Genomic DNA, 230,686 nt, shown 5'->3' with positions numbered 1-230,686 from the left:
AAAGTTTATTTTAAAATGAAATTTTCCGGTCTTTTTATGAAGAATAGCTAAGGGTAGGACCCTATAAAAAAGTTCCCTCATCCTCTTGCGGAGCATGCTCCTCATCCCAAAAGGAGAAATGACTTTCAATATTCATGTTATTGCTCTTTCATGTTCAATCTCTATTGTTGCATGCTGAAAAGTATTTTACTCAACATGCAACTTTATATCCGAGACTATCCTTAATTTTAATTTACTTTGGTTTCAAACAAAGGATTTAGGATCTGATCTGCTTATAATGTATGGTTATTTGTAGAGTAAATTCTACCTTTAAGTAAGTCAGCTTTTGCCCATTCAAATGATTGCTTATCTAAGTCTAATAGACGAACTGAGTATTGCTGACCTTCTTTAGGCATGTATGTTGTAACTATGCCAGCACCTGCACCCATCGTTGCTAGTGTTACACCTAAACTTAAGGCACCCATTGCAAATTTATTTCCTACAGATGCATTCAAGCCATCAAGTGAAACCAAAAAAATATAATTTGAATTTGCCCATTCTTTTAAAGTCTTGACAGTTGTTTCATCAAGCTGAGGCATATCTAGGTTTGCATTTCTATTTTGAATCTTTGCTAAATTTACAGCATCTGTCTTGGCTATAAACTGGGTAAGTGCAAAAGCTGCTGCACGCTGATCATCAGTCATATTGCTATTTTGATTTAGAAGGGGATATGTACTGATAGGCGCTCTTTTAGAATTGCTATCAACCTGAAATTCATAATTTTTCAGCTGTTCTTCAGGCATTGAACCACAAATAAATGGCGTAGCAGAGGTACTGACAGTTACATTATGTTGGTTTAACTGTTGCGTAAAAGTTTGAATAAACTTTTCACTTGTAAGTTTAGTAGGCTCATTGAGCACTAAATCCTTCCCTAATTCATTGGTTAGAAGACATGAGTTCACAAAAATCGCTACTGGTTTTACTTGGATTGCGGTTTGGGTTTGATTTAATTTTTGGCGCGATTCTTCAGAGATTTTTGTTGTTGCACAACCTGTAAATGCAAGACTGGCGATCAGTGGTAGCACAATATTTTTCATAGATACTCTTGTTCGATTTTGTTTGATTTATATGAGTATTATGCATAAATTATGTTAATAATCTAATTAAATATTTAATAAAAAACCCCGCAATAAGCGGGGTTCTTTTTATCTCAGTATTTAACTAAACATTAAACACGTTCGATAATCGTAGCGATACCTTGACCTAGACCAATACACATGGTCGCAAGACCGATTTGCGTATCTTGCTGTTCCATAACGTTCAGCAAAGTCGTTGTGATACGCGCACCAGAACAACCCAATGGGTGACCTAGAGCGATTGCACCACCGTTCAAGTTCACACGGTCTTGTTGGTCATAAATGCCTAAGCCTTTAAGAACAGACAAACCTTGTGCAGCGAACGCTTCGTTCAATTCAAACGTTTGGATGTCAGCAATTGACAAGCCAGCACGTTTCAATGCTTTTTGAGTTGCTGGAACTGGACCATAACCCATGATCGCAGCATCACAGCCTGCAACTGCCATAGAGCGAATCACAGCACGTGGCTTAAGACCAAGCGCTTGAGCACGTTCAGCAGACATAAGCAACATTGCAGAAGCACCATCAGACAAAGCTGAAGAAGTTGCAGCAGTTACTGTACCGCCTTTCGGGTCGAATACTGGACGTAATGCTTGGAACGCTTCGATATTTGCATCTGGACGGATCACTTCGTCAACGTCGCAAAGGATTTTGAAACCATTGGCATCATGACCTTCAACGCCTACGATTTCATTTTTGAAACGACCTTCTTGCGTTGCAGCCCAAGCGCGGCGGTGAGATTCAACACCAAACGCATCTTGTTCTTCACGGGTAATGCCGTTCATACGACCCAACATTTCAGCGGTTAAGCCCATCATGTTAGATGCTTTCGCATAGTGCTTAGATGCTTCAGGGTTAAGGTCGATGCCGTGCATCATACCTACGTGACCCATGTGCTCTACACCACCAATGATGAATACATCACCTTGACCTGTCATGATTTGAGCAGCCGCAGTGTGGATTGCCTGCATAGACGAACCACAAAGACGGTTTACCGTTTGACCTGCAACAGTCTTAGGAAGATCAGCCAATAACGCAATGTTACGACCAATGTTCATACCTTGTTCTAGAGTTTGGTTTACACAACCCCAGATTACGTCTTCAACTTCATTGGTATCAAACTGGTTACGAGCAACAAGCGCACGAACTAATTCAGCAGATAAGCTGTCAGCACGAACGTTACGGAACATACCATTTTTGGTTTTACCCATTGCTGAACGTACGCCATCAACGATGACAACGTCACGTGGATTTAAAGTAGCCATTCACGTTGCTCCTTAACCGTAGAATTTTTTGTTGTTTGCAGCCATGTCACGCAACATTTGCGGCGCTTCATAAGCCTTACCTAAATACGCATATTTATCGCAAAGCGCTACGTATTCAGCGACACCTGTTTGGTCGATGTAACGGCATGGACCACCACGGAATGGAGGGAAACCTACACCCATGATCATCGCCATGTCTGCTTCAGAAGCAGTCGCAACGATGTTGTCTTCTAAGCAACGAACAGTTTCGTTACAGAAAGCCAGCATCATACGGTCAATGATTTCTTGCGCGTCAAATTCACGTTTTTCCGCAGTTGCAACAGATGCAACAAGCTCGTACGCAGTTGGGTCAACCACTTTAGCTTTTTTACCTTTACGATCCAATTCGTACTTATAGAAACCAACGTCGTTCTTTTGACCCAAACGTTTTGCTTCGTACATGGTTTGAATTGAACCTTTGAAGTCAGGCTTCATACGGTCAGGGAAACCTTCAGCCATCACTTCTGCACCGTGAACGCCAGTGTCGATACCGACAACGTCCATCAAGTAAGCAGGACCCATAGGCCAGCCGAATTTTTCCATTACTTTGTCGATTTGCTGGAAGTCAGCACCATCTTTAAGTAGAAGGTCGAATGCACCGAAGTAAGGGAACAATACACGGTTTACAAGGAAGCCCGGGCAGTCGTTCACTACGATTGGTGTTTTACCCATTTTTTGAGCAAGAACAACAGTCGTTGCAATCGCTTCAGCAGATGTTTTCTCACCACGGATCACTTCTACCAATGGCATCATGTGAACTGGGTTAAAGAAGTGCATACCGACGAAGTTTTCAGGACGTTGTAGGTTTTCAGCCAAACGTGTAATTGAAATGGTAGACGTGTTCGAAGCAATGATCGTGTTGTCACGGACATTCTGCTCAGTTTCAGCAAGTACAATGCCTTTCACTTTCGGGTTTTCAGTTACCGCTTCAATCACGATATCCACTTCTTTAAACTCTTCATAGCTTAAAGTTGGACGGATGCGCGCAAGTGTTTCACCCATTTGAGCAGGCTTCATTTTCTTGCGTTCAACTTGTTTAGTCAGTAAACCGTTTGCTTCTTTCATACCTAAAGCAAGTTGTGGATTACCAATGTCTTTCATGATGATTGGCGTGCCTTTGCTTGCCGCTTGGTAAGCAATACCACCACCCATGATACCCGCGCCGAGAACAGCCGCTTGGTTTACAGGATGAGCACCTTTCTCATATTTTTTCGAGGTTTTTTTCACGATTTGGTCGTTGATGAATAAACCAATCAACGCACCTGCTTGAGGTGTTACCGCCGCTTTAGCAAAACCTTGCGCTTCAATTTTCAACGCTTCATTACGTGGAAGGCTTGCACCTGCTTGTAAAGAGTCAAGAAGCAGTTTTGGCGCAGGATATTGTGCAGGGTTTGCTTTTGCAAGTACCGCACCTTTCGCTGTGTTGAATGCCATCATTTGTTCAAGCATGTCGAGTTTAACAGGCTCTAATTTTTCTTGACGTTTCGCTTTCCAGTCTACACGGCCAGCAATCGCTTGTTTTACAAGGTCAATTGCAGCGTCTTGTAGTTTGTCAGCAGCAACAACCGCATCTACAGCGCCGTCTTTTAGCGCAGCAGCTGGCTTTTTCGGCGCAGCCATTGCCATCCATTCAACCGCATTGTCGATACCAATGACACGGCTTAAACGAACCGTACCACCGAAACCTGGGTAGATCCCGAGTTTGATTTCTGGAAGGCCAACTTGTGCAGCTTCTGACATCACACGGTAGTCACACACTAAGCACATTTCAAAACCGCCGCCCAATGCCATACCATTGATTGCAGCAACTTTAGGAACTTCTAAATCTTCAAACGCATTGAAGATGTCGTGAACAGGCATAGCCCAATCCACAATCGCTTGTTCGCCTTGAGCGAAGTTCGCACCAAATTCAGTGATGTCTGCACCTACGATAAATGTAGATTTCGCTGAAGTTACGATTAAACCTTTGATATCACCGTTAGCTTTAACAGCGTCAATCGCAGCTTTAAAATCTTCAATCGTAGCGCGGTTAAATTTGTTGACCGACTCACCTTGTAAGTCAAAGCGGAATTCTGCAATTCCGTCCGAAAGCATTTGGACGGTAATGGCATTGCCAGCGTGGATCATGCCTGATCTCCTTATTTTGGAGGACTTCTAAGTTGATGTTGTGAAGCGAGTACGCGCTTCCTGCGTACACTTTTTGCCTCGCTAATCTTACGATAACTATATCCAAAAAGAATATAACAAGTTGTATCAAGCCGTGACGCTAGGGTCATCAAAATTTCGTCATGAAAACGGTTTGTTAGCAGTTCTTTTAGATGTTGTTATAGCGAAATGTGTTGAAGTTTATGTTTCAATTCGCATTTTTTGCATCAAAACATTTTATTTATAGGGAAATTCCAAAATTTTTCAACAAAAATGCAAGTATATTTTCGGCAGAATGGTCAATTGGACATTCTGTTTCAAGACGTGACTTCATAACACGTCGTGTTCTACTGGGCTTATTTGAGCCAAATACATGGCTGCGTTAATAATATCTTTGGTTTTATTCTTTGGATTTAAATTTGCATGCATTGGTTAATAAGTAGAAATGAAGTTTTTTAAAATTGAATCAAAAATTAATTCAACAGTAAGGCAATAAATGTATCTATGAAAAATTGCTTGATCCGTGTCGTAAAATTTATCCTGAAAGTAGCATGTGATTCAGAAAAATCTGTATAGAATAAAAGCAATAGATGGGGGATAAAATGCAAGTATTTCGTTCAAAAAAAGATTGGTGGGTGGTGGCGTTTATTATTTGCATGAGCGGCTTACTGATTCAGCTATTATTGACCATGCAAGCTAAGGGCAACATTGCACAATATCCTGTGCATACTACGGTATACGTGTTAACGGTCTTAATTTTATGGTGGCCCTTCAATACCCGCTATCAAATCACGGAAACTCATTTAAACATCCGAAGTATGTTTGTGCGTTGGCATATTCCTTTAACCGATATTCAGCAGATCACGCCTAGTCAGGATCTTTCAGCAGCGCCTGCACTCTCAATCAAACGTCTTAAAATTAATTATCTAAAAACAGGGCAACCTGCATTTGTGATGGTGTCCCCGAAGGATCAGCACGCATTTGTACAGGCGCTTGGGAAAAATAATTAAATTTCAGCGGAATGCATTTATTTGATCACCAAGATTGTGATGAAATAATGTTCACGTTAAGATGCTTGTGAAAACAAAATCAAAATAACGTAGAACATTAAAGATGAATTTAAAAATTAAACTAGGTATGACGCTGGTCACAATGAGTTTGGTGGCATGTGGGGGCGGTGGTGGTGGAGAAAGCTCTGCTGTGCCAGAGGAGCCAAAGCCTGAACCTGCAGTTGTCAATCAAAGCTACTATTCTTTTGATTTCGATTATACGAACTATCGCTCGCTGACCTATGTGAATAATGCGCCGAAACATAGTTCTGTCACAGAACTGGGGTATGGCGACTATTTGCTGACTGAAAATAAGCTATATAACAATATCAAAATGAAGGCGGATACTCGCGCAATTAACGAACTTACGCTTAATTTTGTTGATGCACCAAATACGTCTCGCACTGAATATTTAAAGAAAGTTGATTTGTCAGGTGTCTCGATCTTTGACGGGGTGTATCCGGGTTTTCAAAACTTTTTTAAAGCCATGAATGGAACCCCGATTTATGCCAATGAAAAAATCGCTTCACTCTATGCCTTTGTTGGTGTGGAAGATAAATTTCCTGCAGGTTCATTTTGTTATCACGAAGTAAAGCGTGTCGAAAATAAACCTTATATCCTGTTTAGCTCATCGGGTTATAAAAACATTCCCTATAGCTATATGCCGCAGTTATTGCAAAACTGGAAAACGGCTGCGAAAGCGGATGGCTATAGTACACGTGTAACGACGGGGAAATTGAATAACTATCCATGGACCAAGTTTCAAGTCTTCGATCAATATGGTGAGATCGATCGTATTGTTGTGGTGGGTTATCAAAATATGATCTATCAGGCATCAATCATGGTTGACGCTGGTACATTTGAACAAAGTAGTGAAGCTCAAAGTATTTTAAAACGAGCAAAAAAATATGATCCAAATTCTCAGGATTATCATCACTATATGGCGATTTCGACATACATCAATAATAATTGTCGCTACTATAACGACACGGCTATTGCCGCCATTCAAAACTATAGCCCAATTCAATAAAACACATAGAAAATCTATCAAGAAAAAGCATGTCCAACGGCATGCTTTTTTATGCTTGAGGCTCAGCAAGCAGCGTCAATTTGCCTTGTTGCGCATCTAAACATAGCTCTGTCTGATCGGGATGATTTAAAAAATACACTGCCAAAATCGGCTCTAGTTCCACACGAATTTTCCGTGCTAAATGTCGTGCGCCATAACGGATATCGTGGTTTTGATAGAAATGTGCTTTGGCTGCATCAGTCAGTTGTACACTGCGCTTTTGATGTTGTAAACGCAGGTTGAGCTTTTCCAGTTCAATCTCCACCAAACGTGGTAAAGCATTATCCTGTACAGGTTGATACTGCAAAATGCGATCTATGCGGTTAATAAATTCAGGGTCGAATTTACGCTGCATGACTTTTTCAATAATGCTACTCACCGGAACTCGATTGAGGCAAAGTTGCTGCATTTTTAGAGGTAAAAATTTCAGTTTGTCCAAATATTGCTGTGCTGCTTGCGCACCGACATTACTGGTCATAAAAATCATGCAGTTTCTAAAATTAATGGTTTTGGTTCCAGCAGTCAGTGTAAGCGTACCACTGTCGAGTACATTCATCAGTCCACGAAGCACTTCAGTTGAGGCTTTTTCGAGTTCATCAAATAACACGATACCGGGACGAGTATGACTGCCAGCAATCGCAGTTTCATCAAATAAGCTGTGACCTTCTTTAGAGCCGACATAGCCCGGAGGTGCACCTGTAATCGCTGCAGCATAATGTTCCTGTGCCAAAGTATTCATATCAATACGGCAAAAGGCATCGGGGCGACCATAAATTTTTTCACTGATTAGGCGGACGGTTTCCGTTTTCCCGACACCTGTGGGGCCAAGCATTAAGGTCACAGACAGTGGTCGTTCAGGACTGGAAAAATCAGCTTTCACGACATGCAGCATTTTTTCAATTTCATTGAGCGCATCTTCCTGCCCAATAATGCGTTCACGTAAGTGCTGCATCACATCATTCGGTTCAAAATGAAAACGTGGCTTACCAATCATTCGATTTTTTTCTGCGGCGCTATGCGTAGACGTTGTGGGATTTACGATATGGATCGCAGGATTGGCATTCGTCATTCATCTTGTTCCAAAAGTGAAAGAGCTTTGAGCATAGCAAAAAACCGATTTTACAATAATAGCTTTTAGCAATCAGATCATTGCTGTGAGCGAGATTAAATTCAACGGATTGCTTGAAAATGGTGGCAAAAGCATCACATCATGTTAGACAGCAATTACGATGATGGAATACGGCAGTAGTGAACGAAAACGCACGCGAGCATATCGAAAAAATTCTGGCCCATATGACCACTTTACCGGGTGTATATCGCATGCTGGGTAAAGAGGGTGAACTGCTATATGTCGGCAAGGCCAAAAATCTGAAAAATCGCGTGTCGAGCTATTTTGTCAAAAATATTGAACATCCAAAAACACAGGCGTTGGTTGCACGAATTTATGACATTGAAACTTTGGTGGTACGCTCTGAAACGGAAGCTTTATTACTCGAACAAAACTTAATTAAGCTGCATCGTCCGCCCTATAACATCATGCTGCGTGACGACAAATCATATGTGTATATTTTTATTTCTGCTGACAAGCCCTATCCACGTATTGCCGCAGGTCGTGGTAAGGGCAAGCATCAGGCGGGGAAATTTTTTGGGCCTTATCCAAGTGCCTACAATGCTCGTGATACTTTGGTGGTACTGCAAAAATTATTTAATGTACGCCAATGCGAAAATAGCTATTTTTCGCAGCGTAAGCGTCCCTGTTTGCAATATCAAATCAAACGTTGTTCCGCGCCATGTGTGGGGTTAATCTCGCCTGAAGACTATAAAGAAGATGTCGATAACTCGATTCGCTTCTTACAAGGGGATACCAAAGAGTTAAATCAGGAATTGATTGCCAAAATGGAAGCAGCGGCTGAAGTGCTTGAGTTTGAAAAAGCAGTATTCTTTCGTGACCGTATGGCATTACTGCGTGATGTTCAAACACAACAAGCGATTTATAAAGTCAAAGGCGAGGCAGACATTATTGCCATCGCGTATCAAGCAGGTGTGACCTGCGTGCAAATCATGCATGTGCGTAATGGGAAAATGTTAGGTGGTAAAAGTTATTTCCCCGATATGCAAGGCGATGATTTAGGTCAAATGCTCTCGGACTTTATAGCCAATTTCTATTTTCAGGTTGCAGATGAGATTCCAGCCGAACTGATTATTAATGTGGATATTCCAGATCGTGAAGACATGGAAGAAGCATTACATCAGCACTTTGAAAAGAAAATTCACATCAAATATAAAGTTCGGGAAACACGTGCCGAATGGCAAGAACTGGCGCAGATGAATGTACAGCATGCCATTAAAGGCAAACTCGCCGATCATTTTGAATTGAATGAACGCTTCCATCAGCTCGAACAAGTGTTGGGTCGTCCCATTGACAGTATAGAGTGCTTTGATATTTCCCATACCATGGGTGAAGCGACGATTGCCTCGTGTGTCGTGTTTGATGCAGGCGGTGCGAGGAAGCGTGATTACCGTCAGTTTGCCATTAATGATATTACCGAAGGCGACGATTATGCCGCGATGCGCCAAGCCCTGACACGACGCTATAAAAAACATATGTTGCCCGATTTACTCTTGATTGATGGTGGTAAAGGGCAATTGCATATGGCGATGGACGTGATGCAAGAATTGGGGCTTGATGCCTTTATGGTGGGTGTGTCTAAAGGTGAGGGGCGTAAACCCGGTTTGGAAACCTTACATTTTACCGATGGTGAAAAAATCCAATTAGCCGAAGATCATAAAGCCCTGCATTTGATCCAACAGGTACGTGATGAAGCCCATCGCTTTGCGATTACCAAGCATCGTGCCAAACGTGATAAAAAGCGCGGCTCATCCGTATTGGAAGTCATTCCGGGGCTTGGGCCAAAGCGTCGACGTGATTTGCTCACGCATTTTGGTGGTATTCAAGGGGTGCTGAAAGCATCGGAAAATGATTTGAAATTGGTTCCGGGCCTAGGTGATGTGATGGCGCGAACAATTTATAAGATCTTGCATGAGTAATCTCTAGCATGCATAAAATCTTGATCTATCGCTCAATTTAATCTTTTGAATTGCAAAAATGATCATTGACCTCTGAGTCATTGATCATTCACATCAATTGTATTTTATTCAATGATATAAAAATTAAAAAATTCATCAGGGAATGTTATGTCACTTCAACAGCTATATCAGCAAATTGAACAACAGGAATGGGTGGATATTCCTGAAGGGTGGCTACAAGGTCGAACTATTTATGGTGGCTTAGTGGCAGGAATGATGATGCACAAAGCTTTGGTGACAGTGAATGATGCGGAACGTCGTTTACTCAGTTGTAATGTGACGTTCGTTGGTCCTGTGCAAATGGCACCAGTCAAGTTAAGTGCTGAAATATTACGACAAGGGAAGTCGGTCACGACCATTGAAGTACGGATTTGGCAAGATGATGCAGTACAAAGCATCTTATTGGCGAGCTTTGGTGTGCCACGTGAGTCTGAGATCGTGGTTCGTCAAGAGCGTACAGCACCGATATTCCCTGCACCCGAAACGCTACAGATTGCTGAACATCATCCCTTAGCACCCCAATGTTTTCAGCAAATGGATTTAGTTTGGGTTGAAGGGCAATATCCATGTACCGCCAGTAAAAAACCAGACTTTAGTGGTTGGATGCGTTTCAATCATGAACAGCATGAAAATCGTTGCATGACTGTCGCAGATTTATTGGTCTCGATGGATATGTGGCCTCCCGGTGTGCTGCCAATGTATCGGAACATGGCACCCGCAAGCTCATTGACTTGGACTTTGACCTATGTCCATCCCTTACAATCGAGTTTGCAAGATTGGTTTAAATATAAAGTGTTTACTGATTATGCAGCAGAGGGTTATGCCACTGAATATGCACACTTATGGGATGAAAATGATTGCCTAATTGCGATTGCACGGCAGACGGTCACCGTGTTTGCCTAGTGACACTGATGGGCATTTCGTATAAAGTGAGTCCAACTAACGATGGATAAATCCTCAAATTATTCTGCATTTTCATCGTGCATGAGGGGAAAACTGGGGTGTCTATGACAACAGGTCGAATCCTGAATATTCCTAACATTTTAACATTGGCACGAATTGCTTTAATTCCTGTATTTTTGCTTGTGGCATATTGGCCACCAGCAATGGGTGTTGGCGATCACGCAGCAAGTATGTCTCGACATATTTTGCTGACTGCAATTTTTGTCGTTGCAGCGGTGACCGATTGGTTCGATGGCTATTTGGCGCGTACGTTGAATCAGACTTCTGCTTTTGGGCGTTTTTTGGACCCCGTTGCTGACAAATTAATGGTCGCAGCAGCATTGATTGTATTGGTGCAATGGCAACCAACCATTTCAATGGCTTTTGCTGCAATTGTGATTATTTCTCGTGAAATTACCGTCTCTGCACTACGTGAATGGATGGCTGAGCTGGGCGCTCGCACCAGTGTTGCAGTATCGACAGTCGGCAAATACAAAACAGCCTTTCAAATGATTGCGATTTCAGTATTCTTACTCAATTGGCAACCGCTTGAAATGTTGGCTTATGGCTTACTCTATACCGCAGTGGTATTGACGCTCTGGTCGATGTTTATTTATTTAAAAGCGGCTTGGCCATATTTGAAACAGCCATAAGCGCAAGATATACAGAATTTTCTAAAAGCTCCTGAATAGGGGCTTTTTTATTGAGTGTTATTTTTGAAGTAGAAGTGGTTAGATCTTGAGGAATGGATTGGCAAATTTTGGATAAAAAAATTCCCAGATTTTGGGGGAAATCTGGGAAGGAAAATCGGGGTTACTTATCGCTATAATTGAAGATGTTTCCATCTCCTTGATTTGTATTATAGGAAAGTGATTTAAAAAAAACATGTGGGTTCTTGTAGTGTAATGTTGTGTTTTATTGAGAAATGTATCACGAATTTACATTTAGAATTTTTGATACAAATTGAGCTTTAACTTGGTTTAATTTGATATGGAATTTAAAATTAAAAGTATGTATACGGTGTTATTTAAGTGTCAATTAGAAATATTTAATAGAATGTTCATTTACTTAACTTTAATTAAATTTAATCAAGCAATAAAACAAATAATGTGAAGTTTTTTTAAACTTCTTCAAAAAAGCATTCATTTTGCTTAAAACAAAAAATATTGTTGTTCCAGTCCGCGACCTTTTTCTGTTGCTAAACCCGATCTTATTTATATACCAGAAATCATTTGAGATGGGGGTGATCGGATTGGATATTTTTCGTGGTAGTGCCTTTTTATATGGTAGCGTGGTACGAAGATTCATAAAAAGAAAAGCCCCAATTTAGGAGCTCTTCAAATTAAAGCCTAGGCGGACTTCGTCCTTGTCTTACAGAAAAATAAGGCAGTGCTTTACTTTTCACTCGAAGTATAGCTTCTCGTCTTGCGGCGTGGCGGAGCAGTGCTCCGCTTTATCACGCCTCAGGCTTCAGACCTTCGGCTTTTTCTAAAGATTCATCATTGCTGAAGAATTTTTCGCGTTGTTCTTCAAGAAACTTTTTCGCATCGGGTTCAAACACGTTTAAACGCTTTTCATTGATCAACGTTGTTTGGTGTTTTAACCATTCTTGCCAAGCTTGTTTAGACACAGTGTCAAACAGTTCTTGACCCTTTGCACCCGGGAATGGTGCAAAGTCTAAGCCTTCCATGTCAGCCTGATACTTACGGCAAAAAACTTGTCGAGACATATCAATACTCCGATTTTAAAATTATGCGTAAAGTTTCTCTAAGCGCGCGTGTGCACGTGCGATTGCAGCTTCAACTTGAGCAGGTGCAGTACCCCCAATGTGGTTACGCGCATTCACCGATGCTTCAAGTGTTAATGCTTTTTCAAACACATCGGCTTGAATCAAGTCAGAGAATTGTTGAAGTTGTTCAAGTGTCAGCTCAGACAAATCTTTAGATTCTTGTACGCCAAGTGCAACTGCTTTACCCACGATTTCATGCGCATCACGGAATGCTACGCCATTTTTTACAAGGTAATCTGCAAGGTCAGTTGCAGTTGAGAAGCCACGAAGCGCAGCTTCACGCATAATCTCAATGTTTGGTACAAGTGCTGGAATCATGTCAGCAAAAGCCATCAATGAACCACGAACCGTATCAATGGCATCAAACAACGGCTCTTTGTCTTCTTGGTTGTCTTTGTTATATGCCAATGGTTGACCTTTCATCAGGGTCAATAGACTCATTAAGTCACCATAAACACGGCCAGTCTTACCACGAATCAACTCAGGAACATCTGGGTTTTTCTTTTGCGGCATGATTGAAGAACCCGTGCAGAAACGGTCTGGAATGTTCACAAATTTAAACTGCGCAGATGTCCAAAGAATCATTTCTTCTGACATACGTGATAAATGCATCATGATCAGTGAAGCAGCCGCATTAAATTCAATACCAAAGTCACGGTCAGATACAGCGTCCAATGAGTTTTCAGCAACCGCTTCAAAACCTAAAAGTTCAGCAGTAAAAGCACGGTCGATTGGATAAGTTGTACCCGCAAGTGCAGCAGAACCCAGTGGCATACGGTTAGTACGTTTACGGCAGTCAATCAGACGCTCAGAGTCACGAACTAGCATTTCAAACCATGCCATTAAATGGTGACCAAAAGTCACAGGCTGTGCAGTTTGTAAATGGGTAAAGCCCGGCATAATCGTATTGGTATTTTTAGCCGCCAAGCCCAAAATGCCTTTTTGCAATTTTTGTAATAATTCTAAAATTGCATCGATTTCATCACGCACATATAAACGAATATCGGTCGCCACTTGGTCGTTACGGCTACGGCCTGTATGTAGCTTTTTACCTGTGATGCCGATACGTTGAGTCAAGCGAGACTCGATGTTCATGTGCACATCTTCTAGATCAATGCGCCATTCGAAGTTGCCTGCTTCAATTTCAGCTTTAATGGTATTTAAACCATTGATAATGTCGTCACGTTCTTGTTCAGTCAAAACACCAACTTTCGCAAGCATAGTTGCATGTGCAATTGAGCCTGCAATATCTTGTTTATAAAAGCGTTGGTCAAATTGTACAGATGCTGTAAATTCAGCAACAAAAGCGTCAGTAGCTTCAGAAAAACGACCGCCCCACATACCCGAAGTTTGGGCTTGTGACGGATTTGAGGAATTAGAAGATGTGGTCATGTCGGCTCAATAAGATAAAAAGCAGTAGAACTGAAAGCAGTATAGCAAATTCGCGTTCAGTTGCCGCAGTCAAACGTCATCAATCTTTGCGTTCTTCGACGCAGGTCGAAACTCACGCCTATTTTTTTAGTAAAAGTGGATCATGGCAGCATCTAATTGAACTGTTTGTCGCTGGAAACTTGCTGGGCTTAGTCTTAGCCTTGGCGCAAGCACAGTCATGGCAGGCACTCACATTAAGTAGTGTGTTACAGCATGTGCTCTTTATTAACTGGATTTTATTGGCTTTTGCTGCGTTTACCGATCTATTAAAAGCAAGGTTTCGTAAGCTTGGGATAAAGGCAGCCATGTTTGCAGGATTTGTCTTACTACAAGTTTTGGTTTTGAGTACCACACTTATTTTAAATTTTTTAACTTTCTTTGGAACATATCTAAGTTTGGATGCTTTGCAGCTCGAGGGTTTGTTTGATGGCGTAGTCCTCAATTTAAGTTATGGGGTATTACTCGGTGCTTTTTGTTTTCGTTATTCCTATTTACGCCAACAAAGTGAACGCCAACAAAATAGTGAGTTGAATTCACGTATTCAAGCCATGCAAGCTCGAATACATCCGCACTTTTTATTTAACAGCTTAAATAGCGTGATTAGTTTGATCGCGATTGATCCTGACAAAGCCGAAAATATGTTACTGAATTTGTCACGATTATTTCGTGCTAGCTTTCAGGAGCTTAAATTGGTCAGTTTGAAGGAAGAGATTGAACTGAGTCAGCGCTACTTGGAAATTGAGCAAATGCGCCTCGGAGATCGCTTAAAAGTTGAATGGAAACTGGAAGCTAAAGAGCGTTACTCCCAAGTACAAATTCCACTATTAACTTTACAACCTTTGTTAGAAAATAGTATTTTTCATGGAGTGGAAAAAATTTTGACAAAGAGTACGATAAATATATTGATTGAAATATTACAAAATCAAATTAATATCGTTATTACAAATCCTTATACACAGGATAAAATAAATTTACGTGAGGGGAGTGGTATTGCAATTGAAAACGTGAAACAGCGACTTGAGGCATATTATGGTCAATCTGTCACGTTTCAAACCTATGCAGGCGAGGGAATGTATACGACTGTGGTGCAATATCAATATAAGTAAAAGATCACAGTTAACCTATAAAAATAAATGACGTTAACTGGATAAGGAGGAGAAATGGACATCCTGATCTGTGATGATGAGCCTCTTGCAATAGAGCGGTTATCACGTTTAGTCATGCAGCTAGGACATCACGTGGTTGCGAAAGCGTCACATGCACAGCAAGCGATTGACTTGGCTCAAAGCCTCGAGCCTGATGTCGTATTATTAGATATTCAAATGCCAGAAATGGATGGACTGAGTTGCGCGAAAATTTTGCGTGAACTTGATCCTATGCCAGCAATCATTTTTTGTACTGCTTATGATCATCATGCACTTGATGCATTTAAATCGAATGCAGAGGGATATTTACTTAAACCCGTTATGCAACAGGAATTGCAGCAGGTTTTAGAGCATATTATTAAATTAACCCAAGCTCAAATGAGCACGATAAAACAAAAAGAAAATATGGACGAAATTAAAATCAGCCGCCATCAAATCGCGGCAAAAACCTATCGTGGCGTCGAATTGGTTCCAGTGGAAAATATTTATTATTTTCTGGCAGATCAAAAATATGTGACTGTTCGACACAAAAATGGCAGTGTGCTCATTGATGAGACCTTAAAAGATTTAGAAAATGAATTTGGCGAACGCTTTATCCGCATTCATCGTAATGCTTTGGTTTCAGTGAGCTTTCTAGATGGATTGGAAGTGGTGAGTTCAGGACAGTATCAAGTGCGCTGCCGTGACTTGAATGAGCGCCTTGCAGTGAGCCGTCGTCATTTACCTAATTTACGTGAACGAATACAGAAATTGTAAGTGCTCGATCGTTTAACACAGTGAAATCTGCTTGCATTTTCAATTGAGCAGGTTAAGTTTAGAATAACGACGCTATAGACTGTATTTTAAAATTTATGAAAATCCTCAAGATTGCAACTCGACAAAGCCCGCTTGCCCTGTGGCAGGCTGAACATATACGTGCGCGTTTAGAAGCCTTACATACAGATTTAAAAGTTGAGTTGGTGACCTTTGTAACCCAAGGGGACAAAATTTTGGATACCCCTTTGGCTAAAATTGGTGGCAAAGGGTTATTTGTAAAAGAATTAGAAGCAGCACTCTTAGATGGTCGCGCAGATTTAGCGGTACATTCAATGAAAGATGTACCCATGGCATTGCCTGAAGGATTAAGTCTGGCGGTCATTTGTGAACGTGAAGATCCTTTCGATGCCTTTGTCTCGAATCAATATCAAAGTTTTGATGACTTGCCGCAAGGTGCCAAAGTGGGTACATCAAGCCTACGTCGCAAATGTCAGATTTTAAAACAACGTCCAGACCTTGAAATTATTGACTTACGTGGCAATGTCGGTACGCGTCTTTCAAAGCTTGATGCGGGTAATTATGATGCGATTATTTTAGCCAGTGCAGGCTTAAAACGTTTAAGTTTGGCTGAACGCATTCGCCATAGTATTCAGCCTGTCATTAGTCTGCCTGCGGTTGGACAAGGTGCTTTGGGTCTGGAGTGCCGTGCAGATGACCAAAATGTATTAGATTTAATTCAACCTTTAATGCATGCGGAAACCAATGCCTGTGTTCGTGCAGAACGTGCATTCAATGCTTATTTAGAAGGTGGATGCCAAGTACCGATCGCGGGTTATGCGACCTTGAGCGATGGTCAAATTCATTTGGAAGGTCGTGTGGGTAGTCCAGATGGTCAAACCTTGCTGAAAGCACAGCAAACAGGGACACCTGAACAAGCAGAACAATTGGGTGTTGCATTGGCGAAAGACCTATTGGCTCAAGGTGCAGGTGACATCCTGAAGGCGCTCTATTAATACATGTTGTTTATCAACACTCGCCCACAAGATCGAGCAGCTGCATTGACTGAAACCCTGCAACATGCAGGGGTTTCAGTGGTGAATCTTCCTCTTTTGGAATTAACTGCACGTGTGTGGTCAGAAGACTTAGCAGCTTGTTATGCACAATTGCGTGATGCACAAGTGATCGTGGTGGTGAGTCCATCGGCTGTACACATAGGCATGGCTGGCCTAGCCCAAACGTCATTAAGTATTGATCAATTAAAGTCGAAGCAATGGGTTGCAGTAGGTCGAGCAACCGCAATCACATTGGCTGAATATGGCATCAGTAGCATTACGCCCGAAGTTGAGACTTCGGAAGGGATGTTAAGCTTGCCTTGCTTAGAGCAGCTTCGTGCTGGCTCGACTGTGGCATTTTGGCGTGGGGAAGGTGGACGTCAATTTATGATGCAAACGCTGGTCGAGCATAATATTCAAGTTTTAAATTTTGTTTTATACCGACGCCAACTTCCGCCAAGCGCTATGCAAATCCTTCAATCACATCTCCCTGACCTGCAAATGTCATCTCGGTATTGTATGCTCGTGAGCAGTGAAGCGAGTTGGCTCAATTGGTTGGAGTTGATACGAGATCAGCCTGACCTACTCGATAAAGCCTGTATTTTTGTGCTTGGTTCGCGGCTGGTCGATGTGGTTACACAGACCCAAATGCAATTTGCTTTAAATTATCCGATCATCCAACTTGAAGATTTAAACCCAGCGCACATTTTGCAGCATGTTCAGCAAGTGCAGGAAAACCCATGAAGAAGTTGCTTATTGTCCTTGTTGTTATTGCTGTGGTTTGGCTTGCTAAGCTAAGCTTTGATGTGTTTCAAATGAACGCACAAAACACCGAATTGCTGCAACAGCAAACCCAATTACAACAACAAACAGCGGGTTTAAATGATCAGTTGGTGGCAATGAAGCGGCAATTGGGTACTCAGGCAACGACTTCAATAGGTTCTAGTAATGCGCCTCAACCTGCTACGGATGAGCTGACAATCAGTATTCAGCCAGTGGTAGTTATTGGGCAGCAGCTTGATTTGATTGAGTTTGCGTTACAACAGCAAGAATTTGGTGTTGCTTTGGATAAGCTTAATCAATTGGATCAGCAATTAGCACAATTGAGTTTAGCGCCAGCGTTACGAATGAGTTTGCATCAAGTGATTCAAAAGGATCGTGAAAGCTTAAAACAATATGTGACTGCACGACAAGCTCAGTTAGACAAAGTTAAAAACAGCTTACAGGCTTTAGATAAAATGCTGGAAAAAGAAATTCAGCAGCCTTATGTAAAGCAAACTAAAAATAAAGATCAAACGTTTTGGCAACGTTGGATTCAAATTGAATCCGTTCAAACTCCAAGCCCTGCATTAATGCAACGTGGTTTAGTATTAAAAGAAATTCAATTAAGATTGATTTTGGCTCAGCAGATTTTAAATCAAGGTCAATATCCTCAATTTCAACAAGAGCTGACAGAAATAATTCAAATTATGCAGCAGTTACCTGATCCATCCATAAAACAAATGCAAAAGCGTGTACTGCAATTAAAAGATACACCCGTAATATCTATACCGCATTTAAATACTCGGGCACTCATAGGATAATCGACTGTGAAACAAATCTTATTGGCCTATTTGTTCGTGAGTTTACTCGCGATTGCGATAATAAGCGTTTTGAGCTTTGGGCACGGTGCAGGTTATGTTTATATTTATTGGCGTGACTGGCAAATACAAACCAATATTTGGCTTATTGTTTTTGTCTTGGCACTCTTGAGTTTAACTGTTCAATTTATTTGGTATGGTATCAAGCGTTATCTCAGCAGAGAGCAGCGCAAATCCGAAACAGTTTTTAGTTTTAATAAATTACACCCCTATGAACAATTGGCGGTGATTTGGCTTTTAAATGCAGCCCAAGATCAGAACGGATTTATTCAGCAGGCATTTACTGAGTCTGGACTATTAAAAGGGATAGTTGATGCGCGTTTATATTGGTTAGAACAACAATATGAAACAGCATTAAGTGCTTTAAATCAAACTACGCCTATGGCCTTTGAATTGGCTGAATTGCAACGCATTGAAATTTACCTAGCGCAGCACGATGGTGAAAAAGCCTTAACACATTTAGAATTTCTCAATCAGCATGAGCTTTCACCTTGGTTAAAAAAAGTCAGTAGCGCGTATGAACAGCGATTGACTACGCTGTGGGGAATGTTTGCCTTACAATTTCCATGGTTATATTTGCGTTCGACCAAGTACGGACATCTAGACGAATTTACTAAACAGGCATGGCTTGAACAATTGCTTCTGGCGTTTGATCAAGCAGATGTCGATGACTTGCAACGTTTAAAGCAGCGTTATTTGGATTTACAAGATCAAATTGAAGAACGTAAATACGCTGTAAAAGTCTTATGGTTAAAAGTGTTGTCTCGAATGCCAGAAATGAGCCAAGAACATGCGCTATTGGCTGTGCATTTATTAGAGCAACAATTTAATCAAGAAGTATTCTTTATGTGGTTCCAACAAAAAATGTTGAAACAAAATCCTGATTATGTGGCGGTTGAGCAGCAAATTCAGCACTGGGAGGAAAAATATCCCGCACTGCCGGTATTTAGTTTTGCAAAATGGAATATTTATACGGCGACCGAACGTGAAGCTGAGGCACAAGCTTTATTAAGTTTGTATCCCGATGATGTGCTCATGAGTTATTTAAGAATTAAATCAGCATTAAATCAGCAAGAAGATTTAAACAAACAGTTAAATTTAATCTTTGAAAATAATGCGAATTTTATGGAAATAAAAATATAAAGGATTTTATATGCAGGATTTATCTCATTATCCAGTGATTCATCAACAAAGTGTGGCATGGGGCGATATGGATGCCTTTGGTCATGTAAACAATGTGCAGTATTATCGTTATATGGAAAGTGCACGAATTCGATATTTAGATGCATTAAATATTTTTAACCAAAATGTTGTGACTGTAGTTGCATCGAGTCAATGTAAATATCTTAGCCCTGTGGTTTACCCAGATCAATTAAAAGTGGCGACACGGGTTGAAGAGCTTCGAAATAGTGCTTTTCGAATGAGTTATATTTTGTGGAGTGAAGCACAAAACAATATTGTGGCAACAGGTGATGCGGTTGTTGTATGCGTAGATAATAAAACGATGCAAAAAACAGCAATTCCAGAAAGTATTAAAGAACAAATTAGAAAATTTGAATTGGCAGTGAACAATAATATTTAAATACAATTTTTTAATATTTAATTAAGTAATAAATGTTAATTTATTGTGATTAAGTGCAAATTAAAGATTGAATTAATATTTTATTATAAATATTATGTGCAAGTTTTAAAAAGCACAATAATATGAATTTCCGGAGTTAAATATTATGCCTGATATTAGTAATTTGTCAGTTGAAGAGTTAAAAAAACTTCAAGTTGAAGCTGAAGCACTGATCGCTTCTAAAAAAGACCAAGCAATTGAAGATGCGTATAACCGCATTGTAGAAATCGCAGAAAGTTTAGATCTTACTGTTGAGCAAATTTTAGAAATGGGCTCAACTAAACGTAAAAAAACCACACGTAAAGCTGTTGAACCTCGTTATCGTAGTAAAGCAAATGCTGCGGATACTTGGACTGGTCGCGGTAAACAACCACGTTGGTTGGTTGCTGAGCTAGAAAAAGGTGCCAAACTTGAAGATTTCTTAATTTAATAAGATTTCATCAAACGGTCATATCCTGCATTCAGGATAATTAAACCAGGCAAAGGCCTGGTTTTTTTATATCTTTGAATTGGCTATGTGAAAAAAGTATGCATAATGTGTCTATAAAGAAAAAATTTTAAATTATGGAAAAAATTGATGGATCGGTTGTGGTGGGATGATCAATAAATCTAACAATATTCGATGGCTTATTTTTGCTGTCATCAGTTTTTTTATCTTTGTGATGCTGCAAGTACCAGCAGCATGGCTTATTACTAAATTCTATAAAAACAATCAAATGCTCCATAATGTCAGTGGCAATATTTGGCAGGGTCAAGCAGATTGGACGCAAGGAAACCTAAAAGGCTCGCTCAGTTGGAAAACCCGTCCATGGGACTTAATTTTATTGCGTTTGGGTGCCAATGTAGAAATTCATAGTGGTAATACCAAGATGCAAGGTGTGATGGGTTATGGCTTAGGCAAAGCCATTAGCGTCAAAAACTTAGAAGGACAAATTGCGCCAGAAACCCTGAAGTCCTTTGCCGACTGGCAGTGGCCAGTGAATGCTATTCAATTGAATGATGTGCAATTCAAATATAAACCACAGCAAGGGTTTAGTGCAACGGATGGTGAAATGCAATGGGCTGGTGGTGATATGGCCTTTAGTTTTGCTCAGCGCCAAGACACGATGAACGTACCGTCACTCGTGGCAAAACTTAAACAAGATAATGCAAAATTAGTGATAGATGTCCGAGATCAGCGTGATCAAAAGATGATGAATCTACAGCTTGAGCCTGATTTGATGCTTGATGTACAGCTGACGCAGCGTTTTTTAATGAACGTGGCTTCCTATGAAGGCAAAGCAGGTCTCGATACTTATGTGATTAGTTCACGTCAACCGCTGTTAAGAGGCGTGAATTGATGGCTGATTATCTAGAAAAGTTTCGCGAAATAAATTGGAAGCAGACCGACCGTATTGCACCTATCATTTTGGCCTTACTCATCCTGTATTTATGTTGGAAGTTGGCGGCACTTTTTTGGTTGCTGATTGCCCCACCGCAAGCGATGCAGTTAGATCGGGTGGAATTGGGATCTCAGCAAACCCAAGTGCCGAATATTAGTTCCTTTTCATTGTTTCAAGAAAATCGTGCATCTGCTGCAGACGAACAGCTCAATATGGTTTTGCAAGGTGTGGTCGTTGGGCAGCCAAGCCGTTATTCATCTGCCGTGATTAAGGTGAACGAAACCGCAGATCGATATTTGGTCGGTGAAATGATTGAAGGTTCATCTTATCAATTGGCTGAAGTGTATTGGGATAAAGTGATCCTCAGACAAGGTAATGGCTCAACCCGTGAGTTAGCATTTAAAGGCATCGAAAATGGTTTAAATCAACCGATTGTTCCGCCGGCCAATGCAGCGCTAAGTGGTGAGATGCAAAATAGCAACATGCCGAATAATTCAATGGGAAATAATGCGGCACAAAGCGCAATAGGTCAGGCAGTTCAACGCATGGCTGAAAACCGGGAACAATATATGCAAGAGATGGGGGTAAATCCTTCATCAAGTGGTGGGTTTGAAGTTTCGAATAAAACCCCGGCAGCATTAAGAAATAAGCTTGGGTTGCAACCTGGGGACCGTATTTTGTCTTTAAATGGACAAACTGTTGGGCAAGGGCAATCTGAAGCACAACTATTAGAACAAGCCCGCCGTGAAGGGCAGGTGAAGCTTGAAGTAAAGCGTGGTGATCAAGTGATGACCATTCAACAGGATTTTTAGTGATGGCTCATCACTTTATAGGGTTAGGAAACACAGGCATATATGGCTTTATTTAATAATAACCGTTCAACTTTAGCTGCTTATGCCATGTTGCCCTTGGTTGCGATGGTCAGCACAGCAAGTTATGCACAAACTTGGAAAATTAACTTACGTGATGCGGATTTAACTGCTTTTATTAATGAAGTGGCCGACATTACGGGGAAAAATTTTGCAGTCGATCCTCGGGTTCGCGGAAATGTTACGGTTATTTCCAACAAGCCCTTAAATAAAAGTGAAGTTTACGACTTATTTTTAGGAGTGCTTAATGTCAATGGTGTGGTGGCTATACCTTCAGGAAATACTATTCGTTTAGTGCCAGACAGTAATGTCAAAAGCTCAGGGATTCCCTATGATGGTCGTCATCGTGCGACTGGGGATCAAATCGTTACACGTGTGATTTGGCTCGATAATACCAATGCCAATGACCTGATTCCTGCGCTACGACCTTTGATGCCGCAATTCGCACATTTATCTGCGGTGGCGGGAACCAATGCCTTGATTGTTTCTGATCGTGCCAGCAATATTTATCAACTCGAAACCATTATCCGAAACTTGGATGGTACGGGTCAAAATGATATTGAAGCTGTGACGCTACAATCGAGCCAAGCGGAAGAGATGATTGGTTTGCTTGAGTCAATAAGTTTAACGGGTGCATCTAAAGATCCGAAAGGTTCTCGTATCCGAATTATTGCGGATAATCGGACCAACCGTATTCTCATTAAAGGTGATACGGCAACCCGTAAGCGTATTCGTCAAATGATCGAAACATTAGACGTGCCTGCGGCAGATCGTTTGGGTGGGCTTAAAGTATTTCGTTTGAAATATGCAAGTTCTAAAAACTTGTCGGAAATTTTACAAGGACTGGTGACGGGTCAAGCGGTAAGTAGCAGTAATTCATCGAGTAGTGGATCAAATAACAACTCAATGAATAATCTACTTGATAATAATTCTTCCACTTCACAGTCCTTTAGTTCACAAAACAATACCAGTTCGGGTATTAATCTGAATGGCTCTAACTCTACAAATAACAATCAAAATAGTATTTCCAGTTTTAATGCCAATGGCGTCAGTATCATTGCAGACACCACGCAAAATGCATTGATTGTGAAAGCTGATCCGCAGCTGATGCGTGAAATCGAATCTGCAATTCAGCAATTGGATATTCGCCGTGAACAGGTGTTGATTGAAGCCGCAATTATTGAAGTAGAAGGCACTGATGCAGACCAATTGGGTGTGCAATGGGCAATGGGCGATATCAGTAGCGGCATTGGTCTGATTAACTTTGATAATTATGGTTCCAGCCTTAAAAAAATTGCAGCAGGTTATTTGACTGGTGGTGCGGCAGGTGCGGGAAGTGCTATTGGTGCAGGCACCTCGTTGGTGCTTGGTGATTATCGTGAAGGTAGTGATGGCTCGCGCAAGTTATATGGCGCTATGATTCAAGCCTTAAAGGAAAAAACCAAATCTAACTTATTATCTACACCGTCCATTGTGACGATGGATAATGAAGAAGCTTATATCGTGGTTGGTGAAAACGTGCCCTTTGTTACGGGTTCGGTCACGACTACAGGCGGGACGGCTAATCCTTATACCTCGATTGAACGTAAAGATGTCGGGGTGACTCTCAAAGTTGTTCCACATATTGGTGATGGTGGAACAGTACGTTTAGAGGTCGAGCAAGAGGTTTCAGATGTTAAAGACAATAAAGGTCAGGCATCAGACTTAGTGACGACCAAGCGTGCGATAAAAACCTCAATTTTGGCTGAGCATGGTCAAACGATTGTTTTGGGTGGTTTGATTTCAGACAACACCTTACATGGACGCCAATCTGTTCCGGGTTTGGGCGCGATTCCTGTGCTGGGTAAGTTATTTAGCTCTGAAGGGAAATCCAATACCAAGCGGAATTTATTAATCTTTATCCATCCAACCATTGTTGGAAATTCAGGTGATGTCAGAAAAATGTCACAGCAGCGCTATAGTCAGTTGTATAGCTTGCAGTTGGCACTTGATTCAGATGGTAATTTTGCCAAATTGCCTGAAAGTGTGGATGATGTGTATCAACAGCGCATTCCCATTTCAAAAAATAGTGCACCTGCGCCTGTTTATCAAACCGTGCCAACTGCACCTGTGGACAGTCAGCCCGCAGCGGTGGTCACCACACCTGTGGCGATTGAGCCGCCCGTGAAGCGCGCGGTGATTACAGTGCCGAATGGAAATGTGCAATCAAATCCATAAACGTCTAGTGCGGCATGCTTTTTAGAAATAAAATCAGAGCATGCTATGATGACAAAAAACGAATATAGAGAAGCAATTTCATGACTTGGAAAATTCAAGCAATTTCTGGTGACTTAACGGGACAGGAAATCAGTATTGAGCGAGATATGTTGGTGGGGCGTCATCAACAGGCCGATATTGTATTACAGCAATCTGATATTTCGCGTAAGCACGCGGCTTTGTTATTGAGAGATCAGGCTTTATGGTTACAAGACCTGAACTCTTCAAATGGCACATTTATCAATGATACCCGTTTGGACGGTGAGTCTTTAGTTAAAGAAGGCGATATTATCCAATTTGCCAGTGTGAAATTTAGCGTTCTTGCACCAGCAAAAGCAGTTGAGATTCCAGCTGAAATTGAAGCAAGTGTGGCGCAACTAAAAGAATCGACGGTGATTGAACAGCCTTCAGAGGCCGTTGCCGTATCGGAAACTGCGGCACAAGATACGGTGGTTGCCGATGTACCCGTTGAAAAGACTGTCGCGCAGCAAATGAATGATCAAGGCATGCCTGAACTGAAAGAGCGTGATGGTTCAGTGCAATTGACTCGTGATGGTATGCCAACAAGTGTCGGTGTGCCTAAGCCAGCACCGATTCCAGAAGGCGTGGATATTACTGCAGTAAAAGCAGAACCAACGCCAATTCCAGTGGAAACGCCAGTGTCTCGCGTGGAAGAAGAGAAGCAACAGCAAAAGAATGCAAATATAGGTTTAATCTCGATTATTATCTTGATTATTCTTGCAATCATTGCGTGGGTGTTGTTTAAATAATTTTGCATTACACGAGTGATCAAGGCATGCATGAGCATGCCTTTTTTATGACGATATAATTGAGAAAGCTGAGGGTAATTATGTTTGAGCTTCGTTTAGCAGAACGCCAAATGATTCTATTTGATCTGGATGGGACGTTGGTCGATTCCGCTTCCGATTTATATCGTGCGATGAATATGAGTCTAAATGCTTTGCAATTGCCACTCGTCACAGAAACGCAAGTACGCAACTGGGTAGGCAAAGGAACTTCTATTTTTTGTCATAGCGTTCTTGAGCATCTGACAGGTCAAGTGGATGCAGCACAGCATCATTTACTGCTCGAAACATTCCTTAAAATTTACAATGCAGATCCGTGTGTGCTGACGCAGCCCTTTGATGGCATTATTGAGTTTCTTCAATGGGCAAAAGCCGACGGTAAAATGCTTATTTGTGTGACCAATAAGCCTGAACAGCCTGCGCGTAGCATTGTTGAAGCACTTGGTATGAATCAATACTTTGCAGATGTGATTGGTGGAGATCGTTTCGAGGAGCGTAAACCTCATCCGAAACAGTTGCTCTATTGCGCAGAGTATTATGAACTAGATAAAACCGATATTTTAATGGTTGGCGATTCTGTGAACGATGTTGAAGCCGCCCGCCGTGCGGGTATTGATTGTATTGTGGTCAGCTATGGCTATAATCATGGTGAAAATATTCGAGATTGTCAGCCGCAAATGGTGGTTGATAACTTAAAAGAATTATTGGTTTGAAATAAGTAGGGCGAAGGAACTAAAAATGGGTAAGTGTGTGGTTTTTCGATGGCGTCACTAAGTCAGCATCTAGAAAAAATTAACTGAAAACGACCATTCGAAAATATAGAGAAAGACAATGACTACACAAACTCAATTTGAGCAACTAAAAACAGCAGGCTATAACCTGATTCCTGTCTATCGCCAACGTTTGGCAGATACTGAAACACCACTTTCGGTATTTGCGCGTTTAAAACAACATAAACAAGCGTATTTATTTGAATCGGTTGAGGGTGGAGAAAACTGGGCGCGTTATTCGATTATTGGTTTGGGCGAATCAACCGTCTTTTCATGTAATGAAGGGCAGCTCACGATTCAACATGCAGATGGTCAGATCGAAAAACAAAACTGCGCTGACCCATTTCAGTACATTCGTGACTTTCAAGCGCAATATCGCGTACCGACACAGCAAGACCTTCCTGCCTTACCAAGCTTTACAGGTGGTTTGGTGGGCTACTTTGGTTATGATGCTGTGCGTTATATCGAACCAAAACTGAATAATGTGCCAGAAGCAGACCCTGTGGGTATTCCCGATATTTGGATGATGCTATCTAAAACAGTCATCGTCTTTGATAATTTAAAAGACACCTTGTTTTTAATTGTACATGCTGATGTGAATGATGCTGAGGCATACACCAAGGCGCAGAAACAGTTAGATGGTTTAGAAGAGCTCTTGGCAACACCGATTGCACTCAAAGCACAAAAACATACAGCACCTCATTTTGAGTCCATAACAGGGCACGATAACTTTATAGACTCCATTGCCAAAGTAAAAGAATACATTAAGGCTGGGGATGTGATGCAAGTAGTGCCTGGACATCGTATGGTGTCAGATTTTGATGGTGAGCCTTTACAGGTCTACCGTGCATTACGTCATCTCAATCCATCACCGTATTTGTTCTTAGTACAAGGGCAAACACTGGAAAATAACACGCCATTCCATATTGTCGGTTCTTCACCAGAAATTTTATCGCGATTGGAAAATGGTATTGCAACGGTGCGTCCATTGGCAGGGACGCGACCACGCGGTAAAACCAAAGAAGAAGACTTGGCACTAGAAAAAGATTTGTTGTCTGATGAGAAAGAAATTGCCGAGCATTTAATGTTGATTGATTTGGGGCGTAATGATGTTGGGCGCGTTTCTAAAATCGGTAAAGTTCACGTGACTGATCAAATGGTGATCGAACGTTATTCGCATGTCATGCACATTGTGTCCAATGTGCAAGGTGAAGTGCGTGATGATATTGATGCATTGGATGTTTTTAAGGCAACTTTCCCCGCAGGCACACTATCTGGAGCACCGAAAATCCGTGCAATGGAAATTATTGACGAAGTTGAGCCGGTAAAACGTGGCATTTTTGGCGGTGCTGTTGGTTATTTGGGCTGGCATGGTGAAATGGACATGTCGATTGCCATTCGTACCTGCGTCATTCGAGAAAATAAGGTCTATGTTCAAGCTGGAGCAGGGGTTGTTTATGACTCAAATCCTGAATCAGAATGGAATGAAACCCAAATAAAAGCTCGTGCAGTGATCAAAGCGGTTGAATTATCATCAAATGGATTGATTTTATGAGTTTTTCACGTTTTTTTTAGAAAAAACACTTGCAAGGATTTCAGTTTTTGCTAAACTGCACACCGTTCCGATACGAAACGTACGAAACACTAAGAAACGCCGGCATAGCTCAGTTGGTAGAGCAACTGACTTGTAATCAGTAGGTCCACAGTTCGAATCCGTGTGCCGGCACCATCTTAGATGAGTTCGAGAGTAAGTAAAGAACGGCACTGAAGTAAGTGTAAAATGGTGAGGTTCCCGAGCGGTCAAAGGGGGCGGACTGTAACTCCGCTACGAAAGTTTCGAAGGTTCGAATCCTTCCCTCACCACCAATTTTAAGACTTCAATAAGTGGTTTGTACCAACATCGTGCGGGAGTAGCTCAGTTGGTAGAGCGGTAGCCTTCCAAGCTACATGTCGCGAGTTCGACCCTCGTCTCCCGCTCCATATTTATTGAAGTGCTTATATTTGCTCTTATAGCTCAGTGGTAGAGCACTCCCTTGGTAAGGGAGAGGTCTCGAGTTCAAATCTCGATAAGAGCTCCAGATTATACAGTTTAGCAACTTTTAATGTTGCACAGAATTCCAGAAGCAGGCTTTTTAGTCTGCTTTTCAAGTATTGGGTGTTTATTTTTTAGGCGATATGTCGGAGCTGGGTTTTACTCAGAATTGTGTTCGACGTAAACGAGGAAGAAAAGCATGGCTAAGGCTAAGTTTGAACGTAATAAGCCACACGTTAACGTGGGCACAATCGGTCACGTTGACCATGGTAAAACGACTTTAACAGCTGCGATTGCAACTGTATGTGCAAAAAAATTCGGCGGTGAAGCGAAAGATTACGCTGCAATCGACTCTGCACCAGAAGAAAAAGCACGTGGTATTACAATTAATACTTCACACGTAGAATACGATTCTCCAACTCGTCACTACGCTCACGTAGACTGCCCGGGTCACGCCGATTATGTTAAAAACATGATTACTGGTGCTGCGCAAATGGATGGTGCGATCCTTGTATGTGCTGCGACTGATGGTCCAATGCCACAAACTCGTGAACACATCCTTCTTTCTCGCCAAGTAGGTGTTCCATACATCGTTGTATTCTTAAACAAATGCGACCTTGTAGATGACGAAGAACTTCTTGAATTAGTAGAAATGGAAGTTCGTGAACTTCTTTCTACTTATGACTTCCCAGGCGATGACACTCCAGTTATCCGTGGTTCAGCTCTTCTTGCACTTAATGGCGACGCTAGCCAATATGGCGAAGAAGCAGTTGTTGCTCTTGTTGAAGCTCTTGATTCTTACATTCCAGAGCCAGAACGTGCTATCGATCTTCCATTCCTTATGCCAATCGAAGACGTATTCTCAATCTCAGGTCGTGGTACAGTAGTAACTGGCCGTGTTGAGACTGGTATCGTTAAAGTAGGCGAAGAAGTTGAAATCGTTGGTATTAAAGATACAGTTAAAACAACTGTAACTGGCGTAGAAATGTTCCGTAAACTTCTTGATGAAGGTCGTGCGGGCGAGAACTGTGGTGTTCTTCTACGTGGTACTAAACGTGAAGACGTTCAACGTGGTCAAGTACTTGCTAAACCAGGTGCAATCAAACCGCATACTAAATTCGACGCAGAAGTATATGTACTTTCTAAAGAAGAAGGTGGTCGTCATACTCCATTCCTTAACGGTTACCGTCCACAGTTCTACTTCCGTACAACTGACGTAACTGGTGCGATTGCACTTAAAGAAGGCGTTGAAATGGTTATGCCTGGTGACAACGTAGAAATGTCAGTAGAATTAATCCACCCAATCGCAATGGACGCTGGCTTACGCTTTGCGATCCGTGAAGGTGGTCGTACAGTTGGTGCGGGTGTTGTTTCTAAAGTAACTGCATAATATAATACAGTTATCTTATACAGATCGAGAGTTTCGACTCTCGATTTGCTCTGCAGGTCAGTAGTTCAATTGGTAGAGCGTCGGTCTCCAAAACCGAATGTTGGGGGTTCGAGTCCCTCCTGGCCTGCCAATTTTTTTTTAAAAAGAAGCTTGATGCTGGCTCAACTGGTCATATAATAAGTCGCGAATCCTACGACGAGTACAAAAATGTCGAATGATAAATCGCGTGACGCATTAAGCGACGCGCCAATTCCTCAAAGAAATAATCCTGCTGAAGTTGTTAATTCTGGTTCCCCATTAGACTATGTATTCTGGGTTATCGCGTTGATTTTACTCGGTAGTTCTATGATGGTGAATCAACATTTGCCAGCATACTGGGCACCAGCGAATGATGTCTGGGTCCGTGTTGGGGTAATTTTGGCTTGTATCATCGTGGCTTTAGGTTTATTATACGCCACCCATCAAGGCAAAGGCTTTGTTCGATTGTTGAAAGATGCTCGAATTGAGTTACGTCGAGTGACTTGGCCAACCAAGCAAGAGACCATGACCACATCTTGGCAGGTACTTGCGGTAGTCTTAATGGCATCCATTTTATTATGGTGCTTTGACTATGCTTTGAGCTGGTTAATGAAGTTTATTATCGGGTAAGAGAGCTATGAAACGTTGGTACATTATTCATGCCTATTCAGGCTATGAAAAACAAGTGTTACGCTCACTTAATGATCGAATCCAGCGTAGCGCTGTAGCCGATAGCTTTGGTGAAGTCCTTGTCCCTACTGAAGAAGTAGTGGAAATGAAGGATGGTAAGAAACGTAAATCTGAGCGTAAATTCTTTCCGGGCTATGTGTTAGTCGAAATGGAAATGAATGATGAAACTTGGCACATTGTTAAAGAATGTCCAAAAGTATTAGGTTTCATCGGTGGTACTGCAGAAAAACCTGCACCGATTACGCAAAAAGAAGCAGATGCGATTCTTGCGCGTGTACGTAATACTGGTGAAGCACCTCGTCCTAAGACGATGTTTGAGCCAGGCGAAGAATTACTCGTTATTGACGGTCCATTCACCGACTTTAAAGGCGTGGTGGAAGAAGTTCTTTACGATAAGTCACGTTTAACGTTGACGATTAATGTATTTAATCGACCAACACAAGTTGAATTGGAATTTCGCCAAGTCGAAAAGTCAGTTTAATTTAAATTGGTGGATGAACGCCCGATTTGTAATGAGTCGGGCATTGTTGTTGTAACGGTATCGTTACTTAAATGTATGGGGAGCCTAACGGCGTTAGTACCCAGAGGTAATTGAAATGGCTAAGAAGATTGACGGCTATATCAAGCTGCAAGTTCCAGCTGGTAAAGCAAATCCATCTCCACCGATTGGTCCTGCACTAGGTCAACGTGGTGTAAACATCATGGCATTCTGTAAAGAATTCAATGCTGCTACACAAAAAGTTGAAGCTGGTCTTCCAATTCCAGTAGTGATCACTGTGTACAACGATAAGTCGTTCACATTCATCATGAAAACTCCGCCTGCTGCGATTCTTCTTAAGAAAGCTGCTGGTATTCAAAAGGGTTCAGCTGTACCTAACAAAACTAAAGTTGGTAAGTTGACTCGCGCTCAATTAGAAGAGATTGCGACTACTAAAGAACCAGATTTAACTGGTGCTGATTTAGACGCACGTGTACGTACCATTGCTGGTTCTGCGCGTTCTATGGGCTTGGAAGTGGAGCTATAAGACATGGCTAAATTAACTAAACGTCAAAAAGCCATTGCTGCTGCTGTAGAAGCAAACAAAGTTTATACTTTGGAAGAAGCAGTTCAAGTTCTAAGCAGCCTTCCTGCTGTAAAATTCAAAGAATCTTTGGATGTTGCAGTAAACCTAGGTGTTGATCCTCGTAAATCTGACCAAGTTGTTCGTGGCGCGACTACACTTCCTGCAGGTACTGGTAAAACTGTACGTGTTGCTGTGTTTGCTCAAGGCGCTGCTGCTGAAGCTGCTAAAGCTGAAGGCGCAGACATCGTTGGTTTTGATGATCTTGCTGAAAGCATTCAAGCGGGTAACCTTGACTTTGACGTAGTAATTGCAGCTCCGGATGCAATGCGCGTTGTAGGTAAGTTAGGTACGATTCTTGGTCCACGTGGCTTAATGCCAAACCCTAAAGTGGGTACTGTAACTCCTGACGTAGCTGGCGCTGTTAAAAACGCGAAAGCTGGTCAAGCACGTTACCGTGTAGACAAAGCGGGTATCATCCACGCTGCGATCGGTCAAGTAGGTTTCACTGCTGAAGCTGTTCGTCAAAACGTTGAAGCACTTGTTGCTGACCTTAAGAAAGCAAAACCTGCTACTTCTAAAGGTATCTACATTCAAAAGATCACTTTGAGCTCAACTATGGGTCCTGGTCTTGTTGTTGATGTAGCAAACGTTTCTAAATAAGTTTCGACTTATTACAGAATTTTAAAGCCCTGAGTAATATTTGAAGCACTGCTTCAAATATTACGCAAGAAGAAACCGGTTTCGGACTGCTTGCAAACTTAGGCAAACTTTGAATTGATAAATATTATTTATCAGCGTCAAAGACCTCAGGCGAGGGGAGTTTTATGCTTCCTTCTTAATAATCCAGCCTGCGTAGACGCGGTGGTGTGATTTGTTCCTCCTCCGCGTGTCCGTTCAGTGATGAACAGACGAATTGGGAGTGCATCTATATAGATGCATAAATCACCGTTAGGAGGTTTTACAATGGCTCTTCTTATCGAAGGCAAAAAACAGATCGTAGCTGAAGTAACTGAAGTTGCTTCTACTGCGTATGCTGCTGTTGTTGCTGACTATCAAGGTTTAACTGTTGAGCAATTAACTGCTCTACGTGTTGAAGCTCGTAAACTAGGTGTTGCTACACGTGTTGTACGTAATACTTTGGCTAAACGTGCACTTCAAGATACTCAATTCAATATCTTGAGCGACAACCTTGTTGGCCCAACAATCTTAGCTTTCTCAACTTCTGAAGACGACATGGGCGCTGCTGCTCGTTTGTTCGAAGAATTTGCTAAAACTAATAAAGCATTTGAACTTAAAGCTGCTGCATTTGACGGTAAAGTTTATCAAGGCGAAGAAGTTAGCGTTATCGCGAACCTTCCAAACCAAGAGAAAGCGCTTACTATGCTTGCAAACGTTCTTCAAGCTCCTATTTCGAAATTGGGTCGCCTTATTACAGCGCTCAAAGAGAAAAACGAGTCAGAAGCTGCTTAATAAGCTCAAATCTATACACACATCATTCAATACCCATTTGGAGTTAATCTCATGGCTTTAACAAACGAAGAAATCTTAAACGCAGTTGCTGAAAAAACTGTTCTTGAACTTGTTGAACTTATTTCTGCTTTTGAAGAAAAATTCAACGTTTCTGCTGCTGCTGTAGCTGTTGCTGCTGCTCCTGGTGCTGCTGCTGCTGCTGAAGAACAATCAGAATTCAACGTAGAGTTGACTTCTTTCGGCGCTAACAAAGTTGCTGTAATTAAAGCAGTTCGTGAAGCTACTGGCCTTGGTCTTAAAGAAGCTAAAGATCTTGTTGAAAGCGCTCCTTCAGTTCTTAAAGAAGGCGTTTCTAAAGAAGAAGGCGAAGAACTTAAGAAAAAACTTGAAGAAGCTGGTGCTACAGTTACACTTAAGTAATCTTAAGGGGAGTCGATTTTTTTATAATCGACTCCAAAAAATGGCTGGTGGCCCTTGGGTCATCAGCCTTTTTGCGTTACAATAATCGGCTCGATTTTTGTTTGCATGATATAAAATTCATACAAATTAAAATAATATTTAAAATCAAACGCTTACCAATATTTTTCAGTAAAAAAATATTGTTAAGCGTTTTAATACCACTAAAATTGCAGCATTTGTGAAAGTGGTGGCCATATCGGCCTGTGTAATTCCTTCTAAGCTCGTTCTGCAGGCGGGCTTGGTTTACTTTCCGAGGACTCCAGATGGCATACTCATATACCGAAAAGAAACGGATCCGTAAGAATTTTGGTAAATTGCCCAAGGTGATGGATGTTCCGTACTTGCTCGCGATTCAAGTCGACTCGTACCGAACTTTCCTTCAAGACGGCAAAACTCCAAAAAACCGCGAAGATATCGGTCTCCAAGCCGCATTTCGTTCAGTTTTTCCTATTGAAAGTTATTCTGGCAATGCTGCTTTAGAATTTGTTGAGTATAGTCTTGGTAAACCTGAGTTTGATGTTCGCGAATGTATTCTTCGTGGCTCAACTTATGCGGCGCCAATGCGTGTAAAAATTCGTTTGATCATCAAAGATCGCGAAACTAAAACAATCAAAGATGTGCGTGAGCAAGAAGTCTACATGGGTGAAATGCCACTTATGACAGACAACGGTACTTTTGTCATCAATGGTACTGAGCGTGTTATCGTTTCTCAGTTACACCGTTCGCCTGGTGTATTCTTTGATCACGATAAAGGCAAAACTCACTCTAGCGGTAAAGTTCTTTATTCTGCTCGTATCATTCCTTACCGTGGTTCATGGTTGGACTTCGAATTTGATGCGAAAGATCTTGTTTATGTTCGTATTGACCGTCGTCGTAAATTACTTGCGACCGTTGTACTTCGTGCATTGGGTTATAATAACGAACAAATTCTGGATATGTTCTACGAAAAAGTTCCTGTGTATCTTGACATGGGTAGCTACCAAATTGACCTTGTGCCTGAGCGTTTACGCGGTGAAATGGCTCAATTTGATATCGTGGGCACAGATGGTAAAACGATCGTTGAACAAGGTAAACGTATCAACGCGCGTCATGTGCGTCAAATGGAAGCTGGCGGTCTTGAAAAACTTTCAGTTCCTGATGAATACCTATATGAACGTATTGTTGCTGAAGATGTAACTTTACGTGACGGCGAAGTTGTTGCTGCAAATACAGTAATTAGCCATGAAATTTTGGTGAAATTGGCTGAAGGTGGCGTTAAACAATTTAACGTACTTTATACCAATGACATCGACCGTGGTCCGTTCATTGCTGACTCGCTACGTGCAGATACCACGACTGGTCGTGAAGAAGCGCTTGTAGAAATCTACAAAGTAATGCGTCCAGGCGAACCACCTACAAAAGAAGCTGCTGAAAACTTATTCAACAACTTATTCTTCTCTTCTGAACGTTATGACTTGTCTCCTGTAGGCCGCATGAAGTTCAACCGTCGTTTGGGCCGTCCATACGAAGTGGGTACAGATCAGAAGTCTCGTGAAGTTGAAGGTATTCTTTCGAACGAAGATATCACTGATGTATTAAAAACATTGGTTGAAATCCGTAACGGTAAAGGTGAAGTCGACGATATCGACCACTTGGGTAACCGTCGTGTTCGTTCTGTTGGTGAAATGACAGAAAACCAATTCCGTGTAGGTCTTGTTCGTGTAGAACGTGCTGTTAAAGAACGTTTAAGCCAAGCTGAAACTGATAACTTGTCTCCGCAAGATTTAATCAATGCGAAACCAGTTGCTGCTGCAATCAAAGAATTCTTTGGTTCAAGCCAGTTATCTCAGTTCATGGACCAAAACAACCCGTTGTCTGAAATTACACACAAACGTCGTGTTTCAGCACTCGGTCCCGGTGGTTTGACGCGTGAACGTGCAGGCTTCGAAGTACGTGACGTACATCAAACTCACTACGGTCGTGTTTGTCCAATTGAAACACCTGAAGGTCCAAACATTGGTTTGATCAACTCGCTTTCTGTTTATGCGAAATGTAATAACTTCGGTTTCTTGGAAACTCCATACCGTAAAGTTGTTGATGGTCGTGTAACTGACGATGTTGAATACCTATCTGCGATTGAAGAAGTGGGTACTGTGATTGCACAGGCCGATTCTGGTATCGATAAAGACGGTAACTTAACTGAAGAGTTCGTATCTGTTCGTCATCAAGGTGAATTTGTACGTATTCCACCAGAAAAAGTAACGCATATGGATGTATCTGCTCAGCAGGTTGTATCTGTAGCGGCATCACTTATTCCGTTCCTTGAACACGATGATGCCAACCGTGCATTGATGGGTTCAAACATGCAGCGTCAGGCTGTTCCTACACTTCGTGCTGACAAACCGCTTGTTGGTACAGGTATGGAAGCAAACGTAGCGCATGACTCGGGTGTATGTGTGCTTGCGAAACGTGGTGGTCGTATTGAGTTTGTTGATGCTTCTCGTGTTGTTATTCGTGTAAACGAAGAAGAGATGATCGCAGGTGAAGCAGGTGTAGATATTTACAACCTGATCAAATATACACGTTCGAACCAAAATACATGTATTAACCAAAACGTTGTTGTACGTTTAGGTGACAAAGTTGCACGTGGTGACGTTCTTGCTGATGGTCCATCGACAGATGGTGGTGAATTAGCATTAGGTCAAAACATGCGTGTAGCGTTCATGACTTGGAACGGTTACAACTACGAAGACTCGATTTTATTATCAGAGCGCGTTCTTCAAGAAGATCGCTTGACTTCGATCCATATCCAAGAGCTTTCATGTGTTGCACGTGATACTAAATTGGGTGCAGAAGAAATCACTGCTGATATCCCGAATGTGGGTGAAGCTGCGCTTTCTAAGCTGGATGAATCAGGTATCGTTTACATCGGTGCTGAAGTAACAGCGGGTGATATCCTTGTAGGTAAAGTAACGCCTAAAGGTGAAACGCAGTTAACACCTGAAGAAAAATTGCTTCGCGCAATCTTCGGTGAAAAAGCGGCTGACGTAAAAGACTCTTCATTACGTGTATCTTCATCTGTAAAAGGTACAGTAATTGACGTTCAAGTATTTACGCGTGACGGTCTTGAAAAAGACGAACGTGCTCAAGCAATTGAGAAAGCTCAACTTGATGCTTACCGTAAAGACTTGAAAGAAGAATACAAAATCTTCGAAGAAGCAGCACGTGAACGTATTGTTCGCCTATTGAAAGGTCAAGAATCTAACGGTGGCGGTACAACAAAACGCGGTGACAAATTAACTGAAGAGTTATTGTCTGGTCTAGAGTTGGTTGAACTTCTTGAAATCCAACCTGTAGACGAAGCGATTGCTGAACGTTTAACTCAAATTCAAGTATTCTTGAAAGAGAAGAGCCAAGAAATTGACGAGAAATTTGCAGAGAAAAAACGCAAACTTTCTACTGGTGACGAACTAACAACTGGCGTATTGAAAGTTGTTAAAGTTTATCTTGCAGTAAAACGTCGCATCCAACCGGGTGATAAAATGGCGGGTCGTCACGGTAACAAAGGTGTTGTATCAAACATCTTGCCTGTAGAAGACATGCCACACGATGCAAACGGTGTTCCAGTTGACGTGGTACTTAACCCACTGGGTGTACCGTCACGTATGAACGTGGGTCAGATTCTTGAAACTCACTTGGGTATGGCTGCAAAAGGTCTTGGCGATCAAATCGACAAGATGATGAAAGAACAGCGTACTATTTTTGAGTTACGTGAATTCTTAGACAAGATTTACAACAAAGTCGGTGGCGAACAAGAAGATCTTGATAGCTTAACTGATGAAGAAATCTTGGTGCTTTCAGGTAACCTTCGTAAGGGTGTGCCTTTGGCAACACCAGTATTTGATGGTGCTGAAGAAGGTCAAATCAAAGAATTACTTGAGCTTGCGAACATTTCACGTACTGGTCAAACAGTATTGTACGATGGCCGTACCGGTGAGCGTTTTGACCGTCCAGTAACTGTAGGTTACATGTACATGTTGAAACTGAACCACTTAGTTGACGACAAGATGCATGCGCGTTCTACTGGTTCTTACTCTCTAGTAACTCAACAACCGCTTGGTGGTAAAGCACAATTCGGTGGTCAGCGTTTCGGTGAGATGGAAGTATGGGCACTTGAAGCATACGGTGCAGCATATACTCTTCAAGAAATGCTTACTGTGAAATCGGATGACGTTGAAGGTCGTACCCGTATCTACAAAAACATTGTAGATGGTAACCATTATATGGATCCAGGTATGCCAGAATCGTTCAACGTATTGACCAAAGAGATCCGTTCTTTAGGTATCAACATTGAACTGAAAAATGGTGACTAAGTAACCATTCAATCCCCCCAACCCCCTTTGTAAAGGGGGGGATTTACTCCTCTTTATTCAAGGGGAGTTTCCCGCTTAAATCAGGCGGGATTGAGGGGGATTACTCAGTTAAAAAACAATATTTGTGACCCAGTTGTGAAGTGAAAATCTCCACAACACACGGAGAAAAAAATTGAAAGACTTGCTCGATATCATGCGCAAAAAGACGGATTCAGACGGTCATGCTCCAGTAGAGTTTGATCGCATCCGTATTGGTCTTGCGTCACCAGAAATGATTAAGTCATGGTCTCACGGTGAAGTTAAAAAGCCAGAGACAATTAACTATCGTACGTTCAAGCCTGAACGTGATGGTTTATTCTGTGCCAAAATTTTTGGTCCAGTAAAAGATTACGAATGCTTGTGTGGTAAATACAAGCGTATGAAATACAAAGGCGTCATTTGTGAAAAATGTGGCGTTGAAGTAACAACTGCAAAAGTACGTCGTGAGCGTATGGGTCACATCGACCTTGCTTCTCCAGTTGCACACATTTGGTTCTTAAAATCACTTCCTAGCCGTATCGGTCTACTTTTAGACATGACTTTACGTGATATCGAACGTGTATTGTATTTCGAATCATACGTTGTAACTGACCCTGGTATGACTCCACTTGAGAAATACCAACTTCTAAACGATGAAGAATACTTCACTGCGTTGGAAGAACACGGTGATGAATTCACTGCGAAAATGGGTGCAGAAGCAGTTCAAGACTTGTTGAAAGACATCGATCTTGAAGCTGAAATTTCACGTCTACGTGAAGAGATTCCGAATACAACTTCAGAAACGAAGCTTAAAAAAGCATCTAAACGTCTGAAATTGATGGAAGCATTCAAAGAGTCAAACAACAAACCAGAATGGATGGTGATGAATGTACTTCCAGTACTTCCACCTGATCTTCGTCCGTTGGTTCCTCTTGAAGGTGGTCGTTTCGCGACTTCTGACTTGAACGATCTTTACCGTCGTGTGATTAACCGTAACAACCGTTTGAAACGTCTTCTTGACCTTGCGGCGCCAGACATCATCGTACGTAACGAAAAACGTATGTTGCAAGAATCTGTCGATGCATTGTTGGATAACGGTCGTCGTGGTCGCGCAATTACTGGCTCGAACAAACGTCCATTGAAATCTTTGGCTGACATGATCAAAGGTAAACAAGGTCGTTTCCGTCAAAACTTACTTGGTAAGCGTGTTGACTACTCGGGTCGTTCGGTAATTACTGTAGGTCCTACATTACGTCTACACCAATGTGGTCTTCCGAAAAAAATGGCACTTGAATTATTCAAACCATTCATTTTCGCAAAACTACAAGCGTCTGGCCAAGCAACAACCATTAAAGCTGCGAAGAAAATGGTTGAGCGTGAAACTCCAGAAGTTTGGGACGTACTTGCTCACGTGATTCGTCAACATCCAGTGATGTTGAACCGTGCGCCAACACTTCACCGTTTGGGTCTTCAAGCATTTGAACCGACTCTAATTGAAGGTAAGGCGATCCGTCTTCACCCACTCGTATGTGCTGCGTTCAACGCCGACTTCGATGGTGACCAAATGGCGGTACACGTACCATTAACACTTGAAGCTCAGTTAGAAGCTCGTGCGTTAATGATGTCAACCAACAACATCTTGTCTCCTGCGAATGGTGAGCCAATCATCGTACCTTCTCAGGACGTTGTCTTGGGCTTGTATTACATCACTCGTGATGCGATCAATGCCAAAGGTGAAGGCATGGTGTTTGCGGATACTGACGAAGTAAACCGTGCACTTGCAACAGGTCAAGTTGATTTACACGCTCGCGTTAAAGCACGTGTACACCAAACTGTGATCGACGAAAATGGTAACCGTGAACAACAAACAATTGTTGTAGACACAACACCAGGTCGTTGTTTACTTTGGGAAGTTGTACCTGAAGGTATGGATTTCCAACAAATCAACGTTGAGATGACTAAAAAGAACATCTCTAAATTGATCAACTCTTGCTACCGTAAATTAGGTCTAAAAGATACTGTAATCTTTGCTGACCAATTGATGTACTTGGGCTTCCGTCAAGCGACTCACTCTGGTGTGTCTGTTGGTATGGAAGACATGTTGATTCCGCCACAAAAACAAGCAATTATCGAAAAAGCAGAAGTTGAAGTTCGTGAAATTGAACAACAATTCGAGCAAGGTTTCGTAACTGCCGGCGAACGTTATAACAAAGTTGTCGATATTTGGGCGCGTACAAACGACCAAGTAGCGAAAGCAATGATGGATAACTTGTCATTCACAACTGTTAAAAATAAACAGGGTGAAGATGAGAAACAAAAATCATTCAACTCAATCTACATGATGTCTGACTCTGGTGCCCGTGGTTCGGCAGCTCAGATTCGTCAGCTTGCTGGTATGCGTGGTTTGATGGCGAAACCAGATGGTTCGATCATTGAAACGCCAATTAAAGCAAACTTCCGTGAAGGTTTGACAGTACTTCAGTACTTCATTTCAACACACGGTGCACGTAAAGGTTTGGCCGATACTGCATTGAAAACTGCGAACTCTGGTTACTTGACTCGTCGTCTTGTAGACGTTGCGCAAGACTTAGTAATTACTGAGCCAGATTGCGGTACTTTAGACGGTCTTGTAATGACGCCGTTCATTCAAGGTGGCGATGTCATCGAAAACCTTGGTGCTCGAGTATTGGGTCGTGTACTTGCTGAAGATGCGAAGAAACCAGGTTCGGATGACGTTGTTCTTCCACGTAACACATTGATCGACGAGAAACTTGCTAACTTCCTAGAAGATAGCGGTGTCGATGAAGTGAAAGTACGTTCAGTTGTAAACTGTGCTTCTACTTTCGGTGTATGTGCGAAATGTTATGGTCGTGACCTTGCTCGCGGTCATTTGGTGAACCCCGGTGAATCTGTCGGTGTAATGGCTGCTCAATCAATTGGTGAGCCAGGTACACAGTTAACAATGCGTACATTCCACGTGGGTGGTGCTGCAAGCCGAACTTCTGCTGCGAACAGTGTACAAGTACGTAATAAAGGTACTGTACGTTTCCATAATGTGAAAACTGTACAGCATGCGAAAGGCCATTTGGTATCGACTTCTCGTTCAGGTGAAATCGGTATTGCAGATGACATCGGTCGTGAGCGCGAACGTTACAAAATCCCTTACGGTGCATCAATCTTGCTTAAAGATGGTGAAACTATCGATGCAGGCGGTATTGTAGCGACTTGGGATCCACATACACATCCATTGGTAACAGAAGTTGCTGGTAAAGTACGTTTCAGCCAAATCGCTGATGGCGTAACTGTGACTTCGAAAACTGATGATGCAACAGGTATGACGACAATTGAAATCTTACCAGTGACTTCACGTCCTGCGTCAGGTAAAGATATGCGTCCTGCAGTTGTATTGGATACGACTGATGGCGGCGAACAGTTCTACTTCTTGCCACAAAATACGATTCTGACTGTTCGCGATGGCGAAACAATCGGTGTCGGTGACGTAATCGGTCGTGTACCACAAGAATCTTCACGTACTCGTGATATTACCGGTGGTCTTCCACGCGTAGCTGACTTGTTCGAAGCACGTAAACCGAAAGAGCATGCGATCCTTGCTGAAATTTCAGGTATCGTAAGCTTCGGTAAAGAGACCAAAGGTAAGAACCGTCTTGTGATTACTCCGGATGATGGCTCTGAGATCTACGAAGAGTTAATTCCGAAATGGCGTACCATTAACGTGTTCGAAGGCGAACATGTGAACCGTGGTGAAACCATTTCTGATGGTCCGCAAAATCCACACGACATCTTGCGTTTGAAAGGCGAAGTTGCGCTTACAAACTACATCGTGAACGAAGTTCAAGACGTATACCGTCTCCAAGGTGTAAAAATCAACGACAAGCACATTGAAGTTATCGTACGTCAAATGTTGCGTAAAGTTGAAATCACTGACGGTGGTGATACAAGCTTCATCAAAGGCGAACAAGTGGAATACATCCGCGTTGTTCAAGAAAACCAAGCTGTGGCAGCTCAGAACAAGTTCCCAGCGAAGTTTGAACGTCAATTGATGGGTATCACGAAAGCATCGCTTTCTACTGACTCGTTCATTTCTGCTGCATCGTTCCAGGAAACAACTCGTGTGTTAACTGAAGCTGCTGTAACAGGTAAAGAAGATGAATTACGCGGTCTGAAAGAGAACGTAGTTGTAGGTCGTCTGATCCCAGCGGGTACAGGTTTGGCTTACCACTTAGAGCGTCGTCGTCAAGAATCAGAAGCTGCAGAACTTGAGCTTCACAATGATTTCTCTGATGTTGACCAAGCTTTAAGTCAAGCATTCAGTGATGAGTTTAACGGTCTTTAATTAGCCCTTAAATGATTTAGAAAAAGCCACCTTCGGGTGGCTTTTTTTATGTTGATTATTTGAAAATTAAAGCTTTCCTAATATTGTTTTATTTCCTATAGTTAAAATAGAACATTAAAAATTTATTGATTTATAAATTTAAACGACTGGGGAACTTCATGAAAATCACTCAAAAATTATTAGCGGTTTCTGCTGTATTGACATCGGTTACAGCGATAGCTGCACCCATGCCAAATAGTATTGTTGTACAAGATAAAGCGGTTGTACCAGTACTGAAAACAGAAGTTATTCGACGGGTTGCGGGTCAAGAGCCTGTACGTCATGTCACAGCGACAGTATTAGAGATGACCAATAACGGGCAAGATATTGTGGCGCGCGAAATTGAACTTTCAGATCATCAAAGTGAGTTTTCTGAAAAAAAATTATCTATACCCGTGTTACAACGTGGTGGTGTCATCGTGCCAACTTCTAAAATTGAGACCAAGACAACGGTGAAGCAGGACGGTCAGATTATTCGTCAAAATACCAATATTGATGCCGAAGGGATGGAGTTTAAGAAAGGGCAGGAACCGATTAAACGCACGCTAAAGCTAGATCAGGCAACAGATCCAGAAACCAAAGCTAAATTGTCACATGCAGTTTTAACTGAAAATGGTGAAACGACTAAAGATCTAATGATTTTGGATGAACATCCTGAATAAACCAACTTAATGCCTTGAACCGTATTTTACAAAATGCAGCATTTCTGCCTACAGACGTAACAAGCTCTGTCTATTTGTTTCATAGAATAGATTTAGACTAAATGTAACTGAAGAAGACAAGGATCATCACAATGAAAAAAGTAATGTGCGTACTCGCAGTTGCGACAATGTCGACCATGATGCTTGCCGGTTGTGAAAGTATGTCACCGAATGAACAACGTATTGGTGCTGCTGCACTCGGTGGTGCGATTGGTGGTGGTGTCGGTAATAATGTTGGTGGTGGTGTTGGCGCCGCAGTTGGTGGTGGTGCAGGTGCGGCAGTCGGTAGTAAGACCCAACATGGTTCAAACCGTAACGCAACATATAGTGGTGTTGGTGGTGCGATTGGTTCTGCCGTGGGTAAAAGTATCTTTGGTGGAAATAGTGGTGCTGCCATTGGTGGTGCAATTGGTGGCGGTGCTGGTGCTGCTATTGAGCAAAACCGATAATCACTCTGAATTTTTCAATAAAAAGGCGCTAATTCATTAGCGCCTTTTTATTTGCGCGGGCGTGGCTGTTTTAATCGGATATATAAAGTTTTCTGGATTTCTTCAGCAATGCGAACGCCGGCCTCATCAAAAACGTTTAGCGTATAATTTCTTAAAATTGGAGCATGATTTGCAACTAAAGTTTTTATGTGTTGGATTTCATTCAGATCCAGTTGAATGTTTGCGTATACGGTGCCACGACCGGGTGCAAGAAATTGAATAGTGGCGGCTTTATCCCACACGATATAGCGTGAACCAAGATGATGCATCAACAGCAGCATATAAAATGGATCAACCATCGAATATAAACTTCCACCAAAATGTACACCGACAATATTTTGATTTTTACGCGTTAAGGGCATTTTGACGCGAATGTGGTAGTTTTCTAAATCAATTTTATCAATTGCAATACCCGCACCTTTATATGGGGCATAGTGATTGAGTAAATATTTCGAGACAATTGGAATTGTCATTATTTTCTGGATTATGCTCATCATGGTCAATTTTTTTTTGTGCTGTACTTTGCATACTAAAGCAGTTTAAAAAATGTGGCATTGATCACATTGCCCATGATCAAAAATAAATCGCCAATACGATAATTCATCAAATAAGGACTATAAAATGGATTTCAGCACTCAGTGGGTCAATACCACAGACCAACAGCGACTGTTTGTAAAATTGTGGGGGGATTCGAGCAAACCTGCTTTAGTTTTGGTGCACGGCTATCCAGATAATCAGGAAGTTTGGGAACCTGTTATTCAGCAGCTTATCGCTGATTTTTATATCGTGACTTACGATGTGCGTGGCGCAGGGCAGTCCTCAGTCCCTCGCAAAGTACGTGACTATCGTTTAGCGCAACTGTCACAAGATTTGGACAGTGTGACACAAGCGGTATTGGGGGATCGACCATTTCATCTTGCAGCGCATGACTGGGGGTCAATTCAATCTTGGGAATCTGTGACTGAGCCAAAATTTAGATCAAAAATTTTGTCATATTCCACGATATCGGGACCCTGTTTAGATCATGCGGCATTTTGGCTACGCGATCAATTCAAACAGCGAAAGGCTAAATTTTTTAAACAAATCAGCAAGTCTTGGTATATCGCAGTTTTCCAATTGCCATTTTTAGCGCCGACGGCATGGCATTTCTTTAATCCTGAACGATGGGGCAAAGTGGTCACTGAATTGGAACGAACTCCGAATCTGCCTTTAAATGCCAATATTCAACATGATGGGAAAAATGGTGTGGGTTTGTACCGTGCTAATTTTATTTCAAGCTTAACTCGCCCGCGTAAACGACATGCAATTTGTCCAGTCCAAGCCATTGTATTGAAATACGATAATTTTGTGAGCCCTGAGTTGATTGATGCATTACCGCAATGGGTGGAAGATTTATCCGTGGTTGAGGTTAAAGCGAATCATTGGGCAATTTTGAGTCAGCCTGAAAATATTGCAACCTATATCAGAACATTTGCTCAACGTTTTTAATGCGTTGCTCATAAAATGGGTTGATACAATACTTTAGATTTACAATTGCTTATGTCTAAATGATTTAAGAAGAAGAAGAGCATTGTGGAATTTACGGTTAATGAAAATTTAATCTGCTAAAATGCTGTTTTTCTTTTTCCTATAATCTAATTCATGAATGCTGTCGTCATTGCGATTCTAGTGATGTTTATTTTGTCACTGGCACGTGTTTCCGTTGTCTTTACATTAGTAATTTCAGCAATCGTTGGTGGTTTGGTGGCAGGGTTAAGCCTTCCAGATACTGTTTCTGCTTTTAATGATGGTCTGGGTAAAGGTGCTGAAGTTGCATTGACCTATGCAATTTTGGGAGCTTTTGCCTTGGCTCTTTCTAAGTCTGGACTTCCTGATTTATTAGCGCATAAATTAATTGGCATTTTGGGTAAGGAAGTTAGTCATGTTCAAGCCAACAAAGTTAAATATTTGTTATTTAGTATTTTGTTGATTGCTGCGATTTGTTCGCAAAATGTGATTCCGGTGCACATTGCATTTATTCCAGTTTTGATTCCGCCGTTACTCAAAGTGATGAATCATTTAAATCTAGATCGACGTGCAGCAGCATGTGTATTGACACTCGGCTTGGTGGGTACCTATATCTTTATCCCTTCAGGGTTTGGTGCGATTTTCCTTGAACAAATTTTGATGGGAAATATCAACAAAATTGGCGCTGAATATGGCTTACAAGTTGAACGTTGGATGATGCCTGCGGGCATGGCCATTTCTGTACTTGGTATGGTGATTGGAGCCTTGGTTGCGGTGTTTATTAGTTATCGTAAGCCTCGTCAGTATCAAGATCGAAGTGTTAAAGCAGTGACCACGATTGATTTAGATAAACCGCTTCGTGCCAATCAGCAAAATTTAGAAGATGACGCAGAAGATCTGAAAGTTGAGGCGTCAAAAGCACCTAGTATTTCTAAAATGACCATGATCATGGCTATTTTAGCGGTAGTTTTAACCTTCTTGGTACAACGCTTCTCAGAATCAATGATGCTGGGTGGATTAGTGGGCTTTGCTATTTTATCTGCAGCAGGAATTTTCAAATGGCGTGAAGCAGATGACATCTTTGTTCAAGGGATGCGCATTATGGCTTTGGTTGGCTTTATCATGATTTCTGCCGAAGGTTTTGCATCTGTGCTGACTGCGACAGGGGACATCAATAATTTAGTGAATGGTATCGTAGAGATTATTGGTGGTAATAAAGCACTTGCTGCATTCCTAATGCTCTTTACAGGGCTATTTGTGACCATTGGGATTGGTTCTTCCTTCTCAAGTGTACCTGTACTCGCGGTGATTTATATACCATTGTGCGTGCAGTTCGGTTTCTCACCATTGGCGACTGTAGCGATGATTGGTACAGCCGCTGCATTGGGTGATGCTGGTTCGCCTGCTTCAGACTCGACATTAGGACCTACAGCAGGTTTGGGAGTTGACGGTCAACATGATCATATTTGGGATACTGTTGTACCGACATTTATTCACTTCAATATTCCGCTGTTAATCTTTGGCTGGATTGCTGTGATGGTTCTTTAAGTAAATTAAAAATTTTAAAAAGGCGATTTTATAATCGCCTTTTTTATTATTAATCTGATGGTTTTGGTTGGTTTAAAATAAAATATAATGATTAAATCGGATTAAAATGGTTGGAATTTATTTTAATAATTTAATAATATTTTTTGAAATTATAAAACCAACTTGCTGGCTTGGTTTAAAATAAATAACAATATAAAACAATGTATTATAAATAATGTAAAAATTAGTTTAATAACGGGTGTTGCATAATATTAATACTAATGTTTAATATTAATTATTCATTCTGAAAGGTTGCTTTAAAATGTTAAAACAAGCTGCTCTTATTGCATTATTGGGGATGTCTGCTTCAGCAATGGCTGGTGAATGGCAGGTAAAAGTTGGTGGTTCTGTTATTTCTCCTACAGGTGATACTGAAACTGCTTTAGGTACAGTTAAAGCGGATGATGAGCTAGCATTTACACCATCGGTTGAATATTTCTTTAATGACAATATTTCTGCTGAATTGTTATTAGCAACGCCAATTGGTCATGACGTATTACTGGATGGCGGCAAGGCGGCTAAAATTAAGCACCTTCCACCAACAATTACGGCAAAATATAACTTTAAAAATTCAACACGTTTTACACCGTATATTGGTGTAGGTGGTACGGCATTTGTTGCTTGGGATGAAAGTGGCGCTGCTAAAAATGTAAAAGAAGATTTTGGTTTTGCAGGTCAACTCGGTTTTAATTATCAACCAGCTGATGCGAAAAACTGGGGTGTTTATTTCGATGCTCGTTATGCTCAATTAAGCCCTGAAGTGACTCTAATTGATGAGTTAGGTGGTGGTAAATTTGACCTAGACATCGACCCAATGGTGTACACCATCGGTTATAGCTACAAATTCTAAGGTTAAGAATTGTGCTTAGACCCTGCCATTTGGCAGGGTTTTTTTTGCAAAAAATTACGCAATGCTAACGCGTTTGGATTGAGTTAAAGGTTGAAGCTTGAATACATTAGAATGATGAATCTTAAGGTTATTCTCACTTTTTGCAGTAGGACGTATCAGAATGAAAAAATTGATTCAATGTGCGCTGGTTATCTGTGGTGCTTATGCGACGTTTTCTGTACAGGCTGCCAGTTATGATTGTAATAAAGCTAAAACAGTCACGGAACATGCGATTTGCAATAACAGAGCTATAAACGATGCAGATGTGAAGATGGCGACGACCTACAACATCATTCGTCATTTGGTACCTATGGGAACGCGTGGTGCGATTCAGGATCAGCAAGTGCAATGGTTAAGTTTACGTGACCAATGTAGAGATAATGTGAGTTGTCTACAAGATGTTTATAAAATGCGACAGCAAAAATTAGATCTGTATATGGACCGTGTCTATAAGCAAGGCCCGTTCTAAGCTCAGTGCTGTGCAAAGTATATTTTCATGGCCAAATTTGATTTAAGCCTATTGAAAAAAAACAAAGTCCCTCCATTCATATATGCAATAAACTTTTAAAAGCAATATGAACGGAGAGACGAATGAGCGAACAAAATTCTCAAAAACATAGCTTCCAAGCCGAAGTGGCTCAATTACTACATTTAGTCACACATTCATTATATTCAAATCCTGAAATTTTCTTACGTGAGTTGGTGTCGAACGCTTCTGATGCCTGCGATAAACTACGTTTTGAAGGGATTAATCATCCTGAATATTATGAAAATGACCCTGAGCTACATGTTCGAATTTGTCTCGACAAAACCAATAAAACCATCACCATTTCTGACAATGGTATTGGTATGAATCAGCAAGAAGCTATTGAGCATTTGGGGACGATAGCCAAGTCAGGAACCAAAGACTTTATGTCGAAACTGACAGGCGATCAAAAGTCTGATGCGCAATTAATTGGTCAGTTTGGTGTCGGTTTTTATTCTGGCTTCATTGTTGCTGAAAAAATTACCGTTGAATCACGTCGTGCAGGCACAGAGGCAGAGGAAGGTGTGCGCTGGGTTAGTCAAGGCACAGGTGAGTTTGATGTCGAGCAAATCCATAAGGCTTCACGTGGAACAGAGATTATTTTGCATTTACGTGAAGATGCATTGGACTATTTAGATCGTAACAAAGTAAAGCAGATCATCAATAAATATTCAGACCATATTAGCTTGCCAATTGAAATGCCGAAAGAAGTTTGGCAACAAGAAGAAGTAGCTGAAGGTGAAGAAGCTAAACCCGGTCAATATGTGCTGACGGATGAATGGGAAGCCATTAACTCAGCGAGTGCTTTGTGGACGCGCAATAAGAATGAAATTAGCGATGAGCAATATTGCGAATTTTATAAGAATCTGAGCCATGACTATGAGGCCCCATTGGCATGGGCACATAACCGCGTAGAAGGCAGCACTGAATACACGCAATTACTGTATATCCCATCACGTGCACCGAGCAATATTTTTACTCGTGAAGCAAAGGCGGGCATTAAGCTTTATGTGAAACGTGTATTCATTATGGATGATGCAGATAACCTGATTCCAAATTACTTACGCTTTGTGCAAGGTGTGGTTGATAGTGCTGATTTACCACTGAACGTGAGCCGTGAGCTGCTACAAGAAAGTCGTGATGTTAAAACCATTCGTGAAGGTAATGCACGTCGTATTTTGACGGTATTAGACGGCTTGGCAAAATCCGAAGATGCAGCAGATCAAGAGAAATTTCAAACCTTCTACACTGAATTTGGCTCAGTGTTAAAAGAAGGTTTGGGCGAAGATCTGGCGAATCGCGAACGTATTTTAAAATTATTACGTTTTGCGACTGCTGGAAGTGATGAGGTAAAAACGTCATTTGCTGACTATAAAGCCCAAATGAAAGAAGGGCAAAAAGCCATTTATTATGTGACAGCGGATAGTTTAAATGCTGCAAAAAATTCGCCGCAACTTGAACTCTTTAAAAAGAAAGGCATTGACGTTTTATTGATGACTGAACGTGTCGATGAATGGGCGATGGAATTTGTCTTTGAATTCGATGGTACACCATTGCAAAACGTCTCTAAAGGTGCTGTTGATTTAGGTGATTTACAAGATGCTGAAGAGAAAAAAGCGCTTGAAGAAGCCACTGAGCAATTTAAACCTGTCGTGGAAAAATTGTCGGATGCTTTAAAGGCGAAGACATCTGAAGTACGTGTCACCACGCGCCTTGTAGATTCACCAGCGTGTCTCGTGGTTGCAGAAGGTGAGTTATCGCCACAGTTGGTGCGTATGCTGAAACAAGCAGGGCAAGCAGTACCTGAGTCGAAACCTGTATTGGAAATTAACCCATCACATCCATTGGTGCAAAAGTTAGAAGGTTCAGCGCAATTTGATGATTTAGCCAATGTGATCTTCGATCAAGCACTGATTGCTGAAGGAGGATTACCTGAAGATCCTGCGCAATACATTAAACGTATCAATAGCTTATTGTTGAAATAAGTAAAATTTAAAAAGCCTTCTAAGGGAGGCTTTTTTATAGACTGATTAAAACTGGAAATGTTAAGGCGTGGATTAGAACAGTGCTTCGAGTCGTAGCAGTGCACCAACATAGTGGCTCTTATCTTCGCGGTCATTGTTCAGATAATTGAGATCACCTTGAATATAGAACCATTCGCGTAGGAAGGGTTGGCGCCACGAAACATAAGGCCCCCAACTATTTAAGCGAAGTTTGCTGTCATCATAATAACCACCAGTATAAAGTCCATAGTTAAAGCGATTGCCTTTAAAAAACTGGTGCTGACGATAACTGTAGTTGTCCCATTTCAAATCATCAACTTGTTCATCTGCATAGGTCAGATTGAATTGATTCGAAATAAACGGCTGACCTTCACGTGAATGGGTCAGTTCTAAATTTGTTCTTAAATAGTTTTCGCTATCAATACCATAGCGATAGATTTGTTCAGCAACAAAATTAAAATCATTGTCCAATTGCCATTCTCTTGAGGCTTTTAAACGTACATATAAATCATCGCCCGAACGTAAACCGAGATCGATATCTGTTTCAAAAGGGAGACGATCTGAAATTTCAGACCAGCGTAAGGCGAGGGAGCTGTTATCGTCACGGGTTTGCTTATTGTCATAATGCTTATCTGTACGCCCAGCAGGGTTTTCATTAGAAATTGCAGTGTTATTATCCAGCTCATTATCTAAAGAATCATCACCAAAAACGACACTCAATTTTTTTTCTAAAGTCGGTAATTTTATTTTTCCTCGAATACGCGGCTTAATTTCGTATCCTTCATGTTTATCCCAGCTATTGTCTAAGATGACCCTTAATGTTGCATTTGCTGGTTTATCTGGCTGGCTTTCACCAAACCAATTATTCATTTTGATTGCTGTTCGATCTGTCCAATTTCTGACTTTCTTTTGTTGTTTATCGGTCCAACTATTATTTTCTGTTTGTTCCGTAGTTGGGACAATGGGACGGTCAGATTGCCCTGGTAGAAATGTTGGGCTGGCATCAATCCAGCGTGGAATATAGTCTAAAAGATCATATTGTTTTGGCGTGTATTCGCTCGATATATTTTCAGCTTGATTTGAAGGCTGATCTACCGTGGGCGGAGTCGTCTCAATCGTTTCAGCAGCCGAAGAAATTTGATACATCAAGCTAAGCGATACGGAAAAAAGTAAAGTCTGAACAAAATGTTGTTGTTTTTGCATATCATTTGCCCCAGTGGAATTTCCTTTTCCTGTAGTTTTGTAAAATTTGAACATAAAAACAAGTTAAGCTACAAAATAACTGCAATTAATCTTCAATATACAGTTTTAGTGCTTGATAGAGCTGTTGCACATCGATGGGTTGCGGTAATTGATTGATCACGGTTTGAATTGTTCGCCAATTTAATCCCTGTTGACGGCTAAGGATTAGGTAGGGGTAAGCTTGTTCAGTCCGAGATAAGGCAATGCGTTGATCACCATGGATTAGACGAAGTTTTTGGCGTTCTTTTAATAATAAAATTGGGGTACTGAATTGCGCTTCAGGCTCTTCGAATTGAATAAATTTTTGTGTATGCAGTAGGGTTGCTGGAATAAAGGGGAAATAGTCAGTTTTGTGCCAAATATTCTCAGCCAGTTGATAATGTTGATAAAGCTCATGCGGCTTGAACAAAATTTGAGACATCAATGTGATACTCAGGGTTTTGATTGAGGCCACATCATGTTGGTGTTGCTGGGTAAATAGTTGTGCAAGTCGAATGGCTTCCATTTGGCTTTCTGCACCCAGTAACATCAGATATTTGATGAACTTGCCTTCAACATTGATTTGTTCGGCCACATATACGGGACGTTCATCCCAATGCTCAAGCGTAGTCGCGTGTATGAGCAAATCAATGTGTAGATTGATTTCTGGTTGCTCATGTATCCGTAGTTCAAACAATACTACAGAGTCTGGCTTCAGAAGCGGAATCTGCTGCACGTTCGCCGTGAACTGACCGATTTGGATACTGTCTATATTCGGTACATGGGTTTGAGCATGATGAGATTCAGCCACTACCTGTTCAGAGATTTCTTGCATCGACAGTGATGATGTTAAAGAGCAATTAGTGCTCTCTAGCTTCTCGTCGCTATTTTGCTCAGCCGAAGGAAGATTTAGGCTTTGAATGCAGTCTGAGACTTGATCTGAAACTTGAGTATTTGTGTGTTCCTGCATGTTGATGCTATGAACTTGAACCTGAGTTTGATTATCAGTGTGTAATGTCTCTAATTTCTGACCTAAGCGCTTATTTATACAGGTCTGGTTCTGTTTAGTAATACGTTGTTGATATTCTTGGTCGGTTTCTAAACATTGATATAACTGTTGCTGTTTAAGCAGCCAATCATAACAATCCGCAAATTTCCCCCATTCACTGATCAGCGCTGTGCGACTCGGCGCAGGAATCATCCAAATTTGCCAATGACTCGCTTGGTGTAAAAAAGCCCAGCCCATCTCAGGATGTTGATACAAACCATCCTCTAAAGCATCACTGTTTTGGAAATAGCCTCGGAAGGTTCTTGAAAATGGAGTTTGTTTGGCAAACTGCTGAGCAGCAATGGTTGGTTCTGTCAGCGCCTTATATTCAAGTAATTGCTTTTGAAAAATTGGCTCATCACACAAGGCAAATATTTCATGTATACGTTTTTTAGAACGTGCAGTTTCATACAGACTCATGGTCCGATGTTCAAGTTGATGCGTCAGGACATATATTTCTTTTATTAGCTGTGTTTTTTCTTGTAGATTCATTTGCACATGTTCCTAAAGAACTTTTTGAGCTTTTTCTAAATACTTAGCGAGTACTATATTGGTTGCAAGTTCAACTAATTTATATTCGGCTGAATTGGGGTCTTTATAGCGATGAGCGAGTTCGATCAAGTGATCAATATCGATCACTTGAGCAGAAATTTTTCCTTGTATAAGTGCCTGAAGTTCATGCATAGGTCGACTGTAAAAAACAAATAATGAAGACGAATATGTATTTTGATTATAGGCATTTCATTAAAAAAAACATGGAAATAAATGTCAGCTTCTACTAAAAAAGTGTCATTTATGACAAATATAGCGCATTTTGTTTAAAAATAATACGAGAAAAATCATCAGGAATTCCAATCCTTGTATGGGCTTATTTAAAAATAGTGAGCAACGTAAACGATGGCGAAATAATGGGGAGGCAAAATGTGGGTGTTGTTTTAGTTATTTTTAATAGATTCAAGTGACATTGAAATATCACGCAATAAAAAACCGACTGTATCGACAGTCGGCTTTTAAATGAAAAATCAGCTAAAAATTATGCTTTTTTCTCAGTTGAAGGTGTAGCTTCAGTTGACTCTTCAGCAGCAGGTGCTTTGCTGTCAGCATTGGCAGTTTCAGTTGCAACTGCTTTTTTCACAGGGAAATCGGGTACATAAACAATTTGTGCAGAAACATTAGCAGAAAGTACCATTACAGCAGCAGCCATCGCGTATTTAATTGCGTTCATTTTGTATTCCTATTTGATCATGTTTGACGCGTATAAACCGCGTCAGGGAGAAAATTAATCACTTGAATTTATGTGAAAATAATATCAAAAAATAATCAATTAAAAATGATCGAATCGGCAATCAAAGATAAACGGTATTAATTTTAATTTATATAAAACATGTTGTTAGAGTTAATACTCTAAGTTTTTTGCGCTGAGTGAAGCTCCTTCTTCACTCGCAATTATAGGATTGATGTATTAGTGTTTCACACACTTTTTCTCATAAATTTTTCCAGCAATACCACCAATAATGGCACCACTAATGGTTCCAAAAACTGGCAAGACGCTACCTGCAACAGCGCCAATCAGGGCACCTTTCACTGTCGGTGAAAAGCGTGATTTTCCTGCGCAACAGCTGGCAGTAGACTTCGTATCAGAGGTTGGATTTTCGGCGCTGTTTCCTAGGTTAGATTCGTCGTATGCTGCTTGATTTTCATTGGTCATTGCATAACTCCTGATCAGGATAAAAAGTTCAGTTCCTAGCCTAGACCACTAATCTTAGTTCTTATATTTAAGGCATGTTAAAACAAGGTATTTGTTTGTAAGCAGTTATTAAGGACTTAAAACCTGTGGCAGGCATGTAATGATTTGCTGTTGAAATGTTTAAAAAATAACCAATTAATTTAACTTGATCGTATGATAAATGCTCAAAAACATAACAATGAGGATTATTAAAATGTCGGTAGCTAAAGTTGTTGAAGTAAATGCAAGCAGTTCGAAAAGTTTTGAAGATGCAATCCAATCAGGGATTAATAAAGTGACTGAAACCGTTAAGAATGTCCAAGGTGCATGGATTAACGAACAAAAAGTGGTGATTAAAGATAATAAGATTTCGGAGTATCGTGTCAATTTAAAAATTAGCTTTTTAGTGGACTAAATTGATTTAGAACTGTAATAAAAAATCCCCAAGGTTGGGGATTTTTTATATTTGAATCGAATCTAGCAGATCAAACAATTATTTTTCTGGTGTTTCGCAGCTTTCATCATTACACACTGGAGTCGGTGCAATTTCAGGTAATTCAGCCGCTTTATCTATGACTTGTTTAAACACTTCTTTTGGCTGCGCACCTGCTAAGGCAATACGCTGTTCAAATACGAAGAAAGGCACGCCAGTGACTTTAAGCTGTTCACGGGCAACTTCTTCATCATATTTCACAAAGTCAGCATATTCATCAGAGTCGAGTAGGTCATCAACTTCAACTGGATTTAAACCAATACGTGAAGCCACATCTTCTAGGGTTTCACGTTCACCAATTGCTAGACCTTGAGTCATATAGCTGTAGAAGAATGCTTCTTTGGCTTCATTCCCCAAACCTTTGCTTTGTGCAAGATGAATTAAGCGGTGAGCATTGAAGGTATTGCCTGAATTGGCTTTTTCCCAGTTAAAGTCAATGCCTTCCGCCTTTGCCATGTCTGCAATATTGCGCTGCATTTCTTCTACTTCTGCAAGGCTACGACCATATTTTTGCGCCAAACGCTCAGTATTTGAAATCTCTAAGCGGGCTGGTGCATCTGCATCTAACTGGTAGCTGTGCCAAAACACTTCAAGCTCTACACCTGATTCTTCAGCTGCCGCTTCAAGGCGTTTTTTTGCAATATAACAAAAAGGGCAAACGACGTCTGACCAGATATCTACACGCATGGGAAATCTCTTTTCTAAGTTCTGTTAAATTGTATGGGGGCAAATCCTAAAATTTAAAGTCGATGAATGCAAACCCTTTGCACTGAATTTTTTTTCAATCCATTTCAATGTATGGATATTAGGTTGGGTGTTCCATTTTAATTTTTAGATTCAGTAACTAATCTGAGATGAGTCGTTTTCCCATGCAAATCACGTCAATTTCTTCATAGCCCAATTGCTCATAAAAATTTTGTACATCAATATTGTCTTGACGAATCAGTAACTGAAGCTTAGGGCAACCAAGTGCAATTAACCGTTTTTCTAGTTGCTGAATGAGAGCAGTGGCGACGCCATTACGTTGAAAATGTGGATGTACGGCCAGATAATTGACCCAACCTCGGTGTCCATCATAGCCACCCATCACCGTCGCTATCAATTGATCATCTTTGACAGCCAATAAAAAGAGTTGATCGCGCTGAGCCAATTTACGAAAGATATCAATTTCAGGATTGTTCCAAGGTCGTGTGAGATTACATAGTTCCCAAAGCGCAATCACATCATCTAAATCTAACTCAAGATAAGGTCGAATGAAAAACATAATTTTAATTTTGAATTTATTTTGACCAATTTAGATTAATCGAGTTTGAAAGACTTGATAAGCCATGGCGAAAAATAAAAGGCATAAAAAAACGCTCCGAAGAGCGTCTTTTATCGAACTGTCAATTAAGCAGTTTTAGCTTCTGGTTGAGCAACCAACATGTGGCCGTTCTCTTCGAAGTTAACGTGCCAAGACAATGCTTCACGAAGTAGGTGAGGCGTTTGACCACCTTTTGCACATGCACGATCGAAGTAATCGTTCAATGCATCACGGTAGCTTGGGTGAGCACAGTTGTCGATGACAGCGCGAGCACGTTCACGCGGTGCAAGACCACGTAAGTCAGCAAGACCTTGTTCAGTTACAAGGATGTCAACGTCGTGTTCAGCATGGTCAATGTGAGAAGCGAATGGAACAACAGAAGAAATGTCGCCGCCTTTCGCAATTGATTTGGTCACGAAGATTGCCAAGTGCGCATTACGTGCGAAGTCACCTGAACCACCAATACCGTTCATCATTTTGGTACCACAAACGTGAGTTGAGTTCACGTTACCGTAGATATCAAACTCAAGTGCTGTGTTGATACCAATAATACCTAAACGACGTACAAGTTCAGGGTGGTTTGAAATTTCTTGTGGACGAAGAACCAATTTGTCTTTGTACGCTTCAAGGTTGTTAAATACTTTTTCGCCATATTTAGCAGAAAGTGTAATTGATGAACCTGAAGCAAATTTCATTTTGCCAGCGTCGATCAATTCGAAAGTACAGTCTTGAAGTACTTCAGAGTACATGATCAAGTCTTCAAAGTTAGAATCTTTAAGACCAGTCAAAACTGCGTTTGCAATTGAACCGATACCAGCTTGTAATGGACCAAGATTTTTCGGTAAACGACCTTCTTCCACTTCTTTTTCAAAGAAAGCGATCAAGTGGTTTGCAATACCTTGAGTCTCATCATCTGGTGCAGTTACAGTTGATGGTGAGTCATGTAATTCATTGTTGATTACGATACCCACAATTTTTGAAGGATCGATGTTAATCGCATGTGTACCAATACGCTCGTCCACATGAGTCAATGGAATTGCTTGACGTGTTGGACGATATGTTGGGATGTAGATGTCGTGTAAGCCTTCAAAAGCAGGGCTTAAGTTCGTGTTGATTTCTACAATAACTTTTTCAGCAAAAATCGCGAAGCTTGCAGAGTTACCTACAGAAGTTGTTGGGATGATGCCACCATCTTCAGTGATTGCAACAGCTTCAATGATTGCAACATCAGGCTTTTTAAGCTGAAGGTTACGCATTTGTTCAACTGTTTCAGACAAATGCTGATCGATGAACATGACTTCGCCTTTGTTGATGGCTTTACGTAAAGTGTTGTCTACTTGGAACGGTAAACGACGAGCAAGAACACCTGCTTCAGTCAATTTTTTGTCTAAGTCATTGCCTAGAGACGCACCTGTGATTAACGTAATTTTCAACGGGTTCGCTTGCGCTTGTTCAACTAATGCTAAAGGCACTGCTTTTGCTTCACCTGCGCGGGTAAAGCCACTCATGCCTACAGTCATACCATCTTTGATAAATTCAGCAGCTTGTTTAGCGCTGATAACTTTATCGTGAAGTGACGCTAAACGGATGCGATCTAAAGACATCTTATACTCTCGTGAAATTCCTAATAACTGATACGGATTGTACCGATCAAAAAAGCCATTTTGCATACCTGTTAGGCTAAGGTCTAATTTTTTGAGAAAATGTGGGTATAAGATATTTTTATGATTTTTAATCAATTGATTTGTAATGTAAAAAAATACAACGATTAAAGCTTAAACAAAACTGTTTGTTCCTTTTTTGAACGCTTGTTAAAAGCGTTCTGTCAAACTTTGTTTCAATTTTTCCAAAGGACCATTGTTTAAATTATCGTCATTTTCAAATTTTTGCAGTGGTAAAGAAATAATCGCTTCTAGCCCACCTTCTTTTCGATTGTGAATTGAAAGTTGACCAGAGTGTATGTCAACAATCCTTTTAACGATGGCTAAACCTAAACCACTTCCTTGAATGGTCCGTGCATCATTACCGCGAACAAAGGGCTGCATAAGATCTTCAATTTGATCTTCAGGGATACCTTCACCATGATCGGCGACCCGAATTAAAATATGATCACCTTCGTATTCAGTTGATAATTCTATCGGTTCAGCACCATAGCGTTTTGAGTTATTGATTAAGTTACCAATCAAGCGTTTTAGTGACAAACTGCGGGCTTGGATAATCGGTAAGTCTTGGGGTTCAAAACGGATATCGAGCGGTTTAAATTGAATGACCAGTTCCTGTAACAAAGAATTTAAATCGGTGTCTTGAGGCACTTCATCTGAACCATCACGCATATAAGAAATGAACTGATTGAGAATGGCATCCATATCTTCTACATCGTAAATCAAACCTTCTTTTAAAAAGTCATCATCTGGCATCATTTCTGCGCTGAGTCGAATCCGCGTGAGAGGGGTACGCAAATCGTGTGAAATACCCGCTAACATAATGCGACGATCACGTTCAGTTTGTTCCAATGTATAGACCATATGGTTGAAGGCTTGGTTCACCTCACGGATTTCTTGCGGTCCATGATTGGTTTCTAAATAGGGCGCTGTACCTTGTTTACTATAGCTATTCGCTGCATCTTGTAAACGTTTTAACGGACGGTTGAGCTGACGAACTAGCGTTAAAATAATCACTGCGGCAATTAGAGGTATCCCCAATAACCAGCCTAAAATCAATTCTGCGCTGTAGTTCGCATAGGTTTTGAGGGGTTCACGTACCCAGTTACCATTCATTTCTGGGGTTTGAATCCAAATACGTGGGTCGGGCTTAAATTGGAAATACACGGTGGCATTGTCAATGCGCATTTCCTTAGCCAGTTTTTTCTCGATTTGGTTGGTAAAAAATTCTGCAATCACTTTGTCTTTGACATTAGGGAATTCTTTGGGATTGGTGACGTATTCAATGCCAACACGGTTACGCATCCAGTCATCGACGTCCACTTCAGCATTATTATGGAAAATACGTAAATCGGGATTGTTGATGATTTCAAGTTCTGTTGCGAGATAACGGGCATGCTGCTGAATTTCAGGCAAGTAAAGGGTGCGCCAAAAGAACCATAAGGACATAAACAGGCTGAAGAAAACCACGAACAGAACCAAAATGGTTGTGCGCATTGCTGCAGAGCGGGGTTTTATTTTATCGAGGAAGCGTTCCGAGCGTGTCCGCTTTTTTTCGGAGTAAGCTTCGTAGTCGGTAAATTCCTGTGGGTCGATAGGTTCGAGTTTCAAGCAGAAATCCTTTAAGCCATTTTTTGAAATGCAGTTTTTATTCTTTGCAATGGAATCTTACTGCTGGAACATTCTTTGGGAGGAGCTCGTTATGTTACTTTTTAAAAACGTAACCAAAATTTTTGCCATTCGCTGAACTCGCGCACTTTACTTTAATAAGTTCAATTTCAAGTGGCTCAGACAGCAGCGAATGGCGTTTCCGGACATGAGAGGTGGTGACTTGATTCTCATATCTAATCTTATTTTTTATTCAGCACCATCTGGAACAAAGACATAACCTACGCCCCAAACAGTTTGGATATAGCGTGCGCGGGCAGGGTTTTCTTCCACTAAACGACGTAAGCGAGAAACCTGAACGTCTATTGAACGCTCCATAGCACCCCATTCACGACCACGTGCAAGATTCATAAGTTTGTCACGAGTCAATGGTTCACGTGGGTGTTGTACTAATGCTTTAAGTACCGCAAATTCACCTGTGGTTAAAGTCACCACTTGACCTTCACGAGTCAAGGTACGTGTTGAAAGGTCTAGTGACCATGGACCGAATGACACCACTTCCATTTGTTGACTCGGTGCACCCGGAACTTCACGAACTTGACGACGTAATACGGCACGAATACGTGCCAAAAGCTCATTTGGGTTAAATGGTTTTGGTAGGTAGTCATCCGCACCCGCTTCAAGGCCCGCAATACGGTCAGAGTCACTACCACGCGCAGTCAGCATAATAATGGGTGTATCAATGCTTGATTGACGTAGACGACGGCAAATACTCAAACCATCCTCAACGGGCAACATAAAGTCCAGCACAATGAGGGAAAAGAGTTCCCGCTGCAACAGACGATCCATCTGAGTCGCATCATGTGCGGTTTTGACTACAAAACCTTTATCTTCTAGGAAGCGCTGTAAGAGCGTGCGTAAACGTACGTCATCATCAACAACCAAAATGCGTTCGACTCGGTCGGTTTCGGCTTGTACAGAATCTGTTTTTTCAGCAGGTACAACTAAACTCATGACGTGCTCCTTTATTCTTTATTGTCATCGTAAACAAAAGTCGATTTCAATTTGAGTATACGATTCATTTATATAGATTTACCATGCTCTAAAGCAACAAATATTGCAGTGAAAATCAAGACATAGATACCAAATGTATACATGTTGTACGAATCATCTTTGCCTCATTGTGTGCGCTAATTTGCTGTTTCATAGTCATTTTAGTAAAAAAATGTGTAATTGAAGTGAATTGGCATTAAAAACCAAGAATAAATTTATAAAAACAATTGTGGATTTTATGGTCTTGGTCTTTATAATCATGGCTTTTAGAACTTATCCTTGCAGGGATCTAATACGATGACTGACTTAGTTCAGCAGTTGGCAAAAGAAATTGCCGTACGTCCAAATCAAATTGAAGCTGCCATCAAGCTCATTGATGAGGGTGCCAGTGTTCCATTTATCGCACGTTACCGTAAAGAAGTGACGCAAGGTTTGGACGATACTCAATTACGTCAGCTTGATACACGTTTGGCTTACCTGCGTGATTTATTTGAGCGCCGTGAAAAGGTGATCGAATCTCTAAAAGAACAAGAAAAACTTTCTGATGATTTATTGGCTCGCGTAAACGCAGCGGAAACAAAAAATGCGCTAGAAGAAATTTACGCGCCGTACCGTCCAAAACGTACTAGCAAATCATTTAAAGCTAAAGAAGCAGGTTTAGGCCCAATCGCTGAAAAAATCTTTGCTGAAGCGATTGACCCAACAGAAGCTTTGGCCGGTTTTAGTCATGAAGACTATCCTGATGCAGAAAGTCAGTTAGATGCTGTTCAACACATTTTAATTGATGATTGGGCACAAAATATTTCGCTAACCACTGAACTTAAATCGACATTTGCAAAAACAGCATCGTTAAAAAGTTTAGTGGCAAGTGATGAGAAAAAAGAAGTCGGTAAGAAATTCCGTGATTACTTCGATTTCTCTGAAAGTTTAAATAAAGTACCGTCACATCGTTTATTGGCAATGCTCCGTGGTCGTCAAGAAAATGTCTTGGGCTTAAAAGTAGATGGTCAAGATGATGCACCATTGGCACGTATTGAAACTGAATACAATTTAGAAACAGCACAGCCACAAGCACGTGCAGATTTCTTAAAACAAACTGCAAAATTATTCTGGCTCGGTAAAGTTCGTCCTGCAATTGAACATTCTTTATTGACTGAAAAACGTTTGGCAGCTGAATCTGAAGCAATGGACGTGTTTGCTGAAAATCTCCGTCATTTATTGCTATCTGCTCCAGCAGGCGCACGTTGCACATTAGGCGTTGACCCTGGCATCCGTACAGGCGTGAAATTGGCTGTGGTGAATGCATCAGGTGATGTACTGGCACACAGCACAATTTATCCATTTGCACCAAAAGAAGATAAAGCAGGTTCGATTGCTGAACTTGCACGTCTATGCCGTGAGTTCAATGTTGAACTGATTGCGATTGGTAATGGTACAGCGAGCCGTGAAACAGAAGCGGTTGTAGCTGAAATGATGGCTGAAAATACAGATCTGAATTTGATCCGTGTTTCTGTCTCTGAAGCAGGCGCATCAGTTTATTCAGCATCTGAATTGGCATCTCAAGAATTGCCAGAGCTAGATGTTTCGATTCGTGGTGCAGTGTCGATTGCTCGTCGTCTGCAAGATCCACTTGCAGAGCTTGTAAAAATTGATCCTAAATCCATTGGTGTGGGTCAGTACCAACACGATGTGAACCAAACTGGTTTAGCAAAAACACTTGAAGCGGTGGTTGAAGACTGTGTGAACTCAGTCGGTGTGGATGTAAACACTGCGTCTTCTGCTATTTTGGGTTATATCGCAGGTTTGAATAAATCAATCGCACAGCAAATTGTCGATTTCCGTAAAGAAAATGGTCGTTTTGACAATCGTCAAGGATTGAAAAAAGTACCACGTTTAGGCGAACGTACATTTGAACAAGCTGCAGGTTTCTTACGTATTCAAGATGGTTCTGAGCCACTAGATGCATCTGCTGTTCACCCAGAGTCTTATGCACTGGTTGCGAAAATTGTTGAAGCAAAAGCAACGACGCTAAAAGACATTATTGGTAATACTGAAATTATCCGCCAAGTAGATGCTGAAGCATTTGTAAATGATCAGTTTGGTTTACCAACGATTCAAGATGTTTTATCTGAGCTTGAAAAACCGGGTCGTGATCCACGTCCAGAATTCCGTACAGCAAAATTCCGTGAAGACATCACTGAAGTTGGTCAACTGACTGAAGGTTTACAACTTGAAGGTGTTGTGACCAATGTGACGAACTTTGGCGCATTCGTTGATGTAGGTGTACACCAAGATGGTTTAGTGCATATTTCTGAGCTGGCAAATGAATTTGTTTCTGATCCACACAAAGTAGTGAAACCGGGTCAAATCGTCCAAGTTCGTGTGTTAAATGTCGATGTTGAACGTAACCGCGTTAACTTGTCGATGCGTGCTGAAGGCACTGCTGCGGCGAAACCACAACGTCAACCACGTCGTGAGCATGCACAGGGTCAAAATCAGGAACAACGTGGTGAGCGTAAGCCTCAGGGTAAACGTCCACAACATGCACGCCCGCAAGGCGACCGTCCACAAGGTCATAAAAAGCCTCAAGCAGCGAAACCACAAGAAAATAAAATTGGTGGTTTAGGTGCGTTATTACTTCAAGCAGGGATTAAAGGTTCAAAATAATCTTTAATTGCTCGTAAAAAAACCTCCCATTTGGGAGGTTTTTTTATATAAGATTAAAACAGTCAAAGCTTAAATAAACTTAGAAGATCAAAATGTTACGAAGTTATTATCAGGGTTCAGTACAACAATTTTTACATACAAATGAACAACAAATTATGGGGGCTTTGGCTTTACAGCATGAATTTGCATTGGAAGATTTACAAAAGAACGCCTGGTTAAAACAAATTGAGATTTTAAAACAACAATTGGATTTTTTAGATGAGGGAGAAATCTTTTTTGAATTCGCCATTCCACGAATGGGTAAGCGTGTTGATAATATTCTTTTGATACGCAATTTAATTTTTGTTATTGAATTTAAAGTAGGTGAAAAGAGTTACCCACAACATGCTAAGACTCAGGTCATAGATTATTGTTTGGATTTGTTGAATTTTCATGAAGGTAGTCATCAGCAAAGGGTCATACCTCTTTTAATTTCAACCCAAGCTCCAAGTTGTGAACAGTCATGGTCAGCGGTATCCACTTATCAAGATACTTTATGCTGTAACACCCAAAATTTGCGGGTTGTAATCGAACAAGCGCTTGATCAATTTACTGGTCTAACTCAACTTAATATTAAACAGTGGGTTAAGTCTCGTTATAAACCGACACCCACAATTATTGAAGCAGCTCAAGCGCTATATCAAGGTCATACAGTGGATGAAATTTCTAGAAGTGATGCCGGTGCGAAAAATTTAGCGATTACTTCGAAAAAGATCGAACAAATTATTGAAGATGCAAAATTAACGAATAAAAAAACGATTTGCTTTTTAACGGGTGTACCAGGTGCAGGAAAGACATTGGCCGGTCTTAATATTGCGAATCAGTGTTTAAAAACAAATGAACAAGAACATTCTGTATTTTTATCTGGAAATGGTCCTCTAGTTGATGTTTTACGTGAAGCATTGGTTCGAAATACCGTTGAACTTGCTAAGCAATAAACAGAAAAAAAGACGCGATCTGAGGCAGAACGTGAAGCCAAAGCTTTTATACAAAATATTCATCATTTTCGTGATCATTATTTGAAGTCAAATGAGGTACCGATCGAAAAAGTCGTTATTTTTGATGAAGCTCAAAGAGCCTGGCAAAAGGAACAAGTGTCTAACTTTATGAAGCAAAAAAAGGGCATTGATAATTTTTCAATGTCCGAGCCAGAATTTCTCATCAGTGTAATGGATCGACATACAGATTGGTGTGTGATCGTTTGTTTAATTGGTGGTGGGCAGGAAATTAATATAGGGGAAGCGGGCGTTTCTGAGTGGTTGGCTGCATTAGAACGTTTGTACCCAGATTGGCATCTCTATTTTTCTGATAAAATCGTACAAGAAAAAGTATATTTAACAGATCCAAATCAACAAAAATGGATCAAAGAGAATGGTATAAATGAGGCAGATTTACATCTTAATGTTTCTGTTCGGTCATTCCGCAGTGAGCAAGTCTCACAGCTGATTCAACATGTTTTAGATGGTGAGGCCGAAGTTGCTAAAGATATCTATCAAAACATGTATAAGCATTATCCAATAATGCTATGTCGGAATTTGAATGTTGCTAAACAGTGGTTAAAAAGAAAGGCTAAGGGCTCTGAGCGTTTTGGGCTTATTGCGAGTTCTGGTGCCCGTCGTTTAAAAGCCGAAGGTATTGATGTAAAGAATAAAATAACGCCTGCGGATTGGTTCTTGAATTCCAAAATAGATGTACGTTCTTCTTATTACCTGGAAGATACTGCAACTGAGTTTGATGTGCAAGGTTTGGAAATAGATTACAGTTGCGTGGCATGGGATATTATTTTTACTTTGATCAATACTGGCAATATCAAGCCTTTAAAGGCAGTCGATGGCAAAATATAAGGCAAGCTGAAAAGCAGAAATACCTGTTAAATGCATATCGAGTTTTATTGACCAGAGCTAGACAGGGTATGGTTATTTATTTACCTAAAGCAGATCAGAATGATTGGACTAGACCACAAGCTTTATATGACAGTACTTATCAATATTTAAAACAGTGTGGGTTTGATGAGATTTAATTCAGATTTAAAATAAAAAAAACCTCCCATTTGGGAGGTTTTTTTATTGCTTAAAATTGCTTAGCGAATCATCGGTACGATCCAACTGGTAATAATCAGCAAAATACCCAGATGACCCAATTTACGAGTCACGTAGACTAATTTTGAAGGTGGTTGCTCTAGCTGTTTGGCATATTCTTCAAGGCTAATGCCTTGTTTGGTCTTGGTGCTAAATAAAAATACAGCGAGGTCGATACAGATTAAAATGGTTCCGACATCTGCCACCATTTCCATTAAGTCGTATGTTCCACTCATTAAAGCCGTTGTGACTTGATAAGCAAGGAACAGTGCAAAAGCAATGCAGGCATACTGCACAAAAATCAAAAAAATCCGCATAAATCTAAACTAATTCAAAACCCAACATTATGCGCAGCATTATAGCGCGGCATCCGATTGATTACTGTAATCTTAGAGTGCTTGCATAAACGCGGGGAAATTCTGCTTCTCTAACATTTCTAAAAATTCATCACCCATACGCTGACTTTCTGCCACACATTGATTCCACATTCGAATCCGCTGCGCATTGTCTAAACCTTTGAGGTTAAAGTCCTTGCGGTCTGGCAGGCGACCTAAAGGTAAACTGTCCAAGTAGGCTTGTGAAGGTGAGAGCAACAAAGTCCGCGCTTGATTTTCTGGATTGGCTTGGCGTTTAAATAATTTATCAAACCAACCTGGGGTAATGCTGTCAGTAAAATGTGGATACAGCACGATACCTTTACTTTGGAAAGGTAGGTCAATGTGATAATCAATTAAACCACCATCACGGTAGCTCCCTTGAGGAACATCAGGAATGTCGCGAATCGCCGCCATAATGCCCGGAATAGATGCCGAAGCCATTAACCACGGTGTCACGCTCTGTTCGGTTAAGGCGTGATAATGCGTGGTAAAACCATCATCACCGATGGTGAATTGAGTGCCTGACTGAGGTTGGCTAATCACACGTTGCATAAAATAACGACTGTGCTTACGTGCAATGGCTGTGGTACCGACGATTCCTGCGACAGAAGCCAAAAGAGGCAAGGCTTTATCACTTTGGAAAATGTGCTGTGCTTTGACTGATATTACGGTCAAGTGATAATCAGGATGATTCACCAATTCAGCTTCTTTGCCTTGAATCAAATCAATAAGCATGCCACGGCAAACATCACTGACTTCTTGGCGACTCATTTTTTTATGGAAAGATAAATTGGTATACAGTTCAGACAGACGCTGCGTGCCTTCCATAGCCCCCCAAGCCGTAATACTGGCAAAACGCCAACTGCCAATTGATGAGCCTATTAAGGTACGACGCTGTGCGGTGCGTGGCAAAAAATCTGCAAAAATGGCTTGGTCGAGACCTTGAATACCAATACCTTTTGGTCCACCCGCAGCACCTGGAATAATATCGACCTGTGCAGCCTGTAAGCCTTCTTGTTCAATCAATTGGCGTGCCAAATGACCAGCACGTATATTCAAAGAAGGTGGGCGTTTTTGCAAAATTTGAGTCATCATGAACCATTAAAAATACAGTCGTAGAGTTATTCTAATGCGTTTTAAAATTGACCCAATGGCTGAAACTTACCACTCATGACTGACGAGTCATGGCATAGGTTGAATGTAGTTTTGCATGAGTACTTCGTGACATAAAACGTAGCTTCGAGAGTCCAAAGCTCATCAAAAGTAAACTTGAAGGGGGGGCAATAGTTTCGTTATTGCATAAAAAAAGTCTGAGGAATCAGGCTTTTTTGCATCTAGTAAAGTATTTATTTAAATACACGCCAAACAGCCAACAGACTAGAAAGGGCAATTAAAATAATCGACACATACCACGGTGAAATAATCGCAATCGACAAGAATATCGCCATGATGCTGCCAAAGACCCAACTGCGCTTTTGCTGATGTTCCATTTGTAGGCGCATGCTTTGTAGTTCGTTGAGTTGTTTAGCATGCCAAGCCGACTGATTTTTTAAACCATTCAGGCTATCAATCATCAAGGTTGGTAAATCTTGCGCACCTAAAAGTAAGTCAGGAATTTTCTGACCGAGTTCTTTGAGGTTTTTCTGCGGATTCATTTGGGCTTTGATCCAATCCGTCAAAATTGGTTTCGCCAAACTCCAAATATCCAGCTCTGGATATAGATCTGTACCTAAACCTTCCACATGCACCAAAGTTTTGAGTAGCAACATCAGTTGTGGTGGAATTTCTAAATGGAAACGGCGGGCAATGTCCATGACCTGAATCAGGATGCCAGCAAAGTCCAATTCATGCATTGGTTTAGACACCATCGGTCCAACCGTACGGCGCATTTCACGTGCCAAAGCATCTTGATCTGTGCCTGGTGGAATCCAGCCCGCTTGATGCACAATCTGAATCAGCTGCATAAAGTCGCTGTTCATAACAGCGAGCAACATGCGTGCAACAGTCATCTGGTCGTGCTTTGACAGTTCACCCATAATCGCGCAGTCCAAGGCAATAAAGCGAGGATTGGCTGGATTAATGGTTTCGACAAATACATTACCCGGATGCATGTCGGCATGGAAGAAGTTGTCGCGGAATACTTGGGTAAAGAAAATGGTCAGACCTTTTTCAGCCAAATCTTTGCGATCCATGCCTAAACGATCAAAAGTCGTAATGTCTGAAATTGGTACACCCGTAATGCGCTCTTCCACCATGACATCACGGCTGTCCATGTAGACTTCAGGCACGTACATCATGCTTGAACCGGTGAAATAGTGACGCATACGGCGAGTATTGTCTGCTTCTAAAGTCAAATCGAGTTCATTCAGAATGATCTGACGATAGTCCTGAATAATTTCAGACAAATGCAGAGCGCGGGCTGCTTCTAAACGCTTTTCAAGAAACTCACCGAGCCATTCTAAAATTTCAAAATCTTGCAGAATTTGATTGCGAATGTTTGGACGGGTGACTTTGACCACAACTTCACGACCATCATGTAAAGCTGCGGTATGGACTTGAGCAATGGATGCTGCCGCTAAGGGCTGCTCATCGAAACGTGCAAACAGGGTATTGATATCGGCTTTAAGTGATTCTTGGACGCGCATTTTTGCGACATCATTACTGAACGGTTTTACACGGTCTTGTAGCATGACCAGCTGTTGTAAAACTTCAGGTGGAATCAAGTCACGACGGGTTGACAACAACTGCCCAAGCTTAATCGCCAGCGGCCCCATTTCTTCCATGGCTTCTTTGAGCTTGAGCGGATTTTTTCGCTCGCGGCTCGACCATGCAGCAGGGTGCATACGAATAAAAGACAGAATATGTCGGGCTTTTTCAGGTAATTCTTCCGCAGGAAACAACGTGTCGAGTCTATAGTGCGCAGCAATGCGCCAAAGGTCGAGTAAACGTGAAACGTGCGGAATCATATCTGTAAATACCTAGTCTTAAGTGTTGTCTTGTAATGAGTCAATTTGGCTTTGCAATTGCTGAATTTTCGCTTCTGCACGGTCCAAATTTTGATTCAAAATACGGGTGTCTTGATTGAGATCATCCATTTGCCAACGTGGGGCAAATAAACCTGAATCTTCCTTGAGCGCATCTTCTGCAAAGAATAGATGGCTTTGTAGTGTTTGTTTGAGTTGTTTTGGTGCAAGTTGCAGCTTACCAATTTCATGCGCAAGGCTTGGACCAATCCAAGGGCTCAGGTGTGATGCTAAATCGGGCTCAGCTAGTTGCATGATGCGCTGAATATCCTGCAATAAGTGATAATCACCTTGCAGTGGAATATTGCCGACATCATCCGCAAGCAGTAGTTTGAACAGCTCAACCACAGTTTTGACATGCAGTGTTGCTGTCGCATTGGTGGCTTGATTTTGCTGATCGAAAGGACGCTGTTCAAAAATCGATGCAGATTCACTATGACCTGTTGCGGTAGGTTCAAGGCGAACCTTTTGGTCATCAAAAAATACATCGACTGAGAGTTGCGGTGAATCAATCACCACACGCAGCATTTTACCTTGTAGCTCATTGAGCTGGATGCGGGTAATCGCATCCAAATCAATCACATGATGAATTAATCGTTCAACTGCACCGAGTGCTAGAATCGACCACATAGTTCAGCCCGCGGTATTAAAGTTTGAAACCACGGTGTACTGCAACGATACCACCAGTGAGGTTGTGGTAGTCACAGTTTTGGAAGCCAGCATTTTCCATCATACCTTTGAGGGTGCGTTGGTCTGGGTGCATACGAATTGATTCAGCAAGGTATTTATAGCTTTCAGAATCGTTTGCAATCAACTTACCCATAATTGGCAGCGCAGTAAACGAGTACATGTCATATAGTTTTGAAAATGGTTCAAACACAGGTTTTGAAAATTCGAGAACCAATAAGCGACCACCTGGCTTAAGCACGCGGTACATCGCAGCAAGTGCCGCGTCTTTATCTGTTACGTTACGTAGACCGAATGAAATTGTGAGCAAGTCAAAGCTATTGTCAGCAAATGGCTCTAAAGTTTCCGCATTGGCCAAAACGAAATCGACGTTGGTACAACCCGCATCGATAAGACGGTCACGACCGACGTTGAGCATTGATTCGTTAATGTCTGAAAGCACGACATGACCTGTAGGGCCAACTTCACGGCTAAATACTTTAGCTAAATCGCCTGTACCGCCTGCGATGTCCAAGACATGTTGACCACGGCGAACACCTGACATGTTAATCGCGAAGCGTTTCCAAAGACGGTGAATACCAAATGACATTAAGTCATTCATGATGTCGTATTTGCTTGCTACAGAGTGGAAAACTTCAGCCACTTTTTGCGCTTTATCTTCACTGCTTACAGTTTGATAGCCAAAGTGTGTGGTCGCACCGACGTTGCCAGTATTGGCACCACGTGGAAGATTATATTTCGGTACTGAACCAGTCACAGGCGTATCTGTCAGGCGTTGTTCTAATGATTGTTGCTGACCTTGTGCTGTGCCTTGCGGTAATGGCTCAGTTAAGAATGGACTCACTTTGTCTGTAGTTTGTGCCGACTCAGGTGTAGGGGTAGCCGATTGATTCTCGTTAGACATTAGAGTCACTCCTAACTTATAAATAGGGTTAATGTTGCTGTGCAAGCATGATGACAGATTCTCTGTTGTTATACAGCAGTCAAGTTGCATTTGTTGTGAATAATATACAGAAAAAATAAGGATCTGCTGTAACTGCTTTGCAAATCCCGTATAAAAAATATGAATTAATGCCCTAAATATCGCCAACATCACATCGAGTGTGATGTTGGCTGGAACTGGGCTGTTTTAAGCAGCAGGTTGGAATGGGTTTGGATCACCTGCATGTACTTGATCCACAATTTGACGTTCAATGGCAGTAAATTCACGGACAAATTTTTCAGCCGACTTCAATGGTTTCATTGCCAAAAAGCCGTCTTGCATGAAGTCATACATCACATCAAAATTATATTTGTGTGCGGCGCCTTTACACATTTTAAAAGCCGTGTAGACCATAAATGAGCGCATATATTTATCGAGATTACGACCTAAGTCATCCAGTAGCTGCAACTGTAATTTGCGGTCTTTGCCTTGATCTAATTTAAGGTAGGTCTGGCGCATCATTTCATCGGTTAAGCTTGGATTTGATGGATAGTCCTCAAGCAGTTGCATCGCCACCTGTTCATCCAGTTGCACCGCAAGAATCGCCAATTGCACACCCGATGTTCCTGTTTTAATGGCATTGTCAGGAATCAGCTTTTCGGCTTTGTGCGCATAACGAGTTAAACGTGCAATTTGAGCAGCAAGTGCATCAAAGTCAGGCCCACCATATAAACGATTTATAAAGTATTCTGACATCAGGACATTATTCTTCTCAGCAAATTGTTTGGCATGCGTGCGCTGCATGCGCTGTTTTTGCCACTGCTGTACTTCTTGTAAACGCTGTAAAATTTCTGGCTTTTTGTGGTAGTTCAACTGGTAATACAGTTCAAGTAAATCATCTAATACCGCAAGTTTGGACATTGAGTGTCTCAATTATTTTTTAGATGTTGGAATTTTAGTCGCTGTTTGCTGCTAGAGCTATGACAAAGTGACGAAATTACACAGCAAACTGAGTCAGTTTGTTGCAGAAATAATCGCATTGCTTATTTTAAACGACACAATCAAAACATTGTTGTGGCAGGGACGGCATGGTTATACTCAAAACAGAATGAAAATAAAGGGTCTGCCATGAGTTTAAAAGAAACAGAATTTCAATTGATGGACGAAGAACAACTTTCGGTTGAATTGATTGAAGCACAGTATCAACTGAAAAATACTAGCGGTCAGCCCAATGCAAAAAGTGTGTTGATTTTAGTCAGTGGGATTGAGCTTGCAGGTAAGGGTGAAGCAGTGAAACAACTGCGCGAATGGGTTGATCCGCGCTACTTACGTGTGAAAGCCGATGCTCCTGTCATGTTTGATCAAAAACAGACGTTTTGGCAGTCCTACGCACGTTTCATTCCTGCTGAAGGGCAGATCATGGTGATGTTTGGCAATTGGTATAGTGATTTATTAAGTACAGCGATGCATGTGTCTAAACCACTCGATGAAACTTTGTTTGATGACTATGTTGACAACATGCGGGCCTATGAACAAGACCTTAAAAACAACCATGTCGATGTGATTAAAATTTGGTTTGATCTGTCATGGAAATCCTTACAAAAACGACTGGACGATATGGATCCGAGCGAAGTCCGTTGGCATAAATTGCATAGACTAGATTGGCGCAATAAAAAACAATATGACAATTTGCAGCGACTACGACAGCGCTTTACTGATGATTGGATCGTGATTGACTGTGAAAATGAAGAAGCGCGAAATCAACAATTTGCCCAGCATATTTTACGCACTCTTAAACATCTTCCTGAGCATGTCACAAAAGCCACTGGACGTTGGAAACAAGCCAAAGTGCCAGAAGTTTTATTGGCACCTGTCACTGAGATTGCCGACGAAGCTGAATATAAAAAAGAGCTCAAAAAACTCAGTCGTAAAGTGGCAGAAACATTGCGTTTTGATTCACGTAATGTGGTCATTGTTTTTGAAGGGATGGATGCAGCAGGTAAGGGGGGGGCGATTAAACGGATCGTGAAAAAACTAGACCCACGTGAATATGAAATTCATACCATTGCTGCACCTGAAAAATATGAACTGCGCCGACCTTATTTATGGCGCTTTTGGAATAAAATTTTACCCGAAGAAAAAATTACCATTTTTGACCGCAGTTGGTATGGTCGCGTGTTGGTTGAACGTATCGAAGGCTTTGCGAGCGATGTGGAATGGCAGCGAGCGTATGACGAAATCAACCGTTTTGAAAATGATTTGTATAACAGTCAAACCATTGTTATCAAGTTTTGGCTGGCAATCGATAAAGATGAACAGGCAGCGCGTTTTAAGGCGCGAGAAGAAACTGCACATAAACGCTTTAAAATTACCCCAGACGATTGGCGAAACCGTGATCATTGGGACGACTATTTAAAAGCGTCCGCAGATATGTTGCAACGGACGGATACCGATTATGCACCATGGCATGTGATCGCAACCAATGATAAACACAGTGCGCGATTGCAGGTGTTAAATACCATTTTAAAACAGCTCAAAGCCGATTAAAGCGTAAATCAAAAGCCACGTTAACGTGGCTTTTGATTTTTTCGATTGATCATAAATTAGGTGTTTACAGGTGTGGGTGTCGGTTGATCTGGAAATTTACGTTGAATTCGTTTTGCCAATTGGTAACTTTCTTCGACGTGGGTTTCAGCAACTTTTTTCATGACGAAGTAACCTAAACTTGCTGCCACGACTTGCCCGCCAAGCGGAATAAATTTAGTCACTTGTTTAGTGATGTATTTGGCAGCAATATTGTTAAGTGATTTTTTCATAGCTGTACGTGCAACCACAAAGCCTGAAAATTCCACGCCACGTTTACGTAGTTCATTCCAATGAATTTCTTTGGTTTTTGGGTCGTAGACACTAATTTGATCTGGAGCTAAGCCGAAACGCGCATTAATTTCTGGAATCAGTTGCGATAAAATACCGACATCAATCACCACATCGAGAAAAGGCACGGGAATAATGGCTGCACCTGCTGAAAAATAAGCGCGTTTTTTGACTAATTCTAGGCATTCAGCACGAATAATTTCCAGATTTAAATTTGGATCGATGGAGTCTGGAATGTTGTCTATTTTCATAAGCAGATACCCTTGCGCGTATATTGATTTTTTCTCATAAAGTACCATTAAGATACTTGTTTCAAAGCATTTTTAGCAATCATTTATCTTGTCAAAGTCGCATAGACAGTTGGCAATGTATAGTAAATAATCATTGTTGTTTTGTATTGGTTTTAGCAGGCGGTATAGGTAAGTCATGGCAATACAGGTAATTCAAAGTCAGCGCATCGAAGTACTGGTGGATTGTTTAATTGAACAATTAAAAGCACAGCAGTCGACCAATGCTTTGTCGGTATTGCAAGAAAGGCATATCGTGGTGCCCGATCCAGCCATTGCTGCATGGTTAAAACAGCAGATTGCAGAAAAAATCAGTATCAGTGCGAATATTAAGCATCATCATAAAATTGTGGGTTTGCAGTGGAAGGCCTATGAATGGGCATTACCCAATGAACAAGATCGAGAGCGAATTAAAGGGATTAACATGCCACCGCTGATTATGCAGTGGCGAATTTACAATACGTTATCACCTTTCATTGCTTCCGATCAGTTTGACGCACTGACGGTTCCAGAAGATTTACATGCTTTAATCCAACGCGTGTATGACACGAGTCGCCAACTTCCAGACTTGCAGAAGCGCGCAAGCAAACGCCAAGACATGTTGTATTGGATTGCCGCACAGGTGACACGTTTATTTACCAATTACATGGGTTATCGTGGCAGTTGTATCCATACGCCAGATGAAGGGGTTGAGCATTGGGTTTGCCCGCATTGTGATACCGATTGGTTAAGGGCCTGGAGCCAGAATCAACCCTTAAATATTCTGCAATTGGCAGGCTTAAAGCCACAGCAAGCAGAAGAATATTTACCGACACATGCCAGCCAATTGGAACATTGGCAGCGCTGGCTTTGGCATCATGTTTTTCAAAAAGACTTTAATGATCGGCAGGAAATTGACAACAAATTTTGGTTTGCTCTGTCACGTGCCGAAGATCAGCGACAACAGCAATTCGATTTAGGTTTTGATGAGCCAGAGATGGAAGATGATGAGCGTCATCAAACCCATAATGGCTTGCCTGAACAGATCTTTGTCTTTACCACCTTAGAGTTACCACCAGCACAGCTGAAATTTTTATACCGATTGTCAGCATTTACCGATGTGCATTTATTGTATTTCAACCCTTCGCGTGAATACTGGGCCGATATGGTCGATCCCGTGTGGAAAGATCGTTATAACTTGAAATTACAGCAACGTTATATTGAGCGAAATCCAAAGGTCACTTCAGAACAAATCCAAGCTTATTTAAACACCACCAATGCTGAATTTCGTGAGTCGCAGCATTCATTGCTGACCCGTCTAGGCAAACGCGCGCGCGATAATTTTGCCCTCTTGGTGAATATGTCGGGCGGCGATGGTTGGGAAGACCTATTTCCTGAAGATGAGCCAACAAGTCTTTTAGGTCAAATTCAATATGACATTATGACTTTGGAAGAGCCTGTCGCGCACGAATATGCCTTATCAGCAGAAGATCATTCGATTCAATTTCATGTCTGTCATTCCAGTTTACGTCAGTTAGAAGTATTACGTGATCAATTGGTCCATTGGCTTGCAGCAGGGACGGCAGAAGAGCCGCATCATCCAAGTGATGTGCTCATTTTAGTGCCGAATTTAAAAGAGCTAGAACCTCATATACGCACAGTATTTTCCACCACACGTGGCCTGAAGAAAACGGCACAAGACTTACCTTATATCCCCGTCAAAATTGCTGGGGTCGTCAGTCAAGATGTGGAAAATGCATGGCAAGCCTTTGTCGGACGGATTGAAATTAGCCAAGGACGTTTTACGGCTGAAGATTTTCACGACTGGCTGAATTTAAATGCAGTGCAGGAACTGTATCAACTCGATCATGTGCAAATGGAACGCATGATGGAGTTGTTAATCCATGCAGGTTTCCGTCGTGGTTTAGATGAACAGCATATGATGGCGTATTTGTCGGAAAAAGACCGAGATTATCGCTACACCTTTAAATTTGCTTTAGACCGCTTGGTGCTTGGGGTTGCAATTCCAAAACATGAGGTTTATGCAGGGACATTGAGCTTTGCAGGCGTGTTAAGTAGTGACTTTGAGTTGGTGCAAACCCTGATTCGAATTTATCGTGACATTAGTGCACGCCGCGATTGGTTGCTGCCAGAAGCCAATAGCAAAACCGTACAACAATGGTTCCAACAATTAGATGCAGACTTAAAACCGTTTATTGAAAGTAGTGGACGTGCTTTCGATAATATTCGTAGTGTAATGCGTGCGGTTAGCCAACGTTTATACAATGCGCAGAGTGACAAAGTGCAATCCTTGCCTGAAAATTTTCAGTTGCCACTCGCGCTGGTGTTAAAAGAAATTCAAAAATCCATTGATGCTGCGGCAGAACAGTCTGAACCTACAGGTTCAGTGACTTTTGCGGATATTGGGAAAATTCGTCAAGTGCCGTATGACTTGGTGGTCTTGATGAATATGGACAGTGGGAAATTTCCACGTCGCGATCAACAGCTTCCTTTTGATTTAATGGAACTGTTGAAACCTGTGTTGGGTGATCGCTCTCGTTTAGAAGATGACAAAGGCGCATTTTTGGATGCCTTGCTGTTTGCGCGGAAGTCTTTATGGATGTTCTACAATGGCTTTGATGTGAATGATGGTGAAAGTCGAGAACCATCTTCAGTACTGTATGAATTTAGTCAATTTTTAGCGAAAATGATTCGCCCAGACCTGCTAGATCAGCCGCATGACGCCATGACTGATTTGGATGGCTTACGTGTACCGCAGCAATTAAGCCCACTGTATCAGGTGCATCCTTTACAACCCTTTGACCCCAATGGCTTCAAAGCAGGCAATCCGCTACGCTTTAAAGACCAATGGTTTGCGGTTGCAGAACATATATTGGATCAAACAGGGCAACGCCAATCTTGGATAAACCGCGACTATCCTGTGCCTGAAGAAACGGATGTGCGCGTTTTAGATGGGCAAGAATGGATTAAAGATGTGGTATTTCCTGCGCGTTTATACTTAAAGACCTTAGGTGTGGCAAGTGTCTATACAGGCGATCAATTGCCGCAGCAAGAGCCTTTATTATTAGATAAATTGCAGCAGTATCAGGTGCGTGAATTATTGCAAAAGCACTATGTACAGTCGCAAACTTTGCAGTCGCATGATGTTGAACATGCTGCTGAAATCCATGAACCTGACATCGCCTTATTCCAAGATGTGTTACCTGTGGGGCATACTCGTACAGGGACGTGGAAAATCAGTTTGCAAGAACAAGAACAATTATTAGAACGCTTAAAAGGTCGTTCAATCACACCAATCACACAGCAAAATCTAGCAATTGAAGATCAATTACTGCTGAATATCACCTTGCCTGAAGACATTCAAACCACGCAGTGGTTGAGTTGTATGGCCTCAAGCGCCAAGCCAAAACGGCAGACCCAAACATGGTTGGAATACTTGTTGTGGCTCAGTTATTTGGACTTAGGCAATGAGGGTACAACGCATATTCGAGAAGTCATTTGTAATGATAAAAGTATCATTTGCAAAGGGCTGAGTTCGGATCAAGCCAAGCAGCAATTAACGCAGTGGTTGGGACTTTGGCGGCATGCGCAAAAACGTCCAGTTGTATTGCCTGCGGCCTTGGTGCGGCAAGATAAAGCCAACTGGGTAGCCAATGAGCAGGGGCAAGTGGTGCTGGAAAATATGTCGAAACTACAAGAAAAGTGGCTGAATAATCATAGTTTTGGCGGCATGGAGTTGGAGTCAGATGAAGCCAATTGTCACCATCGGGACTGGAAGTTTATTTTGCAGCAACAAGCACCCGATGCTTTATTTGAGTTGTCTTGTACCCATTATGCCGAGAAACTCTACCGTATTATGGATGAAGATGAGACTGGGGCGAAAAAGTTAGAGGTGGTGAAATGAATATGCCACAACACGCCATGCAGCTATCGACCAATCCAATTGCGGATATGACTTTTAGTGGACTGCACTGGATTGAAGCTTCAGCAGGGACGGGGAAAACCTATACGCTGTCGAGCTTGATGGTGAGGATCTTTTTAGATCGTTATATGCCGAATCAGGTGATTGCCACCACATTTACCCGTAAAGCCACGGCTGAACTGAAAGCACGTGTCCGCCTACGGATTGAAGAAACACGTGATTTTATTTATGGCTTATTGAGCCTAGCTCCACATGAGTTGCAGCAACGACAAGCCAGTATTGATGATCCTTTATATCAGCAAGTACTTAAAGATCACGGACATCATTTGGACTATGCCTACCACCGCTTAAACGTGGTGTTGCAGCAATACGAAGAGTTGTTTGTCGGTACGCTAGACAGTTTTAGCCAAAAGTTACTACGTGAATTTGCTTTTGAAAGTGGTCGGATTGAACAGGTACAAATCAGTGATGATGAAGACCTACACATAGAGCGCTTATTGCATGATTTATTAAGAGATTGGATTCAACAGCAACCTGAACATCTGATTGAATATTTGATGCTTAAAAATCAATTGAAAGGGCCAGAGCACTATTTAGCGGTGGTGAAGGAAAGCTTAAATTTTCCTTCGGTGGATTTGCGTGTACCCGAATTGCCAGAAAATGCCTTATTACATTTTGAGGCAGTATGTCAGCAGCTGTTAGAGATGTTGCCAACTGCACGGGTTGAATTGGCAGCGTGTTTTGATGCAGACAGTGTGTATAAAGGTTATGTCGACGCCAAACGCTTTAACAAAGGTTCATTCTTTGTTTTGTTTAATAGCAGCTTACCTGAACTGCTGCAATTGTTTGAAACATCAGGTAGTCAGGGGCTATTGGCTGATAGCGACGCCTTAACAAAAGGCATAAAAGCCATACGTGCTTTGTTTTTTGATCCTACCAAGAAAATATGGAAAGATCGTGCCTTTAAAGACAAAGTGGTGGAAGAACAGCCCGAGATTCAAGCTGCTTTTTATCAACATGCTTTTGTAATGCAGTTGCGTACATTGTTGAATGCCTTTGATAATTTAAATCAGGCGGAGCAATACCTGAATTTCTACTTGGCACAGGAAGTGAAAAAGCGTTTACCACAAGTGTTGCATCAAGCGGGCGAAACCACTTTTTCACAGCAAATTCGCACCTTATCGGAAGCCTTGAATCAAACTGCTTCGGCAGGTAAAGACAGTTTTGCGGCACACGTATTGGCACGTTATCCCTTAATTTTGGTCGATGAGTTCCAAGATACCAACCAAGATCAGGACGATATGTTGTCCAGTATTTGGCGGGTCAAAGAACGATTGCATCAAAGCTGTATGATTATGGTGGGTGACCCGAAACAAGCGATTTATGGCTTCCGTGGCGGCGACATGTTGACCTACCGTAAGGCGCGCCATGATATTCAAAGCAAAGGCGGTCGTTGCTATACCTTAAATAAAAACCACCGCTCAGTAAAAAACTTGGTTCAAGTGGTCGATGCCTTGTTTCATCGGCAAATGGATTTTGGCGAGCAAGTCGATTACACCCCAATTCAAGCGGGAGAGCGCGAACATCCACCCTTAATGGATGCGGGGCAGGCTAACCCACAGCCGCTACGTTGGTTACAATTGGATGAAGAGCAGATTGAAGCAGAGCAAGTGGCTTGGCAGATTCAACATCTATTAAATCAGGCACAGCAAGATGGTTTGTATTTCCAAGAAAAGAACGTGCAACGTGCGCTAACTGCTGATGATATTGCCGTTTTGGGACAAAACCATTTTGAGTTGGAGCAGGTTCAAAGCTGCTTACTACAACTTGGTGTTCCTTGTTATAAAGCTTCACGTGAAAGCGTCTATAAAAGTGCGGTGGCACAAGATGTTGCAGCATTACTCAATGCCATTTTAAACCCCTATCAAGAAGCCAAAGTCAAACGTGCCCTACTTAGTCGTTTATTGGGCTATGACTTGAAAAAATTGGTTGAACTTGAGCAGCAGCCAGCAGGTCTAAGCGACATCATCGAACAGCTTGAGCAGATTCGACTGATTTGGAATGAGCAAGGATTTCGCAGTGCGTGGAATAGCTGCATGACCATGTTTCAAGTATGGACGCGTCTCGTCGCAGGACAAAGCCGTGATAATGAACGTACCGTGGTCAACTTAAGACATTTGTCTGAATTACTCAGCCAGCAAAGTGAGCATTACACGGGGGCGCATAAGTTATATCAATGGTTCATTCGACAAATTAATCTAGGGATCAATAATGAAAGCACGCAAGAACGTAAACTGACCGGCAGTTTAGGTGTGCAGTTGATGACGATTCACGCCTCTAAAGGTTTAGAGTTTGGCTGTGTATTTTTATTGGGTGCAAATGCGGGCTTGAGTGAAAAGGGCAATCTAAACTTTTCATTGAAAGAAAATCAGAAAAAAAGTTTGGGCTTAGAACGGGTGATTGCGGTTAAGTCCACGGACTTACCTGAAAATGATAGAGAAGAAAATGATGCACGCAATGCTGCCGAACATCATCGCTTATGGTATGTGGCGTTGACCCGTGCCAGTTATCGGGTCTATGCAGTCTTACGCCATCATGCTGATGAAAAAAAACAGCAAGCGGAAGCACGCTCGGGTTTAACATTTTGGCGAAATTCAGGCGAAGGTCAGTTCCAACATGCAGAAAGTTTAGATGCAGGCTTATTGATAGAAGTACCAGCGCGACTGGCTGCACAACATGAAGCAGTCCCTGATTTACATGCTGAAATTATTCCAGCAGCTAACTTTTATCCACGGGAAACCACCAGTTTTACTGCATTGACGCGCAGTGAATTGAAAGGCCATATGCAACGTGATCAATTGGCTGCACCCACGGCTGAAGCAGATGATAGTGCCGCTGATGAAGTAGAACAGGTTGAATTACAACAGGCCTTAGTTACAGCACAAATTTCATGGATTAAACGGAATTTCCCCAAAGGTACCAAGCCGGGGAGCTTCTTACATAAACTGATGGAAAAAGTGAAATTCAGTACGGCAGATGACAAGTTAGATAAATCTGTTGCAACTCGATTCCATAGTGATGTGGAGTTTGATGCACCGCAAATGCTACAAAACCTGATGAAGCTGAAAGGGCTGACTGAACATCCTGAACAAGATGAATTGCAGGTCATTCAAGACATGCATGACTGGTATAGCCAGATTATACATACGCCATTGCATGCTGGATTTAGTCTGAACCAGCTTAAGGATGGTGAGTACCGTTCAGAAATGGATTTTCACATGAGCTTGGCAGATCGGGCACTTGGTATTCGGAAAATTCGTGCCTTATTTGAAAGCCTGAATGAACCCGATTTGTTGATTCAAGACTTGAACGATGTGTTTACAGCACGTTATCTCACAGGCTCAATCGACTTGGTGTATTTTGATGGGCAGCGTTATCACATTGCCGATTATAAAAGTAATTTTTTAGGTGAACAGACGGCACATTATGATCAGGCGCATATACGTGAAAGTATGAGCCATTCCAGTTACTGGTTACAGGCGGCTTTGTATCTAGTGGCTTTACATCGTTATTTGTCAGCAGTGATGAAAAATTACGATATGACACAGCACTTAGGCGGCGCAAGTTATCTGTACCTACGTGGCATGGATGGGCAGTCCAATGCAGGCGTATATCACTGGAAACCGAGTGATGATTTCATTCAATCTCTAGATGAAATCTTAAGCGTAAAGGCTGTGATTAAATCGTGAAAAATATCCAAAATAGAAAAATTAACAAAATTAAATCAATTGTTTGTTTTGTGGATAAGTTTGAGGATAACTGTGTGGAAAATGATCAAAAAGCCTTATCTGTACAGGCTTTGAATCGCTTGCGGAAAACTATGGCGAAAATGAAAAATTTAGGGTGAAAAACTATGCTAGAAAGAACTGAAAATGATGCAGTTTTACCCGACTGGATTAGCTATTTACTTGAGCAATATTTACCGCAAAGTTCAGATCAGCAACAGGCCAATGAACTGATTCAACAGCTCATGCAAGCTGTGCAAAATGGTGACAGTTGCAAAGTCCTAACGCCTACACAAATTCACTGTCTAGCTCCCATTGTTCAGCCTGAAACACAGGCAATACAGCAGCCTTCGCCCTTGGTCTTTGATGGGCAGCGCTTGTATTTATATCGTTATTGGGCACTGGAGCATGCCCTTGCTCAGCAGGTAGCGCGTTTAAGCCATTTGACTTCGCCTATGTCTGGAGCAGAGTACAGCCAAGGTTTATTGACCGATCCGCATCAAATCCAAGCCCTAAACATGGTGTGTCAGCAGAGTTTTAATATTATTACGGGCGGGCCTGGGACAGGTAAGACCTATACCTTAGCACGTATTATTGCAGTCCTGAATGAAGCTAAACCTGAACTTCGTATTGCTATGGCAGCGCCGACAGGTAAGGCGGCACAGCGTATGGAAGAAGCACTGCAAGCCGCTTTTAAAGACCCAGCATTGAAACAATTTTCGGTGATTCATAAAAATTTAAAACCGGTAACTTTGCATCGATTATTGGGACTTGGTACACGGGCAATTCCACGTTTTAATGCGCGCCAGCGTTTACCCTATGATGTGATTGTGGTCGATGAAGCCTCAATGCTGGATTTGAGTTTGGCGCAGATGCTATTTGCCGCCATCCCTGATCATGCCAAACTGATTTTATTGGGAGATGCTGAACAATTGGCTTCAGTCGATGTAGGTGCAGTGCTTGCCAATTTACAGGAAGTCGAGGCACTTAAGGCACATCGTACACATTTACAGACCAGTCGGCGTTTTGTGCAAGGTGCAGCTATTGGGACATTTGCCCAATTTATTCAACAGCAAGAAGAAGAAAAGAATACGGTAGAAGTACTGGCACATTTTGAGCAAGCAGTGATTGCTGCGGGAACACTGGCTCAAGTCGCATTATCGAGTGATATGGCAGACCATATTCAGTTGCAATATCTACCAGATTCAAACGAATCTGCGAGTGACTGGGGGACTTACTATGATCAGTTGATGTATGGCTTCCAACCTTATGTGCATATCCTCAAACAAGCGCCAGAAAATGATGATGAATTTGCCGCATGGCTTACACAAGTCATTAAAAAATTTGATGATTATCGAATTTTATCTGCGATTCGCTACGGTAAGCTGGGCTTGCATGAGTTAAATCAGCAGATCGAATCTCGGGTATTACATCAACTGGGAGCGCTGAAACAAGGGGATTGGTATGTCGGACGTCCTGTGATGATGACTTATAACGATTATCAACTTGGACTATCAAATGGTGATATTGGGATTTGCCTGATTCGTCCTTCACAGCCCAAAAGCCAATTTGAAGTGTATTTTCCAAGTTTAGATAAATGGGTGGCTGCCACACGTCTACCGAAAAGTATCGAAACGGCTTATGCGCTAACAATTCACAAATCACAAGGTTCTGAATTCACACATACAGCGGTTGTATTAGAAAATCATGCAGCCGATATGATGAGCAAAGAACTGATTTATACCGCGATTACGCGTGCCAAAAAAGTGGTAAGCCTACTTGTAGCCAAAGAAGCATTGGCGAAAGCGCTTACCAAACGAACAGCACGCGTCAGTGGTTTATTAGATAAAGTTAATAATCAACTTGCTTTGTAAAGCATAGGCAAAATGTATTAGATTTTGTAAGAAATAGCTTACATTGATTCGAGAAATTAGCGCATAGAGCTTTTGCATGGTTTTTGAGAAGATGGCTTCACAGAAAAAGAACTCAACACGGATAGTTGAGTAAAATCGCAAAAGTATAAGAATAACGTCTAAAGACAGCGAACTTACAGTGAAGTAAGGAAAGAGGAAACTTACAGCCGCTAAGCCTTGTAGTTTTGGGAGAGACTACAGGGCTTTTTTATGTCTGAAGATCACTAAAAAATGTGTTGTGTAACAAAAAAGAGAACAAGTTTAACTTTTGTACGAAAAAGCTTACATATAGATACGAAAAATACGACTTTAATCTAATGCTCGTTGTGGCAAAATCTACCACATAAGGAAGTGCAAGTTAAAACATGGAATGTTTGACATAAGGACGCGAAAAAGCGCCAAATAAAACAATAAATAATAAAATTATAATTAAAAAAGAAGAAACTACAGCGCAAAAAAGCCCGAGCTTAGCTCGGGCTTTTTTTTATTTAATTTTTTTTAAATGAATAAGGTAGTTTAAAGTTGGCAAAATATATCAAAAATAAGGTTGTAAAATTTAAGCTTTCATCGCTAAAAAGGTGCATTCAAATTGATCTTTAAGCTGAATGAATTATGAGTTTAGCAATGGCGAAGTGCATGGAAAAATCATGTAAATTCAACTTAGATATTTGGCCGTCAATAACGCGTTACACGTGGTCATCTCTTTTTGCAATTTGGTCAATTTTCCCTTAATATAATGCACTTGCTGTAGTGATGCACGGCAGTCAGCTGATTTATCAGTTGATTCGTATCAAAAGTTAACTTTATAAGCATCTCGGAGAAATCGAATGGCTTTAACAAACGCAGATCGCGCAGAGATCATCGCTAAATTTGCTCGCGCTGAAAACGACACTGGTTCACCAGAAGTTCAAGTAGCTCTTTTAACAGCTCAAATCAATGACTTACAAGGTCACTTCAAAGAGCACAAACACGACCACCATAGCCGTCGCGGTCTTATCCGTATGGTTAACCAACGTCGTAAGCTTCTTGACTACCTTAAAGGTAAAGACGCTACTCGTTACAGCGCATTGATTGCTGCTTTAGGTTTACGTCGTTAATTCGATTTAAACTTTTATTTTCGGACTATTGCATGTCGAATGCCGTAATACTGAAAACTAAAGTCTATCCAGCCTTGGCTGGATAATGGGGAAGGGGCGATGTTTCGCTCCTTCTTTGTGTCTTAAATTAGTGTTTTACTCTTGTAAGAGTATAAATTGTCTGGTGAGGTCGGCTTCTAAGCTTTGTCATTTATTCCGCAGGCTCATGTACAGCCGAGTGAATGCCAAACCTTAGGGGTCTCCACTAGAATAATTGTTCACAAGAACTAGGAAAAAATAAAACATGTCGATGTTTAATATTATTCGTAAAGAATTCCAATTCGGTCAGCACAATGTAGTGCTTGAAACAGGCCGTGTTGCACGTCAAGCAAACACTGTTGTGATTACAATGGGTGGTGTACAAGTTCTTGTTGCTGTTGTTGCTCAACCTAAAGCAAAAGCAGGTCAAGACTTCTTCCCATTGACTGTTAACTACCAAGAAAAACAATATGCTGCTGGTCGTATCCCTGGTGGTTACGGTAAACGTGAAGGCCGTGCGTCTGAAGCTGAAACTTTAATTTCACGCTTAATTGACCGTCCAATCCGTCCGTTGTTCCCAGAAGGTTACTTCAACGAAATCCAAGTAACAGCAACTGTTATTTCTTCTGACAAAACTATGGATGCTGACATTGCTGCAATGTTGGGTACATCTGCTGCGTTATCGATTGCAGGTACTCCATTCCGCGGTCCAATCGGCGGCGCGCGTGTTGGTTTGATCAACGGCGAATACATTCTTAACCCGAACCACGAACAGTTAAAAGAATCTGATCTTGACCTTGTTGTTGCGGGTACAGAATCTGCAGTATTGATGGTTGAATCTGAAGCGAAAGAACTTTCAGAAGACCAAATGCTTGGCGCTGTATTGTTCGGTCATGACGAAATGCAAATCGCGATCCAAGCGATCAAAGAATTTGCTGCAGCTGCTGGTGCAGTTGAGTCAACTTGGGTTGCTCCAGTTAAAAACGAAGAGCTTCTTGGCAAATTAAAAGCAGCATTCGAAGCTAAAATTTCTGAAGCATACACAATCGCTGTTAAACACGATCGTTATGCAGCACTAGATGCACTTCAAGAAGAAGCTTTGGCTCAATTCGTTCCTGAAAATGACGAAACTGGCATTGCTGATGAAGTAAACGAATTATTCGAAGACCTTAAATACCGTACAGTTCGTGACAACATCTTGTCTGGCAAACCACGTATTGATGGCCGTGATACAAAAACTGTTCGCGCAATTGACGTACAAGTGGGCGTGTTAGGCCGTGCGCACGGTTCTGCATTGTTCACACGTGGTGAAACTCAAGCGTTGGTAACAACAACTTTGGGTAACACTCGTGATGCGTTAATGGTTGATACCCTTGCTGGTACTAAAACTGATAACTTCATGCTTCACTACAACTTCCCTGCATACTCTGTAGGTGAAACTGGTCGTGAATCTGGTCCTAAACGTCGTGAAATCGGTCACGGCCGTCTAGCACGTCGTGGTGTTCAAGCAGTTCTTCCAGCAGCTGATCGCTTCCCGTACGTAATTCGTATCGTATCTGATATCACTGAATCTAATGGTTCATCTTCAATGGCTTCTGTATGTGGTGCTTCATTATCACTTATGGACGCAGGTGTTCCGCTTAAAGCGCCAGTTGCGGGTATCGCAATGGGTCTAGTAAAAGAAGGCGAGCGTTTCGCAGTTCTTTCTGACATCTTGGGTGACGAAGATCACCTTGGCGACATGGACTTTAAAGTAGCAGGTTCTGCAAACGGTATTACTGCACTTCAAATGGACATCAAGATCGAAGGGATCACTGAAGAGATCATGGAGTCTGCATTGAACCAAGCTTATGCTGGCCGTATGCACATCCTGAACGAAATGAACCAAGTGATTTCACGCGCTCGTCCTGAAATTTCTATGCACGCGCCTACATTCCAAGTGATCAACATTAATCCGGACAAAATCCGTGATGTCATTGGTAAAGGCGGCGCAACAATCCGTGCCATCACTGAAGAAACTAAAGCTGCAATCGATATCGAAGATAACGGTACAGTTCGCGTATTTGGTGAAACTAAAGCTGCTGCTTCTGCTGCTGTTGCAAAAATCCAAGCGCTTACTGCTGAAATCGAACCAGGTACAATCTATACTGGTAAAGTAATCCGTATCGTAGAATTTGGTGCGTTCGTTAATATCCTTCCGGGTACTGATGGCTTACTTCATATCTCTCAAATTTCAAACGAACGTATTGCGAACGTTTCAGACGTATTGACTGAAGGTCAAGAAATCAAAGTTCAGGTTGTTGACGTTGATAACCGTGGTCGTATTAAATTGACTATGAAAGACATCGAACAAGCTTAATGCTTTGAATGATGTTTAAAGTCTAAAAAAAGCCCTCAATTGAGGGCTTTTTTTATGGCATGATGCACATGAACAAACAATAAAAATGAGTCATGCAAAGCTATTATTTTTTTCAACATCCGACTGCATCGCATATCTACGCACAAAATCAAGCACAGTTGACGCCAGAGCAACCCGAGCCCGAATTTATTTGGATTGATTGCACCCGTGAAGATGTGGTGAATCGCCCTGAAGTATGGCAAAACGAAATTTTTGAACATTGCCAGATTCGTGTCAATGAATACCATTTACGTGACATTTTAAATTTAGAACACCCTTGTGCCTTTGACACTTTAGATGATTATGATCTATTGATTTTCCGCAAAATGGTCACACCCGATGATCAAATTGTCGCAGGAGAGCAGGCATTGGAAAAGCACGAACGGGTATTTGGTTTAGCCACAACGCCTATTAGTTTTCTGATGACACCTCAAGTGTTGATTACCGTGCGTGAGCAGGGGAATAAAGCCATTGAGAGTTATATTCAACGCATTGAAACCCTAATACAGCGTCCGATTGATGAGCAAAATAAACCACGAAAGCTTGCGACCACCCCGCTCGATTTATCGCTACGGTTACTGAATAACATGGTGGATGGGTATCTGGATTTACGCGTACCTTTGACTCGCCGTGTCGAATTTTGGCAACAAGAACTGTTACAAGGGCACCGACGTTTTACCAAATGGCATCAGTTATTGCAGGAAAATATGGCTTTTCAGCAAGTGGAAAATTTGTGCGAAGAGCAAATTGAATCATTACAAGAACTCCGTGATGAAGTTGTGGAAAATTATGCACATCTGAAAAGCAAAAAACGCAGTGAAAAGCAGGACATTATGTTGGTTCGTGTAGATGATTTGACCAGCCATATTGAGCGCATTCAAAAGCACACCACCCGTTTACGCGGTGCGGTGCAGGCTGCAATCGATTTACATTTTTCAGCGGTTGCCAACCAAACCAATGAAAACATGAGAATTTTAGCCATTATTACTGCTATTTTTGCACCACTGACTTTGCTGACAGGTATTTACGGCATGAACTTTGAATTTATTCCGGGACTCAAATCACCCACAGGGTTTTGGATTATGCTCGGGATTATGTTGGCGACAACTGTCATGCTGATCTACTACTTCTACCGTCGTCATTTGGTTGGGCGTGGCGAGAAAAGCGTGATTGATATGTTGGCGCAGCAACATGGTGATCAGCATTTGAATATTTTTTGGTTTATGGACTATGAGCCGATTAAGCAAACTGTAAAGGGGACAGTAAAAGGTACAGTCAAGACGATGAAAGAAATTGAAAAATTAACCAAACTTAAATGACGGTATCTCGCTTTAGCACAGGATAGGAATTCGTTTTTTTCTAGGAAAACATGCAATTGTGTTTAAACTCTTCGACGAGCCCACACTCAGGATAGTTTAGGCACAGCCGTAAGCTGACCTTTAAGCGATGCAGTTTTACAAAATGCTAAAGTTTTTATGCAGTAAACCAATTTGAATTAAGTATTTACCTCATCAATGAGGAAATACATTTTAAGTCGTCTCTTTCATAAGGTGTACTGCATCAAACAAATTCTCAAAACGAGAAGGTCAAGATAAAGCCTAACTCATTTCATCATTGGAAGAGCCTTTCAATAAGCGATAAATTTCGTCTTTAAGCTTTAATTTTTTGCGCTTAATACTTTCAATATCACCGTTATGCAGGTTGACCGGATCTAATTCAAGCTGAATAATTTCTCGATCTAACTCATCATGTTCTTCAAAGATTCGAGCAAAATGTGGATTTTCATCGCGCAGTTGCACAACGATATCTCGATATTCTGGAAACATGTTTTTGACTTTTTTATTGCAATCGCGTGTTTTCATGGTTGTCGATCGTTCTCTCTACAAGAAAATGAAAAACGCCCTGATAGGCAGAGCGTTTATGAATAAATTAGTGATTATGAATATGTTGTTGTTTCACTTGATGACGTAGTTGCTGAACCTCATCAATCAGATCGAGCATCATTGCAACCGCAGTAAAACTGGCATCGAAGTCGCGTTGTAAGCGATACGCTCGTCTGGCACGTGAAATGTCATCACCAAAAAATTGATGAATGCGATCTTCAGAACGACTGGGCAAAATATCGTATTCAAGTAGTTGTAGCACCCATTCAGGACTTTGCCCACAGGCGCTGGCAAAATGTTGCAGATCAAAACTATTTTTTTCATCTACGATCTCAGTCTGTTTGTAACCGTCACAGACAATTTCACGATAATGTATTGTTGTCATGGTGCTCTCCTTAAGACTGTCTAGGGTTAAATGACTGGAAGGCTTGAGCATAGTCGCGATATGCTTGTTGCTCGACTTCGCTATTTGCTGGAGGTATAACTATATTTAAAATCAGGTAAAGGTGGCCGGGTGTTTTATTTGGTATCCCTTTGTCTTTCAATCGTAGCTGTTGACCCGTATGGGCATTTTTCGGAATTTGTACTTCAAGGGTTTTTCCCTCGGGTGTGGTAATCGCAATTTTTTGTCCCAAGGCTGCTTCCCAAGGACTAATTTTTAACTGTTGATAAATATCTGAACCTTCAACCCGTATTTGATCGGTTTGTTTGTATAGAATTTCAATATACAAATCACCCGCTGCACCACCATTAAAGCCTGCTTGGCCTTGACCCGATAAACGAATTTGTTGACCAGCTTTCATGCCCGCCGGAATTTTTACTTGTAACGTTTTACGCTGAACTTCAGGTTCACCATAGGCATTTAAACTAGGGATCTGCAAAGTAATGTTTTGCGTTGCGCCATGAAATGCAATCTCAACATCGACTTCTAAGCTTGCATGTTGATCTTCACCACGAAAGCTTTTGGCTTGACGGTTAGCACGCTGATACTGATAGTCTGCGCCACCAAAACCTTGACCAAAACGTCCAAATAAATCTTCAAAATCACTGAAGTCAGCTTGTTGCTCAGCAGATCCACCAGTTTGTCGATAAAACTTAGACTGGTCAAAACCACCCTGACCACCTGCGCCAAAGTCACCAAAACCTTGAGGATGATCTAGTTCGAAATCATATTGTTTTTTCTTTTCTGCATCACTCAAGGTGTCATAGGCAACATTAATGGCTTGCATATGTGTTTCAGCATCAGCTTCTTTACTGATGTCTGGGTGATACTTGCGAGCTAATTTGCGATAGGCCTTTTTAATTTGATCTGCCGACGCATCTCGTGAAATACCTAAGGTTTGATAGTGATTATCTGCCATACTTTTTTGTATAAATATTGATCATGTTTTATTCAATATAAGGGGCTTCATCAAACTGCAACAGTAAGAATTTGCAGCTAATTGTTTCAAAAAATGACAATAAAAAAGCCCCGTGAAGGGGCTTTAAAGAAGTTGAGTAAAATTAGTATTTTATCCACGTCACACTACGGCCAATAACGGAAACGCCAACATAACCACGTAATGTTAAATGTTTGCCAGAGGCGCTCAAACGCGCTTTACCTTTGTAAATTTTGCCACCAATAGGGTCGAGGACTTTGCCATTTTGAAATTCGCGCGGATTTTTAGGGTCCTGTTTAAAATCCCAAATAAACGGCAAGCCGATAAAAGGCTTATTTTTCAATTCGCCAGGGCAGTTTGAACAAATGACCATTTTATCTGTGCCCGGAACATTGCGTGTTGCCACAATAATGCCTTCATATGTGCCATCAGATTTTTTGCGAATATCGACATCGGCACGTGAATAACCTGTGCGATCATCAACCGTTTTCCATTTACCAACAAGGGGATCAGTTTCAGCTGCAATTGACAATCCTGACAAAGAAGTAAGTAATAATCCAGCTAAGAATTGTTTATAAATATTTTTCATTTCATCCCCTGAAAATTCAGAATAGTGTTTTTAGAGTAAGTTGCCTAATTTATATATAAGTGTCTATAAAATCAATGTGATGCTTTGTGACTTGGTTGGCTTTTTTGGTGAATTTATTGCGTTGATATGGAGTTTTTACTCTAATTTTTAATTTAAAAAAAGGCCTCTGCGAACAAAGGCCATCTATTTTAGTTTTTGACCCATGTGACATTTCGGCCAATCGATGCACCTTCTAAACGACTATGTATAATTAAGTGTTTACCATTATTCATCAAACGTGCACGAGCGTTGTAATGTTGTCCAGATTTTGGGTCTAGGATGACACCTCCGACAAATTCATTGGTTTTGTCTGGATTAGCAGTCAGACCAGTCATAGTGGTGAGTCCAATCAATGGTTTATTTTTTTGAGCACCACTACAGTTTGAACAAATTTCAGATGTAGCTGCACCAGGGACAGTCCGGATATTTACGATGGTTGCGCTATAGTGATCGTCTTTATCTTTACGGATCACTACATCGGAAAGTGAAAACCCCGTGCGGTCATCAATGGTTTTCCATGTTCCGACCAGTGGATCACCTGCTGCAAAGCAGAAAGAAGTTGTGAGGCTGAATAGGAGTCCAGAGAGAAGTTTTGCTGTCATAAAGATCACTCTTTTGGCAAGAAGTGGATGCCATTCAACACAAATAGGCATAAATTTAGTATGGGATTAATATAGCCTAAAAAAAATTGAATAATCTAGTGATATTTATCAAAATATTATTTATTTTCAATATGAAAGTGCGTATTCAGTCACAAGTTTTATGCGAATGCTGAATGTATTCATACAAGTAAATTGGTCGGGATTATGAATTTTTTTATCTTATGTGTGGAGTTGGAGGCAATGAGGAATTCTTCTGGAGTGAATTGCAACATTGCCTTCTCAGAGGTTTAGATAAATTTATTCGATTCGAATCCACGAAACCGTACGGCCGAGTAAACTTGTGCCTACATATCCACGTAAAGTCAGGACATTACCACGAGCGTTTAATTGACCTTTACCTTGATAAGTATTACCCGAAAGAGGGTCAATGACTTTACCATCGATATATTCGTTGTCTTTAACGCCATTGAGTTTAAAGCCAGACAAAATCGGTAAGCCAACCAGTGGCGCATTTTTAAGTTTTCCTTCGCATTTCCCACAGGTGGTGATGGCTTCTCGATTTGGTATTGCATGTACTTTGATAATTTTTCCAGTGTACGTCCCATCTTTAAGTTTGGTGATAAGGACTTCTGCACGCGCATAGCCCGTTTTATCATCAAGGGTTTTCCACTTGCCCGCTAAGTCGGCAGCTTGCGCATTGATGGCAATGCCAAAACTCAGGCAGAGGAATAGGTGGGTGATTATTTTCTTCATTTTTTATCCTGTTTTTAGATTATTTTTTTATTTAAAAATAAAGCATTAATAATTGTTTGGGCTTTATTGTTCAGCGCGATTTTACAAGAAAAAATACAGAAGACAAGAGCAACTCATCGTCTGCTGTATTTGGGTGTGCATAGCGTTACATATTGAATATGAAAAGTTGATGTATGCAGAAAAAAAGCATCCCGAAGGATGCTTAATGTCTGATTTTGAATGAGGCTAAGCTATTTTTTAGCACATCATTTTGGTCTGGATTAACTTAAATGTTGACCAAACAAGGATAAGGCTTCTTCCGCGCTAAAGGTATATTTGGTATTGCAGAACTGACAATCCATTTCAATCGGGTTTTGGTGTTCTAATGTTTCACGGACTGCAGTCACCCCAATTTGTTCTAAGGCAACAGCACAACGTTCTTTAGAACATGTACAGCCAAATTTTAAAGCTTCTGGCTCAGGCAGGCGAACTTCTTCTTCGTTGTATAAACGATATAGAATTTCGTTGGCAGGGAGCGAGCTTAACTCTTCAGCTTTTAAGGTTTCAGTGAGCATGGTTAAACGTGGCCACAAGTCTTCATCGACGCGGCGTTGTTCTTCTTCACTGTTACGTGGCAATAATTGAATGAGTAAACCGCCTGAACGCTCGGTATTGCTTGCCAGCATGATACGTGTAGGAATTTGAGCAGATAAGTCATAATACTGCATCAAACAACCAGCCAAAGTAGGTTTGTCTAAAGGTACGATCCCTTGATAGCGCTCACCAAACTCAGGCTCAATATTAATAAATAAAACAGGGTTCACCAATGAAGACAGCACAGTGCTGCTATCTTCTGCTGCTTGAAAGCGTGGGTCTTCTTCATAATCAACCAAGCCGCGAATTTCACCTAAATGGTTACATTCAGCCATTGCCCATTTAAAGGTACCCGCTGCCTGAATTTGCAAGCTAATACGACCTTTAATTTTTAAGGTGCTGGCCAACAGAGCAGTGGCACTCAACATTTCACCCAATAAAATTTGAACTGCAGGGGCATAGTCACGCTGCGCAATAATCGTTTTTAGGGTTTCTTCGAGATGTACCACTTCACCACGGACAGGGCTATCTTCGATAAAAAAGCGTTGGCGTAAATCAGACATAAAATTCTCCATAACCCTGCATTAATGGTGACGATATTGTAAAACACAAGTCATTCATTATCATCTCTTGTCACATCAATTCGGTGACGCTGTAAACTGCGTTGTAGATCGACACCTGTAGGTTTTTCACGTGCTTGCGCGTCACTTTCAAATAAATGTTCAAGTTCAGCCAAAGCGTTACGATGTGTTTCATAAATCTTTTGTTCATCGGTATAGATTTGTTGCTGTTGTGCCAAGAGCTTTTCATCGTAGTCGCGGAACAGCTCAATACTTTTATAGGCATCTTCATCGCTAATGCCTAAGTCACAGAGCATGTGATAAGCCATGCCCAGTGAGGATAAATAGGTTTCGCGCCAAATATGTTCAATACCCAAATCACGCAATAAATGCACCTGATGACGATCTCGTGCGCGCACCAAAATTTTCAGACTTGGATAATTTAAACGGATATGCCGCGCAACATTCATCGAGTCTTCAATGTCGTCAATTGCGAGTACAAAGACTTTGGCATGTTCAATGCCTGCAGCACGTAAAATGTCAGGTTGCGTCGCATCGCCATAATAGAGATGCCCGCCATAATTTCGAACAAAATCGACTTTATCTAAATTGCTATCAATTGCCGTGAAAGAGAGGTGCTGCAAATGTGCAACTCGGGCAATGATTTGTCCAAAACGGCCAAAACCTGCAATGATGACAGGATTGTGGTCATCTGGAATATCATCATATTCAGGAATGGTTTTTTGACTAAAACGCGGCAAAATTTGCGATTGCATCAGCCAATACAATAATGGTGTGAGTACCATTGATAGCGTGACGATGAGGGTTATCGGCTCAAGTACCGCTTGCTGCACCACATTTTCACTTTTGGCTACAGTGAGAACTACAAAAGCAAATTCACCGCCTTGGGCCAAACACGTTGCCAATAACAGGCTATTGCGCCATGAGTTTCTGAGATAACGTGCGATCGCCGTTAAAGACAGCATTTTGATCAGCAGTAAGGCAAATGCGCCACCAATAATGAACCAAGGCATTTCCACAAACAGTGAGAGTTCAGTGGTCATGCCGACAGTCATAAAAAATAGACCGAGTAATAAGCCTTTAAATGGTGCAATACTGGCTTCTAGCTCATGACGAAACTCTGAATCTGCCAACAATACACCAGTCAAAAATGCGCCGAGTGTGGTGCTGATGCCGAGTACATCCATTAAACCGACCACAGCCAAAACAATAAATAAACCGACAGCGGTAATCAGTTCATGCGCACCACTTTTTGCGACAAAACGGAAAAAAGGTCGCATCAAATAACGGCTAAATAAAAACAGTCCTGTGAACGTTGCTACGATAGCAGCAAAATAAGCAATGCCATGATGGGATGATTCCGTTCCTGCCAGCAAAGGGATGACCGCAATTAATGGAATGGCCGCCATGTCTTGAAACAGCAAAATTGAAAAAGATTGCTGACCATAGGTTGTGTTGAGTTGTTGCTTTTCACTTAACATTTGCAAGACAAATGCGGTTGAGGACAGCGCTAAGGCAAAACCAATCACGACACTTGCGGCAATGCCTTGTTGTAGCGCAAAGAAACTCACAAGGGCAAGAATCACACCCGTAATACCAACCTGTAGGCTTCCCATGCCAAAAATGGCACTACGCATATCCCAAAGTCGTTGTGGTCTTAACTCAAGACCAATCAAGAACATCAGTAAAATAACACCAAATTCAGCCAGTTCTTGAATTGCCTCAGGGTCACTGGCGATGTTCAATGCACTCGGTCCAAGTAAGATCCCTGTAAACAGATATCCCAATACAGTGGCTATACCAAAACGCTTGAGTAAGGGAACAAGCAGTAAGGATGCACCGAGAAAAATTGTGATCTGTAACAGTTGTGACATTTACCCGTCCTAGAGTCGTGTTTATGGGCGAATTTTTAGGTTCAGTATGACTGATTTTTCAGACTCAATTGTACGCGTTTAACTGAGTTCCTGTGGGTCTATATCGAGGCTCAGCTTCATACTCGATGGCTTTGTATGCAAAAGATTTTGCCACCAGTGGCGAATAAAGTAATGAAGACGCGCGCGGTCTGCAGACAACAGCACCATATGTGATTGGTAGCGTCCAGCTTTACGTTCCATAGGCGCTGGAATCGGCCCCCAAATATCAATGCTATTTTCTGAATCTTGCCTGAGCAACTGAGCATGTTGCTGTAAAAATTCAGTATTTTGCTTTTGATCTTTAGATTCACAGCGAATTAATGCGGCATAACGAAACGGTGGCATTTGCGCCATTTCTCGTTCTTTCATGGTTTCTTTGGCAAATTTACGATAGTTCTCATTGACCAATGTATTGAGCAAGGGATGTTCAGGTCTAAGGGTCTGTAAAAATACGTCACCTTTATGCTCGCCACGTCCAGCACGTCCCGTCACTTGCACAATCAATTGTGCAGTGCGTTCTATGGCACGGAAATCGACACTGAGTAGACCTGAATCTATGTCTAAAATCGCCACCAGTGTGACATAGGGAAAATGGTGCCCCTTCGCCAGCATTTGCGTGCCGAGTAAAATGGCAGGCTCACTTTTTTGAATCTTATCGTAGATTTTTTGCCAACTGCCGACGCGACTGGTGGAATCACGGTCAACGCGAATCACCTCATTGTTTGGGAAAAGTTCATTTAAACTTTCCTCGACTTTGGCAGTACCCATACCAATCGATTTGAGTTCTTGATGCTGACACTGTGGGCATTGATTGGGCATGCGATGAATCGTACCGCAATGATGACAATGCAAATGCTGATAAGGCGTATGGTGTACAGTGAAGTTGGCATCGCAGTGTGGGCATTTGGCTTGCCAAGCACAGCTTTCACAAATTAAAACAGGGGCATAACCACGACGGTTTAGAAAAACCAAGACTTGTTCTTTCTTTTCCAGTCGTTTGCGCATTTCGCCTATGAGCAACTGGCTGATGCCATGCTGCTTTTGGGCAACTTTTAAATCTAAGATATGCATTTTGGGCATGATTGCCGTGCCAGCACGTTGATTCAACTCTAAAACCGTCATTTTCCCTTGTTTGACCAAGGCATAGCTTTCGATGCTCGGTGTCGCTGAACCGAGGACGACTGGACATTGCTGCAAATGAGCACGATATAGCGCCACATCCCGCGCATGATAGCGAAAGCCTTCTTGTTGCTTAAAGGACAGGTCGTGTTCTTCATCTAAGACAATTAAGCCTAAATTTGGCAGTGGCGTGTAAATCGCAGAACGTGTGCCCAAAATAATAGAGGCTTTGCCCGTTTGTGCTGCCTGCCATGCTTGTAGACGTTTTGAGTCGTTTAAACCTGAATGCAGCAGTGCAACATTACAATGAAAGCGTGATTGGAAACGACTGATGGTTTGTGGCGTCAAGCCAATTTCAGGCACCAAGACCAAGACTTGTTTTCCTTGTTTAAGGACGTCTTGCATGATTTGTAAATAGACTTCAGTTTTACCACTGCCTGTGAGGCCATCGAGTAAAAAGGCTTGATATTTGTTGCGGGCTTTGAGTACCGCATCAATCGCTTTCTTTTGCTCGGGATTTGCCGTGAGTGGCATTTGCGCCATGCTCATTGGCATCGGGCTAAAATCTTGTGATGCCAAATCACAGCGGCAAATGCCTTTTTTTTCTAATGCCTTTAATGTCGCTGTTTCTACCCCAGCCAGATTCAGTAAATTTTCACCAGTGCTGGTCGGATGCAATTTTAAAATTTTATAGGCTTCTTGCTGACGTTCAGAACGCTTAATTTTATCTTCGGCATGCGCATCCAATAATGTCCAAGTACGGGCCAGCAAGTTATAAGGTTTGCCTTGGCGTAAAAGCGTAGGAATGGCACTTTGCATCACTTCGCCAAGAGGAAATTGATAATACTGTGCTGACCATGTCAACAAACTTAAAACTTTCGTATCTAAAATGGCCTGATCATCGAGTAATTCAGTAATGGCTTTGAGTTTAAAACTCGAATCGACAGGGGTATCGGGTGAAATTTTTTCAACAATAATTCCAGTTAAATTTTGCCGACCAAAGGAAATTGCGACACGAGCACCCACTTCAGCCTGCTGATATTGTTCAGGACTTAAGCTGTAATCAAAGCAGTCGTACAGATAAACTGGAACGGCTACACGGACACGGTATATAGGTGAAGAAGGGCTCGCTAAAGTTGTCATAAAACGTGGATTAGTTCCTGATTAAATTTCGTCGTGATCGTAAAGGAGTTGTGTTAGAGTGAGCTCATATTTTATATCTAAGAATATGAATGATTTTGATGGTCAGACGCAACTGCGCTGATAGAAATATTGGAAAATTAGAGCATTACAATGCCTGCATATCAGTTTACTGCCATAGACGCTTCAGGGAAGCAGCAGAAGGGTGTACTTGAGGGTGATTCTGCGCGTCAAATTCGCCAACAGCTCAGAGATCAATCTCTTATTCCTGTTGCAGTCGATCCAATTGAGCAAAAAGATAAACACGCAAAGCAAGGTTGGTTTCAAAAAGGACTAACTGCTTACGATCTGGCCTTATTGACTCGTCAGTTGTCCGTGCTGGTTGCGGCAGCGATTCCATTGGAAGAGGCCATTCGTGCTGTGGGTAAGCAAAGCGAAAAGACCCATGTGCAAAACTTACTGATGTCTGTGCGCTCTAAAGTGCTTGAAGGACATTCTTTAGCCAATGCCTTACAACAAGCAGGGCGCTTTCCAGATTTGTATATTGCCACGATTGCAGCGGGTGAACGATCAGGGCATTTGGATTTAATTTTAGATCAACTGGCAGATTACACAGAAAATCGCTTTGCCATGCAGAAGAAAGTACAAGGTGCGATGATTTATCCCATTATTTTGATGCTTATGTCATTTGGTATCGTGATGGGACTTATGACTTATGTCGTGCCTGACATTGTTAAAACATTTGATCAAAGCAAAGATGCACTGCCGTGGATTACCGTCGCATTAATGAAAGCCAGCGATTTTATTCGTATGGCCTGGCCATTTTTATTGGTCGGTAGTGCTGTTGGGGTATTTCTCTTGGTGCGTTTCTTACGCACAGCAGCAGGACACTATGCTTTTGATCGATTAACACTGAAACTTCCATTATTTTCAAAATTATCCAAAGGAATTAATGCTGCACGTTTTGCCAGTACGCTCTCTATTTTAACCAAGTCCGGCGTGCCTTTGGTCGATGCTTTAAAAATTGGTGCAGCCGTCAGTAATAACTGGGTGATTCGAGATTCTGTCAATTTAGCAGCAGAGAAAGTTACCGAAGGTGGAAACCTTTCGACGCAACTTGAACGAAGTGGTTATTTCCCACCGATGATGGTACAAATGATTAAAAGTGGCGAAAGTTCGGGCGAATTGGATCGAATGCTAGAGCGTGCTTCGACCATGCAAGATCGTGAAGTGACCACACTAATTTCGACTTTACTGGCTTTACTCGAACCGCTGATGTTGGTGTTTATGGCGAGTATCGTGTTGGTGATTGTGATTGCAGTGATGCTGCCAATCGTGAATATGAATAATATGATTTAAGACATTCTAACAAGGGTTTGAATAGAGATTTGTAAGATGCAAGTGAAGATTAAAAATATGAAGCAACAAGGTTTTACTTTAATTGAAGTGATGGTGGTGATCGTCATTTTAGGTGTGTTGGCTGCGTTGATTGTTCCGAATGTGATGGGACGTGGTGAAAAAGCCAAAGTGGATACCACCGCTATTACCTTAAAGAGTGTGGCGGGTTCTTTGGATCAATACAAAATGGACAATGGTAAATATCCGTCCATGCAAGATGGTGGACTAAATGCCTTGGTGACGAAGCCCGAATCGGCTAAAAACTGGCTGCCAGGCGGTTATATTAAAGGTGGTTATCCGAAAGACAGTTGGGATAACGACATCCAGTATGTCATTCCGGGTTCAGAAGGCCGTCCATTCGATCTTTATTCATTTGGTGCCGACGGTCAGTCGGGCGGTGAAGAAAATGATGCTGATATTTTCTATAAACACTAATTGAGAATTATTATATATTTGGTGTTGATGGAATAAATCACTTCACTTAATAGGTTATCTCTATATTGGGTGAAGTGATAATAAATCTTAATTATAAAATTAATACTAAATTTTTGAATTTAAACACTATTTAATTATGTTGAATATGTGATAGTTATAATAAGAATTATTCCCAATTTTATTGATTACAATAAACGTAAAATATGAATAAATATAGACTTTCTATTTAATTAAAACCGCGCATAATATCTCTTATGGTACTTAATTTAGCCATGGAGGATAGTATGAAGGCATTATTGTTAACGGATGAAATTAACCAATTTCATTGGTCAATGCTGAAATCTGTTCTTTTGATTTTAAGCATTTTGCCGATCAGTCAGGGCATTGTCTATTTATGGCAAAGCACTGAAGGCAGCAGCCAAATTATGGTGGGCTTTTTTGCAATCAGTTTAATGAGTTCGTTATTAGCTTTAAGCTTTTGGTCCGCACTTAAGGCGACCGTTGCGAATTTAAAACAAGAACATATTTCTGTAGTAGAGCAGTTGGTGATTCGTATTTATCGCTCAATCCCCATGATATCACTGGCTGCAATGTTATCTTATCTCGTCACTCAGTTTTAAAGTGTATCTAACAACGGTGTTCAGAAGTTCCAAATTTTAATAACCAGAGCATGCTCTGGTTTTTTAATGCATAGATTTTTTCCAATTTAGTTGCAATAGGGCGAATGCTGCGTACAAAGCTGATGATATTGTCAGTATTCAGCAATGCCTTGTCGTGATCGCTACATCCGCTATAAAAGTTGTTTCTTTATACTCAAAGACATAAAAAGACAAAGCATAGAGGAAGCGATATGGAACAAATTGAATGGCATGATTTTCTCAAGGTTGAATTACGTGTTGGGAGGGTGATTCAAGCAGATGTTTTTGAGCAAGCCCGAAAACCTGCTTATGTTTTGCATGTCGATTTTGGCGAAGAACTTGGTGTGAAAAAATTCAGTGCACAAATCACGCAGTTATATCAACCTGAACAATTACTTGGAAAATTAGTCGTGGCTGTGGTGAATTTTCCCAAGAAGCAAATTGGACCAATTCAATCCGAATGTTTGGTTACAGGTTTTCACAATGCAAAAGGACATGTCGCACTTTGCATTCCTGATGCAGAAGTGCCATTAGGAACAAAATTACTTTAAATGCTGAAAGGGTCATAGCCTTTCAATATGATGAATCTAAACAAAATAAAAAAACCGAGCAAGCGCTCGGTTTTTTTAGTGGATTTTTGTCTGAATGGATCATGACAAAGGCGTGATTAGCGGCGTGATTTAAACGACACATCCACCTTACGTGGACGATAAATCCAGCCCAGAACCAGTAGTAAGAATGAAAAAATCAGGACTGGCCAATCACTGAGTCGGGTATATAAAGTTTCACCTTGCATGGCAGGCAAATCACCACGAAGTACCGCATCTTTATCCATCGGTGCTTGTTTGACAATATGACCCGTATGATCAATAAAGGCGGTAATCCCCGTATTGGTTGCTCGAATAAACCAGCGCCCATTTTCTTTGGCGCGCATTTGAACCATTTGTAGATGTTGATGTGGGCTCGCTGTACCTGTAAACCATGCATCATTTGAAATGGTCACCAAAAAGTCACTTTGGCTGGCATTACGTCGGGTTAAATTCGGATAAGCCACTTCGTAACAGATTGCTGTACCTAAGTCATGCCCTTTAATTTGCAATGGTTTTTGGTCACTTGCACCACGTGAAAAACCACTCATGGACGGGTCATTTTGTAGGGCAGGTAACACCCAACTTAACATGCCAGATAATGGGATATATTCACCAAAAGGTACCAAACGTTGCTTTTTATAGAGTCCAGAAGCTTCATCACCTGTTGCCATAATGCTGTTGTAATACATCGGGTGATGATTCCGATGTGATTCAGCCAAATCCCAATAAGGAATACCTGTGACCCAAGCACTTCCCGTTTTATTGGCCTGAACATTCATGGCATCTAAAAAGGGTTCAATATCAGTTTGAAACATCGGGATTGAGGATTCTGGCCAGACAATAACATCACGCCCCCATTCTGTACGCGTTAAAGACGCATATTTCATCAGGGTATCGGCTTGCTTTTCGACCAGCCATTTTTCGTCTTGCGGAATATTACCTTGAATCAAGGAAACGGTTAGTGGCTTAGTATCTTTGGGCTGAACAAATTGCAGTTGAGCTGCACCCCAAGCGCCTAGCAGGACAATGGCAGAGGGAACAATCCAAAACACACGCTTTCTTAAGATTTCAACCAGTGCACAGGCCAATAAAATAACCACGAACGAAACACCAAAAATCCCAAATAACGGTGCATAGCCATCAAGGAAGCGTTCGGTAAAGGCATAACCTGCAAACAACCACGGAAAACCAGTGAAAACCCACGTTTTGCTCCATTCAAAGAACACCCAGAGGGGAGCAAAAGTCAGTGGAGTTTCAGGGAAAAAGCGACGGTAAACCCAGCTTTGTAAAGCTGTAAATAACCCCATGACCAAGGCCATGATGGCAATCATCAACACACTTAAAGCGGCATTGGTATCACCATAGACATGGATGGAGGTATACAGCCAAAACGCACCGATGAACCAGAGTCCAATGCCATATGCCCAACCAATCATGAAGGATTGTTTAGGATTACGTTTGCTCAAGCACGCATAGAGCAGTGCAGGCGATAAAATTGCCAACCACCAATAATGATAAGGTGCCAGCGACAAGCTGAAGATGGCACCTGAAAATAAGGAAATTAGCAGGGGATATATGAATGGCAGCTGTTTTTGTTGTTGTGATGAGTTTAGCAGCTTATCAAAGTAGGTTCTCATTTACGGACAGCTCGGATCAGATGAATAGTACGTGCATCTGCCTCCAAAATGGTAAATTCCCAGTTTTCAAGCTCAATCACTTGCCCTTGTAAATCACTGACCAAACCCATTTCCTGAAGCAGTAAGCCACCGACAGTTTCTACCTCATCGTCAGAAAATTCAGCATCTAAAACATTGTTAAAGTGTTCGATTGGTGTAAGTGCTTGAACCAACCATGTATTTGCACTGAGTGGATCATCATCTGGAATGATAAATTGAGCCTCTTCATCGACTTTGTCGTGCTCATCTTCAATTTCACCGACGATTTCTTCCAAAATGTCTTCTAAGGTCACTAAACCAGATGTTGTCCCATATTCATCAATCACAATAGCAATATGAGTTTGGGTATTTTTCAACATACGTAAAACTTGGTCAGAACGAGCACTTTCAGGAACAAATAAAGGTTGGCGCATAAGCGCACGAATATCAACTTTGGTGGTGGGTTCAGTTAAAAATGGCAATAAATCTTTTGCCAATAAGATACCGACGACATTATCTGGTTGATCTGAAGAAAAGACAGGGAAACGAGAATGTGCTGACTCAACCAATACATGCAAAATATCTAGGAGTTGATCATCTTCTTGTAAGCTAATCATTGCAGTACGTGGGGTCATGACCTCACGAATTTTTGTTGCAGGTAAGTCAAGTACGCCTTCTAGCATAGCAACCGTATCGGGTTCTAAAAATCGGCGTGAATCTTGTACCAGTTTCAACAGTTCGTCACGGGTTTCTGGTGCAGTGCCCAGCCATTTACGTAAGCCGCGCATGCCCCACGACGGGCCTGATTCCTCTTGCATGATCTTTCCTAAAGACTCTTAATATCTAAAAATTATGATTTTATCATACCGTAGAACGGACAGTTGTCTATCAATTAATGTCTGAAAAGCTTAACTGTGAGTTCATTTATTATTTTCAGCTAGTTAGACTGCTTTGCGTTCAAATAATTTTAAATAAAAATGAAAAAAAATAAATATCCAAATAATGACAGCGCTCAGTCTTTATATCTTGGTGACTTCGATTTATGCACATCCTTGGTCGACCATGCAAAGCCACAAAATGACTGAGGATATTCGCACGAATGAAGTCACATTCGAACTGCTCAATAAATTCTCTTTTCAAAACAAAGCAATGCAATATTTAGGTACGTGTAATAAAGGCAATCAACATCTGTTGACCCTCTATCAACGTGGTTTACTTCAGGATTCTCATTCGGATCATATATTTGCAAAGTCTTTGAAAGCTAGAGACGAATTAACTTCAATGCAATTTAAGATGGATGGTCAAATTCCTCAGCATGTGACGATGTTAGACCAAGCTTTTTTAGACAAATATTGTCAGCTCAAAAGGAATCAACAGATCTATGCAAATGGTTACGCCATTGCCTATTTATGCAATGGGAAATTCATTCAAGCCATTATTGTCACCGAAGTGATTGAGTAAAGCTTAGAAATTATTCAATAGGGTAAATAAGCAGGGAACAAGTTATAATGCTGCCTTGATAAGATTTTGGTTTGTGAAGATGTCTGAATTTGGTGAAGTTAAAACTCAGTTAAATACACGTGGTTTGCGTTGCCCTGAACCCGTTATGATGTTGCATCAAGCCATTCGTAAATCAAAATCAGGCGATATTGTCGAAGTATTTGCCACGGATAATTCAACCTCGTGGGACATTCCAAAATTCTGCATGCACCTTGGACATGAACTCTTATTACAAGAAGAACGTTTAGATGAAAATGGCAATAAAGAATTTCATTATTTGGTGCAAAAAGGTTAATTTAAGATTTTGTTAAAATTTAATAATTATGCAAATGTTACATTTATAATAAGAAAATAGGCTAGCAGAATATCTAGGCTAGCCTTTAAAATTGACAGAATAATTATACAAAGCTGTTTGAAACGACTTTAAAAATGTTGAATTCTATAGTTCAGATCCTTGAAAAATTAGGTCTCAGTGCACAAAAACGTGCGATGCACATACAATTTTCAAATACAGCCTTGAATGAAGAAATCTTTATTCAGCGCATTGATGGGGAACATGTGCTGAATCAGGGCTTAAACGCAACCCTGATTTGTCTATCAACCAATGCCCTTATTCCACTAAAACAATTTATTGGCGTACAAGTCGCCGTCGATCAAGTCACTGATCAAGGTGAATTGTTTCGTACCACTGGTATTATTACTGCAGCAACCCAAGGGCAGAGTGATGGTTCACTCACCCTGTATAAACTGACCTTAGAAGATGCAACATCACTGTGGCATAAACGCCGCAATAGCCGTGTGTTTATGAATAAATCGGTACGTGATGTCAGCGAAATCATCTTTAAAGAATGGCAAAGTAAAAGTTCTTTATTTGCAGCAAGTTTAAGCTTAGACCTCAGTGGTTTAAGCCAAAACGATGATGTCCGGCCTTTCATCATGCAATCGAATGAAACCGACTATGACTTTCTGACCCGCCTGTGGCGTAGTGAAGGCATCAACTGGCTGATTGATGAAGCACAATTGAAAGTGATGCATTCCAGCAGCTCAATCGAAAAACAAAAACTTCGCTTGATTGATGACAATAGTCAATATCAAGCCCTAAGTCGCCGCAATATCCGTTTCCATCGTTCCAGTGCCATAGAAAAACAAGACAGTATTACCAGTTTGATTGGTGAACGCAGTATCCAACCGACTGCAGTGCATGTGCAACGTTGGCAAGCTGATGGTCTAAGCCAAGAAGAAGGTGCGGGTACTGTTCAAAGCAAACATCAACATAGCCAAAACCAAGACAATGCCAGCCTAAGTTTGGAACAAGCATGGCATGTCAGCCCTGCGTGGATGCAAGACCTAAACGGTGAAGATCAAGCGACAGCCGCATCCAACAGTCAGATTGAAAAACTCAACCAAAATCTCAGCCGTTACTATGATCTACAATCGAAAAAATTCAATGCACAGTCTACGGTACGCGACACCCAAGTCGGCTATTGGTTTGAATTGAATGAACACCCTGAAATAGATCAACACAATGGTGCAGACAAAGAGTTTCTAATCACTGAAAAGAAATTCTATAACCAAAACAACTTACCTAAAGATCTGACCGAACAAGTCAACCAACTGATTGCACAAAGTCAGTGGAAGATCAAACCCATTCAAGAACAAGCAGAACGCCAAGCCAATAACTTAATTCTGCAACGACGTAATATCTCCACGGTTCCTGAATATAACCCGCTGGAACATCGACCAAGTACCCATCCGCAACGTGCCAAAGTGGTGGGGCCAAGCGGCGAAGAGATTCATATCGATGAGTGGGGGCGGATTAAAGTTCGTTTCCTGTTTACCCGTAGTGATGACCACAGTCATGACGGTGGTGCAGGCAGTAATGACAACGACACGGACTCTGCATGGGTCGATGTCCTCACCCCATGGGCCGGTGAAGGTTATGGTGCGCGCTTCTTACCGCGCATTGGTGAAATTGTGGTGATTGATTTCTTCGACGGCAATATCGACCGACCATTTGTGGTTGGGCGCATACACGAAGCACAGCGTAGCCCGACTAAATTCGACAATAAAGGCAAACTGCCTGAGACCAAAAAACTAGCAGGGATTCGAAGTAAAGAAGTTAAAGGTGAAGGCTTTGGACAACTACGATTTGATGACACCACAGGACAAATCTCTACTCAACTACAAAGTAGTCATGGTGCAACCCAACTCAACCTTGGTCACTTAAGTCATCCAAAAGAAACTGCAAAGAGTGATGGACGTGGTGAAGGCTTTGAACTGCGAACAGACCAATGGGGTGCGGTTCGTGCAGGGCAAGGACTATTGGTCAGTACCCATCAACAGACGCAAGCCAAGACAATGCACCTCGATGCACAACCGGCGAAACAACAACTCGAAGGCAGCTTCAATAGCACAAAAGCTTTAAGTGAAGTGGCCAAGAACCAACAAACGGATCCGCTTGAAGTCCTAGACAATTTGAAAAACTTCCTTGGACAAATTGAAAAAGGCAGTAAAGAAAAGGCCAATGTCTTTAAACAAGCCTTGATGATTCTATCTGCACCGAACTCAATCGCTGTGAGTAGTAACGAAGATATTCACCTTTCAGCAGATGGGCAAATTAGCCAGAGTGCGGGGGAGAGCATTAACCTCAGTAGCCAAAAATCTATGATTGCCCATGCGCAAAGTAAGATCAGCCTATTTGCAGCACAAGAAGGCTTAAGAGCTTATGCAGGTAAAGGCAAAGTTGAAATCCAAGCGCAAGGGGATGGTGCGGATTTGATTGCACGAAAAGGGATTCAAATTATTTCGACTGAAGATAAAGTTGAGATTAAAGCGAACAAAAAAATCGTGCTGACAGCTGGTGGTAGTCAGATTGAGATTAGTAGTGCTGGTGTATTTCCGACAACGGCTGGGAAGTTTGAAGTGAAGGCGGGGCAGCATAATTTTAAACAGGGTGCAAAAGTAAATAAGCCGCTTCCATTTTTGCCTGAAAAAGAAAAGCAAAAATATGGCGTATGGTTTGATGTGATGGATCATCAAGGAAAGAAACTTGCTTCTGGTACGGAATATATTATTTACGATGAAACAGACAAAGAAGTTGAACGTGGAAAATTAGATAAATCCGGTCTTGTTAGGTTAGAAACTGAAGAATTAAATAAACAATATAAAATACATGTGGTGATATGATGGGATTAGAAGAACAAGCCTATGCTGACTTAGTTAGGGCAACTATGGGAAATGTTAACCCTACACCACCTGTAGTTCCTGTTCAGCTGGTGGTATATACACATAGTTATACCGCATTTATTGGTGGAGCATCTGATAAATACTCTTTTGCTCCTAACGATCTGCCTATTAATATAGGAGGTAGAGGCTTAGGACCTAATAGATTTGTTGGTGAATATTTTGATGAGTTTGATTTATCACAAAAGAAGAAATTTAAAAATGCGACGATTGAATATTACGGGTATGAGGAAGCATATACTGGCATGAAAGCTGGATGGAAAAAATTAGATGCATTTGACAATATTAAAAAATTCTTAGAAAAAAACCCGAATACTCAGGTAAATATTATTGGACATAGTTTAGGTGGATGGAACGCAGCAGGCCTAGCAGCTGAACTAGGGAAGAAAAAGATATGTAAAGTTAATTTACTTATAACAATTGATCCTGTTGGAACTTTATTATCGTATAGTGCATTAACTCCAGTAAGTGCTCGAATCTATTTTAGAGAACCTTCACCAAATTGTAATTATTGGGTAAGTATAACATGCGAGCCAAAGTCGTATGATAGTAACGATGCTGTTGCAGATTCAGGAGGGCAGTGGAGGGATAAACCCAGAGAGAGAGCAAATGTTTTTTATTCTACAAAATATAGTCATGCTGAATTTAAGGAAATGATGAAAGAAAAAATATTTATGGGCCAGTCTGCTGAAGATATGATGTTCACTCAATTGAAGAAAATAAAATGAAAAAAAAATACATTTTGGGTTTTGTTGTATTTATTTTGGGTTGCCAAAATGCTAATCATCAAAGCTTAGATAGAAAAATTACTGTTAATCCTTCTCTTAAATTAAGCTACAGTATTATCGGTTCAGAAGAAAAACCTGCATTAGCAGTTATAGGAAATTTAATAAGTTCAGTTTCATTAAAAGAAGTTTTGATAAAAGAACAATTTGACTTTGCACGTATTGAGTGTGACAAGTTGAATGAGTTCAAACCTTATGCTTATTTAAAAGTAAAAGATGAAAAAAGAAAGACGAATACTTTTCAATCGGATTTTTTGTTGAAAATATGTCCGGAAGATGATGCTAATAGCGAGCATTGTGTTAAAAATATTGAAGATTTTAGGAATAGAATAAAAACAAATTTAAGTTGTGAAGTCGTTTTTGGTGGAATGACTAAATCAAAAATAATTATTTCAAATCGATTTAAAATCGATAAGAATCAAATATTAAATGCAGAGGAGTATGCATTGGAATAAGCATATTCTTATGGATTAAAAGATAGAATTAGAATATTTATTGTTAGATTATGAATTTTTGGTATTTAAATAATAGACCTCTTTCATAAATCATTTTTTGCTCAGTTCCAAATTATAGATCCCAGCAATTAAATTGAATCTCAAACCCAGTCTTTTTCCTCTATTTCGATAACGCTCTGCAAGGATTTTGAAGGTTTTTAAGCTGCCAAATACATGCTCAATGCCGATTCGTCTTTTATTGATTTCTTGATTATAAGTTTTTAGCTCAGGATCTAGTTTACAACGTTTTTTTGCTTTTAACGGTAATAGGCTATGTGGATAAATCATATAAATTCCTTGATAACCTTTATCTGCAAGAACAAATGACTCTACAGGAATCTGATTTAAGTTACGTTTAAACAGTTCAAAATCATGTACTGCACCGCGACTACTACATAAACTGAGAATTTTCTGTGTTTTATAATGAATGATGGCCTGTACTTTGAAAGTATGTGCCTTTTTCTTGCCACTATAGCTTTTTTTCTGTTTTTTTAGGCCTTTGTATTGGAATCTCTGTGGCATCTACGATCACTACATTCCAATCTATACCTTCACCTTCAGGTAAATTTTTCGGTAAGTTAAATAGATTGGACTTAATTAGACAATCCTCCACATGACGGACAATTCTTGAAGCGGTGGGTTCTGACACGCCATAACTTATTGCGACATGAAACAAAGTTCGATATTCACGCCAATAACTTAAACATAGAAGAATCCGATCCTCTATGCTCAATTTGGGTGGCCTGCCTTTCACTAGAATATGCTTGCGCAATTGCTCAACCATTAAATAAAGGGTTGACCATGAGATGCCTGTGTATCGCTTAAACTGGGTTTCAGAAAGCTTCTTTGAATCAATGTATTTCATCCGCATATTATGCATGATAATTTAAGATTGTTTGGTACAGATAATCAGCAAAATGTAGATCGTTTTTTGATTTATGAAAGAGATCTAATATTTATAATTTAACTATTCAAATTTGACGAATTCTAACTTTGAATAAATTATTTTAACTGAGAATAAACCCGCACTCAGCGGGTTTATTTCAATCTCAAAAGAGATTACATATTAGGATAATTAGGACCACCGCCACCTTCCGGTGTTACCCAAGTGATGTTTTGAGACGGATCTTTAATATCACAGGTCTTACAGTGCACACAGTTCGCTGCGTTAATTTGGAAACGCTTAGAACCGTCGTTTTCTTCCATAATTTCATAAACACCAGCAGGGCAGTAGCGCTGCGCAGGCTCATCCCATTTTGGTAAGTTTACGTTTACAGGAATCGAGGCATCTGTCAGTTTCAAGTGCGCAGGTTGGTTCTCTTCGTGCACTGTATTTGATACGAATACTGAAGACAAACGGTCAAAAGTCAACTTGCCATCTGGTTTTGGATAATTCGGCTTGAAGTTTGCAGCATCAACAGTTTTCAATGCGCTGAAGTCAGGCTGTAAATCATGCAGTGTAAATGGAACTTTAAAGATGTTTTGATCGACAAAGTTGAATGCACCACCCATCCATTGACCAAATTTATGCATCGCAGGGCCAAAGTTGCGAGAGTTATATAACTCTTCTTTCAACCAGCTGTTATTAAATTTGTCTGTATAAGCCGTCAACTCTTTCGCGAAGAAGTCTTCACCTTCAGTCACACGAGCAATCGCTAAATCACCGCCTTTTTCTACACCCGCAGCAATCGCTTCAAATACTGCTTCACCGCACAGCATGCCTGATTTCATGGCTGTATGAGAGCCTTTGATCTTGGCAAAGTTTAGGAAACCAGCGTCATCACCAATTAAGCTACCACCCGGGAATGTGAATTTAGGCAGAGAGTTGAAACCACCTTTCACTACAGCACGTGCGCCATATGAAATACGTTTGCCACCTTCAATATATTGCTTGATCAGTGGATGCGTTTTCCAACGTTGCATTTCCATAAATGGATACATGTGTGGGTTGGTGTATGACAAGTCAACGATCATACCCAAAGTCACTTGGTTGTTTTCAGCGTGGTATAACCACCAGCCGCCTGAAGAACCTGTTTCAGCCAAAGGCCAACCTGCGCCGTGCATCACAAGACCTGGCTTGTGTTTAGCAGGGTCAATTTCCCACAATTCTTTAATACCAATACCGTAATGCTGCGGATCGGCATCTTTATCTAGATTGTATTGTGCGATTAAACGCTTACCAAGGTGACCACGGCAGCCTTCAGCAAATAAAGTATATTTCGCATGAAGTTCATAACCTGGAGTAAAGTTGTGCGTTGGTTCGCCATCTTTACCGATGCCCATATCACCTGTTTGAATGCCTTTCACTGAACCATCTGCATGGTACAGAATTTCAGAAGCAGCAAAGCCTGGGAAGATTGACACTTCAAGCTCTTCAGCTTTTGCACCTAACCAGCGAACGACGTTACCCAGTGAAATCACATAGTTGCCATCGTTATGCATGGTTTTTGGCACCATCCAATGAGGCGCTTCTTGTGATTTCTCATCAGACAACAAGAAGAAAGTTTTATCTTCAGTGACAGGCACATTTAATGGTGCACCTTGTTCTTTCCAGTCTGGGAACAATTCATTCATTGCGCGTGGCTCAAGCACAGCACCTGAAAGAATATGCGCACCCACTTCGGAGCCCTTTTCCACGACACAAACGGACAGATCGTTTAGGTTATTTTCAATTGCAAGTTGACGAATTTTAATCGCAGCAGATAGGCCGGCAGGACCTGCACCAACGATGACTACGTCAAACTCCATCGATTCACGTTCGATGTGTTCCATGTAGGACTCCTCATATTTCGGAAGGTGGCATCCATTTAACTCATTTAAATGGTGCTGCCATGAGTGTTCTTAATGCCCAGACACAATTTTTCTATCGTGTCTTTTATATTGTGGGCTAGTATAGTTTTAAACCGAGTTTTCGCCAATTGGCTGAATCATATTATTTTTCCGTCACTAAGGTATTTTTAAGGCGGATGAAGCAGCGATTGAATGAAAACCCGACGAAAAAAGTCATTAATAGGGATAATAGAAATTTAATGAACATTGCACAATACTTAAAAGTTGGACAGTCCGGTCACAAAAGGTCAATCCCTCCATTAGATCAATGGCATCCAAAGCATTGTGGGGCAATGGATTTGAAGATTTTAGCCAACGGAGAATGGTGGCACGATGGTCAATTGATCAAACGGCAAGCACTGATTGATCTGTTCTCAACGGTGCTTTGGAAAGAAGATGGAAAATTCTTTTTAAAAACCCCAGTAGAGCAAATTGAAATACAGGTGGAAGATGAGCCATTATTTGTCAATCAAGTCGATCGAATTGAACTTGACGGCAAATTTTATCTGCAACTCCAAACCAGTACACAAGATGTCATTATTGTCGATGAAGCGCATCCAATCTTTATGCGTCCTTATATTGCGGCAGATGGTACGGAAGAATTACGTCCTTATGTGCATGTCCGTTTTGGCATTAATGCGGTAATTCAACGTGCTGCGTTTTATCATTTGGTGGAAATGGGCGAGCTGCTTGAAAATGAGCAAGGTGAGTCGATTTTAGTGTTACAAAGTGGTGATTTGCACTTGAAATTAGGCACCTAAGGTTTAAGCTTTCCATCTTGTCATTCTGAATCTACAAAAGTGACCCTATGACCGCCATTCATCCCATTTACCCACTGAATGTACCCATGCCCAAAGCAGGTGCGGATGCGCCGATTGGTGTATTTGATTCAGGGATTGGCGGCTTGTCTGTGGCGCTCGAAATTGCCCAATATTTACCCAATGAGCGAATTGTCTATTTTGCCGATACTGCGCATGTCCCTTATGGTCCACGAGAAGATCAGGATATTCGTGCACTGACTGCCCATGCTATTGAATGGTTGTATCGTCAGGGCTGCAAAATTGCCGTGGTCGCATGTAACACCGCTTCAGCATTTAGTTTGGATTATTTGCGTGAACATTATGGTGAAAACTTTCCTATCATTGGTCTAGTTCCTGCTTTAAAACCTGCAGTATTACAGTCAAAAAGCAAAACCGTTGCCGTTCTAGCAACACCTGCGACCTTTCGAGGCAAATTGATTAAAGATGTCATGCAACGCTTTGCGGAGCCTGCAGGTGTAAATGTTTTGTCCGTAACCAATTTAAAATTGGTGCCATTTGTGGAAGCCGGTGAGCAGATGAGTGCGGCCTGTTTGCAGACATTAACTGAAATATTACAGCCAGTTGTTGATCAAGGCGCAGATTTTTTAGTACTCGGATGTACACATTACCCCTTCCTAAAATCGGCAATTCAGTATATTTTTGGTCAGAAGCTGACATTAATTGACTCTGGATTTGCGGTTGCGCGACAAACAGCCCGAATTTTGATTAAAAATGAGTTATTATTTGAGCATAAACGCGATGATTGCTTGAGTATTGAATGTTATGTCAGTGGTCATAATGCGGAAAGCTTAAAACCTGTGGTTGCGCGATTAATTCAAGATGAAACTATCACTTGGAAAATTGCCAACCTTGAGGCCTTAAGTTAAAAAATTGAAATCAGCCATTTGCACGATTTTAAATAAAAGAATTTATATCTATTGGGGGAGTCATGTTGTGCGTTTCGGAACTTATTAGGACTGAGCACAGCATGCAACGGGAAGAGGATCTCTAATGCTCGATAAGCGTTATCAAGTATTCATTTCCACATCTGGGGCAGAAATGCAGCCAGAACGGATCATATTGGCTCAGACTTTGGTTGGGATGGGCTTTTTTTCGTGGGGCCTTGAGCAACGCACACCCTTAAGTACTGCTTTCGCACGTCGTCAAATTGACGATTGTGATTATGTGGTGATTTTGTTGGGCAGTCATTACGGTGAACAATCGGTTTCGGGTGTGGGCTATATGCACCTTGAATATATTTATGCCGTGACTAAACAAAAGCCCGTGATTGTGTTTATGCATGAAGATCCAGATTCACGTGATCCTGCTTTACACGACAGTAAGCCTGAACTTAAAGAAAAATTTAAAGAATTCCGTAAATTACTTCAAAGCGAAGTCGATCAAGTTTTTAGTTATCGCACTTTACGTGACCTAGAAATGGCTGTTCGTTTGAATATGCCCCAAATGTTGGAGCGTTATCCTGTCACGGGGTGGGTACGACCACAAAACACGCAAGCCTTACATGACGAAATTGATCGCTTAAAAGCAAAATTGGTCCAACTCGAAACTGAATCTGGTAAACGCGAAGTCGATCCTTTCTTGTCATTACCGAAAGTATCTATGCATGAAGTTTTTGCTTTTGAATATCGCATGCATGCCTACCAAGATGGTAATTTCAAAGAACTTAAAGTACATAAAAAGATGACTTGGGCGCAGTTACTGTCGATTTTAGGCTCGACTTTTGTCAATCCAACCCCAGAAGAATTCTTTTCCAAACGTATGAACGAATATCTCAATGAAACAGGTTTGGATGATGCACGCGTGGATATGCCGCGGGCACATGCTGTAGCTCGTGCTCAAGTGAATATACGTGCATTGCACAGCATTAAAAGTCAGATGCGCCAAAATGATTGGATTGTACCGAATGGTCGAGATGACCGTCAGCGGATGTTGTGGCAAGTGACCAGTAAAGGTCAAAAATTGCTTGAAAGTAATTTGTTAGATAATGATCGGGTTTTTCAATTTAAAACTGTATATTAATCTGTTTTAAATAATTGCATAAAAGCTGCTACATTAGCGTCATTCAAATTGATGGAAAAAGCATAATGTTGTCTGCCGAAAAAGCTAAAGTCACCATTATTCTGGCAAACTTGGGCACCCCTGATGCGCCTACGGTGCCCTCTGTACGCCGTTTTTTACAACAGTTTTTGTCCGATCAACGGGTCATCGAAATCCCGAAACCGATTTGGCAGCTGATTTTACGGTTATTTATTTTGCCGTTTCGTCCGAAGCGTGTTGCACATGCTTATGAAATGGTTTGGAACAATGATTCACCCATGCGTGAAATCTTGCTAGAGCAAGTTGCCGCAGTGAAAAGCCATTTAACCCAAGCATATCCTGAGTTTGAGCTGAATGTGATTCCAGCGATGACCTATGGTAATCCGGGTATTTCAGAAGCATTAAGTGCTTTGGCGGCAGACCCACAAGACCATATTTTATTATTTCCTTTATTTCCACAATACTCAGCCACTTCAACCGCACCTTTGTATGATGCCTTGGCAAAATGGATTCCACAGCAACGCAATTTGCCGGGTCTAAGCATTATTCGTGACTATTATCAGCATCCAGTCTTTATTCAGGCCTTGGCACAAAGTGTGCGTGACTATCAGGCGGAGCATGGTGTAGCAGATAAATTACTCATGTCATTTCATGGCATTCCGCAGCCCTATGCCGATAAAGGCGACCCCTATGCAGATCGCTGCCGTATTACAGGTCACTTAGTGGCAGCAGCTTTAGGTTTAACTGAAGATCAATATGAAATCAGTTTCCAGTCGCGCTTTGGTAAGCAAGAGTGGGTTAAGCCTTATACTGACGCCACATTAGAGGCGTGGGCTAAGCAAGGAATAAAATCGGTACAGGTCATGAGTCCTGCATTTTCTGCTGATTGCTTAGAAACCTTAGAAGAACTAGCCTTACAAAATGCTGAAATTTTTCAGTCGGCAGGTGGCGGTCAGTATGGTTATATTCCTGCCTTAAATGCACGTGAAGATCATGTCGCATTGCTCAATTTATTACTTCAAGCTAATCTTGATGCCTTAAAGCAAACATTAGCCCATTAAACGCATTGAGGTTTTTCGCCATATGTTGCAAGTTAAAATCGTACCCGTCACGGCATTTCAGCAAAATTGTTCAATTGTCTGGGACTCTGAATCGAAAGAGGCCATTTTGATTGATGCAGGTGGTGAGCCTGAAAAATTAAAAGCGGAAGTGGAAGCACTCGGTTTAACAGTAAAAGCATTATGGCTGACCCATGGTCATTTGGATCATGCAGGGGCTGTGGGTGCATTGACTCAAGTATGGGATGTACCTGTAGTGGGGCCGCATAAAGAAGACGCGTTTTGGCTCGACATGATTCAAGACGTATCTGCGAAATATGGTTTTCCGATTCCTGAAAATGTTCATGTGACACAGTGGCTGGAAGGTGGCGAAACTTTAAAATTGGGTGAAGAAGAGTTTGAAGTGCGCTTTGCACCGGGGCATACACCGGGACATGTGATGTTCTATAACGCCAAGTATGGTGTGTTATGGACAGGGGATGTGCTGTTTAAAGGCTCGATCGGTCGAACCGACTTCCCGCGTGGTAATCATCAACAGCTCCTTGATTCGATTCAACGTGAATGCTTTAGCTTGCCCGATGAAACGCAATTTATTTCAGGTCATGGCCCAATGAGTACCATCGGCTTTGAAAAGCAGCATAATCCATTTGTTGCAGGTAAAGCAGGTTAATTGATATAGCTTGCCAGATATAGAAAAACGAAAGGTCTACAGATGTAGACCTTTTTTATGACGTTTAGCAGGTTTTAGTATTGATCTTCCTCTCGACCACCGTCCGCTTGCGGTGCATCTTGCGTCGGAAGGCGATATTCGTCATTTGCCCATGCCCCTAAATCAATAACTTTACAGCGCTCTGAACAAAAAGGACGATATTCATTATTTTCCCAAGTGGTCAGTTTGCCGCAGCGTGGGCAATTCGTGGTGGTGGGCATGGTCAACTCCAACAAAAATGGATGATTCAATTAGGCAAAAACAGTCGTAGTTGTTAGACTTGTGCCGTTCTGTTTAGTTTGATCTGTTTATGCCTATTCGTCAATTTCAAGCGCAGCGTATGCATGCTCCCCGTGACTTTCAATCGATCCAGCCGACGCCTGTGTGTGTCGAGATTGGTGCTGGTAAAGGCAAACATGCCTTATTATTTTCAGGGACTCATCCTGAGTTTGATTTGATTGCGGTGGAACGCACCCGTGAAAAATTTTTGGCGATGCAGAAACAGCATGAAATTGAAGGGCAGCCAAATTTAACCGCGGTGCATGCAGATGCTTTGCCGTGGGTGGTACATGCTTTATATCCTGCTCAAGTACAACAGTTTTTTATTTTGTACCCGAACCCAGAGCCGCATAATCCTGCACAGCGTTGGTTAAATATGCCGTTCTTTGAGTTTTTGTTATCGCGTTTGCAGCCGGGTGGACAAATTACTTTGGCGAGTAATATCCCTGAATATATTGAGGAAGCACAGCAGCAGTTGATTGGTGTATGGAAACTGCCGTTTGTCAAAGAAAAAATAGCAGCAACCTCGGCACGTACACATTTTGAAATTAAGTATCTAGAACGTGGTGAACTGTGTCAGCAGTTGATCATTACCAAGCCTGTAGATTACACCACACGTTTTGATGATTTTCAGCCTTTATTGGGGCAAAACCCAGCAGCGCAAAATGCGGAATAAATCAGCATGACACAGCGCGTTGCAATTATTGGTGCAGGCCCTGCGGGTTTAATGGCAGCAGAGGTCTTGAGCCAATATGACTATGAAATTCATGTCTATGAGCAAAAGCCATCAGCGGCACGTAAATTTCTCATGGCGGGTAAAACAGGTCTGAACATTTCCCATGCAGAACCTCTTGAGCAATTTGTACAGCGCTATGACCAAGTTGAATGGTTATCGCCGTGGGTGAAACAATGGGATGCCAAGTGGATTCAGCAGTGGATGCAAGACCTTGGCATTGAAACTTATATCGGTTCATCAGGTCGGGTCTTTCCGATTGAGATGAAAGCCGCACCTTTACTGCGAGCATGGCTTAAGCGTTTAGCTGCGCACGGCATTCAATTTCATTATCGGCATCAAGTGTTAAATTTGCAGCAGAATGAACTACAGATTCAAAGTTTGCTTGAAGGGCAGCAGCCTGCGACTGAAACTTTTGATGCGATTGTGCTGGCATGTGGTGCAGTGTCTTGGTCAAAACTCGGCAGTGATGGCGCATGGCAAAAATGGTTGGATACAGACAGCATCGAGCCATTTCAAGCCAGTAATGCAGGTGTTGAACTGTCATGGTCGAAGTTTATGCAGCCCGTCTTTGGTCAGCCCTTAAAGCGGGTCGATGCATGGGTGGCAGATTCAGTTCGCACTCAAGGCGATATTGTGATTTCGCATTATGGACTGGAAAGTGGTTTGATTTATAAGCAAGGGCGCGCACTGCGTCAACAAGTGCGAGAGGGGACGGCGCTACAGTTTTTTCTTGATCTTTTGCCCGATCAAACGCTTGAGCAATTGAGCCAGAAATTACAACCGTCAAAGAAACAATCCTTAAGCAATGTTTGGCGCAAAGCAGGTCTGGATACGGCAAAATCAGCTTTGGTTCGTGAGTTGGTGGATAAAGCACTTTGGCACGATGCCGCTGCCTTAGCCCAAGAGATTAAACAGTTAAAAATCGTTATTCATGGATTTCGCCCAATTGAAGAAGCCATTAGCTGTGCAGGTGGCGTAAAGCGTGAAGCATTAACCTCGTACTTACAACTAAAGAGCAATCCTGCGGTTTTCCTCTGTGGTGAAATGCTCGATTGGGATGCGCCTACAGGCGGCTATTTGTTGACAGCATGTATGGCAACAGGGCGTGCGGCAGGTGAAGGTGTGCATCAAACCTTAAGGACGAAACACACTTAAAACTGCAAATTGTCACATTGCTTTTCAGTGCTTGTGCTATGTTAATTTTCAATTCAAACCAAGAATGAAAAATAATCATGCATGCACAACAATATACTGGCAGCTGTTTATGTGGGGCAGTGTGCTATGAAATTAATGGTCCCATTGGCGATCTGGTGAAATGTCATTGTTCACGCTGTCGTAAAGCCAATGGCACAGCTTATGCCACCAATGCCCCGATTGCCAAAGCTGATTTTAAAATTGTGGCGGGTGAACAATATTTAAAAAAATATGCCTCAACGGCGACCACACAGCGTTGTTTTTGTAGCGAATGTGGTTCGCCCATTATCAGTATTAAAGCGGAAACACCCGATTTTTATCGACTGCGTATCGGCACTTTGGATACACCTTTAACCCAAAAGCCGAGTTGTCATATTTTTGTGGGTTCTAAGGCAGAGTGGGATGAAATTTGTGATGACTTACCACAGCATGAACGACCTTAAGTCGAATAAATAAAAAAGGGTTCATGATGTGAACCCTTTTTAAATAGCGCTATTTCAATGAGTAACAATCAATGATTTAAAAGGACTGTTTTAGGGTTGCTTGGGCTTTTTCAGCTCAGGATATTGCTCTTGCCAATGCCCCAATTGCTCTTGGGCATGGATAAATTGACCTAAACCTTTGACCGCATCGCTAGAATTTTTTAATTCACCATCTGCAGATTGCTTTTTCTCAGCATAAATTTTGGCTTGATTGTCCCAATAGTTGTACATCAAAGTTTGAATATAGCGCCCTTGCTCAGTTTTCATTTCCAGTTCTTTGAGCATACTCAGCGCAGACTGAATATTGTCACGCTTACGCTGTGTGGCAAATTCGTCAGTCAATTTGCCTTCATCACGCAGTTTCATTAACTCATCTTCCATCTCGTCACTGATTTGGCTAAAGCTTTCGTCATACTGTGTCAACAAAGTTAAATCATGCAAATCGTCTGGAGTTTTTGCAAATTCCTTTACAGGGTCTGCATTTAACTCTTTCATGATTTGATCATCTGCCGTAATTTCCTGATTTTGCTCAGTGCTTTCTGACGATTTTTGGCAGGCAGTTAAACCCAGTGCAGCCCCAAGCATGCAGACTAGACTCAATTTTTTAAAAGGATATGAGATCATTTTGTTGTGATTCCTAATTTAATTTTTTATACACGTAAACGTGAGTGATATACGGAAAATCGATGAGATCTTGAGTTTGCTTTTGCGTGTAGTCAGCCACAATTTTTTCAAATTGCTGTTTCAGCTCGTGTTGCTCTGCTTTGGGTAGGGCGGCAATAAAGCTGGTTGAAAGAAAGCGATTAGAAACAACTTGTTCCACTGTACCATGATGTACTTGTGCGAATGTGGTTTCGGCTAATAATTTAAATTGTTGTTGCTGTTCAAACACTTTTTGCCATTGCCCTGAGTGATATCGCGGTGTGTCACCTTCAAATTGGCTGAGCACATCCGCCAGTGCAGCGACCCAATCAACTCGGATATCACGTTGGTTCCACACCAAAACCAGAGCACCATCAGGTTGTAACAAACGGTGAATTTCATTTAAGGTGTCAGCATTGGCAAACCAATGAAAAGACTGTGTACAAAAGATCGCATCAATACTTTGATCTGGTAATAAGATTTGATCACTACGTGCTGCTAAAGTTTTAATATTTGGGTGTTTTTTTTGAAGTTGTTGTAACATTTCAGCCACAGGTTCAACTGCGATAATATTTTCACTCAAAGCTTTGAGATAATTTAAAAACTTACCCGTGCCTGAGCCTAAATCGAGCACATGGTTATGTACGGGTAATTTTAGGAGTTGTTTTAACCAAGGTGTAATCGCTTCAGGATAATCCGGACGAACCTGTTGATACAGTTCAGCAGCTGAACTAAAACCCTGTTGTGCGGCAGGATGTATGGATTGTGTCATATTCTGCTCTTTTTAATCTGTATGGTCTCTATAAAATAGCATATTCGTAGCAATGAAAATTTTAAACCACAAGGAAGGGAAGGCGTGACGCAAGGACTGGAGCAAACGGTAATGGAAAAGCAGATTATTTTTGAAGATGATCAGATTCGGGTGATTTACCAACCGGGAAGTTCGAATGAGCTGATTTTTTCATTTGGTGATCTGATTACCCGTGCGAAAGGCTTGAGCATCAATGCTGAGAAGTCATTGCAAAAGTATGATTTTAATGTGATTGGTATCATGCCAAAGCAAAAGTCGTGGTTTCCAGCAGCATCCATGCAACAAATGTTTGAGGCGTTGCAGCCGATCTTGGCACAGTTCAAAACACGTATTGCCTACGGTGGTTCGATGGGTGGCTATGCGGCGATTAAATATGCCAATTTATTTGATTTTCAGCGTGTGGTGAGTATGGTGCCACAATATTCGATTGATCCTGAGGATATTGTCGATACACGCTATGGCATGTTCTTTCAGCCGACTTTAAATGCCAATATGCGCATCGAGGCTGAGGATATATCCGCAGAACGTGAATACATCGTGGTATATGACCCGTATTGCCCTGAAGATCGTGCACATTTTGAAAAGCTGCAAATACTCATTCCACACCTTAAAGTTTTGAATCTGCCATTTACGGGACATGATGCGATTGCAGTTTTAGCGAGTTCAGAATTACTCAATGATTTTCTAAGACATCCTTTTGATGCATCGTATTTTTATCAAAAAATGCGTCGAGTGAAGAAAAACAGTAAATTTTACTATCGTAAAGTCATTGAAAATTTATTATCACGCCATCGTTTGGCCTTAGGGCAAATTTTAAAAAATAACCAGTTTCAGCTCGACCCTCAGTTTTTTGATGCCAAGCAAAAGCAGACGCTGCTGCGTGCATTATTTAATAATAAGCAGGTCAGTGAACAAGATTTAAATAAATTAGGCATCACCACGTTCATGCCGCAGGACAATCGCAATTTATTGCTCGACCAATATGCGCATGGTCTGGTATTCAATGTGATTAGTCAAAAAATTGAATGCTATGCGGCAGGTGTGATTGCTTTAAATCATAAGTTCTTGATCCCGCTTCAAGCCAAAGGCACGGGAGTGGTTATAGTTCAAATCCAAGATGAACGTTATATGGTGGTGATGAATGATCGCCAAGTGATGAAACTGGTCTTACCTCAAGATGAGTTATCCAGTGGTATGCATCCCATCTACATGCAGAAATATACCCAATATTACACATTAAACTATAAGCAATTACTGCTCAGTAGTGATGAATTTGGACAAGTCTTTTTTGTTGAAAATGCATCGGAAGATACCCAGTTTGTGATTCAGCCAGAGCAAAATTAAAGTAGATTTGTGCCTAAAATGCGGAAGCTTGCTTATTTTCTATAAGGGCATATGATGGTACGAAAGCAGTATAATAATTATACATGCTGTTCAAACTTCATAAGGAAAATGAGGGGTTTCAGTATGCAATCTAAGCAGATGCTTGCTGTCTTATTCGTGCTTATGCTGGGCAACTCACAAGCCTATGCACAGGGTGTCAGTTCAACCGTCCTCGTGTTTAGTAGTGGAATGATGGTGTTGGCTGGATTGACTGTATATGTCATTCTTAAAATTCGAAGCTCACTCCGAAATCATCTCGATAGACCCGCAAAATAGCGGGTTTTTTAATAGCGGGTTATTCGTATTAAATTATTGAAATTGATCTGTTTAAGCGTTTTAATGAGCTGATTATAAAGTAGAAAAGTGTACTAAAAGGACAGAGGCATGAAAGCAGTATTTCTTGATTATGAATCATTGGAGAAAAACGATTTAGATTTTAGTGCTTTGCATGCACAGTTTGATGAGCTGACTTTACATGCGGCAACACAGCCCGAACAGGTGCTGGAACGTGTGCAGCAGGCGGATGTGATCATCACCAATAAAGTACTGATTCCCGCTGAGGTAATGCAGCAGTGCTCACAGCTGAAACTGATTTTAATATCTGCCACAGGCACCAACAATGTTGACCTTGTGCAAGCACGTGAACAGGGCATTGTGGTGTGTAACTGTCAGGGCTATGGCACATCGGCCGTGGCGCAGCATACTTTGATGCTGATGCTGAATTTAGCGACCTCTTTTCGTCAATACGACCACGCTGTGCAGCAAGGTGAATGGAATAAAGCCAACCAATTTTGCTTACTTGATTTTCCGATTATTGAACTGGCTGGCAAGACCTTGGGCATTGTCGGTTATGGCGAATTGGGCAAAGCTGTTGCACATTTGGCGCAGGCCTTTGGCATGAAAATTATGATTGGCGCATTGCCAAATCGACCGATGGTGGCTGAACGTGTGGCCTTTGCAGAGCTGCTGCCACAAGTAGATTTTTTGAGTTTACATTGTCCTTTAACTGATGAGACGCGTGATTTACTCGACAGCGCAGCATTTTCACAAATGAAACCATCTGCTTTTGTGATTAACTGTGCACGTGGTGGCATTGTCAATGAACAGGCCTTAGCGAATGCTTTAAAGTCAGGTCAAATTGCGGGTGCGGCAACTGATGTATTAACCGTTGAACCGCCGAAAGATGGCAATGTGCTCTTAGACAGTTCAATCCCTAATTTAATCATTAGCCCGCATTGCGCGTGGGGCAGTGTCGATGCACGTCAGCGCATCGTGCAGCAAATGGTGGAAAATCTAGACGCTTTTAAAGCGGGCATGGCAATTCGTCAGGTGAATTAGAATTTAGCTTTAATAAAATGATCTTTAATAAAGCTTCATTTGAATAGGGATGCGTATGCAGGCCGATCTTGCCAACAAAAAGTGTTTAAGATTATTCTTCATCGTTAGGCTTTCTTCGATACCTAAACTCTAGTTGCTGAAATTTAGGTATTCGTTAGGCAGGATATAGCGAATACGTAAAGGTAGTTTCTAGCAATTTTTCCACCATTTGGCATTGAAATGCTTTTCAAGTTGATAAAGTTCAAGTTGGGTCTTGATATTGTTTGGCATCATAATTCTTAAATAGCTTTTTTCGAGTTTAAACGGATCTTTAGTGTCTGGCTCGGCATAATAACCACCATTGGGATAAGTCGAATAAGTTTCATAGGCACGTAAAATGCGATCGTGATGAAAATAAAAACTGGTGAGTAATTGATAAGATTCACCAAAAATATACAAGTTGATTTTACATTGGCCATCAAGTTGGTACAACGTTGCTTCATTGCCTTCAATGGATTTGTATTCTTCGTCTTCTAACATTTCCACAGTTTGCAATAGTTTGCCTTCAGCATCGTGGTTATATGTGGACGCGTTGTACTGTTGTGGAAAAAGTTGTGCCAGTTGTGGATAAGTTTCCAGCAACTGTGGAAAACGTTGTAAGCCGATTAAAGCTGCAATACTCAGGCAAATTCCTAGAATTAAACCAAAAATGATTCTCATGATTTTCTCGTTATTGGGTTTTTATTGTGTGAATTTTATAAAGAAATAAGTTTTTATTTTAGTCGATAGACAACAGCCCAACCGAAGTTGGGCTGTTGTAATTTTAAAAATCTCTTATAAATCAGTCACTGGATAAGTCGTTGAACCTGAACTCGATGGATTGGTGCTTTGTGGGTATTGGTTGCTATTTTGTCCTGAGTTTTGACTTGGTGCTGGATTGTATTGATTCCCTGAAGATGGCTCACTCAAAGATTGCTGCGTAATGGGCGCAGGGTTACTGGATTTGCCTGTAATACGTTCACGGGTATCTTTTAATTTTTCATTTACATTTTGTGTGACTTGCTGCGCGCCTTGATCGACTTGTTGCACGGTATTGTTGGTCATGCTTTTAGTATTGTCCCAAGCCTGATCGACTGAAGGCTTGATTTTAGATACGCCACGTTCAGCTAGTTCACCTAAATTTTTTGCAGCACCGACCACACCTTCTTGGGTTTTATAGGCCCACACATGCAACAAATTTGGGTTATCGCCGTATGGTGCAACCAATGGCTTCGCAGGAGTCTCTGCATTTTGTTGAGCCGTATTTGTATCTGCCCAAAGCGAAGGTGCAGCTAAAGTTAGACTTAAACATAGCGTTGCTTTCAATGAATTCTTCACAGCTTCACCTCTGTATTTTATAGATTTTCTATCTGATGAATGGTTTTAACGCATTATAGGAAAAAACGGAACAGAAAAAAGCCAAGGTAGCAAAATCAATACAGCAACTGACAGCTTTCTACACGTTTGCCACTTGTACGTCATCCATAAAAAAGGCTCACCGTAGTGAGCCTCCTCTCTGGAGGGAGAGTTATAGAAAGCCTTGAGTGTCAGTTATTTATGTGAACCTACAGCAGCATCGTGTGAGCTATGGATTTGTGCTTCAGCGACAGGAGTATTTAACTCTGTTTGACTACTTCCGCTGATGTTGGTTTGTTGACCTTTTTGAAAGTTATCTTTCGTTTGCTGCCATTTTTCACTGGCAAATTGGCGGCTTTGATCTGTTTTTTCACCTAAATAGCTTTTGGTTTGGTCAATTTTGTTGTCAACTTTGTCTTTACGTTGGTCGAATTTAGCTTTGTCTTTTGCTGCTTTTTCATCGAGCTGTGCTTTACGTTCATCTAGCTTGGCTTTGTTTTGTTCAGCTTTGGCATCAATTTTAGCCTTTGATGCTTCGGTCTTTTCATCTTTAGACTGTTTTAGTTCAGCCCATTTGTCTTTGGCATCTTGCTTTTTGTCGGCACTAAAGGCTTTGGTGTCTTGCCATTTTTCTTGGGTAAATGTTTTGGTCTTATCGACGCCTTTTTCAATTTTGTCACCTGCTTTTTGCGCAGTTTGATTTAAGTCTTGTTTTAGGTTTTGAACGGCATTGGGCTGCTGAACCTCAGCTTTGGCTTCGACTGCCGTGTTGGCAAAGAGCGGTGTTGTTGCAAATAGGGCTGCGGTAATCAGTGTCGTTTTAAATAAAGGTTTCATCTTTAAAATAATCCTCATTATTGAACTCGGCTGTTGCACTCAGCGCTTGGGAGATTGGACAGCAGCCATAGTAGGAGGATATTTCTGGGAAATGTGCTTTTGTGTCTGAATATGCACAATGTACAAACAGGCTAGATACGGGGCAGGATGAAATGTAGAGCAAGCGTTAATGTAACGCAGAAATGTAAGTTTATGAAAATATAGTCAGTATTCTGTCGTGGCTAAGTAGTCGGGCAGTTGTTAGATTTACCAATTTCATAAATGAAATGCAGCAATAAATGTAGAGAAGTAGCGAAATTTTTATAGGAATAAAACCATACCTAAAATTTTAGGTATGGTTTGTAAGTTTTATTCACACTGAGCAAGTGCATCTTTGGCAAAATGACCACGTAATGCAAGGAAGTTCTTCTGTACATCTGCTGCATTTAGGTCAAAATTGTGCGCTGAACTTGTACCGTCTTTGGCAAAAGTTGCAGTACCGCCTGAAATTAGCGTAAAGCCTTTAAATGACCATTGTTCGACAGATTTTGCTTCTGCTAGATTGCCAGTAAATTCAATCACGCATTTATCGACAAATTTAGTGAGTTTCGCTTTGTTGTCTGTTGTATCTGGATAGACATCAATATTTTGGACTTCTTGTAATACACCAGTTTCGAGTTGTGGAATTGTTGGTGTAGATGTACATGCAGAAAGGGCGATACCCGCAAGACCAGTCAAAATGAATGCTTTCAATTTCATAAGTTTCTTTCTTGTTGAGTGTTGTTTAGTCGAGTATAGGCAAATGATGAAATATTGGCTATAGATTTAAGTCTTAAGGTGTGGTTTAAAGTGTGTAAGCCGACTCATCGTTTTATTGCAGCACTACCTGGGCCAATAGCGTTAATCATGACTGGTCGTGATGGATGAGTACTTTTCTGATAATAAACTTTTGCATCTGGACCATAAATATTGATTTTATTTACAGCCTCAGCATAAACGATGGTGTTTGGGCCTGCGACAGTAATAACGGGGCAACTTCCTTTAAGTGTAATACGACTATCTGGTGCGGGAATGTTGACGGTTCGTCCTGCACAATCATAACTAGCCACGGTATCAGGTGAAGAAATGATGATTTCTGTGCGGCTGATCTCAGTGCCTGCGTGCACTTGAAGAGTCGTTGCTGTCAGTAAGCACAATATGGAAAATATTTTTTTCATTGGATTAATTCGATGTAATTTTGTTCTATTAAATCTACCTATTTGATCTTTATCAAGATTAGAAAATTTAAAATATGAATAAATTTAAGCAAGAAAAAAGGACTATAAATTACGACTGAGATAGATAAAGCATATTGATTGGTCATGACATCCTCAGCGTATTAATCAATACGCTTAAGGCAGGAAAATGCTTCAAATCGATATGTATACGATGTCAATTCATTTGAGGTGATACATTTAAATCTTCGGCAAAAAGAACAACAACACTAGTCCACCTAATACGCCACCCATAATCAGCCAATCTTTTTTACGCATATCCGCAACACGAATAATTGAAAAATATAAACTGCTAAAAAATAGAAACACAAAGACAAATAGAACAAGGGGATTATTGAATATAAATTTAGTACTGCCAAATAAAACGAAAATGGTTGTACTCGACAGCCAATACACCACACTTAAAACAAATTTAGACAGCGCCAAGTAACGCACAGTGCGGTCTAATCGTGGCAAACCCACCGCAATGATGACAATTCCAATAAATCCGCCCAAAACAGAAATAATCAAAAAGAATAAAGCACCCATATCTGGCTTGTTTGGAATGTATGGATAAACCTTCCAAAGGTAAAAGCTACATGCCATCAGTACGGTATGTACGATAAAAAGATAGAGATCTGGGCGGTAAGGTCGATTGACTGTAATACTTTGCATATATTGTTCTTATCAAAAAATCCCGCTATTTCTAACAGGATTAAGTTCAGATTTCAAACCACACAATAAAAAACCCGCTCTAAAGCGGGTTTTTAACATCAATCAAAACTTAGTGTTGTAACACTGAAATATCAGCCACTTTCGTAAACAAGTCACGAAGCTGAGCAAGCATACGTAAACGGTTCGCTTTCAATTCAGCATCATCCGCCATAACCATTACGCCTTCAAAGAAAGCATCAACAGGTGCGCGAAGTGCAGCTAAAGCTGAAAGTGCAGCCGTGTAATCTTTCGCAGCAAACAACGGCTCAACCACAGGCGTTACTTTTGCAAGTTCAGCGAACAATGCTTTTTCAGCATCTTCAACTAAGTTAGCTTCAACGATTTGACCTTCAGGTGCAGCTTCTTTCGCTAGAATGTTAGCAACACGTTTGTTGGCAGCAGCAAGCGCAGCAGCTTCTGGCAAGTCACGGAAATGATTCACGGCATTTACACGCTTATCAAAATCAAGTGGAGATTTTGGTGACAACGCTTGAACTGCTTGAATCACATCAACCGCAACGCCTTGGTCTTCGTATTTCGCACGGTAACGACCTTCAAGGAATGCAACAGCATCATTTAAAGTCTTAGCATGATCTTTAATCACATCGCCATAAGCGTTCAATGCAAGTTTGATCAAGTCTTCAATCGACACATCAAGCTCATTTTCAGTCACAAGACGTAGGATACCAATAGCAGAACGACGCAGTGCAAACGGGTCTTTCGAACCTGTAGGCGCTTGCCCAATACCAAAAATACCAGTCAATGTATCTAAACGGTCAGCAAGAGCAATCGTTGTACCTGTTTTGGTTTTTGGTAAAACGTCACCAGCAAATTTAGGTAAATATTGTTCACCTAAAGCTTCTGCCACTTCATTATTTTCGCCTTCAATGCGTGCGTAGTAAGTACCCGCAATACCTTGAAGTTCTGGGAATTCACCCACAAGTTCAGACGTTAAGTCACATTTTGCAAGAAGCGCTGCTTTTTCAGCATCGGCAGGATTTGCACCTGTGATTGCAGACAAAGCCACAGCCAATTTCGCAATACGTTCAGACTTGTTCCATAGCGTGCCAAGCTCTGCTTGGAACACCATGTTTGCCAATTTTTCTTTACGAGATGCAAGCGGTTGCTTTTGATCTTGTAAGAAGAAGAATTCAGCATCTGACAAACGTGGACGAACCACTTTCTCATTACCTTCAATAATTTGAGACGGATCTTTCGACTCAATGTTTGAAACGGTAATGAAGTATGGTTGAAGCTTATTATCGGCATTTACTAAGCAGAAGTACTTTTGGTTGTCCTGCATTGTTGTAATCAACGCTTCTTGTGGCACAGCAAGGAAACGCTCTTCGAAGCTTGCACGAAGCGCAACAGGCCATTCAACCAATGCAGTCACTTCGTCACGAAGGTCGCTAGGCACAATCGCAATTGCGTTTACTTCATCAGACAATGCTTTGACTTGTTGGTCGATGATCGCTTGACGCTCTTCAAAGTTTGCAATCACTTTCGCTGCAAGAAGTGCATCTAAGTAAGCATCGGCATTTGCCAATGTAATTGCTTCAGGCGCATGGAAACGGTGACCATAAGTCACGTTGCCTGCTTGGTGATCTTGAATCGTTGCATCAATCACATCGTTGTCTTTCAACAACACAACCCATTTTACTGGACGTACAAATTCAGTACGGCTTGCCGCAGAACGCATACGTTTTGCGATAGGTAAGTTATCTAAAGCGTGTTGTAAAATTTGCGGTAAAAGCACATCAAGGCTTTGACCTTTAACGTCTTTTAAGTAGCAAACTTTTTCAACTTTACCCGCTTGGAATGTTGATACTTGATCAACCGTAATGCCTTGACCGCGCATAAAGCCTTCTAAAGCTTTAGTTGGGTTGCCTTCAGCATCGAACGCTGCTTGTTTAGCAGGGCCATCAAAACGTTTTTGAGTGTCTGCTTGCGCGCCATCTACATTGACGATTTTAAGTGCAAGACGACGTGGCGCTGCATAAGCTTCAATCGCATCAAATGCAAGACCTGCATCCTTTAAGCCTTTTACCGTTTCAGCTTGCAGTGCATCACGTAATTTTTTTAAGCTTTTGGGTGGAAGTTCTTCACAGCCTAATTCGAACAATACTGTATGTTTAGACATTATTTGCTCTCCTTAGATTCAACTTTTGCTTCCGCTTCAACTTGTGCTTTAAGTTGAGCAAGGACTTCATCACGTAAAGCAGGTTCTGCCATTGGGAAGCCCAGCTTCGCACGTGCAGCCACATAACTTTGTGCAATCGCACGCGCCAAAGTACGTACACGTAAAATATAACGTTGTCGTTCAGTCACCGAAATTGCACCGCGCGCATCGAGTAAGTTAAAGCTATGCGATGCTTTGATCACTTGTTCATATGCAGGAAGTGGAAGTTCAGCTTCCATCAAGCGTGTTGCTTCAGCTTCGTAGAAGTCAAATAGCTCAAACATTTTTTCAACGTTGGCATATTCAAAGTTGTAAGTTGATTGTTCAACTTCGTTTTGGTGGAATACGTCGCCGTAAGTCACTGTACCAAATTGACCTTTGGTCCAAACCAAGTCGTAAACTGAATCTACACCTTGCAAGTACATTGCTAAACGTTCAAGACCGTAAGTGATTTCGCCAGTTACTGGGTAGCATTCAACACCACCGACTTGTTGGAAGTAAGTGAACTGAGTCACTTCCATGCCGTTTAACCAAACTTCCCAACCTAAGCCCCATGCACCCAGTGTTGGAGATTCCCAGTTGTCTTCTACGAAACGAATGTCGTGAACAAGGGTATCAATACCAATGGCTTTTAAAGAGTCTAGGTACAACTGTTGGATGTTGTCTGGGTTTGGTTTCAACACCACTTGGAATTGGTAGTAGTGTTGTAGACGGTTAGGGTTTTCACCATAACGACCATCTTTTGGACGGCGAGACGGCTGAACATAAGCAGCATTCCAAGTTTCAGGGCCTAAAGCACGTAGGAAAGTTGCAGTGTGGAATGTACCCGCACCCATTTCCATATCGTAAGGTTGAAGAATGACGCAGCCTTGTTCAGCCCAGTAGTTTTGTAAGGCAAGAATTAAGCCTTGGAAGGTATCAATATGCGATATGGCGCGACTCATGGTCATCCACTTAAAATTAGATAAAAATTGTGCTCAATTATAAGGATTTTGGGGTGGCGTGGCAAAGGTTTAGCATCAACTATTGGGCTTTTAATCTTGAATAAAATAAACCCATGAAACGCTTAGAGCGGCTCTAAGCAGAATAAAAATAGAATTGAGGAAGAAGAATTCGTAAATTGTGAAGGTGTTTTTCGCTAAAATATGATGATAGATATCAAACCTACTTTAGGAATAATAAATTGATTCAAAGACTTATAAAATCGAAGTGGCTACGCTGGCAAAAAGGTCGTCAACAATCAGGCTATGACAAAATGTTGTTATTACAGAACCATTTAGGAATCAAATGTGATGCATATTTTCTGCGGTTTCCAGTAGGCTCGATGATTCCACAACACCAAGATCCTGTGCAAAAGGGGCAGCATTTTCGATTGAATATCATTATTAAAAAATCACAATCGGGCGGTGAGTTTATTTGTGAACAAAACATTATAAATTTACCAAGAATTAAATTATTCAGACCTGATTTATATCGACATGAAGTGACTGAAGTTGTTGGTAGTCCACGATACGTTTTAAGTATTGGGTGGGTATTAGACTAATCATATAAATGCTGTGAAAGTCGTAAATAATTCTAATATTTATAAGCTATAAAAATATATCTTATGGAATGCTTCGAAATATAATTGCTACATCTTTCAAAGCAATAAATCAGGCATACCGTGTTTCACTCCAAAGCGGATTGGCTCAATGATCAAATGATAGCAAAACAAACTGATCAGTACGGGAAGTGGGGGGGCAACGATGAGCCCAATCATCAGTGTTAAATTTCGATAAGATTTTTGCATTTTTAATTTCATTGGCTTATAAAGCTCTGAATACACTTAATTCTAATTCAATTTTTAAACAATACAGAATGAAGAAACACTATAAAAATACGCTTTGGATCAGTGCTTTTTTAATTATTATTTCAGTGATTTTGATTCCGATAGCCCACTTAGCAAAAACCAAAATGAATGAACACGCTCATATTGAAAATTTGCCGAGTGGTTATCGCGATGATGTCAGTCAATTAAATAAAACCAAAGTGCATAAAATTGTCGATATTGCTGAAGATCCAGAGGCAATGCAAAAGCAACTTAAAGAAATGCTGATCTATGCAAAACAAAACCAGTTAAAAGTGTCCATTTCAGGGGCAAAACATAGCATGGGAGGGCATACCATTTATCCTGATGGGATTGCATTGAATATGCTGCCGTATAAGCACATGAGTTTAGATGAAAAGTCGAATATTTTAAGCATCGGTTCGGGCGCAAGATGGGAAGATGCACTGCAATATTTAGATGGATATGGAAAATCCATTGCGGTGATGCAATCCTTTAGTGATTTCTCGATTGGTGGCTCGATCAGTGTGAATGGTCATGGTTGGCAAAAGAATGCACCGCCTATTTCATCAAGTGTCCAATCTTTTACTTTGATGAAAGCCAATGGGGATATTGTCAATTGTAGTCGTACTGAAAATCCTGAAATTTTTAAATTAGTGATTGGAGGTTATGGGCTTTTTGGAATTATCTTGGATGTGAAATTACATGTAGTGGATAATGCTGCTTTAAAATTCCATTCGATTGCAATAGATCCTGCACAATATGTTGAAAATTATGAAAAATTAGTCAGTGAAAATTCACAAGTACAGTTTGCTTATGGACGCTTACGCATTTCAGATAAGTACTTTCTACAACAAGCCACGCTGAACTATTTTACCAAAACTCCTGACCAAGCCTTAGCTGTTTCACAGCAGCAAAGTAAAAATGCAGAGGTGAAAAGAATTGTATTTCGCGGGTCAGTGGATAATGAATACGGCAAACGTTTACGTTGGGATTTGGAAAATAGTTTAAATAAAGCATCGCCTTATATGACGTTTAGCCGCAATGAAATCTTAAGTGAAAAAGCAGAATTAATTGAAAATAAAGATCCGAATTCGACTGACTTATTACATGAATATTTTATTCCAAAGTCTCATTTAAATGCCTTTATACAAGACTTAAAACCGATTCTCAAAGATTCAAAAGTGGATTTGCTTAATATTACCATTCGAGAAGTGGAACACGACCAAGATGCTTTTATGAACTATGCACGTGAAGATGTTTTTGGTCTGGTTTTTCTGTTTAATCAGAAAAAGACAACTGCACAAGAACAAGAGATGCGGGCATTAACCAATCAAATTTTGGACGCAGCGCTCGAAAATAAAGGCGCGTATTATTTACCTTATCGGTTGCACATTGGTCGTGAAAAAATGCGCTTGGCCTATCCGCAAGCAGATCAATTTTTTGCGTTAAAGAAAAAATATGATCCAAGTGAAATTTTTAGTAATCAGTTTTACCTACATTACAAATGATGCGCTGAGATAATTGAGTCCAGCTTAAGTTCATCAATTCGGATGAATCTAAGCAAGTTTAGGGCTTTGACGCTATGGATAAAGATCAAAAGTAAAATTTATAAGATAAAGGTGTAAATTGAATACACCTTATATCTGCATCGCTTTATAATTGTCGCATTCGTCAATACTACAAATCAGGCATACCGTGTTTCACTCCAAAGCTGATTGGCTCAATACACTCAAACCTAACTTTAAAGTGCTCCCGCTCAAAGACCGCCTCCTCTGTGGTATCGGTGCATTGATTGGCTTGGGGTTATCTTCTCTGATCAGCTGGCTGGCATTGGGTGACTTAAACGCTTGGTATATCGCGCCAATGGGTGCGTCATCGGTTTTACTCTTTGCTGTACCAGCCAGTCCTTTGGCGCAGCCTTGGAATATGGTGATTGGTAATAGCATTGCTGCACTGATTGGCGTCACCTGTGCCATGTTTATTCCAAACTTGACTGAAGCCTTTAGTATTGCAGTGGCATTAGCCATTATTTTGATGATGACCACAGATTCTTTGCATCCACCGAGTGGGGCAGTCGCAATTACCGCTGTTTTAGGCGGTGATGCTGTACATCAATTAGGCTATAGTTTTCTGCTTTATCCAGTATTGTTAAACTCAGTGCTGTTGATGCTGATCGCAATTATCTATAACCGCCTGCTGGGTAAGCAATATCCGCAAAGACCACAAGTCAATACACGCACGACAGACCCAACGCCCACACAAAAAGTGTCAATTCAACCCGCAGATATTCAGCAGGTTTTAGAACAGCAAAGTCAGCTGCTCGATATTAGTGAATACGATCTGCAAAAAATCATTTTAGAAGCACAGCAATTGGCGAGTCGTCGTGGCAGCCAATTTAGTTGTCGCGATATTATGTCGCAGCATGTGATTTCACTACGCGCTGAAGATGATATTCAGTCTGCTTTAGAAAAATTCAAACAGGTCAATTTAATGAGTTTACCTGTGGTGAGTGATCTTGATCGTTTAGTGGGGAATTTGGCTCTATACGATGTCGTGGAATGGTTTAAACGTGCAGCAGACCCAAAAGCTAGCTGGGAAAATCATGTGTATCAAATCATGAATCCCAAAGTGGTGACGGTGCAACCAGAGCAACCCATTGAAGATTTGGTGCCTTATTTTGTTGAACGTTCTTTCAATTACATCCCTGTGGTCGAACAAAAACGTTTGGTCGGAATCATTAGTCGCGCAGATATGATTGCAGCATTGTTTCAACAGTTGAATGCAAGACAGCAGCACACTGAATAGTGGTGAATTCACTGTCGTTAAATATTTAGATGCTAAATTTTGGGCAAAAAAAAGCTACGGATTCTTGGGGAAGAAGCCGTAGCGACCTAACTGGGTCAAGGGATTTTAACGACGGTCGTCATTCACCGTGCGAATAGAGTCTGAATAGCCAGTTGAACCATAATTGTAATCATTGGCTTTAGGCATCACTAACCAAAGCACCAAATACACCAAGATGCCAGGAAATGCCGCACTCAAGCAAGATACAAAAATGAAAATAATCCGCAGTAAATTTGCGTTCCAACCAAAACGTTCAGCAATACCCCCCATCACACCAGCAATCATGTTAGAGCGGTTTGAGCGATATAAACCAACATTGGCCATTCAAGTCTCCTTAAAAAATAACGTTGAACCAAAAATTCTGATTCATAATTAATATGGTGATTCGGTTGACGATTTAAAGGGGGAGGTGAGTAGAAAAAAGTAAAGTAATGTAAAGATCATTCTTAACTTGATAAGTTTAGCTTTAAAATGACGAAAACCAGATGAGTATTACTTAAACATTAATGATAACAATGAGATATATTAAACAATAATTCAGTATTCTGAATACAGGTTTGAATGATTGATTACAATGTTGATCAGGCAAGTTTTACATACCCAATTTAAAATTGATTTTGGCTCAAGATGAAAATGAGAAGTTCACAGTCTTTAAGGTCTTTGTATTTGATGCCTGCGGTGTCGGTATGGTTGGGTTTATCAATAACAGCTTGTAGTCCTTCACAATCTCCGAAAATGACAGAAGAAAATTCAACAGCTAGATCCACAGAAGAAAATCAAGAAGTCACATCTGCTCCCATAGTGCAAGAGAATAGTGGGAAAAAGTTAACAGAATTATCGGGTCAGGCAACTTTACCTTATGACAACAGTATTGCGCCTCAACCTGTTCCTGAGCATGCAAAAATATTTATTGGTCGGTTTCATGCATATGTAAAATGTGATGATAGCTTTATACCGTGTAAGGACGGAGAGGCTGAATTTATTTTAAATTTACTTCCTGATGGTACGGTACATCGTAGCATTGTACAGTTTGGTAAAGTTTTTGCCGAAAAAACAATTAATCCAGAAAATAACATGAAATATCGTAAAGATACTTGGAGTATCAACCAAGCACATAATGAATTGGTCGTGCATCGTAAGGAGGGAATCAATTTTTATTACGATATTATTGATGATGATCAGCTGGTGATGAATATCGAGAAAATTCGTCAGGGCGAAGCTGAGGCGGATCGAAATCAAGAGCTTTTTTCTCAAGGTTACCCTCAGCCACAAAAAGCTTATAAGTTAACCAGATACAATCGTTAAATAGTTTATGAGATTCAAAATAAGATAATAATAAGTGGTGTTCATATACATGAATGCCGTTTTTTTTGGTCTAAAAATTTGTGTTTGAAAAATAGAATTGGTGGGTTGTGTGGGGTTCGAACCCACGACCAATAGATTAAGAGTCTACTGCTCTACCAACTGAGCTAACAACCCTGAGAAAATTTTAAAATAACATTTTAAAATTTTTGCAAGATAAGCGAAGCGCGTAGTTTTGAATACTAGGGAATATTTGTGATCTAAAATTTTTTAGGTCAAATCCTTAATCTAGCAAGACAAGAATGATACTTCGCAACATCGATATAGCAAACAACGAGAATGGCGAATCAAAACCAGAAGGTGATGGTTTGTCTTGGTCGGAACTTGCAGGTTTCCTTTTCTTCAACTGCCGGAAGAAAGAAGCCCTAAGAAAGAATGGTGGGTCGTCCGCGACTCGAACGCGGGACCAATAGATTAAAAGTCTACTGCTCTACCAACTGAGCTAACGACCCTTAGGGGGTTTTACAAGATTGTAATCTAAAACTGGCATTTTAGAAAGATGGTGGGTCGTCCGCGACTCGAACGCGGGACCAATAGATTAAAAGTCTACTGCTCTACCAACTGAGCTAACGACCCATCTTGTGGTATCGAAGGAAATGGTGGGTCGTCCGCGACTCGAACGCGGGACCAATAGATTAAAAGTCTACTGCTCTACCAACTGAGCTAACGACCCATTTCGCTTGATGGTGCGTATTGTAGCAAGATCTGCTTCAAGCGCAAGTAAAAAATCATAAACTTGTTTGTGTTTGATTATAAATACAACAAAGTCGCTCATTTTGACCCAAAATTGTAGCCAAAATGAGCAATTTGACCTTAGAAGCGGTATTTATAAACCTGAATATTATTATAAATTTCAGGGCTCAAATCACAATAAGCTTGTGTGTTTGGCAGTAAAACCAATAAGCGTTCATCTGTTTTGTTTGGATCAAATGCTTGCTCTTTGAGCTTATTTTTTTGATATTTGAAGGTTCCAGTGGTTTCGACTTTTTTCTGAACGCGTAAGAAAACAGGTACAGCATAAGCAGGAAGGCATTTTTTAAATTGTTCAACCATGCTTGCACAGTCTTTTTCATTCAGTTCTGCACCATCAACCAAGGTAATGGCAGCCATACCTGCACGACCATTGGTTTCTGGAATTTCCACGCCATAAACGACTGCTTCAGCAATTTTATCGTATTCACTGACCATATTTTCGACTTCGGTCGTTGACACGTTTTCACCTTTCCAGCGGAAGGTATCACCTAAGCGGTCAACAAATTGCGCATGACGAAAACCAATGTCACGAACTAAATCACCGGTATTAAAATATGAATCACCTTGTTTAAAGATGTCTTTCATCAGCACGGATTTATTCTTTTCAGCATCGGTGTAGCCATCGAAAGGGGAACGGCGGGTGATTTTACCGACCAGTAAGCCAACTTCGCCTTTTTTAACTTTTATACAGTGACCTTTGGTATCACGAACGGGTTCATTCTTTTCTTTGTCGAATTGAATGATCGCATATGGTGTAGGTGAAAAACCGACGGTGTTATCAAAGTTAAACACGTTACTGAAACCCACGTTGCCTTCGCTTGACGCGTATAGCTCAAGAACTTCTTCTACACCAAAACGTGCTTTGAATTTATCCCAAATGTTTGGTCGCATACCATTACCAATCATTTTTTTCACACGGTGACCTTTTTCAAGATCAGATGGCGGTGCATCCATGAGGTAACGACATAGTTCACCAACATAACCGATGGCAGATGCATCAAATTTTTGTACATCTTTCCAGAATGATGAGGTTGAAAATTTTCGACGTAATGCCAACGTTGCACTTCCTGCGATCACGCCACACCAGCACACAACAGTACCTGTTGCATGATATAGCGGCAACGTTACGTACATTACATCGTCTTTATTAAGATTCAGTACATGCCCATAGGTACCGTAAGCAAGTGTCCAGCGACTATTGGTAAAGATCACCGCTTTAGGTAAGCCTGTTGTACCAGAGGTGTAGATATAGAATAAGCCATCTTTACCTTTCACGCTCGAGGTCGTTGGCGTATTGAATTTTGGAAACTGATCGATTAATTCAGCGAGGTTTTGGAAACCTTGTGGCGCAGTACCTGCATCAACGCGTGTTGCTTGGTCAGCAAACCAATGCAAACGATCTTGAGCGACAGTCAAATCGTTACGAATATCTGCGACTGCTTGGCGACATTCTTCACCCACAATCACGGCAATGGGTTTCACTAAGTTAATGCTATGGGTGAGGACTTTACCGACTTGTGACGTATTGACTAAGGCAGCAGTCACACCAATTTTAGCCAAGGCGACAATAGTTGCGACTAATTCAGAGCGGTTTTCAATCATGACCGCAATGACGTCGCCTTTTTTCGCACCTAGCGATAGGTAGTAGTGACCAATTTGATTGGCCCATTCATTGAGTTCGTTATAGGTATACTTTTGGTCTTCGAAATACAGTGCAAATCCTTCAGGGTTGCGTTTCACCGCCTTTTCAAAAGCGAGGCCTAAACCTGCAGGGGTGTTGGGTGTACGTAAATAGGCTTGCTTTAGACCACTCAACAAGTTGGGTACTTTGCTCATGAATGCGGGAATTTTCGCTGCAACATCAGCTATCCCAATAAGGTCGTGTTGTGTAGTTTGGCTCATGTGTATCCTATTTATTTTTCGTAATCCGGTACGGTCTGTTTTCTTGCAAATAATTTGCAGCAATTTTTACAATTGTTTTTTAATCGTTTCGGTCTAGTGCAATCAACCTAATTTGACAAAAGTATCAAAAAAAAACCAGTCACCGAAATGACTGGAATTTTTTAATCACCTGCAAAAAAGCAAATTTTACTCAGAAGCGGTGTTGGCTTTCTTTGGTGGACGACCACGAGGACGACGAGGACGAGCTGGTTTTTCATCTTCAGCTGCCGAATTTTCCTCTGCTGCTGTATCAGCTTTCTTTTCAGTTTCAGTGACTTGAGTAACTTTCTCTGATTTTTCAGCAGTTTTGGTCTCAGCTTGTACAGGCGCTTCAACTTCTGTTGGAGCGACATCTAGCTCAGCCTGAACAGGTTCAGCAACTATTTCTGCTGGTGCAGAAACTTCAGTTGATTTTTCTGTAACTTCAGCAGGTGCTTCCGTTGGCTGTTCTACAGTTTCAGCAACTTTTGTCACTTCAACAGATGCTTCAGCGACAGGCATTGTTGGTTCAGCTGCAGCTTCAATCGCTTTAACCTGATCTTGCTTTGCTTGTTCCGCTGCTTGTTTTGCTAAGCGACGACGTTCACGTGGATCGTTGGCAACACGCTTGTCTGACACTGGCTTCGGTGGAGTTAAATCCAACATTGGCGCAGGTTCAGCTTCAGGTGTTGCTTTCGCCACTTGTACATCACGAGTCACAGGTTTTTTCTCAACCGCAACCTCTGCTTGGGCAACATGTTTTGCAGCATATTCATCTGCAAATTTTTGCAAAGCGCGGTTGAACGTTGGAATTAAGCCAAATTGCTCAATTAGAACAGAACAGTCTTCACCATACACATGGCGAATCAGGCTGCTTACACTGTACTGTGCCAACTCAGGAATTTGAGATGGTGCAATTTTCGGTGCTTGCGCTTGTTGAGTACGTGCAGCACGTTGTTCGCGGCGGCGTTGACGAGGGTCATTGCTGGCACGACTTGGCTTTTGCTGCGCATGTGGTTTGTGTTGCTGAGTTTCAGCTTTCGCTTCTACTGCTGACTTCTCTGCTACAACTGCCTTTTCAACCACAGGTTTTTCAACAGGTGCTTCTACTGGCGCTGCTTGAGTTGGAGCGGCATTCAATGCAACGATTTCACTTTGCGCTTGATCTACATTGACGACAAGAGCAGTTGCCATAACTTCTTGACGCGGTGCGTCAACCACTTCAACCTTCGGTTGACGATGGTTTTGTGTTTCTGGCTGCTGTTGTTCAACTGCAACTTCCTGAGCAATCGCTTGTTCGTTCAGTACGCTTTGATCACGGTTGCGATTTGGGCGGTTTGGGCGTTGCTGAGTGTTGCGGTCACGACGTGGAACAGACTGCACTTGTTCGTTGTTTTGAACGTCTTGCTGTGCTTGTTCGTTGTTGTGTTGACGACGAGAGTTGCGACGATTTTCACGTTGGTCTTGACGGTTGTCTTGGCGTGGTTCCTGACGTTCAGGGCGTTGCTCTTGGCGATTGTCCTGACGTGATTCATTACGCTGTTCTTGACGCTCTTGACGTGAAGGTTGTAACACTTCTTCATGAACTTGATGTGCTTGAACATCTTGTTCACGTGGTTCTTTATGCTTAGGGGTGCGCTTCTTGTTGTGGCGTTTTTCTTCACGTTCCGCTTTTTCAGTATGCGCGTCACGTTCTTGTTTATGCGCCACAGTAGAAGGTGCAAGGTAAGCATTGCTATCGGCTGTTGCAACTGGTGCAGCCACTGAGCTGATTTGACCAAATTGACCACGGCTTGATGCGCCATTATTCACCATTTGCTCAATTGCAGCAGCAGCGTTATTCGCACTACGTGACTGATCTACAGTTGCTGCTTGTTTTTGAACAAATAAGTTTTCAAGCCATGCACATGGGCTTGAAGATGCTACAGGTGCAGCAGCTTGTGCAGGTGCAGGTTGTTGAGCTGCAGCAGGTTGCTGTTGCTTATTCTTTTTATGGCCTTTTTCTAATTGTGCAGGTGCTTGCTGTTGAGCAGCAGCGGCCTGTTCTTCACCTAAATGCCACTCAGATGCTTCGTAACCCAATTCTTTTTCACTTGAACGTGTTGCTTCAGTACGTTCATAGCTTGTTGGCGCGAAGCCTTCAGGGTTATACGAAATTTCGTAATGCGGTGTTTCTAGGTGAGGGTGAGGAAGTACAGTGACACGAACATTTGAAGTTTGTTCTAAGTACACAAGGCTGTGACGCTTTTCATTCAATAAGAATGCAGCAATTTCAACCGGTACTTCAACTTGAACTTCACCATGACGTTCGCGTAATGCAATTTCTTCCACTTTACGCATAATTGAAAGTGATAAAGAACGTAGGTCACGTACCATGCCAGTACCATGACAACGTGGGCAAACGTAGCCAGTTGCTTCTTCAAGCGATGGACGTAAGCGTTGACGGCTCATTTCCATCAAACCAAAGCGTGACAATTGACCGAATTGGATACGTGCGCGGTCACTTTGAGTCGCTTCACGAAGTTTCGCTTCAACCATACGTTGGTTACGGTCTTTAGTCATGTCGATGAAGTCGATCACAACTAAGCCACCAATATCACGTAAACGTAATTGGCGTGCAATTTCTTCAGCTGCTTCAAGGTTGGTATTCAATGCAGTATCTTCTACATCGCTACCACGAGTTGATTTTGCTGAGTTAATGTCGATAGACACCAATGCTTCAGTTTGGTCAATCACAATTGAACCGCCAGAAGGAAGTTTTACTTCACGTTCGTAAGCAGTTTGGATTTGGCTTTCAATACCGAAGTGAGCAAATAAAGGCTCATTCAATGTATAGGTTTTTAGCTTGTCAATTTGACGTGGCATAACCGCTTTAACAAAGTTATATGCTTCGTTATACGCTTGTTCTGAGTCAATGAGAATTTCAGCAACATCATCACGTAAATAGTCACGAATCGCACGAGTTACAACACCCGCTTCTTGGTGAACCAACATTGGTGATGGACCTGAACTTGAAGTGCTTTGGATTTGTGCCCAAAGGTCTAACAAGTGTTGAAGGTCAAGTTGTAATTCTTCTTGAGAGCGACCAATACCCGCAGTACGTACAATCACGCTCATGCCGCGAGGGACATTTAAAGACGCCAACATTTCTTTCAATTCTTCACGAACTGAACCTGAAATTTGACGACTAATACCGCCACCTTTAGGGTTGTTTGGCATAAGGACCAAATAACGACCAGCAAGGGAAATAAATGTAGAAAGCGCAGCGCCTTTATTGCCACGTTCTTCTTTTTCCACTTGAACCAAAAGCTCTGTGCCTTCAGTGATCAATTCACGGATATTTGAAGTATGGCGAGGATCTGCTTTGTAATAAGAATTGGCAATTTCGCGCATCGACAAGAAACCTTGACGACCTGCACCATATTCAACAAAAACTGCTTCTAAAGAGGGTTCTACACGAGTCACATGACCTTTGTAGATATTCGATTTTTTTTGCTCACGGGTACGATTCTCTAAGTCAAAATCGTAAAGACGCTGACCAGTGACAAGTGCAACGCGAATCTCTTCGGCATGTGTTGCATTAATCAACATACGTTTCATGGGTGTAACACCTAATAGTGATACACAGGAGAACATCGCTTGATTCGTAGCGAGCATCACACATCATGGATCAATGTGCTCAGATAACAATAAGTGTGTTCTGAGCATTTTTACCGGCCTTCTTTTAGTGGGCATCGGTTTTTGATTCACGTATTGATGATGGCAATACGGCTTCAATCCTTTAAACGATTAAAGTCACCTGACTCTTTCACTGGCGGACAAACGGTGCATTGGATGTGAGTAACTTTCACTGTCACATTGCTCGAAGAGCATCCATTCATATCTGATAGAGCGTCTTGATACGGAATTATCGTCGTACCTTTACAAACTGTGCAGATCCAATGCATCAAACGTTGTGGCCTGAAGATGATTTCAGGGAGCGACTGGTCTGATGTGTATCAGTTTACGTTTAAAACCAACCTTAGTTGGCGCATATTTTTTTGCGGCAAACTGTTTTATGTACCTAAGGTACAATTAAACGCAACAGCTTGCTGTTTTGCCGATATAATAAGCCTTCGGCGTCGGCATAATTCTTTTGGGACCTTTCCGAGCTAATGAGTAATTTGTTGAAAGTTCAAATGCAGTGAATACTGAAATGAATCAACTTTTACTCAGTTACGGTGGTTTCCGTGCGCTGACTATATCAAACCTTGCATCATCTGCCTATGGGCTAAGCTTATGTTTCTTGCGAAAAGTATAGCTTAAATGATCAGTTTTTAATCAATTTTAGTATTTTTTTAGGTCACAGTAACTGTATGAATTCTACGCAAGAATGGCAAAGCGTCACCTGGTTTGAAGTGGACGAGCATCAGGCGGGTCAACGTATTGATAATTTCCTGTTTAGTCGTCTTAAAGGTGTGCCTAAAAGTCGCATTTATCGTCTGATTCGTGAAAGCCAAGTCCGTGTAAATAAAAAACGGGTAAAAGCTGAAACCAAATTGAATATTGGCGATCAAGTGCGTGTTGCGCCTATTCGCTATGAACAAAAAGATGAAACTGCTGCGCCAGTATCTGACAAAGTGGCACAAAGTCTACTGAGTCGTGTGGTGTATGAAGATGAAGGCTTAATGGTGGTGAATAAACCTTCAGGTATTGCTGTACATGGTGGTAGTGGCGTGGCGTATGGTCTGATTGAAGGTTTGCGTGCTGCCACAGGTAAAAAATACCTTGAATTGATTCATCGTATTGACCGTGACACTTCGGGCTTGGTGATGATTTCTAAAAAGCGCAGTGTGCTAAAAAGCTTACAAGACATGCTTCGTGAACACAAAATCCAAAAAACCTATGCGGCTGTGGTCAAAGGTGTGGTGAGTTTGGATAAGCAACTGATTGATCAACCTCTGCATCGTTACGAACTAGCGAACGGTGAGCGTCGTGTACGTGTGTCACCTAAAGAAGGTAAAGAGTCGAAGACGCAGTGGAATGTTCAAGAGCGTTTTATGCATGCCACATTGGTATACGCATCTCCACTTTCAGGACGGACCCATCAGATTCGTGTGCATGGTTTAAGCATTGGTCATCCATTGGTTGGCGATGAAAAATATGGTCATGAAACTGAATACCGTGGACCAAAGCCACGTCGTTTGTGCCTTCATGCAATGCGTTTGGACATTCCGGGTTATCAGACGATTGAAGCACCATTGCCTGAAGATATGCAAAGTATCGTGGCTCAACTTCGTGCGCAAAAAGCGGATAAAGTCGCCCCTCGTGTGGAAGATGACGAGTAAGTTTTAAATATTCGACCTCTCCCTAACCCTCTCCTAGTAGGAGAGGGAAAACCCTCTGAGTTAAATAAATTATTTATTGATTCTTGGCTCTCCCTTTCCTTTAAGGAGATGAGTAGCACTGCTACGCAAAGGGGTGAGGTAAATATGAGATCTACTCCATAAGCTTAACCACCAAACACTGAATCAAATCTAGGAAACTGTATGAACTCACCTGTAAAACTGGTCATTTTCGATTGGGATGGAACCTTATTTGATTCGGTAGGACAAATTGTAGCGAGTCTGCAATTCGCCGCGCAGCAGTTTGCTCAGCCTCTAACAGATGCTGATGCAAAAAGTATTATTGGACTGGGTTTACCTGAAGTGGCGCAGCGATTATTCCCTAGCGTACCTGAGCTGCACACCGAGATTCTAAAGAGCTATGCCGATCATTATGTTGCAAATTCTAAAGGTGATATGTGGTTTGCAGGTGTGGCAGAAATGCTGCAAGAGCTCAAAGATGCGGGTTTGCAGCTTGCAGTGGCAACGGGGAAAAGCCGTAAAGGTTTAGACCGCGTATTAAATCAAACGCAAAGCCGTGAATTATTTAGCGCTACCCGTGCAGCCAGTGAAACTAAATCTAAACCAGATCCATTGATGTTGTCGGAAATCTTGCTTGAAACTGGTGTTACTGCTGAACAAGCAATCATGGTGGGTGATACCTCATACGATTTGGAAATGGCGCAAAATATTGCGATGCCACGTATTGGCGTGAGTTACGGTGTTCATAGTATTGAAACCCTTAACCATTATAAACCGCTCCACATAGCGCCAAGCGTGAAAAATTTGAGTGATTTTTTGTTAAATCATGCAGCACTACGCGAAGCTGGATGACCTGATTTTGTTCAAGCATTGATGACATGAAAGGTGAGCTAAGCTCACCTTTTTTATTCTGTGTGCTTTTAATCAACATGTAGTGTTATTTAGATCAAAATGATCTGAATAGGAGTCTTTTGCTCAAACCAATCATCGAAGTATTTTTAATGATAAATCTGAGTTGTAATCACATTCAAATTATAAAATAGACGGTGATTTAAATTTAATTTTGATGAGTCAATGTTGTTCTCCTCTATTGTTTTTATTCTATTTCATTGTTTTTATTATAAATAATTAAAATTATAAGCACTTTTAATTATTGTTTAAAATTGAACACTGTTGTTTAATTTGTAAATCGTGATTAGAATTATCGACCGATCTTATCTTTTAGTCGTATAAGCCAAGTTTTTTAGTCGAGATTCACAAATCAAGATCAAATATATGCAATTAATGAGTAAAAATATACATATTAAATTATTGATATTTAATAAAAAACTAATGGTAATTTATAGTTAATAGCTATTGTCATAAATAAAATAAGTATTGGTATTCATTTTCTAAAATCGAGATGCTAAATGCATCTAAACATAACGTGTGAAGTGATTCGAGAGTCACTTTGGTGATTAGCGCTTCAGGTTGCATGGCCGACATGCTCATTTTGAGAAATGAATCCGTTATGTGTCCAATTTTTGCAGTTTAAGGAAACATTGATGTCGAATTCTGCTGTTGTTGAATCAGTTGCGCAAGCATTACGCGATGCGGAAGTTAATCAAGCCGCAATTGCACCGATCCGTCCACAATTAGGTGGCGAAAGTGCAGATGTTGATATTGCTTATGCAGTTCAAGAAGTAAATACCAAACGTGCGTTGGCTGAAGGTCGCCGACTGGTCGGTCGTAAAATTGGTTTAACGTCAAAAGTTGTACAAGCCCAGCTCGGTGTGGACCAACCTGACTTCGGTATGTTATTTGCCGACATGGCGTATGGTGATGGCGAAGCAATCCCTGCGGGTCTGTTGATTCAACCTAAAGTTGAAGCTGAAATTGCATTGGTGATTAACCAAGACTTAACCAAAGAAAAACACACTTATGCTGACATTATTAGTGCAACTGAATATGCACTGCCAGCAATTGAAGTGGTTGATAGTCGTATTGAAAACTGGAAAATCAGTCTAATCGATACGGTTGCTGATAATGCATCTTCAGCAGGTTTCGTATTGGGTTCTCAACCCGTAAAACTTGAAAATCTTGACCTCGTAAATTGCAAAATGGTGATGACACGTGGTGAAGAAGTGGTTTCACAAGGTGTGGGTAAAGCATGTCTTTCTAATCCTTTAAATGCAGCAGTTTGGTTGGCAGACGAGATGGTTCGTCGCGGTCGTCCATTGCTTGCAGGTGACATTGTATTGACTGGCGCTTTAGGCCCTATGGTTGTTGCAAATCCAGGTGATGAATTCAAAGTTGAAATTGAAGGCTTTGGTTCAGTGACGGCAGCATTTGCAGCGAAATAAGTTTGGGTTTTACGGAATTATTTAGAGTACACATTCATGAAAAAGATTAAATGTGCAATGATCGGTCCAGGGAACATTGGTACTGACTTGCTTTATAAATTACAACGTAGCGAATGGTTAGAACCTGTATGGATGGTGGGTATTGATCCAACTTCTGAAGGTCTGGCGCGTGCTGCAAAAATGGGTTTGAAAACGACTGCAGAAGGTGTTGACGGTTTACTTCCTCACGTGATTGCAGATGACATCAAAATTGCATTTGATGCAACTTCAGCTTATGTACACGCTGAAAATAGCCGCAAGTTAAATGAACTTGGCGTGCTCATGATTGACTTAACACCTGCTGCAATCGGTCCGTTCTGCGTACCACCTGTAAACCTTGAAGCTTTACTTGAACAAGGTGAAGTGCCAAACGTGAACATGGTGACATGTGGTGGTCAGGCAACGATTCCGATGGTTGCTGCGATTTCTCGCGTTCAACCTGTTGAATATGGTGAGATCATTGCCACTGTATCAACCAAGTCAGTTGGTCCAGGTACACGTAAAAATATTGATGAATTTACTCGTACGACTGCGGGTGCAATTGAGCAAGTTGGTGGTGCAAAAGCAGGTAAAGCGATCATCATCATTAACCCTGCTGAGCCACCATTAATGATGCGTGACACAGTACATTGTTTGGTTGAAGGTGAGCCAGATCAAGCAGCAATCACTGAATCTGTGCATGCCATGATTAAAGAAGTTCAAAAATACGTACCGGGCTACAAGTTGGTTAACGGTCCAATTTTTGATGGCAACCGCGTTTCAATTTTCTTGGAAGTTGAAGGTCTGGGTGACTTCTTGCCTAAATATGCAGGCAACCTCGATATTATGACTGCTGCTGCTGCACGTACTGCAGAAATGTTCGCAGAACGTGTTCTTTCAAAATCTACTGCTGAAGCATAAGGAGCAATCACATGTCTAAGGTTATTATTCACGATATGACTTTACGTGATGGTATGCATCCAATGCGCCATCAAACTTCAATCGAGCAAATGATTGCGATTTCAACTGCGCTTGATGATGCGGGTGTTCCTTTAATTGAAGTTACCCATGGTGATGGTCTTGGCGGTAACTCAGTAAACTATGGTTTTGCTGCAGCGACTGACGAAGAATATCTTAAAGCCGTGATTCCGAACCTAAAACAAGCGAAAGTGTCTGCACTTTTACTTCCGGGTATCGGTACGGTTGATCACTTGCACATGGCACATGATGTGGGTGTATCAACGATTCGTGTGGCTACGCATTCAACTGAAGCGGATGTTTCTGAACAGCATATTACTGCTGCGCGTAAACTTGGCATGGACACTGTGGGCTTCTTAATGATGGCGCACATGGCTTCTCCAGAGAAACTTCTCGAAGAAGCACAAAAAATGGTGTCTTATGGTGCAAACTGTATTTATGTAACAGACTCAGCAGGTTACATGCTTCCTCAAGATGTAACTGACCGTGTGGGCATCTTGCGTGCAAACTTGGGCTCAGAAATTGAGCTTGGTTTCCATGGTCACCATAACTTAGGTATGGGTGTTGCGAACTCGGTTGCAGCTGTTGAAGCGGGTGCGATTCGTGTTGACTTGGCTTCTGCAGGTTTAGGTGCAGGCGCGGGGAATACACCGCTTGAATTGTTCGTTGCTGTGGCGAACCGTATGGGCATGGACACTGGCGTGGATTTGTTCAAAGTTCAAGACGTTGCAGAAGAACTGGTTGTACCAATGATGCATCAACCAATCCGTGCTGACCGTGATGCAGCAACTTTAGGTTATGCGGGTGTTTACTCGTCATTCCTATTGTTTGCTAAACGTGCTGAAGCGAAATATGGCGTATCTGCTCGTGAAATTCTGATGGAATTGGGTCGTCGTGGCACAGTTGGCGGTCAGGAAGACATGATCGAAGACTTGGCATTGACCATGTCTAAAGCCAAAGAAGCAACTGCTTAATTTGATTTAAGCATCTGCTGATAAAAAGCGTCCGAAAGGGCGCTTTTTTATTGTGCTCAAATGAGGTAGATAATGAGTGAGATATTAAAATGAATTGGTTTATTTTGAACCATGGTGCTATCGAATATTAATGGTTAAATTAGCTGAATATAAATTTGGATGCGAGCTTTTATATTCTTGATATTAATATTGAATTTGTTTTTTATTAGTTTTCTTTATTTTTTATAAGTTCTGTTTTGGGTAAAGTTAGTGAATATGATATTTAAACTATTGACTATCATATATTAAAAATATAATACAATAGGTTTATTCTATTATTAAGGTAAGAATGAAACTTAATATTTAATTTTGATTAAACTTAAAACCAATTAATACAGCAAATGTAATTTTAGAAAATAAAAATATATTAATTTATAGCCGCTAAAACATGGGTTTAGTTTAATCACTTGGTTAAAGGCTTTAAAAATAGTTATTGTTTTAATATCTAAAGAAAAAATGTGATAGTACGCAAGTAATTCAATTCATTTGGGATTTAAGTGAATCCTTAATACTGTAGTCGGATTTTTTTTCACTGTATTGTTGAGCATGATGATGTCATAGCTTAATTTGATTACTAGGAAATAAGCCATGCGTCGTCAAAATTTATGGATAGCAATACTTGCTGCGACAGCAACTTTAGGGACAACTGCATCTTATGCAGACTTTGTTGACGACAGCCAAGTTCAGTTAAAACTTAGAAATTTCTATTTGGATCGCCAAATTGCAGATGCGCCTCAAAATAACTGGGGTTCATGGTCACAAGGTGTGACTCTAGATGCAAAATCAGGTTATCAAGATATTGGTGCTGGCATTCAAGTGGGTGCAGACCTTTTGGTACAACATGCATTTAAATTGAATGGTCGTGATAAAAATCCAGATTTTATCTTACCTCATGATGGCAACAAGTCGAAAGACAACTTCGGTAAAGTCGGTGCGACGTTGAAAGCTAAAGTGTCACAAACTGAATTGAAAGTGGGTGAATTACTTCCTGTTTCTCCAGTATTGGTATTTGATCCATCGCGTCAGTTGATGACGACTTATAGTGGTGCATGGTTGGAATCGAAAGATGTAAAAGACACCAAACTGACCTTGGCGTATATTGACGGCATTAACAACCGTTATGACAATCAGTTTCGTGATTTAACCAAGTTTGCACCGCCTGCATACGACAATGGTGCAGCAGCCGATGGTATGTATATCGCGGGTGTTGACCACCAATTTACCCCTGAAATTGGCGCTAGCTACTGGTATGCCGATGTTCAAGATATTTATCGCCAACATTATGTAGGTGCAAACTACAAAACCAAGTTAGGTGAAAAAGCCAAACTCGATAGCCATGTTCGTTACTTCGATAATTCAGATTCGGGTGACAAACTGTATGGCAAAATTGACAACCAAGCATTATCTGTCGGTGCAAAAGTTAACTACGGCGCACATACAGTAGGCTTGGGTTACCAACAAATGTTTGGTGACAATGCGTTCCCTACATTGGGTGGCTGGGTTCCACAGCCTTACCTTGTGAACTGGGGTGTAGCAACCTTTACCGCTAAGAACGAAAAATCATGGGGCTTTACTTATGGCTATGATTTCTCTGAATTAGGCGCAAAAGGCTTAAATGCAACTGCGGTTTATTTCACAGGTTATGATGCCGATACTAATGGCAAAACTAATCAGGATTCAAACGAGTTGAATTTGATTGTGAACTACACGCTGCCAGAAGGTAAATTGAAAGGTCTAGGTTTCCAAGCAATGTATATTGATGCCAACTTCGACTACAAGTCTGACTTGCAGGAATACCGCGTAGCGACAACTTATACATATAAGTTCTAAACTTAGCGTGCTAAAGAAAGGGGAGTTGTGTTGCGATTTCCCTTTTTTTATTTCCGATTATTCAAAAATGAAATACCCCAATAATAATAGGGGAATAGATTAAATAAAATATAATAAAAACAATTACTTAATTTATAGCCATTTTGTTGTATATGATCGTAAATTTGTATCAGTTTATGCCTGTTGAACAGGTAATATGAGATGGTAAAACCATAAAATTCGAAAGAGTTCCCCCTTGAGTTTAGATCTGCTATGGATTGAAATTCAAGCTCAATGCAATACGAGGAGCATGTATGAGCACTGTTCAGATTCCTGACTATAAAACTGATTCATTCTTTGGTTTAGAAGATAAATGGATTGAAACTGCTGAAAGCGAATTGACTCATTACCACGAAGTGGGTGAGGGTACACCAATTCTATTTTTACATGGTTCAGGTACTGGTGTATCTGCTGCTGCGAACTGGTGGTTGAACCTTCCTCAAATTGGTGAGCAAGCACGTTGTATCGCCATCGATACGATTGGTTATGGTCAAACAGTTGTTGCACCAAATACTGCATATGGTATTCGTGCTTGGGTTGATCATGCTGTGCGTACTTTAGATGCGCTTGGCATTGAAAAAACATGGTTAGTGGGTAACTCTTTAGGCGGTTGGTTGGCATTCCAAATGGCGCTTGATTACCCTGAACGTGTTCTTGGTATTGTCTCTATGGGTACAGGCGGTGCGAAACAAACTGCAGCACTGAAAGCACATGCAAACCCAGTATTGACTGAAGAAGGCATCAAGAAAACCTTGTCTATGTTTGTCGTCAATAAAGACTTGATCACAGATGAATTGGTTAAAGTACGTTTTGCTTCGGCAGCAAATGACTATGCATCAAATCGTTTGATGGATGTTGTTGGTGCACGTGATCGTGACCGTTTTGAATTCCCACTTGATTTTGAAAAAATGAAAGACATTACTGTGCCAGTACTGTTGATTCATGGCGTACAAGACGTAGTGATTCCAGTTTCACGTACATGGGATATTTTAAATACTGTACCAAATTCAGATGCGCACATTTTCAGCCAGTGCGGCCACTGGTCACAAGTTGAAAAAGCTGAAGAATTCAACACCGTGATTAAAGACTATTTAACAGCACGTGGTGTTTAAACCATAAGGTTGAATAAAAAGGATGACTACGGTCATCCTTTTTTTAACTTTGTAAAAAGCTTGCGACCACATTAATAATAATGGCCAAGATCGAGGTGTTAAAACCATAAGCCAATAAAATGTGAAGGGTATTTAATTCACGCATAGCGCGAGTGGTAATGGAAACATCTGCTGTTTGTGCCGAGGTGCCTATGACATAACTAAAATAAATAAAGTCGGGGTAGGTCGGGTGTTTGGTTTTGGGAAAATCTAAACCGCCTTCCAGTGAGCGTTCAATTGCCAAATAAAAGTCATGCGCATAATGTATCGCGAAAATGGTATGCATAAAAAACCATGCCGAAACGATGGTGAGCATTGAAAGCGCTAAATGGCTAATGCGAATGAATGGGTCTTTGGGTAAGTGATTCACTTCAATGACGATCGCAATAAAGCACATGACTAAGGTCATTAAAACCAAGAATAAAATGAGCCATTTACTGGCATCTTGTTGCTGTGCACGCTGTAAAATATGCTGATGATCGGCCTGCCATAGTTTCGTCATAGTGCTAAATAGATAGCCTGAAATGGCAATGTTCCAGCTCAGCAAAAGGTTGGTTGACCAACTCCATGAGGTCAATGTTTGCAGTAATAAGTAGAGCAATATGGTGACGACAAAGCTGATAAAAAAATACGGACGTGTTTGCAGCCCAGTTTTAAGGCGAAAAAGCGGACGGACATTCATCTATGTTCTCGCATTTTTATTGTTGTATGCTAAAAAATTACGCTATTTAGCGTTGATTTGTCTAATTCAAAGCAAAATATCTCATTAGACTTAAGTTGTAATTTGCCGGATTTTTGTATGCTTTATAAATTCATAAACTAAAATTTATAAGTTATTTTCCATGAAGTCCGATTGAGTGATAGATAAAAAGTGTGAGTTAAAAAGCAGAGTTGAGCACTTTATAGGCAAATTTAGCCATAAAAAAGCACCATTATTCATTTTGAAAATAATGATGCTTTATAGAAATTTGAACTGAAGGCGAAAATTACTGCTGTTCGCGATTAATATTCAAATAGAAAACTTTGGTTAAAAGTTCTAAAAATTTATCTACGGCAACCGAAGTGGCATTTTTACGGTAGCTGACATACAAATCTAAATACGGTAATTCAATGTCCAAAGGACGAATCACGGTATTGTTCATGGTCAGTGGAGCAATATAGCCTGGCAAAATTGTACAGCCTAACCCCATCCCAATCGAGTTGATATTGAACAGAATATTGTCAGCTTTTTGCACGATATTAAATTGAATACCATTGGCAGCAGCAAAGTTTAAAATCGCTTCATGCAAAGTGCCTGATTGTTCGCGCGCAGGAATAATAAAATCAATACCATTCAATGCTTTAACTGGAATGCGCTCATATTTTGCCAAAGGATGATCTTTCGGTAAAATAAAGATGAGCGGTTCACGTAGTACAAACTGGCTTTCAATCTCATCATTGTGAAAATTATGACGGGTAAAGGTGATATCCAGTTCACCTTTTTGCAATAATTTCATTTGCTCAAGGTTGTTTAAACTTAAGAGTTCAATTTTGAGCTCAGGGTTCTGTACACGTAGGTTTGGCAAGACATAGGGGAAGATTTTCATCTCTGCCACAGGCACAAAACCAATACGTAACATCTGCTGTTTGGCTTGTGAGACTTGACGTGCCATTGCAACCGCTTTGTCAGCTTGTGCAAGGGTTAAGCGGGCTTGTTCCAGAAATACGGCACCTTCTTCTGTGAGTTCTACTTTACGCTTAGTACGGTGTAGAAGTTTAACGCCGACGTCTTCTTCAAGGTCTTTAATTTGTTGGCTTAAAGAGGGTTGAGCGGTATAAAGTTTCAACGCTGCTTTACTGAAATTGAGCTCTTCAGCAACAGTAATGAAGTAGCGTAAGTGTCGTAATTCCATATAATCAACCCGTGGAGTAATCCAAAAAATGTCTTACTAAGTAGTGACTTCAGTATAATCTATAAACAACTATTGCGTGTAGATTATTTTGCCATTCAGCAAATAAATGGGCTCGCTGAACACGGAATGATTTTAATATAAAAAAAATCTACCGTAATAATTCATAAAATCTCTTAATTAAAACAAAATAAATATTTCCCGAAAATCGCTCTAAAATCCATCATCGTTGAAAAGTTGAGTCTATTACTTTGTGCCTTACGGTCACAGGAGAGCTTTTCATGAGTGGAAAAATTGATGTGCGCGAAATCGATGCTTTAGTCGATGCACAAAATGGACGTATCACGCCATCTATCTATACTGACCCTGACATCTACGAACTAGAATTAGAACGTGTGTTCGGTCGTACATGGTTATTTCTATGCCATGAAAGCCAAATTCCTAAAGCCGGCGATTTCTTCAATACCTACATGGGTGAAGATCCGATTATCGTGGCACGTCAAAAAGATGGCTCAATCAAAGCATTCTTAAACCAATGTCGTCACCGCTCTATGCGTGTGAGCTTCGCAGATTGTGGTAATACGCGTGCATTTACTTGCCCATACCACGGCTGGTCTTACGGCATTGATGGTTCTTTAAAAGACATTCCACTTGAAGATCGCGCGTTCCCGCACGGTGCTTGCAAGGAAAAATGGGGTCTGGTTGAAGTTAACCGTGTTAAATCATACAAAGGCTTAGTGTTTGCTTGTTGGGATGAAACAACGCCTGATCTTGAAGAATACATGGGCGATATCGCTTGGTATTTAGATGGCGTTCTTGACCGTCGTCTAGGTGGTACAGAAATTATTGGTGGTGTACACAAGTGGGAAATCGAGTGTAACTGGAAATTTGCAGCTGAACAGTTTGCATCTGACCAATACCACGCTTTGTTCTCGCATGCATCTGCAATCCAAGTATTGGGTGCAAAACCAGATGACGAATCATCTAAGAAATTAGGTGCTGCACAAACCGCTCGTCCAGTATGGGAAACCGCGAAAGACGCGATCCAATACGGTTCACGTGGCCACGGTTCAGGCTTCTTCTTCACAGAAAAACCAGATGCAAACGTTTGGGTAGATGGTGAAGTTGCCAACTACTTCCGTGAAACATTTGATGCAGTGAAAGGGCGTTTAGGTGAAGTACGTGCATTACGTCTTGCGGGTCACAACACCATGTTCCCAACATTGTCTTGGTTGAACGGTACAGCAACCCTTCGTGTATGGCACCCACGTGGTCCAAACAAAACTGAAGTATGGGCATTCTGTATTGCAGACGCTGAAGCATCTCAAGAAGTGAAAGAAGCATTTGAACGTTCTGCGACGCGTGCATTCGGTCCTGCTGGTTTCCTTGAACAAGATGACTCTGAAAACTGGATTGAAATTCAAAAAGTTTTACGTGGTTATAAAGCCCGTCAAAACAAACTGATTATGGAAATGGGTAAAGGCAACGAGAAAGTTCGTGAAGATGGTATCCCAGGGATCACCAACTACATTTTCTCTGAAACTGCTGCACGCGGTATGTACCGTCGTTGGGCTGACCTATTGATTCATGAAAAATGGGAAGATGTTGAAGCTGCGGCTGACGAATATGAGAAGGAGCTTATGAAATGAGTCAAATTAGCTTAGAACTCCATCACCAAATTAGTCAGTTCCTCTATCAAGAAGCGAAGCTTCTTGATGACTGGAAATTCCGTGATTGGTTGGCTGTATTGGCGGAAGATATTTCTTATACGCTACGTACGACACCAAACGCACAAACACGTGACCGTCGTCGTTCTGTTGAGCCACCAACGACTTGGGTATTTAACGATACGAAAGATTTGTTGGAACGCCGTGTTGCTCGTTTAGAGACCGGTATGGCTTGGGCTGAAGAACCTCCTTCTCGTACCACACACATGGTTTCAAATGTGATCGTTGAAGCAACTGAAGTTGAAGGTGAATACGACGTTTACGTAACCTACTTGTTGTATCGCACACAGAAAGAAAAAGATGTCACCATCTACTGTGGTAAGCGTCATGACAAGATCCGCAAAGTCGACACTGAGCAAGGTTTCCAAATTTTCAACCGTAAGATTACCCTTGATCAGGTGACTTACAACTCACATAACCTGAGCGTGTTCTTCTAATGAATAAGATTTTTGTTTGCCAAGTTGATGAATTAGACGAAGGCGAAGCATTGAAAGTAGATTGCGGCGTGAATGGTATCGAAGCGCTTGCAGTCTTCAACAACAATGGCGATTTTTTCGCGATGAACGACCGTTGTTCACATGGTAATGCTTCAATGTCTGAAGGCTACCTTGAAGATGACGGCACAGTTGAATGTCCACTTCATTCAGCACGTTTCTGTTTAAAAACTGGTGAGGCACTTTGCTTACCAGCAACTGATCCAATCAAAACTTTCCCAGTGATTGTGGAAGATGGTCAGTTATTTGTTGAGATGGCAGGAGAGTAATCATGGGTTGGCTACAAGGCGAAGTTGCACTTATTACTGGTGGTGGTTCGGGCTTAGGCTGGGCACTCGTTGAACGTTTCTTAGAAGAGGGCGCGCAAGTTGCGGTTCTTCAACGTTCAAAGGCAAAAGTGGATGCATTAAATGAACACTTTGGCGGTAAAGTTCTTGCGATTGAAGGTGATGTAGCCAGCTATGCGGACAATGTTCGTGCCGTGAATGCGACTGTAGAACGTTTTGGTAAGCTCGACTGTTTCGTGGGTAATGCCGGTATTTGGGATCACTATGCCGATATCGTCAATACTTCGGGTGAGCAATTGGAAAAAGCCTTTGATGAAATCATGGGCATTAATACCAAATCTCTGATCTTAGGTGCCAAAGCTGCCCTCGATGCATTGATAGCTTCTGAAGGTTCTATCATATTTACTTTGTCTAATTCGGCACTGTACTCTGCTGGCGGAGGCCCTGTATACACAGCGTCTAAGCATGCAGGTGTTGGTGTGATGAAAGAATTAGCCTATGAGCTTGCGCCTAAAGTACGAGTGAATGCAGTCGCACCGTCAGGTATGAATGTCAATATCAAAGGCGCTGCATCTTTGGGTCAAGAAAACCTCGGCTTGCTCGATGCGCGCGATCCTGAAAAAATCGGACGTGGTATGCCACTCGGCTTTTTACCCGAACCCGAAGATATGACTGGTTCTTATGTACTTTTGGCCTCTCGTCAAAACAACCGCCCATTGACTGGCGTTCTCATTAATGCGGAATGTGGTCTAGGTATTCGTGGTTTACGTCAACCACGCGCTGGCTTCTTTGACGAGATCTAATCGCCAAAACGTAAAGGACTTACTCGGCAGCCGACTGTGGCTGCCTTCCGTTTAGGAGTCACCTCATGGCCGTTAAACTTATTTGTGCATCGCACAGTCCCTTAATGGAATTCGCTTCTCCGCAAGAGAAATACAAAGAAGACAAAGTCCGTGAGACTTTTGCCAAACTTGCTAAAGAAGTTGAAGACTATAATCCAACATTGATCATCACTTTTGGTCCAGACCATTTTAATGGTTTCTTCTATGACCTCATGCCTTCTTTCTGTGTGGGTATTCGTGCCAAAGCCGCAGGCGATTGGGATTATGGCAAAGACAATGACCATATTGATGTGCCAGAAGAAACCGCTGTGAATTTGGTGCGTCGTGTGTTGGATGAAGGCGTTGATGTTGCATATTCATACCGTATGCAAGCGGACCATGGTGTGACTCAACCATTGCATTTCCTTTGCGGTGGCAAACTCGATCGTTACCCAACGATTCCAATTTTTATTAATGGTGCAGCTGCGCCGATGCCAACCACTAAGCGTACAGTCGCTTTGGGTCGTGCAGTCGGTCAGTTTATTCAATCATTGAACCTCGAAAATGAACGTGTACTTATTTTAGGTACTGGTGGTCTGTCACATGATCCACCAACACCGCAAATGGGTTCAGTTCCACCAGAAGTGGAAGAGTTCCTCATCTGTGGTCGTAATCCAACAGAAGAGGCACGTAATACACGTCAAGGCAAGATTATTGCAGTGGGGCAAAAACTCGCTGCGGGTGATACCTCTGTGGCAGTGCCTTTAAACCCTGAATGGGATCGTGCATTGCTTGAGACTTTCGCCAAAGCTGACTTTGCTGCCATTGAAGCAATGACTGAAGCTGAAATTCGTGTCGAGGGTGGTCGTGGCGGTCAAGAAGTACGTTCTTGGATGGCTGCTTTTGCTGCATTACATGAAGTGGGTGAGTATGAAATGACGACTCACTGTTACGAAGATATTAGTGAGTGGATTGCGGGCTTCGGCATCGTATCTGCAGAATTGAAATAAGGAAGAATCCCCATGAGCCAAAATGGTGTTGAAACCGTTGTTATTGTTGGTGCTGGTCAAGCTGGTGCTAGCGCCATTTTAGAACTCCGTGCAAACAAGTATGAAGGCAAAATCATTTTGGTGGGGGATGAAACACATCTTCCGTATGAACGTCCGCCTTTGTCTAAAGACGTGATTCTAAAACCTTCCGATACCAAAATCGAAATTTTGTCGATCGAGAAACTGGCGGATTTAGGTGTTGAACACATTCGCGGCAATGGCGTGGTGAAAATCAACGCAGATGCCAAAAGTGTTGAACTCAAAAATGGCGAAACTGTTGCATTTGACAAGTTATTGCTGGCAACTGGTGGTGCAGCACGTCGTTTACCGAACTTCGATGCTTTAGGTAAACACGTTTATACCTTGCGTAACCTTGAAGACTCACAAGCCTTGGTTCCTGTATTACAGTCAGGTCGCCGTTTAGTCTTAATCGGCGGCGGTGTGATTGGTCTGGAACTGGCATCTTCAGCACGTTCTAAAGACTGTGAGGTGACCGTGATTGAAATGGGTCCGATGGTCATGGGGCGTTCATCTCCACGTGTTTTAAGTGAATTCTTATTGGCGCAGCAACGTCTTGCAGGTGTAGATGTACGTCTTTCAACTTCGATTGCAGACTGCAAGCTCGATGGTGAAGAAGTTGTGATCACGCTAGAAGGCGGTGAAGAGCTTCGTGCCGATGCGGTGATTTACGGTATTGGTATTGTGCCGAATATGCAGCTTGCTGCCGATGCGGGTTTAGATGTGGATTGTGCAATTAAAGTCAATGAAAATTGCCAAACTTCACATCCTGATATTTATGCAGCAGGTGATGTAGCTACTCAACTGCGTGATTGTGGTAATCACCGTCGTGTTGAAACATGGGAAAATGCCAACCTTCAAGCAGGAATCTTTGCACGCCATGTGATGGGTGCTGAACATCCGACTCCGAATCCAGCATGGTTCTGGACAGACCAATTGTCGATCAACTATCAATTTGTTGGTGATATGGCAGCGGAGCAGTGGGTTGCGCGTGGTGACGTGAATGCGGAACAGCGCTCAGATTCTTCTTTTGTGCTGTTCGGTGTGAGCAACGATATTATCGTGGGTGGTATCACGGTGAATGCAGCCAAAGAGATGCGTCATTTGAAAAAATTGATCAGCAAGAATACGGCTTTTGAAGCAGATAAGTATTTAGATTTGAGCCAAGATTTACGTAAACTCGTCAAATAAGCTGAAATTCTAAGAAGGGCAGACCTCTGGCAACGCGGGTCTGCTTTTTTTATGAATATTGAAAATTTATCAGACTGTATTTTATAGACTTCACAACCTCAAATAATGGGTTATTAACAACTGCTAGCGCGTAGGTGAATCCTCACTTTTGAGAGATCAAAAGTGACAAAAATCTTTCGCTAAACTGAAGATATGTCCCTATATCTCAGTTTAGCGGCGGCATCCATGCCGCCTCGTGAAATAGATTTCGGGAGGAATTTTTTTGTAGCAGTTTTTCTGAATTTATATCGCGATAGAACCATTTATGAACTCGAATTCTTCTCCCATGATCGTCGCGGCAAGTATTTATGCTTTGCTTGTGTTGATCTGGGCAGCCACGCCGTTGGCGATTGTTTGGAGTGTGGCGGAAGTGCATCCAATGTGGGTGCTGATCATTCGTTACTTTGGTGCATCCATCATCGCGCTATTTTTATTAATGCTGATGCGCAATCCTCTGTCTTTTGATGCCGTGTCATTCAAAAGCTATGTGGCAGGCAGCCTCAATTTGATTGGTGCGCAGCTGTTTATTTATCTCGCTGCCAATTATCTGACTTCGGGTTTGATGGCACTGATTTTTGGTTTCTCACCACTCATTGCAGGTCTGATTGGGCATGTGATTTTAAAAACGCATAAGCTGGTTGCTTTGCAATGGTTGGGAATGGCGATTGCAGTGGGTGGGCTGAGTTTTGTCTTTGCAGATTCTGCGGATAGTAAAGTGAATCCAATCGGCATTGTGCTGATGGTGATCAGTATGATTTCATATATTAGCTCGATTTTCTGGGTCAAACAGATTAATGCGCCGCTCAAACCGATGTCACAAGCCACTGGCTCATTGATGGTTTCTGCAATCGGTTCGCTATTGCTAATCCCTTTTATTTGGCAACATTTCCCTACAGCGATGCCGAGTGCTCAAGCCATGATTGGTTTTATCTTTACCATGATTTTGTCATCGATTGTGGCGATGCTGTGCTATTTCTGGCTGATCAAGCGTTTGGCTGCCTCTACGGTTTCACTGAGCAATGTGATGACCCCAGTGATTGCATTGATCTTAGGTGCAACTTTAAATCATGAGCACATTAGTCCAAATGCAGTGATCGGGATTGCTGTGGTCATGCTGGGCATCGTGATGTATTTCTGGAAAGAATGGCGTCAGCAATATTTCAGTCGAGTTTAAACTAGCTGAAATTTTTGCATGATTTTGGGAAGCTTAGGTTTCCTTTTTTATGATGCGAACTTAAAAACATCTTAGAATTGTTTCACATGGAACATCTTGATTAATTTGGTGTCGAAACATTGCTCAGTTGGTCTAAAAACAACAAAATAACAAACAACAGCTACATTCAGTTTGAGTACTATGGAATGAGTCATAAAATCAAATAGATCTATTTGATAACAAAAAGTTTAGGACAATTTCGAATGGCTGAATCCAGTAAAGTCGTGGTCTATGCAGCATTGGTCGGGAATCTTGCGATTGCCTTGGTGAAGTTTGTTGCCGCATATATTACGAATAGTTCAGCAATGCTCAGTGAGGCAATTCACTCTGTAGTCGATACCTTGAATGAAATATTATTGCTATACGGAATGAAAAAATCCCAGCAACCGGCAAATTATCACCATCCTTTTGGCTATGGCCGTGAATTATACTTTTGGGCCTTTATTGTTTCGTTGATGGTCTTTGCTTTGGGTGCAGTGGTTTCGATCTATCAAGGGATTTTACATATCCGACATCCTGAAGAAATGCAAAATCCAATGATTAACTACATTGTGTTGGGTATTGCCATTTTATGTGAAGGGACATCTTGGTTTGTCGCTTTAAAAGCGTTTAAAAAAATTAAGGGTGAGCAAGGCTATTTTGAAGCCTTTCGCCGTAGTAAAGATCCAACGACATTTACCGTACTCTTTGAAGATACGGCAGCCCTTATTGGTCTGTTCATTGCTTTCGTGGGGATTTATCTTTCACATGCTTTAAATATGCCTATGCTTGACGGACTGGCGTCAATACTCATTGGGGTGGTGCTTGCGATTTCTGCGGTGCTTTTAGGACGTGAGACCAAAGGATTACTTATGGGAGAAACGGCTGACCCACAGTTGAGGCATAATGTCTTGAAAGTTGCGCAAGATGATCCAGCCGTACATTCTGCTAACGGTGTATTAACAGAGCAGATGGGTGCGCATCAGGTCATTGCTTCTTTGAGTCTTGAATTTAAAGATAATTTAACTTCGGATGAGATTGAAGCTTGCGTCAACAGAATTGAAGCACAAATTAAACAGCTTCATCCTGAAATTGTGGCACTCTTTGTCAAACCTCAGTCTAAAATGGTTTGGCTAGAACGTATGCAGGGTCGTCTTGATCAATAGGTCTGCGAAGCTTAACACTTTGCACAGTTCGTCAGATTAGTTAATGAATTTAAAATACACATGAATCAAAAAACGCAACAAGCACAGTTTCACATTACAACCGAAAGCTGTATGAAACATACGTGGACTAAGCCGGTCTTTGATTATCTGGCAACTGACCACTTTAATGGGGAAAAGTTTTTTAATACCCTCCCAAATCCAGAGCCATTTACCCGTAAGGATATATTGAAATGGATTATGGCGCGTAAAAACGATACGTGGAAAGTTGATCGTGAGCAAGAGTATCAACAGTTCTTTGCTTCGTCGCGGAGTATTCCACAAAATCGACCATTGGCGAAAATGGATGATTGGCTCGTTTGGTTTGTCGGGCATGCGACGGTACTGATTCAAATTGGTCCTTACAACTTTTTAACGGATCCTGTGTGGGCTGAATATGCTGGCCCTCGTCAAGGAAGCGGACCGCGTCGTGCGTGTCCCGCTGGGATTGCCTTGGAAGAGTTGCCTACGATCCATGGTGTTTTACTCAGTCATAATCACTATGACCATATGGATTTAGCGACCTTAAATTGGCTACATGAACAATTTGCCATGCCTATTTATACCGGTCTGGGCAATGCTTACTATCTGCCAGAACATTTGAATGTCATTGAAATGGATTGGTGGCAGTCAGAGCTGTTTGAGGATTTACGCATTGTGTATACCCCAGCTCAGCATGGTTCTGGACGCGGTTGGCGAGATCAAAATCATGCTTTGTGGGGCGGTTTCTCAATTGTACATAGCACAGGTCATTTCTTCTTTGCAGGGGATACAGGTTATGCAGCACATTTTAAGCAAATCTATAGCCGATTAGGTGCTCCACGCGTTTCATTGTTACCCATTGGCGCATATGAGCCACGGCGTTTAATGAAGTTTTTGCATATGAACCCAGAGGAAGCATTCCAAGCGCATAAGGATTTACAGTCAAAATGTTCATTGGCAATGCATTACCGCACATTTCAATTAACTGATGAAGCGCGAGATCAGCCGGAGCAAGACTTGCATCACGCGATGCGTAAAACTTCAAAATTAATGAATCCATTTTTGACGCTGCATGAAGGTAAAAAGCTGATTGTTTAGCACAAAGTGAGTTTAAGCTGTTTATTTTTCATGATGATGTTTTTTCAGCTTAAGCAGTTGAAGGGCAATGATGGATAGCATCGCCATGGCGAGATTCATTACAAAAGGATTAAAGGCCTGAATAAAGTAGGATGGCTTTAGCACGACAATAAGCAGGCTCAGGGCAACCATGCCTGCGATATTCAGTAGATGCAGCCATTTGGTTTGTGTGCAAATCAAAAATAGCCCGCCAAAAATCATTTCCACTGTGCCAGAACACCGCATAAGCCAAAGCGCAGCCGCTTCACTAAACCCTTGCAGCTGCCAAATGCGTAGCTCATCCACTGCGGGAAATAGAATTTTCGGTATCAGTCCTTGATAGATCCAAAGTACGGCTAATCCCCATTGAATCATTCGTAGCGGTTGATTCAGCAGACTAGACATCATGCAGCGCATACTCCAAAAAATGTTTTCGGTTTTCAGCAGAAGGAATCAGGCATTGATTGGTTGTGCCAAAGAGGGCATAGCGGTTTAAAGCGACCCGTCGATAGAGAAAATCTCGAATCGGTCGAGGCATGAGGTAGCCAAAATTCATCAAAGAAAATGGCAAGCCTAAGTGCTGCATCACTTTCAGCAAAGCTGTGGATTCGGTATATAAAACTTGATCCTTCACGACCACCATAGTGGTGTAAAGCTCTGTCGACATTTGATAATGCTCAAGTAATTGTACGCCAAGTGGTGACTGAGCAGAGACCAATTTAAATTGAATGGATTTATCGTATTTAATTAAAAATTTGGCCCAACCGCTACAAATGACACAAACCGCATCATATAAAATGATGTCATGGTCTTGAATCAGCACTTTGATGTCTTGAGTCATGTCTGCACTCTTCTTATTTTTCTATCGTTTATAGTGCTTGATTGCTCAATAAAAAACCACCTCAAAAGGTGGTTTTTTCATTCAAAGATAAAACTTAAAGCAAGCCAGGATTACCTTGAGCAGGATCAGTTGCACGTGCCGCTTGTGCATCCGCAACGGTTAAACCGAGTGCTTTTGCAACACCTTCGCCATAAGCAGGGTCACAAGAATAACAGTTACGGATATGACGGTATTTAATGAAGTCGAGTGCATCACCCATAGCGCCAGCCGTGTTGTTAAACAAGGCTTGTTTTTGCTCATCATTCATTAAGTTAAACAAGGCACGTGGTTGAGTGAAATAGTCGCTGTCATCTTCACGATAATCCCAGAAATCTGCGCCACCCGTAATTTTTAAAGGCGGTTCTTTATACTGAGGTTGCTCTTGCCACTGACCAAAACTATTCGGTTCATAGTGTGGCAAGCTGCCGTAGTTACCATCCATACGACCTTGACCATCACGACGGTTTGAATGAACAGGGCAACGTGGTGCATTGACTGGAATTTGATAATGGTTCACACCCACACGGTAACGTGCAGCATCGGCATAGTTAAATAAACGTGCTTGCAACATACGGTCAGGCGAGAAGCTAATCCCTGGAACCAAGTTACTTGGTGCAAATGCCGCTTGTTCTACATCTTGGAAATAGTTTTCGGCATTTTTATTTAGCTCAAATTCACCGACTTCAATCAGTGGGTAATCACCTTTAGGCCAAACTTTGGTTAAGTCAAATGGATGATACGGCACTTTTTCCGCATCTAATTCAGGCATGATTTGAACGTACATTTTCCATTTCGGGAAATCACCACGTTCAATTGCATCAAACAAATCGGTTTGTGAGCTTTCACGATCTTTAGAAATGAGTGTTTCCGCTTCAGCATCGGTCAAGTTCTTAATACCTTGCTGTGTACGCATATGGAATTTCACCCAGAAACGTTCACTGTTGGCATTGATGAAACTAAAGGTATGGCTACCAAAACCGTGCATATGGCGATAACCATCTGGAATACCACGGTCAGACATGACAATAGTCACTTGATGCAGTGCTTCTGGCAGTAATGTCCAGAAATCCCAGTTATTGGTTGCACTACGTTTATTGGTTTTAGGATCACGTTTCACTGCTTTGTTTAAGTCAGCAAATTTACGTGCATCACGTAAGAAGAACACAGGGGTGTTATTTCCGACTAAATCCCAGTTACCTTCTTCCGTGTAGAATTTTAGGGCAAAACCACGGATATCACGTTCTGCATCGGCTGCACCACGTTCACCAGCAACTGTCGAGAAACGGGCAAACATTTCAGTTTTTTTACCGACTTCAGAGAAGATTTTAGCGTAGGTATATTGGCTAATGTCATTGGTCACCGTAAATGTACCAAAAGCACCTGAGCCTTTTGCATGCATACGGCGCTCTGGAATGACTTCACGTACAAAGTTACCGAGTTTTTCGTTTAGCCATAAATCTTGTGCAAGTAAGGGACCGCGAGCACCTGCCGTCATACTGTTCTGGTTGTCTACGACAGGGGCACCAGCATCGGTAGTGAGGTGGGTGACAGGACATTTTTTAGTGTCGTCGCTCATTGTTAATCTCCATTATTATGATCATGTATTAAAGTTGGGAGCTATAACCTTCAAATTGATAACACGCTCAACACCACATGACATTAACCGTTTTGTTAATTCATTTTAAAGTGACAATGTGAGAACAGTTTTTCTCTCGTTCTAAAATTTTTAAAGCAGCAATAAATTGAAGAAAAGTCATAAAACTGTAGTCGTTAAAAGCTTAGAAATCTTCATTCACTTATTGACTCTAAAGCTTTCTTTGGATTTTGACAAATGGAAATATAGTTTTGAATAAATGGTTAAATCGATGAATCAAGTTGTTGAATTTAAAATATTTGTTTTTTATATATTGTTTCAATGTTTTATCAGTGAGTTAGATACCAATATGTTGCTATGACATGTAAGAGAGTACAAATTAAACCCATATTTTTATTATGGATTTTAGTCTTTATATCCATTTTTTAGCTGATTCCAGTTAATGAAAAACATTTTTGTGCTGTCATTATTGCAGAGTTTTTCAACATTAAAGACATTATTTAAAGCTTAAATCAGCTGAAGATACAGGTGATGAAATGTTGGTAAGTGGATCGCACCATTTTAAAAATTGTAAATAAATTTTTATCGGCTCATGCAAGTTGGTGCTGTTATTTTTAACTTTTACGGAATACAAAAAACGATTTGATTTGCTGTGTTGGGCTTTGTATAAAAACCCTAGATCAGGAGTGAGCGTAGTTGAAAAAAAGCTTAATTGAGCAGAAGATTGAAAGCACCATCCCTATTTTGTAAAAATCGAGATGTAGCTGTGAGACAAGAATTAATTAAATAGTGATCCTAAGCTTGTTATTTTTTTGGATAAACAACCTGTAACTTGAATGAAATTTCAGAGGTTTATTATGTTGAATCAAAGAAAATATTTATCAAGGTTCTCCAGCGCCTTAGTCATTGCTGGCTCAATTTTTGGCTTAAATGCAACTGAATTGTATGCCGCAGATAAAATAATGTCTAACGCTGATATTTCTCAAACTCAAAACAATATTGCAGCATTGCTGCCAGGTTCAGTATTGTCACTACAGCGTGAATCGGTTCCGACATCATATCAACATGCTGGGCAACGCTATTTAGTCACTTATCGTAGCCGAGGGGTTAATGGTGAACCCATTGTCACGTCTGGCTATATTCTGCTACCTAAAGGACAGGCGCCTAAACAAGGCTGGCCCGTATTGGCGTGGGCACATGGCACGACTGGTGTGGCCGATACTTGTGCACCGTCAGGTGATTATGTAGGTGGGCCAGCGCATAGTTTACAAGAAGTCATAGATGGTGCACTCGATAGTTGGTTGGCGCGTGGTTATGCAGTGGTTGCTACAGATTATCAAGGACTTGGGACACCGGGTATGCATCCTTATATGAATGCAGCTAGTCAAGTTCATAATGTGGTGGATTCTGTACGAGCACTGCATTTTTGGAAGCCGAAGCAATTTAGTAAAGACTGGATTGTGATGGGGCATAGTCAAGGTGGTGGTGCTGCTATTGCGGTTGCGGCTCAGGGGCAAAAAGATGCGCCTGAATTGAATCTTAAAGCTGCAATCGCCTTGGCACCGGGTGGCTATCAATATGAAGGCATTGCTGAATATGTACAGGCCAATCCTAATCCAGATACCAGTGTGGCGGCATTTTTCCCAATCGTGTTGTTGGGCGCAGCCGCAGCGGATCCATCGATCGATGTAGATAAATTGGTCAGTCCAGACATGCAGTCTTTATTAAATCAGGCACGTAAACGCTGTTTGTCGGAACTACAGGCAGAGCTAAAACAAGCCCCTCAGCCAGTCTTTAAAAAAGATGCGGATTTAAAGCCGTTATTGGCCTACTTAAAACGGCAGTCGATTGAATATATGACACCAACCGTACCGTTAATGTTTGTTCAGGGTTCCGCAGACCATTTGGTCGATTATCGCGGTACGCAAAGCTATTATCAGCAAGTGTGCAAACAAAAATTACCAGCGGTTTATCATGCAATCCCCAATGGTGATCATCGTGATGCATTACGCCATAGCCCGAAATATACAGCTGAGTTTTTAAAAAGTTTAAAACACGGCAGCATTGAAAATGCCTGTAAATGAGACAAGCAATTGGGCAATAAAATGTAACTTTTAAAGCGTTTTTATTGCAGGATGAGCAATATTGATGAATGCCCTTTTTCTGCCGTAAAAAATTAACTTTCTAAATATCTAAAACAAAAAAACCGGTTTAAGGGTCGGTTTTTTTGTACATAACATTGATCTATTTTACCAATCAAAACGCATTTAAAGAGTGAGCCGACTTTTCTGTGATGTATTAATCGCGCAACATATGAATCATATCGCACTCTAAATCACGCCATTCACCAAACTCAGGCTCAATCAACAAAGTCTGCGAAATAAAGCCATAACAGACTCTTTGCAAATTTAAAGCCGTAGATTTAAGACGTACTTCATCTTGAATAAATGGTTCTAAAATATCTCGCCACATCTGCACCATCATGGCATAGCTTTTACGGTAAATATCAATACTGGAAATCTGCCGTTCCAGTAAAAAAGTTTGTGCCCATAGAAATTGTTGCTGCTGAACCTGCTCAATTTGAAAGTGAATGATTTGCTGTAAATAGCTCTGAACATCTAAATCTGTGGATAACTTGATGAGTGATTGTGCATAAGTTTTCATCTGCTCGGCATGCTGTTTCACATGCACATGGATGGTCAGCGCAATCAAATCTTCCTTCTTGGAAAAATATTCATAAAAAGTGCCCAGGCCCACGCCAGCCACATCTGTAATTTGCCGAATGGTAATTTTATCCGCTGACTGTTCATGCAGAAGCCGAACAAAACTTTCCTGTAGCGCTTCCTGCGTGACTTTGGCACGTGATTGACGCGGTTTGCGCCGTACCTGTATCTCAGGATTTTTCATAAATCAGTGACTCACTAAAGCCGAACATCCCGCGGCTATTTTTTCACTATACTGAAGTGAAATAGGCATAAGAACAAGCAGGAAATATAGACCATGAATACAGCAAAAAATACATGGATGACCCATCAAATCAGCAACCAATTTGATGAAAAGCAAGATTACAACCTGTTTGAAACAGACAAGGCATTGAACGAAATTCTTACGCGCTGTGGCAGTCAGGATCAGGCAGAATTATCTGCGATGGGTCAAGCCGCAGGTTCGGCTGAATATTATGAATATGCCGATCTAGCCAATAAGCACACGCCAATTTTGCATGCCTTTGATGCACGTGGACGCCGTAAAGATTTTATTGAGTTTCATCCTGCATGGCATAAATGGATGGGCTTAAACCGCCAGTTTGATACCCATGCCTATCCGTTTAATCATGAAACCTCTAGCTCAAAATGGGTGGATTGGGCAGCACGTTTCTATCTGGCTGGTCAGGTAGAGTGCGGCAATTTATGTCCAAACTCGATGACCTTGGGTAGTATTCCGCTGATTCAACGTGAACCTGAACTTTGGGCGAAAATTGGCGAGAAATTATTATCGACCGAATACGATGAACGCGATGTGCAGATTGCACAGAAAAAATCGATTTGGCTCGGCATGGGCATGACTGAAAAGCAGGGGGGCTCAGATGTCCGTGCCAATGAAACTGTGGCTGTTCCAGTCGCAGAAGCAGGTCGAGGCAAAGCCTATTTGCTCACAGGGCATAAATGGTTTTTCTCTGCACCGATGTGTGATGCGCATTTGGTGGTGGCAAAAACCGAGCAGGATGGCTTGGCCTGTTTCTTTGTACCGCGCTGGCTGGAAGATGGCAGCAAGAACAATATTCAAGTGCAGCGCCTCAAGGACAAAGTTGGCAACCGTAGCAATTCTAGTTCCGAAGTGGAATTCAAGGATGCATGGGGCATCATGATTGGTGAGGCGGGGCGGGGTATTCCAACCATTATTGAAATGGCGAATTACACCCGTCTGACCTGTTCAGTGGGTTCGAGCGCCATGCTGCGTCAGGCTTTGGTGCAATGTATTGCTTATACGCGTCAGCGCAAAGCTTTTGGTAAACATCTAGCTGAACAGCCGCTCATGCAAGCCGTATTGGCAGATTTGGCTTTAGAAACCGAAGCCGCGACGCAGCTCAGTTTTCATTTGGCACAGTGCTATGAAAATGATGATGCACTATCTCTGGCATGGAAACGCATCATGACGCCTGCATCCAAGTTTTGGATCTGTAAGCGCGCGGTAGAGCTAACAGGTGAAGCGATGGAAGTGTTTGGTGGTAATGGCTATGTCGATACAGGCATCATGGCGCGTATCTTTAAAGAAGCACCTGTGAATACCATTTGGGAAGGTTCAGGCAATGTTATGTGTTTGGATGTGCTGCGTGCCATTGGTCGTGATCCTGAATCTATTGAAATGTTGTTCAAAGACTTGGCATCGACGGCACTGGACGATGAAACCCTGAAAAATGAATTACAAAACCTATTTACATTATTCCAGCAATCGCCAGATGAATTGCAATTTATGGGACGCAGTTTGGTCAGTCGTTTAACCATTTTGGCGCAAGCCGTTTTACTCAAGCGTTATGCGCCTGACTATGTAGCAGATGCTTTTATTCAAACGCGCTACAGTGCTTTTCATGGTCGTGTGGTCGGTATGGTGGAAGCCAAACAGGTGGATGTTGAGCGATTGTTGGAGCGGGCTTTGCCACGCTAGGGAGTGAAATACAGTATTAAATCATGTTGCCAGCAAGCTTGACTCAAGGGATGTGTCAGGCAATCATGGTAAATGAATTTACAATGACACTCTGGATAAGGTTGTAGCAGGCATGGGAAATTGGGTCAATATACAGCGTGATGCCGATACTGGAATCGAACTGGTACATGCCCATTTTAAGGGTTTTGCTTATGAGCCTCATTTTCATTCCAGTTACTTAATTGGTGTGACTGAATTAGGCAATCAGCAATTCCACTGCCGCAGAAAATTGGTGAATAGCCATCAGGGGCAAGTCTTTATGCTTGAGCCTGAAGAAGTGCATGATGGCTATGCGCCTGAACCACTGGGTTTCACTTATAAAATGCTGCATATTGAGCAAGACTGGCTCAAACATAAATATCAGGGATTATTCACTCAGCCTTTTGAATTAGAAGTCGCATCGACACTGAGCTCAGACCCTCAGGTCGCGCAATTGGTCGATGCTTCCTACCGTGCGATGAGCGATCAAGAACCGCAGTTAATGAAAGACAGTTATTTAGATTTGCTGTTGGAACGGTTAGCGCAACAAAACTTATGGTTAGCCCGTGAAAATGCAATCCGAGCTTTGCCTGATATTGCCCTCAAAATCAAAGAAATTCTGCATGAAAATTTGTACACGGATTTAGATTTGAACACATTGGCTCAGCTTGTTGGGGTAGATCGTTTTTTTATTAATCGTATGTTTAAACAGTCGTTTAACTGCGCCCCACATCAGTATCTGATTCGATTACGTTTAGATCGGGCAAAAGGCTTATTGAAGGCGGGCGTTCCAGCGACGACTGTCGCCAATAGTTTGTGCTTTGCAGACCAAAGCCATTTAGGCCGTTGGTTTAAGCGATGCTATGGCCTAACTTTGCGACAATACCAAGCTGCCTGCACAAACGTTCTATCTTCTTAATACTAAGATTTTCAAAATAGAGTTGCTCCCGCAGCTATATATTTGGAAATCATAGTGGAAACAATTTTGGCATTTTGCGCCTTTGCTTTTGTGGCTTCAATTACCCCTGGGCCCACCAATTTTTTAATTCTGAGTACCAGTCAGCAATTTGGCATACATAAATCTTTTGCACTGATTGCAGGTGCAAGCGTAGGTGCGGCATTGCTGGTATTGCTAGTCGGACTGGGTTTGGGGCAAAGCATCAGCCATAGTCCAACACTTCAGTTAATATTGAGTGTGGCTGGCGGCCTTTGGCTCACGATTTTAGCTTGGAAAATTTTTCATGACCGTCCCGATCTGGCGAACATACATTCGCAGGTACAGCAGAAGCATGGCTTTGGGGCAGGTTTTTTAATGCAACTGATTAATCCGAAATCATGGCTGATGGCGATTGCGGTAATGACCGTGTATTTGGCGCAGACGGTACAATACAGTCGTATGCTCATGATCTTGACCTTACTTTTTATGCTGATTGCTTTTCCTTGCTTGTGTGTTTGGGCGTGGCTCGGTCAAATGTCACAAAAATGGCTCACCAACACCACCCGCATGGCTGTATTTAATAAGGTTTTGGCTAGCATTTTATTCATTTCAGTGTGGTATCCCATTCTTAGCCTATGGTTAGATGAAGTATAAGCGGTACCAATGTTGCCTAGCAGCGCTTTGAACAGCGGGTGATTCAGCCCGCTGCATGCGGTTTTAGAGAAAGATTTTTGAACATGTTTTGAAATTGGAGAGCAAAGTTTATTCTGCAATGCTTAGATTTAAGTATCTAGACAGGAATGAGTAAGAATTCAGAATATTTGATCAATTTATATTGATCAGTATTTTAATCATAATGCTTGTAATTTATGCAAAAAAGTCCAATATATGCGTGACATCAACCTGATGTTGAAACTGAAAAGAGAGCAGCGAAATGGCGAAGAAAAAAGCCCTGCCTGAAGTTGAAGTTCGCAACTTTGTGGCAAAACACATGAACGATTTTAACAAAAGCCAAACTTTTGTAGATCGAAAAAAAGATGCAAAACGTGGCTACAGCAAGCACAAAAAAGGGAGATACTTAAATGATTATCTCCCTTTTTATTTGCCCATCTTTTTTCGCTTTAGCTAACAATTCGCGTTGCTGATTTCACCATATCACCTAGACCATGGGTCTTAAAGTAATACTCCATCATACTTTTCACCATCAGCGGATTATTCATACTGAGTGCACGATCTAACAATTCTTTCGCATCTGGCATAGGTACATGACAAATTGCCTTACGAACTTTCAAAATATTGCTTGAACTCATGGAGAGGGTATTAAAGCCCATTGCCATCAATAAAATTGCAGTTAATGGATCACCTGCCATTTCTCCACAAATACTAATAGGCTTTTCATATTTATGACATTCGTGTACTAAACGGGTGAGGGCACGCAGCACCGCAGGGTGTGAATGTGAATAGACATTTGCCACACGTGGATTATTTCGGTCAACGGCCAATAAATATTGAGTTAAATCGTTGGAACCGACTGAGAAGAAATCCACCAGTTCAGAAAATTCCTCAATTTGAAGCAGTACACTCGGTACTTCCACCATGATGCCAATTTTTGGTTTGGTAATTTTTACTTGTTCTTCTTCTTGTACCGCTTGCCAGTCACGATCAAGTAAATATAAAGCTTCTTCAACTTCACTGACGCTGGTGACCATCGGCAGTAAAATATGCAAATTATTCAGTCCAATGCTTGCTTTAAGCATGGCACGGATTTGTGAAGAAAAAATTTCAGGGTGATCGAGTGTAAAGCGAATACCACGCCAACCCAGAGCAGAGTTTTCCTCTTCAATCGAGAAGTATGGCAAGTCTTTATCTGCACCAATATCAAGAGTACGCATCACCACAGGCTTATTGGCAAAGTGGCTGAGCTGTTGACGGTAAATGGCGCGTTGTTCTTCTTCGCCGGGGAAGCGGTCACGTAGCATAAACGGAATTTCAGAACGATAGAGCCCGACACCTTTGGCACCACGTTGTACACCACGTACGACATCAATCATGAGGCCTGTATTCACATATAGTTTAACCGCGACACCATCAGGCGTAATCGCATCTTTAGTTTCATATTGCTTTAAATCTTTAGCAATCTGTTCTTCTTCTTTTTGAATTTCTTTATAGCGAGTACGCAAGCGACGTGGTGGATTGATGAATACACGGCCTTGATGTGCATCCACAATCATTTCAACATCATCAAGGGTATTGATTGGAAGTTCAGTGACGCCGACTACAGTTGGAATGCCGAGGGCACGCGCTACAATCACCATATGGGAGTTCATGGCACCTTCAGTGGTGACAATTGCCGCAATTTTATCGACTGGCAATTCAACCAAAGCTGCGGTTGAAATTTCATCGCCAATTAGAATACTTTCATCGGTAATTTCACGGTGGCTAGCATCGGCTTCTTGTAAAAAAGCCAAAATTCGACGACCTAGATCTTTTAGGTCAGACACGCGCTCGCGTAAATAGTCATCTTCCATTTGGGCAAATAGGGCAATGTGCTTATCAATGACAATACGCACGGCACCTTGTGCCCAATTCCCATCGCGGATTTCACTTTTAATTTCTGCTGGCAAGGCATTTTCATCCAACATGCGTAAGAACACGCTAAACAGTGCACGTTCTTCTGCCATGAGCGCATCTTGCATTTTGTCATCGAGCGATTGAATCTCTTGACGTACAGAATCAATCGCATTGTCGAGCAGTTCGAGTTCTTCACTGATATCGTCGGTTTCACGGTCGGGCACAGAGGCTAAATCGGCAGGAGGATAGAGAATGACTGCTCGGCCGAGTGCGATGCCTCCTGAACCTGAGACGCCCTGAAAGGTTTTATAAGCAGGTAGATTATTCGGTTTACGAAAAACTTCGATATTACCTACTGCATGAGCATGGGCAATCACCCCTGACAGTTGAGCACATAAGGTGACAAGAAAGGACTCAGCTGCTTCACTAAAATCTTGTGGCTCTTGGTTTTGAACCACTAACACACCCATGACTTTACGGCGGTACATGACTGGAACGCCAAGGAACGAGTTATAAATTTCCTCGCCTGTTTCTGGTAAATACAAGAAACGTTCATGCTTAGGTGCATTGTCGAGGTTAACAATTTCCTCACGTTGGCCGACTAAACCAATCAGGCCTTCACTGGTATGTAGTGAAACATGTCCAACAGCTTCAGGATTTAAGCCCTTAGATGCCATGAGCAAATAACGTTGATTACGTTCATCTAGCAGGTAAATGGAACAGACATCGACATGCATGGCTTCAGCTACTTGATTGACCATAATGTCTAAAGATTCATGCAAACTGACCGACGCATTAATCTCTTGGACTATGCGTCTTAAGGTATCCAGCTGCATGTTCGACATCGTGTCTGCTCCTAAAATTATTCTGCTTTATTTATAACAACACTCATCCCAAAAATCTGCATATGATCTGCAAATTTTTACGGTTTTTGTGGCAGCTGATTGCACAGCTCTACCATCGCTTTGCGGTATACATCGCGTTTAAAATTGACCACTTGACCCAATGGATACCAGTAGCTGACCCATTGCCATTGATCAAACTCAGGTGGATCAGATAAATCCAACTGAATATGCTGTGCTGAAGCGGTCAATTTGAGTAAAAACCACTTCTGTTTTTGACCAATACATACTGGGTCTGAATCCGTACGTATATACCGATGTGGCAAACGATAGCGCAACCACCCTTGGGTTTGTGCTATCACCTGGACGTGTTCGGGCAGTAAGCCAACTTCTTCTCTCAGCTCACGGTAAAGTGCCTGTTCGGGGGTTTCTCCATGCTGGATACCGCCTTGTGGAAATTGCCAGGCATTGTGACCAATGCGCTTTGCCCATAAAACTTGTCCAATGTCGTTTGCCAAAATGATCCCGACGTTGGGTCGGAAACCTTCTGAATCGATCATTTGGCTACCTAAATATTGTGTAATTTATGACTTTGCATTCGGGGACGTTTATTTCTGTGTCCATCTCGAAAAAGCAAAGTGTAAAAATGTTAAAATTGTTATGATCTTAACGAATTTCTATCGACTAGCGGAGATAGATTTACAATTTTTTTCTTAAATTTCAGCTTTTACGAGTATTTTCATGAAATTGGCACTGTTTGACCTTGATCACACCTTACTAAATACCGACTCAGACCATTCTTGGGGGGAGTTTTTGGTCAATGAAGGCTTGGTTGACCCCATTCTACATCGTGCTATGAATGATAAATTTTATGATGATTACAAAAAAGGCCAGCTCGATCCGATTGCGTATAACGAATTTGTATTTGAGTTTTTAACGCAGCATGACAATGCATACTTAACTGAGCTACATCAGTTGTTTATGAAAAAAGTGATTCGTGCGCAGATGCGTCCTGAAGGTTTTGCTGCCATTCAACGCCATAAAGAAGCAGGTCATGAATTGGTCGGGATTACCGCAACGTCAGACTTTATTACCGCACCGATCTTTCGTGAATTTGGCATTACAGAGATTATTGCGACCAATGCTGAAGTGGTCGAGGGTAAATACACAGGTAAAGTGATCAACACACCGTGTTATCAAAAAGGTAAATTAGTTCGTCTCAATCAATGGCTAGAAGGGCGTGATGTGACGGAGTCTTGGGCGTATTCAGATTCGATCAATGACCGTTTCTTATTGGAATATGCTGATCATGCCATTGCGGTGAATCCAGATGATCGACTTGAAATCTTAGCCAAAGCGCAAGGGTGGGCGATTCAAGATTGGTCCATTCAAGCTTAATTAAGTCGTAGAAAATGAGACTCACAAATAAAAAGCATCTTCGGATGCTTTTTTTATACATGCTTTTATATACTTGGGCAGATTAAAATGGATTGAATTACTTGTATATGCAAACAGAAAGCAATTTCAAAGATTTATTAAAAATATTTGTTGGGCCACGTGCTCAGTCTTATCTAGACCATATAGAGGGTAAAAATCAAAATTCTACATTTGCCCAATTGAGTTGGGCAGGTCTGATCTTTGGTCCGCTTTGGTTGCTGTATCGTAAAATGTATAGCTACTTTTTTCTATTTTTAGTGATTGGTGGCGTGATTGGGCTGCTGTGTGAAATTGTTGGCGTTCCTACGCAGGTTTTGATTGGATTATCTTGTATTTCCAATCTTATTTTAGTGTTTATAGGGAAGCGTCTGTATAGCCAGTTTGCAGTGCAAAAAACCAAAGCCTATATACACAATCCAAAATATAGTAAAAAAGTCTTTGCGGAAGTGGGTGGCGTGAGTTTAAGCGTACCGTTGTTGGTACTGTTTATTCAATTGGTTGTGGTTATCATGATGAGTCTGCCGTTTATTCCATTTTCACCCTTTTAAACTTCTTTAATTGAGTGCATTTAGGTTCCGTGTTATATCCTTAATCAACACCATTTTATAATGTAAAAATAATCATTTGGCAGGAGAGGGATAATGAGCGTACGTCCACGTATGACCCATCTATTTGAACAATTGGGATTGGATGCGAATGAAGAAGCGATAGCTTTGTTTATAGTCACACATCAACTGAGTGCCCATACTAAAATTACCGAAGCAGATTATTGGACTGATGCACAGCGTCAATTTTTAGCAGAAAAAATAAAGTCTGATGGAGAATGGGCGATCATTGTCGATCAACTGAATGAATCCTTGCATGAAGATTCGGTGACGAAATAAATTGCATTTTCGCTGTCATATTAAAAAAGCCACCTAAGCGGTGGCTTTTAATTTAAATCATATAAATCTTAAATATTTTTCATCAATTCAACCAGTTTTTGCGCTGCACGAGACTGTGTACGGCCTGGATGCCAAACAATCCCCAATTGGCGATTCATATTAGAATCCAAGGCCAATTGTTTTAAATCTTGATTTAACAATGTCTTGGGTAGCACAGACCAACCTAAACCAATGGAAACCAGCATACGAATCGATTCGAGTGAGTTATTGCTCATGGTCACTTTTGGCTTTAATCCATGCTTTTCAAACTCAGCCAAAGTAATTTGACTGGTATAGGTCTGGGCAGCAGGCAACAAACTTGGGTACTGAATCAGATCTTCTAAGGTCAGATGTTCCATTTGTGCCAAAGGATGAAATGGCGCAACCACAAAGACCAATGGATCATTCCACATCGTGACATACTTTAAACGGCTATCGCCTTGAGGTGGCAAGGTTAAAAAAGCCAGTTCAAGATCACCTGCCAAGACTTGCTCATGCGCTTGCTCAGAGTCGACAAAATGCACATCTAATGTCACGTCAGGATATTGCTGTACGTAGTTGCGTAAATGCTGTGACAAATGATGCAAGCCAATATGGTGACTGGTGCCAATTTTCAATTTGCCTTGAACCTGACCTTGTTCGTGGCTCAGGGTATGATGGATATCACCCAGTTCATTCAGCCAACTTTTGACTTTAGGGAGTAATGAATTTGCTGCATGCGTCGCTTGCACACCGCGTCCAGCAGATTCAAACAGCTTCACGCCAAAGTATTCTTCCAGACTATGAATACGTTTTGTAACTGCAGGTTGGGTAATGAAGAGCTGATCTGCTGCCAAAGAGATCGAACCCGTTTCCATAACTTTGATAAAGGCTTCAAAGGCTGCAAGATTCATCATCATTCCTATAAAGAATTTTTATGCTTATCCTCATTGTTATAATATTTTAAGAATAAATCAAAGGAAAAGTTGTATCTTTTGATTTAAAACTGAGCATTCATACAGCCTAAAGCTTAAAAAGTTCATTGTGCCTGCGATCTATTTGTCTTGGTCTAAGTCGCTAAGCAGTGCTTTTGAGGGAATGGATCTATTAAAAGCAGCTCAGCATGACAGCTTGACGATTATTTGTTTAAAAATGCAGGGGAATAATCATTGCTGCTTTTCAGAAAAAATGGTTAATTTCAGACTTTCATTAAGTAAAAGCGTATTTGATCATTGTACTAAATGAGCTGTTACAAAGTTGCTGAGTCAGGGCGGTTGATCAATGTGCATAATATTCAATAGATGATTTTTATTGAGCTAGTGCAAGGCATATATAACATTCGTCAGCGCATGATTGCGGGAGCAAAAGCACTATTTTATGATCATAAAAACTTCAATGGATTGAATTGAAAAATAAGTCATCTTTTAAAGGCGAAGGATGAGGCTTATAGGTTTTGAATTAGGAATGAACTTGATTCAATGTATGGGGCAAATAGTGGGAAATGAGATCAAAGATTGATGCATTTCCCTTGAAGGAGAAGAACATGGATATTAAACATATAAAAAATTTACTCGATATTTTTGAAGGTACAGTGGAAAAACGCTGCGCCGTGTACGAACTTGCAGATGATGAAAATGATGAAAACCGAGCAGCTGCAGAATGTAATGCAGCGAAAAATCAGTTGATTCTTGCGATTGAGCAATTGGTACATAGTTGTGATGTGGTCACCACAGAACAGAAATAGATGAAAATCCGTAAAATTGTACGGACAGCTTTATCGTGAAATACATTTGCTTGCTAGTCGAATGGCAGGGTTTAATTTGGGTATCCAAAGTATTGAGTCATTTAAATCATAAAGCCACCGAAATGGTGGCTTTAACACAAGGAGCAAAAAAGCAAAATTAAGCGGTGACTTTTTCCTGATCTGTTTTATCTTTCTTTTCCCAAGCTTTTTCATGGAAGAAGAAGGCGAATGCTTGCACCGTTGGCTCTAACAAACTCAACGTAATTGCCATCGCAATACTGCCAGTCACAAAATAGCCAACCAACATGGCGACTGTGATGTGCATGATGTAATAGCTTAAGGTTTTTTTGAACATACGCCGATTGTTTGCAACGAATTTATTAATATGTGCCATGAAAATGCTCCTTGAAAATGCTATGCGTTTTGGCTTAATTTAATAATAATGATTCTTATTTGCATTGTAAAAGAGGAAATTTAACTCATGATCATAGAATTTGCAAATAAAGCCATAAAATAGAGCTGAACAGTCGATAAATTAAACTGAATTTCTGTGCTGAAATATTGTTTCAGCAAGGCTTTGGCTTTATTTTCAGCATCGTAGGAGACGCTAAAGTTTTGTACGCATATACAGGAAAATATCATTCCTATAAGTTTTTAAACTAATAAAAATGATAAATTAGATTTATGTGAATACGTGGTTATAATCGATTTAACGAAAGAATTTACCCAGTCCAGTGGAGCATATCGACATGGCAGGCGAAACCCAAAAAGCAAAAACATTGTATGACAAATTGTGGGATGACCATCTAGTAAAACAACGAGATGATGGCTCTTCATTATTGTATATCGACCGTCATTTATTACATGAAGTGACTTCACCACAAGCCTTTGAAGGTTTACAGCTTGCGGGTCGTAAACCTTGGCGTTTAAGTGCCAACGTTGCAACGCCTGACCATAACGTGCCGACTTCGAAAAAAGAACGTTCTGAAGGGATTGCAGGTATTGAAGATGACACTTCACGCATCCAAGTACAAACTTTAGATGACAACTGTAAGGCATTTAATGTTGCTCAGTTTGACATTAATGATGTACGCCAAGGGATTGCCCATGTAGTTGGACCTGAACAAGGTTTAACTTTACCGGGTATGACCGTAGTGTGTGGTGACTCGCATACGGCGACGCATGGTGCATTTGGTTGCTTGGCACATGGTATTGGTACCTCAGAAGTTGAACATGTATTGGCAACTCAGTGCTTAATTCAAAAGAAAATGAAAAACATGTTGGTGCGCGTTGACGGCAAATTGGGTCAAGGCGTGACATCGAAAGACGTGGTTTTAGCGATTATCGGTAAAATCGGTACGGCTGGTGGTACAGGTCATGCGATTGAATTCGGTGGTCAAGTGTTCCGCGATATGTCGATTGAAGGCCGTATGACGGTGTGTAATATGGCAATCGAAGGCGGTGCTCGTGTCGGTATGGTCGCTGTCGATGACAAAACCATTGAATACGTAAAAGACCGTCCTTATGCACCGAAAGGCGAGCAATGGTATCAAGCCGTGGCGTATTGGAACACTTTGCATTCTGATGAAGATGCACATTTCGATACGGTTGTGGTGTTGCAAGGTGAAGAAATTGAGCCACAAGTGTCTTGGGGTACATCGCCTGAAATGGTGATTCCAGTAACTCAAGCGGTGCCGACTTTAGAACAAGCCAAAGATGACGTACAGCGTAACGATTGGACGCGTGCCTATAACTATATGGGCTTAACGGCAGGTCAGGCTTTGGCAGACATTCAGTTAGACCGCGTATTTATTGGTTCATGTACCAACTCGCGTATTGAAGATATTCGTGCAGCTGCTGAAATTGCCAAAGGTAAAAAAGTCGCTTCGAGTATTAAACAAGCGATGGTCGTACCGGGTTCAGGCTTAGTCAAAGCACAAGCAGAAGCGGAAGGCTTAGACAAAATTTTAATCGAAGCTGGTTTTGAATGGCGTGAGCCAGGTTGCTCAATGTGTTTGGCAATGAATGCTGATAAATTGCAACCGGGTGAACACTGTGCATCGACATCAAACCGTAACTTTGAAGGTCGTCAAGGTAATGGTGGTCGCACGCATTTGGTCAGTCCAGCAATGGCAGCAGCAGCAGCGATTGCTGGTCACTTTGTTGACGTACGTACGTTCTAGTTTAAGCCCTCATCCCAGCCTTCTCCCACAGGGAGAAGGAGTTCCCTCTCCTATAAGGAGAGGGTTAGGGAGAGGTCACGGATTCAGTGAGAAATAAACATGAAAAAATATACCGTTGAACAAGGTATCGTTGCACCTTTAGACCGTGCCAATGTCGATACAGATTTAATTATTCCAAAACAGTTTTTGAAATCAATCAAACGTACAGGTTTTGGCGATAACTTATTTGATGAACTTCGTTATTTAGACGAAGGTTATTTAGGGCAAGATATTTCTAAGCGCCCTAAAAATCCAGATTTTGCGTTGAACCAACCTCGTTATCAAGGTGCGACCGTATTAATCTCTCGTGCTAACTTTGGTTGTGGTTCAAGCCGAGAGCATGCGCCATGGGCTTTGGAAGAATATGGTTTCCGTACCGTGATTGCGCCAAGCTATGCGGATATTTTCTTTAACAACAGCTTTAAAAATGGCATGTTGCCAGTGATCTTGTCTGAAGAGATTGTGGATCAGTTATTTAAAGAATGTGCTGCATCTGAAGGTTATCAATTAACCATCGATTTGGATGCACAAGAAGTACGTACGCCATCGGGTGAAGCCTTTAAATTTGAAGTGGATCCATTCCGTAAGCACTGCTTGTTAAATGGTTTGGATGATATTGGTTTAACTTTACAAGCAGCGGATGACATTCGTGCTTATGAAGAAAAAACCAAAGCTACTCGCCCTTGGGTATTTGCTGAGATTAAAGCTTAAGTCAGTTTTACCGAAGAACTTCTTGGTAGTAACTCTGCTTAAGTCTTGTTAATATCAGGCAAAACAATATTTATACGTTCGCCAGTAATTATCAGGTTGGGTTCGAAAAATGGGTAAGTTCTTCGGTCAGCTGGTTGTAACAGGAGTGATGCTTGCATCACTGACTGCGTGTCAAACCATGGACACGAAACGCATTAAAAATGTGAAAGAAACTGAAAGTACCAAAAAAAATGCGTTAATTTTTTGTGCAGGGCCAGCACATTGTGAGTTTGAGCGTTTGGATCAATTAATGATTATTGATGCCGAACATCATAAAGTTCAACGTGCCGCCATTAAAGCAGGGATTGTTCGTTTAAATGGGCAATCACTTTCAGAGCCTAATCCCGTGTATTTGTCTGTACCTTCTGGGCAGCATGAAGTGGTGATTCGCTTTTACCCAATTTCAACGGGTAAATCCGAACGCCTACATGTGATACATAACTTTAAGTCAAAGCAAGAATACTCATTTAAAATGTTTCGCGATCGTTCTAAGCAGCAAGGTAGCTTACTCGATAAGTCAGCACCAGATCCGCTTTGCGTTGACTTAAAACAAGGCGAAAAAACCATTCGACGTTTCTGCCGACCATACAATGTCTTAACTGGACTTGGTGAGTTTGTAGAAAAAAAACTTTAAATCTGACTGGTAATGAACCAGCGTATAAATGGAAAGACTCATGTCAAAACATATTTTGATTTTACCAGGTGATGGTATTGGCCCTGAAATCGTGAAAGCAGCAGAACAAGTGCTGACACGTGTAAACGAAAAATTCAACTTAGGTTTGACTTGGGAACAAGGTTTGTTGGGGGGTGCAGCGATTGATGCACACGGTTCACCATATCCAGACGTAACTGCAGCACAAGCGAAAAAAGCGGATGCAATTTTATTGGGTGCGGTTGGCGGTCCGAAATGGGATACGATTGAGCGTTCAATCCGTCCAGAGCGTGGTCTTTTAAAAATCCGTTCAGAATTAAATTTATTTGCTAACTTGCGTCCAGCGATTCTATATCCACAACTTGCAGATGCTTCTAGCTTAAAACCTGAAATTGTTTCTGGTTTAGATATTCTGATTGTTCGTGAATTGACAGGTGGTATCTACTTCGGTCAGCCACGTGGTATTCGTGAACTTGAAAATGGTGAAAAACAAGGTTTTAACACTGACGTATATGCAGAGTCTGAAATTAAACGTATTGCCAAAGTTGCTTTTGAAATGGCGAGCTTACGTGGTGGTAAAGTATGTTCAGTTGATAAAGCGAACGTACTTGAAGTAACGGAACTTTGGAAACAAACCGTAACTGCGTTGAAAGAAGAGCAGTACCCAAATATCAACTTATCTCACATGTATGTCGACAATGCAGCAATGCAGTTGGTACGTGCACCGAAACAGTTTGACGTGATCGTAACGGGCAACTTGTTTGGCGACATCTTGTCTGATGAAGCAGCGATGTTGACGGGTTCTATCGGTATGTTGCCTTCAGCATCTTTAGACGAAAACGGCAAAGGTATGTACGAACCATGCCATGGTTCAGCGCCAGATATCGCAGGTCAAAATATTGCTAACCCATTAGCCACCATCCTTTCTGTGGCAATGATGCTACGTTATACCTTCCGTGAAGAAGCAGCCGCTAAAGCCATTGAAGATGCTGTAAGCAATGTTTTGGATCAAGGCCTACGTACTGGCGACATTATGTCTGAAGGCAGTACAAAAGTTGGTACAGTTGAAATGGGTCAAGCCGTTGTGACTGCATTGAACTAAGTTCAAATAAAAGAAAAAAACGCAGCAATTTAGCTGCGTTTTTTTATGCATAAAATATGCTGGGCAAATGAATTTAAGCGTTGCAAACGATTAGCAAGTGCGACCGGTTAAACGGACATCCGTGGCAATATTATTTTTCAAACGAAACTCAATCACACAGTTCAGGTCTATGTCATAGCGATTGCTACTGCTTGGAATGGGTACAGCAGCACCGCTACCTAGACCCATTGCAGGATTATCAGCCATAGGTATCGGAATGCTGATTGGGCGTGCCACGCGATATGTCAAACGATCTGGTGATAGTTTTCCAGCACTGATATTCTGATAGCCTAATTGGCTTAAATTGAGTTGAGACTGAATGGTTTGGCTCGATTTACCAATAAAAGATGTTAAATAGCGCTCACGTTCATATGTTGAGCTTGTTGGCGTTGTTGTGCAGCTAGCCAATACGAAGCCGCTGAGTATGGATAACATTCCAAATTTAAAACTAAAACAATTTTGGCTTAATTTCATGGGTAAATTCCTCACGAAATAAATTCAGTTTAGTCTGATTTGCAGCTGTAACACTGTAGTCATTTTATACACGGTGCACTTGCACTTGCACTTGCACTTGCACTATGCAACTCCGCATATACGATAAAAAGTTTTAGACCTTATATTGTGTCTGGAAAGCGAATGAAGGTCATGGAATGGTTTATAAAATTTGTCTTAGGTATGCCTGTATTAATGTGTTGCACAATTCAGTGTTAGCAGCATATTTAAATGTGGTTAACAATTTTCAATATTCTGCATCGTGGATTTATTTAGAATGCTAAGACAGCCTCGTGAATTAGATTTGAAGTTATTGCAAACAAGAATAAGCAAGGAGAGCAATATGAAAAAAATGGTGATCATTTTGGGTTGTATGTGGATAAGTGGTGCGGCATTTGCGGATAATTGTGAACAAGCCAGAAATGTCTATGATGATGTGTACTGTACCAATAAGCTATATGCTAGCGCAGACACAGAACTCAATAAGAATTATCAAACTTTACGTGGAAAATTATCTGAAAATCAGAAAAAAATTCTGAAAACATCTCAATTGGCATGGATTCGTGAACGTGATGCGCAGTGTACAACGGATACAGGTATTGATGTGCAATGCCGTTTGACAACGACTCAAGATCGAAATAATTGGCTCCGTGAGCGCTTACGCGAATGTACTACGATTGGATGTAAAACCAATATGTTGAACTAATTCAACTGCAATTTGATAGACAAGGGCATATAAAAAAGCCACCGTATTGGTGGCTTTTTTTCGTCGTTTAAAAATTCACGTGTACGATATGTGAATGGAACTTAGTTTTAATAAGAAGTAGCCTTTTTACTTTAAAATCGAGTGGTTTGATACACCATAAATAGGGCATGACCTGTAGTAAGGTTTTGATTTATTTAATGATAAAAATTCTACAGGATTAACATGCCTTGCCAATGTACTGGATCGATTCCACACGGTTGTCACGAAGTATGAAATCAATTTGACATTTCATATCAATATTTAGACTACCGTTGGATGGTGTAGGAATCGGTGCACCCATAGTGATGCTTGTGCCTAGATTTGGCGTACCCATTGGTATCGGCATCTTGCGTAAAATGGTATAGCTGAGTTTGTCTGGCGTTTGTATCGGTGCTTCTGAAACTTTATAACCGAACTGAGTTAAATTAAGTTGTTGTCGAACTTGATCTGGCGACTGTCCAACATAGTGTTGTAATGACTGATTGATTTTGTTTTGACTGGTTGTGGCACAGGCAGCACAGAGAATTGGAGCGACGAGTATAAGAATTTTACTGTTAAATTTCATTGTTATATGGCTTCAATGTATTGAATTTTTATGATTTTCAACTCTAAATCAAAAACATACATTGAGTCAAATTTTCATCAATTATTTAAATCAAGATTTAAAAAAAGCCACTGATAAGTGGCTTTTTTGCTTCGCTAAAACTTAGCGTGCACGATAAGTGATACGACCCTTAGTTAAGTCATAAGGTGTCATTTCTACTTTAACACTGTCGCCAGTCAAAATACGAATATAGTGTTTACGCATTTTACCAGAGATGTGGGCAATCACTTCATGACCGTTTTCTAAACGTACACGGAACATAGTATTAGGAAGCGTCTCGGTGACAACGCCTTCGAACTCGATGAGTTCCTCTTTATTGGCCATAGCCTACCTAAAAGAATAAATTGGAAAGGCGCAAATTATAGTCAATTTATTTGCAGAATACAAGCCGTAAAAGGCTTTGAACTGATCGACTGTCAGTAAAATAAGCGAACACTACAGTTAAACTTTTTCTACAAAAAAAGCTGAGGAACTGTTGTCAGTTTGGTCAATCGCAGTTAATCTAATTTCAATCTTTTTAAGTATAAATGAAGTACATACAAGGAAGGTTTTGGAGTGGGTCAGCTAACTGATGCATCTGTAGTGTTGCGTTTAGGGTATCAAGCAATTCGACGTGCAGGATTACCAACAGAAGAAATTTTAACAAAAGCGGGTGTGGCATTAAATCAGGTTGAAACCAATGACCGTACACCTCTCAATGCACAATTTGCATTTTGGGTGGCAGCAGAAGAGGTCAGTAAGGACCCTGATATTGGTTTGCATCTGGGCGAGCATTTACCACTATATCGTGGGCAAGTGATTGAGCACCTGTTTATTTCATCCGAAAATTTTGGTGAAGGCTTAAAGCGTGCTTTGGCTTATCAGCGCTTAATTAGCGATGCTTTTCATGCGCAATTGGTGATTGAGGATGATCGATGCTATCTCACCAATGGTCATCAGCCTTGGGCAGAAAATATCGTCAATCGGCATTTCTCTGAATGTGCGATGTCAGGTGTACTTCGTTTCTTCAAGTTTCTTACTGAAGGGCGTTTCCAGCCGATTTATATTGACTTTAACTTCAGTCAAGGCGCACCTGATGATGAATATTTCCGTGTGTTTGAATGTCCTGTGAGCTTGGGGCAAAAAGAAACGCGTCTGTACTTCGATCCTGCCATTTTAGAATATCAATTGTGGCAAGCTGAACCTGAGCTATTACAATTGCATGAACAGTTGGCAATCGAGAAGCTTCAAGAGTTAGCACGTTACGACTTGGTTGGTGAGGTGCGTCGTGCCATTGGTTCGACGTTGGAAAGTGGTGAAACTACTTTGGAAACGGTAGCCGCACAGTTAAATATTACGCCGCGCCGTTTACGTACACAGCTTTCAGAGGCAAATACCAGCTTCCAACAAATCTTGTCGGATTACCGCTGTCGTTTGGCGAAAAAGCTTTTGGCGAATACCAGTGAGAGTGTTGAGCGGATTGTGTACTTAACCGGCTTCTCTGAACCGAGTACATTCTATCGAGCTTTTAAACGCTGGACCAATGAAACGCCAGTGGAATATAGAAAGCGTAAACAGCGTTAAAGTTGATCTTAGATAAAATCCCCCCCTAACCCCTCCTTTAACAAAGGAGTGGAGCTTCGCTTATTTTCAAAAGAGACTTTTCTAAACCCATTTTAAAGGTGAGGGATTGCTCCTCCCTTTTTAGAAAGGGAGGTTGGGAGGGATTTTCTATTCAGGCATATTCAACCAATGTGGACCAAGCGGTGTTTGAGGTAATTCAAATTGTGCAGGATAGTCTGCATGAATAAAATATAGCCCATCTGGTGGAGCCGTAACCCCTGCTGCTTTACGGTCTTCAGCTGCAAAAATTGCGTCAATATGGTCAATCTCATACATGCCTTGACCCACTTCAAGTAAGCATCCCATGATATTTCGAACCATATGATGTAAAAAACCATCTGCTTGAATATCTAGCACTAAATAGCAGCCGTGCTGAATTAGACGGCAATGACTCACATGGCGTACGGGTTGATTGGACTGGCAGGCAGCTGCACGAAAGCTTTCAAAATTATGAGTGCCTTCAAATTTAGCTGCGGCAAGTTGCATTTTTTCTACATCAAGTTTGGCATAGACATGCGTCACTTGCTTATGCAGTAAAGCTGGGCGTTGGGCATTGTTATATACCACATAGCGATAGCGACGTGCTTGTGCTTTAAAGCGAGCATGAAAGTCTTGATCCATTTCTTTAATCCATTGGATAGAAATATCACGCGGTAGTTGACTATTGCTGCCCATGAGCCAGCCACGAATCGGACGAATGGCGTGGGTGTCAAAATGTGCCACCATATTGGTGGCATGCACGCCTGCATCAGTACGACCTGCGCCATGTAACATAATCGGTTCATTGGCAACTTTGCTGAGCACGGTTTCAATGGTTTCTTGTACGCTCGGTACACCAGGTTGCTGTGTTTGCCACCCTTTGTACTGCATACCGCAAAACTCAATCCCAATTGCAAAACGTTGCATAGTTACCTCAAAAGACTTAATCGTTCCAATGCGTAGCCCAATTTGCTGCGCTGCCGTATTGTAAATACATTTTTAAGCATTTGGCATATAGATCTGCATGTCCCATGCAATTGCTGAGAAAGAGGCCACTGTCTTGAATCCAAGAACTGACAGCATAGCGCTGGTCAATGCCACCAAAACTGACTTGCGTACTCAGTACAACAGCACAGCCATGTTGTTGAATTTCTTTTAAGGTATTAATGAGGTCAGCATTTACAGCAATATTTCCTGTACCAAAACCTTGCAGGATAAGTACATGTGGCAAATGAACAAGGAGGTTACGTAGGTTTTGAACTTGTAATTCGGGTGAGAGCGGCTGCCACATGATGCTTAAGCAGTTAAACTGAGCACTTTGTGCTAGATCTGACTCTTGTACGATATATGGTGCTAAAACTTGCTGAATTTCATGATTGGCATCTAGACCCTCAAAGGCACGCAGTTCAGTCGTGTGTACCTTTAATGCAGATTGACCATGAATAAGTTGATGGCGAAATGCCAGATAAACACCAACAGATGATTTCACCACGGCATTTAAGGCGAAATTTAAGTTATCAATGGCATCGGTGAATTCCCGCGTATTATCGCCTTGAATATTGAGTAAGGGATATTGACTGCCTGTGAGCACAACATGTGCAGATTGCCCGATAAATTGAGCTAAGACTGCACTGGCATAGCTTAAGGTGTCTGTGCCATGAATGATGACGAAATGTTGATATTGCTTTAATTGTAGGGCTTGAATTTGCTGAATCAGCGCTAACCAGTCCGATGCTGTACAGGCACTACTGTCACGAATGGCAGGGGCGACAAAACAGTCGATATGCATGTCGAGGGGCAGCACATGTGATAATTTTGGCAGAAAAGTATCTGCGGGCATTGGACTAAGTGGTTCACCGATACAACCAAACGTTCCACCCATATAAATTAAAGCAATTTTTTTCATCATAAAAAAAGCAGCCATAGAAGACTGCTTTATTTTAAAGTGCTTTACGTTAAGAAGCGATTTGATTCAGTAACTGTTCTGCTTGTTGGCGTTGTTCAGCAGAAAATTCAGCTTCCTTTTCTGTCAATAATTCACGTGCAGCTTCATATAGACCGAGTTTGATATATTGCTCAGCCAATTCAATATTTAACGCAGCTTCATTGATGTTAACCAATTCAGGGAAAGATTGAACCAATGGATCATTTTGATCTGTCGCTGAGGTGGTCTGTGCGCTGATACCACTAATATCAAAATTGACACCCGTAGAGGCAGGCGCTGCTGGTTTTTCATTGAGCGTATCTAAATTAAAATCAACGCTAGGTGCGGCAGCTTCTTCAGTTTTAGCGGTATCAAATGAGCCTAAATCAAAATTCAATGCAGGTGTTTCAGCAGCACTTTCTTCTTTGGCTGGAATATCTGTCGTAAATGAGAAATCTAGGGGCTCAATTTTTTCAGCAACTTCAGTTTCTACTACAACATCTGTAGGTTTATCTGCAGCTGGCGCAAAGTCCATTGAAAAATCGAGAGGCTTGATTTCGCTAGTAGCTGGAGTTTCAACAGGTGTTTGGTCTTCTTCAATTTTAGGTTGAACTGAAAATGAATCAAATTCTACAGCTTTACTCTCTACGACGTTTGCTTCTGGTGCAGGTGTTTCTTCTGTAATTTTAGGTGTAGAAGTGAAATTAAAATCCAGAGGTTTAATTTCTTCAACTTTTGCTTCAACTGGTGCAGGCGTTGTATTGTCAATTAAAGCATCAAATGCAGAGTTACTTTGTGCTGCGACAGGTGATTCTTCAGTGACTAGCGAAACGAAAGTGACTGCATCATCTGTTACATTTTGAGAGTTTTCAAACTCAGCTTTTTTAGCCTCAGCTTGCTCAAGAATGTCATCTAATTCGAGTGAGCGGATATGACTTAAAAGTTGGCTGATTGCAAATTCATCTTTTTGCAGAATATGAATATCAAGGAGATAAAGATACAGCTCATGCTGAGAATTATCACGTTTTAAAGATTGGTTGATTTGTGCTTCAGCAGAGAAGAAATTACGTTCTGCGATCAACATTTCAATTTTATTACGTGTTTCTGCAGTTAATGCAGTTGTCGGCTTTTTCTCGACTAGCGAACTTTCAACAACCTGAGTTTTATTTGCTGTAACTTTTGATGATGCAGCTGATTTTTTAGACTTGGTTGGTGTAGTTTTGGTTTTATCTGATTCTTGCGTTTTTTGGCGTTTGTTAAAAATCACCAAAACGATCACTAAGATCACTAATGGAATCACATAAATCAGCATGTTTTAACCCCTTGGAGATAGAGTGATAAAAGTGCACTCTTCCCTATAAAATCATCATGTGTAACGTTTTAGTCTATTGGCTTCGTTTATCTGCTTGTTGAGCTTTCAATTGTTGTTGCAATTGAGCTAGACGCGCATTTAATAGTTGAATTCTGTGATCCTTTTGATTTAGTGCCAATTCTAATTGAGTTACGTTTCTCTGTAATTTAACGGTTTTTTCACGAGATGTCATAACTTTTAATGATAACTCGTTCGATGTTTTGTTTTTTTCTGCCGCACTGTTTGCAGAAGCTGGAGTTGAATCTTTTGCTTTCTCTGCGACTAAGCTCATTTCAGCTTGGTTCAAACGGTACTTGGTCTTGCCAGATTGATTTGATGGGGCTTTTGCAAGTTCAGCTGCAGAGATTTTTTCTGGCTGTTTTGATGGCTTTGCCCCATTTAAATTTAAAGCCGCACCGCGACGTAAACGATTCACATCACCTTGAATAAATGCATGTTCATTGCTGGTTTTGATTTGTTTCATTACATCTGAAACTGGGCGGTTTTGTTCGGCTGCAATAAGAGAGGCAATTCCCCATAAGCTTTCATTGGATTGCACGACATATTTCGTTGTTGTTTGTGCCGCTGTTGGTACAGATTCGGGTGCCCGTGCAGAAAGTGGCGTTTGATTTACTGTTTTTTCTAGGCCTTTAGCAGCCACTTCTTCAGCATATTTCTTGGCCAGTGGGTCTTGCGAAACAGAAGCAGAAGACATCTGATTTGATTTCGATGCTGTATTGGCTTGTGAAGGGTTAACTGCTGCTGTTTGAGTTTGTGCTGGTGTTGCTACGTTATTTGCTGCACTGTTTTGATTAGGGACAGCAACGGAATAGTTCTGTACATGTGCTGACGGTTCAATCGCAACGGGTGTGGATGACGTTGGAAGTTGTGCCAATTTGGGTGGCATTTTTGAGCTTAATAATAATGGTGTTTCTGTTGAAATAACTGGTTTCGCAGTATACAGCGTACTTACGGGTAAATTTAAGGCAATATCTTTTTCATTGACGATAATTACTGGTGCTAATGGACGCTCGTTACTTCGTGTGATATTGGCATTTGAACTCGGTGTACTACGTTTCAGTGGCGTTTTAATCGCCTGTAGGCGAGATGCATTGCCTTCTTTGATATTTACAATGAAATTGAGTTCAGCATCTGTGACTGGACGTGAAGAGGTGATGGTAATCACACCATTGCCTGCGCCATCACGGCGAGTAAAAAAGTTCAGATGGCCTGGTGGTTGGTGACCTGTACCCATGCTGTGTAAATCTTCTGCACTGGCTAAACTTGCATTTAGGGGTACAGATGTATCTGAATTGCGAAAATGGATCTCTGCATACAGCAACTCCCCAGGTGCTGACTGTACTTGGACAGGATCAATATTGATCGCATGAATGTTTTGAGAAGCAATAACGGCTAAAATGGCGATCTTTAATTTGTTATATACGGTCATCTTAATCTTTAGCTCGAATATATGTCGCATGGCGAAAATTATAGATTAGCGACTTGTCGCAGAATTGTAAAATACTTACACGATAGTTACATAAAAAAGCCGATCAATTGTGATCGGCTTCTTATTCATAGATTTAAAAATACTTAAGCATTTTTATAATCGATCAGAATTCGGAGCATACGACGTAAAGGTTCAGCCGCACCCCAAAGTAATTGGTCACCTACGGTAAATGCACCTAGGTATTCTTTACCCATGTTGAGTTTACGTAGACGGCCTACAGGTACAGATAAAGTCCCTGTTACTGCAACTGGAGTGAGGTCAGTCATCGACGCTTCACGTGTATTTGGAACCACTTTAGACCAGTCGTTTGCACTTGCGATGATATCTTCGATTTCATCTAAAGGAACGTCTTTACGTAGTTTCAAAGTCAACGCTTGTGAATGGCAACGCATTGCGCCAATACGAACACAGTGACCATCGATAGGAACGATTTGTTGGTTGCCCAAGATCTTGTTGGTTTCAACTTGACCTTTCCATTCTTCTTTCGACTGACCGCTTTCAAGTTGTTTGTCGATGTAAGGAATGAGTGAGCCTGCTAAAGGCACGCCAAAGTTTGCAGCTGGGAAGCCTTCACCACGTTGTAATTCTGCAATTTTAGAATCGATATCTAAAATTGGAGAACGTGGATCATCCAACAAATCTTTAGTGTTGTTGTAAAGGTAGCCCATGCCTGAGATCAATTCACGCATATTTTGCGCGCCTGCACCTGATGCAGCTTGATACGTCATCGATGTTGCCCATTCCACAAGATTGTTCTGGAATAGACCGCCTAAGCCCATTAACATCAATGAAACAGTACAGTTACCGCCCACGAAAGTTTTCGTGCCTTTCACTAAACCGTCTTTGATCACGTTCATGTTGACTGGGTCAAGGACGATAATCGCTTCATCATCCATACGTAGGGTAGATGCAGCATCGATCCAGTAACCGTTCCAACCTTCAGCTTTAAGCTTAGGGAATACTTCAGTCGTATAATCGCCACCTTGGCAGGTAATAATGACATCCATTTGCTTCAGACTGTTAATGTCTGATGCATCCATAAGTGCTGGGGCAGTCTTACCACCAAACGCAGGGGCTTCACCACCTGCATTACTGGTAGAGAAATAAAACGGCTCAAAATGAGCAAAATCGTTTTCTTCAACCATACGTTGCATAAGGACGGAACCAACCATCCCGCGCCAACCGACCAGACCTACTTTCATGTCACTTTGCCTCGGTGCGTTAAAAAATAAAAGGGGGTTCGAGTGTACCAAAAGGGCGCATAACTGCAAGCGCTACATAATGAAAACACCAATAATATTGTGCAATATATCTTGTTTATGTTACATGCAAAACTGATATAAATTTATGAATCAATAAAAAATTAAGAATATAAAAGGAGGCAGCATGATTTGGATTGAAATATTCGCGGGTATCGTCATATGGCTGTCTTTTTGGTCGTTAATCCCACGAGATGAATGGTGGTTTCGCGGCTCAGATTTTCCCCGCTTGCAGATTTTAGCAGTGGGGCTGGTGGCTTTTGTTTTTCTAATCTTTTGGAATGCAGAATGGGATTGGGTGCGGAAGCTAATTTTAATTGGCCTGATCGCAGCTTTGGCTTTTCAGTTGAAAATGGTCTTGCCTTATACCTTCTTTTGGAAAAAACAAGTCAAGCAGGTCAAAGCATCACAGTTAAATAAGGATAAGCAGATATCACTGATTGTTTCTAATGTACTGACACCAAACACGAAATATCATTTACTGATTGATCTCATTCAAAAGCATCAACCAGATTTGGTGCTCACTTTAGAGACCGATCAAACGTGGCAAAATGAACTTTCGGTGATCGAGTCGGATTATCCTCATCGTGTACCTGTACCGCTTGATAATCTATATGGGATGCATTTGTACAGTAAGTTGGAATTGACTGAAACCGAAGTCAAATTCATCTTAAGTGATGAAATTCCTTCTATTCATACACGGGTGACTTTGCCTTCAGGTAATCAAGTTCAATTGTATTGTTTGCACCCGAAACCGCCGAGCCCAACTGAAGCGAAAGACTCAACTTTACGTGATGCCGAGCTGTTGATTGTGGGTGATCAAATTAAAGATATTGATGAAAGTTGTATCGTGATGGGAGACTTGAACGATGTCGCTTGGTCACGTACCACTCGATTATTTCAACGCATTAGTGGTTTACTTGATCCACGTGTTGGACGACATTTTGTGAATACTTTTCATGCTGATTTTCCTCTATTGCGTTGGTCTCTAGATCATATTTTTCACAGCACCGATTTTGCCTTAGTTCATATGGAGCGATTACCCCATATGGGATCAGATCATTTTCCTGTGTATGTGGTTTTGCAAACTGGACGCGTATTCGATCAGATTCAGGAAGAGCTAGAGCAAACGGATGAAGATGAGCAAGAAGCGCAAGAAGCCATACAAGAAGGGATAGAAAAGGCTGAAAAAGAAGAGAAAACTGTCACAGATGAAATTGCCCGTGACTATAAAAATGGGGGCGAAAGTGTCTAGTAATTGTTGATTTAAGAGAAAAGTGTAAGAAATGGCTTACAAAGCTTTCGGCTTCTGACGAATGGTCAGGTCAACAGTATTGACTTATTCTTTGTTCATCGGCAAATGGAATGGGAATGGAATATCCCACTATGGAAGACGAAGCCGTTGGAAGCATCACGGATAGGATGCAGGTAAGGAAAGCCAATATAAAATAAAAAATACTTGTGAAAGCACAACCTCATAGACCCGAGTTTTGCAGGATGCAGAACTCGGGTTTGCTTTATTTGCGCGGTCGATATTTTGCTTTTCTTTTCTGTATTTTCTTTATATCCTGAGCTCAAGAAAAAAATATATCCAACAAAAAATGAATTTAAGAGAGCTTCTATGCTGTCCGAATGGCACCAGAAATTATTACAGATCACTCATTTATCTAGCGACGCTTTTTCTATTTATCTGGGTTTAATTATTTTCTTTCTTGTCGCGTTTTGTCATCAGCGGCAGTTGAAATCTAATTATGCGATTTGGGCGGTGCTCATCGTTGCTGTGGGTAGTGAGCTGTTTAATGCCCGACATGATATTTTAGATCGTGGCTATTGGCGTATTGGTCAAAGCTTGCAGCACATTGTACATATGCTGCTGTTGCCATTGTTGTTATGGTTCATGGCACGTTATCGCGTGTGGAAGAGTTAGATGACAATCCTCCTTCTATGACACTCTGGTGAGTTCATAGACGAAAGAACATTCATTCACTTTATTTTACGATCTGTTGATATACAGCCAAAGTTTGATCACACATCTCTTTTAAGCTGAACGCTTGCACAGGTTCAACCTGCTGAGGTGTATCGATATGCTTTTTCACAGTCGCTTGCAATGCGCTTTGATCATCCACCGTAATTAAGCCTTGTGGATAGAGTCGTGACAAAATTTCTGCAACTCCGCCACGGTTCCAACCAATGACAGGCGTACCAACTGAAAGCGCTTCTAATGCGGTACGACCAAATGTTTCCGCTTGACTAGAAAGCGATAAAACCACATCACTAAAAGCTAACCATTCACGAATATCTGAGCGGTGACCGACAAAGGTTATGCGATCTGCTAAATTTTTAGCCTGTATGTTGTTTTGCATTTCTTGTAAATAGGCAGCTTTTTTCGGATCGGCTCCACCCACCACAATGGCATGCAAGTTCGGGTATTGGTGATGCAACTGCTGCATTAAGTCAATGAGTGTTTCATGCCCTTTGAGGCGAGTAATACGGCCAGGCAAGCAAATCAGAAATTTATTTTCGAGTTCAGGAAAATCTTTGAAAGTTTGATTTAACCATTGCACCGAAGGTTGATAACCATGTGGAAATGCCGCAGAGTCGATGCCACGATAAATTCGCACAATATCTTCTGGCGGGCAGTTTTTATAGTTGTCTGTGATGTATTGCACCACGCTATCAGATACGGCAATGACTTTTTCCGCTTGGGTCATAATCTGGCTGTAGCGGTTAATGGAATAAAATCCATGTACAGTCGAAATCAAATGGGGGCGCTTGGCAGCTGGAATTCCTTTGAGTGCGAAATGTGTCAACCACGCAGGCACACGTGAACGGACATGCACGATATCGGGTTGCTGCTGTTGAATCAGTTTTCGTAAAGGGCAAATTTGCCACAAACTTGATAGTGCTTTTTTATGAATAGGCAATGTCAGGTGTGTTGAGCCTTCGGCTTCAAGCTGGCTGACCATGCGGCCACCATTCGACACCACTAATGACTCATGTCCTGCTGCAACCAATGCGCGGGCAATTTCTAAGGTTCCACGTTCAACACCACCACTGTTGAGTTCAGGTAAAAGCTGCATCACTTTCATAATATTTCTCTTTTAATTATCCGGTGAGTTGAACTCAGTAAATTTTTTCATAGCCTTGAGGGCGAGTTTTAAAACGGCGATGGAACCACATGTATTGGGTTGGGGCGATACGCAGTTGGCGTTCAATAATTTGATTGACACGAGTTGCATCAGCAACTTCATCCTCACTTGGAAAATGCTCTAAAGGTGGTGAAACGATGAGACGGTACTGCGGATTTGAAATATCACCGTCACGATAAAAATACAGCGGAATTGCAGCGGCTTTTGAGATTTTCATTAGACGACGATGCGCAGTCACTGTTGCCGCAGGTGTACCGAAAAACGGTGCCATGACGCCTTGTTTAAGTCCAAAATCTTGGTCTGGACTGTACCAAATCGCATGGCCATTTTTCAGGTTGCGAACGAGCCCACGCATATCATCATGGTCAATTTGCTTGGCGTAAATGGTTGCTCGACAACGTACAATCAACATATCAAGCAAAGGATTATTTTGCGGACGATATACCACATCAGGTTCAAAGAATTGAGCACATAAATAGCCACCCGCATCCAGTAGGGTTGAATGTAAGCCTAATAAAAGAATACCTTGGCCCTTGGTCTGTGTATTTTGGATATGTTCTAAGCCTTCAATTTGGACCCGATCTTTAAACCATTGTGGGCTGTACCATGCGTTTAAAGTTTCAAAAATGCCGATCATTTGATCTATGAAGACTTGTCGAGCATTGGCTTCAACCTCTTGCGCGCTCCATTCAGGAAAGCACACTTCTAAATTACGAATTGTAGTTTTACGGCGTGATTTGAGATTGTTAAAAGCAACAGAGCCGAAAAACTGCCCAAGTCGATACTGAATCGCCCACGGTAAAATTGCCAAAATCATTAGAAAGATAATGCCAATCCAAATTCCCCAATACTGTGGAAGTAGGAAAGACCATTGAAACTGACCAGGTTGATATTTGGGCTTTTGACTCATAGGGCAAAATCAAAGATTGAAAATTAGCATGCAGTTTAACATGAAGCTGAATTGAAAGAGAAAGTTCAGCTTCATGCTAGATTTACCTAGCCTTTGACTAAACCGCCATCGACGATGAGGTTTTGCCCAGTGACTGCACGAGAGTAGGGTGAAAGAAACATCATGACGGCAGCGGCAAATTCATCGGGTGTGGTCACCGTGCGAAGGGGAGTCGACGCTGCAATCAGATCAAAGACAGCATCAGGTGTCGCTTTACTGGCATCGGTACTTTGTAATAAGCCGCCAGAGAGCATATTGACGTTAATACCAAACTCGCCTAATTCATGTGCTGCGGTACGTGTAAAAGCCAATAAAGCCGCTTTTGCTGCGGTATAGTCATGGTAAGGCACAACAGGGTTCTGAACCAAATTAGTGCCTATATTCACAATACGACCAAAATGATGATCTTTCATATTTGTCAGTGCTGCCTGTGTGGTATTCAGCGCAGCAACCACAGCACCATCAAATTGTTGTTGTAAAGTCTTCGCGGTGAGTTCTTCAATTTTTGGGCGCGCATCGCCATTAAACTGAAAATGTATTAAGGCATTGTTTATCACAGAGGTGATTGCCTTACCAAAATGCGCTTCTGCGGCAGCAAATAGCTGTTCAACTTGGATTTTATCTGTCACATCGGCTTGGTAGCTAAACACTTGTTGCGGATATTCAGCCGCCAGTTGCGTTGCCATTGCTTGGCTAGAAAAATAATTTACGACCACACGTGCGCCTTCCGCAATGAGTGCTTGGCTTATGGCTAAGCCCAATCCACGTGCACCACCTGTGACTAAGACAATTTGATCTGAAATTTGCATGCTCATGCCTTATTGTGAAATTAAATGTCACCATAACAAGCTTTGATTAAAAGCCCAAGCCACGACGAGGATAGATTTTTCCACAAGATGGTGGTCTCTATTTTGCGAACATTTAAGATGAACTGAGGAGCTTTTTTTGCAAGATACGTTGGCAAATATATTCTACGCCATAGGCCGTGATACAGCCCACAAGACAGTACACGATTCTTAATAAAGCACCATCAAGGGTATGATGCCCAAAGTCATATACTGAGACTATCATAAAACTAGAGAGGGCAATGCCAGTATATTGTGTGGCACGACAACTGACACAAATGAGCGTGGTGAGAAAAATCCCTAAAATAAAAAACAAGTACTCTAAGTTGATGTAATACATGTGTAAAAAACTGGCTTTAGTCATGCCGAGCCAAATTAAAATCCCAACAATCGAACCAATAAAATTCCCAGTCACTTGGCTATAGTTAATTTTCTGACTGAGATCATGTTGAATGGTGAAAAAAGCCGTCAGTGATGCCCAGAGAAAAAAGTTCGTATCTTTGTCTTTATCAAAAATTAATGCCAAAAATACAATCAGTACTGCACAGCTTAAAATTTTTATCACGTACACAGTATTGGTTAAATCTTTTTGATGCATATGAAACACCTATTCGGATGGATTAGATTTTCAATTTGTTAACGCTGATTTTGAATCAGAATAGTGAAATAGACAGTTTGGAGATATTAAGATTTTAAGATAAGGAAATGAGATCTGGCTTAAAAAAGTATTATTTTTATTTCATTTTTTTGATTTAAATGAAGTTCAGTTCATGCGCGAGCGAAATCACGCATGAACTGATACTTCAAAAGAACGAGAACGATTCGAGATTAGCCTTGCGCCATAATTTCGAGTTCTTCAAGACGTTCCATTTTTTCTAGCATTTCATCATCAATTTCTGCAAGACGTTGAGATGCTTTGGTCGCAGCGTCTGCATCGGTGACGAACCAAGAACCATCAGCCAGTTTTTCAGAAAGGGTGGCTTGTTCTTTTTCCAACGCTTCAATTTCACTTGGCAGTTGGTCGAGTGCACGTTGATCTTTATAGCTCAGTTTGACCTTCTTGGGCGCAGCTGCCGCTGCAGCAGCTTCGGCTTTGGCAATGGCTTTTTTCACATCACTTTTTTGATCAACCACATTTTGGTCTGGGCGTTGTTCAAGATAGTCTTGGTAACCACCGATGTATTCGTCAATATGACCTTTACCATCGAATACCCAAGTTGAGGTCACGACATTGTCCATAAAGGCACGGTCATGCGAGATCAATAATAAAGTACCTTTATAGCCACCGAGCATTTCTTCTAAAAGTTCTAAAGTCACCATATCCAAGTCATTGGTCGGTTCATCCATGACAATCAGGTTTGATGGTTTAAGGAGTAGTTTTGCCAAAAGAATACGGTTACGTTCACCACCTGACAGTGCTTTGACTGGTGTACGTGCACGCTCTGGAGAGAACAAGAAATCTTGTAAGTAGCTGTAGATATGACGACGACTACCGTTCACATCCACATGGTCAGAACCTTCTGAGACGTTATCTTTGACTGACTTTTCAAGGTCAAGTGCATTACGCAATTGGTCAAAGTAAGCGACTTCAAGCTGGGTACCCGTTTTTACGCTACCGCCATGTTCTTGCTCACCTAAAATGGCTTTGATCAGTGTGGTTTTACCGACACCATTGTCACCAACGAGGCCAATACGGTCACCACGCATTACCAGTGCCGAGAAATCTTTAATGATTGGATCATTGTTACCGAATTTAACGCGTAAGTTTTCGATTTCAAAGACCACTTTCCCTGAACGCTGTGCATCTTGGGTTGCCATGCTCACTTTACCTTGTTGTGAGCGACGCGCACGTGATTCTTCACGTAGCGCTTTTAAGGCACGAACACGACCTTCGTTACGTGTACGACGCGCTTTAATACCTTGGCGAATCCAAACTTCTTCTTCAGCCAATTTTTTATCGAACAGCGCATTTTGCTTTTCTTCCGCTTCCATTTGCTGTGCTTTAAGCTCTAAGTAACGTGAATAGTTACCGTCATAGCTACGTAAAACACCGCGATCTAATTCGACAATACGGGTCGCAATGTTGTCGACAAATGAACGGTCATGCGAGATGAACAATAATGTTAGATTGTTTTGATCGAGCAGGAATTTTTCTAACCATTCGATACTTTCAACATCCAAATGGTTCGTCGGTTCGTCGAGCAGTAATACATCAGGTTGAGTGAGTAGTGCACGCGCAAGAAGTACACGACGTTTACGACCACCCGACAAATCGGCTAAATCAGCTTCAGGGTCTAAGCCCATTTTGCTTAAAATAGAATTTACTTTCGTTTCAAGCGCCCAGCCATCGTGCTGATCCATTTGATGTTGTAAGTTACCCATGCGCTCACACGCATCCATATCGCCAAGTACGCATGCTTCGCTTGCTTCATGGTATGCACGAAGCACTGAGGCAGCTTCACCTGCACCATCTGCTACAATATCAGCTACACGGCCTGAATCCATCGGCACGTCTTGCGCCAACATGGAAATGGTAATGCCATTTTGTAGAGAAATTTCACCGCCATCAGGCAATAAACTTCCCTCAATCAGTTTAAGTAAAGTAGACTTACCTTCACCATTACGGCCAATCAAACACACTCGTTCGCCACGTTCTAGACTGAAGTTCGCGCCATCGAGTAGGGCAGGTCCGCCAAACGCAAGCTGGACGTCCCTTAAAGTAATATAGGCCATAATGTTTCCTGAAATCTTATATGAGGAGTGTAAATTGACTACACAACAAAATCTTGATGAACAGCCGTCATTTTCCGCACCCATTGAAGATTTGCAAGTCCGAATTGCATTTTTAGATGATTTAGTTGATCAACTGAATGATCAAGTGGCGCGTCAAAATGCCGAAATTGCTGATTTAAAGAAACAAATGCAAATGTTATATCGTCGAATCGAATCGGCAGATTTATCTGAAGGCATTGCTGCATTTGACCCAATGACCAATCGACCACCACATTATTGATCTCTCACGTACTCTGTATTTTCAAAAATACGCGTACTTACATTTAGGTCGTAAATTTATTTGACCTTTTATGCCGTGACAGGTCTAATGCACCGCATCTGTTGATCCGAACTGATTATTCAACCTTATGACCGAGAAAGTTGTCCTGCTGGATTTGGAAAATAACCCACCTACGGCAAATTTACTGCGCAATATCATTGAACATTACAGCACTTTGTATGTGTTTAGCTGCAGTGGAAAATTTGAATATGCACTGGAAGATCTCACTGAAGTTGCAGGTTGGATTGGCAGTGGTCAATTGGTGGTTTTAGATATCCCTGAAACGCCACAAAAAGAATTTGAATATGCGGTGATCGTGGGGCAACTCATGGCATTGATGGCGCCTGATGCGCACATCGAAGTGATTTCAGCCATGCCCGAAATCGAATTGTTAATGGAACAATTGCATGGCTCAGATCTCAGTGCACATCTAATACAGATTGAGCCTGAACAACAAGCTCCACAAAAATTAAAATTTAAAATTCCAGATTTAGACACGATTCGCAACAAGCCTGATTTATTGCTGATTAAACAATACTGTGATGCTCTGGAAAAACTCAGTGGCAAACCCAATAGCTTGGAAAAACTGAAAAACTCACTGATCAATATTTTGCAAATCTCGGTGGAAAAAGCGCAGCATTTGGTCGGCATGCTGATCAATTTAAAAATCGTCAAATGCTTTGAAGAACAAATCTCAATCCGAAAAAAAGTACTGAAACAATGGGTTCAACTTGATTTAAATGCAGACCAGACCAATGTTGCACCGACATTGACCGACCTTTCTGCGTTTTCGGCGTCCTTAAGTGAATCTCTCAATACCGATGATACAGAGTCGGTAATTCATGCTGCACAGCAAGGGCTTTTTAAAAATTTTAGCCAAATTGACCCAGTGCAGATGGAAGTGATTCGTAAATTGCATGAATTAAAGTCAGATAAGCCTAAAGACATCTATGCTTTGCGTGATTTGTTGGAGCAAATGTTCCCGAAATCAGATGTTCGATTATTGCTTAAGGAATTGATCGAAAAAGGATATATCTACTGGAATGGTCACGAAGTGCTGTATAGCCACGAGATGTTCCTCAATTAATTTTATCGCGCGAACTTGCGTTTTATATTGAGCTTATGCAACTCTAATATAGGAATATAAAGGTTGTGCTATGGAACATACTGGAATTTGGATTACCGTTTTTATCGTGGTGTTTATTCTTGGGTCTATTTTTGGACTTCGGGTCAACCCTAGAGAAAAAGCGTTGGGCATTATGCGTGAGAAGGCTCGTAAAATGGCACTTCACCCACGTTTAGTGGCCGCACCAGCATGGACTAAAATTCCAATGGCTTCTGAAAAACGTGCCAGCATGGTGGCGTATTACAGTGTGCTGATTCCAGAGGCACGTTTGCCTCTAATGCGCGCTTTGGTGGTGGATAATAAACTTGAACTGGTGCATGGTGATGACAAGTTTAAGGATTTACCCATTACTTTAAAGGGCATTTATGCTATTGATATGCAGGCGAACTGTGTAGGACTCTATTGGGATGAAGAAACCGACCTTAGAGCTACACAGCTAGATGATATGAAGGCATTTTTACATTCATTGGCTGAACTTTAAATTTTAAAATACCTATTAAACAGGAATGATGGTTAACTATGGCGAACGCTCCTCGGTCCACATCTAAAAGTACCACAGCAAAATCTTCCGATGCTGGGAAAAAGCGTGCGTTAGTGATTGTGGAATCGCCTGCAAAAGCGAAAACAATTAATAAATATTTAGGTTCGGATTACATCGTTAAATCATCGGTGGGTCATGTCCGTGACTTACCTACGGGTGGTTCGAGTAAAACAGCAGAGAAAAAGCCTGCAACACGAACCAAATTAACCGATGCTGAAAAAGCTAAAAAAGCACAAACAGCGTTGGTTAACCGTATGGGTGTGGACCCTGAAAATGACTGGAAAGCCCACTACGAAGTGCTTCCAGGTAAAGAACATGTTGTTGCTGAACTGAAAAAGCTTGCATCGCAAGTTGACGAGGTTTATCTCGCAACGGATATGGATAGAGAAGGGGAAGCAATTGCTTGGCATTTAAAAGAAGTGATTGGTGGGGACGATTCACGTTATCAACGTGTGGTGTTCAACGAAATTACCAAAAATGCGATTCAAGAAGCCTTTAAACATCCTTCTCGCCTCGATACAGATAAAGTGAATGCGCAACAAGCCCGTCGTTTCTTAGACCGTATTGTGGGCTTTATGATCTCGCCATTGTTGTGGGAAAAAATTGCCCGTGGCCTTTCGGCAGGTCGTGTACAGTCGGTTGCAGTTAAATTGGTTGTTGAGCGTGAGCGTGATATTCGTGCTTTCATTCCAGAAGAGTTTTGGCAAGTTTTTGCAGATACCAAGTCGAAAAAAGACGATATCCGCTTAGAAGCTGTGAAACAAAATGGCAAGACTTTAAAACTGCACAATAAAGCAGAAACAGATGCTTTATTAAACTTGATTAAAGATGCCGACTATACCGTTTCAGCACGTGAAGATAAGCCCACCAAGGTCAATCCAAGTGCGCCATACATCACGTCTACACTGCAACAGGCTGCAAGTACACGTTTAGGTTTTTCGGTGAAGAAAACCATGATGTTGGCACAGCGTTTGTATGAAGCGGGTTTCATTACCTACATGCGTACAGACTCTACATTCTTAAGTGATGATGCAGTCAGCATGGTGCGTGGTCATATCGAATCTGAATATGGTCAAAAATATCTTCCTGCAAAACCGAACCGTTATGGTAACAAAGCGGGTGCACAAGAAGCCCATGAAGCGATTCGTCCATCAAATGTTGCGCTCAAAGGCGACCAACTTGCCGGTGCTGAACGTGATGCACAGCGTTTATATGACTTGATTTGGCGTCAGTTCGTGGCGTGTCAAATGACACCTGCTGAATATTTATCATCGACTATTTTAGTGGATGCCAATGGTGTGGAACTCAAAGCCAAAGGTCGTACTTTAGTATTTGATGGTTTCACCAAAGTTCGCGGTCAAAATAAATCAGATGATGACGTGCTCCTACCTGCGGTTAAAGTCGGTGAAGTACTGAAACTTGAAAAATTAGATCCATCGCAACACTTCACCAAGCCACCTGCGCGCTTCACTGAAGCATCTTTGGTGAAAGAGCTTGAGAAGAAAGGCATTGGTCGTCCTTCGACTTATGCTGCGATTATCTCAACCATTCAAGATCGTGGTTATGTAAAACTCGACAACCGTCGTTTGTTCGCCGAGAAAATGGGTGAAATCGTGACAGATCGTCTCGATGAAAACTTCAATAACTTGATGAACTATGCCTTTACCGCAGACCTTGAGGGACAGCTAGATAAAGTTGCAGATGGTGAGCGTAACTGGAAAGAATTGCTGAATAGTTTCTATGGCGATTTCAAAACACGCTTAACCACAGCGCAAGGTGAAAACGGCATGCGCCGTAATCTGCCAGTGGAAGTAGCTGCAGTTCATTGTAAAGAATGCGACCGTCCAATGCAGATTCGTACCGGTACAACGGGCGTATTCTTGGGCTGTTCAGGCTATAACCTGCCGCCAAAAGAGCGTTGTAAGGGCACATTGAACTTAACACCAGTTGAGTCATTGGCCGCACTTTCAGATGATGACAGTGCTGAAACAGCCGATTTGATGTCGAAAAAGCGTTGTCCAATTTGTGAAACAGCCATGGACAGCTATGTGATTGATGGCGGTCGTAAGCTACATATCTGTGGTAATAATCCAGATTGTGCCGGTTTTGAACTAGAAGAAGGTGAGTTCAAAATTAAAGGTTATGATGGCCCAACCATTCCTTGCGACAAGTGTGATGGTGAAATGCAGTTGAAGACGGGTCGTTTTGGTCCATACTTTGCCTGCAATAGCTGTGACAATACACGTAAAGTATTGAAGAGTGGTCAACCTGCGCCACCGCGTGTTGACCCGATTAAAATGGAACACTTGCGTTCTACCAAACATGATGATTTCTTTGTTCTTCGTGATGGTGCCGCAGGTTTATTCCTTGCAGCCAGCAAGTTCCCGAAAGTACGTGAAACACGTGCACCGAAAGTCGCTGAACTGCGTAGTGTGGCTGAACAGCTTGATCCAAAATATCAATTTATTTTGCAAGCGCCCGATGTTGACCCTGAAGGCAATCCAACCGTGGTGAAATTTAGCCGTAAGAATCAAGCACAATATATTGGTTCAGAAACAGCGGAAGGCAAACAAACCAAATGGTCTTTAGTCTTTAAAGATGGCAAATGGGTTGAAGCTTAAGCTTAAATTCATCAAATAAAATTGAAAAATGCTGGCGATTGCCGGCATTTTTTATATGATGAACAAACGTAAATCAGTCTCTTAGAGTTTTAAATGATCCCGATCCGTTCCATTGCTGTCTCTGCTGTATTGCTGTCCAAGCAAAATGGGCAGTTTAAAATATTGCTGATGAAGCGGGTGAAAGGCAATTTTTGGTCGCATATTTCCGGTCATATCGAGCAAAATGAAACGGCGGCTCAAACGGCAATTCGTGAAATTGAGGAAGAAACAGGGATCTACATTAGTGAACTTTACAGTGCTGATTATCTAGAACAATTTTATGAACCCAACATGAATGTGATTGAAATGGTACCCGTGTTTATGGCGTATTATTTGTCTGAGCAACCTGTGATACTGAATGATGAACATAGTGAATATGGTTGGTTTAGTTTAGATGAAGCATGCTTAAAAGCAGAATTTAGCGGGCAGCGTCAGTTATACGCTCACATTTGGGGAAATTTTGTGCGTCATCAACCTTCTGCGCATTTAAAAATAAAAAAACAGCATTGAGTTTAAGCTATGTGGAAAAAAATTCGAGTACTGTGCCTGCTGATCATATTACTAATTGTCGCGGTCAATGCATGGAAAGATAAGAATCAAGATTGGAGCAAACCGATCTTTGTCTTGTTGCATCCAATCAATGCCGATGGTTTGCCATCAACTCAAGCTTATATTCAAACTTTATCTGAATCGAATATGCGTGAAGCCCAACAATATCTACAAAATAATGCGCAAAGTTATCGAGGGCAGCCGACCTATTTTTATTTCAAATTAGGCTGTGAGCTTAAAGCTTTGCCACCCAAAGTACCCAATGAGGCTGGCATCTTAGACGTTATATTATGGAGTTTGAAATTCCGTTTTTATGCATGGCAGCAATATGAAAGTATTGATGGTGCGCCAAGTGTGACTTTATTTTTAAATTATTATGATCCTCAGCACATTAAAATATTGAAGCATTCTACTGCTTTGGAAAATGGTCGAATTGGTTCTGTGAATCTATTTGCTTCAGCCAAACAGTCAGAGCAAAATAAAATTGTCTTAGTACATGAACTACTGCATGCTTTTGGTGCGACAGATAAATATGATTTAGCTACAGGTCAGCCGCAATTTCCAATTGGCTATGCTTACCCAAATCAGCAACCGTTGTTTCCACAAGCCAAAGCAGAGCTAATGGCAGGCTATATTCCAACGTCAAAAACCACCAGTAAAATGCCAGAATCTTTGCAGCAAACTGTCATTAATGAAGCGACAGCACTAGAGGTGGGTTGGAAAAAATAATGTGGATAAAGCAGTTTTTATCCGCAACTTAAATGAGTTATGTGGATAATATTTGCACTTTCCTTACATTTTTATTCATAATCACTTTGCATAATCAAATCAATAACAAACAACTTGAGAAAAAACATGAGAACAGTAGGCAACGATTTAGTTCGCAGTCAGCTCCATGAAAACCGTAAGTGGTATCTCGGTTTAGGGGCTTTATTGGTGATTTTCGGTATCGTCCTTTTGGCTGCTTTGCCCTTTGCGACGCTCACCGTGATTTATATTTTTGGTGTGCTGATGATGCTCGGTGGCATCATACATTTCATCGCAGCATTCAAAATTTTTGAAGGTGGTTACCGTTGGTTTTGGGCTTTGTTTGGTGTGTTGTATTTAGCCGCTGGTTATTATGCTTTCACCACACCCGTAAAAACTGCCATTATTTTAACCAACTTGCTGGCGATTGTTTTAATCATTGCTGGTGTCATTCGTATCTTTAATGCATTGTTATTCCGTGCATTTCAGGGCTGGGGCTGGACCTTGATTTCAGGTATTTTAACCTTAATCACTGGGGTCGTCATTTTGCTGTCGCCAGATGCGCCATTTTGGGTTTTAGGCTTGTTCTTGGCAGTGGATATCTTGTTTCAAGGGGTAAACTACTTGACCTTAGCATCGTATATACGACGCGAGGTTCCCAAAAGTTCAGCTGAACAATAAACTTGATAAAAAAGAGCGCGATATGCGCTCTTTTTTATTTTTGCAGCTATTGATTTTCGGCTTAAGGTTTTACGCTATAGCGGCTACTAATCGCAATACGATTCCATGTATTAATCACAATTGCTAGCCATTCAACTGCACTGATTTGATCATCCGTTAAAAATGGTAGGGCATCTTCATAAACTGCATCGGGAACTTGGCCTTCGGCCACCAAGGTAATGGCTTCAATCAAGCTTAAGGCTGCACGTTCTTTTTCATCGTAGTACGCAGTTTCACGCCATGCATTCAGTAGGCTAATACGCTCAAAGCTTTCACCTGTTTTAAGCGCATCTTGTGCATGCATACGAATACAAAACGCACATTCGTTGATTTGTGATGCACGTAATTTGAGTAAATGAGCTAAACCTTCACTCAGGCCAGCTTCATTTATTTTTTGCATGGCAAGAACATCAAGCTCTGCGACTTTTTTATACAGTTCAGGTGCAGACTGACCTAGGTTGATTCGTGACATTTCGAGCCTTTCTGATGTTTTTAGATATACCTGCTATTTTAAAACCGTTATGGTTGAGGACAAGTTTTATTTTGAGCATTTAAATGACTACTTTTGTTCTTGCACCTGATTCATTTAAAGAAAGTATGAGTGCTGAACAAGCCTGTGCTGCGATGCAACGCGGCATTGAAAGAGTTGATCCGCAAGCAAAATGTATTCTAGTGCCCATGGCAGATGGTGGCGAAGGCACAGTCGATGCTTTGGTTGCTGCCTGTGATGGGAAAAAGCTTGAGATAGAGGTAACAGGTCCTTTAAGCCAACAAAAAGTGAAGACCTATATCGGGCTGATTGATGATGGTAAAACTGCTGTTATTGAAATGGCAAAGGCCAATGGCATCCATTTATTGCGCCCTGAAATGCGCGATCCGATGCTGACTTCGACATTTGGTACAGGAGAAATGATTCGTGCTGCGCTAAATTTAGATGTCTCGAAAATGATCATAGGTCTAGGCGGAAGTGTGACCAATGATGCAGGCGTAGGGATGGCTCAGGCGTTGGGGGCGAAGTTTTTCAATGCAGCTGGACAACAATTGTCAGTGTGTGGTGGAAACTTAGATGAAATTCAGACGATAGATCTGTCACAACTGGATAAGCGCTTAGCTCAGACAGAAATCCTTATTGCTAGTGATGTGAATAATCCACTTTGTGGTGAACAGGGAGCATCTTATGTCTTTGCACCGCAGAAAGGCGCAACATCTGAAATGGTCAAAATCTTAGATTGGAATCTCAGTTATTTTGCTGATTTGGTGAAACAACAATTAGGAATTGATGTTGCACATAACGCAGGTGCAGGTGCAGCAGGCGGTTTGGGCTTTGGTTTAATGGCATTCACAGGTGCTCAAATTCAATCAGGGGCAGGGCTAGTCATTCAAGTCACGAAGCTTGCGGAAAAAATTGCACAGGCGGATTATGTTTTGACAGGGGAAGGCAGTATTGATTTTCAAACTAAATTTGGTAAAACCCCTTGGGCAGTTGCACAGGTTGCGAAACGTTTTGATAAGCCCGTGATTGCTTTTGCAGGAAAAGTGGGTGATGACATTAAGCCTCTATTTGCAGAAGGTTTTACTGAAATTATTGGCATAAATCCGCCAGATTGTAATTTGGTGGATGCATTAAAAAATGCAGAAAGGCATTTGGAAACTACGGCAATGAACTTGGCTTTCGAGATTATGAACCAGTTGCATACAGCCTCATTAGACATGCAGTAGACAGAATAATTTTTGTAGGCATTGCTTTACTTTTCAAGGATGAAAAGTAACAAAAATCCTTTGTTGGATTGAGGGCACTTCCTTGTACCCCAACCCAACTGACGGCATCCATGCCGTCCTAGTCGTGAATTTAGATGAGTCGTGACAGTAACAAAGCAGTTCTGCATTGCGCTGAAAATATATCCTCACGTTTGCTTATCAAGTTTTCTAAGGATAGCTCTGTTAAACTAACCATCTTCCTAGCGCGATGAGACACCATGAGTTTAGCCAACCTGATTGATGAATTAAATCCTCAACAAAAACAAGCAGCAACAACAGAAGCACAACATAGCTTGGTTTTGGCAGGGGCAGGTTGTGGCAAAACCAAAACGATTGTGGCACGCGCAGCATACTTGATTGATCAAGGTGTGCCTGCCAATCAAATTCAAATTTTGACCTTTACCCGTCGTTCTGCGAGTGAAATTGTCGCTCGTGTTGAATTGGCATTGGGTGATCAAGCCAAAGGACTACGCGCATCAACTTTTCATACTTTTTGTATGTATCTATTGCGCCGTATTCCAAAAGCCTTTGGTTTAGAACAATTTTCAATTATTGATCGTGATGATCAGTTGATGATGTTCCGCTTAATTCGCGGTCGTGATGATAAGAAAAATCCCAATCATTTGCCTAAGCCGAAAGAACTGTGCGACCTATATTCTTTTGCTCGCAATACCCGTCAAAAACTCAGCATTGCCATGGAAAAGCAAATGCCAGAGTACTTTGCTTTAAAAGACCAAATTGCCGACATTATGAAAGAATACGAAGCTCGCAAACGTGCGCGAAGCTTTCTTGATTATGATGATATTTTGGCGATTGTGGCGAAAGCATTAGCGGAATCTGAGGGTCTAGTGGATTATGTGGCATCCATTTGTCGTCACATGCTGGTCGATGAAATGCAGGATACCAATCCATTGCAATGGGCATTATTGGAGCCGTTAAAAGATCGGGTGAGTCTATTTTGTGTCGGAGATGATGCGCAGTCGATTTATGGTTTCCGTGGTGCGGACTTTGAAAATATTCATCACTTTAAAGAGCGCGTGCCTGATGCGCAGATTTATAAATTAGAAAAAAATTATCGCTCAACCCAAGAAATTTTAGACCTGTCGAATTGGTTGCTTGATCAATCTGAAATTAAATATGACAAGCATCTAGATGCTTATCGTGGCGATGGTCTCAAACCGAAAATGCACATTTTCCCCAATGAGTTCGATGAGGCCAAATGGATTGCCATTGATATCAAAGAACGGCATTACCTTGAAGGCAGTAAATGGTCAGATCACATGGTTCTGGTGCGTTCAAGTTTTGCAGCGCGGCATATTGAAGCGGCGTGTATTGCTGCAAATGTGCCTTATCGCTTTATTGGCGGTATGAAATTATTAGAAACAGCGCATGTAAAAGACTTGTTGAGTGTATTACGTGTCGTTGCCAATCCTCTTGATGATATTGCGTGGATGCGCTTTTTAACCTTGTGGAATGGCGTGGGCGATGTCGGTGCGAGTAAGTTATCTCAGCAGATTTTACTTGAGCCAGAAATGCAAGCCATTGCGACGAAGTTGGAAAGATTTGGCAAAGTCCCTGACCAAGCCATTTTGATGATGAAACAAATGTCTGTGCTCAAAGACCAAGTACAGGAATGTGTCAGTTTAGGTGTGCAGGCCATTTCAGAACAACTTGCGGAAAATTATAAAAAAGATTGGAATCGTCGTCAGGGCGATTTTGATTTGGTTAAACAATTGGCATCGAAACATACACAGCTCAGTGAGTTCCTTGAAGAGTACGTACTTGACCCTGTTTCAATTTCAGAAATTGAACGCCAATCTGATAGTGATGTGGTGACTTTGATTACCATTCATTCGGCGAAAGGGACAGAGCAAAAAGTATGTTATGTGGCGAATGTGACACCTGGGCAATATCCACATGCACGTGCGCAAGGTGATTTTGATGAAGTGGAAGAAGAACGCCGTGTCTTGTATGTAGCATTAACACGTGCACAAAATGAATTGATTTTGACTAAGCAAAACTTAAATCATTGGGCGCGTGAAACTGTCGATGAGCAGGGACGTCAAATTGAAAGTTATTTCTTGAATGATTTAACGCGCAATCTGTGTACTTTAGAAACGCATTACAAAACGCGTCAGCAGACGGTAAAAAGTGCATTAATTGAAAGAAAATCGATTAATTTAGATTTTGGTATCGATCTCGATTAAAATAGATTTTTGACGTGATTTAAACGCAAGTTAAAAAGCACAATAGACAAATGCTTTTTGATGATGCTGTCTATTTGGAAACATAAATGAAAATTTTAGTACGTAACTTAGAGCGTTCAATTACTGACGCTGAATTGGTTGAATTGTTTAAACCGTTTGGCACTGTAGAATCTGCTGTCGTGGTTATGGATGCAGTAACAGGAAAATCTAAAGGCTTTGGCTTTGTTGAAATGCCAAATGGCCGAGAAGCTGTGAAAGCAATTAAAGGTTTGAATACTTTGAAAGTTAAAGGTGCTGGCATTCGTGTAAAGTCTGCGGATGAGAAGCCGAAAGCCTAAATAAAAAGGAGCAATGATTGCTCCTTTTTTTATACGTGGTTTAAGGGTGAATTAAAAATAAAAAGATCGACTTTACGCTACACATGTTCATGGAAGGACGAGAACAATGAAGACTGAATTTCAGGCACTGTCAATTGTTGTGCCAAGTGGTACACGCATTACAAAAGGTTTGAAAACGTTAGAAGTGCGTTCTTGGCTGCCAGAACAGTTGCCACTAAAAAATCTAGTGATTGTCGAAAATCAGCATTATTTAAATAAAGATGGCGATGAAGAGCTGGGACATGCGGTTGCTATCGTGGATGTTGTTTCGGCGCATCCATGGCGTCCAGATGAATTTGAGGCGGCTTGTGCAAACTATTGGGCTGAAGGTTATTTTGCTTGGGTGCTGGAAAATGTTCGAGCCATTGATCCACCACTAGCTGTTGTTGCAAAACGAAACATCTATACAGTTTTGCTGGAGACAAGTGATAAGCGGATTTTATGAAGATGAATGAACATTGGCTTTAAATAGGTTGCGTTATATTTAATCGAAAATACATTCACATTTGATCATTTAAGTTTTAGTAAATAGATACTACATGCTGAAAAAATCAAAAAAATGGCGAACTGAGGCGGAATAGGATTGTCAAAAGTGTCTTCGGCAATTACTTTATAAGGGCCAAAATTTTTAAACACTCTGGAATTCATCCTTATGTCCCGTGTTGCCCGCTTTCATGCCGATCGTACTAATCAAAAACTTTATTTTGCGCGTTTATCGTGCCAGCAAGCAGAGCAGACGGAGCATGTTCAACAAGCCCAAGCCCACCGTGAAGCTGCTGTTTTTCATTTGCAAGGTGCGGTTCTCGCTTTTCTTCAGGAACTGGTTCGTTATTACCGTTTGAATGATCCTGCACCGACCTTAAAGTCTATTGAAACGCTAATGGCCGAAAAAGGGCAGGTATCGCCTGAGGTTACTGTGATGCAACAACTGTCGAAACAAGGGTTTATTGCAGAGCTTAAACGTGCTTATCGCTTTTGTCAGTATGCACCTGAACCCACTGCACCTGAACCAGAAGATGAAACTTCATCTAATTTGATTATTAAAGTGACGCAAACCCCACAGGCTTGGTTACCTGACACTGCAATTTTACGTGAGTGGCATCGTGATTTGACGCAATTGATTGATGGCTTTCGTAATGAAATGGTGGAATTTTAATCTGACCATTGGTACTTGAATTTCATCCATTTAACCCGATATAAGATTATCTAAGTTATGCAAAGTGCAGATGCCTTTGTCACCATGTTGCGCATGGAGGATATATGTCTATAGAACAATTGAAAGAATTATTTGGGAACCAGGAAGCGATTCTTGAGCTGGTTCAATTGGAAGGTGGTGAATTGGCATTACGTAATGCAGGTTCAGAACAAGATCCGCTTGTCACCATTCAATTTAATGAAGAATTGCGCAATATCTTGGGCGACCAAATGAATGTCATTGCTCAACAAATGATTCAGGCTGCACTCTTTGGTTTGTTGGAAAAGCAAGTAGATGAATGGCATGCCGAAGTCGTCGATGAAAAGCCTAAATTTATGAGCTAATCACACTCACTAGCGAAAAAAACGCACCTTAAGGTGCGTTTTTTTGTGCGCTAAGTTGGCTTAAACTTGAGCCAAATCAGCTGGGGAAATAAACATAGAACCCAAAAAGACCACGAAAAGTCCAATCAGCTGTAAGAAAAACGGATTTTTAGCATCTTGCCAATATAAGATCAGAAAGACGATTGAAATAGGGCTTAGCAGTAGACAACCCAAGCCCCATAAAATACTGGTTTTAAATGCTGCAATTAAAAAGCCGATAGCCCCAATAAAAATTATGACAAAGCCTAAATACATCATGAACATGTGTTGCGCTCTTCTTATTTGATGTGAATGAATCGTTTATGTTTTCAATATTTTATAGAAATAGATTTTAAATTCAATTATGTATGAAATGGTATGTCAATTGAATGTGATTGACCTTAAATTTTACAGTTTAAAAAAGGCTATATATTTCTATATAGCCTGTAGGATATTTAAAATATTGCACAGCAATACTCTAAATGTGTAGGTACAAAATATTAGTGGGTTGGTGATTGGTGATGAGCAATTTGGATTTGATTCAAAATATAATTGCTCATATTTTTCGCCATTTCCTCTTTGGCATAGTAGACCTCGCCAATTTCTTCACGACGAATCACTTCGGCTTCTTCCTTACTTTCTGCGCAGACCAAAACTTGAATGGACGGATTTAAGGTTTTGGCAATATCCACGATTTTATGAATATCTAAAATGTCCATCGGGGAAATGACCAGAAGTCGTGCATGTTGGATATGCGCTTGAATCAATACACCGGGTTCGGTTGCAACACCTGATACGGCAGCAATGCCTTTTTCACGCAGATTTTCTACAATTTCACGGTTTTCTTCCGCAATCACCACTTTAATGTTTTCATTCATTAATTCACGGGTAATTCGACGTCCTACTTCACCGTGACCAATAAGTACCACTTGATCGCGCAGGTAATCTTGTGAGACCTCATCTGGCAGCATTGCCAATGGGTCACCACTACGTTCCAGTAAACGTGCCAAATTCGAGCGCTCACGAATCAATTTCTGTGTAGGCTCAATCGCGGAGAAGACAAAGGAGTTGAGTGTAATGGAAATTAATGCACCTGCAAGAATCAGGTTTTGACCTTCCATTGACAGTAAGTTAAGCGATACGCCTAAGGTCGCCAAGATGAAAGAGAATTCCCCAATTTGTGCCAAACTTGCGCCAACTGTTAATGCTGTGTTAATTGGGTAGCGGAAGAATAAAACCAATGCCATTGCTGCGATGGTTTTACCAATCATGATGATGGCAACCACAATCAGTACATGCAGTGGTTGTTCAATCAAAATGCGCGGGTCAAACAACATCCCCACAGATACAAAGAATAAAATCGAGAAAATTTCACGTAGTGGCAGGGTTTCCTCTTCAGCACGATGGCTAAAGTCTGACTCTTTCACTACCATGCCTGCGAAGAATGCACCGAGCGCCATGGAAACGCCAAATATTTTATAAGCACCAAAAGCAATGGAAACAGCCGCAGCAACGACGGTTAAGGTAAAGAGTTCACGTGAACCTAAACGCGCGACAACTTGCATAATCATTGGAACCAGACGTTTACCAATGATCAGCATAAAGGCAATAAAGCCTGATACTTTGAGCAGAGTAATCCCAAGGGTGAGCCAGATGTTTTCATCTGCGCTACTTTCAGTGAGTGGTTGTCCACCAAGCAACACCGCTGTTGCAGGGAGTAAGACCAGAACCAAGACCATGACCAGATCTTCAACCAAGAGCCAGCCTACAGCAATTTTACCATTCACGGAGTTAAGCAAGCCTCGGTCACCGAGTGCCTTGAGGAGAACCACCGTACTTGCGCACGATAAACTTAAGCCAAAGACCAGCGCTGAACCCATGCTCCAGCCCCATAGCATGGAAACGCCCATACCCAGTAAGGTCGCAACGGCAATTTGTAATACTGCGCCCGGAAGCGCAATTCGTCTAACTTGCATTAGGTCGCTGAGGGAGAAGTGCATACCTACACCAAACATCAGGAACATCACGCCAAGTTCTGCCAACTGGTTGGCAAGGTGGATATCGCCGACGACACCCGGTGTATTCGGGCTAATTATAATACCGGCAATTAAATAGCCGATGAGGGGAGGAAGTCGAAGACGAGCGGCTATATAGCCAAAAATTAAGGCAAAGCCAAAGCCAACGGCAAGTAATATTATGAGTTCTACATCATGAGGCACTAAAAACTCCTTAAGCCTTACGTTAAGGGTAAAAAAGACAAGCACAAAAAATGCCAAGAGGTATGCTGAAAGTTTAGCAATTTGAATAAAAAAAATGCAAAAAAAAAACGACCCAAATAGGTCGCTTTTTTCAAAAAACTAAAATTATTTGATTTTAGCTTCTTTGAAGATTACGTGTTGACGGATTTTTGGATCAAATTTTTTGATTTCCATTTTTTCCGGCATAGTACGTTTGTTCTTAGTGGTAGTGTAGAAATAACCTGTACCAGCAGAAGAAACTAGGCGAATTTTATCACGCATGTTCGTAGCTCCTTAGATCTTTTGACCTTGAGCACGTAGGTCAGCAACAACCTTTTCGATGCCCAATTTGTCGATAATACGCATACCTTTTGTAGTTAGACGAAGACGTACGAAACGTTTTTCGCTTTCTAACCAGAAACGGTGGTGATGCAGGTTCGGCTCGAACCGGCGTTTAGTTTTGTTGTTGGCGTGTGAGACGTTGTTACCAACGACTGGACGCTTGCCGGTAACTTGGCAAACCTTAGACATGGTGTAACTCCATTGATTTAGCCAACAGCAAATCTGTATGGCCAGTCAAAAAAAACATTGAATTCATTCAAGGGGCGTTTTATACCAAAAATGCGCTTAAAAGACAAGCGATTTTCCACAAAACGAAGCATCAACTAGTGTGATCGTTCATGCCTTGATCGTTTATCGAAGAAGTATCTTCGAAATCAGTTTGTGAATCGGCTTATTAAACGGCGGCAGAATGAATTTCAAACTATAGAGTTTTGGATTCGACATTACCGAACGTTCATGCGACAAACTGAAGAAACCTTCTGGACCATGATACTTACCCATACCCGAGGCACCAACACCACCAAATGGTAGGTCATCCTGAGCAACATGAGTTAATACCGTGTTTTGTCCGAAATGTCCTGAATGGGTACGTTGCGCGACATAGTCGGCACGCGCCTGATCAAAGTCGAAGTAGTATAATGCAAGTGGACGTGGTCGGCTATTAATAAAAGCAATAACCTCGTCTATTTGATCATATTCCATGATTGGCAGGATCGGACCAAAGATTTCGTGCTGCATAATTTGCATCTCTGGCGTTACACCAGTCAATACCGTTGGAGCAATTTTACGTACAGCATCAACATCTTCATTTTGTGGGTTAAAACTGATGATTTGTGCGCCTTGATCACGCGCGTCTTCTAAATAACCCTGCAAACGGTTGTACTGTTTATCATTAATAATTGAGGTGTAATCTTGATTGTGGGCAATACTTGGGTACATCTCTTCGACACACGCTTGGTAGTGGTCTAAGAATTCAGCGGTTTTTCCACGTGGCAAGAACACATAGTCTGGAGCAACACAGGTTTGACCCGCATTCCAAAGTTTACCAACAGCGAGTCGCTGTGCGACATCGGCAAGGTCAATCGATGGATGAACCAAGACTGGTGATTTACCACCAAGTTCTAATATCACGGGGACAAGATTTTCTGCTGCTGCAGCCATCACGGTTTTACCCACGTTGGTCGAACCTGTGAAAATCATTTTGTCAAAAGCCAAATGACTAAAGTCATCTGAAATTTTACCGCCGCCATTCACGACCGCGACCAATTCTTGTGGGAATCCTTCAGCTAAGGCTTTTTCAAGCACAGCGCCAAAAGTGGCTGATGAACTCGAAATTTTGATCATGGCATGGTTGCCCGCAGCCAAAGCACAAATTAAGGGACCAATTGAAAGTAGCAGTGGATAGTTCCACGGTGTGATAATGCCGACCACACCTAAAGGTTGATATTGCACCCAAGCTTTTGCAGGTTGGTGAATAATTCCGACATGGCGTTTTGACGGTTTCATCCAATCGGTTAAATGCTTGCTATAATATTTAATATGTTCAAGACATGTCAGCAACTCACCAATCTTGGTTTCACCCACCGAGCGGTTACCGTAGTCTTGATTAATTGCATCAGCAAATTGATCTTGATACTTAACTAAGATACGCTTAAGCCGAGCCAAGCGGTCTATACGCTCTTTTGCTGTCGGCAATGGGTAGCGTAAATAAGCTTGTTTCTGCTGTGCCAGCATATCGTTGAGTTGCTGGTTATCAAAAGAATGTGGTGTCATTGAAGTTGTTTTTGTTTGACTATTCATGTCGCACGACCATATCTAAATTTAGCGATTAATTAATTTTTAGAGCAAATACTCTAAATAGTCAAGTTACTTTATGTGTTAGGGTTCTAATACGTTGAAATAATGGTTGTTTTAGGATGTCTCACACCAAAACTTTAAAAACGAAAGAACGTATTTTGCAGCTGAGTTTGCAGTTGTTTAATGAGCGTGGCGAGCGTTCAGTGACAACCAACCATATTGCAGCTGAGCTCGGAATGAGTCCGGGCAACCTGTACTATCATTTCCGTAATAAAAGCGAAATTATTAAGGAACTGATGGAACAATATCAGCAAGAGACGCTGGAAATGCTTGCACTGCCAGATGATCGTTTGCTCGATGCCAATGACAAAATTCGCTATTTTCAAGTACTGAGCAGTCAATTATGGACATATCGTTTCTTGCATCGTGACGTCTATCACTTGGTGGAAAATAACGAAGACTTCCGCAAAATGTATCCACGTTTTGCAGGGCAGGTCATGCAACAAGGTCAAAAAATTTATAGAGCCTTTGTGAATGCAGGTCTCATGCAAATGACCGATTCAGAGATTGAGGCATTGACCATCAATTTATGGATTGTACTGACCAACTGGACCAACTTCCTTTATATGTCTGGGCATATTACCGATTCAAATACCTTGGAAGAAAAATGGGTTTGGCAAGCACTGCGTCAAATGGTGTTCTTAGAAGGTGCCTATTTGCGTGGTGAAAGCCGTGAAACCTATGAGCGCCTATTGGAAACTTTAGGCCCTTCGGACTTATTTGCTAGCCTTTCAAATGCAAAGCATGTGGATACTGAATAAGCCTATTTAGTCTGACCGAAAAAAGGGTTAGACTACTCGGCTCTTTTTTCAATTTAACTGATTAGTGATATAAACCAACATGAATATGTCGACCGCTAACACAGCACGCTTACTCATTACCTGTGAAGATAAACCGGGGATTGTGCAAGCTGTATCGAGCTTTTTGTATCATCAGGGAGCAAATATTACCGCACTTGATCAATACGCGACTGAAGCTCAAGGGGGGCGTTACTTCATGCGTGTTGAGTTTGAACTGGATAATTTGCAAAGCCGTAAAGAAAGTTTAACGCAAACTTTCGCAACGAATGTATCTGAGCGTTATAACATGCACTGGCGTTTGGCTTTGGTTAGCGACGTGAAAAAAGTCGGTATTTTGGTGTCTAAAGTTGACCATGCTTTACTTGAGTTGTTATGGCGTCATGCGCGTGGTGGGCTGCCATGCGAAATTACCAAAGTGGTGTCAAACCACGATGCACTTCGTGAGTCTGTAGAAAATTTTGGTATTCCATTTGAAGTCGTGCCAGTAAACAAAGATAACAAACGCGAAGCATACGAAAAAATTGATGAATTGATGCAAGGCAATGACTTACTTGTATTGGCGCGTTATATGCAGATTTTAGACGAAGAATTTGTGCAAAAATGGGAAATGAAAGTGATCAATATTCACCATTCATTCCTACCTGCTTTCGTTGGTGCAAACCCATACAAACAAGCCCATGAAAAAGGCGTCAAACTGATTGGTGCAACGGCACATTATGTGACTGCTGACCTTGACCAAGGGCCAATTATTGAACAAGACGTTGAGCGTGTGAGTCATGACTTTACTGTTGAACAATTACGTGAATTGGGTCAAGACGTAGAACGTAATGTATTGGCACGTGCAGTGAAGTGGCATCTTGAAGACCGAATTATTGTTGATGGAAATAAAACGGTCGTATTTCAATAATTCACGATAAATAAATCGGTCAAAAAGGCATACTTTAGGTATGCCTTTTTTGTTTTATGATTTAAAAAAGTCATTAAAACGGTCGAATTAATAGTTGCAAATGAAAACACTTCTCATTTATTATTGCGGTACTTTAATTGTGCTAACCGATGAGCCTGATTGCATTTTCAAAATTGAATTGCAGTCGCTTCTTCAAGGTAACTGATTTTAATGAGTCAATCTTCCGCTCCAATGATGCCTTCTCCAAACTCGATGAAAAAGAAAATCGTCACTGCAATCGCCGCAGTTGTGATTGGACATGCTGGTGTATTGTGGGCGGTGAGCAATATGAAAACACCTGAACTCAAGCCTGTTGAAAAAGACCCGATTAAGGTGCGTTTTGTGAAGATTGTGGAGAAGAAACCAGAACCTCCGAAACCAAAACCAGAACCGAAGAAAGAGCCACCGAAGCCTAAAGAAGTCAAAATTGTTGATAAACCACTCCCACCACCACCGAAAAAAGTGGAAAAAGTGGAGCAGGTGAAAAAGAAAGACGCACCTAAACCGACGGTTAAACCGGTACAGAATGTGCCTATTACACCTGTTGCTTCCACTGTGGTTTCTGAAACCAAAGTGGTACGTGTTGAACCTACACCTCCAGCACCTGTTACACCGCCACCAGCACCTCCTGCACCGCCAGCGCCACCGGCGCCGAAAAGTGTCAGTATTGGTAACGGGGTAAGTTGGGTGAAAGCGCCAAATGTCCAATTTGACGAAGGTGAATTAAAAGCATCATGTTCAGTTGAAGTGGCAATTTCAGCGAGTGCAGAAGGTAAAATCGAATCTGCAACAGTGAAAAACTCAACGTGTGGTGCGGCAGTTAATCGTAAGGTGACCGCTGCTGTGAAACGCGCACGTTTATCCAAATATATAGATAATGGTGTGGCGACGCCGACACGTGTCGACCAACCATTTAACTTTAAACTTAAATAAGATTCCGGCTAACCCATTAGGAGTTCGAATATGAACTTTTCAGTTTATTGGCAACATGCAGATGCAGTCAGCAAAACACTGTATTTCGTGTTACTTGCAATGTCGATTGCGACTTGGACGATCTTCGTGCTGCGCATTATGGGCACGCGTCAGTTAAAGCAAGTGGCATATACTCACCTTGCAGATGCACTGAACAAACTGAAAGCGAAATTTGCGCCTCTAGGTTTTGAACAACGTAAAGCAGTGGCAGAACAAGCTTTGCTACGCCAAATTTCAGTTGAAAAAGCCAATGCTGAAAAAGGCGTATCAGTTTTAGGTACGATTGCTTCGATTGCACCATTCGTTGGTTTATTTGGTACCGTATGGGGTATTTTCCATGCCCTTGTTGCTGTCGGTAAGAGCGGTCAAGCAGGCTTGGCTCAAGTTGCAACACCAGTGGGGGAAGCCCTAATCATGACTGGTCTCGGTTTGGCTGTCGCAATTCCTGCGGTATTGGCATATAACATCTGTGTTCGTTTTAACCGTACACTTTCAAATGAATTGCAAGACCAAGCACATGGCTTATTAATTGATACGATGTTGCAACAAGAATCTGCTGCAAAGAAAGATGATGTTAAAGCAACTCAGCAAAGTTTAGCTGGAGGTCAAGCTTAATGGCTTTTCAATTGGGTGAAGACAACGATGCTGGCATGAATGAGATGAACCTCATTCCGCTCATCGATATTATGTTGGTATTGATGATCATCTTCTTGGTGACAGCAACTGTGGCTAACCCATCAATTCCATTAACTTTGCCACAAACGACTGCGGAAGTGATTGATCTACCACCTGAAAGTGTAACGATCAGCATTAACTCAGCAGGGGATATTGCTTGGAATGGCGATATCGTGAGCCTTGAAGATCTAGACAGCCGTTTAAAAGCTGCAGGTCAACAAGAGCGTAAACCTGCCTTAGTGTTAAAAGCAGATAAGGAATCACGTTATGACACTGTTGCTCAAGTGATGTCGCGTGCGAGTGGAGCCGGACTCAGCGATATCGCATTTGCCAGCGATAACTAAGATTTTTATTGGTTAAAATAAAAAGCGACCTGATTGGGTCGCTTTTTTTATGTTCTTTTAAGCCGCTTATTCAGATTTTATTAAATCTTGGAATTTACTGCGTAACTTCATTAGTTTCGGCGGAATCGAAAAATTGCAGTAGCCTTGATTTGGGTTACGTGCAAAGAAATTTTGATGATACTCTTCAGCTGGATAGAAGGTTGGCATGGGACTCAGTTCAGTCACAATATCAAGACCTTCGGCTTTAAGTTCTTCAATGCGCTGTTCAGCTTGCTGCTTTTGCATCTCATTTTGATAGAAAATCACTGAACGATATTGAGTCCCCACATCATTACCTTGACGGTTGAGTGTGGTTGGATCATGCGTGGCAAAAAATACATCAAGCAATTGTTTGAAGCTAATCTGAGCATCATCAAAATTGATTTGGATCACTTCTGCATGCTGCGTGTTGCCTTCGCAGATTTGCTTATAGGTTGGATCTAAACTTACACCGCCAGCATAGCCGCTCACAACTGAATCGACACCGCGTAACTGTAAAAAAACTGCTTCGACACACCAAAAGCATCCACCACCAAATACGGCTTGTTGCATACTTAAATCCTGTTTTATTTCACTGATTTTTTATATGGGGTTATAACGAAAAACTGCAATATACGTCTGTATAGTTATCATGGGAAATGGTTGTAAAAAAGTTTTTTTCATTCACTGATCAGTAATAAAAAAGTCTGCCGTAGCAGACTTTGAGTAAATTAACGGGGTTGAACCGCACTTTCATATTGGATCAGCAAGTTACCATGTTTATCCAACAATTTTAAAGTTTTGCCATAAACTTGATAATGGGTGACTTTCGCAAGTGCAGCATTGTATTGTTGATCAAGCCCATGGTTGTCCCGACATGCCATTCTGGTGCCTGCCAATGGTCCAAAGGTTAAAGTATCTTTGCCTGCATTGTATCCCCCCATAATGCGGTTACAGCCATCTGCACCTGAAACACGGTATTCAGCATCAAACTGAAGACTTGGGATATTTTGGGCTGTGGGCGCAGTCTTAATGGGTGTATTGCCAATTTGCGTGGCAATCCATGTGCGGTTCTGTAATTGGCTTAAATTTGAGGTGACATTTTGATCTTGAGTCGGCATGGTTTCACACCCCACCATGATTAAGGCTGTGCTGAGTGTTGCAGCAACAAATAATTGTTTTAACATAAAATTCTCTTTATAAATGCACTCAAACTATCTAAACAAATATTCAGATCAGACACCAGCCAAATTTGTATCAAGATTTAATATTTATAAATGGCTAGAAGTATTTTCAAGATGTGAATGCGGTAAACCTTGGCGGATCAGCTGAGAATATTGCGAACTACTCAGCTTATCGTGTTGAGATACCCGTGGGTTAACATGGGCTTTTTGGTACCAAGTTTTCATATCCCATTTAGGGTCTATGGCATGTAAGTCGTGTAAATAATTGGGCAAGTAGCCAGAAGCAAACAAGCGATAATCCGTTGGCAAATGGTAGGGTGAAACGGCTTGTACCATGTCAAAGACTAGCGTGGTGCAGTTACTGGTCAGCGTGTTATACCACTTTGGCTGCTTTTGGAGTTCATCGGCTTTATGAAGATATTCAATAAATAGTGCTTTCATTTCCGCTTTAGGCATATTGACTGGAAAGAAATAGACTTGTTCACCACGTGTATTACTCCGCGTGTAAATAATATCTTTTTCATCTGATGCAATTAGACTCAGTTCATATTTGCGAAAAAACCCACCAATTGCAGAAAACTCTTCATTGTTTTCTTTACGAATTTCAATTGAAAAGGTAAGTGGTTGTCTGTCACTAAAATCAAAACTGACGAGGGTATGGGCTATTTGTGGTCCCATCCAATAAGAGGTGACAATATTGACCCCATTAATTTTATTCAAGTCATATTCGCGTGTTTCCCAGCGCGGCGTATATGTCCCATCCGAATGCCAAGCAAAATTCCGCACGTTGTGTAAACGAACAAAATCGCCTTGTTTTTCATAATGTAGTATTTCGGCGACTTCAGGATTCCAATCTCGGTTTTGTTCGGGTTGCATGCCAAAATACCAAAACAAACTACAAATAAATCCGATGATATAAATCAGCACGTCTTTACGGCGGCTAAAAAAATGTTGGCTGATATAAATGCCTAAAATACTTAAGGCGAAGGCAATCCAAATACCAATAATGATGCGGCTACCTAGCCAGCCAGCAGGGGCTTGCACCCATAAGGCTGCGCATAACCAAATAGAAGAGCAGATGACGAATAGGCTGAATAAAGCATGAAGCATATTCAGCCCAAGTTTTTTTAGAATTTTTCGTGTGTCATGCTGCTGCATCATGATTCTTTAACATTGAATTTTTCTTTATTTTCGGTATGTTGCAAACTCAAAAGCAATCCCAGTTTTGTCGTCAATATGTTGTTCTGACGCAATTTTATTAAACTCAACAGGAATGACAGGATAGTGCGCATCACCTTGCACATCCAATTCGACGTGAGTGAGCTCAAGACGATCGGCTATAGCAAGCGTTTGGCTAAAAATTTCACCACCACCAATAATAAAAATGCTTGTAGGTTTTTCAGAACTTGCTACATCAGCAACGGCTTGGCTTAATGCATCTTCAATCGTGTAGGCAACTTTAGTACCTTCAAAAGACCATGATGTATCACGGGTAATGACCCAATTGACACGTTTAGGTAGGGTGCGTCCCATCGATTCGAGGGTTTTACGGCCCATCACCACCACACCACCTTGGGTGATTTCTTTAAAATGTTTTAAGTCGGCAGAAATATGCCAAGGTAAGTCATTACCTTTACCAATACAGCGCTGTTGATCCATTGCCACGACATGAACGACTTCTAAATTTTGAAACACCATACTACTTACTCAAAACCCAATAAAAAGTGTTCCTATTAAAATGCAAAATCCCACTTTTCGCAAAGTGGGATTTCGGTTTTTTCAGGTTCGAATTTAAAAATTAAACCGCGACTGGCGCTTTAATTCCAGGATGTGATTCATAACCCACAATTTCAATATCTTCAAATTTAAAATCAAACAGGTCTTTAATTTCAGGGTTTAACTTTAATTGACACAGACCGAGCGGCTCACGGCTTAATTGGAGCTGAGCTTGTTCAAAATGGTTGGCATATAAATGTGTATCACCACCCGTCCAAACGAAGTCACCAACGTCAAGATCACAAACTTGCGCAATCATATGAGTCAGCAGAGCATAGCTGGCAATATTAAACGGCACACCAAGGAAAACGTCAGCACTACGTTGATATAACTGGCACGATAATTTTCCGTTATGAACAAAGAATTGGAACAAAGTATGGCACGGGGGTAAAGCAACATTGCCTGCTTCATTCGGGTTCCAACCAGATACGATTAAACGACGTGAATTCGGGTTGGTCTTAATTTCATTGATCAACCATTTGATTTGGTCAAAACCATCTTTTTCGTATAAGCCATCGGCTTTTTTGGTGGCACCAAAGTTACGCCACTGATGGCCATATACTGGACCAAGTTCGCCTTCAGGACGACCAAAACGCGCAGTTTGTTCTGCTGTTGACCATTCATCCCAAATAGACACTTTATTGTCTTGTAAATATTTAACGTTGGTATCGCCTTTTAGAAACCACAACAATTCAATCACGATAGAACGGAAATGTACTTTTTTTGTGGTCAATAAAGGAAAGCCTTTAGAAAGATCGAAGCGCATCTGATGACCAAATACTGAACGCGTGCCCGTACCGGTACGGTCGCCTTTGTCGCCGCCGTTGTCGAGTATGTGTTGTAACAGGTCTAAATATTGGCGCATGTCTCTCTCATGATGGGTGGATTTCTTGAGGCACATATTAGCCTGTTTTTGATATCGATGAAACAACTCTACTCAGTCTTAGAAGTTGAGTTAAATAAAGTACTGAAAATTGAAAAATGTTCATGAACAGCCGCTGTGCTTTTTTTTATTTTTGCTGAAAAATACGAACTCCATCGTCTCGTTTTGCTGTATTTTGCGCTTTCATTTAACACAAACAAGTTGCAGGCACAAAGTGTAACATTGTGATGAATTCGACATTTTATAAGCAAATAACAATGAAAAAAGCTAGATAAGATTGATTAAAAAATAAACTAAAATTCTTTTTTGTAATTCGTTTTTTACATTGTAAATTTAAACATTAAGTCAATGAATTTTTAAATTATTTTATTAGTTTTAAAAATAATCAAACAAACTGGAAAATGGATGTGTGTTTAAGAAATCTTACATTTTTTACATGAAAAAACATTTTTTAGGGGTTACTATCACTGCCGATGTTAAAACTGTAATGCCTATTGAGAAGGCGGGAGTGTGTGTTAAAGAATGGCTTATGATCACAATGTAAACTTGAGTGAAGTACATGCTCCAGTCCAAGCCAATATCATAATTCGTTCTCAGTCGGGCCGTAATTCGGGTAAGTCCAACACTTCTACATCCAATCAAAATACTGCATCAAAAAGCGCGATTTCTCGTAACGGTCAACGTATCGATATTGATCGTTTAACTGGATTTCTTCAAAGTGTGACACGTCAATCGAGTAGCCAAAAATGTGCGCGTAGTGTTCGCCTCGCTTTAGAATCTGCTGGTGCGCGTTTTAATAGTCATCCAATTGCCGCAGCAGACTGGGGCAATACACTGCAAAAAATCGGTTATCAAAAAATTAACTTGTCTTTTGACCGTCCGAAAAAAGGCGATATTTATATTATCGACCGTAATCAGAACAGTCGTTATGGGCATATTGCAGCTTATTCAGGTAGCGCTTGGGTGTCGGATTATCGTCAAACAGGTTACGCGGTTTATCGCAATCCAAATGTGAAATATACCTATTACCGTATTGACCAGTAACGCACTAAGAATTTTTCCACGACTCTAGCCACATATTTAGTGTTGTACAAAAGGTTTAATGATCAAACCTTTTGCTGCGCCGACTATATATCGACACAATAAATAAGCCAAGGGCTGCAAAGCCGACACATTGTAGTGCTAAGAAAACGCGCTGCTGATTTGGTAAAAAATACATCAATACGATTAAGCAGATGAATGGCAGGAAATCCAATATTCCTCTCAATATTGGATTTAAGGCCAGAGTTGTCTTACTTTTCCATTCATATAAAACATGTGTCAGTACGCCTATGGCAATGCTTAAACCTGTAAATATGGGGTCCAATTGCTTTTGCTCGGCACAGAGAAAAACCAGCACACAAACACTGATTGAAATCACCAATTTAATTTCACGTGTACAGCGGCTGGAATACCAAAATTGAAGCATATAAGCTTATCCTTTTGGTGGGGTCTGGTTATTTTGATTCAGCAATGAGAGAGGAGAAAGCAAGCAAATGGCTAATGCCATAAAGCCAATGCCTTGTGCACCCGGAATTAGAATTTCACCTTGATTCATATGGACAAAAATAAGTGCTAACAGTAGAGCAATGGGAATCCAAGTGAGCAGTCGATAGAGTAAGCCCGTTGGATTTTTTGCGGCAAAATGAATTTTACAGTAGCGGCAAATCAAGAAAATGACGCCTGTTCCTAAAAACATCAAAATTGCATCGAGTTTTAAGGGTTCCATCCAGTACAGCACAGCAGTCAATACTGCCATTGCGATAAAAAATAAGACTTTCTTTAAAACAGCAACCGTTGGATCGAACCAGAATTCAAGCATGAGTCTATGTGAGTAAAATAAGCAAACTAAACTTTAGCACAGTTCAGGCTGGCAGTTCAGTGTGTACATGCAGACAAAAAAAGCGAGGACTGTGCCTCGCTTAATGTTGAATCGATTATTAAGTATTTTTTTGTGGACCCCAGTCATAGATTTTTTTCTGGTAGGCATACCACATGAGCCAAGCACCAATCAGAATCATCGGCACAGTCAGGAACTGACCTTTACTCATCCAACCAATAAAAAGTTGGCCATTGTCTGGCTCACGGAAGAATTCCACGACAAAACGTGCAATACCGTACCCAATAAGGAATAGTGCAGATACTGCGTAGCGTGGACGAGGTTTAGAACTAAACCACCACAGTACGATAAACAGAATTAAGCCTTCGCACAATGCTTGATAAATTTGTGATGGATGGCGAACCAATTGCAGTGGATCGTTCGGGAAAATCATCCCAAATGCATAGTTAGGATCGGTTACGGCACGACCATACAGTTCACCGCCAATAAAGTTACCAATTCGACCAAACATTAGACCTGTTGGTACGCAGGGTGCAATGAAATCTAGGGTTTGGAACCACGTCATTTTGTATTTTTTACACCATAGCAGCATGGCAATCATCACGCCAAGGAAGCCACCATGGAAGCTCATACCACCCGTCCAAACTTGGAATAACCATAACGGATTGGCAAGGAACTGATCGAAGCCATAGAAAAATACATAACCCACTCGACCACCGATGACAACGCCGAGCGCACCGTAGAAAATCAGGTCAGAAACCATTTCTGCGGTCCAACTATCGCGTTGTTTCGCACGATAGGTTGCCAAACCCCAAGCAAATAAAAATGCCAGTAAATACATCAGACCATACCAGTGCACCTGTAATGGTCCCAGTGATATCGCCACAGGGTCGATATTTGGATAAGTCAGCATTGCTGCTCCTTGTCATTATGTTTTGCACAGATTTTAGCTGAAACATATGAAAAATGTTGTACATTCAATGTGTAAAGATTTTGAGAGTCGATTATGTGCATTGTGGCTTTTGCATGGCAGGTGTTAGATGAGATGCCGCTTTGTTTAATTTCCAATCGCGATGAGTTTTATCTACGTCCGACAGCAAGTTTAAGAGCATGGGACAATAGTCCAATTATTGCGGGTCAAGATTTGCAGTCAGGTGGTACATGGATGGGCATTACCGCAGCTGGGCGCTGGGCAGTCATTACCAATTTTAGAGATGGTAGGGATCAAAAGCAGTATCCAACTTCGCGCGGGCATTTAATTCAAGCTTTTTTAGAATCCGACCAGACTCCAATCCGTTTTACGCAGGCACTAGAACTGCGCCAATGCGACTACGCAGGGTTTAATATATTTCTGGGTGATGCACATCAAGCGGTGTACATGAGTAACCGCGGTGAAGCGCCGCAAGTGCTGGCCAAAGGCGTTTATGTCGTATCTAACGGCTTGATGACTGAACATTGGGAAAAGACCCGACATTTGCGCAAGCGCTTTACTCAAGAGTTTTTGCCAATGTTGCAAGCGCGGCAGCCGCAAGCTGATATTGATGCCGCGGCGTGGGATATTTTGGAAGATGAACGCAAGATAATCCCTGAACTTTTACCCAATACAGGCATACAGGTGGAAATGGAGGAGTTGCTGTCATCGACCTTTATTCAAAGTCCAGTCTATGGTACGCGTTGCTCGAATTTGCTTTGTATGGGAAGAACTTCATGGTCTTGGCAGGAAAAACAGCAACAGGGCGAACAGCAAGGGCAAATCACCCAGATAGAAGTACAGTTAAAGCCATAAAAAAAAGCCGACGAATCGTCGGCTTTTTTTATAAATGTTTTATGCGGTTTTTTGCGTTGGCTGAGCTTGTTCTACTGCTTCGCCAGCAATCACACCGCCATCTTTACGGGTGATGACAACGGTCGCTGAGCGAGGGCGTGAAGTCGCTGCTACATTGGTTTGTGATGCAGGCCAGTGGCTAGTCGGCTCAGCATAGGATGCTGAATCTTCGCCCGGATGTTGCACATTAATAAAAATCGCTTTGTAATCAGGTGTCATCGTCACACCTGTGATTTCACATTCTTTAGGTCCAGTCAGGAAGCGACGTAAGTTTTCGTCATTCAGTTTTGCACCCACAATGGTTTCTTGACCCGATGATGTCGTGGCTTTTGTTCCATCACCGACTTGACCCGGTAGTGCAGCAAGCATCATACAGTTGGTGGTATCGGTATAAGCACCGTCATCGGTTTGAATCCATAACACACCACGTGGGTCGAACCACATACCATCTGGTGAGGACAAGTCATTGTTGTCATTTAGACTTGATAAGTTAATGTTGCTCGCCATTTTTGCTTCAGCGCCAAACAGGTAAATATCCCAAGTAAAGCTGAGCGCTGTGGTTGTATCACCATCTTCATGGAAACGGATAATATGACCGTTGACGTTGCCTTTACCACCTTCAGGGTCGGTGTAGTTACGTGGGTTGGCCGCATCTAGTGCATGCGTGGTACCACGGTTCGAGTTATTGGTAAGGGTTACATAGACTTCACCATTTTCAGGATGCACAGCGACCCATTCAGGACGGTCCATTTTGGTAGCACCGACAGCATCTGCGGCAAGACGTGCAAAAGTTAGGACATCTGCTTGTGAGCTAAAAGGATAAACGGTGTTACTTTGGTTTAAACCATTGATGTTATAGCTCAATTCAATCCATTGACCTTTGCCGTCATTGTTGAATTTGGCAACGTATAACTTACCGTTGTTCATGTATTTGTCGCCTGCAGCATAGCCACCGTTGACATCTTTTTTATTCCATTTTTGGTCTGATACAAATTTATAGATGTATTCACCGCGTGAGTCATCGCCCATGTAAAATGCGAGGTTGTCACCTTCACGTAAGCGGCTTGCACGGCAGTCTTCATGTGCAAAGCGACCAAGTGCAGTACGTTTCACTGGATTTTCACGACGATCAAATGGATCAATTTCGACAATCCAACCAAAGGTATTTGGACCATTACGGTAATCTTCCGCTGCCTGAGTACCTGTGACATTCGCTGACCAACGGTCATATAAATCTTGTGACTCATTACTTCCAATAGCAGTTTCCCAACCATAGCGTGAGTTAGCACCAGCTTTTAGTCCATAACGGTTGAGTGCCACAATTTCAGCAGGACTACGTTTTGCATCATCTTCTTTCGCACGAGCGAAGTAACCAATGAAGTTTTCTTCTGCTGTCAGGTAAGTGCCCCACGGCGTATAGCCATTACCACAGTTATTGTGTGTACCACGGGTTTGTTGGCTAGCGGCTGAGAACTTAGTGCTGACTAAACTTGAGCCTGCGACAGGGCCTTTAAAGTCCATCACAGTCGATGCCGTAATACGACGGTTGAAGGGCGAGTTCAGCACCAGTTTGACTGCTTGAGTCTTGCTGTCTTTTTCAATTTGAATGACAGAAACACCGTGTGCATTGACTTCACGGATCACTTCATCTTCAGGACGACGACCATCCACTTTAGTTGGGCCTTGCGGGTGTAAGAAGGTCGGATTGATGTATTCATGGTTCATCACCAACAAACCTTGGTCTGACTGTTTGGCATCATAACGTCCAGAAGTGGTATTTAAACCAAAGAAGCTCATACCGTCATGGCAGTCACCAGAGCGGAATTGGAAGCTCGGGCCAGATGGGACATTGTTATCATCCCACGCTGAGTATGCAGGGTTAATCGAGTCACCCATCGCATATAGCACATGCGCTTGATAGCCTTCAGGAACAGTCACGATATCATCTAAATTCTTTTTCACAGGTGTAAAATTGAACTTGGTCGGTTTTTGATTTGGATCAGTGACAGGTGGTTTAGTATTGCTATTTGAATCTGAGTCATTGTCATCATTACACCCCGTTAATGAAGATGCCAATGCAAGTGCGACGGCACCACTCGCAGTCTTGGTAATCAAGCTACGGCGGCTGATGCGCTGTTCTAAAATGTCACGAAAATGAAGGTTATCCGAAGTGTTGTTATCAAGTTCTTGATCTTCGTTATATGGCATGTTTGTCATGAATTTGAATCCTGGCAAAGGTGTGCTGGGTAAAAGTTGATCACATAAAACTATCGATAAAATATGACAATGCTTTGAAGCTAATATTGCAAACTGATGAAATAGGCGTTTAGATTTCACAGTGTGAAAATTGCAAAACGTTAAATGGGCACATAAAAAAAGAGGCTATTTCAGCCTCTTAGGTGTAAAACTCACCAAAATTGTCGAAACATAAGCCAATTTAAGTTGCAGTTGCGCGTCGTTTCTCAATCAGCTTGCCAAAAAATAAGCCCAACTCGAATAGCATCCACATTGGGATGGCTAACATGATCATCGAAAGCGCATCGGGTGGCGTGGCAAACATGGCGACAAAAAAACAGCCGACGATAATAAAACGACGCTTCTCCACCAAGGTTTGAGTAGACACCACCCCGATCAAAATCAAAATTAGCGTGATGATCGGAATTTCAAAGGTCAGCCCAAACACTAAAAAAAGCTTTAAGCAGAAACTTAAATAACTATTGATATCCGTCATCGGGGCGACCGTTTCAGGCGAAACACTCATAAAAAAATGTAGGATGGACGGCAGGGCAACCCAATAGGCAAAGGCAATTCCGGCATAGAAGAGGACGATGCTGCCGAATAATAAGGGCATCGCCAAATGCCGCTCTTTTTCATACAGTGCAGGTTTGATGAAGGCCCAAAGTTGATAAATCACGAAGGGCATCGCGAGCATTAGCGCGACAAAGAAATTCAGCTTAAATGGCGCCATAAAGGTGGCGGTCACATCCGTTGCAATCATGGATGAAGTCATCGGCAATTGAGCACGCAGAGGTTCTGACATCAATTGATAGCTTTGATTGGCAAAGGGCAATAAACAAAAGAACAGAATCAAAATGAGTCCTGTAATTTTGATCAAATGCCGACGCAAAATCACCAAATGTTTGGTGATCGGCATTTCTTCCAAATCAGGCACAGTGTTCTGTGAATTATTCAGTGAAAGATCTGTCATACGGCCACCTGATATTCTGCTAATGCATCGGTCGAGCTTAATGTGGGAGCTTGGTCTGTTTTAATCTCGTGCTTTTTTTTCATTTGGGGTGTAGCCACGGCAAAGATCGTGCTCTGACCACGTTCGATGTACTGATAACGTGGGGATAAATTTTTATTGTCAGGTAGGACGGCTTCTTGTTGTTTTTGCGCAGTCTGTTCTATGGGGTGTTGCGTTTGTTGCAATTCATTCATCTGAGCCTGCATACGCGCTTCGAGCTGTTGAATACGTTGCATTTCTTTTTGCATTTCTTCACGAAGTTCGGACATGCGAAGTTCACGGTCAATGTCTGTTTGCACGTTACTGATCAGTCGTTTAACTTTCCCGTACCATTTACCTGCAAAGCGGATACCTTCAGGCAGTTTTTCTGGGCCGAGTACGATCAGCGCAATAATGCTGAACACCAGTAATTCGCTAATACCAATATTAAGCATTATGACAACTCCTTAGCTTTGAACTGAGGAATTGGTTTTATTTTGAGCTTCATGCTCTAGCGTGCGAGGCTCATTAAGCTGTGTATTTGCTGCGTCTTCATCACGCATCGATTTTTTGAAATCTTTGACCGCGCCGCCGACATCTTTACCCAAGTTTTTTAGCTTAGAGGTACCAAAGAGTAAAATCACCACAATTGCAAAAATCAGTACATGCCAAATCGATAGTCCAGCCATCTTGTTATCCTCTTGTTGGTTTACACAACATTTCAGCAGTTCGACATGACAGTGCGGTGACCACAATATTGCAATTTAAAGACACACCTCAATGAATCACATTCAGTGTTACTATGCAGGCAGTAATTTTTGAGGGTAATTCAGTGGCATTTCTTCTTCCAATTTTTGGATTTTTATGCGGACTCGGATTAGCCTCTATCTCAGGTACTTCATCACTTAAGTCCATATTTTCGAGTCTTTTAGCCCGTTGTTTTATTCCTTTTGTCATTATTTACAACATGGTGTTTTACCAAGCGGGTAGTTTGGCGCTCATGCTCTTTAGCTTTGGCGTTGCCATCATCATGTTTTATCTATTTCGATGGATTCTCAAAGATAATTTACGCGCACTCTGTGTCAGCTATATCAATTTGGCGTGGCTCGGCTTTCCATTCGCTTTGGCTTTATTTGGCCCTGAGATCAGTGCAGCGATGGTGGCCTTATATGTCGGTGGCTCAGTTTTTGGCAATATGTGGGCAGTCACGGCGGTGAGCACTGAAAAACTGCCTTGGTCGAGTATTGCTAAAAAAGTGG

At 41.4% G+C, this 230,686-nt stretch carries 215 protein-coding genes, 9 tRNA genes and 2 pseudogenes; 129 read left to right on the top strand and 97 right to left on the bottom strand.

Going from position 1 to position 230,686, the window contains the following annotated elements; genetic code table 11:
• Nucleotides 1–272: 272 nt before the first annotated feature.
• The 3 genes from B9T33_RS01140 to fadB all read right to left on the bottom strand — a co-directional run bounded on the left by B9T33_RS01140 (nt 273) and on the right by fadB (nt 4,546).
• The gene (locus tag B9T33_RS01140) at nt 273–1,076 is read right to left on the bottom strand and encodes a hypothetical protein (protein ID WP_086177121.1); all 804 of its coding nucleotides are present in this window, start codon (nt 1,074–1,076) and stop codon (nt 273–275) included.
• A gap of 131 nt (nt 1,077–1,207) precedes the next feature.
• A complete protein-coding gene (gene fadA, locus B9T33_RS01135) occupies nt 1,208–2,380 on the bottom strand; it encodes an acetyl-CoA C-acyltransferase FadA (protein ID WP_086177120.1) in 1,173 nt (390 codons plus the stop codon).
• Between the two features lie 12 nt (nt 2,381–2,392).
• Complete coding sequence (fadB, locus tag B9T33_RS01130) at nt 2,393–4,546, bottom strand: fatty acid oxidation complex subunit alpha FadB (protein WP_086177119.1); 2,154 nt, start codon at nt 4,544–4,546, stop codon at nt 2,393–2,395.
• A 620-nt stretch (nt 4,547–5,166) separates the two neighbouring features.
• On the opposite strand from fadB, the gene B9T33_RS01125 reads away from it, so the two are divergent.
• Both B9T33_RS01125 and B9T33_RS01120 read left to right on the top strand, forming a co-directional pair.
• On the top strand, nt 5,167–5,574 hold the full coding sequence (locus B9T33_RS01125) for a PH domain-containing protein (RefSeq protein WP_086177118.1): 408 nt from the start codon (nt 5,167–5,169) through the stop codon (nt 5,572–5,574).
• A gap of 103 nt (nt 5,575–5,677) precedes the next feature.
• On the top strand, nt 5,678–6,643 hold the full coding sequence (locus B9T33_RS01120) for a hypothetical protein (RefSeq protein ID WP_086177117.1): 966 nt from the start codon (nt 5,678–5,680) through the stop codon (nt 6,641–6,643).
• A gap of 49 nt (nt 6,644–6,692) precedes the next feature.
• On the opposite strand, the gene B9T33_RS01115 is transcribed toward B9T33_RS01120, so the two are convergent.
• Complete coding sequence (locus B9T33_RS01115) at nt 6,693–7,751, bottom strand: AAA family ATPase (RefSeq protein WP_086177116.1); 1,059 nt, start codon at nt 7,749–7,751, stop codon at nt 6,693–6,695.
• Nucleotides 7,752–7,930: 179 nt separating this feature from the next.
• Here B9T33_RS01115 and uvrC point away from each other — a divergent pair, with 179 nt between their 5' ends.
• From uvrC to pgsA, 3 genes are all read left to right on the top strand, one after another.
• Nucleotides 7,931–9,730, top strand: coding sequence for an excinuclease ABC subunit UvrC (gene uvrC / locus B9T33_RS01110; protein ID WP_086177115.1), 1,800 nt, complete (start codon nt 7,931–7,933; stop codon nt 9,728–9,730).
• 147 nt (nt 9,731–9,877) lie between these two features.
• Nucleotides 9,878–10,672, top strand: coding sequence for a thioesterase family protein (locus B9T33_RS01105; protein ID WP_086177114.1), 795 nt, complete (start codon nt 9,878–9,880; stop codon nt 10,670–10,672).
• A gap of 104 nt (nt 10,673–10,776) precedes the next feature.
• The gene (gene pgsA / locus B9T33_RS01100) at nt 10,777–11,364 is read left to right on the top strand and encodes a CDP-diacylglycerol--glycerol-3-phosphate 3-phosphatidyltransferase (RefSeq protein WP_086177113.1); all 588 of its coding nucleotides are present in this window, start codon (nt 10,777–10,779) and stop codon (nt 11,362–11,364) included.
• Nucleotides 11,365–12,167: 803 nt separating this feature from the next.
• Here the strand turns inward: pgsA and B9T33_RS01095 are convergent.
• Together B9T33_RS01095 and argH are read right to left on the bottom strand one after the other, a co-directional pair.
• The gene (locus B9T33_RS01095) at nt 12,168–12,440 is read right to left on the bottom strand and encodes an oxidative damage protection protein (protein WP_086177112.1); all 273 of its coding nucleotides are present in this window, start codon (nt 12,438–12,440) and stop codon (nt 12,168–12,170) included.
• Between the two features lie 21 nt (nt 12,441–12,461).
• Nucleotides 12,462–13,892, bottom strand: a complete 1,431-nt coding sequence (gene argH / locus B9T33_RS01090) for an argininosuccinate lyase (protein WP_171263543.1) — start codon at nt 13,890–13,892, stop codon at nt 12,462–12,464.
• On the opposite strand from argH, the gene B9T33_RS01085 reads away from it, so the two are divergent.
• The 30 genes from B9T33_RS01085 (at nt 13,883) to B9T33_RS00935 (ending at nt 43,264) form a co-directional block, all read left to right on the top strand.
• Nucleotides 13,883–15,037, top strand: coding sequence for a sensor histidine kinase (locus B9T33_RS01085; RefSeq protein WP_086177110.1), 1,155 nt, complete (start codon nt 13,883–13,885; stop codon nt 15,035–15,037). The genes argH and B9T33_RS01085 overlap by 10 nt on opposite strands.
• A 54-nt stretch (nt 15,038–15,091) precedes the next feature.
• A complete protein-coding gene (locus B9T33_RS01080) occupies nt 15,092–15,832 on the top strand; it encodes a LytR/AlgR family response regulator transcription factor (protein WP_086177109.1) in 741 nt (246 codons plus the stop codon).
• A gap of 95 nt (nt 15,833–15,927) precedes the next feature.
• On the top strand, nt 15,928–16,845 hold the full coding sequence (hemC, locus tag B9T33_RS01075) for a hydroxymethylbilane synthase (RefSeq protein WP_086177108.1): 918 nt from the start codon (nt 15,928–15,930) through the stop codon (nt 16,843–16,845).
• A 3-nt stretch (nt 16,846–16,848) separates the two neighbouring features.
• Complete coding sequence (locus tag B9T33_RS01070; RefSeq protein ID WP_086177107.1) at nt 16,849–17,628, top strand: uroporphyrinogen-III synthase; 780 nt, start codon at nt 16,849–16,851, stop codon at nt 17,626–17,628.
• Complete coding sequence (locus B9T33_RS01065; protein ID WP_086177106.1) at nt 17,625–18,467, top strand: hypothetical protein; 843 nt, start codon at nt 17,625–17,627, stop codon at nt 18,465–18,467. The genes B9T33_RS01070 and B9T33_RS01065 overlap by 4 nt, the downstream gene beginning before the upstream one ends.
• A 6-nt stretch (nt 18,468–18,473) precedes the next feature.
• Entirely contained in the window at nt 18,474–19,667 is a 1,194-nt protein-coding gene (locus tag B9T33_RS01060) for a heme biosynthesis protein HemY (RefSeq protein ID WP_086177105.1), read from the top strand.
• A gap of 10 nt (nt 19,668–19,677) precedes the next feature.
• Nucleotides 19,678–20,106, top strand: a complete 429-nt coding sequence (locus tag B9T33_RS01055) for an acyl-CoA thioesterase (protein WP_086177104.1) — start codon at nt 19,678–19,680, stop codon at nt 20,104–20,106.
• Between the two features lie 142 nt (nt 20,107–20,248).
• Entirely contained in the window at nt 20,249–20,575 is a 327-nt protein-coding gene (locus B9T33_RS01050) for an H-NS family nucleoid-associated regulatory protein (RefSeq protein WP_086177103.1), read from the top strand.
• Nucleotides 20,576–20,741: 166 nt separating this feature from the next.
• Nucleotides 20,742–21,485: a type II secretion system protein N gene (gene gspN, locus B9T33_RS01045; protein ID WP_086177102.1), complete on the top strand. Its 744-nt coding sequence runs from the start codon at nt 20,742–20,744 to the stop codon at nt 21,483–21,485.
• Nucleotides 21,485–22,339, top strand: coding sequence for a type II secretion system protein N (locus B9T33_RS01040; protein ID WP_086177101.1), 855 nt, complete (start codon nt 21,485–21,487; stop codon nt 22,337–22,339). Before gspN ends, B9T33_RS01040 begins: the two co-directional genes overlap by 1 nt.
• Nucleotides 22,340–22,381: 42 nt before the next feature.
• A complete protein-coding gene (gene gspD, locus B9T33_RS01035; protein WP_086177100.1) occupies nt 22,382–24,613 on the top strand; it encodes a type II secretion system secretin GspD in 2,232 nt (743 codons plus the stop codon).
• A gap of 80 nt (nt 24,614–24,693) precedes the next feature.
• Complete coding sequence (locus B9T33_RS01030; RefSeq protein WP_086177099.1) at nt 24,694–25,422, top strand: FHA domain-containing protein; 729 nt, start codon at nt 24,694–24,696, stop codon at nt 25,420–25,422.
• An 80-nt stretch (nt 25,423–25,502) separates the two neighbouring features.
• Nucleotides 25,503–26,171, top strand: coding sequence for a phosphoglycolate phosphatase (locus tag B9T33_RS01025; protein WP_086177098.1), 669 nt, complete (start codon nt 25,503–25,505; stop codon nt 26,169–26,171).
• Between the two features lie 118 nt (nt 26,172–26,289).
• Nucleotides 26,290–27,783 carry an anthranilate synthase component I gene (gene trpE / locus B9T33_RS01020; protein ID WP_086177097.1) on the top strand — a complete coding sequence of 498 codons (1,494 nt, stop codon included), beginning with the start codon at nt 26,290–26,292 and terminating at the stop codon, nt 27,781–27,783.
• A 98-nt stretch (nt 27,784–27,881) separates the two neighbouring features.
• Nucleotides 27,882–27,957: transfer RNA gene (locus B9T33_RS01015), tRNA-Thr, on the top strand.
• Between the two features lie 53 nt (nt 27,958–28,010).
• Nucleotides 28,011–28,094 (top strand) — tRNA-Tyr (locus B9T33_RS01010).
• Between the two features lie 38 nt (nt 28,095–28,132).
• Nucleotides 28,133–28,208: transfer RNA gene (locus B9T33_RS01005), tRNA-Gly, on the top strand.
• A gap of 23 nt (nt 28,209–28,231) precedes the next feature.
• Nucleotides 28,232–28,306: transfer RNA gene (locus tag B9T33_RS01000), tRNA-Thr, on the top strand.
• 153 nt (nt 28,307–28,459) lie between these two features.
• Nucleotides 28,460–29,650, top strand: coding sequence for an elongation factor Tu (tuf, locus tag B9T33_RS00995; RefSeq protein ID WP_086177096.1), 1,191 nt, complete (start codon nt 28,460–28,462; stop codon nt 29,648–29,650).
• A gap of 54 nt (nt 29,651–29,704) precedes the next feature.
• Nucleotides 29,705–29,780, top strand: a tRNA-Trp gene (locus tag B9T33_RS00990).
• A gap of 77 nt (nt 29,781–29,857) precedes the next feature.
• On the top strand, nt 29,858–30,298 hold the full coding sequence (gene secE, locus B9T33_RS00985; protein ID WP_086177095.1) for a preprotein translocase subunit SecE: 441 nt from the start codon (nt 29,858–29,860) through the stop codon (nt 30,296–30,298).
• Nucleotides 30,299–30,305: 7 nt separating this feature from the next.
• Nucleotides 30,306–30,839: a transcription termination/antitermination protein NusG gene (nusG, locus tag B9T33_RS00980; RefSeq protein WP_078189831.1), complete on the top strand. Its 534-nt coding sequence runs from the start codon at nt 30,306–30,308 to the stop codon at nt 30,837–30,839.
• A 115-nt stretch (nt 30,840–30,954) separates the two neighbouring features.
• Entirely contained in the window at nt 30,955–31,383 is a 429-nt protein-coding gene (gene rplK / locus B9T33_RS00975; protein WP_004868049.1) for a 50S ribosomal protein L11, read from the top strand.
• 3 nt (nt 31,384–31,386) lie between these two features.
• Nucleotides 31,387–32,082, top strand: coding sequence for a 50S ribosomal protein L1 (gene rplA, locus B9T33_RS00970; RefSeq protein WP_086177094.1), 696 nt, complete (start codon nt 31,387–31,389; stop codon nt 32,080–32,082).
• Between the two features lie 303 nt (nt 32,083–32,385).
• Nucleotides 32,386–32,892, top strand: coding sequence for a 50S ribosomal protein L10 (gene rplJ, locus B9T33_RS00965; protein ID WP_086177093.1), 507 nt, complete (start codon nt 32,386–32,388; stop codon nt 32,890–32,892).
• Between the two features lie 51 nt (nt 32,893–32,943).
• Nucleotides 32,944–33,312: a 50S ribosomal protein L7/L12 gene (rplL, locus tag B9T33_RS00960; protein ID WP_067761353.1), complete on the top strand. Its 369-nt coding sequence runs from the start codon at nt 32,944–32,946 to the stop codon at nt 33,310–33,312.
• Between the two features lie 302 nt (nt 33,313–33,614).
• A complete protein-coding gene (rpoB, locus tag B9T33_RS00955) occupies nt 33,615–37,703 on the top strand; it encodes a DNA-directed RNA polymerase subunit beta (protein WP_086177092.1) in 4,089 nt (1,362 codons plus the stop codon).
• 172 nt (nt 37,704–37,875) lie between these two features.
• Entirely contained in the window at nt 37,876–42,075 is a 4,200-nt protein-coding gene (rpoC, locus tag B9T33_RS00950) for a DNA-directed RNA polymerase subunit beta' (protein WP_086177091.1), read from the top strand.
• Between the two features lie 158 nt (nt 42,076–42,233).
• Entirely contained in the window at nt 42,234–42,776 is a 543-nt protein-coding gene (locus B9T33_RS00940; RefSeq protein ID WP_213033184.1) for a hypothetical protein, read from the top strand.
• Nucleotides 42,777–42,907: 131 nt separating this feature from the next.
• Entirely contained in the window at nt 42,908–43,264 is a 357-nt protein-coding gene (locus B9T33_RS00935) for a DNA transfer protein p32 (protein ID WP_086177088.1), read from the top strand.
• Between the two features lie 47 nt (nt 43,265–43,311).
• Here B9T33_RS00935 and B9T33_RS00930 read toward each other — a convergent pair whose 3' ends face one another.
• Nucleotides 43,312–43,800: a DUF4442 domain-containing protein gene (locus B9T33_RS00930; RefSeq protein WP_416202573.1), complete on the bottom strand. Its 489-nt coding sequence runs from the start codon at nt 43,798–43,800 to the stop codon at nt 43,312–43,314.
• A 124-nt stretch (nt 43,801–43,924) separates the two neighbouring features.
• Between B9T33_RS00930 and B9T33_RS00925 the strand changes: the two genes are divergently transcribed.
• The 5 genes from B9T33_RS00925 (at nt 43,925) to htpG (ending at nt 49,796) form a co-directional block, all read left to right on the top strand.
• A complete protein-coding gene (locus tag B9T33_RS00925; RefSeq protein ID WP_086177087.1) occupies nt 43,925–44,791 on the top strand; it encodes an alpha/beta fold hydrolase in 867 nt (288 codons plus the stop codon).
• A 153-nt stretch (nt 44,792–44,944) separates the two neighbouring features.
• Complete coding sequence (locus tag B9T33_RS00920) at nt 44,945–46,357, top strand: Na+/H+ antiporter family protein (protein WP_086177086.1); 1,413 nt, start codon at nt 44,945–44,947, stop codon at nt 46,355–46,357.
• A gap of 301 nt (nt 46,358–46,658) precedes the next feature.
• Nucleotides 46,659–47,246: an OmpW/AlkL family protein gene (locus tag B9T33_RS00915; RefSeq protein WP_086177085.1), complete on the top strand. Its 588-nt coding sequence runs from the start codon at nt 46,659–46,661 to the stop codon at nt 47,244–47,246.
• 160 nt (nt 47,247–47,406) lie between these two features.
• Nucleotides 47,407–47,754: a lysozyme inhibitor LprI family protein gene (locus tag B9T33_RS00910; protein ID WP_086177084.1), complete on the top strand. Its 348-nt coding sequence runs from the start codon at nt 47,407–47,409 to the stop codon at nt 47,752–47,754.
• Nucleotides 47,755–47,876: 122 nt separating this feature from the next.
• Nucleotides 47,877–49,796, top strand: coding sequence for a molecular chaperone HtpG (gene htpG / locus B9T33_RS00905; RefSeq protein WP_086177083.1), 1,920 nt, complete (start codon nt 47,877–47,879; stop codon nt 49,794–49,796).
• Nucleotides 49,797–49,868: 72 nt separating this feature from the next.
• Here the strand turns inward: htpG and B9T33_RS00900 are convergent, their stop codons facing one another.
• The 5 genes from B9T33_RS00900 to B9T33_RS00880 form a co-directional block, all read right to left on the bottom strand.
• Nucleotides 49,869–51,017: a hypothetical protein gene (locus tag B9T33_RS00900; RefSeq protein ID WP_086177321.1), complete on the bottom strand. Its 1,149-nt coding sequence runs from the start codon at nt 51,015–51,017 to the stop codon at nt 49,869–49,871.
• Nucleotides 51,018–51,102: 85 nt separating this feature from the next.
• Nucleotides 51,103–52,575, bottom strand: coding sequence for a hypothetical protein (locus B9T33_RS00895; RefSeq protein WP_086177082.1), 1,473 nt, complete (start codon nt 52,573–52,575; stop codon nt 51,103–51,105).
• A 12-nt stretch (nt 52,576–52,587) separates the two neighbouring features.
• Nucleotides 52,588–52,767 carry a hypothetical protein gene (locus B9T33_RS00890; protein ID WP_086177081.1) on the bottom strand — a complete coding sequence of 60 codons (180 nt, stop codon included), beginning with the start codon at nt 52,765–52,767 and terminating at the stop codon, nt 52,588–52,590.
• A gap of 349 nt (nt 52,768–53,116) precedes the next feature.
• Nucleotides 53,117–53,308 carry a hypothetical protein gene (locus B9T33_RS00885; RefSeq protein ID WP_086177080.1) on the bottom strand — a complete coding sequence of 64 codons (192 nt, stop codon included), beginning with the start codon at nt 53,306–53,308 and terminating at the stop codon, nt 53,117–53,119.
• Between the two features lie 237 nt (nt 53,309–53,545).
• Nucleotides 53,546–53,791 carry a hypothetical protein gene (locus tag B9T33_RS00880; RefSeq protein ID WP_086177079.1) on the bottom strand — a complete coding sequence of 82 codons (246 nt, stop codon included), beginning with the start codon at nt 53,789–53,791 and terminating at the stop codon, nt 53,546–53,548.
• Between the two features lie 232 nt (nt 53,792–54,023).
• Here B9T33_RS00880 and B9T33_RS00875 point away from each other — a divergent pair, with 232 nt between their 5' ends.
• Nucleotides 54,024–54,224, top strand: coding sequence for a dodecin family protein (locus B9T33_RS00875; protein ID WP_086177078.1), 201 nt, complete (start codon nt 54,024–54,026; stop codon nt 54,222–54,224).
• A 78-nt stretch (nt 54,225–54,302) separates the two neighbouring features.
• On the opposite strand, the gene B9T33_RS00870 is transcribed toward B9T33_RS00875, so the two are convergent.
• From B9T33_RS00870 to ompR, 5 genes are all read right to left on the bottom strand, one after another.
• Nucleotides 54,303–54,989, bottom strand: a complete 687-nt coding sequence (locus B9T33_RS00870; RefSeq protein WP_086177077.1) for a DsbA family oxidoreductase — start codon at nt 54,987–54,989, stop codon at nt 54,303–54,305.
• A gap of 157 nt (nt 54,990–55,146) precedes the next feature.
• Nucleotides 55,147–55,566, bottom strand: a complete 420-nt coding sequence (locus B9T33_RS00865; RefSeq protein WP_086177076.1) for a GNAT family acetyltransferase — start codon at nt 55,564–55,566, stop codon at nt 55,147–55,149.
• Between the two features lie 125 nt (nt 55,567–55,691).
• Nucleotides 55,692–57,209 (bottom strand): acetyl-CoA hydrolase/transferase family protein, encoded by a 1,518-nt coding sequence (locus tag B9T33_RS00860; protein WP_086177075.1) that lies wholly within the window; start codon nt 57,207–57,209, stop codon nt 55,692–55,694.
• A gap of 207 nt (nt 57,210–57,416) precedes the next feature.
• Nucleotides 57,417–58,877: an ATP-binding protein gene (locus tag B9T33_RS00855; protein ID WP_086177074.1), complete on the bottom strand. Its 1,461-nt coding sequence runs from the start codon at nt 58,875–58,877 to the stop codon at nt 57,417–57,419.
• A 246-nt stretch (nt 58,878–59,123) separates the two neighbouring features.
• Nucleotides 59,124–59,888: a two-component system response regulator OmpR gene (gene ompR, locus B9T33_RS00850; protein WP_086177073.1), complete on the bottom strand. Its 765-nt coding sequence runs from the start codon at nt 59,886–59,888 to the stop codon at nt 59,124–59,126.
• Nucleotides 59,889–60,224: 336 nt separating this feature from the next.
• Here ompR and B9T33_RS00845 point away from each other — a divergent pair, with 336 nt between their 5' ends.
• Nucleotides 60,225–62,594: a Tex family protein gene (locus B9T33_RS00845; RefSeq protein ID WP_086177072.1), complete on the top strand. Its 2,370-nt coding sequence runs from the start codon at nt 60,225–60,227 to the stop codon at nt 62,592–62,594.
• Nucleotides 62,595–62,686: 92 nt separating this feature from the next.
• A pseudogene (locus B9T33_RS00840) lies at nt 62,687–64,653 on the top strand (DUF2075 domain-containing protein).
• Between the two features lie 60 nt (nt 64,654–64,713).
• Here B9T33_RS00840 and B9T33_RS00835 read toward each other — a convergent pair.
• The 6 genes from B9T33_RS00835 to B9T33_RS00810 all read right to left on the bottom strand — a co-directional run bounded on the left by B9T33_RS00835 (nt 64,714) and on the right by B9T33_RS00810 (nt 70,641).
• A complete protein-coding gene (locus B9T33_RS00835; RefSeq protein ID WP_086177071.1) occupies nt 64,714–65,028 on the bottom strand; it encodes a hypothetical protein in 315 nt (104 codons plus the stop codon).
• 72 nt (nt 65,029–65,100) lie between these two features.
• Nucleotides 65,101–66,180 (bottom strand): patatin-like phospholipase family protein, encoded by a 1,080-nt coding sequence (locus B9T33_RS00830; RefSeq protein WP_086177070.1) that lies wholly within the window; start codon nt 66,178–66,180, stop codon nt 65,101–65,103.
• Nucleotides 66,181–66,434: 254 nt separating this feature from the next.
• Entirely contained in the window at nt 66,435–68,054 is a 1,620-nt protein-coding gene (locus B9T33_RS00825; protein ID WP_086177069.1) for an ABC1 kinase family protein, read from the bottom strand.
• An 18-nt stretch (nt 68,055–68,072) separates the two neighbouring features.
• Nucleotides 68,073–68,741 (bottom strand): ubiquinone biosynthesis accessory factor UbiJ, encoded by a 669-nt coding sequence (locus tag B9T33_RS00820; RefSeq protein WP_086177068.1) that lies wholly within the window; start codon nt 68,739–68,741, stop codon nt 68,073–68,075.
• 16 nt (nt 68,742–68,757) lie between these two features.
• Nucleotides 68,758–69,702 (bottom strand): bifunctional demethylmenaquinone methyltransferase/2-methoxy-6-polyprenyl-1,4-benzoquinol methylase UbiE, encoded by a 945-nt coding sequence (gene ubiE / locus B9T33_RS00815; RefSeq protein ID WP_086177067.1) that lies wholly within the window; start codon nt 69,700–69,702, stop codon nt 68,758–68,760.
• Between the two features lie 225 nt (nt 69,703–69,927).
• A complete protein-coding gene (locus B9T33_RS00810; protein ID WP_086177066.1) occupies nt 69,928–70,641 on the bottom strand; it encodes an FFLEELY motif protein in 714 nt (237 codons plus the stop codon).
• Nucleotides 70,642–70,848: 207 nt separating this feature from the next.
• On the opposite strand from B9T33_RS00810, the gene B9T33_RS00805 reads away from it, so the two are divergent.
• Nucleotides 70,849–72,267, top strand: a complete 1,419-nt coding sequence (locus B9T33_RS00805; protein ID WP_086177320.1) for a phosphate--AMP phosphotransferase — start codon at nt 70,849–70,851, stop codon at nt 72,265–72,267.
• Nucleotides 72,268–72,323: 56 nt separating this feature from the next.
• On the opposite strand, the gene B9T33_RS00800 is transcribed toward B9T33_RS00805, so the two are convergent.
• Nucleotides 72,324–72,845: a hypothetical protein gene (locus B9T33_RS00800; protein ID WP_086177065.1), complete on the bottom strand. Its 522-nt coding sequence runs from the start codon at nt 72,843–72,845 to the stop codon at nt 72,324–72,326.
• A 175-nt stretch (nt 72,846–73,020) separates the two neighbouring features.
• Between B9T33_RS00800 and B9T33_RS00795 the strand changes: the two genes are divergently transcribed.
• The 7 genes from B9T33_RS00795 (at nt 73,021) to B9T33_RS00770 (ending at nt 87,333) form a co-directional block, all read left to right on the top strand.
• A complete protein-coding gene (locus B9T33_RS00795) occupies nt 73,021–76,785 on the top strand; it encodes an exodeoxyribonuclease V subunit gamma (protein WP_086177064.1) in 3,765 nt (1,254 codons plus the stop codon).
• On the top strand, nt 76,782–80,552 hold the full coding sequence (locus B9T33_RS00790) for a UvrD-helicase domain-containing protein (RefSeq protein WP_086177063.1): 3,771 nt from the start codon (nt 76,782–76,784) through the stop codon (nt 80,550–80,552). Before B9T33_RS00795 ends, B9T33_RS00790 begins: the two co-directional genes overlap by 4 nt.
• Nucleotides 80,549–80,710: a hypothetical protein gene (locus B9T33_RS16425; RefSeq protein WP_171263541.1), complete on the top strand. Its 162-nt coding sequence runs from the start codon at nt 80,549–80,551 to the stop codon at nt 80,708–80,710. The genes B9T33_RS00790 and B9T33_RS16425 overlap by 4 nt, the downstream gene beginning before the upstream one ends.
• 6 nt (nt 80,711–80,716) lie before the next feature.
• Entirely contained in the window at nt 80,717–82,462 is a 1,746-nt protein-coding gene (gene recD / locus B9T33_RS00785) for an exodeoxyribonuclease V subunit alpha (protein WP_086177062.1), read from the top strand.
• A gap of 866 nt (nt 82,463–83,328) precedes the next feature.
• Nucleotides 83,329–83,598, top strand: a complete 270-nt coding sequence (gene rpsO / locus B9T33_RS00780; RefSeq protein ID WP_067761248.1) for a 30S ribosomal protein S15 — start codon at nt 83,329–83,331, stop codon at nt 83,596–83,598.
• Nucleotides 83,599–83,887: 289 nt separating this feature from the next.
• Nucleotides 83,888–85,975: a polyribonucleotide nucleotidyltransferase gene (pnp, locus tag B9T33_RS00775; RefSeq protein ID WP_171263550.1), complete on the top strand. Its 2,088-nt coding sequence runs from the start codon at nt 83,888–83,890 to the stop codon at nt 85,973–85,975.
• A gap of 92 nt (nt 85,976–86,067) precedes the next feature.
• On the top strand, nt 86,068–87,333 hold the full coding sequence (locus tag B9T33_RS00770; protein ID WP_086177060.1) for a magnesium transporter CorA family protein: 1,266 nt from the start codon (nt 86,068–86,070) through the stop codon (nt 87,331–87,333).
• A gap of 279 nt (nt 87,334–87,612) precedes the next feature.
• On the opposite strand, the gene B9T33_RS00765 is transcribed toward B9T33_RS00770, so the two are convergent.
• The 9 genes from B9T33_RS00765 to B9T33_RS00725 form a co-directional block, all read right to left on the bottom strand.
• Entirely contained in the window at nt 87,613–87,876 is a 264-nt protein-coding gene (locus B9T33_RS00765) for a YdcH family protein (protein WP_086177059.1), read from the bottom strand.
• 67 nt (nt 87,877–87,943) lie between these two features.
• Nucleotides 87,944–88,282 carry a chaperone modulator CbpM gene (locus B9T33_RS00760; RefSeq protein ID WP_086177058.1) on the bottom strand — a complete coding sequence of 113 codons (339 nt, stop codon included), beginning with the start codon at nt 88,280–88,282 and terminating at the stop codon, nt 87,944–87,946.
• Between the two features lie 10 nt (nt 88,283–88,292).
• A complete protein-coding gene (locus B9T33_RS00755; RefSeq protein ID WP_086177057.1) occupies nt 88,293–89,258 on the bottom strand; it encodes a DnaJ C-terminal domain-containing protein in 966 nt (321 codons plus the stop codon).
• 142 nt (nt 89,259–89,400) lie between these two features.
• The gene (locus B9T33_RS00750) at nt 89,401–89,865 is read right to left on the bottom strand and encodes a DUF2147 domain-containing protein (RefSeq protein WP_086177056.1); all 465 of its coding nucleotides are present in this window, start codon (nt 89,863–89,865) and stop codon (nt 89,401–89,403) included.
• A gap of 188 nt (nt 89,866–90,053) precedes the next feature.
• A complete protein-coding gene (locus tag B9T33_RS00745) occupies nt 90,054–90,506 on the bottom strand; it encodes a DUF2147 domain-containing protein (protein ID WP_086177055.1) in 453 nt (150 codons plus the stop codon).
• Between the two features lie 297 nt (nt 90,507–90,803).
• Nucleotides 90,804–91,259 carry a DUF2147 domain-containing protein gene (locus B9T33_RS00740; protein ID WP_086177054.1) on the bottom strand — a complete coding sequence of 152 codons (456 nt, stop codon included), beginning with the start codon at nt 91,257–91,259 and terminating at the stop codon, nt 90,804–90,806.
• Between the two features lie 260 nt (nt 91,260–91,519).
• Complete coding sequence (gene hslO, locus B9T33_RS00735) at nt 91,520–92,395, bottom strand: Hsp33 family molecular chaperone HslO (RefSeq protein WP_086177053.1); 876 nt, start codon at nt 92,393–92,395, stop codon at nt 91,520–91,522.
• A gap of 50 nt (nt 92,396–92,445) precedes the next feature.
• Complete coding sequence (locus tag B9T33_RS00730) at nt 92,446–94,287, bottom strand: monovalent cation:proton antiporter-2 (CPA2) family protein (protein WP_086177052.1); 1,842 nt, start codon at nt 94,285–94,287, stop codon at nt 92,446–92,448.
• 78 nt (nt 94,288–94,365) lie between these two features.
• Nucleotides 94,366–96,588, bottom strand: a complete 2,223-nt coding sequence (locus B9T33_RS00725) for a primosomal protein N' (protein WP_086177051.1) — start codon at nt 96,586–96,588, stop codon at nt 94,366–94,368.
• Nucleotides 96,589–96,738: 150 nt separating this feature from the next.
• On the opposite strand from B9T33_RS00725, the gene gspF reads away from it, so the two are divergent.
• The 4 genes from gspF (at nt 96,739) to B9T33_RS00705 (ending at nt 99,607) form a co-directional block, all read left to right on the top strand.
• Nucleotides 96,739–97,944 (top strand): type II secretion system inner membrane protein GspF, encoded by a 1,206-nt coding sequence (gspF, locus tag B9T33_RS00720; protein WP_086177050.1) that lies wholly within the window; start codon nt 96,739–96,741, stop codon nt 97,942–97,944.
• Nucleotides 97,945–98,001: 57 nt separating this feature from the next.
• Nucleotides 98,002–98,418, top strand: a complete 417-nt coding sequence (gene gspG / locus B9T33_RS00715) for a type II secretion system major pseudopilin GspG (protein ID WP_416202572.1) — start codon at nt 98,002–98,004, stop codon at nt 98,416–98,418.
• A 284-nt stretch (nt 98,419–98,702) separates the two neighbouring features.
• On the top strand, nt 98,703–99,038 hold the full coding sequence (locus B9T33_RS00710) for a hypothetical protein (RefSeq protein ID WP_086177048.1): 336 nt from the start codon (nt 98,703–98,705) through the stop codon (nt 99,036–99,038).
• A 230-nt stretch (nt 99,039–99,268) separates the two neighbouring features.
• A complete protein-coding gene (locus B9T33_RS00705; RefSeq protein ID WP_086177047.1) occupies nt 99,269–99,607 on the top strand; it encodes a tRNA-binding protein in 339 nt (112 codons plus the stop codon).
• 116 nt (nt 99,608–99,723) lie between these two features.
• On the opposite strand, the gene lnt is transcribed toward B9T33_RS00705, so the two are convergent.
• Together lnt and B9T33_RS00695 are read right to left on the bottom strand one after the other, a co-directional pair.
• Nucleotides 99,724–101,283, bottom strand: coding sequence for an apolipoprotein N-acyltransferase (lnt, locus tag B9T33_RS00700; RefSeq protein WP_086177046.1), 1,560 nt, complete (start codon nt 101,281–101,283; stop codon nt 99,724–99,726).
• The gene (locus B9T33_RS00695) at nt 101,280–102,119 is read right to left on the bottom strand and encodes an HlyC/CorC family transporter (protein ID WP_086177045.1); all 840 of its coding nucleotides are present in this window, start codon (nt 102,117–102,119) and stop codon (nt 101,280–101,282) included. Before B9T33_RS00695 ends, lnt begins: the two co-directional genes overlap by 4 nt.
• Before the next feature lie 184 nt (nt 102,120–102,303).
• Here B9T33_RS00695 and B9T33_RS00690 point away from each other — a divergent pair, with 184 nt between their 5' ends.
• The 5 genes from B9T33_RS00690 to B9T33_RS00670 all read left to right on the top strand — a co-directional run bounded on the left by B9T33_RS00690 (nt 102,304) and on the right by B9T33_RS00670 (nt 107,284).
• Complete coding sequence (locus B9T33_RS00690) at nt 102,304–102,762, top strand: hypothetical protein (RefSeq protein WP_086177044.1); 459 nt, start codon at nt 102,304–102,306, stop codon at nt 102,760–102,762.
• A 79-nt stretch (nt 102,763–102,841) separates the two neighbouring features.
• Nucleotides 102,842–103,096, top strand: coding sequence for a sulfurtransferase TusA (tusA, locus tag B9T33_RS00685; protein ID WP_086177043.1), 255 nt, complete (start codon nt 102,842–102,844; stop codon nt 103,094–103,096).
• A 134-nt stretch (nt 103,097–103,230) separates the two neighbouring features.
• Nucleotides 103,231–105,987 carry a type VI secretion system Vgr family protein gene (locus tag B9T33_RS00680; RefSeq protein WP_086177042.1) on the top strand — a complete coding sequence of 919 codons (2,757 nt, stop codon included), beginning with the start codon at nt 103,231–103,233 and terminating at the stop codon, nt 105,985–105,987.
• Nucleotides 105,987–106,772: a lipase family protein gene (locus B9T33_RS00675; protein WP_228145753.1), complete on the top strand. Its 786-nt coding sequence runs from the start codon at nt 105,987–105,989 to the stop codon at nt 106,770–106,772. Before B9T33_RS00680 ends, B9T33_RS00675 begins: the two co-directional genes overlap by 1 nt.
• Nucleotides 106,769–107,284, top strand: a complete 516-nt coding sequence (locus B9T33_RS00670; RefSeq protein ID WP_086177040.1) for a hypothetical protein — start codon at nt 106,769–106,771, stop codon at nt 107,282–107,284. Before B9T33_RS00675 ends, B9T33_RS00670 begins: the two co-directional genes overlap by 4 nt.
• Before the next feature lie 90 nt (nt 107,285–107,374).
• Here B9T33_RS00670 and B9T33_RS00665 read toward each other — a convergent pair whose 3' ends face one another.
• The 3 genes from B9T33_RS00665 to B9T33_RS00655 all read right to left on the bottom strand — a co-directional run bounded on the left by B9T33_RS00665 (nt 107,375) and on the right by B9T33_RS00655 (nt 110,095).
• The gene (locus tag B9T33_RS00665) at nt 107,375–107,845 is read right to left on the bottom strand and encodes a transposase family protein (RefSeq protein ID WP_086177039.1); all 471 of its coding nucleotides are present in this window, start codon (nt 107,843–107,845) and stop codon (nt 107,375–107,377) included.
• On the bottom strand, nt 107,793–108,107 hold the full coding sequence (locus B9T33_RS00660) for a transposase family protein (protein WP_228145763.1): 315 nt from the start codon (nt 108,105–108,107) through the stop codon (nt 107,793–107,795). Before B9T33_RS00660 ends, B9T33_RS00665 begins: the two co-directional genes overlap by 53 nt.
• A gap of 275 nt (nt 108,108–108,382) precedes the next feature.
• Nucleotides 108,383–110,095, bottom strand: a complete 1,713-nt coding sequence (locus B9T33_RS00655; protein ID WP_086177038.1) for an electron transfer flavoprotein-ubiquinone oxidoreductase — start codon at nt 110,093–110,095, stop codon at nt 108,383–108,385.
• Between the two features lie 194 nt (nt 110,096–110,289).
• Between B9T33_RS00655 and B9T33_RS00650 the strand changes: the two genes are divergently transcribed.
• The 5 genes from B9T33_RS00650 (at nt 110,290) to B9T33_RS00630 (ending at nt 114,738) form a co-directional block, all read left to right on the top strand.
• Nucleotides 110,290–110,913 (top strand): DUF1285 domain-containing protein, encoded by a 624-nt coding sequence (locus B9T33_RS00650; protein WP_086177037.1) that lies wholly within the window; start codon nt 110,290–110,292, stop codon nt 110,911–110,913.
• Nucleotides 110,914–110,960: 47 nt separating this feature from the next.
• Nucleotides 110,961–111,839: a glutamate racemase gene (gene murI / locus B9T33_RS00645; protein WP_086177036.1), complete on the top strand. Its 879-nt coding sequence runs from the start codon at nt 110,961–110,963 to the stop codon at nt 111,837–111,839.
• 124 nt (nt 111,840–111,963) lie between these two features.
• The gene (locus B9T33_RS00640) at nt 111,964–112,992 is read left to right on the top strand and encodes a DUF4062 domain-containing protein (RefSeq protein ID WP_086177035.1); all 1,029 of its coding nucleotides are present in this window, start codon (nt 111,964–111,966) and stop codon (nt 112,990–112,992) included.
• A gap of 65 nt (nt 112,993–113,057) precedes the next feature.
• Complete coding sequence (hemH, locus tag B9T33_RS00635) at nt 113,058–114,071, top strand: ferrochelatase (RefSeq protein WP_086177034.1); 1,014 nt, start codon at nt 113,058–113,060, stop codon at nt 114,069–114,071.
• Nucleotides 114,072–114,093: 22 nt separating this feature from the next.
• Nucleotides 114,094–114,738, top strand: a complete 645-nt coding sequence (locus tag B9T33_RS00630; protein ID WP_086177033.1) for an MBL fold metallo-hydrolase — start codon at nt 114,094–114,096, stop codon at nt 114,736–114,738.
• Nucleotides 114,739–114,812: 74 nt separating this feature from the next.
• Here the strand turns inward: B9T33_RS00630 and B9T33_RS00625 are convergent, their stop codons facing one another.
• Nucleotides 114,813–114,998, bottom strand: coding sequence for a DNA gyrase inhibitor YacG (locus B9T33_RS00625; RefSeq protein ID WP_086177032.1), 186 nt, complete (start codon nt 114,996–114,998; stop codon nt 114,813–114,815).
• A gap of 83 nt (nt 114,999–115,081) precedes the next feature.
• Between B9T33_RS00625 and B9T33_RS00620 the strand changes: the two genes are divergently transcribed.
• The 3 genes from B9T33_RS00620 to B9T33_RS00610 all read left to right on the top strand — a co-directional run bounded on the left by B9T33_RS00620 (nt 115,082) and on the right by B9T33_RS00610 (nt 117,429).
• A complete protein-coding gene (locus tag B9T33_RS00620) occupies nt 115,082–115,732 on the top strand; it encodes an SAM-dependent methyltransferase (RefSeq protein ID WP_171263548.1) in 651 nt (216 codons plus the stop codon).
• Between the two features lie 6 nt (nt 115,733–115,738).
• Complete coding sequence (locus tag B9T33_RS00615; protein WP_086177030.1) at nt 115,739–116,947, top strand: TIGR03862 family flavoprotein; 1,209 nt, start codon at nt 115,739–115,741, stop codon at nt 116,945–116,947.
• Nucleotides 116,948–117,024: 77 nt separating this feature from the next.
• A complete protein-coding gene (locus B9T33_RS00610) occupies nt 117,025–117,429 on the top strand; it encodes a GFA family protein (RefSeq protein ID WP_086177029.1) in 405 nt (134 codons plus the stop codon).
• 90 nt (nt 117,430–117,519) lie between these two features.
• Here the strand turns inward: B9T33_RS00610 and B9T33_RS00605 are convergent, their stop codons facing one another.
• Nucleotides 117,520–118,092 carry a hypothetical protein gene (locus tag B9T33_RS00605; protein WP_086177028.1) on the bottom strand — a complete coding sequence of 191 codons (573 nt, stop codon included), beginning with the start codon at nt 118,090–118,092 and terminating at the stop codon, nt 117,520–117,522.
• A gap of 13 nt (nt 118,093–118,105) precedes the next feature.
• Entirely contained in the window at nt 118,106–118,882 is a 777-nt protein-coding gene (locus B9T33_RS00600; RefSeq protein ID WP_086177027.1) for a class I SAM-dependent methyltransferase, read from the bottom strand.
• A 111-nt stretch (nt 118,883–118,993) separates the two neighbouring features.
• Here B9T33_RS00600 and B9T33_RS00595 point away from each other — a divergent pair, with 111 nt between their 5' ends.
• The 3 genes from B9T33_RS00595 to B9T33_RS00585 all read left to right on the top strand — a co-directional run bounded on the left by B9T33_RS00595 (nt 118,994) and on the right by B9T33_RS00585 (nt 121,642).
• Nucleotides 118,994–120,265, top strand: coding sequence for a hypothetical protein (locus B9T33_RS00595; protein WP_086177026.1), 1,272 nt, complete (start codon nt 118,994–118,996; stop codon nt 120,263–120,265).
• Nucleotides 120,266–120,388: 123 nt separating this feature from the next.
• Nucleotides 120,389–120,580, top strand: coding sequence for a hypothetical protein (locus B9T33_RS00590; RefSeq protein ID WP_171263540.1), 192 nt, complete (start codon nt 120,389–120,391; stop codon nt 120,578–120,580).
• A 108-nt stretch (nt 120,581–120,688) separates the two neighbouring features.
• Entirely contained in the window at nt 120,689–121,642 is a 954-nt protein-coding gene (locus B9T33_RS00585) for a 2-hydroxyacid dehydrogenase (protein ID WP_086177024.1), read from the top strand.
• 189 nt (nt 121,643–121,831) lie between these two features.
• Here B9T33_RS00585 and B9T33_RS00580 read toward each other — a convergent pair whose 3' ends face one another.
• The 8 genes from B9T33_RS00580 to glyQ form a co-directional block, all read right to left on the bottom strand.
• Entirely contained in the window at nt 121,832–122,341 is a 510-nt protein-coding gene (locus tag B9T33_RS00580; protein ID WP_086177023.1) for a hypothetical protein, read from the bottom strand.
• A gap of 114 nt (nt 122,342–122,455) precedes the next feature.
• A complete protein-coding gene (locus B9T33_RS00575) occupies nt 122,456–122,998 on the bottom strand; it encodes a hypothetical protein (protein ID WP_086177022.1) in 543 nt (180 codons plus the stop codon).
• A 213-nt stretch (nt 122,999–123,211) separates the two neighbouring features.
• Entirely contained in the window at nt 123,212–123,853 is a 642-nt protein-coding gene (locus B9T33_RS00570; protein ID WP_086177021.1) for a hypothetical protein, read from the bottom strand.
• A gap of 348 nt (nt 123,854–124,201) precedes the next feature.
• The gene (locus tag B9T33_RS00565) at nt 124,202–124,591 is read right to left on the bottom strand and encodes a hypothetical protein (protein WP_086177020.1); all 390 of its coding nucleotides are present in this window, start codon (nt 124,589–124,591) and stop codon (nt 124,202–124,204) included.
• A 104-nt stretch (nt 124,592–124,695) separates the two neighbouring features.
• The gene (locus B9T33_RS00560; protein ID WP_086177019.1) at nt 124,696–125,049 is read right to left on the bottom strand and encodes a DUF3060 domain-containing protein; all 354 of its coding nucleotides are present in this window, start codon (nt 125,047–125,049) and stop codon (nt 124,696–124,698) included.
• Between the two features lie 237 nt (nt 125,050–125,286).
• Nucleotides 125,287–125,760 (bottom strand): hypothetical protein, encoded by a 474-nt coding sequence (locus tag B9T33_RS00555; RefSeq protein WP_086177018.1) that lies wholly within the window; start codon nt 125,758–125,760, stop codon nt 125,287–125,289.
• A gap of 109 nt (nt 125,761–125,869) precedes the next feature.
• Entirely contained in the window at nt 125,870–127,939 is a 2,070-nt protein-coding gene (gene glyS, locus B9T33_RS00550) for a glycine--tRNA ligase subunit beta (protein ID WP_086177017.1), read from the bottom strand.
• On the bottom strand, nt 127,939–128,922 hold the full coding sequence (gene glyQ, locus B9T33_RS00545; RefSeq protein WP_067666981.1) for a glycine--tRNA ligase subunit alpha: 984 nt from the start codon (nt 128,920–128,922) through the stop codon (nt 127,939–127,941). Before glyQ ends, glyS begins: the two co-directional genes overlap by 1 nt.
• Nucleotides 128,923–129,161: 239 nt before the next feature.
• On the opposite strand from glyQ, the gene B9T33_RS00540 reads away from it, so the two are divergent.
• The 3 genes from B9T33_RS00540 to B9T33_RS00530 all read left to right on the top strand — a co-directional run bounded on the left by B9T33_RS00540 (nt 129,162) and on the right by B9T33_RS00530 (nt 132,611).
• Nucleotides 129,162–129,521, top strand: coding sequence for a 2OG-Fe(II) oxygenase (locus B9T33_RS00540; protein WP_228145752.1), 360 nt, complete (start codon nt 129,162–129,164; stop codon nt 129,519–129,521).
• Nucleotides 129,522–129,931: 410 nt separating this feature from the next.
• Nucleotides 129,932–131,314 carry an FAD-binding oxidoreductase gene (locus B9T33_RS00535; RefSeq protein ID WP_228145751.1) on the top strand — a complete coding sequence of 461 codons (1,383 nt, stop codon included), beginning with the start codon at nt 129,932–129,934 and terminating at the stop codon, nt 131,312–131,314.
• A 187-nt stretch (nt 131,315–131,501) separates the two neighbouring features.
• Nucleotides 131,502–132,611, top strand: coding sequence for an HPP family protein (locus B9T33_RS00530; protein WP_086177016.1), 1,110 nt, complete (start codon nt 131,502–131,504; stop codon nt 132,609–132,611).
• 105 nt (nt 132,612–132,716) lie between these two features.
• Here B9T33_RS00530 and B9T33_RS00525 read toward each other — a convergent pair whose 3' ends face one another.
• Nucleotides 132,717–132,974 carry a PspC domain-containing protein gene (locus B9T33_RS00525; RefSeq protein ID WP_086177015.1) on the bottom strand — a complete coding sequence of 86 codons (258 nt, stop codon included), beginning with the start codon at nt 132,972–132,974 and terminating at the stop codon, nt 132,717–132,719.
• A 345-nt stretch (nt 132,975–133,319) separates the two neighbouring features.
• Between B9T33_RS00525 and B9T33_RS00520 the strand changes: the two genes are divergently transcribed.
• Nucleotides 133,320–133,955, top strand: a complete 636-nt coding sequence (locus tag B9T33_RS00520) for a hypothetical protein (protein ID WP_228145750.1) — start codon at nt 133,320–133,322, stop codon at nt 133,953–133,955.
• A gap of 98 nt (nt 133,956–134,053) precedes the next feature.
• Here B9T33_RS00520 and B9T33_RS00515 read toward each other — a convergent pair.
• The 6 genes from B9T33_RS00515 to B9T33_RS00490 all read right to left on the bottom strand — a co-directional run bounded on the left by B9T33_RS00515 (nt 134,054) and on the right by B9T33_RS00490 (nt 140,285).
• Nucleotides 134,054–134,129: transfer RNA gene (locus tag B9T33_RS00515), tRNA-Lys, on the bottom strand.
• Nucleotides 134,130–134,388: 259 nt separating this feature from the next.
• Nucleotides 134,389–134,464 (bottom strand) — tRNA-Lys (locus tag B9T33_RS00510).
• A 48-nt stretch (nt 134,465–134,512) separates the two neighbouring features.
• Nucleotides 134,513–134,588: transfer RNA gene (locus B9T33_RS00505), tRNA-Lys, on the bottom strand.
• A gap of 21 nt (nt 134,589–134,609) precedes the next feature.
• Nucleotides 134,610–134,685, bottom strand: a tRNA-Lys gene (locus B9T33_RS00500).
• A 140-nt stretch (nt 134,686–134,825) separates the two neighbouring features.
• Complete coding sequence (locus B9T33_RS00495; protein ID WP_086177014.1) at nt 134,826–136,667, bottom strand: long-chain-acyl-CoA synthetase; 1,842 nt, start codon at nt 136,665–136,667, stop codon at nt 134,826–134,828.
• Nucleotides 136,668–136,853: 186 nt separating this feature from the next.
• The gene (locus B9T33_RS00490) at nt 136,854–140,285 is read right to left on the bottom strand and encodes an Rne/Rng family ribonuclease (RefSeq protein WP_086177013.1); all 3,432 of its coding nucleotides are present in this window, start codon (nt 140,283–140,285) and stop codon (nt 136,854–136,856) included.
• A 755-nt stretch (nt 140,286–141,040) separates the two neighbouring features.
• On the opposite strand from B9T33_RS00490, the gene B9T33_RS00480 reads away from it, so the two are divergent.
• The 7 genes from B9T33_RS00480 (at nt 141,041) to B9T33_RS00450 (ending at nt 149,362) form a co-directional block, all read left to right on the top strand.
• Nucleotides 141,041–142,012, top strand: coding sequence for an RluA family pseudouridine synthase (locus B9T33_RS00480; RefSeq protein ID WP_086177012.1), 972 nt, complete (start codon nt 141,041–141,043; stop codon nt 142,010–142,012).
• A gap of 201 nt (nt 142,013–142,213) precedes the next feature.
• A complete protein-coding gene (locus B9T33_RS00475) occupies nt 142,214–142,882 on the top strand; it encodes an HAD family hydrolase (protein ID WP_086177011.1) in 669 nt (222 codons plus the stop codon).
• Nucleotides 142,883–143,574: 692 nt separating this feature from the next.
• Entirely contained in the window at nt 143,575–144,372 is a 798-nt protein-coding gene (mhpD, locus tag B9T33_RS00470) for a 2-keto-4-pentenoate hydratase (protein ID WP_086177010.1), read from the top strand.
• Nucleotides 144,373–144,408: 36 nt separating this feature from the next.
• Entirely contained in the window at nt 144,409–145,311 is a 903-nt protein-coding gene (locus tag B9T33_RS00465) for an acetaldehyde dehydrogenase (acetylating) (protein ID WP_086177009.1), read from the top strand.
• An 11-nt stretch (nt 145,312–145,322) separates the two neighbouring features.
• Complete coding sequence (gene dmpG / locus B9T33_RS00460) at nt 145,323–146,342, top strand: 4-hydroxy-2-oxovalerate aldolase (protein ID WP_086177008.1); 1,020 nt, start codon at nt 145,323–145,325, stop codon at nt 146,340–146,342.
• Nucleotides 146,343–146,969: 627 nt separating this feature from the next.
• Nucleotides 146,970–148,211: an OprD family outer membrane porin gene (locus B9T33_RS00455; protein WP_086177007.1), complete on the top strand. Its 1,242-nt coding sequence runs from the start codon at nt 146,970–146,972 to the stop codon at nt 148,209–148,211.
• A 293-nt stretch (nt 148,212–148,504) separates the two neighbouring features.
• A complete protein-coding gene (locus B9T33_RS00450; protein WP_086177006.1) occupies nt 148,505–149,362 on the top strand; it encodes an alpha/beta fold hydrolase in 858 nt (285 codons plus the stop codon).
• Nucleotides 149,363–149,405: 43 nt separating this feature from the next.
• Here the strand turns inward: B9T33_RS00450 and B9T33_RS00445 are convergent, their stop codons facing one another.
• Both B9T33_RS00445 and hcaR read right to left on the bottom strand, forming a co-directional pair.
• Nucleotides 149,406–150,083 (bottom strand): DUF1345 domain-containing protein, encoded by a 678-nt coding sequence (locus B9T33_RS00445; RefSeq protein ID WP_086177005.1) that lies wholly within the window; start codon nt 150,081–150,083, stop codon nt 149,406–149,408.
• A gap of 304 nt (nt 150,084–150,387) precedes the next feature.
• Nucleotides 150,388–151,293, bottom strand: a complete 906-nt coding sequence (gene hcaR, locus B9T33_RS00440; protein ID WP_086177004.1) for a DNA-binding transcriptional regulator HcaR — start codon at nt 151,291–151,293, stop codon at nt 150,388–150,390.
• A gap of 278 nt (nt 151,294–151,571) precedes the next feature.
• On the opposite strand from hcaR, the gene hcaE reads away from it, so the two are divergent.
• The 9 genes from hcaE (at nt 151,572) to B9T33_RS00395 (ending at nt 160,390) form a co-directional block, all read left to right on the top strand.
• Entirely contained in the window at nt 151,572–152,939 is a 1,368-nt protein-coding gene (gene hcaE / locus B9T33_RS00435) for a 3-phenylpropionate/cinnamic acid dioxygenase subunit alpha (protein WP_086177003.1), read from the top strand.
• Nucleotides 152,936–153,454: a 3-phenylpropionate/cinnamic acid dioxygenase subunit beta gene (hcaF, locus tag B9T33_RS00430; RefSeq protein ID WP_086177002.1), complete on the top strand. Its 519-nt coding sequence runs from the start codon at nt 152,936–152,938 to the stop codon at nt 153,452–153,454. The genes hcaE and hcaF overlap by 4 nt, the downstream gene beginning before the upstream one ends.
• Nucleotides 153,454–153,780: a 3-phenylpropionate/cinnamic acid dioxygenase ferredoxin subunit gene (gene hcaC, locus B9T33_RS00425; RefSeq protein ID WP_086177001.1), complete on the top strand. Its 327-nt coding sequence runs from the start codon at nt 153,454–153,456 to the stop codon at nt 153,778–153,780. Before hcaF ends, hcaC begins: the two co-directional genes overlap by 1 nt.
• Nucleotides 153,781–153,782: 2 nt before the next feature.
• On the top strand, nt 153,783–154,601 hold the full coding sequence (gene hcaB, locus B9T33_RS00420; RefSeq protein ID WP_086177000.1) for a 3-phenylpropionate-dihydrodiol/cinnamic acid-dihydrodiol dehydrogenase: 819 nt from the start codon (nt 153,783–153,785) through the stop codon (nt 154,599–154,601).
• A 65-nt stretch (nt 154,602–154,666) separates the two neighbouring features.
• A complete protein-coding gene (locus B9T33_RS00415; protein WP_086176999.1) occupies nt 154,667–155,629 on the top strand; it encodes a 3-carboxyethylcatechol 2,3-dioxygenase in 963 nt (320 codons plus the stop codon).
• A 12-nt stretch (nt 155,630–155,641) separates the two neighbouring features.
• Nucleotides 155,642–156,877 (top strand): 3-phenylpropionate/cinnamic acid dioxygenase ferredoxin--NAD(+) reductase subunit, encoded by a 1,236-nt coding sequence (hcaD, locus tag B9T33_RS00410; protein ID WP_086176998.1) that lies wholly within the window; start codon nt 155,642–155,644, stop codon nt 156,875–156,877.
• A 304-nt stretch (nt 156,878–157,181) separates the two neighbouring features.
• The gene (locus tag B9T33_RS00405) at nt 157,182–158,090 is read left to right on the top strand and encodes a DMT family transporter (protein ID WP_086176997.1); all 909 of its coding nucleotides are present in this window, start codon (nt 157,182–157,184) and stop codon (nt 158,088–158,090) included.
• Between the two features lie 242 nt (nt 158,091–158,332).
• A complete protein-coding gene (locus B9T33_RS00400) occupies nt 158,333–159,274 on the top strand; it encodes a cation diffusion facilitator family transporter (protein WP_086176996.1) in 942 nt (313 codons plus the stop codon).
• 60 nt (nt 159,275–159,334) lie between these two features.
• Entirely contained in the window at nt 159,335–160,390 is a 1,056-nt protein-coding gene (locus tag B9T33_RS00395; RefSeq protein WP_086176995.1) for an MBL fold metallo-hydrolase, read from the top strand.
• A gap of 21 nt (nt 160,391–160,411) precedes the next feature.
• On the opposite strand, the gene B9T33_RS00390 is transcribed toward B9T33_RS00395, so the two are convergent.
• From B9T33_RS00390 to B9T33_RS00380, 3 genes are all read right to left on the bottom strand, one after another.
• The gene (locus tag B9T33_RS00390) at nt 160,412–160,816 is read right to left on the bottom strand and encodes a DoxX-like family protein (RefSeq protein ID WP_086176994.1); all 405 of its coding nucleotides are present in this window, start codon (nt 160,814–160,816) and stop codon (nt 160,412–160,414) included.
• Complete coding sequence (locus B9T33_RS00385; RefSeq protein ID WP_086176993.1) at nt 160,806–161,249, bottom strand: thiol-disulfide oxidoreductase DCC family protein; 444 nt, start codon at nt 161,247–161,249, stop codon at nt 160,806–160,808. Before B9T33_RS00385 ends, B9T33_RS00390 begins: the two co-directional genes overlap by 11 nt.
• Nucleotides 161,250–161,343: 94 nt before the next feature.
• Nucleotides 161,344–162,864: a catalase gene (locus B9T33_RS00380; RefSeq protein WP_086176992.1), complete on the bottom strand. Its 1,521-nt coding sequence runs from the start codon at nt 162,862–162,864 to the stop codon at nt 161,344–161,346.
• An 875-nt stretch (nt 162,865–163,739) separates the two neighbouring features.
• On the opposite strand from B9T33_RS00380, the gene B9T33_RS00375 reads away from it, so the two are divergent.
• Nucleotides 163,740–164,966: an alpha/beta hydrolase family protein gene (locus B9T33_RS00375; protein WP_322853475.1), complete on the top strand. Its 1,227-nt coding sequence runs from the start codon at nt 163,740–163,742 to the stop codon at nt 164,964–164,966.
• Nucleotides 164,967–165,180: 214 nt separating this feature from the next.
• Here B9T33_RS00375 and B9T33_RS00370 read toward each other — a convergent pair whose 3' ends face one another.
• A complete protein-coding gene (locus B9T33_RS00370) occupies nt 165,181–165,789 on the bottom strand; it encodes a TetR/AcrR family transcriptional regulator (protein WP_086176991.1) in 609 nt (202 codons plus the stop codon).
• A 93-nt stretch (nt 165,790–165,882) separates the two neighbouring features.
• Here B9T33_RS00370 and B9T33_RS00365 point away from each other — a divergent pair, with 93 nt between their 5' ends.
• From B9T33_RS00365 to B9T33_RS00350, 4 genes are all read left to right on the top strand, one after another.
• The gene (locus B9T33_RS00365) at nt 165,883–167,544 is read left to right on the top strand and encodes an acyl-CoA dehydrogenase family protein (protein ID WP_086176990.1); all 1,662 of its coding nucleotides are present in this window, start codon (nt 165,883–165,885) and stop codon (nt 167,542–167,544) included.
• 112 nt (nt 167,545–167,656) lie between these two features.
• Nucleotides 167,657–168,481 carry an AraC family transcriptional regulator gene (locus B9T33_RS00360; protein ID WP_086176989.1) on the top strand — a complete coding sequence of 275 codons (825 nt, stop codon included), beginning with the start codon at nt 167,657–167,659 and terminating at the stop codon, nt 168,479–168,481.
• A 54-nt stretch (nt 168,482–168,535) separates the two neighbouring features.
• Nucleotides 168,536–169,153: a LysE family translocator gene (locus tag B9T33_RS00355; RefSeq protein WP_086176988.1), complete on the top strand. Its 618-nt coding sequence runs from the start codon at nt 168,536–168,538 to the stop codon at nt 169,151–169,153.
• A 280-nt stretch (nt 169,154–169,433) separates the two neighbouring features.
• On the top strand, nt 169,434–169,628 hold the full coding sequence (locus B9T33_RS00350) for a hypothetical protein (RefSeq protein WP_086176987.1): 195 nt from the start codon (nt 169,434–169,436) through the stop codon (nt 169,626–169,628).
• Here B9T33_RS00350 and ptsP read toward each other — a convergent pair.
• Nucleotides 169,621–171,915 carry a phosphoenolpyruvate--protein phosphotransferase gene (gene ptsP, locus B9T33_RS00345; RefSeq protein WP_086176986.1) on the bottom strand — a complete coding sequence of 765 codons (2,295 nt, stop codon included), beginning with the start codon at nt 171,913–171,915 and terminating at the stop codon, nt 169,621–169,623. The two genes, B9T33_RS00350 and ptsP, sit on opposite strands and share 8 nt — an antisense overlap.
• A gap of 77 nt (nt 171,916–171,992) precedes the next feature.
• The gene (locus B9T33_RS00340) at nt 171,993–172,472 is read right to left on the bottom strand and encodes an RNA pyrophosphohydrolase (protein ID WP_078189729.1); all 480 of its coding nucleotides are present in this window, start codon (nt 172,470–172,472) and stop codon (nt 171,993–171,995) included.
• A gap of 181 nt (nt 172,473–172,653) precedes the next feature.
• On the opposite strand from B9T33_RS00340, the gene B9T33_RS00335 reads away from it, so the two are divergent.
• The 3 genes from B9T33_RS00335 to B9T33_RS00325 all read left to right on the top strand — a co-directional run bounded on the left by B9T33_RS00335 (nt 172,654) and on the right by B9T33_RS00325 (nt 174,233).
• Nucleotides 172,654–173,310 carry an HAD family hydrolase gene (locus B9T33_RS00335; RefSeq protein WP_086176985.1) on the top strand — a complete coding sequence of 219 codons (657 nt, stop codon included), beginning with the start codon at nt 172,654–172,656 and terminating at the stop codon, nt 173,308–173,310.
• Between the two features lie 107 nt (nt 173,311–173,417).
• Entirely contained in the window at nt 173,418–173,897 is a 480-nt protein-coding gene (locus B9T33_RS00330; RefSeq protein ID WP_086176984.1) for a DUF2628 domain-containing protein, read from the top strand.
• A gap of 90 nt (nt 173,898–173,987) precedes the next feature.
• Nucleotides 173,988–174,233: a DUF2789 family protein gene (locus B9T33_RS00325; RefSeq protein WP_213033185.1), complete on the top strand. Its 246-nt coding sequence runs from the start codon at nt 173,988–173,990 to the stop codon at nt 174,231–174,233.
• A 68-nt stretch (nt 174,234–174,301) separates the two neighbouring features.
• On the opposite strand, the gene B9T33_RS00320 is transcribed toward B9T33_RS00325, so the two are convergent.
• Entirely contained in the window at nt 174,302–175,165 is an 864-nt protein-coding gene (locus tag B9T33_RS00320; protein ID WP_086176982.1) for a LysR family transcriptional regulator, read from the bottom strand.
• A 629-nt stretch (nt 175,166–175,794) separates the two neighbouring features.
• Here B9T33_RS00320 and B9T33_RS00315 point away from each other — a divergent pair.
• Nucleotides 175,795–175,995, top strand: a complete 201-nt coding sequence (locus tag B9T33_RS00315; protein ID WP_086176981.1) for a hypothetical protein — start codon at nt 175,795–175,797, stop codon at nt 175,993–175,995.
• Between the two features lie 157 nt (nt 175,996–176,152).
• On the opposite strand, the gene B9T33_RS00310 is transcribed toward B9T33_RS00315, so the two are convergent.
• On the bottom strand, nt 176,153–176,389 hold the full coding sequence (locus B9T33_RS00310) for a DUF2061 domain-containing protein (RefSeq protein WP_086176980.1): 237 nt from the start codon (nt 176,387–176,389) through the stop codon (nt 176,153–176,155).
• 355 nt (nt 176,390–176,744) lie between these two features.
• Between B9T33_RS00310 and leuC the strand changes: the two genes are divergently transcribed.
• From leuC to leuB, 4 genes are all read left to right on the top strand, one after another.
• The gene (gene leuC, locus B9T33_RS00305; protein WP_086176979.1) at nt 176,745–178,178 is read left to right on the top strand and encodes a 3-isopropylmalate dehydratase large subunit; all 1,434 of its coding nucleotides are present in this window, start codon (nt 176,745–176,747) and stop codon (nt 178,176–178,178) included.
• 99 nt (nt 178,179–178,277) lie between these two features.
• The gene (gene leuD / locus B9T33_RS00300; protein ID WP_086176978.1) at nt 178,278–178,928 is read left to right on the top strand and encodes a 3-isopropylmalate dehydratase small subunit; all 651 of its coding nucleotides are present in this window, start codon (nt 178,278–178,280) and stop codon (nt 178,926–178,928) included.
• 109 nt (nt 178,929–179,037) lie between these two features.
• Complete coding sequence (locus tag B9T33_RS00295) at nt 179,038–179,601, top strand: hypothetical protein (protein ID WP_086176977.1); 564 nt, start codon at nt 179,038–179,040, stop codon at nt 179,599–179,601.
• A 40-nt stretch (nt 179,602–179,641) separates the two neighbouring features.
• Nucleotides 179,642–180,721: a 3-isopropylmalate dehydrogenase gene (gene leuB / locus B9T33_RS00290; RefSeq protein ID WP_086176976.1), complete on the top strand. Its 1,080-nt coding sequence runs from the start codon at nt 179,642–179,644 to the stop codon at nt 180,719–180,721.
• A gap of 90 nt (nt 180,722–180,811) precedes the next feature.
• Here the strand turns inward: leuB and B9T33_RS00285 are convergent, their stop codons facing one another.
• Complete coding sequence (locus B9T33_RS00285) at nt 180,812–181,234, bottom strand: hypothetical protein (protein ID WP_416202571.1); 423 nt, start codon at nt 181,232–181,234, stop codon at nt 180,812–180,814.
• A 361-nt stretch (nt 181,235–181,595) separates the two neighbouring features.
• On the opposite strand from B9T33_RS00285, the gene B9T33_RS00280 reads away from it, so the two are divergent.
• Complete coding sequence (locus B9T33_RS00280) at nt 181,596–181,958, top strand: lysozyme inhibitor LprI family protein (RefSeq protein ID WP_086176975.1); 363 nt, start codon at nt 181,596–181,598, stop codon at nt 181,956–181,958.
• A gap of 217 nt (nt 181,959–182,175) precedes the next feature.
• Here B9T33_RS00280 and B9T33_RS00275 read toward each other — a convergent pair whose 3' ends face one another.
• Nucleotides 182,176–182,562, bottom strand: a complete 387-nt coding sequence (locus B9T33_RS00275; RefSeq protein ID WP_086176974.1) for a hypothetical protein — start codon at nt 182,560–182,562, stop codon at nt 182,176–182,178.
• Between the two features lie 141 nt (nt 182,563–182,703).
• Complete coding sequence (infA, locus tag B9T33_RS00270; protein WP_001284370.1) at nt 182,704–182,925, bottom strand: translation initiation factor IF-1; 222 nt, start codon at nt 182,923–182,925, stop codon at nt 182,704–182,706.
• Nucleotides 182,926–183,156: 231 nt separating this feature from the next.
• Here infA and B9T33_RS00265 point away from each other — a divergent pair, with 231 nt between their 5' ends.
• Nucleotides 183,157–184,164 (top strand): AraC family transcriptional regulator, encoded by a 1,008-nt coding sequence (locus tag B9T33_RS00265; protein WP_086176973.1) that lies wholly within the window; start codon nt 183,157–183,159, stop codon nt 184,162–184,164.
• Nucleotides 184,165–184,311: 147 nt separating this feature from the next.
• Here B9T33_RS00265 and truA read toward each other — a convergent pair whose 3' ends face one another.
• The 5 genes from truA to asd form a co-directional block, all read right to left on the bottom strand.
• Nucleotides 184,312–185,109 carry a tRNA pseudouridine(38-40) synthase TruA gene (gene truA, locus B9T33_RS00260; protein WP_086176972.1) on the bottom strand — a complete coding sequence of 266 codons (798 nt, stop codon included), beginning with the start codon at nt 185,107–185,109 and terminating at the stop codon, nt 184,312–184,314.
• Nucleotides 185,110–185,125: 16 nt separating this feature from the next.
• Nucleotides 185,126–186,088 carry an asparaginase gene (locus B9T33_RS00255; protein WP_086177313.1) on the bottom strand — a complete coding sequence of 321 codons (963 nt, stop codon included), beginning with the start codon at nt 186,086–186,088 and terminating at the stop codon, nt 185,126–185,128.
• 49 nt (nt 186,089–186,137) lie between these two features.
• Nucleotides 186,138–187,418 carry a hypothetical protein gene (locus tag B9T33_RS00250; protein WP_086176971.1) on the bottom strand — a complete coding sequence of 427 codons (1,281 nt, stop codon included), beginning with the start codon at nt 187,416–187,418 and terminating at the stop codon, nt 186,138–186,140.
• Between the two features lie 73 nt (nt 187,419–187,491).
• Nucleotides 187,492–188,907 (bottom strand): FimV family protein, encoded by a 1,416-nt coding sequence (locus B9T33_RS00245; RefSeq protein ID WP_086176970.1) that lies wholly within the window; start codon nt 188,905–188,907, stop codon nt 187,492–187,494.
• A 143-nt stretch (nt 188,908–189,050) separates the two neighbouring features.
• Entirely contained in the window at nt 189,051–190,169 is a 1,119-nt protein-coding gene (gene asd, locus B9T33_RS00240; RefSeq protein ID WP_086176969.1) for an aspartate-semialdehyde dehydrogenase, read from the bottom strand.
• Between the two features lie 184 nt (nt 190,170–190,353).
• Between asd and B9T33_RS00235 the strand changes: the two genes are divergently transcribed.
• On the top strand, nt 190,354–191,481 hold the full coding sequence (locus B9T33_RS00235; RefSeq protein WP_086176968.1) for an endonuclease/exonuclease/phosphatase family protein: 1,128 nt from the start codon (nt 190,354–190,356) through the stop codon (nt 191,479–191,481).
• Between the two features lie 366 nt (nt 191,482–191,847).
• On the top strand, nt 191,848–192,153 hold the full coding sequence (locus B9T33_RS00225; RefSeq protein WP_086176967.1) for a hypothetical protein: 306 nt from the start codon (nt 191,848–191,850) through the stop codon (nt 192,151–192,153).
• 61 nt (nt 192,154–192,214) lie between these two features.
• On the opposite strand, the gene B9T33_RS00220 is transcribed toward B9T33_RS00225, so the two are convergent.
• The 5 genes from B9T33_RS00220 to B9T33_RS00200 all read right to left on the bottom strand — a co-directional run bounded on the left by B9T33_RS00220 (nt 192,215) and on the right by B9T33_RS00200 (nt 197,902).
• Nucleotides 192,215–193,315, bottom strand: coding sequence for a glycosyltransferase family 4 protein (locus B9T33_RS00220; RefSeq protein WP_086176966.1), 1,101 nt, complete (start codon nt 193,313–193,315; stop codon nt 192,215–192,217).
• Between the two features lie 34 nt (nt 193,316–193,349).
• Complete coding sequence (gene lpxL, locus B9T33_RS00215) at nt 193,350–194,285, bottom strand: LpxL/LpxP family Kdo(2)-lipid IV(A) lauroyl/palmitoleoyl acyltransferase (RefSeq protein WP_086176965.1); 936 nt, start codon at nt 194,283–194,285, stop codon at nt 193,350–193,352.
• Nucleotides 194,286–194,371: 86 nt separating this feature from the next.
• Entirely contained in the window at nt 194,372–195,133 is a 762-nt protein-coding gene (locus tag B9T33_RS00210; protein ID WP_086176964.1) for a 3-oxoacyl-ACP reductase, read from the bottom strand.
• Nucleotides 195,134–195,245: 112 nt separating this feature from the next.
• The gene (locus B9T33_RS00205) at nt 195,246–195,767 is read right to left on the bottom strand and encodes an FUSC family protein (RefSeq protein ID WP_086176963.1); all 522 of its coding nucleotides are present in this window, start codon (nt 195,765–195,767) and stop codon (nt 195,246–195,248) included.
• 230 nt (nt 195,768–195,997) lie between these two features.
• A complete protein-coding gene (locus B9T33_RS00200; RefSeq protein WP_086176962.1) occupies nt 195,998–197,902 on the bottom strand; it encodes an ATP-binding cassette domain-containing protein in 1,905 nt (634 codons plus the stop codon).
• A 34-nt stretch (nt 197,903–197,936) separates the two neighbouring features.
• On the opposite strand from B9T33_RS00200, the gene B9T33_RS00195 reads away from it, so the two are divergent.
• From B9T33_RS00195 to B9T33_RS00165, 7 genes are all read left to right on the top strand, one after another.
• The gene (locus tag B9T33_RS00195) at nt 197,937–198,182 is read left to right on the top strand and encodes a SlyX family protein (protein ID WP_086177312.1); all 246 of its coding nucleotides are present in this window, start codon (nt 197,937–197,939) and stop codon (nt 198,180–198,182) included.
• A 127-nt stretch (nt 198,183–198,309) separates the two neighbouring features.
• Entirely contained in the window at nt 198,310–199,308 is a 999-nt protein-coding gene (locus B9T33_RS00190; protein WP_086176961.1) for a hypothetical protein, read from the top strand.
• A gap of 70 nt (nt 199,309–199,378) precedes the next feature.
• The gene (locus tag B9T33_RS00185) at nt 199,379–199,828 is read left to right on the top strand and encodes a hypothetical protein (RefSeq protein WP_086176960.1); all 450 of its coding nucleotides are present in this window, start codon (nt 199,379–199,381) and stop codon (nt 199,826–199,828) included.
• A gap of 38 nt (nt 199,829–199,866) precedes the next feature.
• The gene (gene topA, locus B9T33_RS00180; protein WP_086176959.1) at nt 199,867–202,509 is read left to right on the top strand and encodes a type I DNA topoisomerase; all 2,643 of its coding nucleotides are present in this window, start codon (nt 199,867–199,869) and stop codon (nt 202,507–202,509) included.
• Between the two features lie 93 nt (nt 202,510–202,602).
• Nucleotides 202,603–203,058: an NUDIX hydrolase gene (locus tag B9T33_RS00175; protein WP_086176958.1), complete on the top strand. Its 456-nt coding sequence runs from the start codon at nt 202,603–202,605 to the stop codon at nt 203,056–203,058.
• A gap of 9 nt (nt 203,059–203,067) precedes the next feature.
• Nucleotides 203,068–203,826 (top strand): hypothetical protein, encoded by a 759-nt coding sequence (locus B9T33_RS00170; protein WP_086176957.1) that lies wholly within the window; start codon nt 203,068–203,070, stop codon nt 203,824–203,826.
• A gap of 126 nt (nt 203,827–203,952) precedes the next feature.
• Nucleotides 203,953–204,525, top strand: coding sequence for an HdeD family acid-resistance protein (locus B9T33_RS00165; protein WP_086176956.1), 573 nt, complete (start codon nt 203,953–203,955; stop codon nt 204,523–204,525).
• Between the two features lie 61 nt (nt 204,526–204,586).
• Here the strand turns inward: B9T33_RS00165 and B9T33_RS00160 are convergent, their stop codons facing one another.
• Nucleotides 204,587–205,036, bottom strand: a complete 450-nt coding sequence (locus B9T33_RS00160; protein ID WP_086176955.1) for a carboxymuconolactone decarboxylase family protein — start codon at nt 205,034–205,036, stop codon at nt 204,587–204,589.
• 83 nt (nt 205,037–205,119) lie between these two features.
• On the opposite strand from B9T33_RS00160, the gene B9T33_RS00155 reads away from it, so the two are divergent.
• From B9T33_RS00155 to B9T33_RS00130, 6 genes are all read left to right on the top strand, one after another.
• On the top strand, nt 205,120–206,283 hold the full coding sequence (locus B9T33_RS00155; RefSeq protein ID WP_086176954.1) for a glycerate kinase: 1,164 nt from the start codon (nt 205,120–205,122) through the stop codon (nt 206,281–206,283).
• Between the two features lie 257 nt (nt 206,284–206,540).
• A complete protein-coding gene (locus B9T33_RS00150; protein WP_086176953.1) occupies nt 206,541–208,529 on the top strand; it encodes an ATP-dependent helicase in 1,989 nt (662 codons plus the stop codon).
• An 86-nt stretch (nt 208,530–208,615) separates the two neighbouring features.
• Nucleotides 208,616–208,867, top strand: a complete 252-nt coding sequence (locus B9T33_RS00145) for an RNA recognition motif domain-containing protein (protein WP_086176952.1) — start codon at nt 208,616–208,618, stop codon at nt 208,865–208,867.
• A 106-nt stretch (nt 208,868–208,973) separates the two neighbouring features.
• The gene (locus B9T33_RS00140) at nt 208,974–209,351 is read left to right on the top strand and encodes an RNA-binding protein (protein ID WP_086176951.1); all 378 of its coding nucleotides are present in this window, start codon (nt 208,974–208,976) and stop codon (nt 209,349–209,351) included.
• 207 nt (nt 209,352–209,558) lie between these two features.
• Entirely contained in the window at nt 209,559–210,062 is a 504-nt protein-coding gene (locus B9T33_RS00135; protein ID WP_086176950.1) for a DUF6586 family protein, read from the top strand.
• 104 nt (nt 210,063–210,166) lie between these two features.
• Nucleotides 210,167–210,445, top strand: coding sequence for a hypothetical protein (locus B9T33_RS00130; RefSeq protein WP_086176949.1), 279 nt, complete (start codon nt 210,167–210,169; stop codon nt 210,443–210,445).
• 60 nt (nt 210,446–210,505) lie between these two features.
• Here B9T33_RS00130 and B9T33_RS00125 read toward each other — a convergent pair whose 3' ends face one another.
• The 5 genes from B9T33_RS00125 to B9T33_RS00105 all read right to left on the bottom strand — a co-directional run bounded on the left by B9T33_RS00125 (nt 210,506) and on the right by B9T33_RS00105 (nt 214,842).
• Nucleotides 210,506–210,748 (bottom strand): hypothetical protein, encoded by a 243-nt coding sequence (locus B9T33_RS00125; protein ID WP_086176948.1) that lies wholly within the window; start codon nt 210,746–210,748, stop codon nt 210,506–210,508.
• A gap of 215 nt (nt 210,749–210,963) precedes the next feature.
• Entirely contained in the window at nt 210,964–212,682 is a 1,719-nt protein-coding gene (locus tag B9T33_RS00120) for a cation:proton antiporter (RefSeq protein ID WP_086176947.1), read from the bottom strand.
• A gap of 144 nt (nt 212,683–212,826) precedes the next feature.
• Complete coding sequence (gene rpmG, locus B9T33_RS00115) at nt 212,827–212,982, bottom strand: 50S ribosomal protein L33 (RefSeq protein ID WP_001205031.1); 156 nt, start codon at nt 212,980–212,982, stop codon at nt 212,827–212,829.
• Nucleotides 212,983–212,994: 12 nt separating this feature from the next.
• A complete protein-coding gene (gene rpmB / locus B9T33_RS00110; RefSeq protein ID WP_000048256.1) occupies nt 212,995–213,231 on the bottom strand; it encodes a 50S ribosomal protein L28 in 237 nt (78 codons plus the stop codon).
• Between the two features lie 162 nt (nt 213,232–213,393).
• The gene (locus B9T33_RS00105; protein WP_086176946.1) at nt 213,394–214,842 is read right to left on the bottom strand and encodes a coniferyl aldehyde dehydrogenase; all 1,449 of its coding nucleotides are present in this window, start codon (nt 214,840–214,842) and stop codon (nt 213,394–213,396) included.
• Nucleotides 214,843–214,958: 116 nt separating this feature from the next.
• On the opposite strand from B9T33_RS00105, the gene B9T33_RS00100 reads away from it, so the two are divergent.
• From B9T33_RS00100 to B9T33_RS00080, 5 genes are all read left to right on the top strand, one after another.
• On the top strand, nt 214,959–215,660 hold the full coding sequence (locus tag B9T33_RS00100; protein ID WP_086176945.1) for a TetR/AcrR family transcriptional regulator: 702 nt from the start codon (nt 214,959–214,961) through the stop codon (nt 215,658–215,660).
• Between the two features lie 79 nt (nt 215,661–215,739).
• Nucleotides 215,740–216,606 carry a formyltetrahydrofolate deformylase gene (gene purU / locus B9T33_RS00095; protein ID WP_086176944.1) on the top strand — a complete coding sequence of 289 codons (867 nt, stop codon included), beginning with the start codon at nt 215,740–215,742 and terminating at the stop codon, nt 216,604–216,606.
• A gap of 210 nt (nt 216,607–216,816) precedes the next feature.
• A complete protein-coding gene (locus B9T33_RS00090) occupies nt 216,817–217,578 on the top strand; it encodes a TonB family protein (protein WP_086176943.1) in 762 nt (253 codons plus the stop codon).
• A 30-nt stretch (nt 217,579–217,608) separates the two neighbouring features.
• Nucleotides 217,609–218,232 carry a MotA/TolQ/ExbB proton channel family protein gene (locus B9T33_RS00085; protein ID WP_086176942.1) on the top strand — a complete coding sequence of 208 codons (624 nt, stop codon included), beginning with the start codon at nt 217,609–217,611 and terminating at the stop codon, nt 218,230–218,232.
• On the top strand, nt 218,232–218,636 hold the full coding sequence (locus B9T33_RS00080) for an ExbD/TolR family protein (RefSeq protein WP_086176941.1): 405 nt from the start codon (nt 218,232–218,234) through the stop codon (nt 218,634–218,636). The genes B9T33_RS00085 and B9T33_RS00080 overlap by 1 nt, the downstream gene beginning before the upstream one ends.
• 66 nt (nt 218,637–218,702) lie before the next feature.
• Here B9T33_RS00080 and msrA read toward each other — a convergent pair whose 3' ends face one another.
• The 5 genes from msrA to thyA form a co-directional block, all read right to left on the bottom strand.
• A complete protein-coding gene (gene msrA / locus B9T33_RS00075; protein WP_086176940.1) occupies nt 218,703–219,227 on the bottom strand; it encodes a peptide-methionine (S)-S-oxide reductase MsrA in 525 nt (174 codons plus the stop codon).
• 158 nt (nt 219,228–219,385) lie between these two features.
• The gene (locus tag B9T33_RS00070) at nt 219,386–219,841 is read right to left on the bottom strand and encodes an META domain-containing protein (RefSeq protein WP_086176939.1); all 456 of its coding nucleotides are present in this window, start codon (nt 219,839–219,841) and stop codon (nt 219,386–219,388) included.
• An 84-nt stretch (nt 219,842–219,925) separates the two neighbouring features.
• Nucleotides 219,926–220,996, bottom strand: coding sequence for a DUF4105 domain-containing protein (locus B9T33_RS00065; RefSeq protein ID WP_086176938.1), 1,071 nt, complete (start codon nt 220,994–220,996; stop codon nt 219,926–219,928).
• Between the two features lie 27 nt (nt 220,997–221,023).
• The gene (locus B9T33_RS00060) at nt 221,024–221,536 is read right to left on the bottom strand and encodes a dihydrofolate reductase (protein WP_086176937.1); all 513 of its coding nucleotides are present in this window, start codon (nt 221,534–221,536) and stop codon (nt 221,024–221,026) included.
• A 100-nt stretch (nt 221,537–221,636) separates the two neighbouring features.
• Complete coding sequence (thyA, locus tag B9T33_RS00055) at nt 221,637–222,479, bottom strand: thymidylate synthase (RefSeq protein WP_086176936.1); 843 nt, start codon at nt 222,477–222,479, stop codon at nt 221,637–221,639.
• A gap of 540 nt (nt 222,480–223,019) precedes the next feature.
• On the opposite strand from thyA, the gene B9T33_RS00050 reads away from it, so the two are divergent.
• The gene (locus B9T33_RS00050; protein WP_086176935.1) at nt 223,020–223,541 is read left to right on the top strand and encodes a CHAP domain-containing protein; all 522 of its coding nucleotides are present in this window, start codon (nt 223,020–223,022) and stop codon (nt 223,539–223,541) included.
• Between the two features lie 55 nt (nt 223,542–223,596).
• Here the strand turns inward: B9T33_RS00050 and B9T33_RS00045 are convergent, their stop codons facing one another.
• The 3 genes from B9T33_RS00045 to lgt form a co-directional block, all read right to left on the bottom strand.
• Complete coding sequence (locus tag B9T33_RS00045; RefSeq protein ID WP_086176934.1) at nt 223,597–223,965, bottom strand: hypothetical protein; 369 nt, start codon at nt 223,963–223,965, stop codon at nt 223,597–223,599.
• A 6-nt stretch (nt 223,966–223,971) separates the two neighbouring features.
• Nucleotides 223,972–224,358, bottom strand: a complete 387-nt coding sequence (locus B9T33_RS00040) for a hypothetical protein (RefSeq protein ID WP_086176933.1) — start codon at nt 224,356–224,358, stop codon at nt 223,972–223,974.
• A 118-nt stretch (nt 224,359–224,476) separates the two neighbouring features.
• On the bottom strand, nt 224,477–225,289 hold the full coding sequence (lgt, locus tag B9T33_RS00035; protein ID WP_086176932.1) for a prolipoprotein diacylglyceryl transferase: 813 nt from the start codon (nt 225,287–225,289) through the stop codon (nt 224,477–224,479).
• Nucleotides 225,290–225,382: 93 nt separating this feature from the next.
• Here lgt and B9T33_RS00030 point away from each other — a divergent pair, with 93 nt between their 5' ends.
• Nucleotides 225,383–226,162: an NRDE family protein gene (locus B9T33_RS00030; RefSeq protein ID WP_086176931.1), complete on the top strand. Its 780-nt coding sequence runs from the start codon at nt 225,383–225,385 to the stop codon at nt 226,160–226,162.
• A gap of 39 nt (nt 226,163–226,201) precedes the next feature.
• Here B9T33_RS00030 and B9T33_RS00025 read toward each other — a convergent pair whose 3' ends face one another.
• The 4 genes from B9T33_RS00025 to tatA all read right to left on the bottom strand — a co-directional run bounded on the left by B9T33_RS00025 (nt 226,202) and on the right by tatA (nt 230,116).
• A complete protein-coding gene (locus B9T33_RS00025; RefSeq protein WP_086176930.1) occupies nt 226,202–228,418 on the bottom strand; it encodes a PhoX family protein in 2,217 nt (738 codons plus the stop codon).
• Between the two features lie 220 nt (nt 228,419–228,638).
• On the bottom strand, nt 228,639–229,409 hold the full coding sequence (gene tatC / locus B9T33_RS00020) for a twin-arginine translocase subunit TatC (protein WP_086176929.1): 771 nt from the start codon (nt 229,407–229,409) through the stop codon (nt 228,639–228,641).
• Nucleotides 229,406–229,882, bottom strand: a complete 477-nt coding sequence (tatB, locus tag B9T33_RS00015) for a Sec-independent protein translocase protein TatB (RefSeq protein WP_078189674.1) — start codon at nt 229,880–229,882, stop codon at nt 229,406–229,408. The genes tatC and tatB overlap by 4 nt, the downstream gene beginning before the upstream one ends.
• 12 nt (nt 229,883–229,894) lie before the next feature.
• Entirely contained in the window at nt 229,895–230,116 is a 222-nt protein-coding gene (gene tatA / locus B9T33_RS00010; protein ID WP_078189673.1) for a Sec-independent protein translocase subunit TatA, read from the bottom strand.
• A gap of 143 nt (nt 230,117–230,259) precedes the next feature.
• Here tatA and B9T33_RS00005 point away from each other — a divergent pair.
• Nucleotides 230,260–230,686: pseudogene (locus tag B9T33_RS00005) on the top strand (permease); the annotation flags it as partial.

The organism is Acinetobacter sp. ANC 5054, from assembly GCF_002135295.1.
Taxonomy (GTDB): Bacteria; Pseudomonadota; Gammaproteobacteria; order Pseudomonadales; family Moraxellaceae; genus Acinetobacter.
The sequence above is the reverse complement of the archived record's forward strand: the minus strand, read 5'-3'. Positions and strand labels throughout refer to the sequence as shown.

Coding starts and splice junctions, on each gene's coding strand:
- B9T33_RS00875 (WP_086177078.1), top strand. CDS start 54,024: ATGTCGGTAGCTAAAGTTGTTGAAGTAAATGCAAGCAGTTCGAAAAGT.
- B9T33_RS00670 (WP_086177040.1), top strand. CDS start 106,769: ATGAAAAAAAAATACATTTTGGGTTTTGTTGTATTTATTTTGGGTTGC.
- B9T33_RS00915 (WP_086177085.1), top strand. CDS start 46,659: ATGTTAAAACAAGCTGCTCTTATTGCATTATTGGGGATGTCTGCTTCA.
- B9T33_RS00730 (WP_086177052.1), bottom strand. CDS start 94,287: ATGTCACAACTGTTACAGATCACAATTTTTCTCGGTGCATCCTTACTG.
- fadB (WP_086177119.1), bottom strand. CDS start 4,546: ATGATCCACGCTGGCAATGCCATTACCGTCCAAATGCTTTCGGACGGA.
- B9T33_RS00860 (WP_086177075.1), bottom strand. CDS start 57,209: ATGTCTTTAGATCGCATCCGTTTAGCGTCACTTCACGATAAAGTTATC.
- B9T33_RS00205 (WP_086176963.1), bottom strand. CDS start 195,767: ATGCATCAAAAAGATTTAACCAATACTGTGTACGTGATAAAAATTTTA.
- B9T33_RS00605 (WP_086177028.1), bottom strand. CDS start 118,092: ATGATCTCATATCCTTTTAAAAAATTGAGTCTAGTCTGCATGCTTGGG.
- B9T33_RS00250 (WP_086176971.1), bottom strand. CDS start 187,418: ATGCTGATTTATGTGATTCCATTAGTGATCTTAGTGATCGTTTTGGTG.
- msrA (WP_086176940.1), bottom strand. CDS start 219,227: ATGCAACAAGCCGTATTTGGTGGTGGATGCTTTTGGTGTGTCGAAGCA.
- B9T33_RS00065 (WP_086176938.1), bottom strand. CDS start 220,996: ATGCAGCAGCATGACACACGAAAAATTCTAAAAAAACTTGGGCTGAAT.
- B9T33_RS00320 (WP_086176982.1), bottom strand. CDS start 175,165: ATGAATCTTGCAGCCTTTGAAGCCTTTATCAAAGTTATGGAAACGGGT.
- B9T33_RS00080 (WP_086176941.1), top strand. CDS start 218,232: ATGGCTTTTCAATTGGGTGAAGACAACGATGCTGGCATGAATGAGATG.
- tatA (WP_078189673.1), bottom strand. CDS start 230,116: ATGGCTGGACTATCGATTTGGCATGTACTGATTTTTGCAATTGTGGTG.
- B9T33_RS00190 (WP_086176961.1), top strand. CDS start 198,310: ATGACCGAGAAAGTTGTCCTGCTGGATTTGGAAAATAACCCACCTACG.
- B9T33_RS00100 (WP_086176945.1), top strand. CDS start 214,959: ATGTCTCACACCAAAACTTTAAAAACGAAAGAACGTATTTTGCAGCTG.
- mhpD (WP_086177010.1), top strand. CDS start 143,575: ATGTCGAATTCTGCTGTTGTTGAATCAGTTGCGCAAGCATTACGCGAT.
- B9T33_RS00615 (WP_086177030.1), top strand. CDS start 115,739: ATGACACAGCGCGTTGCAATTATTGGTGCAGGCCCTGCGGGTTTAATG.
- leuD (WP_086176978.1), top strand. CDS start 178,278: ATGAAAAAATATACCGTTGAACAAGGTATCGTTGCACCTTTAGACCGT.
- B9T33_RS00280 (WP_086176975.1), top strand. CDS start 181,596: ATGAAAAAAATGGTGATCATTTTGGGTTGTATGTGGATAAGTGGTGCG.
- B9T33_RS00725 (WP_086177051.1), bottom strand. CDS start 96,588: ATGACAACTTTAGCGAGCCCTTCTTCACCTATATACCGTGTCCGTGTA.
- B9T33_RS00350 (WP_086176987.1), top strand. CDS start 169,434: ATGGCGAAGAAAAAAGCCCTGCCTGAAGTTGAAGTTCGCAACTTTGTG.
- B9T33_RS00380 (WP_086176992.1), bottom strand. CDS start 162,864: ATGAGCGACGACACTAAAAAATGTCCTGTCACCCACCTCACTACCGAT.
- leuB (WP_086176976.1), top strand. CDS start 179,642: ATGTCAAAACATATTTTGATTTTACCAGGTGATGGTATTGGCCCTGAA.
- B9T33_RS00455 (WP_086177007.1), top strand. CDS start 146,970: ATGCGTCGTCAAAATTTATGGATAGCAATACTTGCTGCGACAGCAACT.
- dmpG (WP_086177008.1), top strand. CDS start 145,323: ATGTCTAAGGTTATTATTCACGATATGACTTTACGTGATGGTATGCAT.
- hcaB (WP_086177000.1), top strand. CDS start 153,783: ATGGGTTGGCTACAAGGCGAAGTTGCACTTATTACTGGTGGTGGTTCG.
- leuC (WP_086176979.1), top strand. CDS start 176,745: ATGGCAGGCGAAACCCAAAAAGCAAAAACATTGTATGACAAATTGTGG.
- B9T33_RS00535 (WP_228145751.1), top strand. CDS start 129,932: ATGAATGAACACGCTCATATTGAAAATTTGCCGAGTGGTTATCGCGAT.
- B9T33_RS00255 (WP_086177313.1), bottom strand. CDS start 186,088: ATGAAAAAAATTGCTTTAATTTATATGGGTGGAACGTTTGGTTGTATC.
- B9T33_RS00415 (WP_086176999.1), top strand. CDS start 154,667: ATGGCCGTTAAACTTATTTGTGCATCGCACAGTCCCTTAATGGAATTC.
- B9T33_RS00275 (WP_086176974.1), bottom strand. CDS start 182,562: ATGAAATTTAACAGTAAAATTCTTATACTCGTCGCTCCAATTCTCTGT.
- B9T33_RS00155 (WP_086176954.1), top strand. CDS start 205,120: ATGACTACTTTTGTTCTTGCACCTGATTCATTTAAAGAAAGTATGAGT.
- B9T33_RS00900 (WP_086177321.1), bottom strand. CDS start 51,017: ATGCAAAAACAACAACATTTTGTTCAGACTTTACTTTTTTCCGTATCG.
- B9T33_RS00140 (WP_086176951.1), top strand. CDS start 208,974: ATGAAGACTGAATTTCAGGCACTGTCAATTGTTGTGCCAAGTGGTACA.
- B9T33_RS00330 (WP_086176984.1), top strand. CDS start 173,418: ATGCAAACAGAAAGCAATTTCAAAGATTTATTAAAAATATTTGTTGGG.
- hcaR (WP_086177004.1), bottom strand. CDS start 151,293: ATGGAATTACGACACTTACGCTACTTCATTACTGTTGCTGAAGAGCTC.
- lnt (WP_086177046.1), bottom strand. CDS start 101,283: ATGAGAACCTACTTTGATAAGCTGCTAAACTCATCACAACAACAAAAA.
- B9T33_RS00105 (WP_086176946.1), bottom strand. CDS start 214,842: ATGAATAGTCAAACAAAAACAACTTCAATGACACCACATTCTTTTGAT.
- B9T33_RS00570 (WP_086177021.1), bottom strand. CDS start 123,853: ATGAAACCTTTATTTAAAACGACACTGATTACCGCAGCCCTATTTGCA.
- B9T33_RS00890 (WP_086177081.1), bottom strand. CDS start 52,767: ATGCATGAACTTCAGGCACTTATACAAGGAAAAATTTCTGCTCAAGTG.
- B9T33_RS00030 (WP_086176931.1), top strand. CDS start 225,383: ATGTGCATTGTGGCTTTTGCATGGCAGGTGTTAGATGAGATGCCGCTT.
- B9T33_RS00695 (WP_086177045.1), bottom strand. CDS start 102,119: ATGCAAGAGGAATCAGGCCCGTCGTGGGGCATGCGCGGCTTACGTAAA.
- argH (WP_171263543.1), bottom strand. CDS start 13,892: ATGACCACATCTTCTAATTCCTCAAATCCGTCACAAGCCCAAACTTCG.
- B9T33_RS00690 (WP_086177044.1), top strand. CDS start 102,304: ATGACAGCGCTCAGTCTTTATATCTTGGTGACTTCGATTTATGCACAT.
- B9T33_RS00655 (WP_086177038.1), bottom strand. CDS start 110,095: ATGGAACACATCGAACGTGAATCGATGGAGTTTGACGTAGTCATCGTT.
- B9T33_RS00650 (WP_086177037.1), top strand. CDS start 110,290: ATGAAGCAGCGATTGAATGAAAACCCGACGAAAAAAGTCATTAATAGG.
- B9T33_RS00910 (WP_086177084.1), top strand. CDS start 47,407: ATGAAAAAATTGATTCAATGTGCGCTGGTTATCTGTGGTGCTTATGCG.
- tusA (WP_086177043.1), top strand. CDS start 102,842: ATGTCTGAATTTGGTGAAGTTAAAACTCAGTTAAATACACGTGGTTTG.
- rplJ (WP_086177093.1), top strand. CDS start 32,386: ATGGCTCTTCTTATCGAAGGCAAAAAACAGATCGTAGCTGAAGTAACT.
- hcaD (WP_086176998.1), top strand. CDS start 155,642: ATGAGCCAAAATGGTGTTGAAACCGTTGTTATTGTTGGTGCTGGTCAA.
- B9T33_RS00310 (WP_086176980.1), bottom strand. CDS start 176,389: ATGGCACATATTAATAAATTCGTTGCAAACAATCGGCGTATGTTCAAA.
- B9T33_RS00560 (WP_086177019.1), bottom strand. CDS start 125,049: ATGAAAAAAATATTTTCCATATTGTGCTTACTGACAGCAACGACTCTT.
- B9T33_RS00285 (WP_416202571.1), bottom strand. CDS start 181,234: ATGAAATTAAGCCAAAATTGTTTTAGTTTTAAATTTGGAATGTTATCC.
- B9T33_RS00135 (WP_086176950.1), top strand. CDS start 209,559: ATGTCCCGTGTTGCCCGCTTTCATGCCGATCGTACTAATCAAAAACTT.
- B9T33_RS00295 (WP_086176977.1), top strand. CDS start 179,038: ATGGGTAAGTTCTTCGGTCAGCTGGTTGTAACAGGAGTGATGCTTGCA.
- B9T33_RS00565 (WP_086177020.1), bottom strand. CDS start 124,591: ATGAAATTGAAAGCATTCATTTTGACTGGTCTTGCGGGTATCGCCCTT.
- glyS (WP_086177017.1), bottom strand. CDS start 127,939: ATGTCTAAACATACAGTATTGTTCGAATTAGGCTGTGAAGAACTTCCA.
- B9T33_RS00165 (WP_086176956.1), top strand. CDS start 203,953: ATGAGAACAGTAGGCAACGATTTAGTTCGCAGTCAGCTCCATGAAAAC.
- B9T33_RS00800 (WP_086177065.1), bottom strand. CDS start 72,845: ATGAAAATAGACAACATTCCAGACTCCATCGATCCAAATTTAAATCTG.
- B9T33_RS00665 (WP_086177039.1), bottom strand. CDS start 107,845: ATGCCACAGAGATTCCAATACAAAGGCCTAAAAAAACAGAAAAAAAGC.
- B9T33_RS00385 (WP_086176993.1), bottom strand. CDS start 161,249: ATGACTCAAGACATCAAAGTGCTGATTCAAGACCATGACATCATTTTA.
- murI (WP_086177036.1), top strand. CDS start 110,961: ATGACCGCCATTCATCCCATTTACCCACTGAATGTACCCATGCCCAAA.
- hcaF (WP_086177002.1), top strand. CDS start 152,936: ATGAGTCAAATTAGCTTAGAACTCCATCACCAAATTAGTCAGTTCCTC.
- B9T33_RS00145 (WP_086176952.1), top strand. CDS start 208,616: ATGAAAATTTTAGTACGTAACTTAGAGCGTTCAATTACTGACGCTGAA.
- hemC (WP_086177108.1), top strand. CDS start 15,928: ATGAAAATCCTCAAGATTGCAACTCGACAAAGCCCGCTTGCCCTGTGG.
- rplL (WP_067761353.1), top strand. CDS start 32,944: ATGGCTTTAACAAACGAAGAAATCTTAAACGCAGTTGCTGAAAAAACT.
- tatC (WP_086176929.1), bottom strand. CDS start 229,409: ATGACAGATCTTTCACTGAATAATTCACAGAACACTGTGCCTGATTTG.
- B9T33_RS00340 (WP_078189729.1), bottom strand. CDS start 172,472: ATGATCGATTCAGAAGGTTTCCGACCCAACGTCGGGATCATTTTGGCA.
- B9T33_RS00630 (WP_086177033.1), top strand. CDS start 114,094: ATGTTGCAAGTTAAAATCGTACCCGTCACGGCATTTCAGCAAAATTGT.
- secE (WP_086177095.1), top strand. CDS start 29,858: ATGTCGAATGATAAATCGCGTGACGCATTAAGCGACGCGCCAATTCCT.
- truA (WP_086176972.1), bottom strand. CDS start 185,109: ATGCAACGTTTTGCAATTGGGATTGAGTTTTGCGGTATGCAGTACAAA.
- B9T33_RS00830 (WP_086177070.1), bottom strand. CDS start 66,180: ATGACTCAAATTTTGCAAAAACGCCCACCTTCTTTGAATATACGTGCT.
- thyA (WP_086176936.1), bottom strand. CDS start 222,479: ATGCGCCAATATTTAGACCTGTTACAACACATACTCGACAACGGCGGC.
- B9T33_RS00825 (WP_086177069.1), bottom strand. CDS start 68,054: ATGATTCCGCACGTTTCACGTTTACTCGACCTTTGGCGCATTGCTGCG.
- B9T33_RS00895 (WP_086177082.1), bottom strand. CDS start 52,575: ATGAATCTACAAGAAAAAACACAGCTAATAAAAGAAATATATGTCCTG.
- rplK (WP_004868049.1), top strand. CDS start 30,955: ATGGCTAAGAAGATTGACGGCTATATCAAGCTGCAAGTTCCAGCTGGT.
- B9T33_RS00045 (WP_086176934.1), bottom strand. CDS start 223,965: ATGCTTCAATTTTGGTATTCCAGCCGCTGTACACGTGAAATTAAATTG.
- B9T33_RS01085 (WP_086177110.1), top strand. CDS start 13,883: ATGTGGTCATGTCGGCTCAATAAGATAAAAAGCAGTAGAACTGAAAGC.
- B9T33_RS00495 (WP_086177014.1), bottom strand. CDS start 136,667: ATGAGCCAAACTACACAACACGACCTTATTGGGATAGCTGATGTTGCA.
- B9T33_RS00580 (WP_086177023.1), bottom strand. CDS start 122,341: ATGAGAATCATTTTTGGTTTAATTCTAGGAATTTGCCTGAGTATTGCA.
- B9T33_RS00760 (WP_086177058.1), bottom strand. CDS start 88,282: ATGACAACAATACATTATCGTGAAATTGTCTGTGACGGTTACAAACAG.
- B9T33_RS00885 (WP_086177080.1), bottom strand. CDS start 53,308: ATGAACGCAATTAAATACGCGATGGCTGCTGCTGTAATGGTACTTTCT.
- B9T33_RS00060 (WP_086176937.1), bottom strand. CDS start 221,536: ATGGTGTTTCAAAATTTAGAAGTCGTTCATGTCGTGGCAATGGATCAA.
- B9T33_RS00480 (WP_086177012.1), top strand. CDS start 141,041: ATGAATTCTACGCAAGAATGGCAAAGCGTCACCTGGTTTGAAGTGGAC.
- B9T33_RS00170 (WP_086176957.1), top strand. CDS start 203,068: ATGTGGAAAAAAATTCGAGTACTGTGCCTGCTGATCATATTACTAATT.
- B9T33_RS00625 (WP_086177032.1), bottom strand. CDS start 114,998: ATGCCCACCACCACGAATTGCCCACGCTGCGGCAAACTGACCACTTGG.
- B9T33_RS00225 (WP_086176967.1), top strand. CDS start 191,848: ATGCTGTCCGAATGGCACCAGAAATTATTACAGATCACTCATTTATCT.
- ptsP (WP_086176986.1), bottom strand. CDS start 171,915: ATGTCGAACATGCAGCTGGATACCTTAAGACGCATAGTCCAAGAGATT.
- B9T33_RS00675 (WP_228145753.1), top strand. CDS start 105,987: ATGGGATTAGAAGAACAAGCCTATGCTGACTTAGTTAGGGCAACTATG.
- B9T33_RS00475 (WP_086177011.1), top strand. CDS start 142,214: ATGAACTCACCTGTAAAACTGGTCATTTTCGATTGGGATGGAACCTTA.
- rplA (WP_086177094.1), top strand. CDS start 31,387: ATGGCTAAATTAACTAAACGTCAAAAAGCCATTGCTGCTGCTGTAGAA.
- B9T33_RS00705 (WP_086177047.1), top strand. CDS start 99,269: ATGGAACAAATTGAATGGCATGATTTTCTCAAGGTTGAATTACGTGTT.
- B9T33_RS00085 (WP_086176942.1), top strand. CDS start 217,609: ATGAACTTTTCAGTTTATTGGCAACATGCAGATGCAGTCAGCAAAACA.
- B9T33_RS00465 (WP_086177009.1), top strand. CDS start 144,409: ATGAAAAAGATTAAATGTGCAATGATCGGTCCAGGGAACATTGGTACT.
- B9T33_RS00520 (WP_228145750.1), top strand. CDS start 133,320: ATGCCTGCGGTGTCGGTATGGTTGGGTTTATCAATAACAGCTTGTAGT.
- B9T33_RS01080 (WP_086177109.1), top strand. CDS start 15,092: ATGGACATCCTGATCTGTGATGATGAGCCTCTTGCAATAGAGCGGTTA.
- B9T33_RS00820 (WP_086177068.1), bottom strand. CDS start 68,741: ATGTGGTCGATTCTAGCACTCGGTGCAGTTGAACGATTAATTCATCAT.
- B9T33_RS00610 (WP_086177029.1), top strand. CDS start 117,025: ATGCATGCACAACAATATACTGGCAGCTGTTTATGTGGGGCAGTGTGC.
- B9T33_RS00450 (WP_086177006.1), top strand. CDS start 148,505: ATGAGCACTGTTCAGATTCCTGACTATAAAACTGATTCATTCTTTGGT.
- B9T33_RS01055 (WP_086177104.1), top strand. CDS start 19,678: ATGCAGGATTTATCTCATTATCCAGTGATTCATCAACAAAGTGTGGCA.
- infA (WP_001284370.1), bottom strand. CDS start 182,925: ATGGCCAATAAAGAGGAACTCATCGAGTTCGAAGGCGTTGTCACCGAG.
- B9T33_RS00765 (WP_086177059.1), bottom strand. CDS start 87,876: ATGAAAACACGCGATTGCAATAAAAAAGTCAAAAACATGTTTCCAGAA.
- htpG (WP_086177083.1), top strand. CDS start 47,877: ATGAGCGAACAAAATTCTCAAAAACATAGCTTCCAAGCCGAAGTGGCT.
- B9T33_RS01120 (WP_086177117.1), top strand. CDS start 5,678: ATGAATTTAAAAATTAAACTAGGTATGACGCTGGTCACAATGAGTTTG.
- rpmG (WP_001205031.1), bottom strand. CDS start 212,982: ATGCGTGATAAAATTCGCCTAGTTTCTTCTGCTGGTACAGGTTATTTC.
- ompR (WP_086177073.1), bottom strand. CDS start 59,888: ATGAGTTTAGTTGTACCTGCTGAAAAAACAGATTCTGTACAAGCCGAA.
- B9T33_RS00680 (WP_086177042.1), top strand. CDS start 103,231: ATGTTGAATTCTATAGTTCAGATCCTTGAAAAATTAGGTCTCAGTGCA.
- B9T33_RS00750 (WP_086177056.1), bottom strand. CDS start 89,865: ATGAAAAATATTTATAAACAATTCTTAGCTGGATTATTACTTACTTCT.
- B9T33_RS00245 (WP_086176970.1), bottom strand. CDS start 188,907: ATGACCGTATATAACAAATTAAAGATCGCCATTTTAGCCGTTATTGCT.
- gspD (WP_086177100.1), top strand. CDS start 22,382: ATGGCTTTATTTAATAATAACCGTTCAACTTTAGCTGCTTATGCCATG.
- B9T33_RS00040 (WP_086176933.1), bottom strand. CDS start 224,358: ATGCTTGAATTCTGGTTCGATCCAACGGTTGCTGTTTTAAAGAAAGTC.
- B9T33_RS01140 (WP_086177121.1), bottom strand. CDS start 1,076: ATGAAAAATATTGTGCTACCACTGATCGCCAGTCTTGCATTTACAGGT.
- rpsO (WP_067761248.1), top strand. CDS start 83,329: ATGGCTTTAACAAACGCAGATCGCGCAGAGATCATCGCTAAATTTGCT.
- purU (WP_086176944.1), top strand. CDS start 215,740: ATGAATATGTCGACCGCTAACACAGCACGCTTACTCATTACCTGTGAA.
- B9T33_RS00740 (WP_086177054.1), bottom strand. CDS start 91,259: ATGAAGAAAATAATCACCCACCTATTCCTCTGCCTGAGTTTTGGCATT.
- B9T33_RS00360 (WP_086176989.1), top strand. CDS start 167,657: ATGGGAAATTGGGTCAATATACAGCGTGATGCCGATACTGGAATCGAA.
- B9T33_RS01040 (WP_086177101.1), top strand. CDS start 21,485: ATGGCTGATTATCTAGAAAAGTTTCGCGAAATAAATTGGAAGCAGACC.
- B9T33_RS00490 (WP_086177013.1), bottom strand. CDS start 140,285: ATGAAACGTATGTTGATTAATGCAACACATGCCGAAGAGATTCGCGTT.
- B9T33_RS00365 (WP_086176990.1), top strand. CDS start 165,883: ATGAATACAGCAAAAAATACATGGATGACCCATCAAATCAGCAACCAA.
- B9T33_RS01095 (WP_086177112.1), bottom strand. CDS start 12,440: ATGTCTCGACAAGTTTTTTGCCGTAAGTATCAGGCTGACATGGAAGGC.
- B9T33_RS00555 (WP_086177018.1), bottom strand. CDS start 125,760: ATGCAAAGTATTACAGTCAATCGACCTTACCGCCCAGATCTCTATCTT.
- lgt (WP_086176932.1), bottom strand. CDS start 225,289: ATGCTGACTTATCCAAATATCGACCCTGTGGCGATATCACTGGGACCA.
- lpxL (WP_086176965.1), bottom strand. CDS start 194,285: ATGAGTCAAAAGCCCAAATATCAACCTGGTCAGTTTCAATGGTCTTTC.
- B9T33_RS00390 (WP_086176994.1), bottom strand. CDS start 160,816: ATGATGTCTAGTCTGCTGAATCAACCGCTACGAATGATTCAATGGGGA.
- B9T33_RS00755 (WP_086177057.1), bottom strand. CDS start 89,258: ATGGCAGATAATCACTATCAAACCTTAGGTATTTCACGAGATGCGTCG.
- B9T33_RS01105 (WP_086177114.1), top strand. CDS start 9,878: ATGTCACTTCAACAGCTATATCAGCAAATTGAACAACAGGAATGGGTG.
- B9T33_RS00660 (WP_228145763.1), bottom strand. CDS start 108,107: ATGGTTGAGCAATTGCGCAAGCATATTCTAGTGAAAGGCAGGCCACCC.
- B9T33_RS00595 (WP_086177026.1), top strand. CDS start 118,994: ATGGAAAAGCAGATTATTTTTGAAGATGATCAGATTCGGGTGATTTAC.
- gspG (WP_416202572.1), top strand. CDS start 98,002: ATGAAGCAACAAGGTTTTACTTTAATTGAAGTGATGGTGGTGATCGTC.
- B9T33_RS00745 (WP_086177055.1), bottom strand. CDS start 90,506: ATGACAGCAAAACTTCTCTCTGGACTCCTATTCAGCCTCACAACTTCT.
- hcaE (WP_086177003.1), top strand. CDS start 151,572: ATGAGTGGAAAAATTGATGTGCGCGAAATCGATGCTTTAGTCGATGCA.
- B9T33_RS01125 (WP_086177118.1), top strand. CDS start 5,167: ATGCAAGTATTTCGTTCAAAAAAAGATTGGTGGGTGGTGGCGTTTATT.
- B9T33_RS00870 (WP_086177077.1), bottom strand. CDS start 54,989: ATGCGTGTAGATATCTGGTCAGACGTCGTTTGCCCTTTTTGTTATATT.
- B9T33_RS00220 (WP_086176966.1), bottom strand. CDS start 193,315: ATGAAAGTGATGCAGCTTTTACCTGAACTCAACAGTGGTGGTGTTGAA.
- B9T33_RS00935 (WP_086177088.1), top strand. CDS start 42,908: ATGAAAAAAGTAATGTGCGTACTCGCAGTTGCGACAATGTCGACCATG.
- topA (WP_086176959.1), top strand. CDS start 199,867: ATGGCGAACGCTCCTCGGTCCACATCTAAAAGTACCACAGCAAAATCT.
- B9T33_RS00445 (WP_086177005.1), bottom strand. CDS start 150,083: ATGAATGTCCGTCCGCTTTTTCGCCTTAAAACTGGGCTGCAAACACGT.
- B9T33_RS00370 (WP_086176991.1), bottom strand. CDS start 165,789: ATGAAAAATCCTGAGATACAGGTACGGCGCAAACCGCGTCAATCACGT.
- glyQ (WP_067666981.1), bottom strand. CDS start 128,922: ATGAGTCGCGCCATATCGCATATTGATACCTTCCAAGGCTTAATTCTT.
- B9T33_RS00335 (WP_086176985.1), top strand. CDS start 172,654: ATGAAATTGGCACTGTTTGACCTTGATCACACCTTACTAAATACCGAC.
- rpoB (WP_086177092.1), top strand. CDS start 33,615: ATGGCATACTCATATACCGAAAAGAAACGGATCCGTAAGAATTTTGGT.
- B9T33_RS00395 (WP_086176995.1), top strand. CDS start 159,335: ATGAATCAAAAAACGCAACAAGCACAGTTTCACATTACAACCGAAAGC.
- B9T33_RS00070 (WP_086176939.1), bottom strand. CDS start 219,841: ATGTTAAAACAATTATTTGTTGCTGCAACACTCAGCACAGCCTTAATC.
- hemH (WP_086177034.1), top strand. CDS start 113,058: ATGTTGTCTGCCGAAAAAGCTAAAGTCACCATTATTCTGGCAAACTTG.
- B9T33_RS00315 (WP_086176981.1), top strand. CDS start 175,795: ATGGATATTAAACATATAAAAAATTTACTCGATATTTTTGAAGGTACA.
- B9T33_RS00525 (WP_086177015.1), bottom strand. CDS start 132,974: ATGGCCAATGTTGGTTTATATCGCTCAAACCGCTCTAACATGATTGCT.
- B9T33_RS00880 (WP_086177079.1), bottom strand. CDS start 53,791: ATGACCAATGAAAATCAAGCAGCATACGACGAATCTAACCTAGGAAAC.
- B9T33_RS00640 (WP_086177035.1), top strand. CDS start 111,964: ATGCTCGATAAGCGTTATCAAGTATTCATTTCCACATCTGGGGCAGAA.
- nusG (WP_078189831.1), top strand. CDS start 30,306: ATGAAACGTTGGTACATTATTCATGCCTATTCAGGCTATGAAAAACAA.
- B9T33_RS00845 (WP_086177072.1), top strand. CDS start 60,225: ATGACTGACTTAGTTCAGCAGTTGGCAAAAGAAATTGCCGTACGTCCA.
- B9T33_RS00920 (WP_086177086.1), top strand. CDS start 44,945: ATGAATGCTGTCGTCATTGCGATTCTAGTGATGTTTATTTTGTCACTG.
- B9T33_RS00810 (WP_086177066.1), bottom strand. CDS start 70,641: ATGTCCAAACTTGCGGTATTAGATGATTTACTTGAACTGTATTACCAG.
- B9T33_RS00160 (WP_086176955.1), bottom strand. CDS start 205,036: ATGTCACGAATCAACCTAGGTCAGTCTGCACCTGAACTGTATAAAAAA.
- B9T33_RS00925 (WP_086177087.1), top strand. CDS start 43,925: ATGGATTTCAGCACTCAGTGGGTCAATACCACAGACCAACAGCGACTG.
- B9T33_RS00200 (WP_086176962.1), bottom strand. CDS start 197,902: ATGGCCTATATTACTTTAAGGGACGTCCAGCTTGCGTTTGGCGGACCT.
- tuf (WP_086177096.1), top strand. CDS start 28,460: ATGGCTAAGGCTAAGTTTGAACGTAATAAGCCACACGTTAACGTGGGC.
- B9T33_RS01115 (WP_086177116.1), bottom strand. CDS start 7,751: ATGACGAATGCCAATCCTGCGATCCATATCGTAAATCCCACAACGTCT.
- ubiE (WP_086177067.1), bottom strand. CDS start 69,702: ATGTCTAACGAGAATCAATCGGCTACCCCTACACCTGAGTCGGCACAA.
- B9T33_RS00235 (WP_086176968.1), top strand. CDS start 190,354: ATGATTTGGATTGAAATATTCGCGGGTATCGTCATATGGCTGTCTTTT.
- B9T33_RS00400 (WP_086176996.1), top strand. CDS start 158,333: ATGGCTGAATCCAGTAAAGTCGTGGTCTATGCAGCATTGGTCGGGAAT.
- B9T33_RS00940 (WP_213033184.1), top strand. CDS start 42,234: ATGAAAATCACTCAAAAATTATTAGCGGTTTCTGCTGTATTGACATCG.
- B9T33_RS01070 (WP_086177107.1), top strand. CDS start 16,849: ATGTTGTTTATCAACACTCGCCCACAAGATCGAGCAGCTGCATTGACT.
- rpmB (WP_000048256.1), bottom strand. CDS start 213,231: ATGTCTAAGGTTTGCCAAGTTACCGGCAAGCGTCCAGTCGTTGGTAAC.
- B9T33_RS00150 (WP_086176953.1), top strand. CDS start 206,541: ATGAGTTTAGCCAACCTGATTGATGAATTAAATCCTCAACAAAAACAA.
- B9T33_RS00805 (WP_086177320.1), top strand. CDS start 70,849: ATGAGTTTAAAAGAAACAGAATTTCAATTGATGGACGAAGAACAACTT.
- B9T33_RS00185 (WP_086176960.1), top strand. CDS start 199,379: ATGGAACATACTGGAATTTGGATTACCGTTTTTATCGTGGTGTTTATT.
- B9T33_RS00125 (WP_086176948.1), bottom strand. CDS start 210,748: ATGTTCATGATGTATTTAGGCTTTGTCATAATTTTTATTGGGGCTATC.
- B9T33_RS00790 (WP_086177063.1), top strand. CDS start 76,782: ATGAATATGCCACAACACGCCATGCAGCTATCGACCAATCCAATTGCG.
- asd (WP_086176969.1), bottom strand. CDS start 190,169: ATGAAAGTAGGTCTGGTCGGTTGGCGCGGGATGGTTGGTTCCGTCCTT.
- B9T33_RS00835 (WP_086177071.1), bottom strand. CDS start 65,028: ATGCGGATTTTTTTGATTTTTGTGCAGTATGCCTGCATTGCTTTTGCA.
- B9T33_RS00770 (WP_086177060.1), top strand. CDS start 86,068: ATGCAAAGCTATTATTTTTTTCAACATCCGACTGCATCGCATATCTAC.
- B9T33_RS00590 (WP_171263540.1), top strand. CDS start 120,389: ATGCAATCTAAGCAGATGCTTGCTGTCTTATTCGTGCTTATGCTGGGC.
- fadA (WP_086177120.1), bottom strand. CDS start 2,380: ATGGCTACTTTAAATCCACGTGACGTTGTCATCGTTGATGGCGTACGT.
- B9T33_RS00025 (WP_086176930.1), bottom strand. CDS start 228,418: ATGACAAACATGCCATATAACGAAGATCAAGAACTTGATAACAACACT.
- B9T33_RS00865 (WP_086177076.1), bottom strand. CDS start 55,566: ATGTTTTTCATTCGACCTTATCTTGAGTTAGATTTAGATGATGTGATT.
- hslO (WP_086177053.1), bottom strand. CDS start 92,395: ATGTCTGATTTACGCCAACGCTTTTTTATCGAAGATAGCCCTGTCCGT.
- tatB (WP_078189674.1), bottom strand. CDS start 229,882: ATGCTTAATATTGGTATTAGCGAATTACTGGTGTTCAGCATTATTGCG.
- trpE (WP_086177097.1), top strand. CDS start 26,290: ATGACTACACAAACTCAATTTGAGCAACTAAAAACAGCAGGCTATAAC.
- B9T33_RS00050 (WP_086176935.1), top strand. CDS start 223,020: ATGGCTTATGATCACAATGTAAACTTGAGTGAAGTACATGCTCCAGTC.
- B9T33_RS01030 (WP_086177099.1), top strand. CDS start 24,694: ATGACTTGGAAAATTCAAGCAATTTCTGGTGACTTAACGGGACAGGAA.
- hcaC (WP_086177001.1), top strand. CDS start 153,454: ATGAATAAGATTTTTGTTTGCCAAGTTGATGAATTAGACGAAGGCGAA.
- pgsA (WP_086177113.1), top strand. CDS start 10,777: ATGACAACAGGTCGAATCCTGAATATTCCTAACATTTTAACATTGGCA.
- B9T33_RS01065 (WP_086177106.1), top strand. CDS start 17,625: ATGAAGAAGTTGCTTATTGTCCTTGTTGTTATTGCTGTGGTTTGGCTT.
- B9T33_RS00600 (WP_086177027.1), bottom strand. CDS start 118,882: ATGACACAATCCATACATCCTGCCGCACAACAGGGTTTTAGTTCAGCT.
- recD (WP_086177062.1), top strand. CDS start 80,717: ATGCTAGAAAGAACTGAAAATGATGCAGTTTTACCCGACTGGATTAGC.
- B9T33_RS00375 (WP_322853475.1), top strand. CDS start 163,740: ATGTTGAATCAAAGAAAATATTTATCAAGGTTCTCCAGCGCCTTAGTC.
- B9T33_RS00175 (WP_086176958.1), top strand. CDS start 202,603: ATGATCCCGATCCGTTCCATTGCTGTCTCTGCTGTATTGCTGTCCAAG.
- B9T33_RS00710 (WP_086177048.1), top strand. CDS start 98,703: ATGAAGGCATTATTGTTAACGGATGAAATTAACCAATTTCATTGGTCA.
- B9T33_RS00585 (WP_086177024.1), top strand. CDS start 120,689: ATGAAAGCAGTATTTCTTGATTATGAATCATTGGAGAAAAACGATTTA.
- B9T33_RS00405 (WP_086176997.1), top strand. CDS start 157,182: ATGAACTCGAATTCTTCTCCCATGATCGTCGCGGCAAGTATTTATGCT.
- pnp (WP_171263550.1), top strand. CDS start 83,888: ATGTTTAATATTATTCGTAAAGAATTCCAATTCGGTCAGCACAATGTA.
- B9T33_RS00795 (WP_086177064.1), top strand. CDS start 73,021: ATGGCAATACAGGTAATTCAAAGTCAGCGCATCGAAGTACTGGTGGAT.
- gspN (WP_086177102.1), top strand. CDS start 20,742: ATGATCAATAAATCTAACAATATTCGATGGCTTATTTTTGCTGTCATC.
- B9T33_RS00090 (WP_086176943.1), top strand. CDS start 216,817: ATGAGTCAATCTTCCGCTCCAATGATGCCTTCTCCAAACTCGATGAAA.
- B9T33_RS00210 (WP_086176964.1), bottom strand. CDS start 195,133: ATGCAAATTTCAGATCAAATTGTCTTAGTCACAGGTGGTGCACGTGGA.
- B9T33_RS00130 (WP_086176949.1), top strand. CDS start 210,167: ATGTCTATAGAACAATTGAAAGAATTATTTGGGAACCAGGAAGCGATT.
- gspF (WP_086177050.1), top strand. CDS start 96,739: ATGCCTGCATATCAGTTTACTGCCATAGACGCTTCAGGGAAGCAGCAG.
- B9T33_RS00930 (WP_416202573.1), bottom strand. CDS start 43,800: ATGATGAGCATAATCCAGAAAATAATGACAATTCCAATTGTCTCGAAA.
- B9T33_RS01025 (WP_086177098.1), top strand. CDS start 25,503: ATGTTTGAGCTTCGTTTAGCAGAACGCCAAATGATTCTATTTGATCTG.